The 229,604-nt window shown below is 69.2% G+C and carries 211 protein-coding genes, 1 tRNA gene, 3 rRNA genes and 8 pseudogenes (2 of these 223 running past the window's edge); 112 read left to right on the top strand and 111 right to left on the bottom strand.

The annotated features are described in order from the left end of the window. A protein-coding gene (locus OG214_RS22255) for a hypothetical protein (protein WP_405985718.1) crosses the window boundary here: on the bottom strand, window positions 1-731 show its 5' portion. The gene continues 256 nt to the left of window position 1, outside the view; 731 of the gene's 987 nt are visible here — the first part of the coding sequence; its start codon is at window positions 729-731; the stop codon falls past the left edge of the window. Window positions 732-1,105: 374 nt separating this feature from the next. Between OG214_RS22255 and OG214_RS22250 the strand changes: the two genes are divergently transcribed. From OG214_RS22250 to OG214_RS22240, 3 genes and pseudogenes are all read left to right on the top strand, one after another. Continuing rightward, a complete protein-coding gene (locus OG214_RS22250; RefSeq protein ID WP_405985717.1) occupies window positions 1,106-1,558 on the top strand; it encodes an Hsp20/alpha crystallin family protein in 453 nt (150 codons plus the stop codon). A 773-nt stretch (window positions 1,559-2,331) separates the two neighbouring features. Continuing rightward, window positions 2,332-4,173, top strand: a complete 1,842-nt coding sequence (locus tag OG214_RS22245) for a multicopper oxidase (protein ID WP_363080131.1) — start codon at window positions 2,332-2,334, stop codon at window positions 4,171-4,173. Between the two features lie 26 nt (window positions 4,174-4,199). Next, window positions 4,200-4,784, top strand: a pseudogene (locus OG214_RS22240) (hydrogenase maturation protease); the annotation flags it as partial. A gap of 212 nt (window positions 4,785-4,996) precedes the next feature. Here the strand turns inward: OG214_RS22240 and OG214_RS22235 are convergent. Then, a pseudogene (locus OG214_RS22235) lies at window positions 4,997-5,290 on the bottom strand (cation:proton antiporter); the annotation flags it as partial. Between the two features lie 242 nt (window positions 5,291-5,532). Between OG214_RS22235 and OG214_RS22230 the strand changes: the two are divergent. Next, a pseudogene (locus OG214_RS22230) lies at window positions 5,533-6,554 on the top strand (glutathione-independent formaldehyde dehydrogenase). A 383-nt stretch (window positions 6,555-6,937) separates the two neighbouring features. Here OG214_RS22230 and OG214_RS22225 read toward each other — a convergent pair. The 4 genes from OG214_RS22225 to OG214_RS22210 form a co-directional block, all read right to left on the bottom strand. Continuing rightward, window positions 6,938-7,456 carry a DUF2231 domain-containing protein gene (locus tag OG214_RS22225; protein ID WP_405985716.1) on the bottom strand — a complete coding sequence of 173 codons (519 nt, stop codon included), beginning with the start codon at window positions 7,454-7,456 and terminating at the stop codon, window positions 6,938-6,940. Between the two features lie 136 nt (window positions 7,457-7,592). Then, window positions 7,593-8,360 (bottom strand): FAD:protein FMN transferase, encoded by a 768-nt coding sequence (locus tag OG214_RS22220; RefSeq protein WP_405985715.1) that lies wholly within the window; start codon window positions 8,358-8,360, stop codon window positions 7,593-7,595. Further along, window positions 8,353-8,793 (bottom strand): FMN-binding protein, encoded by a 441-nt coding sequence (locus tag OG214_RS22215; protein WP_363080134.1) that lies wholly within the window; start codon window positions 8,791-8,793, stop codon window positions 8,353-8,355. Before OG214_RS22215 ends, OG214_RS22220 begins: the two co-directional genes overlap by 8 nt. Before the next feature lie 11 nt (window positions 8,794-8,804). Next, complete coding sequence (locus tag OG214_RS22210; protein WP_363080135.1) at window positions 8,805-10,169, bottom strand: ferric reductase-like transmembrane domain-containing protein; 1,365 nt, start codon at window positions 10,167-10,169, stop codon at window positions 8,805-8,807. 166 nt (window positions 10,170-10,335) lie between these two features. Between OG214_RS22210 and OG214_RS22205 the strand changes: the two genes are divergently transcribed. From OG214_RS22205 to OG214_RS22170, 8 genes are all read left to right on the top strand, one after another. Then, window positions 10,336-11,070 (top strand): response regulator transcription factor, encoded by a 735-nt coding sequence (locus tag OG214_RS22205; protein WP_363080136.1) that lies wholly within the window; start codon window positions 10,336-10,338, stop codon window positions 11,068-11,070. Next, the gene (locus OG214_RS22200) at window positions 11,067-12,491 is read left to right on the top strand and encodes an ATP-binding protein (RefSeq protein ID WP_363080137.1); all 1,425 of its coding nucleotides are present in this window, start codon (window positions 11,067-11,069) and stop codon (window positions 12,489-12,491) included. The genes OG214_RS22205 and OG214_RS22200 overlap by 4 nt, the downstream gene beginning before the upstream one ends. A gap of 302 nt (window positions 12,492-12,793) precedes the next feature. Continuing rightward, window positions 12,794-13,093, top strand: a complete 300-nt coding sequence (locus OG214_RS22195) for a DnaB-like helicase N-terminal domain-containing protein (RefSeq protein WP_405985714.1) — start codon at window positions 12,794-12,796, stop codon at window positions 13,091-13,093. Further along, a complete protein-coding gene (locus OG214_RS22190; protein WP_405985713.1) occupies window positions 13,090-13,545 on the top strand; it encodes a hypothetical protein in 456 nt (151 codons plus the stop codon). The genes OG214_RS22195 and OG214_RS22190 overlap by 4 nt, the downstream gene beginning before the upstream one ends. A gap of 45 nt (window positions 13,546-13,590) precedes the next feature. Further along, the gene (locus tag OG214_RS22185) at window positions 13,591-14,178 is read left to right on the top strand and encodes a hypothetical protein (protein ID WP_405985712.1); all 588 of its coding nucleotides are present in this window, start codon (window positions 13,591-13,593) and stop codon (window positions 14,176-14,178) included. Window position 14,179: 1 nt separating this feature from the next. Beyond that, the gene (locus OG214_RS22180; protein ID WP_405985711.1) at window positions 14,180-15,052 is read left to right on the top strand and encodes a winged helix-turn-helix transcriptional regulator; all 873 of its coding nucleotides are present in this window, start codon (window positions 14,180-14,182) and stop codon (window positions 15,050-15,052) included. A 124-nt stretch (window positions 15,053-15,176) separates the two neighbouring features. Further along, complete coding sequence (locus OG214_RS22175; protein WP_405985710.1) at window positions 15,177-16,022, top strand: DUF317 domain-containing protein; 846 nt, start codon at window positions 15,177-15,179, stop codon at window positions 16,020-16,022. A gap of 155 nt (window positions 16,023-16,177) precedes the next feature. Continuing rightward, window positions 16,178-16,591, top strand: a complete 414-nt coding sequence (locus tag OG214_RS22170; RefSeq protein WP_363080179.1) for a DUF317 domain-containing protein — start codon at window positions 16,178-16,180, stop codon at window positions 16,589-16,591. A gap of 129 nt (window positions 16,592-16,720) precedes the next feature. Here the strand turns inward: OG214_RS22170 and OG214_RS22165 are convergent, their stop codons facing one another. Continuing rightward, entirely contained in the window at window positions 16,721-16,960 is a 240-nt protein-coding gene (locus OG214_RS22165) for a hypothetical protein (protein ID WP_363080141.1), read from the bottom strand. A 1,110-nt stretch (window positions 16,961-18,070) separates the two neighbouring features. Here OG214_RS22165 and OG214_RS22160 point away from each other — a divergent pair. The 9 genes and pseudogenes from OG214_RS22160 (at window position 18,071) to OG214_RS22120 (ending at window position 22,025) form a co-directional block, all read left to right on the top strand. Then, on the top strand, window positions 18,071-18,655 hold the full coding sequence (locus tag OG214_RS22160) for a DinB family protein (RefSeq protein ID WP_363080143.1): 585 nt from the start codon (window positions 18,071-18,073) through the stop codon (window positions 18,653-18,655). 36 nt (window positions 18,656-18,691) lie between these two features. Then, a pseudogene (locus OG214_RS22155) lies at window positions 18,692-19,494 on the top strand (IS5 family transposase); the annotation flags it as partial. A gap of 311 nt (window positions 19,495-19,805) precedes the next feature. Continuing rightward, complete coding sequence (locus OG214_RS22150; protein WP_363080144.1) at window positions 19,806-20,156, top strand: DUF317 domain-containing protein; 351 nt, start codon at window positions 19,806-19,808, stop codon at window positions 20,154-20,156. Between the two features lie 57 nt (window positions 20,157-20,213). Continuing rightward, on the top strand, window positions 20,214-20,384 hold the full coding sequence (locus tag OG214_RS22145; protein WP_363080145.1) for a hypothetical protein: 171 nt from the start codon (window positions 20,214-20,216) through the stop codon (window positions 20,382-20,384). After that, the gene (locus OG214_RS22140; protein ID WP_363080146.1) at window positions 20,381-20,680 is read left to right on the top strand and encodes a hypothetical protein; all 300 of its coding nucleotides are present in this window, start codon (window positions 20,381-20,383) and stop codon (window positions 20,678-20,680) included. The genes OG214_RS22145 and OG214_RS22140 overlap by 4 nt, the downstream gene beginning before the upstream one ends. Continuing rightward, complete coding sequence (locus OG214_RS22135) at window positions 20,659-20,934, top strand: hypothetical protein (protein WP_363080148.1); 276 nt, start codon at window positions 20,659-20,661, stop codon at window positions 20,932-20,934. The genes OG214_RS22140 and OG214_RS22135 overlap by 22 nt, the downstream gene beginning before the upstream one ends. A 49-nt stretch (window positions 20,935-20,983) precedes the next feature. After that, the gene (locus OG214_RS22130) at window positions 20,984-21,196 is read left to right on the top strand and encodes a hypothetical protein (protein WP_363080149.1); all 213 of its coding nucleotides are present in this window, start codon (window positions 20,984-20,986) and stop codon (window positions 21,194-21,196) included. Between the two features lie 92 nt (window positions 21,197-21,288). Then, window positions 21,289-21,618: an esterase gene (locus OG214_RS22125; RefSeq protein ID WP_363080150.1), complete on the top strand. Its 330-nt coding sequence runs from the start codon at window positions 21,289-21,291 to the stop codon at window positions 21,616-21,618. A gap of 278 nt (window positions 21,619-21,896) precedes the next feature. Continuing rightward, window positions 21,897-22,025: a hypothetical protein gene (locus OG214_RS22120; protein ID WP_363080151.1), complete on the top strand. Its 129-nt coding sequence runs from the start codon at window positions 21,897-21,899 to the stop codon at window positions 22,023-22,025. A 106-nt stretch (window positions 22,026-22,131) separates the two neighbouring features. Here the strand turns inward: OG214_RS22120 and OG214_RS22115 are convergent, their stop codons facing one another. Beyond that, window positions 22,132-23,040: a helix-turn-helix transcriptional regulator gene (locus OG214_RS22115; protein WP_363080152.1), complete on the bottom strand. Its 909-nt coding sequence runs from the start codon at window positions 23,038-23,040 to the stop codon at window positions 22,132-22,134. A 10-nt stretch (window positions 23,041-23,050) separates the two neighbouring features. Beyond that, a complete protein-coding gene (locus OG214_RS22110; RefSeq protein ID WP_363080153.1) occupies window positions 23,051-23,314 on the bottom strand; it encodes a hypothetical protein in 264 nt (87 codons plus the stop codon). Between the two features lie 997 nt (window positions 23,315-24,311). On the opposite strand from OG214_RS22110, the gene OG214_RS22105 reads away from it, so the two are divergent. Then, window positions 24,312-24,542 carry a hypothetical protein gene (locus OG214_RS22105; RefSeq protein ID WP_363080154.1) on the top strand — a complete coding sequence of 77 codons (231 nt, stop codon included), beginning with the start codon at window positions 24,312-24,314 and terminating at the stop codon, window positions 24,540-24,542. A gap of 91 nt (window positions 24,543-24,633) precedes the next feature. Continuing rightward, window positions 24,634-25,617 (top strand): restriction endonuclease, encoded by a 984-nt coding sequence (locus OG214_RS22100; protein ID WP_363080155.1) that lies wholly within the window; start codon window positions 24,634-24,636, stop codon window positions 25,615-25,617. 19 nt (window positions 25,618-25,636) lie between these two features. On the opposite strand, the gene OG214_RS22095 is transcribed toward OG214_RS22100, so the two are convergent. The 9 genes from OG214_RS22095 to OG214_RS22055 form a co-directional block, all read right to left on the bottom strand. Beyond that, window positions 25,637-26,032 carry a hypothetical protein gene (locus OG214_RS22095; RefSeq protein ID WP_405985709.1) on the bottom strand — a complete coding sequence of 132 codons (396 nt, stop codon included), beginning with the start codon at window positions 26,030-26,032 and terminating at the stop codon, window positions 25,637-25,639. 116 nt (window positions 26,033-26,148) lie between these two features. Next, window positions 26,149-27,903 carry a relaxase/mobilization nuclease domain-containing protein gene (locus OG214_RS22090; protein WP_405985708.1) on the bottom strand — a complete coding sequence of 585 codons (1,755 nt, stop codon included), beginning with the start codon at window positions 27,901-27,903 and terminating at the stop codon, window positions 26,149-26,151. Beyond that, window positions 27,900-28,316, bottom strand: coding sequence for a plasmid mobilization relaxosome protein MobC (gene mobC / locus OG214_RS22085; RefSeq protein WP_363080158.1), 417 nt, complete (start codon window positions 28,314-28,316; stop codon window positions 27,900-27,902). Before mobC ends, OG214_RS22090 begins: the two co-directional genes overlap by 4 nt. 188 nt (window positions 28,317-28,504) lie before the next feature. Beyond that, entirely contained in the window at window positions 28,505-28,729 is a 225-nt protein-coding gene (locus OG214_RS22080) for a hypothetical protein (protein WP_363080159.1), read from the bottom strand. Between the two features lie 104 nt (window positions 28,730-28,833). Further along, window positions 28,834-29,781, bottom strand: a complete 948-nt coding sequence (locus OG214_RS22075) for a DUF2637 domain-containing protein (protein ID WP_363080160.1) — start codon at window positions 29,779-29,781, stop codon at window positions 28,834-28,836. Next, on the bottom strand, window positions 29,778-30,344 hold the full coding sequence (locus OG214_RS22070) for a WhiB family transcriptional regulator (RefSeq protein WP_363080161.1): 567 nt from the start codon (window positions 30,342-30,344) through the stop codon (window positions 29,778-29,780). Before OG214_RS22070 ends, OG214_RS22075 begins: the two co-directional genes overlap by 4 nt. A 119-nt stretch (window positions 30,345-30,463) precedes the next feature. Then, entirely contained in the window at window positions 30,464-31,171 is a 708-nt protein-coding gene (locus OG214_RS22065) for an ATP-binding protein (protein ID WP_363080162.1), read from the bottom strand. Continuing rightward, complete coding sequence (locus tag OG214_RS22060; protein WP_405985707.1) at window positions 31,171-32,220, bottom strand: hypothetical protein; 1,050 nt, start codon at window positions 32,218-32,220, stop codon at window positions 31,171-31,173. Before OG214_RS22060 ends, OG214_RS22065 begins: the two co-directional genes overlap by 1 nt. Window position 32,221: 1 nt before the next feature. After that, on the bottom strand, window positions 32,222-32,554 hold the full coding sequence (locus tag OG214_RS22055; protein WP_405985706.1) for a transcriptional regulator: 333 nt from the start codon (window positions 32,552-32,554) through the stop codon (window positions 32,222-32,224). 1,257 nt (window positions 32,555-33,811) lie between these two features. On the opposite strand from OG214_RS22055, the gene OG214_RS22050 reads away from it, so the two are divergent. Then, the gene (locus OG214_RS22050; RefSeq protein ID WP_405985705.1) at window positions 33,812-34,810 is read left to right on the top strand and encodes a LuxR C-terminal-related transcriptional regulator; all 999 of its coding nucleotides are present in this window, start codon (window positions 33,812-33,814) and stop codon (window positions 34,808-34,810) included. A gap of 572 nt (window positions 34,811-35,382) precedes the next feature. On the opposite strand, the gene OG214_RS22045 is transcribed toward OG214_RS22050, so the two are convergent. Together OG214_RS22045 and OG214_RS22040 are read right to left on the bottom strand one after the other, a co-directional pair. Beyond that, window positions 35,383-35,604, bottom strand: a complete 222-nt coding sequence (locus tag OG214_RS22045) for a DUF397 domain-containing protein (RefSeq protein WP_363080166.1) — start codon at window positions 35,602-35,604, stop codon at window positions 35,383-35,385. Beyond that, window positions 35,601-36,476, bottom strand: a complete 876-nt coding sequence (locus OG214_RS22040) for a helix-turn-helix domain-containing protein (protein WP_405985704.1) — start codon at window positions 36,474-36,476, stop codon at window positions 35,601-35,603. Before OG214_RS22040 ends, OG214_RS22045 begins: the two co-directional genes overlap by 4 nt. A gap of 256 nt (window positions 36,477-36,732) precedes the next feature. Here OG214_RS22040 and OG214_RS22035 point away from each other — a divergent pair, with 256 nt between their 5' ends. The 11 genes from OG214_RS22035 (at window position 36,733) to OG214_RS21985 (ending at window position 43,933) form a co-directional block, all read left to right on the top strand. Beyond that, the gene (locus tag OG214_RS22035; RefSeq protein ID WP_405985703.1) at window positions 36,733-37,230 is read left to right on the top strand and encodes an ATP-binding protein; all 498 of its coding nucleotides are present in this window, start codon (window positions 36,733-36,735) and stop codon (window positions 37,228-37,230) included. 292 nt (window positions 37,231-37,522) lie between these two features. Then, window positions 37,523-37,951 carry a DUF6415 family natural product biosynthesis protein gene (locus OG214_RS22030; protein ID WP_405985702.1) on the top strand — a complete coding sequence of 143 codons (429 nt, stop codon included), beginning with the start codon at window positions 37,523-37,525 and terminating at the stop codon, window positions 37,949-37,951. Further along, window positions 37,948-38,487 carry a DUF6302 family protein gene (locus OG214_RS22025; protein ID WP_405985701.1) on the top strand — a complete coding sequence of 180 codons (540 nt, stop codon included), beginning with the start codon at window positions 37,948-37,950 and terminating at the stop codon, window positions 38,485-38,487. Before OG214_RS22030 ends, OG214_RS22025 begins: the two co-directional genes overlap by 4 nt. 46 nt (window positions 38,488-38,533) lie before the next feature. Beyond that, complete coding sequence (locus OG214_RS22020; RefSeq protein ID WP_363080170.1) at window positions 38,534-38,923, top strand: DUF6302 family protein; 390 nt, start codon at window positions 38,534-38,536, stop codon at window positions 38,921-38,923. Between the two features lie 225 nt (window positions 38,924-39,148). Continuing rightward, window positions 39,149-40,054 carry a Scr1 family TA system antitoxin-like transcriptional regulator gene (locus OG214_RS22015; protein ID WP_405985700.1) on the top strand — a complete coding sequence of 302 codons (906 nt, stop codon included), beginning with the start codon at window positions 39,149-39,151 and terminating at the stop codon, window positions 40,052-40,054. A 109-nt stretch (window positions 40,055-40,163) separates the two neighbouring features. Next, window positions 40,164-40,613: a DUF6082 family protein gene (locus tag OG214_RS22010; protein WP_363080172.1), complete on the top strand. Its 450-nt coding sequence runs from the start codon at window positions 40,164-40,166 to the stop codon at window positions 40,611-40,613. Window positions 40,614-40,896: 283 nt separating this feature from the next. Beyond that, window positions 40,897-41,685 carry a hypothetical protein gene (locus tag OG214_RS22005; RefSeq protein WP_363080173.1) on the top strand — a complete coding sequence of 263 codons (789 nt, stop codon included), beginning with the start codon at window positions 40,897-40,899 and terminating at the stop codon, window positions 41,683-41,685. A gap of 62 nt (window positions 41,686-41,747) precedes the next feature. After that, window positions 41,748-42,434, top strand: coding sequence for an aKG-HExxH-type peptide beta-hydroxylase (locus tag OG214_RS22000; RefSeq protein ID WP_405985699.1), 687 nt, complete (start codon window positions 41,748-41,750; stop codon window positions 42,432-42,434). Continuing rightward, entirely contained in the window at window positions 42,431-43,099 is a 669-nt protein-coding gene (locus OG214_RS21995) for a putative 2OG-Fe(II) oxygenase (protein ID WP_363080175.1), read from the top strand. Before OG214_RS22000 ends, OG214_RS21995 begins: the two co-directional genes overlap by 4 nt. A gap of 197 nt (window positions 43,100-43,296) precedes the next feature. After that, window positions 43,297-43,677 carry a hypothetical protein gene (locus tag OG214_RS21990; protein ID WP_363080176.1) on the top strand — a complete coding sequence of 127 codons (381 nt, stop codon included), beginning with the start codon at window positions 43,297-43,299 and terminating at the stop codon, window positions 43,675-43,677. 34 nt (window positions 43,678-43,711) lie between these two features. Further along, entirely contained in the window at window positions 43,712-43,933 is a 222-nt protein-coding gene (locus tag OG214_RS21985) for a hypothetical protein (protein WP_363080177.1), read from the top strand. A 171-nt stretch (window positions 43,934-44,104) separates the two neighbouring features. Here the strand turns inward: OG214_RS21985 and OG214_RS21980 are convergent, their stop codons facing one another. The 4 genes from OG214_RS21980 to OG214_RS21965 form a co-directional block, all read right to left on the bottom strand. Next, the gene (locus OG214_RS21980; protein ID WP_363081264.1) at window positions 44,105-44,452 is read right to left on the bottom strand and encodes a DUF6300 family protein; all 348 of its coding nucleotides are present in this window, start codon (window positions 44,450-44,452) and stop codon (window positions 44,105-44,107) included. Then, on the bottom strand, window positions 44,449-48,039 hold the full coding sequence (gene dnaE / locus OG214_RS21975) for a DNA polymerase III subunit alpha (protein WP_363081265.1): 3,591 nt from the start codon (window positions 48,037-48,039) through the stop codon (window positions 44,449-44,451). Before dnaE ends, OG214_RS21980 begins: the two co-directional genes overlap by 4 nt. A gap of 274 nt (window positions 48,040-48,313) precedes the next feature. After that, window positions 48,314-48,688: a recombinase family protein gene (locus tag OG214_RS21970; RefSeq protein ID WP_363081266.1), complete on the bottom strand. Its 375-nt coding sequence runs from the start codon at window positions 48,686-48,688 to the stop codon at window positions 48,314-48,316. Window positions 48,689-48,825: 137 nt separating this feature from the next. Next, complete coding sequence (locus OG214_RS21965; RefSeq protein ID WP_363081267.1) at window positions 48,826-49,827, bottom strand: AraC family transcriptional regulator; 1,002 nt, start codon at window positions 49,825-49,827, stop codon at window positions 48,826-48,828. A gap of 101 nt (window positions 49,828-49,928) precedes the next feature. Between OG214_RS21965 and OG214_RS21960 the strand changes: the two genes are divergently transcribed. Together OG214_RS21960 and OG214_RS21955 are read left to right on the top strand one after the other, a co-directional pair. Then, window positions 49,929-50,870, top strand: a complete 942-nt coding sequence (locus tag OG214_RS21960; RefSeq protein WP_405985698.1) for an MBL fold metallo-hydrolase — start codon at window positions 49,929-49,931, stop codon at window positions 50,868-50,870. A 168-nt stretch (window positions 50,871-51,038) separates the two neighbouring features. Then, a pseudogene (locus OG214_RS21955) lies at window positions 51,039-52,597 on the top strand (MFS transporter). Window positions 52,598-52,868: 271 nt separating this feature from the next. On the opposite strand, the gene OG214_RS21950 reads toward OG214_RS21955, so the two are convergent. Next, complete coding sequence (locus tag OG214_RS21950; protein WP_405985697.1) at window positions 52,869-55,910, bottom strand: Tn3 family transposase; 3,042 nt, start codon at window positions 55,908-55,910, stop codon at window positions 52,869-52,871. A gap of 507 nt (window positions 55,911-56,417) precedes the next feature. Next, the gene (locus tag OG214_RS21945; protein WP_363081270.1) at window positions 56,418-56,705 is read right to left on the bottom strand and encodes a hypothetical protein; all 288 of its coding nucleotides are present in this window, start codon (window positions 56,703-56,705) and stop codon (window positions 56,418-56,420) included. Between the two features lie 91 nt (window positions 56,706-56,796). Here OG214_RS21945 and OG214_RS21940 point away from each other — a divergent pair, with 91 nt between their 5' ends. Both OG214_RS21940 and OG214_RS21935 read left to right on the top strand, forming a co-directional pair. Then, complete coding sequence (locus OG214_RS21940) at window positions 56,797-57,456, top strand: helix-turn-helix transcriptional regulator (protein WP_363081271.1); 660 nt, start codon at window positions 56,797-56,799, stop codon at window positions 57,454-57,456. After that, window positions 57,453-59,083 (top strand): annotated as a pseudogene (locus OG214_RS21935) (tyrosine-type recombinase/integrase). The gene OG214_RS21940 and the pseudogene OG214_RS21935 overlap by 4 nt, the downstream one beginning before the upstream one ends. A gap of 657 nt (window positions 59,084-59,740) precedes the next feature. On the opposite strand, the gene OG214_RS21930 reads toward OG214_RS21935, so the two are convergent. Continuing rightward, a tRNA-Thr gene (locus OG214_RS21930) sits at window positions 59,741-59,814 on the bottom strand. A 203-nt stretch (window positions 59,815-60,017) separates the two neighbouring features. Here OG214_RS21930 and OG214_RS21925 point away from each other — a divergent pair. The 3 genes from OG214_RS21925 to OG214_RS21915 all read left to right on the top strand — a co-directional run bounded on the left by OG214_RS21925 (window position 60,018) and on the right by OG214_RS21915 (window position 62,595). Continuing rightward, window positions 60,018-61,139 (top strand): sn-glycerol-3-phosphate ABC transporter ATP-binding protein UgpC, encoded by a 1,122-nt coding sequence (locus OG214_RS21925; RefSeq protein WP_363084012.1) that lies wholly within the window; start codon window positions 60,018-60,020, stop codon window positions 61,137-61,139. Between the two features lie 228 nt (window positions 61,140-61,367). Beyond that, window positions 61,368-61,790, top strand: coding sequence for a hypothetical protein (locus tag OG214_RS21920; RefSeq protein WP_363084011.1), 423 nt, complete (start codon window positions 61,368-61,370; stop codon window positions 61,788-61,790). Window positions 61,791-61,878: 88 nt separating this feature from the next. Then, complete coding sequence (locus OG214_RS21915; protein ID WP_363084010.1) at window positions 61,879-62,595, top strand: nucleotidyltransferase family protein; 717 nt, start codon at window positions 61,879-61,881, stop codon at window positions 62,593-62,595. Between the two features lie 468 nt (window positions 62,596-63,063). Here OG214_RS21915 and OG214_RS21910 read toward each other — a convergent pair whose 3' ends face one another. The 7 genes from OG214_RS21910 to OG214_RS21880 all read right to left on the bottom strand — a co-directional run bounded on the left by OG214_RS21910 (window position 63,064) and on the right by OG214_RS21880 (window position 71,202). Then, window positions 63,064-64,905, bottom strand: a complete 1,842-nt coding sequence (locus OG214_RS21910; protein WP_405985696.1) for a DoxX family protein — start codon at window positions 64,903-64,905, stop codon at window positions 63,064-63,066. A 424-nt stretch (window positions 64,906-65,329) separates the two neighbouring features. Beyond that, window positions 65,330-66,280 (bottom strand): 23S rRNA (guanosine(2251)-2'-O)-methyltransferase RlmB, encoded by a 951-nt coding sequence (gene rlmB / locus OG214_RS21905; RefSeq protein ID WP_363084917.1) that lies wholly within the window; start codon window positions 66,278-66,280, stop codon window positions 65,330-65,332. Window positions 66,281-66,562: 282 nt separating this feature from the next. Beyond that, window positions 66,563-67,963 carry a cysteine--tRNA ligase gene (gene cysS, locus OG214_RS21900; protein ID WP_363084918.1) on the bottom strand — a complete coding sequence of 467 codons (1,401 nt, stop codon included), beginning with the start codon at window positions 67,961-67,963 and terminating at the stop codon, window positions 66,563-66,565. A gap of 250 nt (window positions 67,964-68,213) precedes the next feature. Then, a complete protein-coding gene (locus OG214_RS21895) occupies window positions 68,214-68,618 on the bottom strand; it encodes a PPOX class F420-dependent oxidoreductase (protein WP_363084919.1) in 405 nt (134 codons plus the stop codon). 230 nt (window positions 68,619-68,848) lie between these two features. Further along, entirely contained in the window at window positions 68,849-69,457 is a 609-nt protein-coding gene (gene ispF / locus OG214_RS21890; RefSeq protein ID WP_405985695.1) for a 2-C-methyl-D-erythritol 2,4-cyclodiphosphate synthase, read from the bottom strand. After that, window positions 69,447-70,193 carry a 2-C-methyl-D-erythritol 4-phosphate cytidylyltransferase gene (gene ispD / locus OG214_RS21885; RefSeq protein ID WP_363084921.1) on the bottom strand — a complete coding sequence of 249 codons (747 nt, stop codon included), beginning with the start codon at window positions 70,191-70,193 and terminating at the stop codon, window positions 69,447-69,449. The genes ispF and ispD overlap by 11 nt, the downstream gene beginning before the upstream one ends. A gap of 526 nt (window positions 70,194-70,719) precedes the next feature. Next, complete coding sequence (locus OG214_RS21880; protein ID WP_003953493.1) at window positions 70,720-71,202, bottom strand: CarD family transcriptional regulator; 483 nt, start codon at window positions 71,200-71,202, stop codon at window positions 70,720-70,722. 763 nt (window positions 71,203-71,965) lie between these two features. Between OG214_RS21880 and OG214_RS21875 the strand changes: the two genes are divergently transcribed. Further along, a complete protein-coding gene (locus OG214_RS21875; protein WP_405985694.1) occupies window positions 71,966-72,673 on the top strand; it encodes a DUF461 domain-containing protein in 708 nt (235 codons plus the stop codon). A 318-nt stretch (window positions 72,674-72,991) separates the two neighbouring features. On the opposite strand, the gene OG214_RS21870 is transcribed toward OG214_RS21875, so the two are convergent. Both OG214_RS21870 and OG214_RS21865 read right to left on the bottom strand, forming a co-directional pair. After that, a complete protein-coding gene (locus tag OG214_RS21870; RefSeq protein ID WP_046498012.1) occupies window positions 72,992-73,672 on the bottom strand; it encodes a response regulator transcription factor in 681 nt (226 codons plus the stop codon). Then, window positions 73,669-74,955: an ATP-binding protein gene (locus OG214_RS21865; RefSeq protein ID WP_365901985.1), complete on the bottom strand. Its 1,287-nt coding sequence runs from the start codon at window positions 74,953-74,955 to the stop codon at window positions 73,669-73,671. The genes OG214_RS21870 and OG214_RS21865 overlap by 4 nt, the downstream gene beginning before the upstream one ends. A gap of 388 nt (window positions 74,956-75,343) precedes the next feature. Between OG214_RS21865 and phoU the strand changes: the two genes are divergently transcribed. Both phoU and OG214_RS21855 read left to right on the top strand, forming a co-directional pair. Further along, window positions 75,344-76,024: a phosphate signaling complex protein PhoU gene (gene phoU / locus OG214_RS21860; protein ID WP_363085717.1), complete on the top strand. Its 681-nt coding sequence runs from the start codon at window positions 75,344-75,346 to the stop codon at window positions 76,022-76,024. A gap of 680 nt (window positions 76,025-76,704) precedes the next feature. After that, window positions 76,705-77,202, top strand: coding sequence for a YfbM family protein (locus OG214_RS21855; RefSeq protein ID WP_405985693.1), 498 nt, complete (start codon window positions 76,705-76,707; stop codon window positions 77,200-77,202). Between the two features lie 417 nt (window positions 77,203-77,619). Here OG214_RS21855 and OG214_RS21850 read toward each other — a convergent pair whose 3' ends face one another. Continuing rightward, complete coding sequence (locus OG214_RS21850) at window positions 77,620-77,901, bottom strand: hypothetical protein (protein ID WP_405985692.1); 282 nt, start codon at window positions 77,899-77,901, stop codon at window positions 77,620-77,622. A 987-nt stretch (window positions 77,902-78,888) separates the two neighbouring features. Then, window positions 78,889-79,650, bottom strand: coding sequence for a phosphoglyceromutase (locus tag OG214_RS21845; RefSeq protein WP_363085720.1), 762 nt, complete (start codon window positions 79,648-79,650; stop codon window positions 78,889-78,891). 387 nt (window positions 79,651-80,037) lie between these two features. Between OG214_RS21845 and OG214_RS21840 the strand changes: the two genes are divergently transcribed. Beyond that, window positions 80,038-81,522, top strand: coding sequence for an MDR family MFS transporter (locus OG214_RS21840; protein WP_405985691.1), 1,485 nt, complete (start codon window positions 80,038-80,040; stop codon window positions 81,520-81,522). Between the two features lie 1,099 nt (window positions 81,523-82,621). Here the strand turns inward: OG214_RS21840 and OG214_RS21835 are convergent. Continuing rightward, the gene (locus OG214_RS21835) at window positions 82,622-85,357 is read right to left on the bottom strand and encodes a hypothetical protein (RefSeq protein WP_405985690.1); all 2,736 of its coding nucleotides are present in this window, start codon (window positions 85,355-85,357) and stop codon (window positions 82,622-82,624) included. A 293-nt stretch (window positions 85,358-85,650) separates the two neighbouring features. Here OG214_RS21835 and OG214_RS21830 point away from each other — a divergent pair, with 293 nt between their 5' ends. From OG214_RS21830 to OG214_RS21810, 5 genes are all read left to right on the top strand, one after another. Further along, window positions 85,651-86,496 (top strand): hypothetical protein, encoded by an 846-nt coding sequence (locus tag OG214_RS21830; protein ID WP_405985689.1) that lies wholly within the window; start codon window positions 85,651-85,653, stop codon window positions 86,494-86,496. Beyond that, on the top strand, window positions 86,456-87,988 hold the full coding sequence (locus OG214_RS21825) for a B12-binding domain-containing radical SAM protein (RefSeq protein WP_405985688.1): 1,533 nt from the start codon (window positions 86,456-86,458) through the stop codon (window positions 87,986-87,988). The genes OG214_RS21830 and OG214_RS21825 overlap by 41 nt, the downstream gene beginning before the upstream one ends. Then, on the top strand, window positions 87,985-88,632 hold the full coding sequence (gene tmk, locus OG214_RS21820; protein ID WP_405985687.1) for a dTMP kinase: 648 nt from the start codon (window positions 87,985-87,987) through the stop codon (window positions 88,630-88,632). The genes OG214_RS21825 and tmk overlap by 4 nt, the downstream gene beginning before the upstream one ends. Window positions 88,633-88,651: 19 nt before the next feature. Then, entirely contained in the window at window positions 88,652-89,152 is a 501-nt protein-coding gene (locus tag OG214_RS21815; protein WP_405985686.1) for an NUDIX domain-containing protein, read from the top strand. Window positions 89,153-89,214: 62 nt separating this feature from the next. After that, a complete protein-coding gene (locus OG214_RS21810; protein WP_405985685.1) occupies window positions 89,215-89,451 on the top strand; it encodes a hypothetical protein in 237 nt (78 codons plus the stop codon). 134 nt (window positions 89,452-89,585) lie between these two features. Here the strand turns inward: OG214_RS21810 and OG214_RS21805 are convergent, their stop codons facing one another. The 3 genes from OG214_RS21805 to mshA form a co-directional block, all read right to left on the bottom strand. Next, a complete protein-coding gene (locus tag OG214_RS21805; RefSeq protein WP_405985684.1) occupies window positions 89,586-91,340 on the bottom strand; it encodes a glycosyl hydrolase family 28-related protein in 1,755 nt (584 codons plus the stop codon). 261 nt (window positions 91,341-91,601) lie between these two features. Continuing rightward, window positions 91,602-92,216: a YbjN domain-containing protein gene (locus tag OG214_RS21800; RefSeq protein ID WP_405985683.1), complete on the bottom strand. Its 615-nt coding sequence runs from the start codon at window positions 92,214-92,216 to the stop codon at window positions 91,602-91,604. Further along, window positions 92,209-93,561, bottom strand: a complete 1,353-nt coding sequence (gene mshA, locus OG214_RS21795; protein ID WP_363080932.1) for a D-inositol-3-phosphate glycosyltransferase — start codon at window positions 93,559-93,561, stop codon at window positions 92,209-92,211. The genes OG214_RS21800 and mshA overlap by 8 nt, the downstream gene beginning before the upstream one ends. A 433-nt stretch (window positions 93,562-93,994) precedes the next feature. Here mshA and OG214_RS21790 point away from each other — a divergent pair. The 3 genes and pseudogenes from OG214_RS21790 to OG214_RS21780 all read left to right on the top strand — a co-directional run. After that, window positions 93,995-94,717: pseudogene (locus tag OG214_RS21790) on the top strand (class I SAM-dependent methyltransferase); the annotation flags it as partial. Between the two features lie 343 nt (window positions 94,718-95,060). After that, entirely contained in the window at window positions 95,061-96,233 is a 1,173-nt protein-coding gene (locus tag OG214_RS21785; protein ID WP_405985682.1) for an NlpC/P60 family protein, read from the top strand. Window positions 96,234-96,895: 662 nt separating this feature from the next. Further along, complete coding sequence (locus tag OG214_RS21780; RefSeq protein ID WP_405985681.1) at window positions 96,896-98,230, top strand: PP2C family protein-serine/threonine phosphatase; 1,335 nt, start codon at window positions 96,896-96,898, stop codon at window positions 98,228-98,230. A gap of 156 nt (window positions 98,231-98,386) precedes the next feature. Here OG214_RS21780 and OG214_RS21775 read toward each other — a convergent pair whose 3' ends face one another. The 7 genes from OG214_RS21775 to OG214_RS21745 form a co-directional block, all read right to left on the bottom strand. Continuing rightward, window positions 98,387-98,725 (bottom strand): DUF2516 family protein, encoded by a 339-nt coding sequence (locus OG214_RS21775; RefSeq protein WP_363080935.1) that lies wholly within the window; start codon window positions 98,723-98,725, stop codon window positions 98,387-98,389. A 259-nt stretch (window positions 98,726-98,984) separates the two neighbouring features. After that, a complete protein-coding gene (locus OG214_RS21770) occupies window positions 98,985-99,641 on the bottom strand; it encodes a hypothetical protein (protein ID WP_363080936.1) in 657 nt (218 codons plus the stop codon). 23 nt (window positions 99,642-99,664) lie between these two features. Next, window positions 99,665-100,183, bottom strand: a complete 519-nt coding sequence (locus OG214_RS21765) for a helix-turn-helix transcriptional regulator (protein WP_363080937.1) — start codon at window positions 100,181-100,183, stop codon at window positions 99,665-99,667. Window positions 100,184-100,511: 328 nt separating this feature from the next. Next, window positions 100,512-103,826, bottom strand: a complete 3,315-nt coding sequence (locus tag OG214_RS21760) for a S8 family peptidase (protein ID WP_405985680.1) — start codon at window positions 103,824-103,826, stop codon at window positions 100,512-100,514. Window positions 103,827-103,984: 158 nt separating this feature from the next. Then, the gene (locus tag OG214_RS21755) at window positions 103,985-105,112 is read right to left on the bottom strand and encodes an ABC transporter permease subunit (RefSeq protein ID WP_405985679.1); all 1,128 of its coding nucleotides are present in this window, start codon (window positions 105,110-105,112) and stop codon (window positions 103,985-103,987) included. Then, window positions 105,109-106,041 (bottom strand): ABC transporter ATP-binding protein, encoded by a 933-nt coding sequence (locus OG214_RS21750; protein ID WP_363080948.1) that lies wholly within the window; start codon window positions 106,039-106,041, stop codon window positions 105,109-105,111. The genes OG214_RS21755 and OG214_RS21750 overlap by 4 nt, the downstream gene beginning before the upstream one ends. Before the next feature lie 4 nt (window positions 106,042-106,045). Continuing rightward, on the bottom strand, window positions 106,046-106,513 hold the full coding sequence (locus tag OG214_RS21745) for a GntR family transcriptional regulator (protein ID WP_363080942.1): 468 nt from the start codon (window positions 106,511-106,513) through the stop codon (window positions 106,046-106,048). Between the two features lie 258 nt (window positions 106,514-106,771). Here OG214_RS21745 and OG214_RS21740 point away from each other — a divergent pair, with 258 nt between their 5' ends. From OG214_RS21740 to OG214_RS21725, 4 genes are all read left to right on the top strand, one after another. Further along, window positions 106,772-107,128, top strand: coding sequence for a VOC family protein (locus OG214_RS21740; protein WP_365902014.1), 357 nt, complete (start codon window positions 106,772-106,774; stop codon window positions 107,126-107,128). Window positions 107,129-107,449: 321 nt separating this feature from the next. Continuing rightward, a complete protein-coding gene (locus OG214_RS21735) occupies window positions 107,450-109,942 on the top strand; it encodes an ATP-binding cassette domain-containing protein (protein ID WP_405985678.1) in 2,493 nt (830 codons plus the stop codon). A gap of 341 nt (window positions 109,943-110,283) precedes the next feature. Then, entirely contained in the window at window positions 110,284-110,634 is a 351-nt protein-coding gene (locus OG214_RS21730; RefSeq protein ID WP_382855112.1) for a helix-turn-helix transcriptional regulator, read from the top strand. 34 nt (window positions 110,635-110,668) lie between these two features. Next, window positions 110,669-111,085: a VOC family protein gene (locus OG214_RS21725; RefSeq protein WP_405985677.1), complete on the top strand. Its 417-nt coding sequence runs from the start codon at window positions 110,669-110,671 to the stop codon at window positions 111,083-111,085. An 11-nt stretch (window positions 111,086-111,096) separates the two neighbouring features. Here the strand turns inward: OG214_RS21725 and OG214_RS21720 are convergent, their stop codons facing one another. From OG214_RS21720 to OG214_RS21705, 4 genes are all read right to left on the bottom strand, one after another. After that, a complete protein-coding gene (locus tag OG214_RS21720; RefSeq protein WP_405985676.1) occupies window positions 111,097-112,134 on the bottom strand; it encodes a zinc-binding dehydrogenase in 1,038 nt (345 codons plus the stop codon). Between the two features lie 119 nt (window positions 112,135-112,253). Next, window positions 112,254-113,120, bottom strand: a complete 867-nt coding sequence (locus OG214_RS21715; RefSeq protein WP_363082580.1) for an oxidoreductase — start codon at window positions 113,118-113,120, stop codon at window positions 112,254-112,256. Between the two features lie 268 nt (window positions 113,121-113,388). Then, a complete protein-coding gene (locus OG214_RS21710; RefSeq protein ID WP_405985675.1) occupies window positions 113,389-113,688 on the bottom strand; it encodes a hypothetical protein in 300 nt (99 codons plus the stop codon). Between the two features lie 57 nt (window positions 113,689-113,745). After that, window positions 113,746-114,723, bottom strand: a complete 978-nt coding sequence (locus OG214_RS21705) for an aldo/keto reductase (RefSeq protein WP_405985674.1) — start codon at window positions 114,721-114,723, stop codon at window positions 113,746-113,748. Between the two features lie 219 nt (window positions 114,724-114,942). On the opposite strand from OG214_RS21705, the gene OG214_RS21700 reads away from it, so the two are divergent. After that, window positions 114,943-115,362 carry a MerR family transcriptional regulator gene (locus OG214_RS21700; protein WP_363082577.1) on the top strand — a complete coding sequence of 140 codons (420 nt, stop codon included), beginning with the start codon at window positions 114,943-114,945 and terminating at the stop codon, window positions 115,360-115,362. Window positions 115,363-115,440: 78 nt separating this feature from the next. On the opposite strand, the gene OG214_RS21695 is transcribed toward OG214_RS21700, so the two are convergent. The 4 genes from OG214_RS21695 to OG214_RS21680 all read right to left on the bottom strand — a co-directional run bounded on the left by OG214_RS21695 (window position 115,441) and on the right by OG214_RS21680 (window position 119,717). Beyond that, window positions 115,441-116,184: an SDR family oxidoreductase gene (locus OG214_RS21695; RefSeq protein WP_382854957.1), complete on the bottom strand. Its 744-nt coding sequence runs from the start codon at window positions 116,182-116,184 to the stop codon at window positions 115,441-115,443. A gap of 227 nt (window positions 116,185-116,411) precedes the next feature. Next, entirely contained in the window at window positions 116,412-117,653 is a 1,242-nt protein-coding gene (locus tag OG214_RS21690) for a GNAT family N-acetyltransferase (protein WP_405985673.1), read from the bottom strand. Between the two features lie 210 nt (window positions 117,654-117,863). Beyond that, entirely contained in the window at window positions 117,864-118,907 is a 1,044-nt protein-coding gene (locus OG214_RS21685) for an asparaginase (protein ID WP_405985672.1), read from the bottom strand. A 186-nt stretch (window positions 118,908-119,093) separates the two neighbouring features. Next, a complete protein-coding gene (locus tag OG214_RS21680) occupies window positions 119,094-119,717 on the bottom strand; it encodes an ABC transporter substrate-binding protein (protein ID WP_405987569.1) in 624 nt (207 codons plus the stop codon). Between the two features lie 488 nt (window positions 119,718-120,205). Here OG214_RS21680 and dtd point away from each other — a divergent pair, with 488 nt between their 5' ends. Then, window positions 120,206-120,643 carry a D-aminoacyl-tRNA deacylase gene (gene dtd / locus OG214_RS21675; protein ID WP_363082573.1) on the top strand — a complete coding sequence of 146 codons (438 nt, stop codon included), beginning with the start codon at window positions 120,206-120,208 and terminating at the stop codon, window positions 120,641-120,643. A 117-nt stretch (window positions 120,644-120,760) separates the two neighbouring features. Here dtd and OG214_RS21670 read toward each other — a convergent pair whose 3' ends face one another. From OG214_RS21670 to OG214_RS21645, 6 genes are all read right to left on the bottom strand, one after another. Then, window positions 120,761-121,726 (bottom strand): folate-binding protein, encoded by a 966-nt coding sequence (locus tag OG214_RS21670; protein WP_363082572.1) that lies wholly within the window; start codon window positions 121,724-121,726, stop codon window positions 120,761-120,763. 147 nt (window positions 121,727-121,873) lie between these two features. Continuing rightward, window positions 121,874-122,320: a Fur family transcriptional regulator gene (locus tag OG214_RS21665; protein ID WP_363082571.1), complete on the bottom strand. Its 447-nt coding sequence runs from the start codon at window positions 122,318-122,320 to the stop codon at window positions 121,874-121,876. A gap of 40 nt (window positions 122,321-122,360) precedes the next feature. Further along, window positions 122,361-122,933: an FABP family protein gene (locus OG214_RS21660; RefSeq protein ID WP_363082570.1), complete on the bottom strand. Its 573-nt coding sequence runs from the start codon at window positions 122,931-122,933 to the stop codon at window positions 122,361-122,363. A gap of 284 nt (window positions 122,934-123,217) precedes the next feature. After that, window positions 123,218-124,132, bottom strand: a complete 915-nt coding sequence (locus tag OG214_RS21655; protein ID WP_405987568.1) for a hypothetical protein — start codon at window positions 124,130-124,132, stop codon at window positions 123,218-123,220. 269 nt (window positions 124,133-124,401) lie between these two features. Continuing rightward, window positions 124,402-125,157 (bottom strand): hypothetical protein, encoded by a 756-nt coding sequence (locus OG214_RS21650; RefSeq protein ID WP_405985671.1) that lies wholly within the window; start codon window positions 125,155-125,157, stop codon window positions 124,402-124,404. Between the two features lie 128 nt (window positions 125,158-125,285). Continuing rightward, window positions 125,286-126,065 (bottom strand): hypothetical protein, encoded by a 780-nt coding sequence (locus OG214_RS21645; protein WP_405985670.1) that lies wholly within the window; start codon window positions 126,063-126,065, stop codon window positions 125,286-125,288. A 220-nt stretch (window positions 126,066-126,285) separates the two neighbouring features. Here OG214_RS21645 and OG214_RS21640 point away from each other — a divergent pair, with 220 nt between their 5' ends. After that, the gene (locus OG214_RS21640; RefSeq protein WP_363082566.1) at window positions 126,286-126,654 is read left to right on the top strand and encodes a DsrE family protein; all 369 of its coding nucleotides are present in this window, start codon (window positions 126,286-126,288) and stop codon (window positions 126,652-126,654) included. Window positions 126,655-126,856: 202 nt separating this feature from the next. Here OG214_RS21640 and OG214_RS21635 read toward each other — a convergent pair whose 3' ends face one another. From OG214_RS21635 to OG214_RS21625, 3 genes are all read right to left on the bottom strand, one after another. Beyond that, complete coding sequence (locus tag OG214_RS21635) at window positions 126,857-127,132, bottom strand: DUF3099 domain-containing protein (protein ID WP_363082565.1); 276 nt, start codon at window positions 127,130-127,132, stop codon at window positions 126,857-126,859. A 72-nt stretch (window positions 127,133-127,204) separates the two neighbouring features. Continuing rightward, window positions 127,205-127,441, bottom strand: a complete 237-nt coding sequence (locus tag OG214_RS21630; protein ID WP_405985669.1) for a hypothetical protein — start codon at window positions 127,439-127,441, stop codon at window positions 127,205-127,207. Beyond that, a complete protein-coding gene (locus tag OG214_RS21625) occupies window positions 127,381-127,608 on the bottom strand; it encodes a hypothetical protein (protein WP_363082563.1) in 228 nt (75 codons plus the stop codon). Before OG214_RS21625 ends, OG214_RS21630 begins: the two co-directional genes overlap by 61 nt. A 270-nt stretch (window positions 127,609-127,878) precedes the next feature. On the opposite strand from OG214_RS21625, the gene OG214_RS21620 reads away from it, so the two are divergent. Then, window positions 127,879-129,261 carry a hypothetical protein gene (locus OG214_RS21620; protein ID WP_405985668.1) on the top strand — a complete coding sequence of 461 codons (1,383 nt, stop codon included), beginning with the start codon at window positions 127,879-127,881 and terminating at the stop codon, window positions 129,259-129,261. A 430-nt stretch (window positions 129,262-129,691) separates the two neighbouring features. Here OG214_RS21620 and OG214_RS21615 read toward each other — a convergent pair whose 3' ends face one another. From OG214_RS21615 to OG214_RS21590, 6 genes are all read right to left on the bottom strand, one after another. Continuing rightward, a complete protein-coding gene (locus tag OG214_RS21615) occupies window positions 129,692-129,979 on the bottom strand; it encodes a DUF1416 domain-containing protein (protein WP_093594878.1) in 288 nt (95 codons plus the stop codon). A 29-nt stretch (window positions 129,980-130,008) separates the two neighbouring features. Next, the gene (locus OG214_RS21610) at window positions 130,009-130,848 is read right to left on the bottom strand and encodes a sulfurtransferase (RefSeq protein WP_405985667.1); all 840 of its coding nucleotides are present in this window, start codon (window positions 130,846-130,848) and stop codon (window positions 130,009-130,011) included. A gap of 532 nt (window positions 130,849-131,380) precedes the next feature. Then, entirely contained in the window at window positions 131,381-132,130 is a 750-nt protein-coding gene (locus tag OG214_RS21605; RefSeq protein ID WP_363083217.1) for a DUF2993 domain-containing protein, read from the bottom strand. A gap of 207 nt (window positions 132,131-132,337) precedes the next feature. Further along, window positions 132,338-133,882, bottom strand: a complete 1,545-nt coding sequence (locus tag OG214_RS21600; RefSeq protein WP_405985666.1) for a hypothetical protein — start codon at window positions 133,880-133,882, stop codon at window positions 132,338-132,340. Between the two features lie 10 nt (window positions 133,883-133,892). After that, complete coding sequence (locus OG214_RS21595; RefSeq protein WP_363083219.1) at window positions 133,893-134,147, bottom strand: MoaD/ThiS family protein; 255 nt, start codon at window positions 134,145-134,147, stop codon at window positions 133,893-133,895. A gap of 87 nt (window positions 134,148-134,234) precedes the next feature. Further along, complete coding sequence (locus tag OG214_RS21590; RefSeq protein ID WP_405985665.1) at window positions 134,235-135,110, bottom strand: alpha/beta hydrolase family protein; 876 nt, start codon at window positions 135,108-135,110, stop codon at window positions 134,235-134,237. A gap of 205 nt (window positions 135,111-135,315) precedes the next feature. On the opposite strand from OG214_RS21590, the gene OG214_RS21585 reads away from it, so the two are divergent. The 6 genes from OG214_RS21585 to OG214_RS21560 all read left to right on the top strand — a co-directional run bounded on the left by OG214_RS21585 (window position 135,316) and on the right by OG214_RS21560 (window position 141,097). Further along, window positions 135,316-135,462, top strand: a complete 147-nt coding sequence (locus tag OG214_RS21585) for a hypothetical protein (RefSeq protein WP_405985664.1) — start codon at window positions 135,316-135,318, stop codon at window positions 135,460-135,462. Next, window positions 135,459-136,337, top strand: a complete 879-nt coding sequence (locus OG214_RS21580) for a response regulator transcription factor (RefSeq protein ID WP_363083222.1) — start codon at window positions 135,459-135,461, stop codon at window positions 136,335-136,337. The genes OG214_RS21585 and OG214_RS21580 overlap by 4 nt, the downstream gene beginning before the upstream one ends. A gap of 24 nt (window positions 136,338-136,361) precedes the next feature. Beyond that, a complete protein-coding gene (locus OG214_RS21575; protein WP_363083223.1) occupies window positions 136,362-137,384 on the top strand; it encodes a LacI family DNA-binding transcriptional regulator in 1,023 nt (340 codons plus the stop codon). Between the two features lie 141 nt (window positions 137,385-137,525). Further along, window positions 137,526-138,620: a S1C family serine protease gene (locus OG214_RS21570; protein ID WP_405985663.1), complete on the top strand. Its 1,095-nt coding sequence runs from the start codon at window positions 137,526-137,528 to the stop codon at window positions 138,618-138,620. A 243-nt stretch (window positions 138,621-138,863) separates the two neighbouring features. Continuing rightward, complete coding sequence (locus OG214_RS21565; protein ID WP_405985662.1) at window positions 138,864-139,679, top strand: response regulator transcription factor; 816 nt, start codon at window positions 138,864-138,866, stop codon at window positions 139,677-139,679. Continuing rightward, complete coding sequence (locus OG214_RS21560) at window positions 139,676-141,097, top strand: sensor histidine kinase (protein ID WP_405985661.1); 1,422 nt, start codon at window positions 139,676-139,678, stop codon at window positions 141,095-141,097. The genes OG214_RS21565 and OG214_RS21560 overlap by 4 nt, the downstream gene beginning before the upstream one ends. Window positions 141,098-141,241: 144 nt before the next feature. Here OG214_RS21560 and OG214_RS21555 read toward each other — a convergent pair whose 3' ends face one another. The 4 genes from OG214_RS21555 to OG214_RS21540 form a co-directional block, all read right to left on the bottom strand. Continuing rightward, window positions 141,242-141,460 (bottom strand): hypothetical protein, encoded by a 219-nt coding sequence (locus OG214_RS21555; RefSeq protein WP_405985660.1) that lies wholly within the window; start codon window positions 141,458-141,460, stop codon window positions 141,242-141,244. A 431-nt stretch (window positions 141,461-141,891) separates the two neighbouring features. Further along, the gene (locus OG214_RS21550; protein WP_405985659.1) at window positions 141,892-142,743 is read right to left on the bottom strand and encodes a helix-turn-helix domain-containing protein; all 852 of its coding nucleotides are present in this window, start codon (window positions 142,741-142,743) and stop codon (window positions 141,892-141,894) included. Window positions 142,744-142,759: 16 nt separating this feature from the next. Continuing rightward, window positions 142,760-143,284, bottom strand: coding sequence for a DUF6879 family protein (locus tag OG214_RS21545; RefSeq protein ID WP_405985658.1), 525 nt, complete (start codon window positions 143,282-143,284; stop codon window positions 142,760-142,762). A gap of 97 nt (window positions 143,285-143,381) precedes the next feature. Next, entirely contained in the window at window positions 143,382-143,816 is a 435-nt protein-coding gene (locus OG214_RS21540; RefSeq protein WP_405985657.1) for a DUF6010 family protein, read from the bottom strand. A 511-nt stretch (window positions 143,817-144,327) separates the two neighbouring features. Here OG214_RS21540 and OG214_RS21535 point away from each other — a divergent pair. Then, on the top strand, window positions 144,328-145,092 hold the full coding sequence (locus tag OG214_RS21535; RefSeq protein ID WP_405985656.1) for a hypothetical protein: 765 nt from the start codon (window positions 144,328-144,330) through the stop codon (window positions 145,090-145,092). A gap of 1,424 nt (window positions 145,093-146,516) precedes the next feature. Beyond that, window positions 146,517-148,490 (top strand): Ig-like domain repeat protein, encoded by a 1,974-nt coding sequence (locus tag OG214_RS21530; RefSeq protein WP_405985655.1) that lies wholly within the window; start codon window positions 146,517-146,519, stop codon window positions 148,488-148,490. Window positions 148,491-148,579: 89 nt separating this feature from the next. Here OG214_RS21530 and OG214_RS21525 read toward each other — a convergent pair whose 3' ends face one another. From OG214_RS21525 to OG214_RS21515, 3 genes are all read right to left on the bottom strand, one after another. Next, entirely contained in the window at window positions 148,580-149,734 is a 1,155-nt protein-coding gene (locus OG214_RS21525; RefSeq protein ID WP_405985654.1) for a serine hydrolase domain-containing protein, read from the bottom strand. A gap of 205 nt (window positions 149,735-149,939) precedes the next feature. Next, entirely contained in the window at window positions 149,940-150,875 is a 936-nt protein-coding gene (gene hemC / locus OG214_RS21520) for a hydroxymethylbilane synthase (protein WP_383037737.1), read from the bottom strand. A 126-nt stretch (window positions 150,876-151,001) separates the two neighbouring features. After that, entirely contained in the window at window positions 151,002-151,892 is an 891-nt protein-coding gene (locus OG214_RS21515) for a phosphatidylinositol-specific phospholipase C (protein WP_382855010.1), read from the bottom strand. Between the two features lie 455 nt (window positions 151,893-152,347). On the opposite strand from OG214_RS21515, the gene OG214_RS21510 reads away from it, so the two are divergent. From OG214_RS21510 to OG214_RS21495, 4 genes are all read left to right on the top strand, one after another. Further along, complete coding sequence (locus OG214_RS21510) at window positions 152,348-152,917, top strand: hypothetical protein (RefSeq protein ID WP_405985653.1); 570 nt, start codon at window positions 152,348-152,350, stop codon at window positions 152,915-152,917. Between the two features lie 173 nt (window positions 152,918-153,090). After that, a complete protein-coding gene (locus OG214_RS21505) occupies window positions 153,091-153,936 on the top strand; it encodes a DUF4097 domain-containing protein (protein ID WP_383037743.1) in 846 nt (281 codons plus the stop codon). Between the two features lie 244 nt (window positions 153,937-154,180). Further along, window positions 154,181-155,209, top strand: a complete 1,029-nt coding sequence (locus OG214_RS21500; RefSeq protein WP_405985652.1) for an ATP-binding cassette domain-containing protein — start codon at window positions 154,181-154,183, stop codon at window positions 155,207-155,209. Continuing rightward, entirely contained in the window at window positions 155,206-155,988 is a 783-nt protein-coding gene (locus OG214_RS21495) for an ABC transporter permease (RefSeq protein ID WP_405985651.1), read from the top strand. The genes OG214_RS21500 and OG214_RS21495 overlap by 4 nt, the downstream gene beginning before the upstream one ends. Before the next feature lie 179 nt (window positions 155,989-156,167). Here OG214_RS21495 and tgmC read toward each other — a convergent pair whose 3' ends face one another. The 3 genes from tgmC to OG214_RS21480 form a co-directional block, all read right to left on the bottom strand. Then, entirely contained in the window at window positions 156,168-157,310 is a 1,143-nt protein-coding gene (gene tgmC / locus OG214_RS21490; RefSeq protein ID WP_405985650.1) for an ATP-grasp peptide maturase system methyltransferase, read from the bottom strand. Between the two features lie 373 nt (window positions 157,311-157,683). Further along, window positions 157,684-158,247: a hypothetical protein gene (locus OG214_RS21485; protein ID WP_405985649.1), complete on the bottom strand. Its 564-nt coding sequence runs from the start codon at window positions 158,245-158,247 to the stop codon at window positions 157,684-157,686. A gap of 95 nt (window positions 158,248-158,342) precedes the next feature. After that, window positions 158,343-158,840: an ATP-binding protein gene (locus OG214_RS21480; RefSeq protein ID WP_405985648.1), complete on the bottom strand. Its 498-nt coding sequence runs from the start codon at window positions 158,838-158,840 to the stop codon at window positions 158,343-158,345. A gap of 374 nt (window positions 158,841-159,214) precedes the next feature. On the opposite strand from OG214_RS21480, the gene OG214_RS21475 reads away from it, so the two are divergent. Then, window positions 159,215-160,048: a Scr1 family TA system antitoxin-like transcriptional regulator gene (locus tag OG214_RS21475; RefSeq protein WP_405985647.1), complete on the top strand. Its 834-nt coding sequence runs from the start codon at window positions 159,215-159,217 to the stop codon at window positions 160,046-160,048. After that, window positions 160,045-160,251 carry a DUF397 domain-containing protein gene (locus OG214_RS21470; RefSeq protein ID WP_405985646.1) on the top strand — a complete coding sequence of 69 codons (207 nt, stop codon included), beginning with the start codon at window positions 160,045-160,047 and terminating at the stop codon, window positions 160,249-160,251. The genes OG214_RS21475 and OG214_RS21470 overlap by 4 nt, the downstream gene beginning before the upstream one ends. 136 nt (window positions 160,252-160,387) lie before the next feature. Here OG214_RS21470 and OG214_RS21465 read toward each other — a convergent pair. Next, a pseudogene (locus OG214_RS21465) lies at window positions 160,388-160,645 on the bottom strand (5'-nucleotidase C-terminal domain-containing protein); the annotation flags it as partial. A gap of 195 nt (window positions 160,646-160,840) precedes the next feature. On the opposite strand from OG214_RS21465, the gene OG214_RS21460 reads away from it, so the two are divergent. Beyond that, window positions 160,841-161,575, top strand: a complete 735-nt coding sequence (locus OG214_RS21460; RefSeq protein ID WP_405985645.1) for a hypothetical protein — start codon at window positions 160,841-160,843, stop codon at window positions 161,573-161,575. Window positions 161,576-161,647: 72 nt separating this feature from the next. Here OG214_RS21460 and OG214_RS21455 read toward each other — a convergent pair whose 3' ends face one another. Further along, a complete protein-coding gene (locus tag OG214_RS21455; protein WP_405985644.1) occupies window positions 161,648-163,024 on the bottom strand; it encodes a hypothetical protein in 1,377 nt (458 codons plus the stop codon). 200 nt (window positions 163,025-163,224) lie between these two features. Between OG214_RS21455 and OG214_RS21450 the strand changes: the two genes are divergently transcribed. The 5 genes from OG214_RS21450 to OG214_RS21430 all read left to right on the top strand — a co-directional run bounded on the left by OG214_RS21450 (window position 163,225) and on the right by OG214_RS21430 (window position 167,131). Further along, the gene (locus tag OG214_RS21450; RefSeq protein ID WP_405985643.1) at window positions 163,225-163,353 is read left to right on the top strand and encodes a lasso RiPP family leader peptide-containing protein; all 129 of its coding nucleotides are present in this window, start codon (window positions 163,225-163,227) and stop codon (window positions 163,351-163,353) included. A 30-nt stretch (window positions 163,354-163,383) separates the two neighbouring features. Beyond that, a complete protein-coding gene (locus OG214_RS21445; protein WP_405985642.1) occupies window positions 163,384-165,345 on the top strand; it encodes an albusnodin/ikarugamycin family macrolactam cyclase in 1,962 nt (653 codons plus the stop codon). Then, window positions 165,329-165,622, top strand: coding sequence for a PqqD family peptide modification chaperone (locus tag OG214_RS21440; RefSeq protein ID WP_363084470.1), 294 nt, complete (start codon window positions 165,329-165,331; stop codon window positions 165,620-165,622). Before OG214_RS21445 ends, OG214_RS21440 begins: the two co-directional genes overlap by 17 nt. 5 nt (window positions 165,623-165,627) lie before the next feature. Next, window positions 165,628-166,041 carry a lasso peptide biosynthesis B2 protein gene (locus OG214_RS21435; protein WP_363084480.1) on the top strand — a complete coding sequence of 138 codons (414 nt, stop codon included), beginning with the start codon at window positions 165,628-165,630 and terminating at the stop codon, window positions 166,039-166,041. Between the two features lie 79 nt (window positions 166,042-166,120). After that, on the top strand, window positions 166,121-167,131 hold the full coding sequence (locus OG214_RS21430; RefSeq protein ID WP_405985641.1) for a protein-L-isoaspartate O-methyltransferase family protein: 1,011 nt from the start codon (window positions 166,121-166,123) through the stop codon (window positions 167,129-167,131). A 62-nt stretch (window positions 167,132-167,193) separates the two neighbouring features. Here OG214_RS21430 and OG214_RS21425 read toward each other — a convergent pair whose 3' ends face one another. Both OG214_RS21425 and OG214_RS21420 read right to left on the bottom strand, forming a co-directional pair. After that, window positions 167,194-167,433: a hypothetical protein gene (locus OG214_RS21425; protein WP_363084472.1), complete on the bottom strand. Its 240-nt coding sequence runs from the start codon at window positions 167,431-167,433 to the stop codon at window positions 167,194-167,196. Between the two features lie 127 nt (window positions 167,434-167,560). After that, a complete protein-coding gene (locus OG214_RS21420; RefSeq protein WP_363084473.1) occupies window positions 167,561-167,767 on the bottom strand; it encodes a hypothetical protein in 207 nt (68 codons plus the stop codon). Window positions 167,768-167,831: 64 nt separating this feature from the next. Between OG214_RS21420 and OG214_RS21415 the strand changes: the two genes are divergently transcribed. The 5 genes from OG214_RS21415 (at window position 167,832) to OG214_RS21395 (ending at window position 170,042) form a co-directional block, all read left to right on the top strand. Further along, window positions 167,832-168,047 carry a DUF397 domain-containing protein gene (locus OG214_RS21415; protein WP_405985640.1) on the top strand — a complete coding sequence of 72 codons (216 nt, stop codon included), beginning with the start codon at window positions 167,832-167,834 and terminating at the stop codon, window positions 168,045-168,047. 36 nt (window positions 168,048-168,083) lie between these two features. After that, the gene (locus tag OG214_RS21410; protein ID WP_405985639.1) at window positions 168,084-168,305 is read left to right on the top strand and encodes a DUF397 domain-containing protein; all 222 of its coding nucleotides are present in this window, start codon (window positions 168,084-168,086) and stop codon (window positions 168,303-168,305) included. Between the two features lie 114 nt (window positions 168,306-168,419). Then, window positions 168,420-168,626 (top strand): DUF397 domain-containing protein, encoded by a 207-nt coding sequence (locus OG214_RS21405; RefSeq protein WP_405985638.1) that lies wholly within the window; start codon window positions 168,420-168,422, stop codon window positions 168,624-168,626. Between the two features lie 63 nt (window positions 168,627-168,689). Continuing rightward, entirely contained in the window at window positions 168,690-168,914 is a 225-nt protein-coding gene (locus OG214_RS21400; RefSeq protein ID WP_405985637.1) for a DUF397 domain-containing protein, read from the top strand. A 204-nt stretch (window positions 168,915-169,118) separates the two neighbouring features. Continuing rightward, window positions 169,119-170,042 carry an XRE family transcriptional regulator gene (locus OG214_RS21395; protein WP_405985636.1) on the top strand — a complete coding sequence of 308 codons (924 nt, stop codon included), beginning with the start codon at window positions 169,119-169,121 and terminating at the stop codon, window positions 170,040-170,042. Window positions 170,043-170,058: 16 nt separating this feature from the next. Here the strand turns inward: OG214_RS21395 and cutA are convergent, their stop codons facing one another. Both cutA and OG214_RS21385 read right to left on the bottom strand, forming a co-directional pair. Beyond that, entirely contained in the window at window positions 170,059-170,379 is a 321-nt protein-coding gene (gene cutA, locus OG214_RS21390) for a divalent-cation tolerance protein CutA (RefSeq protein ID WP_405985635.1), read from the bottom strand. A 148-nt stretch (window positions 170,380-170,527) separates the two neighbouring features. Further along, window positions 170,528-172,339, bottom strand: a complete 1,812-nt coding sequence (locus OG214_RS21385; RefSeq protein WP_405985634.1) for a bifunctional metallophosphatase/5'-nucleotidase — start codon at window positions 172,337-172,339, stop codon at window positions 170,528-170,530. A 240-nt stretch (window positions 172,340-172,579) separates the two neighbouring features. Here OG214_RS21385 and mshD point away from each other — a divergent pair, with 240 nt between their 5' ends. From mshD to pstB, 8 genes are all read left to right on the top strand, one after another. Further along, window positions 172,580-173,500 (top strand): mycothiol synthase, encoded by a 921-nt coding sequence (mshD, locus tag OG214_RS21380; RefSeq protein ID WP_363082886.1) that lies wholly within the window; start codon window positions 172,580-172,582, stop codon window positions 173,498-173,500. Window positions 173,501-173,858: 358 nt separating this feature from the next. Beyond that, window positions 173,859-176,087: an RNA degradosome polyphosphate kinase gene (locus tag OG214_RS21375; protein WP_363082885.1), complete on the top strand. Its 2,229-nt coding sequence runs from the start codon at window positions 173,859-173,861 to the stop codon at window positions 176,085-176,087. Next, window positions 176,074-177,120: a CHAD domain-containing protein gene (locus OG214_RS21370; protein ID WP_363082884.1), complete on the top strand. Its 1,047-nt coding sequence runs from the start codon at window positions 176,074-176,076 to the stop codon at window positions 177,118-177,120. The genes OG214_RS21375 and OG214_RS21370 overlap by 14 nt, the downstream gene beginning before the upstream one ends. Window positions 177,121-177,305: 185 nt before the next feature. Continuing rightward, a complete protein-coding gene (locus OG214_RS21365) occupies window positions 177,306-177,743 on the top strand; it encodes an NUDIX hydrolase (protein WP_383037841.1) in 438 nt (145 codons plus the stop codon). 282 nt (window positions 177,744-178,025) lie between these two features. After that, on the top strand, window positions 178,026-179,156 hold the full coding sequence (gene pstS, locus OG214_RS21360) for a phosphate ABC transporter substrate-binding protein PstS (protein WP_363082883.1): 1,131 nt from the start codon (window positions 178,026-178,028) through the stop codon (window positions 179,154-179,156). Between the two features lie 121 nt (window positions 179,157-179,277). Next, complete coding sequence (gene pstC / locus OG214_RS21355) at window positions 179,278-180,270, top strand: phosphate ABC transporter permease subunit PstC (RefSeq protein ID WP_383037785.1); 993 nt, start codon at window positions 179,278-179,280, stop codon at window positions 180,268-180,270. Beyond that, a complete protein-coding gene (gene pstA / locus OG214_RS21350) occupies window positions 180,267-181,346 on the top strand; it encodes a phosphate ABC transporter permease PstA (protein ID WP_363082881.1) in 1,080 nt (359 codons plus the stop codon). The genes pstC and pstA overlap by 4 nt, the downstream gene beginning before the upstream one ends. A gap of 52 nt (window positions 181,347-181,398) precedes the next feature. Beyond that, on the top strand, window positions 181,399-182,175 hold the full coding sequence (pstB, locus tag OG214_RS21345) for a phosphate ABC transporter ATP-binding protein PstB (RefSeq protein ID WP_363082880.1): 777 nt from the start codon (window positions 181,399-181,401) through the stop codon (window positions 182,173-182,175). Window positions 182,176-182,383: 208 nt separating this feature from the next. Here the strand turns inward: pstB and OG214_RS21340 are convergent, their stop codons facing one another. Continuing rightward, window positions 182,384-183,382 carry an inorganic phosphate transporter gene (locus OG214_RS21340; protein WP_363082879.1) on the bottom strand — a complete coding sequence of 333 codons (999 nt, stop codon included), beginning with the start codon at window positions 183,380-183,382 and terminating at the stop codon, window positions 182,384-182,386. 5 nt (window positions 183,383-183,387) lie between these two features. Beyond that, entirely contained in the window at window positions 183,388-184,008 is a 621-nt protein-coding gene (locus OG214_RS21335; RefSeq protein ID WP_363082878.1) for a DUF47 family protein, read from the bottom strand. A gap of 220 nt (window positions 184,009-184,228) precedes the next feature. On the opposite strand from OG214_RS21335, the gene OG214_RS21330 reads away from it, so the two are divergent. Beyond that, window positions 184,229-184,582: a metal-sensitive transcriptional regulator gene (locus OG214_RS21330; protein WP_363082876.1), complete on the top strand. Its 354-nt coding sequence runs from the start codon at window positions 184,229-184,231 to the stop codon at window positions 184,580-184,582. A 195-nt stretch (window positions 184,583-184,777) separates the two neighbouring features. On the opposite strand, the gene OG214_RS21325 is transcribed toward OG214_RS21330, so the two are convergent. Together OG214_RS21325 and OG214_RS21320 are read right to left on the bottom strand one after the other, a co-directional pair. Further along, entirely contained in the window at window positions 184,778-185,011 is a 234-nt protein-coding gene (locus tag OG214_RS21325) for a hypothetical protein (protein WP_363082875.1), read from the bottom strand. A 312-nt stretch (window positions 185,012-185,323) separates the two neighbouring features. After that, on the bottom strand, window positions 185,324-186,151 hold the full coding sequence (locus tag OG214_RS21320; protein ID WP_363082874.1) for a hypothetical protein: 828 nt from the start codon (window positions 186,149-186,151) through the stop codon (window positions 185,324-185,326). Between the two features lie 479 nt (window positions 186,152-186,630). Between OG214_RS21320 and OG214_RS21315 the strand changes: the two genes are divergently transcribed. From OG214_RS21315 to OG214_RS21305, 3 genes are all read left to right on the top strand, one after another. Beyond that, complete coding sequence (locus tag OG214_RS21315; protein WP_363082873.1) at window positions 186,631-188,259, top strand: FAD-binding oxidoreductase; 1,629 nt, start codon at window positions 186,631-186,633, stop codon at window positions 188,257-188,259. Window positions 188,260-188,596: 337 nt separating this feature from the next. After that, a complete protein-coding gene (locus OG214_RS21310; RefSeq protein ID WP_405985633.1) occupies window positions 188,597-189,694 on the top strand; it encodes a hypothetical protein in 1,098 nt (365 codons plus the stop codon). Window positions 189,695-189,831: 137 nt separating this feature from the next. After that, window positions 189,832-190,461, top strand: coding sequence for a sortase domain-bontaining protein (locus tag OG214_RS21305; protein ID WP_383041897.1), 630 nt, complete (start codon window positions 189,832-189,834; stop codon window positions 190,459-190,461). A gap of 100 nt (window positions 190,462-190,561) precedes the next feature. Here the strand turns inward: OG214_RS21305 and OG214_RS21300 are convergent, their stop codons facing one another. From OG214_RS21300 to OG214_RS21280, 5 genes are all read right to left on the bottom strand, one after another. After that, window positions 190,562-191,293, bottom strand: a complete 732-nt coding sequence (locus OG214_RS21300; protein ID WP_405985632.1) for a phosphatase PAP2 family protein — start codon at window positions 191,291-191,293, stop codon at window positions 190,562-190,564. 348 nt (window positions 191,294-191,641) lie between these two features. Continuing rightward, entirely contained in the window at window positions 191,642-192,613 is a 972-nt protein-coding gene (locus tag OG214_RS21295; protein WP_382855121.1) for an NlpC/P60 family protein, read from the bottom strand. Between the two features lie 107 nt (window positions 192,614-192,720). After that, the gene (locus OG214_RS21290) at window positions 192,721-193,227 is read right to left on the bottom strand and encodes a hypothetical protein (RefSeq protein ID WP_383041916.1); all 507 of its coding nucleotides are present in this window, start codon (window positions 193,225-193,227) and stop codon (window positions 192,721-192,723) included. A gap of 104 nt (window positions 193,228-193,331) precedes the next feature. Then, window positions 193,332-195,176, bottom strand: coding sequence for an alpha/beta hydrolase (locus OG214_RS21285; protein ID WP_405987567.1), 1,845 nt, complete (start codon window positions 195,174-195,176; stop codon window positions 193,332-193,334). Between the two features lie 77 nt (window positions 195,177-195,253). After that, window positions 195,254-195,775 (bottom strand): hypothetical protein, encoded by a 522-nt coding sequence (locus tag OG214_RS21280; protein ID WP_363082898.1) that lies wholly within the window; start codon window positions 195,773-195,775, stop codon window positions 195,254-195,256. Between the two features lie 560 nt (window positions 195,776-196,335). Here OG214_RS21280 and OG214_RS21275 point away from each other — a divergent pair. The 6 genes from OG214_RS21275 (at window position 196,336) to OG214_RS21250 (ending at window position 203,933) form a co-directional block, all read left to right on the top strand. Beyond that, window positions 196,336-196,644, top strand: coding sequence for a hypothetical protein (locus OG214_RS21275; RefSeq protein ID WP_363082903.1), 309 nt, complete (start codon window positions 196,336-196,338; stop codon window positions 196,642-196,644). Between the two features lie 282 nt (window positions 196,645-196,926). After that, window positions 196,927-197,778, top strand: coding sequence for a hypothetical protein (locus tag OG214_RS21270; protein WP_405985631.1), 852 nt, complete (start codon window positions 196,927-196,929; stop codon window positions 197,776-197,778). Next, window positions 197,768-199,123, top strand: a complete 1,356-nt coding sequence (locus OG214_RS21265; RefSeq protein ID WP_363082896.1) for a hypothetical protein — start codon at window positions 197,768-197,770, stop codon at window positions 199,121-199,123. The genes OG214_RS21270 and OG214_RS21265 overlap by 11 nt, the downstream gene beginning before the upstream one ends. Beyond that, complete coding sequence (locus OG214_RS21260) at window positions 199,120-200,673, top strand: SCO6880 family protein (protein WP_383041903.1); 1,554 nt, start codon at window positions 199,120-199,122, stop codon at window positions 200,671-200,673. The genes OG214_RS21265 and OG214_RS21260 overlap by 4 nt, the downstream gene beginning before the upstream one ends. Before the next feature lie 118 nt (window positions 200,674-200,791). After that, window positions 200,792-202,243 carry an ATP-binding protein gene (locus tag OG214_RS21255; protein WP_363082894.1) on the top strand — a complete coding sequence of 484 codons (1,452 nt, stop codon included), beginning with the start codon at window positions 200,792-200,794 and terminating at the stop codon, window positions 202,241-202,243. Between the two features lies 1 nt (window position 202,244). After that, on the top strand, window positions 202,245-203,933 hold the full coding sequence (locus OG214_RS21250) for a type IV secretory system conjugative DNA transfer family protein (RefSeq protein ID WP_405985630.1): 1,689 nt from the start codon (window positions 202,245-202,247) through the stop codon (window positions 203,931-203,933). Between the two features lie 125 nt (window positions 203,934-204,058). Here the strand turns inward: OG214_RS21250 and OG214_RS21245 are convergent, their stop codons facing one another. Then, entirely contained in the window at window positions 204,059-204,697 is a 639-nt protein-coding gene (locus tag OG214_RS21245) for a TetR/AcrR family transcriptional regulator (RefSeq protein ID WP_363082892.1), read from the bottom strand. Window positions 204,698-204,836: 139 nt separating this feature from the next. On the opposite strand from OG214_RS21245, the gene OG214_RS21240 reads away from it, so the two are divergent. Beyond that, window positions 204,837-205,463 carry an NADPH-dependent FMN reductase gene (locus OG214_RS21240; RefSeq protein WP_405985629.1) on the top strand — a complete coding sequence of 209 codons (627 nt, stop codon included), beginning with the start codon at window positions 204,837-204,839 and terminating at the stop codon, window positions 205,461-205,463. 99 nt (window positions 205,464-205,562) lie between these two features. On the opposite strand, the gene OG214_RS21235 is transcribed toward OG214_RS21240, so the two are convergent. The 5 genes from OG214_RS21235 to OG214_RS21215 all read right to left on the bottom strand — a co-directional run bounded on the left by OG214_RS21235 (window position 205,563) and on the right by OG214_RS21215 (window position 212,656). Beyond that, a complete protein-coding gene (locus tag OG214_RS21235) occupies window positions 205,563-206,120 on the bottom strand; it encodes a GNAT family N-acetyltransferase (RefSeq protein ID WP_363082890.1) in 558 nt (185 codons plus the stop codon). 127 nt (window positions 206,121-206,247) lie between these two features. Then, window positions 206,248-206,364: ribosomal RNA gene (gene rrf / locus OG214_RS21230) — 5S ribosomal RNA — on the bottom strand. A 78-nt stretch (window positions 206,365-206,442) separates the two neighbouring features. Then, window positions 206,443-209,566 (bottom strand): 23S ribosomal RNA (locus OG214_RS21225). A gap of 301 nt (window positions 209,567-209,867) precedes the next feature. Continuing rightward, window positions 209,868-211,395, bottom strand: a 16S ribosomal RNA gene (locus OG214_RS21220). Together the 16S, 23S and 5S rRNA genes form the textbook arrangement of a ribosomal RNA operon. Window positions 211,396-212,089: 694 nt before the next feature. Continuing rightward, window positions 212,090-212,656, bottom strand: a complete 567-nt coding sequence (locus OG214_RS21215) for a MarR family transcriptional regulator (protein ID WP_363079694.1) — start codon at window positions 212,654-212,656, stop codon at window positions 212,090-212,092. A 161-nt stretch (window positions 212,657-212,817) separates the two neighbouring features. Between OG214_RS21215 and OG214_RS21210 the strand changes: the two genes are divergently transcribed. Beyond that, on the top strand, window positions 212,818-214,134 hold the full coding sequence (locus OG214_RS21210; RefSeq protein ID WP_405987566.1) for an MFS transporter: 1,317 nt from the start codon (window positions 212,818-212,820) through the stop codon (window positions 214,132-214,134). A 56-nt stretch (window positions 214,135-214,190) separates the two neighbouring features. Here the strand turns inward: OG214_RS21210 and OG214_RS21205 are convergent, their stop codons facing one another. Further along, on the bottom strand, window positions 214,191-215,813 hold the full coding sequence (locus tag OG214_RS21205; RefSeq protein WP_363079695.1) for an ATP-binding SpoIIE family protein phosphatase: 1,623 nt from the start codon (window positions 215,811-215,813) through the stop codon (window positions 214,191-214,193). A gap of 284 nt (window positions 215,814-216,097) precedes the next feature. Beyond that, window positions 216,098-217,477 (bottom strand): NAD(P)/FAD-dependent oxidoreductase, encoded by a 1,380-nt coding sequence (locus OG214_RS21200; RefSeq protein WP_363079696.1) that lies wholly within the window; start codon window positions 217,475-217,477, stop codon window positions 216,098-216,100. Between the two features lie 334 nt (window positions 217,478-217,811). Between OG214_RS21200 and OG214_RS21195 the strand changes: the two genes are divergently transcribed. Then, window positions 217,812-218,558, top strand: a complete 747-nt coding sequence (locus OG214_RS21195) for a helix-turn-helix domain-containing protein (RefSeq protein WP_363079697.1) — start codon at window positions 217,812-217,814, stop codon at window positions 218,556-218,558. Window positions 218,559-219,016: 458 nt separating this feature from the next. After that, on the top strand, window positions 219,017-221,353 hold the full coding sequence (locus OG214_RS21190; protein ID WP_405985628.1) for a sigma-70 family RNA polymerase sigma factor: 2,337 nt from the start codon (window positions 219,017-219,019) through the stop codon (window positions 221,351-221,353). A gap of 129 nt (window positions 221,354-221,482) precedes the next feature. Here the strand turns inward: OG214_RS21190 and OG214_RS21185 are convergent, their stop codons facing one another. Beyond that, window positions 221,483-223,570 carry an asparagine synthase-related protein gene (locus OG214_RS21185; protein WP_405985627.1) on the bottom strand — a complete coding sequence of 696 codons (2,088 nt, stop codon included), beginning with the start codon at window positions 223,568-223,570 and terminating at the stop codon, window positions 221,483-221,485. 773 nt (window positions 223,571-224,343) lie between these two features. On the opposite strand from OG214_RS21185, the gene OG214_RS21180 reads away from it, so the two are divergent. Together OG214_RS21180 and lhgO are read left to right on the top strand one after the other, a co-directional pair. Next, a complete protein-coding gene (locus OG214_RS21180; RefSeq protein WP_363079699.1) occupies window positions 224,344-225,828 on the top strand; it encodes an MFS transporter in 1,485 nt (494 codons plus the stop codon). 276 nt (window positions 225,829-226,104) lie between these two features. After that, entirely contained in the window at window positions 226,105-227,322 is a 1,218-nt protein-coding gene (gene lhgO, locus OG214_RS21175) for an L-2-hydroxyglutarate oxidase (protein WP_405985626.1), read from the top strand. 38 nt (window positions 227,323-227,360) lie between these two features. Here lhgO and OG214_RS21170 read toward each other — a convergent pair whose 3' ends face one another. The 5 genes from OG214_RS21170 to OG214_RS21150 are packed head-to-tail and all read right to left on the bottom strand — an operon-like array spanning window position 227,361 to window position 229,092. Then, window positions 227,361-227,579 carry a DUF397 domain-containing protein gene (locus tag OG214_RS21170; RefSeq protein WP_405985625.1) on the bottom strand — a complete coding sequence of 73 codons (219 nt, stop codon included), beginning with the start codon at window positions 227,577-227,579 and terminating at the stop codon, window positions 227,361-227,363. Window positions 227,580-227,590: 11 nt separating this feature from the next. Then, window positions 227,591-227,824, bottom strand: a complete 234-nt coding sequence (locus tag OG214_RS21165; protein ID WP_405985624.1) for a DUF397 domain-containing protein — start codon at window positions 227,822-227,824, stop codon at window positions 227,591-227,593. Next, window positions 227,817-228,035: a DUF397 domain-containing protein gene (locus OG214_RS21160; RefSeq protein WP_405985623.1), complete on the bottom strand. Its 219-nt coding sequence runs from the start codon at window positions 228,033-228,035 to the stop codon at window positions 227,817-227,819. Before OG214_RS21160 ends, OG214_RS21165 begins: the two co-directional genes overlap by 8 nt. An 11-nt stretch (window positions 228,036-228,046) precedes the next feature. Continuing rightward, window positions 228,047-228,265: a DUF397 domain-containing protein gene (locus tag OG214_RS21155; RefSeq protein ID WP_405985622.1), complete on the bottom strand. Its 219-nt coding sequence runs from the start codon at window positions 228,263-228,265 to the stop codon at window positions 228,047-228,049. Beyond that, window positions 228,262-229,092, bottom strand: coding sequence for a helix-turn-helix domain-containing protein (locus tag OG214_RS21150; protein ID WP_405985621.1), 831 nt, complete (start codon window positions 229,090-229,092; stop codon window positions 228,262-228,264). The genes OG214_RS21155 and OG214_RS21150 overlap by 4 nt, the downstream gene beginning before the upstream one ends. A gap of 192 nt (window positions 229,093-229,284) precedes the next feature. Here OG214_RS21150 and OG214_RS21145 point away from each other — a divergent pair, with 192 nt between their 5' ends. Beyond that, on the top strand, window positions 229,285-229,604 hold the 5' portion of the coding sequence (locus OG214_RS21145) for an ATP-binding protein (protein WP_405985620.1). 142 nt of this gene lie beyond the right edge of the window; 320 of the gene's 462 nt are visible here — the first part of the coding sequence; its start codon is at window positions 229,285-229,287; its stop codon lies off the right edge, out of view.

Genomic DNA, 229,604 nt, shown 5'->3' with positions numbered 1-229,604 from the left:
ACGATCCAGCGCGGGGTATCGGGGTCGGAACTGTAGTGGTTGAGTTTGGACTGGGTCTTGGTCCAGCTACCCGAGTTGTTGGTCTCGACCGTCCAGGCGCGCGAGCGCAGCTGGGAGTCGAGGGTCCATGTCTGGCGCTGGTTTGCCGCGGTCTGCTGACGGACCAGGTCATTGGCGTAGTACGCCAGCGTGGTGCCGGGAGCCTCGATGGTACGGCCGAAAGCGTCGTATGTGTAGCCGGCGTCGACCAGGCGGTCGGCGCTGTCGTAGGCGTGGCTGGTTGTTGTCGCGCCTGCAGTCGTGCATTCCAGTCCGGGGGCTGCCGTGGCCAGAGACTTGCGGTTGGAGTTCTTGTCGAAGATGTAACTGCGGGTTACGCAGATGCCGTCGACTGCGTCGTCCGCTGCCCGGGTGAGTCTGCCAATCCGGTCGTAGGTGTAGGTTTCGCCAGCGGTCTGGCCGGCGGAGCCGGTGCAGGAGGAGCGCTGCCCGTGGACAGTGGGCACGATGGTTTCGGAGAAGAGGATTTCCCCGTCGCTGTCGCGGCTGTAGCTGCGCTCAGTGGGCATGCCTGCCGGGTTGGTGTTCTGGCGCATGGTAAATCCGCCGGGCAGTTTCCGAGTCAGGACCTGGCCGTCGGCGTCGTAGGTGACGGAGAACTCACCGGCTACCGAGTCGGTGAAGTCGACGATTACCCAGAGGCTCGCACCATCCCCGGACTGCTCATCCACCGCTACGACTCCCCCCGTAGGCACGGGCCTGATCTTCCCGACCCTGCCGACCGCCGTAGCCGCCTACAGAAAGTGGTGCGGGAACTCAGGGGATGATGTGGAGGAGTAGGCAGTTTCCCTGCGCACCCAGCATCCAGCATCCTTGACCTTCTCCTGAGGAACTGCGTATCGGCGACGTCGCGGCGGTCGGCTCGAAGGAGCACGGCCAGGCTTCGGCTTCAGGGCTCAGGATCGGATCGCGCCGGTGGTCTTTGAGCGTTACACCAGTTGCCCGATTCGCGGCGCGGCAGACAGGCGCGCAGAATGGAGATGAGGGCGAATCGTCGCTTTGAGGGGGTGAACCGTGATGTCTCTTCCCGTCGCACACCGCAGGCTTGGCAGACTCACCGAACGGCCCTTCCCTTTCCTCGGCTGGGGCCGAGCCGACCGCCGCCGAATTCGCTGCCCTCTTTGAGCGGATGAACCGCTTCGTGGAAACCGTCGGCACCGATTCCTCTGCCGGGACCTGGTCGCCGCTGGCCGACCTGCACGAGTCTGACGATGCCTACATGGTTGAGGCGGAGCTGCCCGGGATCGAACGTGAGGACATCGACGTCGAGATCGGCAACCGGGAACTGCACATCGCCGGGGAGTACAAAGAACGCGAGCGCGAGGGCGTCCTCCGCCACAATACGCGGCGCACGGGATATTTCGAATGCAGGGCGCTGCTACCAGCAGATCTCAAGACCAAAGGGGTCACGGCGGGACTGTCCGACGGGGTACTGACTGTCACCGTGCCCAAGGCGCAGGCGGCTAAGCCGCACCATGTCGAGATCACTAAATCCTGAGGCATCTGTGGCGGAGGGCGATTGTCGCCTCACCACCCACAATAGGGCTCTTGGCAAGGTTCGAGGATTACTGCCTACCGGTGAGCGGAATGCCCACTGCCGACACTGAGCCCTGGAGCGTTCCATGAGGGGTCTCTACGCACTCATCGCACCAGACGGACGGCTAGATTTCCGCGACGGCGTCCCCGATCGGATGCTGGGGAACTCAGGCCCGCAGCACAGGACCCCGGCGACCTTCATTATTCAGCGCGCCGCATGGGGCGGAAATGGTCTGCAGGGGCACGTCCGCAACGACTCCTGTCTGGCCAGCGCCTTTCCGTCGAACCGCATCGCTGCTGATGTCGTGACCGCCTTGGGCGGCCCGCAAAAGTGTATCTTTGGCGACCTGACCATCTGCGGCAGTCATAGTTCTCCCGTCAGCGGGGAACCCGTCTCCCTGTGTGGGCTTACCGAGGCACAACAGGACCTTATCGGCAATGTTCACACCGCAGTCTCAGCAGCCGCCAACAGTTCGCAGGGTGGTGGAATCGTAGGGGGCGGAAGTAACGGTGCGCGGTGACTAAGGAATGTCCTTGCCCTGCCACGCAATTTCAACAACTGTGCAGGATTCGCTAGATGGTGTCTCGGGGAATCTCCTGGATGTGAGTCGGTGCTGGTGATACGCGGGAGTGCCAATGATCAGCAGGCGGCGAGTCGTGCAGGCGGGTGTCATCGCAGGGGCTCATCTTTTCCTGCCGATTGATTCGGTATCCGCAATCCAGGCGGCGGATGGGGTGCTCGATCCAGAGACGCTGGAGAAGTACGTCGCTGAACTCGTGATACCGCCGGTCATGCCGCGGGACTCGCGGGACGGCGGGACGGGCCTCGACAGCTATTCGATCGGTGTCCGGCAGTTCCAGCAGCAGGTGCTGCCTCCCGGCAGGCCTGCCACGGTCGTCTGGGGATACGGCTCGTCGCGGCACCCCGACACATTCAGCTACCCCGCCCGCACCGTGGAGGCCGAGGTGGACAGGGCAGTCCGGGTGACGTGGGCCAACCGTCTGCTTGACGCGCGAGGGAACTACCTACCGCATCTGCTGCCGGTGGACCCCACGCTGCACTGGGCAAACCCTCCGGGCGGAGCCTCGGGGCGGGACTCGTCCCCCACGTTCACCTCGACACCCGGCCCGTACACGGGTCCCGTGCCCATCGTGACGCATCTGCACGGAGGGCGGAACGCCGAGGAGAGCGACGGCTACGCCGAGGCGTGGTATCTGCCAGACGCGCATGACATCCCGGCGGGCTACGCGAGGACCGGGTCCTACTACGAGGAGTTCGGAAGGAAATCCACGGAGCTGTTCGGTGTGAAGTGGAGCCTGGGGGATGCCGTGTTCCACTACGCCAATCACGGTCGGGCCTCCAGTCTCTGGTTCCACGATCACGCCCTGGGCGTCACCCGGCTCAATGTGTACGCCGGGCTGGCGGGCTTCTACCTTCTGCGCGGTGGGCCGGACGACCTCGACGAGGGGGTGCTTCCAGGGCCGGCGCCGAAACTCGGCGACTCACCGGGCAGGAGGTACTACGAGATTCCGGTCGTCATCCAGGACCGGTCGTTCAACACCGACGGAAGCCTCTTCTATCCGGCGAGCAGGGCGTTCTTCGACGGATTCAAGGGGCCCTACGTGCCGGACAGCGATATAGCACCGATCTGGAACCCGGAGTTCTTCGCCAACGCGATGGTCACCAATGGCAGGACCTGGCCGGTACTGTCGGTCGAACCGCGCCGCTACCGGTTCCGGTTTCTCAACGGGTGCAACGCGCGCTTCCTGATCCTCAAGATCGTTGCCGACCCCTTGGCGTCCCGGCCGGCTGCCCCAGCGCTTCCCTTCTGGCAGATCGGCAGTGAGGGAGGATTTCTGCCGGCGCCCGTCCAACTCGATCAACTGCTGACTGCTCCGGCCGAACGGGCCGATGTCATCGTCGACTTCACTTCCATCCCGACGGGGACCGAGTTGTACCTCATCAACGAGGGACCGGACACGGCGTTCGGTGGCGGAGTGGCCGGCACGGATTTTCCGCCGGCGAATCCGAAGACCACCGGGCAGGTCATGAAGTTCGTGGTGGAACCGCTCACGGCGCCGGACAGGTCGACACCGGCCTCGCAGCTCACTTTGCCCCGGTGCGAGCGGTTGGGTGCGGCGAGCCGCACCCGGCGACTCTCCCTGAACGAGGTCAACTCCGCTCGTCTGGAAGGCGTGGGTCCCCGCGCCGTACTTCTGGGTGTTCTGGACTCGAAGGGAGAACCGGTGACCCTGGGATGGGGCGATCCGGTGACGGAGGACCCCGCCCTGGGCGCGACCGAGGTCTGGGAGATCCACAACTTCACGAAGGACGCACACCCGATCCACATCCACGAAGTTCAGTTCCAGGTGGTCGACCGGCAACCGGAAGGGCAGGCAGTACGCCCTCCGGAGCCGTGGGAGCGCGGCTTCAAGGACACGGTGATCGTCTCTCCGAACGCCGTCACCCGGGTCAAGGCCCGATTCGACCAGGCGGGCCACTACATGTGGCACTGCCACATGCTGGAGCACGAGGACAACGAGATGATGCGGCCATTTCGCGTCGGCCCCTCGTGAGGGATCGCCGGAGAACGAGAGCCGGGATGGAGGCGGGACGGAGCCGGACTCCGGCCGGGGACGGGGCACCGACGCGATGTCGCCGAGCGCTCGGGGCACCGCGCTCCTGCGGCATCCATACCAGGCGAGGTGCGAGCCGGTTCCGCGACCGGCCGGGTCGCCGAAGCGGATGGCCGGAAGGAGCTGGGATGAAGACGCGTACACGTGTCATGCTCATTGGCGTCGGCAACATATGCAGACGTGACGACGCGGTGGGCCTGGCCGTGATCGGCGGACTGCGTTCCCGGGCCGCCCGGCATCCCCTGCCGCCATGGGTGCGCCTCGCATCGTGCGACGGGGATCCGGGCCGCCTGATGGACATGTGGGAGAACACGGAACTCGCCGTCGTGGTGGACGCTGCTCGCGCGCGGCCCGGACAGGCGGGGGTGGTACACCGGCTGGACATGGGCATCAAGAGGCTGGAGCAGGCGCCGGGAAGCAGTACGCACGGTTTCGGGCTCCCGGAAGCGGTTGAGCTTTCGCGTGTGCTGGGACGGCTTCCGGAACGACTCGTGATCTTCGCGGTGGAAGGAGCGGACCAGTCGGTCGGTGTCGGCCCCTCGCCGGCCGTCGCCCGTGTGGTCGCGTCCGACGGCGTCACCCCAGGTGAACGCACGCCGGCCGACCGCGATGTCGACGGCCACGGCATAGGCCACCAGCGCGGTACCGTCGTTGACCAGGCTCTCCGCCTGCACATGGCCACGAACCGGCGGGGCATGCCACGCGCCACCAGGGCCACAGCCGTGGCGTCGGTCGGCGAAAGGATCGCGCCGAGCACGAAGGCGACCGCCCATGCCAGGCCGAAGGCGTGCGCGGTAGCGGCGACCGTCACCAGCGTGACCAGCACAAGCCCCACCGCGAGCAGCACGATCACGCGGAAATTGGCCTTGATCTGGTACAGCGAGACATTCAGCGCCTCGGCATACAGCAGCGGCGGCAGGAAGATCAGCAGAACGACCTCGCCGGACAGGCGCACCTCTCCGAAGGACGGAACCAGGCCGAGCAGCACACCCCCGAACAGCAGGAACAGCGGTTCACTCGCCGGTAGCCGCCGGGCCAGCCACGTCAGGGCCAGCACGGCCGTCAGCACCACGACGATGATCTCCAGTCCTCGCACGGGATCACTGTTCCATTGGGATCAGGACGACATGGAGAGAAATCCGAGGTTCCGTTCCTTGGAGTGGCAAGAGAGGGAATTTCATGAATTTTTTGATCTTTCCGTAGGTCCCCATGCGGTGAGGCCACTCATGGTGTGCGCCATGCATCGTCTTGAGCCGCTGTCGGTCGGACGAACCCTCTCTGTGCGGATCGGACCTGCATATGTACGAGGGCAGGACCGACTTCGACACGGGCCGGATCTTCGGCCACGAGAACCTGGGCGAGGTCATCGCCGTGGGCAGCGGCGTCGACCGCGTACGCGTCGGCGATCTGGTGTGCCTGCCCTTCAACGTCTCCTGCGGCTCCTGTCGCAAGTGCGAAAAGGGCTGACCGCGTTCTGCCTGTCCACCAACCCCGACCCGACAATGGCGGGTGCCGCCTACGGCTTCGCCGGCATGGGCCCGTGGGAGGGCGGTCAGGCGGAACTGCTGCGCGTTCCCTACGGTGACCACAACTGTCTGGTCCTTCCCGAAGAAGCCCGGGAGAAGCAGACCGACTACGTGATGCTCTCCGACATCTTCCCCACCGGCTGGCACTCCACCGAACTGGCACGTGTCCGGCCCGGCGACACCGTGGTCATCTACGGCGCGGGCCCGGTCGGCTGCATGGCCGCGCTGTCCGCCACGCTCAAGAGCGCCGGCAAGATCATGGTCGTCGACCGGCACCCGGACCGTCTGGCGCTCGTCGAGCAGATCGGGGCCATCCCCGTCGATGACTCCCAAGGCTCACCTGTCGACCGCGTCCTGGAGGAGACGGGCGGTCTCGGCGCGGACTGCGGCTGCGAATGCGTGGGATACCAGGCGCACGACCCGCAGGGCGACGAACACCCCAACCTCACCCTCAACAACCTGGTGCAGTCGGTGAAGGCCACCGGCACGATCGGCGTGGTCGGTGTATTCGTCCCACAGGACCCGGGCAGTCCCGACAGGTTGTACAAGGAAGGTGAAGTGGCCTTCGACTACGGAATGTTCTGGATGAAGGGTCAGAGCATGGGCACCGGTCAGTGCAATGTGAAGGCGTACAACCGCCAACTGTGCACGCTGATCGAGGCGGGCAAGGCAGAGCCGTCGTGGATCGTCTCCCACGAACTGACGCTGGATCAGGCATCCGACGGCTACGAGCACTTCGACGCCCGCGACAACGGCTGGACCAAGGTCGTTCTCCACCCCGACGGCTCGCGCTGACGGTCCGGCGGGCGGGGCGATCCCCCGCGAGCTGGGGCGCGGTCGAGTAAGGGGCCGCGGGTCACGGTTACCGACCGCGGTCCCACCGCCGGCAACCGCTCCACCAGCACGTCCTCCGCGGTAGTGCGCCACAACTACTCGGACCTGGACTGGCGTCGCCGGCGTCTGCAAGTCCAAGGCAGCCCGGGAGGAGCTGGGCGGCCTCCCTCGGCGGGGGCGACGAGGCAGGACCGGCCCGGTTCGTGCAGACCGACGGACTCGCACTGGACGCCCCCGTCGGAGCCAGGCCAAGATCCTCGCCCTCTTCGACTGGGTCGATGCGCCTCTACGAGGCCTGGAACGCGGAGACGCAGCCCCGGCTGGGGCGCTTCGCGGCGGGTGTATCAGCTGTGATCTGGGTGGGCGGTGGCGGAGTAGCTGTCGTGCCAGGCGGCTTTGGCGCCGGAGTCGCCGATTCGGTAGACCTGTACGACGGCGCCCACGCCGATGACGAGGGACAACACCGCGGCGGCGATGCGCACAGGCGTGGCCACCACGCCGTTGCTGGATTCCCTCGTGCCGAGGGTGCGGTGGGCGGCGCGGCGGTAGAACCACCACACCGCCGTGGCCGCCAGGAAGAGCGCGATGACCCAAGGGGTCAGTCCGTCGCCGAGTTCGGTGTGCTTGCGGACCAGCTCGTTGCTGTCCACATGCCGCTCCAGCCACTCGCCGGAGTCTGTCGTCAGCGGCACGCTGATCAAAGACACCAGAGCGAGGGCCGGCAGTGCCGGACCGAACCGGCGCATGACCGAGGGGAGGGCGGCGCAGAGGATCAGGGCGAGGGCGGTGAGGGGCGTCAGGACCACGACGGCGTGCACGAGCAGGACGTGTGCGGGGATGCCGTTGATCAGATCGAGTCCCACAGAGGGCTCCTTCGTTTTCGGTGTTCGACACTGGCAAGGGACGGGGTCGGCTCGTGCGCCGCCTTCGGTGGAGCAGGCCGAGGCCATGATGCGGAGGCGCGCGTTCCCGCTGGCGGGAACGAGTCCGTGTCCTCTCTCACGATCCGTATCGGCTGAATCCTGGTGTGCGCCATTCCCGGCCGTCGGGCAGGACCGCGAGGGCTTCGTAGCAGTCCAGTGTTTCTATCCAGTCCCGTGCGCCGTCGCCTCTGGCGAACGCGGCGGTGGCGTAGGCGTCGGTAAGCGTCAGGCGGGGGCCGACGAGGGTGAGGGAGGCGAACGCGGTGGCGGGTGTGCCTCGGTGCGGGTTGATGATGTGGGCGCCTCTTTCGGCGGAGCCGGAGGTGGCGACGGCCAAGTCGTGGCCGACAGTGATGACGGTGGCCAGTTTGCCGGGGAACAGAGGGTGGGCGATGCCGATGTGCCACGGTATGCCGGGGGCTGCCTGGCCGCGGAGCTGGAGGTCGCCGCCGCCGTTGACGCAGGTGTGATGGGCGCCCGCGTCGTGGAGGAGTCGGGATGCGGCTTCGGTGGCCCAGCCTTTGACGAGCCCTGAGGGGTCGAGGGTTCCTGCGGGGATGATGTTGAACCAGCCGTCGCTGGCGTGGGTGGCCTGTGCGCAGAGGTACAGGACTTCGTGGACTTCGGGCGGGCAGTCCTCCATGCGGATCTCGCCGCGGTCGAGGCGGCTGATGTGGCTGTCGGGCCGGTAGGTGGAGAACACGGCGTCGACCCGGTGGAGGTTCCGCACGGCCTCGGCGAGGGCGCCGTGGATGGCGGTAGTGGGCGTGTCGCGGATGTCGAAGGAGAAGACGGTGCCCATGACGTGCTCGACGTGGCGCAGTCCGTGTGCGAGGTCAGGCATGAGCCAGGTCCAGGGCGCTCTGCAGGGACTGGATGTAGCCCTGGCTGGTGTAGCTGGCTCCGGAGACGGCGTCGATGTGCGCGCTCTGGGCACCGAGCGCTTCCTGGGTGAGGCGGGGCAGCGCGTAGGAGGTGATCTGCTGGTCGCGGCCGTTCTGGTACGGGGCCTGGAGGACCTTGACCGTGGTGATCTTTCCCTTGGAGAGGGTCACGGCGACCTGCACCGTTCCGTACCGAATGTCGATGGGATCCCCGGTGAACGTGCCCGTCCCCGTGGAGGACCCAGGCGTGGTGCCCGCAGCGGTGTGCGGGGATGAGGCTGTGGGAGACCGGGGGGACACTCCGGCGAGGGCGGGAAGCTGGTGGGGTTTGAGGGCGAGCAGCGCGACGACGAGGGCGCTGATCCCGGTGGTGGCGAGGACGGCTCGGCGCATGGCGGTTCTCCTCAGAACGCGAAGGACTCGTGGTGGATGCGCCGTGCCGGAACACCGGCATCGCGCAGGGCCCGGATCGCTCTCTGTGCCATGCCGGGCGGACCGCAGAGGTAGATGTCGTGCGCGGCCAGATCAGGCACCAAAGCGCTCAGACCCCGGGCGGTAAGGGGTGAGGAGTACCCGGTCGGTTCGTCGACGACGTAGTGCACGGTGGCCCTGCGGCGGGCGGCTATCGCGTCGATCTCGTCGCGCAGGGCGAGGTCGACGGCGCGGCGGGCCCGGTGGATGAGGGTCACCTGGCCCGGCAGCGTCTCGAAGAGTGCGCGCAAGGGAGTGATACCGACACCGCCGGCCAGGAGCAGCACCTTGGGAGCGGTACGACGGTGTGCGGTGAAGGCGCCGTAGGGTCCCTCGGCCCATACCCGGGTGCCCGGCGTCAGGCGGGCGAGCGCAGCACTGTGGCTGCCCGCGGTTTTGACCGTGATGCGCAGGTGGCCGGGTTGCGCGGGGGCGGAGAGGGAGTAGGGGTTCGCGGTCCACCACAGTCCGCGGGTCAGGAAGCGCCAGCGCAGGAACTGGCCCGGCTCGCCACCGAGTTCGTCCAGGTGCTCGCCGGCGAAGTGGACGGAGACCACGCCCGGTGCTTCGGGGTGGATCGTGGTCACGCGAAGGCGGTGGCGCAGTCCGCGCCGGACGGGGGCGGCGAACCGGTACCAGGCGAGCAGCGCGGCGACAGTGATGAACAGTGTGTACCAGGCCACTTGGGCGAGACGGTTGCCGACGAAGTCGGCGCCGTTGGAGAGCTGGTGGCCGAAGGTGAGGAAGACGGCCAGGTAAGTGGCGAAGTGCAGGTAGTGCCAGGTCTCGTAGCTCATCCTGCGGCGGGCGGCGCGGGCCGACAGGATCCCGGTGGCCAGGAACAGCAGGAAGCCGGCCGTGCCCCTGAGAAGGCCGGGGTAGTGCAGGACGAGCGTGGAAGTCTGGCTGACCACGTTCGTGTGGGAGGTCAGTGAGTAGCCCCAGATGATCAGCAGGGTGTGGGCGAGCGCCAGGGATACGGTGCAGCGGCCGCCCAGGGCATGCCAGCGAGCGAGCCGGTCGGTGCCGATGGCGTGGTCCAGGAGCGGCATGCGGGCCATCAGGGCCAGCAGCACCGCGCAGGCGTAGCCGGCCAGGAGTCCGGTGATGCGTCCGGCGCCGGTGAGCCAGCCCGCCGGGCCGACGACCGAGGCCGTGTCGACCCACCACAGGGCCAGCACCCCGGCGGCACCGGCCCAGATCACCAGCGCCGCCAGGAAGGGCACGGCGCTGCGGCGCGGGAGCCGGTGGCGCATACCGCGGCCCGCATATGTGGTGGTCGTGAACGTGGTGGTCATGGGGCTCCTTCGGATGAGGCTCGCTCCGTCGATGGGCGGGCAGCCTCACAGCCCAACCTCTGTGTACCTTCTGAAACAGCCCCGTCGGCCCGCCCTCCGATTCAGAGGAAACTCAGAGCCACGGCTCGCCCCACCGTGGCCCATGCCAGGGGATGCTGAAGGAACCATGGACGAGCCGCGTACGACATCGCTTCTGCACCGCCCCGACGGAGACCCCGTACGGATCCTCGTCGTCGACGACGAACCCGACGTCACCGATGTCCTGGCCGCAGTCATGACCAGCGAGGGCTGGCAGGTCCGCACCACCGCGGCCGGCGCGACCGCGCTCACCACCGCCCGTGACTTCCAACCCGATGCGGTGGTCCTGGACTGGATGCTGCCCGACCTGAACGGGATCCAGGTCATGCGGGCCCTCAGACGCGAGGCACCCAGCGTGTGTGTACTGTTCCTGACCGCCCGCGACGCTGTCGAGGACCGCATCGCCGGCATCACCGCAGGCGGTGACGACTACGTCACCAAGCCCTACAGCCTGGAAGAAGTCCTGGCCCGGCTGCGCGGGCTGCTCCGGCGGGCCGGGATGACCGCCGAGCCCGGCACGAGCCGGCTCACCGTCGGGGACCTCACCATGGACGAGGAAGCCAGGGAGGTCAGGCGAGGCGGGACCACTGTCGATCTGTCCCGTACCGAGTTCGAACTCCTGCGGTTCCTGATGCGCAACCCGCGCCGGGTGCTGTCCAAGGACCAGATTCTCGACCGCGTCTGGACCTACGACTTCGGCGGCCGCGCCCACATCGTCGAGCTCTACATCAGTTATCTGCGCAAGAAGATCGACGCCGGACACACCTCGATGATCCACACCGTGCGCGGCGTCGGCTACGTCCTCAAACCGGAAGCTCCATGAGACGCCCGGCCCCCCGCACCCTGCGCGCCCAGCTCACCGCGGGACTCGTCACCCTGCTCGCCCTCACCTGCCTCGCCGTCGGCATCACCACGGCCCTCGCCCTGCGCGGATTCCTGATGGGGCGCCTGGACGAGCAGCTCTCCGCGTCCGGCGGCCGGTTCGCCGCCAGCTTGGAACACGAGGCCCAGCCCGACGCCGACAACCGCCCCGACACCCGGGGCCAGGCCGAATCCACCTTCGGCGCTCGCCTCCTGAACGGCACCGTCACCCAGGCCGCCGTCGTCGACGACGCCACCGACCGCCCCCTTCGGCTCACGCCCGGGGATCGCCGCGCCCTGGAGGGGATACCCGTGGACGGAAACGGGCACAGCATCCGCCTCTCCACTCTGGGGGCCTACCGCGTCACGGCTGTCCGGGGCGACGACCAGGACACCCTGATAACGGGCCTGCTCCTGCACCCGGTGGAAGAGACCGTTCACCGCCTCGAAGCGGTCGAGGCCGTACTGTTCGGCACCGCACTCGTGGCCACCGGCACCGCCGGCGCCCTGTGGGTACGGATCTCCCTGCACCCCCTTCAGAAGGTCACCGCCCGGGCGGCGGAGGTCGCCGGGCTGCCGCTCGCCAGCGGCGAGGTCGCCATGCCCGGTCCCCTCCCCGACACCGACCCGCACACCGAGGTCGGCCAGGTAGGCACCGCCCTCAACCACATGCTCGGCCATGTCGAAGACGCCCTCACCCGACGCCAGGCCAGCGAGGAACGCCTGCGTCACTTCGCGGCCGACGCCAGCCACGAACTACGCACCCCCGTCTCCAACATCCGCGGCCATGCCGAACTCGCCCTTCGCCACCACGGCCCCGTCCCGGCCGAAGTCCGACACGCCCTGGAACGCATCGACGGCGAGTCACAGCGCATGACCCGCCTCGTCGACGATCTGCTCCTCCTCGCCCGCCTGGACGCCGGACGCCCCCTCGAACAGCAACCGGTCGACCTGACCCTGCTGATCCTGAACGCGGCGGACGACGCACACGCCGCAGGCCGCGGACACCGCTGGCTCCTCGACCTCCCCGAAGAACCCGTGACCGTCACCGGCGATGCCGACCGGCTCCAACAGGCCATCGGCAACCTCCTCGCCAACGCCCGCACCCACACACCGCCCGGCACCACCGTGACCATCGCCCTCACCACCGGTCAGGCCGGCGTCTCCGTGGACGTGAGCGACAACGGTCCAGGTATCCCCGAAGAGGTCCAGCCCGAAGTCTTCGGCCGCTTCGTCCGCGCCGACCACGCACGCTCCCGAACCACCGGAAGCACCGGTCTGGGTCTCTCCATCGTGCACGCCGTCGTCACCGCCCACGGCGGAACCGCCACCGTCACCAGCAGCCCCGGACACACCACCTTCCGCCTGACTCTCCCCAACTGACTCCGTCCGGTGTGGCCTCCGCGACCGAGGCGTCCAGGCAGCGGGTGTTCCAGGGGCCACGGTGTTGAGGACGGGCCTCGGACTGGGCAACTGGTCTTCCTGTCCGTCCCGGCGCGGAGGCGGTCCGTCCTCCGCCCGCCCCACGATCGTCGCAGCTGGCCGCGCGGGTATGTGAAGCCACCGCCAGCTATGGACTGTTGTTGGCAGCAGTCCCCGCGGAAGAATTGTTGATGGCGGTGACGGGCCCAGTGCGAGACGAGGCGGTCAGGCGGCGTGTGCTGGCATGGGGTGCTGCGCCGGCGGTGGCGGACGTCCTGGCCGGGGTGCTCGGCGACCTCGCACGCCGCTGGGGAACCGAACCACGACCCCAAGCCCCCGCCACACTGCCCGCCACCGCAGCCGCCGAGCCCCCGCTCGCCGGTACGGACGAGGTGGCGGAGAACGAAAGGTTCCTGCTGGCGGTCCTGGCCGAACGGTCCGGGGCGATGGATGAGGTGGCCGGCTGGCTGCGGCCGGACGACTTCGCCGACACCGCCCACGCCCAGCTCTACCGATGTCTCGGTGCACTGCATCACCCCGCGGTGAACCCATCGACCGGATGACGCTGTTGTGGGAGGCCCAGCGGCGCGGCCTGCTCGCCAACGGCACACTGACCGCTGACCAGTTCGCCGGGATCTGCGACGGCAGCGGTGCCGGGAGCGCCGAGTGGCTCGGCGAGCGGATCATGCGCTCCTCTCTCACCCGCACCGCTGCCGCCTCCGCCCGCGCCATCCGGGCGCTGGCCGAGGACGAGGCACTGGCCCCGGGACGGCTCATCAGCCACGCCCTGTACGCCCTCGGCCCCCTCGATGACATCCGCGCCCGCTGGCGGACCGCCAACGGCACCCCCGGGCCAACGCCCGCGCCCGCGTCGACGGCCGGCAACTCCCCGCCGAGCCGGGTCCACGCCGCCCTTGCCCGCAGCACACCACAGCCGTCGGCCCAGCCCCCGCAGCACCCCGGCGCTCTCCCCGGCGTGCCCCCCGCGCGGACTTCATCACGGGCTCCCATCTGAACTGCCCGATCCGTCCCGTCCGCTCCTCACTCCTTGGAACACTCCGTGGTCAAGACTCCTGCCACCGACGCACTCGCCTTGCGGGACATGGCGTCCGTGTTCGACGCCCAGCGCGGCAAACTGCCCGTACTCGGCGACCCGCACCGCTCACCCGAACCCACCACCGTCTGCCGCCGGATCGCCGAACTCGGCGAGCTGATAACCCAGTTGAGCAACGAGGTACTCCTCCGTGTCACCGACCAGGGCCGGGCACCGCACAGCGACCGGGTAATCACCGGGTTCGCCTCCGCCATCGAGCCAGCCGGCGACGCTGTCGCCGCTCTGGGCGTGGTGAACCACCAGCTCGCCTTCCTCGCCCAGACCGAACCGTCACACGACCGGCCTGAGGTACACGAGGCGCGGGAGGCATCCGTCAACGTCCTGGAAGACGCGCTCTCCCTCGCCGACGAAGCACTGCACGAAGCCGCCACCAGGCTGCACGCCGCCTCGACAACATTCCTGCCCCCGTCCGCACGGCTCCGGGCCGCACTCAGCCGATCCCACGGCGTCGCCAACACAGCACCGTCACCGGAGCCCGCCGCGAAGGCAGCCTCCACGACCGCGGGCCCCCCAACGGCCGTACGAGGCCGATGACATGGGCACGAATGCCTCGCACGGCCCGCTGATCGGGTCCTTGTGCTCCGGGTACGGCGGCCTGGACCTGGGTGTGCAGGTCGCCCTCGGCGGGCGGATCGCCTGGCACGCCGAGACCAACCCCGACGCCTCCCGGCATGGCCTTCGCCCAGGGCTGACTGATCGAACGCGGCTGCCCGCCCGAGCCCATCACCCCGGACCGTACCGGCGTCGCACCCGCGGACGACCTCACCGTCCAGGCCGAGCAGAAGATACGCGACTGGTCACCCGTACCGACACCCGTTTCCGCGCCCCCTACCAACTCAGCGCCTCCGGCCGCGCGCTCGGACCGGTCCACCGCACCCTGTCCGAATGGTCCCAGGCTCACGTCCCGCTCGGCGTGGCAGCCGGTGCCGAGCGCATCGAGGACGCACTTCGCCGTCTGCACCTGCGCCATACGACCGCGGTGATCCAGCTCCTCAACACCAGCGGCCCCATGCGGTTCGTCCACATCGCCGAAGGGGCCGGACTGGACAACGCCCTTACCTACCAGCGGCTGAACCGGCTCCAGCTCGACGGACTGGTGACCCGCACCGGACCACGCCACGGAGACCCCTACACCCTGACCGAAGCCGGCCGCGCCCTCGGTCCTGTCTACGCCGCCGTCGAGCAGTGGAGCCATCCCACCTCTACAGCGCATACCCCAGCCGCACCAGCCGCGACGGCCACTCGCACCCACACCGGGGCACGGACAGAATCGCAGGAGATACGTGCCGCAGCGGCGCTGCGCCGGACCACGGCCTCCCCGGGCAGCCTGTTCAGCCACGCCTCCCAGCCGCAGCCGCAGGTCCCGGCGGCCGTCACCGCCCACTCCGCCCCGCGCCGAGGCCGTTGATCCGTATGGCTTCCAGCGTCAGACCGGCATTCCCGCCATCCCCGCTGCCCCTGTGCCCGCGCGCCGTCACACTGTCCGCCTCCGGCCACGCGCGGGCCCGTTCCCCACCCCCAGGAACCACACCATGAGCCCCCTCCCGTCAGACGAACCCTCGCCCGACACCAGCCTGCTGGTCCGCCCCGTCTACCTCGCCGGCCACGGAGACACCGCCACCATCCACGCCCCGTCGTCCACCGCCGGCTGGACCACGGTGAACACCGCCACGGGCCCCATGTTCATCAGCCCGCGCGGCGACACACTGGCGGCCCCGATCCCCGAAAGCCGGTACGGCGGCTGGAAGATCACCCAGTACCGCGAGCCGCTCGGCACGCCGGTCTGGTCGGCCGCCTTCAGCCAGAACACCCCGGCCGAGATCACCTCGGCCTTCACCCGCGCCCTCGCCAAAGGGCTGCCCAGCAACCACCGCGACTTCCTCCACGGCGGCCCCCACCACCAACCCACCAGCCCCGCCCGCACCCTCGCCGACCGCGGCTGGCACACCGAAGACACCGCCTCCTACCTCTACCAGCACGCGCCGGACGGGCACGCCTACTTCCGACTGCACAAGGACCACCTCGACGACCACACCGAGCTGGAAGGCGGCGGACCCGCGCAGTGGACGATGTACGGCTGCGTGGAGCGCGCCAACGGTGAACGCTGGCACGCCGACTTCACCAGCGCCACACCCCTCTACCTCATACACGAAGCCGTACTCGCACTCAGCAGCACCGACCCCGTCGAGCGCCCCCTCCACGCCATCCCCGAGCGGAACCTCCCCTACATCACCGCCCAGCCAGCCAACGCGGGCCCCGATCCACGCCGGTTCGCCGCTCTCACCCGCACACCGAACACCCCTCCCACCGCACCGGGACCAACCGCCGCACCGCCCGTCGGCAGCCCGGCCGCGCCCGCATCCGCGCGCCATCGCTGACCGCCTCGTCTGGAGAAACCGTGTCCTACAGCGAAGACTCCGAGCGGTGGCGCGAGTACCACGTCACCCCCCGCTACCTGGCCGGATCTACCTATACCGGTGACCCCGCCCTCCAGCCTCTCCTCGACCTGGACTGAAAACTCACCCACGACGAGCTGGGCAACGCCTACGTCGCCTCACCGGACCACACCGTGCGCCTCGGCTACCTCCCCGAAGGCGAAGACGACGCACTCTGGAAGATCACCGCCTACAGCGACCCCTTCGCCATGCCCCGCTGGCTCGTCACCTTCCAGCACAGCACCCCCACCGAAATCGTCGCCGCGATCAACACCGCCATCACCGACCCCGCACCCGTCATCCGCTACGGCTACGACCTACGCCGCCTTCCGCCCCAGGCCACCGCCACCCCGGTGAAACCCCCTGTACCAACACCGCTGGACGTCCGCCGCGCCCAAGCCGCCAGCGCCCGCACCACCCTGGCACCGCCGCGCGCCGTCACCCGGCCGTTCATCCCGGCGCCGCGCCGACCAACGGCTCCGCAGGTTCCGCGCCCGGGGCACAGCCGCTGACCACCGCCTTCCGTTACACACCGGAGCTACACATGCCCGATACCGCTGCCCTCGGCCACGCCACCTCACTGATCGAGAAAGCCTAAGGTCGTCCCATGAAGGCTCGCGAAGCCGCCTTACCCTCCCCGGTCAGGCTTCTCCTAGGGCCGAGGTGAGCCGATCACGGAGAGCGCGGGCGGCGTCGGGCGACAGGAGTGCGGTGACGTCAGGACAGCCGTCGTAGAGAGCCAGCCGTATGTGGTCGTGGTGACCGGTGGTGGCGACATCGATAGCGATGGTCGGTTCACCTTCGGCGCGGTAGTTGGCAGCCGCATCGTCGCCGTTGAGGGCCTGGATGTCGTCGGTGCCGATGCTGGACCAGATGCTCATCCGTGCATCCTTTCGCGCGAGGACCAGCCGCAGGGCCCGGTACCGGCCCGGCCGGTGGGCGGGTGGTTCAGGAGCGCCGACGGAGCAGCCAGGCCAGCGCTGCGTCTCGCCGCACAGGACTTTGCCCGTAGTGGCGGCCATGCTGTTTTCCGAAGTCCGAAGTGCACCCCCAGCAACTTCCTGCATCTGCCACTTCCGGAGCGTAGCGAGAGGCTGTTGGCGACCCAGAACTGCTGGCGCCGATTGTATTCTTGACTGTGCTTCACCCCTCTCTTCCCTCGAACTCGCCCACTCCTGAGCGGAGTTCGGCGACAACCCTGAGAGCCAGGGCCTCGGAGAAAGGGAGGAAGCAGTGGTGAGTTCCGACATGGGTAAGTCGCATAGGCGCTGGACCGGTCCAGAAAAGTGGTCGGTCGGGTTGGGCGCGTTAGGCGTGCTCGTGGCGATCATCGCCACAGTGGGGCAGTTCGTCCACTAAGGGCGCCCACGCATGAGACGGTCGCACGGGCTACGTACGCAGAGAGCCCGGTCTCCTGATGAGCGACCGGGCTCGTGATCTGCGGCGCGGAGGGCCGACTCTGGCAGGAGCTCGGTCCTCCGTTGTCATGGCAGGGCCGAATGGTTATCCCTCAATGACAGGAAGAACTTTACCAGCTTCGGCCCTCTGTGGCCCTTTATGCAAACCTCCGAACTGCTCAACGCGGGGCTGCGCTTGCAGAGTTCGATATTGATCTACCACCGCCTTGCCACCAGCACCAGGACACTCAGAGGCTCGCACGGTGCGCGCGGCGATGCAGAGAAGGTCAAGACCGTCCAGGTTGCGGCGGCCTGACCGTGACGTGCCCGCTGGCGAGAATGCGGCGGGGGTGGCGTAGTGGTGCCAGCGAAGAGAAGGGCCGCTATCTGGCGGCCTGGTATGTGCCCTCGGCGGGGACGTAGCGCAAGACTCCACGGTGGCCGGGTTTGAGAGGTTGTCTCATGTGGCAAGTTCCGCGAGCTGCTTGTAGCAGCTCAGGGCGGTGGCCTTGGCCAGGCTTCGGTTTTGCCGGTCGCTGTGGTCCACGTACGGGATCTTGAGGCCACGAGTAGCCCATGGCAGGCTCATGCCGCATGATCGATGAATTCGCGAAGGACAACCTGCACGGGAGACTGCGGCGGGACCGCAAGGCGCTGCTCTGGAAACTCGACGGCCTGTCCGAATACGACGCCCGCCGACCTTTGACTGCGACCGGGACCAACCTCCTCGGCCTGGTCAAACACGTGGCCAGCGTCGAGGCCAGGTACTTCGGTGAAGTCTTCGACCGGCCTTCCCCGGAACCGCTGCCCCGGTGGCAGGACCACGACGGCAGCGATCTCTGGGCGACTGAGGACGAGGCGCGGGATCAGATCATCGAGTCTTACCGGCGCACGTGGGAGCACTCAGACGCGACGATCGACGAGCTTGCCCTTGATGGCCCCGGCCTCGTGCCGTGGTGGCCGGAGCCCTATCAGAACACGAACCTGTTCGCCATCCTGGTCCACGTCCTCGGCGAGACCAACCGGCATGCCGGGCACGCCGACATCCTGCGCGAAGGCGTCGACGGCCGAACCGGGATGCGCCCCGAGCACGAGATGCAGATCGATGAAGAAGCTCGCGCCGCCTACTGCGCGAAGATCGAGCAGGCCGCCAGATCGGCCGCATCAGGCAAGGGTTAGACGGTGTCCCACGTGACTTGATGCTCGAGCGGCATGATGCCGGCCGTGAGTGCTGATCTGTCGAAGCGTCTGGTTCCTGATGAGCTCTGGGAGCTGGTCCTCCCGCTACTGCCGTCGTTCGCGGCTCGACCGCAAGGTGGCGGGACCGCTCCGCGTGACGAGCGGGCCGTGTTCACCGCAGTGGTGTACGTGCTGACCAGCGGCTGTGCTTGGCGGCATCTGCCGCCGACGTTCGGCACGTCCTCCGCCACCGCGCATCGCCGCTTCACGGTATGGACCGGGGTCGGCCTGTGGCGTCGGCTTCATCGGGCGGTGTTGGACGAACTCGGGGCCCGGGGTGAGGTGGACTGGACCTCGGCGATCGTCGACGCGGCCTCAGTGCGCGCCAAAAGGGGGGATCGCTGACGGGGCCGAACCTGGTCGATCGCGGCAAGAAGGGCAGCAAACTGCACGTGCTGTCCGATGCCCAGGGGGTCCCGCTCGCCGTCGCCGTGTCAGGTGCGAACTTGCACGACAGTCTCGCCCTCAAGCCGCTCATCCTCGGCATCCCCGCCGTCCGGTCCCGTCGGGGACCACGGAGACGCCGGCCCGTCAAACTCCGCGCGGACAAAGCGTACTTCTCTGCGGAGCACCTCAGCTGGCTGCGCGAGCGTGGACTCGTCGCGCGCATCGCGCGGCCAGGCATCGAGTCCGGCGAACGCCTTGGTCGGCACCGCTGGAAGATCGAGAGGTCGATCGCTTGGCTCTTCGGCTCCCGCCGTCTGACCATCCGATACGAACGCAAGGGCTCGCGCTTCCTCGCCTTCCTCGGCCCGGCCGCTGCCCTGACCTGCTCAAGAAGCTCGCCAAACTTGCCACGTGAGACACCCTCTGAGTGTCTTTATCTCAACACATTCAGCGGGTCAACCGCTGCTGGTTCCGAGTTCAATCTACCGCCGTCGACAGGGATCGTCGGAGAAGGTCCCGCGCTGCGCATGTGATCACCGCGCTAATGGGGACAGGGATCGAGCCCTGGTTCTAGAACACGGCCGGGACGAGTTCGCCCACGGCAGACACCTACCCCCGGGAAATGACTACGTGCTTCCGCGCACCCCATGTCAACGTACGGGTGCCGGGAAAAGCCGCAGGTCAACGAAGGGATCGTCTCACCGTGAACACCTCCAGCACCCTCCTGCCCGACGTCGTCCGCCCCGCCGTGGAAGACCGCGCGTGGCTCTCCAGCGACCACTGCGCGGGCCCCGTCCTCGACCTGCTCGCCGGGCTCGGCTGGGCCGTTGTCGACACCCCGGAGGCCAACGTGCACTGCACCAGCCCGGACCGGCGCGTCTACGTCGGCTGGCTCCCCGAGGACCCGTCCGCGTGGAAGCGCGACATCGTCTGGCAGGTCAGGGTCGTCCCCGCCGAAGGAGAGCCCTGGGTCCAGGAGTTCGGCCCCGACACGCCGTCCGAGGCAGTCGCCGGATTCATCGCCGCCGTCGCCGCCGTCGCCGCCCACCGCTGACTCCGCCTCCGCACCGCCCTGATCCCGAACAGCACCGACCGACAGGAGGTTCCGACCATGCGCATGCTCTTGGCCACCCGCCCCGGCTACCGCCGCACATGCGCCTACGCCCGACGCTGCACCTGCTTCTACCTACCCGGTCAGTACGGCCGCCGTACCAAGACCGTGCGCCGTCGCACTGCCCGCCGTGCCGAACGACGCCAGTGGCAGCGCGACTTCGCCGAATGACCGCGCACGCCTACGGCCCACCGAACCCGGCCGACCGGTTCCAGCCCATACACCGCGAGGAATCCACAACGCCCTTCCGCGCCCGGGAACTCCACGACCCCGTGGTCGGCACATCCCCGGCCCGCCTGGTCAAGGACGGCCTGGTGGTGCTGGAGACCGAGAACGAAACGCTGCCGATGCACTCCTGCCGGCTGTTCGACCGACCCCGCCCCAATTGCTCGCTGGTCCGGACGTCGAACCGACCGGACCCCACCCCGACCGAGAGGAACCCCCGTTGCCGCACCGCGCTCCGCTGACCAACCACCACGCCGACGACTCGATCTGCCCGCCCGAACACAAGCACACCGTCACCGGCAAACCGCTCCACCCCGACTGCCCCGGCCGCTTCTACTCGCAGGCCGTCTGCTCCTGCGGTACCTGGGAGATCAAGCACCCCGGCAAGGGCTACGTCAACGAATGCCGCAGACGGCACCTCGCCACCTACCAGAAGGAGGAAAACGGCGCCGGCCCGGAGGTGCTGCGCAACCTGCTCCGCCTCGACCCGCAGTAACACCGCGCCAGCACATCCGTCCTGCCCGCCCCGCTCCTGGAGGTTCCCCTTGCCGCAATACCTGACCGTCGGCCACCTCATCCGCCAGCTCCAGACCGTGGACCCCGGCCTGCCCGTCCGGCTCGCCGTCAACCCCGACTGGCCCTTCACCCACTTCATCGCCGCCGACGTCATCGAACGCGACGGCGTCGTCTTCATCGCCGAGGACGGCCAGGAGGACTATCTTCCCTCCCCCGTCCGCGACGCCCTCGCCTGGAACTGACCCAGCCACTCGACCCCGAACAGGAGACCCGCATCCCGGCTCCACACCGGCCTTCCACGCCGCACCCGCTGCACGGCCTCGCCCTGCGGCCCATGCCGCCGGGCGTATGCGGAGCGCTCGTCCACCGCGTCTCCGCCGTCCCCGACGGCCCGCTCGACGTCATCTGGCTCCCGGCGGACGCCCCGCAACTTCCTCCCGGCCGTATCCGCCTGCACTGGGAACCCGCCTCCTCCGCAAGCTGGACCATCACCGCCCACCTGGGCCTGCCCGCCACCGAGGTCCTCCTCGCCACCTGGCCCAACACCCCCGGCACCTGGCCGCACCTGGTCCGCCCCACCCTCTACGAGGTCACCGGCCTGTGCGCCGCCCTCGGGGTGGCCACCGCCGCCCTGGACCTCTCCAACCGCCTCGCCAGGACCTGACCGGCACCCCACAAGGGCCGCCCCGCGCCGACCGGCACGGGGCGGCCCTCGCCGTATCCCCAGCCACCCGGACGGTACGTACGCTCAACGCTGACGAAAGCAGGAGGAGACGACGGCCGATAAACAGCCATTCCGGGGTACCCGGAGGCCGCCGCCCACCTGGGCATCACCGTCCAGGCCGCCCGCAGCCGCAAAAGCTGGGGAACCCTGCCCGAACCCGACGACACCAGCATGCCGACCGGGGCCACCTTCCAGAGCTGGAAGCCGCTCGGCCGGGAATGCCGCAGCGACCTACACAGCACGAAATCGCCGACCAGGGCGACTGGGCCCAGCACTCCCGGTCGATGCTCGGCTATGTACGGTGCGAGGACGGCTGGGACGACAACGCCTCGGTCGGCCTTACCTGACGAACCCGAACTGCGCCGCTCAGCCTGGGGCGAGACCTGCTAGTCCCAACAGGTCCGCCCCAGGCCTTAGTCGCGTCTATCCTCTCCGGCGATGACTCGGCAGCCTTCAGGAGAAGGCAGGGGCCTCTGGTTCGGGCTCGCCGATGACGCAGGCCAGTTGTCCTGGCACGGGCCGCCCGGGAACGTGACGAGACGCTGGCCCCGGTCCGCGTTGCCGCACGCGTTGGACCTGGTCACGGAGTCTCACTGGGAAAGATACCCGGCTGCGGGCACCGTCGCGCGGCACGAAGAGCTCCATTTCGTAGTACTCCTGAAGCTGGCTCTCGATGCTTGTGTGGAGCGTCTCCGCACCCTTCTTCACTATCTCCTCCGGGTCCACCACAGCGAACCAGTTCCGCTGCTCGGCGTCTGGCGAGATGGTGCCCAGGGCGGCGAAGTCGTCGAACTTCTCGTGACGCCACGCACGTGTCCAGGCGGCCTCCCAGCCTGGCCAGTCCGCCTCCGGCACCTCGCAGGCCCGCAGGTATGCCTGGAACTGCTGGAGGCTGTGTGGCATCGCCCGCTTGGTCACGATGCGGTGCGCCGTGCTTCGCGGCAGGAAGCCGTACTTGCCCGCACGCTGCTCCATGGCGCGCAGCGCTGGTGAGCCGACCTTTTCGTACAGGTCCTGCAGGGCCGCGCTCAGGTCGATGAAGTCGCGGATGAACTCCGGGCGCGGGGCGGGCACACTTCGGCCGCCGCGTGCCCGGCGGGTCTGCTCATAGCGGGCCTGCCTCCACAGACGCCGGGCTTCCTCGGGTGAGGCGTCGCACGCCCGAGCGTAGTTGAGTACGGTCTGTAGTTTGGGCACGGTCTCACCGGAGGCGGCGCGCTGGAGCGTCGTGGCGTGGCAGCCGGCCCGCACTGACAGTGCCCGGTAGCCCTGCTGGGTGCGCTTTCGTTGGTCGCGCAGCCAATCCTGGAGTTCGCGCAGTGCCTTGTTGCTGGTGGTAAGTGGTTTCTCGGGACGGCACACTATGGTCACCTCACGCGGCCGGGGCCAGCAGGGCCCGCAGTGTGCTACGAAGCCCCTGGGCCCAGGTTCCGGTGAGCAGACCGACCATCAGGACGGCGGTCAAGCCGGCACCCACGAGCAGTTGCAGTACGACGGACAGCGTCATCCCCGCGATCGTGACGAGGGCTGCCGCCATGGCGATGATCACGATGACGACGACGGCCTCGGCGCCGCTCAGGCGCCGGGGAGATGGGGTTCCGTTCTCCACACAGGTGACGGGACGGGACTTCGGCACGGGGCCTCCCTGTTTATTGAGTCCGGCGGCCATTGGCCGCCGGACACTACTGCTGACTCCAACCGGGCACGAACCACGGGCGGTTGCAGCCGCCCTCTGCGTGGTGCGTGGACATGATGGTGTCAGCAGCCAAGGGCCCAGAGCGTCTACCCACTGTCGTTCGGGGGGAGTTGATGCATTTCTGTCTCCGTCTGCCTGGGTGCAAATTCATGCGAAAATTGACACGCTGAGTCAGCGCCACACTGCATACGTATCGGTGACCTGGGACTTCGTTGTCTAAATCAAGATCCAAAACAGTGTCGGTCCCACGTGATAGTGAACGGGTTGATGCGTGCACGCGCCGATCGTGGTTGCACGATGTAGCTGGTTGTTGCCACCATCCGCGCATCTGGGCTTGCACCGAGTGGGGGCGGGCCCTGCCCTGATTGCTGCTGGCTCCAACCGCACGCCATACAGGGACTGTACGGTCTTGCGTTGCAGCGTGAGATCGCCGAGAGCCGGTACCGCAGATGCGGTACCGGCTCTTTGTGCGCAACCAAACTCTGGAGGCCGACGCTGCGGTGACGGTGTCGGGGCGCAGCGGCCTCAGAAGCGGCGCGGCCTCGGGCCCGGCTTCCAGGGCATCCGTACGACCCGCTGACGGCTGCACCGAGGACAGGTCCCTATAGCCTGTGGGGGGAACAGGTCTATAGTGGCCTGTCTGCGGCTTGGGGAGCGGGTCTGTCAGGGGGTTTGTCGGCGGGCCTGCCGGGCGTCGGGGACGGCTACGGAGTTGTCGCCGACGTAGCCCAGGCGCTCGTCGACGTTGGCCTCGGCCTGCCGCTTGCGGTCGATGTGCGCCTTGGTCGGCGGCCCAGCATTTCTCGCGCGTCAGCCGCAGGGCCTCGACAGCCACCGCAGCGTCTCGCTCCCGGCGGCGTCGGGCGGAGGCTGCCTTGCTCTCCCAGAAGTCTCATTCCGGCTGGTGGTCGTCCCAGTCACCCGTAGGCTCACGCTCATGAGCGACTCACCGATGCCGTCCCCGCCGTTCCCCTCACCCGACAGCACCGTGCTCCGCGTGATCGTCGGCAACGCCATCGCATCGGTCGAGAACGGCGAGGCCACCGTGCACGAGGCGATCCTCCACGCCGCCGTCCACAGCTGGTACGAGGGCCACATCCAGGGCGAAGACGAATGCCCCGGCTGCGACTTCCGGGGCCAACTCCCCAAGAACAGCCACCGTGGTTGAGCGCGTCGGTACAGGTGTCGCAGAATCTCGCACCATGCAGTAGACATGCACGCTGAGTGCCACTGTCAGTGGCGGCAGATACGGTCCTCGTATGATCATCAACGAGGGCGGTGCGATCCGGCCGCACCGGTATGTGGACAGGGACTTTCGCCGATTCATGGGTGACCACATCGGCAAGGCAACCCAAGACGATCTGCTGGCGGCCTTAGTCCTCGCAGAGGAGGCCACGGTCGCACGGAACATAGTCGTGGCTCTTGCCAAGCACGTGGAACGTGTGTCCCGTGAGCAAGCCGAGGCGATAACCCGGCGTAACGCAACGCTTGGTGACACGCCCAAGTCGATCGCCGATGCCTGCAGAGCAGCGGCCGGAATCATGGTCGAGAAGTTGACGGACGAACTCCTCGAGGCCCAACAGGCTCTGGAGGAGGGCCGGGCAGCCTTCATGGCAATGAGGAAGAACTTCGGGATGCCGGCGAAGTTCCTCCACGAGCAAGCTGCAAAGGACACGGCGCCCACTCACTTTGAAACCATGATGCCGCTGTGGCGCCAGTACGGCGCGGCGGATGACCGGCTCGACGCACTCCTGGAAGCGGACATCGAGGAACTTCACCGCGTCGCCCGGCTCGATGCTCACCGGATAGCGTTCATCCGCTCTGAGGCCAGCATGTCCCTGGCTCAGATCGACGCGCTGCATCACAGTGAGTTCGAGCAGCTCGCGGCCGATCTCGTCCGTCGTGACGGCTACCACGTCAGGCGTTCCGGAGGAGGGGCCGGGGACCTGGGCGCCGACGTCATCGCCGTCGGGCCGGACGGCGCAACTGTGGTCATCCAGTGCAAGCACCGGACGAACGGCGCGGCCATTGGCTCACCGGACCTCCAACGGCTGAACGGGACGGCCCGGCAAGTTCATGGCGCCGATATCGTGGTCGCGATGACCAACGTCCTCTTCTCACTGCCCGCACGGCGATTCGCAGAGGACCAGCGCATCCATCTGGTGGAGGCGACGCAACTGGAACGTTGGGCCACGTGGGGTCAGCCGCTGGCTGAGGTGCTCGAACTCTCCACCACCGGCTGACCAGCGACCCGCCCGTCCCTTACTCCAGGTAGGTGCCGGCGAACGCGCCGTCGAAACCCATGGCGATCAGGCCCTGTTCGAGGCTGGGGTAGTGCGTCCTGTTCGGGATGGCGATCATGGCGTCGAAGTCGGCGCGGGTGATTTCGGGTTCGAGCCACTGGTTGGTGCAGCGGCAGCGGACCCAGACGTGGCAGCGCTGGTTGATGAGCAGCCAGTCGCGCCGGGCTCGGCAGGCCGAGCACCGGACGGGGATCCCCCGCAAGGACAGTTCCTGCGGGTGGTTGAGGCCGCGTGTGGCGCCGGGGCCGCTGGGCGGCCGGGTCTCGTACTGGAGCTGCCGCAGGGGGTCGCTTCCGGCCGGGGCTGCGGGCAGGACGGGGGTCGTCTCTGTGGTGTGGTCGGTCGTTCTGAGCACGGGCGTCCTTCTCCCGGTCGAGGGCCTTCTCTGCCATCCGTAACAGTCAGCGGAGCCGGTTGTCCAGAGGTTTCGCGTGCTCCGGCAGGCCGGTGGTGAGCCTGCCGGACTGCTGGTCAGCGGCGCGGCGGGCGGTTGTGCGGGTCCGGCGTGGCCGGGCGAGTCGGCGTCGGAGGTACGGTCCGTACGCCGGTCCTGTTGGCCGCAGGTTTGGTACGGCCGGTGTCGGCCTTCGGGTGGTGGGCGGTTTCGCCTGGGTGTGCGGGGAGGTGGGCGAGGCGGCGCAGTCGCCAGACCAGGACGTCGTTCACGTCCTCGGCGGTGTCCAGTTCGCGCATGTCGATAGCCTGCTGCAGGAGGGCGCGGGTGTCGTGGCCAGCCTGTTCGGCGTGGGCCAGGGTGGCGGCCAGGGCGTCAGTCTTCGTCCCGGTTCCGGCGTGTGTGGTGTTGTCGGGCAGGGCGGCCCGGATGGTGGCTTCGTGCCTGCGGCGTTCGGTTTCGGGCAGGGCGCGGCCCTGGGCGCGCAGGGTTCGCATGGGTGTGGTGGCGGCCTGGCGGTAGGCGGAGCGCAGGTGCTCGGCGGCCTGGTGGGAGGCGGCGGCCTGCTGGGCGTGTCCGCGGGCGGAGTGCCAGCGGACGACGGCGAGGGCGACGAGGACCAGGGTGGACAGCAGCATGGCGGTGGCGCCGCCGTCCTCGCCCCGGCCGAGTGCGCCGCCGGCCTGGATGATGCCCCGGGCCGCCGCGCGGATGGCCCGGGTGTCGGCGTGTTCGGCGCGGATATGACTGCGAGTGGCGCGCTCGAAGACGCGGGCAGCGGCGCCCAGTTCAGCGCGGGTGGCGGCCGGGGAGGTCTGTGCGAGGGCGTCGAGAAGTTCGCCGACGCCGACGAGCTGGGCGGCGGCTTCGTCCTCGTCGCTGTCCAGGACAATCGCGGCGCGCTCGGCGATCCCGGTGGCGGTACGCCGTTCCCGGGCGGGCAGTGACCACTCCGGCTCGGCGGCGCCGGTCTCCGGCGGCCCGGTCTTGGCGGGGGTTGCGCTGTCGAGGCGGCGCTGGATTCGGGGGAGGGAGAGGTCGGAGGCGAGGGTGGAGCCCGCGAACCACACCGGCTCGTTGCTGCCGTTACGGTCGCCAGGCAGCGCGACCGCGTAGCCGAGGACATCCCCGGAAGACCCTCGGGTGAGTTTGATCCGCAGGCCCTTCTCGCCGAGCCGGGTGAAGAACTCGTCTTCGGTGGCGGCTCCGGCTACGGCCTGGCGGACGGCTTCGCGGAGCGTCTCGCGCGGGGTCTCGGCCCGGCCGTGGCGCTCGGCTTTGAACCGCTCCTGACTGGTAGGGGCCTTGGCGGCGGTACCGTCCCCCGGGTTGAGCTGCCGCAGGCCGTAGTCCTTCTCTATACGGCGGGCCTCGGCCTGCGCCTTCCGCTTGTCGAATTCCAGCCCGGCCCGGCGGCCGTCCTGACGCACCAGGGTGGCGGCGATGTGGATGTGGTCCTGCGCGTGACGGACGGCGACCCAGCGGCAGGCGGTGGTGTCGCCCTCGGGTGCGATGCCGACGGCCCGGACGATGCGGCGAGCGACGGCTGCCCAGTCGGCATCATCGAGGTGGCGGTCGCCGGGGTCGGCGCGGACCGAGCAGTGCCAGATCGTGGTGGCCGGTGCGCGGTCGCCGAGGGCCTTGACGGACTGGTCGAGCTGGCCTGCGAGCTGGGCGATGGTGTGGTGCGGGTTACGTCCGGGGTCGGGGGCGTAGTCGTTCCAGGAGGCGACCAGGTGCTGGTCGGTGTGCTCGTCGCGTTTGCCGGGCCCGAACAGGTAGCGGATCAGACTGTACGTACCGCCCGCGCCGGTACGGATCTTGGGGATCACCGGCGTACCAGCCAGGCCACGGCATCATCGACACCGGCCAGCGCAGTATCGACATGGAGCAGGAGCTGGCGGAGGTCGCTGGCAGGCTGGCCGCCGGAGTTGAGGAAGTGCGCGACCTGATTGAGATTGTTGCCGACGGCAGCGAGCTGTCGGTTGGACTCCATCAGTTCCTGCACGCCGCGCCGGTAATCGGCAACCGCGGCAGTGGGGCTGGCACTGGTCGCGGCAGCGAGCGTGGCTGCGGCGGCATAGCCGCCGGGGGCAAGGTCGGCGGCGTCGGCCGCTTCCTGCACGGTGGTCCACTCGGCTTCGCTGAAGCGGGGGCAGACACGGTACGGACGCAAGGAGCTCTGACGCAGTCGGCGGCGGGGCGCGGCACGGACGGCAGCGGGCGGCAGGGGTTGCTTCTCCATCGACGGCACCCCTGGGCCGTCTTCCCGTTCGGCAGCGGACCCCCCTGGGTCCGCTGCCGGACGGGAAGCTCCCGCCCCCTTCGGGGCGGGAGCGGGGTAAGGACTCCTTACCCCACAACTTGCTCCGCCAGGAACCGACTTGGACTCACGCGAAGGTTCGGGGGCAGTGGCCGCCGGGTCGTTGGCGCTCACCAGCTCGTCTCCGCGTCCTGCTGGTGGACGTCGCGCAGGATGTCCTCGATCCAGTCCATGGCCAGAACCGGGTGGTGCAGGGTCCACGAGCCGCTGTGTGAATGGCGTTGCACGGTCCAGGTGTTGTCGGGGCCGGGGTCGGCGCGGTGGAGGTGGCCGCGCTGATGCAGGACGGTCAGCCAAGTGTCCACCTCGGCCGCTGTGGCGGGGGTCGTGCGCATGGCGGTGCTCTCCGGTTCGCTTCAGGAGGTCGTGGGGCGCGTGTCCGGTGGCGGGTGACCGGCCGAAAGGGTCCGGCTCGGTCACCCGCCCCCGTGGTGTCCGGTCAGTCCCGGGAGGTGACCGGCTGTCCGTACTGCTCGCGGAGCTGGACCATCAGGGCGGTCAGCGTGTCGCTGGACAGCGGGATCCGCTGACCCCGAATCGCCTGGGCGACCACCTTCCGGGTCAGCTTGTCCTCGGCTCTGACCGCCGACCGGGCGATCTCCAGCAGTTCCTCGGTATCCGGGTCAGGCCGTCGGTCACCGGCGATCGGGGCGTCCCGGTCAGTGAGCGGCGGTGGAGTGACCGGCCGGTCAGCGACCGGCGGGAGGCTGTCCCGCTGACCGGTGACCGGCTCGGTGCTGGTCGGCCGGTCACCGACCGGCGAGAAGGTATCCGGCTGTCCGACCAGGCCAGCGGCTTTGAGCCCCTGGCCGTGGGGACCGGTGTCCAGTCGTGTGCTGTCCGCCGGGGCGCTGTCCCCGACCTGTGTCCGAGTGACCGCGACGCGCTCGGCCTGACCAGAGTGACCGCGATGACCTCGGTCAGGGCGGTCACTCCGGTCACTGTCCTTGACCGGTCCCCGGGCGATGAGGATGTAGAGGTGGACAGCTCCGGCCAGAGCCAGTGGCGCAAGGGTGGACAGCACGGCGACCACCGTGTCGCCGAGGCGGAGCGCGTTGGCGAAGGCCGTCTGCTGGTTGAGGCGGACCGCGTGGAGGGCGTTGGCCCAGATGCTGGCGGTGGTGGCCGTGCCGAACAGGAACCATACGTACGCGCGGGCCCGCAACGGGGCGTTGCGCAGGACGAGCAGGGCTCGTACGCCGTAGGCGATGAACCCGTCGATCACCAGGGGGAAGAGGTAGGTCAGCGGGCCCCGGACGTGGATGGCGACGGCCATCTGCTGGAGGGCGTCGTACGACAGGGCACAGCCCGCCGCGCCCAGGGCCACGATGGCGGCACGGTCCCAGCCGGTGATGTGCGCCGGTATCGGCACTGCCGCGCTGCTCACGCCGCCGTCCCGAAGTCGTCCCGACTGGGGCGCTTGCCGTCGGCCTCGGGCGGCGGGGCGCTCTCCCGGCTCTGCTCCACCTCGCGGTTGCGCAGGGCGCGGCGGAGCTCGCGGTACTGCTTCTTGGCGTATTCCTCGGTGACCTTCAGGAGCCGGGCGAGGTGCTGTTCGGTGATGCCGTGTCGGTAGGCGGCGTGGATGACCGCCCGGCGTTCGGCGTGGGTGAGGTGGATGTCGCGTCCGGCGAGGGTGGCGTTGACCCGGCTGTAGTCGAGGCGGGCGGCGAGTTCCGCGTGCAGGGACGCGCGCTCCTCCTCGGTCATACCGCCCCGGATGCCGTGGGCATCGTTGTTCTCCAGGGCGGCGTCCAGGCAGGTGCGCTGGACCGGGCACTGGCGGCACAGCGTCTTCGCGGCGCGGATGCGGTCCATCTCGTCCGGCTCGGGGAAGAAGATCTCCGGGTCCACCAGGTGGTACTCCGTGCTCTGGCAGACGGCCTGGTCCTGCCAGGTCTGGTCGCCGAGCGAGCGGTGGCGGACCGGGCCGTTCGTCGTGGTGCTCATGCGGGGTTGCTCCGATCTCTCTCCGCGCGCAGGGGCGTCGGCGGAGGAGTGCATGGGTCGGGAGGTACTCGGGGTGCGCCGAGGGCGCACGGGGCAGGCGCGGCGGCGGCCTGCTGAGGTCAGGCGGCGGCGTGGAGGCGTCTGCGGTCGAGCCGCTCGAACTCGACCCGGGCAGTCATCTGCGCGAGCCGGGAGGCGACCCGGTCGCCGAGGTAGGCGCGCAGGTCCCCGATGCGCAGGTTGGTGGTGATCAGCGTGGGGAGCATGTGGTTGTACCGGCGGTTGACCAGCCGGTAGGTGATCTCCTCGGTCCAGTCGCTGGCCTTGGCCGCGCCGAGGTCGTCGAGGACAAGCAGCGAGCACCGGCTGACAACCGCCAGCTCCCGCTCACTGTCCACCCCGGGCCGGGGGCGAAGTTCCGCGTACAGGTCCGCGGCGGTGACCGCGCGCCACCGCACCCCGATGCCGGCCCCGGCGAGCGCGCGGACCGCCCCGTACGCCTGGTGGGTCTTGCCCGAACCGACCACCCCGGCCATCAGCAGGCTCGGCCCCGTGGCGACCTGACGCCGCGCGCCCAGGCTCGGGGCGACGGCCTGCCGGGCGACGTCGCGGACCCAGTTCAGGACCTGGGGGTGGTCGGCCACCGCACCCCGGTAGCGCGGGGGCATCCCCGCCGACAGGGCATCGAGTGCAGAGAACGGCTCGGCCTCGTCGGGCAGGGCGGCGACGGCTGCGGGGGTGATGTTCCGGGAGGCCAGGATGCGGGCCATCCGGTCCAGGGAGCCTCCGGCGCCGAGGGTCTGCGGGTCACGGGTACGGGTGCGCATCACAGCTCCTCGGCGTAGGCGGCGGCGTCGACCGGGTTGGTCCATGCCTGGTGAGCGGGCACGGTAGACCGCGATCCCGGCCGCGCAAAACCAGCGGCGGGGGCGTTCATGGCGTCGTTGACCAGGCTCGGCAGGCGAGACGGGTGGCCCTGGATCTCCGCGAAACGCTTCAGTCCGGCACGGATGTGCTCCGGGGCGATGCCCTCGCCGAGGAGCTTCTTGGCGATCCGCCCGAGGTGCCCGATCACGTCACCCGGAGGGCGCTCCTGACACGCGGCGATGTACTCGCCGACCAGTTCCTTCGCAGAGACGGTGGCGTCGGGCGCTGTGCGCCCCGTAGGCAAAGAAGATCCAGGATCCAAGATCCTAGATCCAGGCGCCGAGGCCTCCCCGACGTCTCGGGGAACCTTCGGGGAGGGCTCATCGAATGCCGTCTGACCTGCGGTTTTCTCGCCACTGTGGCCGGGGGTGCCGACAGGTCCGGCGGCGGCGCCCCATTGGGCAACCGTGGCCCCGCCTCGGGGGGCGGGAGGCGTCGGTGCGGGCCGCGCGGGCAGATCGAGGGCTCGGGGAGTGTTCGGCGAAGCCTCGGGGAGCCCTCGGGTAGAGATGAGCGAGGTCTCGCCGAGCCCACGGGAAGCCGTGGGCGACGCCGCCGTGTGCTTGGCGCAGGTGCCCTTGCAGGGGCCGCACCGGTCCTCCGCCTGGTGCTGCGGGCACGAGGGCAGCCGGGACTGGCTGGGCTTGTCGATCTTCTGGTGCTCGGACCAGGTCACGACGTGGAGGTAGCGGCGGCCGTCGCAGCCGGTGTAGCGGCAGACCAGTCCCGCGTTGGCGAGCTGCTGGAGGTCGTCCTCGACGTGCACCGAGGTGTGCTCGGCGCGAAGCGGCCAGAGCAGCCCGGCGATGATCGCCGCGTTGTCCCGGTGACGGCCGTGGTCATCAGCCTGGGTGAGCAGGCCGAAGAAGGTGCGCTCCGCCTCGACGCTCACCTCGGCGAGCGACTCGGAGAAGAACGCCTCCGGCTTGATCGTCCGTATCCGCGCCATCTCAGCGCCCCCGACGAGAAGCGGCGGCGGAATCGCTGCGGGTGAGGACCGCCGAGGCGAGGTCGAGGGTGTGGGGCCGGGTCCAGTCGGCATCCGGCCACACCCGCACAATCCAGCGCGCCGCGACCGTCGCCCTCGTGCGACTGAGTTCGATCGGCCGCCCCTCCGCGTCCCAGACCCGGGCGTGCGGATGAGGCCAGACCACCCCAGGGTCCCGCAGACTCACGCGGACGGTGGCCGCGCCCGGGATCATATCCGCGAGCTGAAGGGCGAGGCGGCGCCGACGGTCGGTGCTGTCCGGGCAGGCCGGGGTTCCGCTCGGTATGACGGACATGCAATACTCCGTGATTTGTAGGAGCGCGATGCGGCTGTCCTCGTGGAAAAGTCCAGCCGCCCGCGTGAGTTGTGAATCGGTGTTCCCTTGGGGCATCGGCCCGGCGCCCAGGAGTTGGTAGCTCCCGGGCGCCGGTCTCATTTCAGCCCCGACCTGGCGCAGTGCTGCTCCCGCGACTGGCAGCCGCGGGAGGCGGTAAGGCGTTCATCCCGGTCTCCCCCTCGTCGTTCGGTCAGAGCTGCGGCGGGCTGTCCGGCGAGCGACCAGCACCATATGCACACCCCCCGCGAAGATCCACCCCGTTCCCGATTACCGGTTGGATGCCGCAGGAACAGAGCGGATCACCGGCAAGCACGGCTTACCGAGACGGGGGCGGTCCAACGGGCGAAAATGGCCACGGCGGGCATGCGGGTGTACGCACGGGGCGCAAGGCATACACACGGCCACGCAAGTCGGGACGTTCGGCCCTTCGCGCGGGACAGTCGACATGCAAAAGTCCTTCAAAGCGACGCCGCTCCAGCGTGTCCCCCGAAAAGGGAAGCGATGTCGGCAGACGGTTTCCCGCCCTTGCCCGGGAGGGAACGCCATGCGCTGTTCGACGCCTGCGATGTGCAGCGCTCTGACGCCGTCGCTACTTTCCGGGCCCATCTCCCGCCCACACAGCATTCCTGGTACGTCCGACAGGCAAGGCACCTGACCGCCACCAGAAACGCATGCGGGTGCTGAGTCAAGTTCCAGAAATTGCCTGGATACCCCGATCGGTCTCACGCTCCCGCTCCCCCTCGCTGTGTGCTCAGGGAGGGCGGCGAACCGGTGGAGCGCGCCCGCCGCCGACCCCTCTACCGCTTGGCGCCTATCCCCATTCAATGTCGCCGAGAACGGCCTCTTGCGCGGGCGTCGGAAGGACGGTCGCGACGTCGGCGGGCCGGTCCTGGGCGGAATCTGCCTGTGCTGATGCCGCGCCGCCCAGAACCACCAGGGCAGTACCGGCTATGGCGACTGCAAAGAGCGTGAGTGAACGCTTGATCATCTTCCCTCGCTTGATACAGGGAGTCGTCCGCATGGCGTGGACCACTCATGTCGGCCTTCACCCGGGGGCTCCGAGGTTCGCGCTGCTCACCGGACCCACAAGTCCGCAAGCGTCCACCATCCGGAGACCGGCTGATTTTCACCAGACTGCATGGCCCAAAGCCTTCGCTCAAGCGTTCCATCGCCACACAATCTTGCATCTGGAAATTTTCCAGAGACAATAAGGTTATGGCGGACATACAGCCAGATAAGAGACCTAACCCGGCGCTGAGTCATGTCGCGCGGGCTCTCCTGCTCCGGCTGGTCAGCGGCGAACGGGTGCCCTTGCCCGAGCCGGGCATGGACGAGTTGGTTGGACTCGGCCTGGCACACAAGAACGCCATTCTCGGGGTCTACACCGCGAGTGACTTCCGGCACGCGGAGTTGACCTACACCGAGCGCGCCTACGACGACGTCATAGATGCGCTGCGCCGCGCCGGCCAGATGGCTCATCTGGTGCGCGAGTTCGAGACACTGCCCTCCGCGGCGGGCGGCGGGTTCGAGGTGATGTCCGTTCACCAGGATGTGACCGTGCAGACCACGAAAGCCCTGGACGGAGCAACGACCATCGTCCGCGCGGCTCATCCGCTGACCCGCCGTCAAGAAATCCTCGAACGCTCCATAGTTCATGATCTGGAGTCGCTGGAACGCGGAATCGAACGCCAGACCATCTATCTGGAAAGCGCCCGCCTACGCGCCGAAGAACGGGCCTACGCCGCAAAGTTTTCCGCTGCCGGCGGGCAGGTACGCACGGCACTACTCCCGTTTGAACGCATGATCATTGTCGATGACCGCGTAGCCTTCATATCCGACCACGCGGGCGATCCCGACAAGAAACCAGGCATCAAGATCACGCACCCCTCCTTGGTCGCGTTCCTTGTGCGTGTCTTTCACCAGCAGTGGGAGAACGCGACGCCCTGGATGGGTGAAGCCCCCGCCGTGCCTGCGGGAGTCACCACCCCGCGAACCCGGCGCATGCTCGACCGGATGGTCGAGGGCGTACCGCTGAAGAGCATCGCAAAGGAGCTGGACGTGAGCCTCTCCACGGTTCACGCCGACCTGAAGAGGATCTACTCAGTGCTTGTGATCAAGAGCCAGATGGCACTCGGCGCTTGGTGGCTGTCCGATGCCTCCGCAGCCGAACGGGCACAAGACCCCGGACAAGGTGAGCCCGATCTCCCCGAGTAGCAGCGAGCGGCACCCGGCCGGCAGGCCCCCGCCCTCGCCCCTGCAACCACCTGAGCCGCCCCCCACGGGCGGTGCCAAGAGCGCAGGGCGTCTTTGCCTCGCAGAAGCGGCCGGTTGATAGGGCTCACTGATTTCAAGGAGCCCCAACACAGTCGGCTTGAGCCGATGAGCACCCGCACCCGGGACCGAAGCCAGCGACCGGTTCCGCCTCACCCTCTGGTCGGCCACATCAGACGAGGAGAGCCCGAAGCAGATGCCCTACACACGCCGCAGCACACGCTGACCGCCGCATCCCCTGCCCGGGGGATGGACCAGGTCGAAGAACCAACGGCCGGTAATTGTGAGCACAGCACTCACTTGCCCCGGGGCCGGGGATAGTAAGTGGGGCCCCGGCGATGCCGGGGCCCCACGTGTCCTCGGATGATGCTCCCATAAATAGCGCCCGGCCAGCGGGGTGCTGATCCGTCGCTGGGTTTGGATCAGCGCCCACGACCGTTAAGGACGGCGGCGACGAGCTGACCATCGAGTAAAGCTGACGCATCATCGAGGTCACGGGCCGCCTGATCAAATGCTCAGATCGTTCCTTCGATTATGCAGTTGCGGAAGGCGCTCCACTCTTCGGCGGTGTAGCGCAGCACTGGGAGGTCCAGTCTCTTGGAGTCGCGCAGCGCGACTCCGCCAGAGACCCCTGTGAACTCCACGCAATTCTCGCCGCCGTTGCTGAAGGACGATTTGTGCCAGGTGGCGCCATACAAGTCGATGTCGTTCAGGTCGTCCTTGCGGGTGGGATTCACGTCCCGTTCCTTTCCATGATGTGCTTGATGATCTCTCGTGAGTCGTCCACGGAGAGCGCCGCAGCGACCACCCGCTCGAAGGCGGCCTCAAATACCTTCACGTCGTCGGTGCCCTCCACGAACTGGCCGCCCCGCAGATTTTCGAGGTTGACCACGGTTGGCCAGGGAGCCGGAAAACGCACGATCTCGAAGAGGCCCAGCATCCCGGGGTGCGGGGTGGCGATCAGCGGCATCACTTGGATGGTGATGTTGGGCAGGTCGGCCATGTCCAGCAGGTGCCGAAGCTGCTCACGCATCAGGAACGGCTGTGCCGCGAAGCGCTGATGGAGCGCAGCCTCGTGGATGAGAGCCCAGAGCTTCAGAGGGCTTCCGCCAGACCTGGTGGTGAGGATGGCCTGACGGGTCCTGCGAACCTCGGCGAGAGCGTTCACTTCCTCCGGGGTGCGGGTGATGGCGGTCGCGGCGATGATCTCGCGCGCATACGCACCAGTCTGGAGCAGGCCAGGGATCAGGTTCGGGGTGTAGATGTGTGTGCTCTCGGCGTCGGACTCCAGGGTGAGGTAGTCCTTGTAGATCTGGGCCACGACATCGCCGTACGTCTGCCACCAGCCCTGCTTGCCAGCGTCCCGAGCAAGATTTTCTAGTGCCGCGACGACGGTGGAGTCCGTGACTCCATACCTGACCAGGAGTCTGGCGACATCTCCCGGAGGCATACGTGCCTTTGCGTTTTCAATCCGAGACATCTTGCTCTCGGCCCAGCCCATCGCCTCGCCAGCAGCTTCCTGGCTCACGCCTGCTGCAGTGCGGTACTGGCGTAGGGCGTCACCGAGCCTACGTCTGCGGAGAGTTGGTACTGCTCGAACGTTTGGCATGGGTGCTTAATACCCCTCCAAGGTGCGCGAAGTGAGGGCCCAGGTGCAGTTTGACACCCTCACGGTTGCACAGTCGATAGAACGATGGTCGATGGTCATGCAAATCTCGGTTGCAAGGTTGCCAGTTGGACTTCCAAGAGGGCATTCTTCATGGCCTGAGCTTGCAACCGACCGCCGGTTCTTGGTGATCGATCCTTCACGCTCAGCTAAGGGCGGACGCGCCGGCACATCCGTCATGAGATACGGAGGACTGGGCATGACCACTGCGACAAGCCAAGTTGTCAGTACGACGCGGAGCTTCAGCGGCGGTGCGTCGGTCCTGTCCGGCACGATTCTCAGTGGCGTGGAACTCAACGTTGAGCGCGCCACCCAACCGGGGCAGAAGTTGGCCGAGAGGGACAAACCGTGGCCCGGCCGACTGCGGCTCCTTGGCCGCGCGCATCTCCGCCGTTGGGGTCTGAGCGACTTTGTGGGCATCGCGGACTTGTTACTCACCGAGCTGGTCACCAATGCCTTCCAGCATGGAGAGGGCAACGAGATCGGCGTCCGAATCCTCCGGACCAAGGAAACCATCGGGATTGAGGTGACTGATGGCTCGTCCTGTCATCCGATTGCCCGCCAAGTACTCCTATTAGAGGAGAGCGGTCGCGGCATCCATATTGTCGCCGAGATTGCCGACGCCTGGGGCGTGAGTGAAGACGGCACCTGCACCTGGTGTGTCATTCGTACGAGCAATGCGGAGTCGAAGCTGTGATTTCTGCACCCGTGCCTTTGATCCCTCTGGTGATGCGATTCTCAAAGGGTGCCGATGTTGGCGTGCCGACTATTGAGCGTGTTCTTGACGCACTCCGATCCCGGCCGCTCCGGGCCCAAATTCTGCACGGAATTTTCGAGGGCCCCGAAGCTCTTCGCGGGAAGCAGTCGCTGTACCTGCGGCCCTTGGGCAGCGACTACGAGTGGGAAGCTCGTGCCTGCGACCTAATCCCGCTCCCCGAGGAAGAGACGATCTCCACCACTACGGCTGAGAGCCAGTAATGAGTGCCACGGTGATCGCTGTGCACCGCGCCGGGGAGATTAGGCCGCGCGAAGTTGAACGGTGGACGCCCCCGCTGAACGCGGAAGCTCTGCGGCAGTTCCTGACCAGGGTTCGGAACTGGGAACCGCTCGATTGGGACGCGGTCTTCGAGGACCTCGCCGCCGTCCTAGACAATCACGCGCCCAAGGCAAGCGAGGTCGAGGAACTCGCCGAGCGACTACGCGGCAGCCTCATGCGGTTCGTCACTATCGCCCTGGCCGGCCACGCGGACGAGAAGGACGAGAACGTACAGGCGCTGATCGAGCGGGCTCACAGCCTGCCCGAAGCACTCCCCTGCGACTACTGGCAGGCGGTCGGACACCTCCGCCAACTGGGGTGGGTCACCAACGAACTGCTGGAGCGACTGTCCGCGATCAAACACATTAGGGCCGGCGCATGACGACAGCCACCAGGACACCTCCCCTCGTCGGCGCATTGCATGTGCACGTGATGCCCCCGTGGGAGGCGTACGACTACGAGTTCGTCCGCGACCGGTTGGCAGATCCGCGTCTTGCGGCAGCCGGTGTCGCGATCCAGGTTCACCGGGCCCCGCTCCTGGTGGTGCCGGTCGGCGGGCGCCGCCGGGGTACTTCTCGACGCGGCGGCTACGTGATCACCGAGCAGCAGCTCGTCGCCGAGGCCGTGTGTGACGTACTGGTGGAGCTGGGTCGCCCGGACTTTCCCGGACTTCGGATTCGGCAGGCTTCCGGGCCCAAGCCTCCCGGCCCGTGCTGGGTCGTGGAGTGGGGCGACCCAGCGCCGGACGGCGATCCGTCTGCGCGAGCGCGGTTTTACGGCTATTCCGCGGATGCCATTGCGGCTGGTCGATTCTCGCTGCCGCCTCCACCTGCTGCCTCACAACCTGACCCGCCGAGCGGCGCACCGCTCCGGGCCGACGCGGTGATGCGCCCCGCGTCGGCCCGGTTGACCACATAGCCGCTTGTCCGGCTCCGACCGGAACTGACCTCAGACAGGAGGATTCATGAAGCACACCGTGGAAACTGACCGCGCGTCGATGCGTGAAAAGCTTGCCGACCCTGCGCTCCTGGACTTGGCGTTCGCCGTGCCCGTGGGTGAGGCGGACGGCAAGATGCGGTACCGGCTCGCCGTGCCGGTCGGCGGCTCGCGCCGGGCAGGATTTCTCACCGTCGCGAACGATACCGAGGCGAAGGCGACGCTGGCCGCGCTGGCCGGCAGGCAGGGATTCCCCTCCGTACGGTTGCGCGGGACCGTAACCGCTCATGGCGCGCGTCGAACGGTCGTCTGGGGAGATGACTTTCCCCGCGGTGACGCCGTGACTCGTTGGAAACACCTTGGCTATTCCGACGAGGCGATCGTCCGATACGAACAGCAAGCCCTGAAGGACCTGTAAGGATAGCAGATGTCTCGTCCACCGCAGGACTGATTGCAGCGGACAAGACGCATCTGCTGACCCTCCTGTTTGCTGTCACGTCCACCCCCATAGGGGTAGTGACTGGTCTGGCCGGCACCGCGGCCAGCCCTCTCCCTCCCTTAGGTGTGAGCCAACGCAACCTGCCGAGCGGCAGGAATTGCAGCGAGCACCTTCGGGAGGGATACCCCAACCACGAGGATTCCCATGCAGCCAAAGCCGGTGGACACGTCACCGTCAGTCCATGCCTTGCTCGGCGCAGAACTCAAGTACCATCGCGAAAAGGAAGGAATGTCGCAGGGCGAGGTGGGGAAACAGCTTTCACTTACTGGCGCGTTCATCGGAATGCTGGAGGCGGGTACGCGCAAGATACGGCCCGAAATCGCGCTCAGGATTGATGAGATCTTCGACACCGGAGGGTTTTTCTTCCGGCACTGTGACGCGCTGAAAAAACTACGACAGCCGGACCAAAGCGTTGAAGCAGCCAAGGCCGAACGGACCGCGATACGCATCCAAGAGTATGCCCCGCAGGTCATACCGGGAATATTGCGGACAAAGGCGTACGCGCAAGCGGTCCTCCATTCCGGCCTCCCAACAGCAGCCGAGGACGCGATCAAAGACCTGCTCACGCCACTGCTCGAACGCATAAAGATGCTCCAAGACGCAACAGGGCCCGCAGTGTGGACGGTACTTGACGAGGCTGTCCTACAGCGGATGATCGGCGGCCCTGCGGTGATGGCCGATGCACTGCGTCAGATCGCCACGCTGATGCGTCGGCGCCGAATCATCGCACAGGTACTGCCGTTGGCTGCCGGCGGACACCCGGCAATTGAAGGTGCACTGAAACTGATGACCTTCTCGGATGCACCGACACTCGCCTATCTGAAATGCTTCGCGTCCGGCCGGCTGGTTGACGATCCGGAAACAGTGGCGCAATATCAATTCGCATACAGCCTTATTGGGGCGAGTTCACTGTCACCGCCCGACTCCTTGGACCTGATCGAGTCCATGGCCGAGTATTACGACCTGAAAAGCAGGCGCACGCACAATCCGAGCCCCGTCCTCCTGCATAAATTCGAGCACATCGGACAACAGAACAGAATTTTTCTGTAATGGAGACGCCAGCTCCTGGAAGCTCGCTCCTCGACTTCTATCTCCTGTCCGCTCAGGCGCGCGTCCGGAGCCGGAAAACACTGCACACCACTACGAAAGGAAAACTGGGATGAAGACCTCGCATGCTGTTCTCGTCGCTGCTGCGGTCGGAGTCGTAAGGCTCGTGCAGTCCGAGAGGCAGAACCGTCGGCGGCTCGCTCTGCACGCAGAGGAGATGCACCAGGCGTGGATCTCCGAGGAGGCCACGAACCCCGAGTTGCAAGCGGCCTGGATGTCCCCCGGCGGAGAGCCGCCGACCCAGGAGCATACGAACCTGCTGCACGCCAACCGGCTGATCTCCTTCCTGTCCGTGAAGTTCCGCGCAGGCCTGCTCGACAGGCATGCGCTGCGGGTCCAGGCGCGCTGGCTGATGGAACGCGAAGTCGCCCGGACGTACTGGAAGAAGTTCGGCGGCTTCCGCAAGGACGAAGCGATGGACCGCACCGACCACACGTTCAACTCGGTCCTCGACGAGGAGTACGGCGCCATCACCGACGACACGGAGCCTGTCGCCGCCTAGGACAGGGGTCCCCTTCCGGTCGTGTGAACCGATGCGCCCGTGCGCGGAGGCCCTCGGCAGAGGAGGCGGCGCCCCGGCCGCGCCCTGAGTGGGGCAAGCGGCCGGGCCGCTCAACTGTCGGCCCGTTGTCGGCGATCGGGTCATCGGCAAGAAGCACAGCCGGATCTCGGCCCGACTTCTCTCACATCGAAGAAACAGCGGCCTGAAGTTGCCTTGGCCGCGCGCACTGGCCGCACAGACCATTGCGCACTTACGTCATGCTCCGCTCACCGCTGGAGGAACGATGGCATTGCCCACCATCGACACTGATCGGGAGAACCCGCACACGCTGCTGCGCAGCTTCTACACCGTCCCGCGGGTCGGACAGGAGAGGCTGAGCGACGGAGGCGGCCCCTTCGGCTTCGACATCACCACCGCCCTTCAAGTCGACTTCTTGATCGGCGCCTACGCGTGCGATGGTGTCGTGGAGACTGGCTGCTTTCTGGGCGACACCACCGACTACCTGTCTCGCATGTACGCGGACCTCCCGGTGCGTACCTGTGACATCGATCCGCGCAGTGCCGGCTTCACTCGCCAGAGGCTGCGCCGCCGGGACAACGTAGAGGTCTACCAGGGTGATTCGGGTGACCTCATGCCGACGCTCCTCGCAGGTCTGGAACGGCCTCTCGTCTACCTGGACGCGCATTGGAACACTCGGTGGCCGCTCCAGGATGAACTGATTGCTGTCGGCACGGGCATTGTTGCCGTGGACGACTTCAACATCGGGCATCCGTCATTCGGTTACGACCACTACGACGGTGTGGACTGCGGGCCGGAGCTGATCGCTCAAGCCCTCCCGGATATCGACGAGTTGTTCGTCGGCAACCCGTATGCCGGCTACCCGCTGCCCTGTCTCCAAACCGGGCGCCGCTCCGGCACTGGATATGTGGCGAGATCCCTGGCACCGACGGCAATGGCCCGCTCGCAGATGTTTCACCGAGTGCCGGTTCGTCCGAATGTGATGATGCCGCCCTGGGACATCCATGAGGGCGATCTCCGGCGCGGCCCCGTACCGAACGGGGCTTCCGCGTGACCGGCCGGACCGCGCGACTCGAACTCCTTCATAGGGTTCCTTTCGTTCACGACGACTTCGCCGTGGCGCAGCTTGCAGCCGCGGTCATCGCCGTACGCCAGCAGCACGGGCAGGAGATGAACCTCACCGGTCTTCCGGCAGCGGATGACTTCACCGGCTGGCTCACGCCCGAAGTCGCCGTGAGGACCCGGCCCCAGGCTTCCCCAGTCCCCTCGCGGCCCATCACCCCAGTCCGAACCCGCAGCATCCTTAAGGCCGCAGCGCAGTTGGCCGGCCTGGTGCCAGCGTGGCGGCCTCTGCTCAGTCTTCCAGTGACCTACCGGCTGCTTGAAGTCTCCGACCGGTCTTTGTCCGCGTCCACCTACCTGTGGCCGCAGCACATCCTCCTCTCAGACGCTGCGTTCGACAGCCAGCAGGCCCTGGCTGAACTTCTGCTGCACGAGCAGTGCCACCAGTGGCTGTATCTCATCGAGGAGCTGTGGCCGCTGGACCTGCCGGATGCGCGCCGCGTCGCGCTGCCGTCCGGCACGCCCAACCGTGCTCCCCGCGAGATCATCGGCGCCGCGCACGTCGCTGCCGCGACTGTCCGCATGTACCGCGCAGCTGGACCGAACGGCACGGGGGCTACCGAGCGCATCGCGTTCTTCGCCGAATACGGCCGCGGCTGCATCACCTTGCTCGACGGCCTGGACAGCGAACTGACAGACACCGGGAGCGCTGTCGCCCGCCATCTTCAGGAGGCTCTATGACGAATGTTGCCCCGAAGGCGACGACGTTCCTTACCTGGCCCACGCCGTTCTATCAGGCGGATCTAGCGGCCATGGACGGGCCCGGTCTGGGACCCGAGACCATCACTGAGATGAACAACCAGTTGCGCACCCTGATCCTCGACGCGGAGAAGAATCAGACGGAGTACACCTTCGGAGTGATCGGGGCGCAGAAGTCCAGCCTCGACATCCTGCGCTGGAACCACCCCGCTGTGGACTGGCTGCGGGGCCGCATCCTCTCCGCGATCCGCGACCTCACCCGTGACTGCCTCTCGGACAAGGAGGACCTGGCTGCCACCGTCTTCGAGAAGTCGGAGATCGTGGCGGAGGGCTGGGCTGTCGTGTACCACGAGGGCGGCAGCCATCGGCAGCACACCCATCACGACTCGGTGTTCTCCGGCACCTACTACATCGAGACCGGCGGTGTCGGTCCCGAAGCGGGTCTCCTCCAGCTCCTCGATCCGCGTCCCGCCGCAGTCGCCCGTCAGGCCAGCCCCGGCGTCTACGCCGTCCAGCCCCGGCCCGGCATCCTCGTCGGCTTCCCCTCATGGCTTCCCCACTCGGTGAAGGCCACCCTTCACGGGGACGGCACCCGTATCTGCATCGCGTGGAATGCCGGCCTCAAGACGACGGAGGCCCTGTCGTGAGCACCCTCATCACACCCGGCCCGAAGACGGTCACCCGCCTTTGGGAAACCGCCTGCGCAGTCCGCACGATTGATCTGCGAGGTATAGTCCGCGACCCTGCAATCAGCCCCGCCGAAGGGGCAGAGCGCGAAATCGTCTCCCTCGATGGGCTCCTCGCAGAGCCCGAGGCACTCCGAATCCAGTTCCTGGACGCGGTGATGAGCCTTCAGGAGTACGGGCGCGACGGTGGGCTCGCCGCTTTCGCCCTCGCACCGAGCACATCGAGCATCCACCTGACCGCCGAAGTGTGGCGCACCGGATACGAGGTGCCACAACAGTCCTCGCCCGAGGACCTGATCGGCTGGTGCTTCATCAGCGCGACGACACCGCGCCACAAGGACTCCGGGTCCGTGGCCGTCCTCGACCCCCGTGCGGGGAGCGAGGGGACCGCGATGCCTGGGTTGCCCTGGGGACGGGAGTTCACGTTCCGCCCCGTCCCCGGGCTGCTGGCGGTCGTACCGGGCTGGCTCACCAGCACGGTACGACCGCTGGAAGACGGCCAGACAGCCGTCGTGGTGATCGCACACGTGACCACCTGAACCACACATCAGTCGCACGAGAAGGAGAACCGGCATGAGCCAGACCACCACCGCCACCGCTCCGGAGACCGTGGAGCCGAAACCGCTGAGCCTCGACGCCACCGGCCTCGGCGTGACCGCCGACGACGTCGACGCCTACACCGAACTGGCCGTCATCGGCATCGTCGGCGCCGGCGCCAACAACTGCGGCGCCGTCCAGGACAACGCCGCCCTGCGACCGGAGACCACGGTCAGCCTGAAGCCCGCAGTCGCCTGACCCCACAGCGGGGAGGTCAGTAACTCCTCGCGCCCCGGCGGGCTGCGGCCTGCCGGGGCACCTCCTCCACTCGATCCCGGCTGACTGCGATAGCAATGAAGCAGGGACAGCAGACACCGTCACCACTTAACGCGCGCCGACGGGTCCAGGCCCGTCGGCGCGCGCCTAGGTTCACAGATCTCCGCGCCGCCAGCGCTCTTGTTCCTCATCCAACTGGGCCATATTGACTTCGCGGTGCCGTACGAACTCCACCCATGCGGCGACGAGCGCTCCGAAGACCTCTACGTTGGAGAAACCGATCTGGTTGTCCACGGCGAACAGGGCGAGGAGTTCATCGGCGGTCGGCTCGCCGTGGTCGCATGCCGGGCAGAGCACCGCCTCACGGATACCGTCCACATCCTCACCGCGGGCGTTCTTCCAGGAGTGCGGGAAACTCGCCCGGAGCAGCGTCTCGCCACCGCACAGCGAACAAGTGGGCGGGTCGTCGAGCTGGAGAACGATCTCTTCCTGATCGCTCACGCCACTCCCATCCACGCGTCCGGCCCGAAGGTGCCCTTGATGTCGGAAGCAACCGAGGTCGGGTCGACGAGGAAGCCCAGCTCATACACGACGGTTTTGACGGGTGTCTGGACACGCAGCCGTACGGGGCTCTCGCCCTTGTGGGCTGAAAGAATGCGCTTCAGTTCGGTCACCGCAGGCGGATTGATCTTGTGTGCGAGGAAGGAAAGCTGCACGGGCGGCCGGCCACCGTGTTCGGCGGAGGTCACGTCCAGGACCTGAATCTCCTGGCCGTAGATGTTGACGACCCCGTCCCTCTCGTTGAGCCTTCCCTCAACGCTGACCACGCTGTCCGCGATAAGAGCGTGCTGGACGAGGTTGTACACGGCCGGGAAGAACAGGATCTCCATCGCGCCGTCCCGGTCCGCGAGATTGATGATGGCCCAGGCATTGCCCTGTTTGGTCATACGACGCTCAACATCGGTGATGAGGCCGGACAGTTTGACGGTGCCTTCCATTCGGCCCGAGCCGAGGAGTTCGCTGATGGTGGTATCCCGGTGGCGGGAGAGGATGTGCTCGGTCCCGTCCAGCGGATGCGCCGAAACGTAGAGCCCGAGCATTTCGCGTTCTGTAGCCAGGAGTTGCTTGCGGGGCCACTCGTCCTCACCGATGGCGAAGTCGAGACCGAATGCCGGCGCGTCGTTGCTGTCCCCGCCGAGTCCCGCGAACAGGTCGTCCTGACCGAACGAGGCAGCCTTCTTCACGGGAATGATCGCGTCGATGGCCTCCTCATGCGCGGCGGACAAGCCTTTGCGGCTGTGCTGAAGTGAGTCGAAGGCCCCGGCCTTGATCAGGGACTCCACGGCCCGCTTGTTCAGAGCAGCGATGTCGGCTTTATCGAGGAAGTCCGGGAAGGACGAGTACTTGCCCTTGGACTTGCGCGAGGCGACCAGGGACTCGATCACGCCTTCGCCGACGTTGCGCACCGATCGCAGACCGAACCGTACGTCGTCACCGATAGCGGTGAAGTCGGCCACGGACTCGTTGATATCCGGCTGGAGCACCTGGACACCCAGCTTGCGGGCATCGGCCAGATAGACGGCCGCCTTGTCCTTGTCGTCACCCACCGAGGTGAGCAGCGCGGCCATGTACTCGGCAGGGAAATTGGCCTTCAGGTACGCGGTCCAGTAGGAGACGAGCCCGTATCCGGCTGTGTGTGACTTGTTGAACGCGTAGCCGGAGAAGGGGAGCATGACGTCCCACAGGGCCTTGATGGATTCCTCGGAGTAGCCGTTGTCCTTCATTCCGCCGTGGAACTTCTCCCACTCGGCGGCCAGGACCTCGGGCTTCTTCTTGCCCATGGCGCGGCGGAGCAGGTCTGCGCCACCGAGGCTGTAGCCGGCCAGTTCCCGGGCGATGGCCATGATCTGCTCTTGGTAGACCAGCAGGTGAAATGTCGTGCCGAGGATCGGTTCCAGCGCCGATTCGAGTTCCGGGTGGATGGGCTCGATGGCCTGACGGCCGGTCTTCCGGTGCGCGTAGTTGGTGTGCGCGTTGGCGGCCATCGGGCCAGGCCGGTACAGGGCGAGCGCCGCCGCGATGTCCTCGAACCGGGTCGGTTCCATCAGCTTCAGCAGGGTGCGCATACCGCCGCCGTCAAGCTGGAACACCCCGAAGGTGTCACCGCGCGCCAGCAACTGGAAGGTGGTGGCATCGTCCAGCGGGATGGGTTGGGAACCGTCCTGCGGGACGGCGTCTGTCGTGATGTTGATCCCGCGGTTCTCGCGGACGTTCTGGATCGCCTGGTCGATGACGCCCAGGTTCCGCAGCCCCAGGAAGTCCATCTTGACCAGCCCCATGTCCTCACAACTGGGGTAGTCGAAACCGGTGATCTTGACGCCGTCCTTGGCGCGCATATGGAGCGGGATCCGGTCAGTGAGCTTCGTCTTCGACAGGATGACCGCAGCGGCGTGCACGCCGGTGTTGCGGATCAGGCCCTCGACACCCTTCGCCCCGTCAATGACCTTCTTGACGTCCGGCTCGTTCTCGTACAGGGCCCGGATCTCGCCGGCCTCCCCGTAACGGGGATGGTTCTCGTCGAAGATCCCGCTGATCGGGATGCTCTTGCCCATCACATCGCCGGGCAGCGCCTTCGTGATCCGCTCACCGTGCGAGAAGGGGTAGCCGAGAAGCCGCGACGTGTCCTTCATCGCGTTCTTGGCCTTGAGCTTGCCGAACGTGTTCACCATGGCGGTGTACTCGTCGCCGTACTTCTCCACGACGTAACGCACCATGGCGTCGCGCTGGCGGTCGTCGAAGTCGAGGTCGACGTCGGGGGGGTTGATGCGCTCGGGGTTCAGGAACCGTTCGAAGAGGAGGCCGTGCTCAAGCGGGCACAGCTCGGTGATGCGCGTGGCGTAGGCAACGATCGAACCGGTCGCCGAGCCACGGCCGGGGCCGACGGGGATCTTGTTCTCGCGTGCGTGCCGACAGATATCGGCGACGACGAGGAAGTAAGAGCTGAAGCCCATCGGGCCGATGACCGTCATCTCGGTCTCGAACCGCTCCAGTACATGCTCAGGGATCGGAGAGCCGTACCGCATCTCCAGTCCCTTGAGGACGTCCTTGCGCAGCCAGGACTCCTGGGTCTCTCCCTCAGGCACGTCCGGGTACTGCGGCATCTCGTCTTCGTGTTTGAAGACCTCTTCGTACGACTCGATACGCTCGGCGATCAGCAGCGTGTTGTCGCACGCCTCCGGCAGCTCGGAGAACAGTTCCCGCATCTGGGCAGCGGTCTTGAGGTAGTAGCCGCTGCCGTTGAACCGGAAGCGGTTCGGGTCGTCCTTGTTCTTGCCCACGCCGATGCACAGCAGGTTGTCGTGCGCATCCGCGTGCTCTTCGAGCACATAGTGCGCGTCGTTCGTGGCCAGAAGCGGGATACCGAGATCCTTCGCCAGCCGCAGCAGGCCACCGCGGACATTGCGCTCCAGGTCCAGGCCGTGGTCCATCAGTTCCAGGAAGTAATTCTCCTTGCCGAAGATCTCCTGGTAGGTCCCTGCGACCTCTCTGGCCTCGTCGTACTGGTTCAGACGCAGCCGGGTCTGGATCGCACCCGATGGACAGCCGGTCGTCGCGATGATCCCTTTGGCGTGCTCGGAGATCAGCTCCATGTCCATGCGCGGCTTGCCCGCCGGGAACTGCCCCGTGTACGACGCCTCGGTGGACATGTAGAAGAGGTTCCGCAGCCCTTCGACGTTCTGTGCCCACATCGTCATATGGGTGAAACGGCCGCCACCGGAGACGTCCTTCGAGCCCTCACCGTCATCCGACATGGCCCGCACGCCGCCGGGCCCCCAAAACTCCTGCTTGCGATTGCGTCGCGAGGACGGCGCGACGTACGCCTCGATCCCGATGATCGGCTTCACACCGTCGAACTTCTTGGCCACCTGCTGGAACTCGTACGCACCGAACATGTTGCCGTGGTCGCTCATGGCGATCGCCGGCATCTCCTGACGCGCGACCTCAGCGAACATCGGCGCAAGCCTCTGCGCACCGTCAAGCATCGAGTATTCGGTGTGGTTATGCAGGTGAACAAAACTGTCAGCCACCGGGAAGGCACCTCCGAGGCGAGTCGTGGGAAGCGCCCAGCCTATCCCTGACGGCTCAGTCGAACGCCGGGTCCCACCCGCCTCACCCAAGATCGAAACTGGGGCACAGTCGATGACCTCGGAACATCACGGAAAGTTCCGACTCTCCAGCTCGCACCGAGACCGACGTGCCGTCGGGCGCAGACATCCGTCTCCTGCCGTCCCAGACTCGAAACCACAGGTCAAGGCCCTGTTCTCGTATAGCTACGGCGAACGGACATGTAGCGCTGAGTGACTACGCGAGGTTGCGGTCGCGCTGCTGAAGGGCAGCGAAGTCGGCGTGTGCCGTCTCGACTGCCTCCGGGTACGCCTGGGTCTTCTCGTGCTCGGCGAGCGCCCGGTAGATGCTGGCAACGGACGGGTTCCGTCCCTTGCGCTTGCCGGTGGGGATGATTAGGGCGGGCTGGATCTGCTCGACGGACTCGCCGAGCGCCTTGCGCCGCAGCACGGTGTGCAGCATGTCGTCGGTGATGACCGGGGGCCGGCCGCCGTACTTGCCCTGGCGGGCCGCAGTCTCCAGCCCCTCCAGCGTCGACTCCCGGATGTTCTCCCGCTCCGTCTCCGCCATCGCGGCGAAGAAGCCGAACAGCAGCTTACCGGTGTCGACCACGAGAGGGCCGATGGCGTTTCGGGCCGTGCACGCGAGTTGGGGAGCTGCCTTCGCGCACCTGCCGAATCTCGACTGCGGACAGGCGTGGGAAGCGGTGGTTCGAACGAGTGACTGTGCACGCGACTACGGATGCCGATTCACGACGACTGTGGGAGCCGCCACCTGACCGAGTCTCCGATGTCAGCTTGTTTTGACGTTAGTTGAGGGTTTGCGGCGGAAGCGGATCGACCCGTGGCCTGCGCTCGATACCGCCCCGGTGTAGTGCCGAACTCCCTCTCGAAGGCGTGGGAGAGTGCGTACGGGCTGCCGTAGCCGACTCGGCCGGCGATGGTGGCCAGTGTTTCCTTGGTGTCGCGGAGCAGGGTGGCGGCAAGGATCACGCGCCACCAGGTGAGGTACGCCATCGGAGGGCGGCCGACCAGGGTGGTGAACCGGCGCGCCAGGGTGGGACGGGAGACGCCCGCCTCTGCGGCCAGGCGGTCGTTGCTCCACTGCGCGGCCGGTTTCGAGTGCATCGCCCGCAGGGCGGCGGCCGTCACCGGGTCGCCCAGTGCGCCGGGCCAGGCTCCGCTGGTGGTCTCGGTCATCCATGAGCGGATCATGTAGACGAGGAGGAGGTCGAGCAGGTTCGGGAGCGCCACGCAGGAGCCGGGCCGCACCTCGTCCAGCTCACCGGCGAGCAGGTCGATCGCGGCGCGGAGTTCGAGGTGGCTGCCTACTCGGCTGGGAAGGTGGACGACCTCGGGCAGCTCTGCCATGAGCGGGTGCATGCGGCTGCAGTCGAGCCAGTACTTGCCGCAGAGCATCTCCGTCCCGTCGCGGTCGAGCCGGGCTCGCGGCCCTGTCTCCGCAAGCCATTGCTCGAACGGCACTGCCTTCTGCGCCGCGACCGCCGCATCGACGGGAGAATCGGCGATCACATGGCCGGTGCCATGAGGCAGCAGCACCGCGTCACCCACGCCGAGGGATATCGGGGCGCCACCGTCGGTCAGTAGCCAGCAGTTGCCCTTCAGAACGACGTGGAAGCCCGCGCCGTCGTACGGGTCCAGCCGCGCGCACCAGCTCCCGCTCGTCCGCACCCGGTGGAACCACGGGTGCCCGAGGTGCACGGCAGAGATCGCGTCACTCACCACATCCATCCACACAGAATATCTCCCGCATGAAGGGTGAGACGGATTCGTATTTTATTGAGCTGAATGCGCATTGAGGGGCTCGTTCGATCTTTCCTAAGGTCGATCACATGACGAACGAGAACGAGCGTGTGCAGAGCATAGTGCTGGGGGATGTCGAGGTCATCCGGGTCGTTGAGTGGCACGAACCATTCCTGCCCACCTCCGGCATGTTCCCGGGAGCTGGTGCCGATGTATGGAAGGACAACGAAGACTGGCTGGCACCGGACCACTGGGAGCCGGACAGCGACTTGGCGGTGCTTGCTCTGCAGAGCTGGGTGCTGCGCAGCGGTGGGCGGACCGTCCTGGTCGACACCGGAGCGGGCAACGGGCGCGAACGACCCGGCATGGGACCGTTCCACCACTCCCGGAGTGATTTCCTCGGCCTCCTGGCGAGGGCCGGTGTTCGCCCGCAGGATGTAGATGTCGTCGTCAACACTCACCTCCACGTCGATCACGTCGGCTGGAACACCGTCGACGCGGACGGGCGGTGGGTACCGACGTTCCCCAACGCCCAATACCTCATTCCGGCCGCTGACGACTTCCATTACGGTCCGGACAACGCGTACGGGAACGGCGCGCAGGAGGCCGACCGCCTGATCTACGAAGACAGCATCAGGCCCATCCATCAGTCCGGGCAGGCCGTGCTGTGGGACGGCATCCACCACATCGACGAACACCTCGCCCTGGAGTCCGCACCCGGCCACACTCCCGGCTCGTCCGTGCTGCGACTCGCATCCGGGAGCGACCGGGCGGTCTTCGTCGGAGATCTGCTGCACAGCCCGGTGCAGATTCTCGATCCCTGCTGCAACAGCAACGCCTGCCTGGCCCCGGAACAAGCGGTGGCCAGTCGCCGTCGGATTCTCGGGCGGGCGGCTGATGAACGGGAGCTGCTCGTCCCCGCACACTTCGGTGGTGCCGGCGCCCTGGAAGTCCGACGGAACAGTGATGGATTCGCCCTCGGCCCATGGGCAACAGCCGGCCCGAAGAAGAGGCCATCCGCCTCTGAGTGAGCCTTGGCCCCACCCCCGCTCACCGCCCGCGAGCGCGAGGCCCTCAACGCCTCGGCGGACGGCGCGACCGTCGCCACCTGGCTCAGCCTGTGGGAGTCCACGGGCCGAGCCGGGTGGATCCGGTATCCCGCACGGAACCACCCGCCCCCGGCCTGGAGGCCGTCCCTCATGACGCACACGTCGACCGACCGGCCCGCAGCCAGAGCGAGCGGAGCCCTCGTCCCGGTGCTCGCCTTCATGGGCATCGTGGTCTCGGTGATGCAGACCCTGCTCGTCCCGGTGATCAAAGAACTGCCGCAACTGCTAGGCACCGAGCCGGGCAACGCGACCTGGGTCATCACCTCGACCCTGCTCTCCGGCGCCGTCGCCACGCCGATCACGGGCCGCCTCGGCGACCTCCACGGCAAGCGCCGCATGCTGATCCTCAGCCTCGCGGTGATGGTCGTCGGCGCGCTCGTCAGCGCCCTCACCAGCGACCTACTCACGATGATCGCAGGCCGAACCCTCCAGGGCTTCGCGATGAGCGCGATACCCCTCGGCATCGGCCTGACGCGCGACATACTCCCCCGCGAGAAGCTCGGCTCGGCGATGGCCCTGATGAGCTCCTCCATGGGCGTCGGCGGCAGCCTCGCCCTGCCCGCCGCGGCCCTGGTCGCCCAGCACACCGACTGGCACGCCCTCTTCTACGGCGCCGCCGGCCTCGGCGTCCTGTGCATCGCCCTCACCCTCCTCGTCGTCCCCGAGTCCCCGACCCGCGCGCACGGCACCTTCGACGTCCTCGGCGCGATCGGGCTGTCCGCCGGTCTCGTCCTCTTCCTGCTGCCGGTCACCAAGGGCAGCGACTGGGGCTGGACCTCCGGCACCACCCTCGGACTGTTCGCCGCGGCGGCGGTCGTGCTCGTCCTGTGGGGCGTGATGGAACTGCGTCTCAAGGCACCGCTGGTGGACCTGCACACCACAACCCGCCCCGCGGTGCTCTTTACCAACCTTGCCTCGATCATGGTCGGCGCCTCGTTTCTAGTCGTCTCGCTGGTCCTTCCCCAACTGCTCCAGATGCCGAAGGCAACCGGCTACGGCCTCGGCCAGTCAATGGTGGTTGCGGGCCTGTGCATGGCGCCGCTCGGCCTGACCATGATGCTCACCGCCCCCGTCTACGCCCGGCTGTCCGCGAAACACGGCCCCAAGGCCACCCTGATCCTCGGCATGGTGATCATCGCGATCGGCTACGGCGCCGGCCTCGGCCTGATGAGCGCCCCCTGGCAGAGCCTCGTCATCACGGCAATCCTGGGCGTGGGCATCGGCCTCGCCTACTCCTCCCTCCCCGCCCTGATCGTCGGCACGGTCCCCGCCTCGGAGACAGGCTCGGCCAACGGTCTCAACACGCTGATGCGCTCGATCGGCTCCTCGGTCTCCAGCGCCGTCATCGGCATGGTCCTCGCCAACACCGCGCACCATGTGAACGGCGTCACCGTCCCGACCATGCACGGCTTCCACGTTTCCTTCCTGATCGCGACGGGCGCGATGGCGATCGGCCTGCTCATAGCCCTCTTCCTGCCCCGAGCCCGCCCGCCCGGCTGGCCACAGCACCGCGCCGGCGGCGAGGAGGATGCCAAACTGGAGCCAGCCGAAAAGGTCCCCTCCGGGGCTTCCGCGGCCGGGTCCTGGACGCCGCCGACACCCGGGTCGCCCGCGCCAAGGTCACCCTGATCGACCGCTGCGGCCACTAGGCCGCCGCCACCCTCGGAGACTCTCACCGTCCGGCTGCGGACGGTGGCGGCGGCCCGGCGTTCTTTTCGGTTCCTGACCAGGCTGGCTCCAGCAGCGGGAAGAGACCGGGCGCCTGGCCACCTACACCCCCACTCTGGTCCCCACCGGCGACGGCTGGAACCTGCGGCTCTCCCGGTAGCCCTGGCGCTGCCGCTCACGCATGTTGCCCAGGACACTTCAAGCGTCCCGGACAACGTCGTCTTCACCCGGGCTCCGGCCAGGGCCCGGGTATCACGCCGGGGCTGCGGCTGCCTCACCCGGCAGGGTCCGCGGGCCGGGCACCGTCGCCCGGATGGGCAGGTCCAGGTCGAGGTGGCTGTTCATGTCCAGCTCGAACCGGCCGTACGGATTCACGTGCGTCCAGAACAGCGGCGACAGCGCCCGCCGGTCCGCGTCGGTCAGCTTGTCCGCCCACTTCGGATCAGCTAAGACCTCCTGCATCAGCAGCGTGTTGACGTGCACCAGCGCGGACTGGAGCAGGTGCAGCGCGAGCATACTGACCTCTTGGGATTCCTTGTCCGCACCGGTCAGGTCGCCGTCCTTGCCATAGAAGAGGTCTTTGTTCGCGGAGTTCCAGTTCTCCACCACCTGCAACCCCTCGTGGATCTCCTGGCGCATCTCGACGTCGGCGAGGTAGTCGCAGACGAACGAGGTACGTACAGCCCGGCCCAGCTCCTCGATCGCCCGGTACGTCGGGTGCTTGGGGCCGCCGCGGGTGAAGCGGCGCAAGACCTGCTCGGCCTCGGCGGTGCCGAGGCGTAGGGCGGTGGTGTACTTCATGATCTGGTCGTACTGCTGGGCGATCAGGTCCCAGTCGATCGTCTTGGTGGAAAGGACCGGGCCCAGGTTCGGCCAGTTGTCGTCCTGACCGGCCGCCGGCCGGTACAGCTTCGCGGAGCCGATGTTCTTCAGTCTCGGCATCAGTTTGAAGTCGAGCATGTGCGCGAAGGCGAACCCGACGATAGAGGCGCCGTGCGTGTCGGTGTACTGCCGGTCGACGTCCATGTCGGTGCAGTGCCGTAGCACGCCCTCGATCATCGAGGCGACCTCGGAGGCCGAACAGGACTTGAGCTGGCTGTAGATGCAGACGGACCTCCGCTCGACGTGCCAGTAGATCATCACGCCGGGGCCCCGGTAGCGCTGGTGCCACTCGGTCATCAGGTTGGAGGACCATGCGCCGAACTTGCGGCTGTCGGAGGCGCACGCCGTGCCGGTGCCCCACCACATCTCATCCCGGACGGCGAAGGTGGCGTTCACCAGCTTCACCAGGGCCGCGCGCATGTTGGCGCGGTTGACGAACAGGTGCCGCACCCGCCGCAGCGTCGCCTCGCTCTCGCCGTGCTTGCCGGTCACCGCGACCCGCTTGATCCCCATGTTCGTGCCCAGGCCGAACAGGACCAGCAGCAGCCGACGACGCAGCACATCCTTCGACAGCATCTCTCTGGTGGCGACCGAGGTGAACTCGGCGATGAAGTCCGTGTCGAACTCGGCGTACTTCAGGATGTCCAGCAGGTCGATGGTGCCCCAGCGCCGCTCGATCTCGCCCTTGATCGCCACCAGGCTCTCGGGCTCCTCCTGCTTGCCGCGAGGGGAGACCCTGATCCACGGCTCGCCGTGCTTCTTGACGATCGCCACCCCGCCCGTCGTGCCCTCTGCCAGGGCGCGGTCGAAGCGGTCCAGCGAGGTGCGGAGCTTGCCTTGCAGGGCGGCGATGAACTCCCCGGCGTCCTGCGGCTGGCCCAGCGCGGCGTAGTGCACGTCGCGGTTGTCCTCGAAGTCCGCCGGCAGGTCGTCCTCCGGGTTGCGCCACCGGTTCGCCCCCACCACCCAGATCTCTCGGCGCCGCACCGCGTCCCGAAGTGCCACCAGCACGCACAGCTCGTACGGGATGCGCTCGACACGGCCCTTGTCGTCCACCACCGCCGCCCGCCAGTGCTCGGGCACCACCCCCGCCAGCGGCACACTCTCCGCCGGATCAAAGAACGCGCCCTCCTTCAGCGGCTGGTCCAGGTAGCGCTGGAGCAGGTCGATCGCGTCCATCACCGGCCGGTAGGAGGTGTTGTTGCACTTCAGCTCCAGCGCGCCCAGCAGCGGCGAGAGCATCCGGCGCCAGTGCGCCGAGTACGAGGAGCGCAGTACTGTACGGACCCGGGCCTTGTAGCGGGCTTCGTTCGCCGCGGCCTCCGCCGCCAGCGCCTTCAGCGTCTTTTCCCCGCCGACCACCGGGTAGATCACCCGCCGCACCGTGCCGGACGGCTCGGACAGAGCCGCCTCCGCGACCCGCAGCAACATGCCCTCCTTGCCCCGGACCTTCTTCAGCTCGGCGTTCAGCTCCTTGTCGACCTTCCGCTCCGCCCGGGTGTTGATCTTCAGCACGAGCTGGATGAACAGGTCCACCAGCGAATCGGTGATCTCCGTCTGCCGAACATGGCACAGCGCGGCCAGCAGCGTCAGCCGCCGCGGCGGCTTCATCCGCTCCAGATTCGCCGGATACTCCTTCGACGCCCGCGCCCGCCACGCGTCCACCAGCTTCTCCGACACGTCCGCGAACAAGTCCGCAGGCAGCTCCAACCGCCGCACCCGCTGTAGCTTGTTCACCTCCGCCAGCAGGCTCTCCAGCCCCGGCGCCCCAGGGTCGGCCTTCAACTCGGCGAAGTGCGAACGCCCGCCGCCCGACACCGCACCCTCACCGTCGGCTCCCTCGCCCGGTTCGTCCTCGCCGCCAGCGACCAGGTCCTCCAGGCACGAGCGCGTCGCGTGCGAGATCCGCTCCACCCTGCTGCGGCAGAACCGGGCCTCGAAGCCCGTGACCGCCTTACCCACCAGCCGCCCGACCTGCCCCGGGGTCGGCGGCTCGATGTGATCATTACGGCACCGGGCAACCACAGCCGACGCCAGCCGCTCCCGCGACAACTCCACCGGACACAGCTCAGCGGCCAGCCACTCGGCCAGCCGCTCCTGGTCCTCCTCGGTGTTCGCCCGGAACCCGGACGCCGCCCGGATCTCGACCCGGTGGCGTTGGATTGCTTTGCTCTCCCAGTTGTAGTCCGCCCACGCCTCGGCCGGGACCTTCACCTGCTGGGCCACATACTCCACCGCGGCGGCCGGCACCTCCTTGGCCGACTCCGGGAACCGGGCTTCCACTTCGAAGAACTTCAGCAGCAGCGCGAACCCGAGCCGTGTCGTCCCGGACTTGTTCCGCACCCTCTTCATGTCGTCTTCGAGCAGCGTCCAGACCTCGATCAGGTCCTCCGGCTCCCAGTCCTGCCGCACCCGTGCCCCCTGCACCCCGCCCGCGATTACTCGTTCAGCTCAACGAGGCGCCCCGCCAGGGGAAACGAGGACAAGAGCGATTACACAGGGTTACATGCCCGTTCGCCGTAGCTATACGAGAACAGGGCCGTCAAAGGCCCCGGACGCAGGACGGCTACCCGTCCCGACGCACCACAGGTGGCCGCGCTGATATCTCAGCCAGGGAGCGGGTTCGATGTCCCCGGGGGCGCCGCCCGATGCGAGGACGACCGCGCCGCCGGGAAGCCGGACTGATGGACGCGTCAGGATCGTGGCAGGTCACCAAAACCCGCACGGCCTCGCCCACCGCTACCGTCCGAGTCTCCACTCGGCTCGGTGCAACAACCCCCCTATGGGTACGGCGTTCACGCGCAGCGCCTCCTCTCTGGTTGGTGGCTCCTGGCAGGAGCCACGACCGCAGACTGGCGGCGCCGAGGCTCTGCACATTGATCTACGCATCGAGCGGTGCGCACTGAGATGTGACCGCGTCTAAGCGCACAGGCTATGGAGATCGCCTCCGGCTTCGATCTGGTCACCCTCTGACTGCTGCCGTTCCAACCCGAGCAACTTCAGCAGGTCAGCAGTCACGACCCGGTAGGCGTTCCCGAGCCGCAGCACCTTGACCGGGTACGCCCCCTGTTTGGCGAGCCCGTATCCAGTGGAGCGGCCGATCATCAGCGCCCGGTTCGCGGTGTCAAGGTCGACAACCGCTGGAAGGGCAAGCAATTCGTCGATGGTCAGCCCTCGCGCCTCACGGGAAGAACCAGATGCCGTCATGATGCCCTCCTGGCGATATTTAGCGTCACGATGCCGCCATAGATGTATCACGTGGTTGCAGCGACACCTCATGTCGACCTAAAGTGTCATCATGACACCAGATCAATGGCCGACAGCGTTCACCGCTCGGATCGCTCAGGGGATGCGGGAGGCACGCAAGGCCGCTGGCCTCACCATGGGGGACATCGCCCAGGGCTGTGCGGACCGCGGACTGACGGAGATCAGCGAGCACTCCGTGAAGAACCTGGAATCTGGACGCAAGGCGAGCATTACGGTCACCGACTTCGTCGTCCTGGCCGACGTCCTCGGTGTCCCGCCCGTAGCGCTTCTCTTTCCACTCGGTGCCTCCGCCACTGTGGAGGTCCTGCCGGGACGGGAAGTCTCCACCTGGGAGGCGCTCGCCTGGTTCACCGGCGAGACCCCCTTGGACCGACCCGCACCCGAAGGCACCGCCCGGGACATCCTCGACGTCTTCCGCCATCACGGCGACCTGGTTAACGCCGCGACATCCTCCAACGCCCTTGCCAGGGAGCGGCGACGCACCGCAAGCACCACTCTGGACCGGGCCCGCAGAGCCACGCTCCTCCAACGCGCCGAGGGGTACGAGGAGCACGCCTTCGAGGACTGCCAGGAATTGCGCGCCTTCCGAGGCCGGATGCGCGAGCAGGACCTCGTACCCCCTGCCCTTCCCGAAGAGCTTGCCTTCGTCGACCAACCCGAAACCGAGATCCACCAGGAGGAAAGCGAGTGAAGAACGGAAATCTCATACGGCGGTGCCGCTGTACCGACCCAAAGACCGGCAAGGACTACGGGTCCTCCTGCCCCAAGTTCAAAGCCTCCCGGCGGCACGGCACCTGGACGGCCTCCCAGGAACTCGATCCCGCGCAGGATGGTCGCCGCCGCCGCTTCCGGCGCGGCGGCTTCGACACCTCCGTCAAGGCGCAGGAGGAGCTGGACAAAGTCCGCGCCCTCATGGCCCTCCCTGAAGAGGACGACGCCTGGGGAAAAACCCAGATCAGCGACCTGCTGGAGAACTGCGTCAAGGACAAGTCACCCGTCCCGGACTACGACGAGACCCGCCGCCGGTTCAAGACCGGGCAGACCCTCAACTCCAAAACCACCGTCGCGGAATGGCTCGACACCTGGCTCACCGGCCGCAAACGGCTGCGGCGCGGCGGCGCGACCCGCTATGAGCTGGATATCCGCGTCCACCTCAAGCCGCACCTGGGCCATCTGCGGCTGGACAAGCTGCGCGTCCACCACATCGACGCGATGTTCAGCGCGATCAACGAGCGCAACATCGAGGTCCAGGAGCAGAACACCCAGCGGCGCGCGGTCGCCGACGAACTCAAGGCCACACCGAACAAGGGTGCGGAGAACCGAGCCCGGCGCAGGTGGCTGCGGGCCCAGCTCGACGCCATGCCGCCGTTCAGGCGCATCACCGGCCTCAACACCCAGCCGCACATCCGCGACACCCTGCGAGCCGCTCTGAACGTCGCCATCGCCCAGCAGGTCATGCCCGCCTTCAACCCCGCAGCCCACGTCGAACTGCTGCCCGGCGCCAAACCGAAGGCCACCATCTGGAGCGACGAGCGCATCGCCCGCTGGCAGGAAACCGGAGAGAAACCCTCCCCAGTCATGGTCTGGACCCCCGAGCAGACCGCGAAGTTCCTCGACTCCGTCACCGACGACCGGCTGTACCTACTCTGGCGGCTCATCGCCTTCCGGGGAACTCGACGCGGCGAGGCATGCGGCGTCCGCTGGCAGGACCACTCGGCGAAAGCCCACTCCCTGGCCATCGCCACCCAACTCGTCCAGGACAACTGGGACGTCTACGAAGGCGCCCCCAAAACCGACAGCCCAAAACCGACAGCGGCGTCCGCCTGATCGCCCTCGACGACGAGACCCACCAACTCCTGCTCTCCCACAAAGCCCGCCAGCGGCAGGAACGGGAAACCTGGGGCGAGGGCTGGCAGGAGTCCGGCCAGATCTTCACCCAGGAAGACGGCTCCCTCCTCCACCCCGGTAAGGTCAGCGACCTCTTCGAGCGCCTCGTGGAAGCCGCCGGCCTGCCACCGATCCGCCTTCACGACCTGCGCCACGTCGCCGCCACGCTGATGCTCGCAGCCGGGGTCAACATCAAAGTCGTCTCCGAAACCCTCGGCCACTCCGACACCCGCATCACCCGCGACACCTACCAGTCCGTCCTGGACGACCTCGCCCGCGACGCCGCCGAGAAGGTCACCCAACTCGTACCCCACGCGCGCAAAGCCCTCTCCGTCGTCAAGGAGAACAAGCCGAAGCCCAGCGCCCGCAGGCCCCGGATGATCCCGCCCCGCAAGAACAGCGGACCGACAGAAGACGAACGCACCGCCTGACAACCAGCGACAAGGAGCCCCGGCCAGCAACAATCTGGCCGGGGCTCCAGCATATGAGGCACATCACATCACCAATTGACGGCTCCCCCAGCATCGCACAGCGTGACAGCCCTGCCCGCGCCTTCGGAGGCGGCTCACCGTGCGGCGGCCACCATCAAGGACCCCGGCAACACCCCCGCCGTCCAACGGCAGGCTCACCGAAAAGTGCCGCGACCGTCCTTCCCAAGCCGCCACACCCCCCGGTCCACGGACGACGCGTCCCCCGCCCGGATGTCCCTGCGCCCTTCGCGCGAGCACCGCGGCCACCAGACACCCGGCACACCCCCTCTCCAGGAACGGCCGAAAAGCTGATCCCCACTGCTTGTTCGGCTACGGCGGAGAAAGGCCACTTCCGGCGCACAGTCGCACGGCCGCCCCAGGCCGCTGCAGCCTGGCCCCGAACGAGCCTCACCCAGGCGATATGTAGGAACCCGACAGCTTCTCGGCCCGCTCCGCGTGAACCCCGGTCACCGCCGCAGCACGCTCGCTGCACAATTGGCCACCGCTCGGCCACCGGAGACCACTGAACGGCGTTCCGTAAACATGCCACGTGCGACCCGGCGACCACAGAATGAGAAAAGCCCCAGGTCACGGCTATGTGACCTAGGGCTTCTACAGAGCCCCCTGTCGGATTCGAACCGACGACCTACGCATTACAAGTGCGTTGCTCTGGCCAACTGAGCTAAGGAGGCGTGCCCGAGCAGTGTAACCGCCCTGGATCACCACCTGGCCAGGAATTTGGTGAGGGCCGGAGTACTGACAGATCCGGAATCGCGGAGTACCGTCACCTGGAGTTCACCAGGTGGACTAGACCCATCCTTCGCCCTCCGGCGGAGGAACCATTCCTTTACTCGGATCGTCCGGCACGTTCCTGCCGGTGGAGGGACACATCACCATGGCAACTGTCTCGTTCGACAAGGCAACCCGTGTGTACCCGGGTTCCACGAAGCCCGCCGTCGACCAGCTGGAGATCGAGATCGCGGACGGCGAGTTCCTCGTCCTCGTCGGTCCCTCCGGCTGCGGAAAGTCGACCTCCCTGCGCATGCTCGCGGGTCTTGAGGACGTCAACGCGGGTTCCATCCGTATCGGTGAGCGCGATGTCACGCATCTGCCGCCGAAGGACCGGGACATCGCCATGGTGTTCCAGAACTACGCGCTGTACCCGCACATGTCCGTCGCCGACAACATGGGCTTCGCGCTCAAGATCGCCGGCGTGAACAAGGCGGACATCCGAAAGAAGGTCGAAGAGGCCGCGAAGATCCTCGACCTCAGCGAGTACCTGGACCGCAAGCCGAAGGCGCTCTCCGGTGGTCAGCGGCAGCGTGTCGCGATGGGGCGCGCCATCGTGCGTGAGCCGCAGGTGTTCCTCATGGACGAGCCGCTGTCGAACCTCGACGCCAAGCTCCGTGTCTCGACCCGTACGCAGATCGCCTCGCTCCAGCGCCGTCTCGGCATCACCACGGTGTACGTGACCCACGACCAGGTCGAGGCCATGACCATGGGCGACCGGGTGGCGGTCCTCAAGGACGGGCTGCTCCAGCAGGTCGACTCGCCGCGCAACATGTACGACCGCCCGGCCAACCTCTTCGTCGCCGGCTTCATCGGCTCCCCGGCCATGAACCTGGTCGAGGTGCCGATCACCGACGGCGGTGTGAAGTTCGGCAACAGCGTGGTGCCGGTGTCGCGCGAGGCGCTCGCCGCCGCCGCGGACAAGGGCGACAAGACCGTGACGGTCGGCGTCCGCCCCGAGCACTTCGACCTCGCCGAGGACAGCACGTCCGGCACGCTCTCCAAGGAGGCGCCGGCCGGTCTGGCCGTGACCGTCAATGTCGTCGAGGAGCTGGGCGCCGACGGCTACGTGTACGGCACCGCCGACCTCGGCAGCGAGAAGAAGGACATCGTCGTCCGCGTCAACGGCCGTGCCGTGCCGGACAAGGGCGCCAAGCTGCACGTCGTACCGCGCGCCGGTGAGACGCATGTCTTCTCGACCTCGACCGGCGAGCGCCTGACCGACTGAACCGGTTGATCTCCGCGCGGCCCCGCACTCCGGTGCGGGGCCGTTCGCGTTCGCCAGATATCGCGAGCCGCATGTCGCATGCCGCATGCCGCATGTCGATAAATACCCTGACACACAGGTCATTTCGGACGAGGCCGTCAACGCCTGATTCGAAAAGGACGATCGAACCATCCCTCGGGAGAGTGACTAAATGTCGCCAAATCATCACCGGCCGCTACGCTCGCCTGCGTGACCCACTCAGCCCGCCGTATCGGCCGAACTCTCGCTCTCGTACTGCCCGTCGTCCTGGTGCTCTCCGGGACCCTCGCGGTCGCCCGTGTTCCGTGGGCGTCCAGCACAGCCGAGTCGCAGGTCCTGACCGCCTCCTCGGACACCGCCTCGGTGCGGGCCAAGTCCCGTACGCCCCAGGATATTCTGCGCGAGCAGCTTCTCGTGGAACTCCAGGAGAAGGATCCGGGCATCGCCCTGACACACCTTCAGCGGCGGGTCGAGGAGCGCCCGTCGCTCGCCAGGCACTGCATGTCGATCGCACGGGCCCTGGGCCGCGCGGCCGTGGCGACATACGGTCCCACCCGCGCGCAGTCCTTCTCGCGCCCGGTGTGCGACACGTCGTTCGCGTACGGAGTCTCCCAGCAGGCCGCGGGAAGCTGACCGCGGAGAGCCGACCGGACGCCGGTCGGCCGCAGGCAGATCGCCGGCCGCGCCCCCTGGGCGTCCCGCCCCGCCTATCGTTCACGGCATGCATACGTTTCCGACGCAGGCCGTGGTCCTCGCGGGCGGCCAGGGGTCGCGGCTGCGCCCGTACACCGACGACCGTCCCAAGCCGATGGTCGAGATCCCCGGCACGGGGACCCCGATCATCGGCCATCAGCTCGCCTGGCTCGCCGCCGAGGGCGTGACCGACGCCGTCGTCTCGTGCGGGCATCTCGCCGAAGTCCTCCAGGAATGGCTGGACTCGGCGGATCTTCCGCTGCGTGTCACGACCGTGGTGGAACCCGAACCTCTGGGGCGCGGTGGCGGACTCAAGTACGCCGCCGCCAAGCTCCCTGCCCCCACGCAGCCTTGGTATGCCACCAATGGCGACATCTGGACACGTTTCTCCCTGCGCGAGATGGCCGCCTTCCACGCCGAGCGTGACGCGACGGCGACGCTCGCCCTGGCCCGTCCCCGGATCCCGTGGGGGGCCGTGGAGACGGACGAGTTCGGCCATGTCCTCGACTTCATCGAGGCTCCCCCGTCGCCTTATCTGATCAACGCGGGTGTGTACGTTTTCTCCCCGCGGTTCGCCGAGTTGCTGCCCGAGCGCGGCGACCATGAGCGCACGACGTTCCCACGACTGGCGCGCGAACGCAGCCTCGCGGGCTTCCCGCTGCCGCACGGGGCGTACTGGCGGGCCATCGACACGGCGAAGGACCTCACGGAAGCGGCCAAGGAACTGGCGTCGGGACCGCGCTGAGACGGTGTGGGGTGCGGGCCTGGGGCCCCGGGCGCAGGGTCCCGGCCCCCCCGGCCCCACTGCGCCTGTACGGAGGTACGGAGCCCCCTGAGCCCGCGAGGCGCCCCGTAGACGCTGAGCCCACACGGGGGGGCCTGCGCGGGGCCTGCGCGGGCCCCGCGCAGGCGATACGGGTCGGCGCGTAAGCGGGTGAGTCAGTCCGCGTCAGGGCCGCGGTGCGGTGCGCCGCGCCAGCACACAGCGCACGGCACGGACTGACGCTCGGGGCGTTTGCCGGCCGCGCCGGAGTCAGGGCCCAGCGGCCGGGGGCATCCGGTTGCTCGTCGCTGACCGAGGCCTGACGGGCGCTGCCATGCGCCCGAGTCCCGGGCGCCCTGGCGTTCGGGCGGCGTGCAGCCGTGGCGTGGGCGCCGGCAGGGTCGTGCGGGCCGTCCCGCGCGCGGGAGGTGCGCGCGGGACCCGGTCTCGTCAGCCGAGCAGGCCGCCGATGGGGTTGCTGTTGCCGGCGCCTGAGGATGTGCCGCCTGTCGTGGAGTTGTCGCCGGTGCCGGCCCCCGCGCTTCCGTCGCCCGCGCCGCCCGTTGTCGACGGGCCCTGGCTGCTGGACGGGGGCGGAGCCTGCTGGGCCGTCTGCGGGGGCTGGCGGCCCGTGCCCTGGGTCTGGCTGGGCTGTTGCTGCTGGCTCTGGCCGGTGCTGGCCGCGCCGCCCGCCGTCTCCGGGACGGTGCCGCCGCCCGGCGCGGGCTGCTGGGCCTCGGGGGTGCCGGAACGGGTCGCGGAGGGCTCGGACCGCTGGCCCGCCGTCGTCCCGCCGCCGCTGGGCGTGCCGGACGCGCTGCTGCCGCCGCGGCCCGGCTTCTGGGGCAGCGGTTCGCCGGGGAGCTGGTTGACCGGGTCGACGTTGGGTCCCGGCACCGTCACCATGTCGGAGGACCGTACGGCTCCGCCCAGCACCGAACCGACCAGCAGCGTGAGCCCGATGACGACGGTCGCGACGACCGCGCCCCGCCGCAGTACGCGACGCCGCAGATCCCAGATCTCGGAACGCGGCCCGAGCGTGCGCCAGGCCTCGCCCGCGAGCCTTCCGTCCACGGAGTAGACGGGCGCGCCCGCGATGATCAGCGGGGACCAGGCGGCCAGATAGATGATGTCGGGCGCGTCGTACGCCGGAACCGTCCGCCAGCTCACGGTGAGCAGCAGCGCCGCGGAGAGCAGCGCGCCGAAGCAGGCGGCGACCCGCTGCCAGAGTCCGAGGACGGTGAGCACACCCGCCACGATCTGGAGGAAGGCGACACTGAGGCCCGCGCCGACCGGGTGGGAGAGCGCGAAGTCCCGCAGGGGTTCCGCGAGCGCCCAGGGGTGCAGCGAGTTGAGCCACTTGACCATCGAGCCGCGCTCGCCGCCGTCGAAGTAGACGGGGTCGCAGAGCTTGCCCATACCGGCGTAGATGGAGATGAAGCCGAGGAAGACGCGGAGCGGGAGCAGCACCACGCCGAGGTTCATCCGGCGGCCGGGGTAGTACGCGTGCCGGACGGCCGCCGCGTCGGCGGCCCGTGCGCCGGTCGCGCCGTAGCGCCGGTCGCGCCGCCGGTGGTCGGCGGGATCGGTGCCGGGTTCCGCGTACGGCTCCAGATCCAGGTCCGGGTCCAGATCCAGATCGGGATCCAGGTCCGGTTCGAACGTCCGCTCGGGCGTGTCGTACGCGCCGACCGCCTGCCGCATGGGCGGCAGCAGCGGGGTGATACCGGTCCGGGTGGCGGCACCGGTACCGGCACCCGAACCGGCGCCGGAGCCACGGCTCTGATGCCCGACGACGGGCGTCGGCATGGTGGTCTCGCCGTCGAGGTCGAGCCGGGGGATGACCTGGGTGACGCCGGTGTCGTATCCCCTGTCCGGTGCGGCGGGCCGGCCGGACAGACCGGACATGCCCGGCCTGCCGCCGGGCGCGGGACGCGCATCACGCGCGTCACGGGCGTCCCGGTAGCCACTGCCCGTAGGGGGCACGGAGGAGTTCCGTACGGCCTGGAGGAGCCCGGTCGCCCCGGGGTCGCCCGGGGCGGACTTGCCGCTCCAGACGACCGGGGCCCTGCGGCGGCCACCGCCCGTGCCGGGGGCGCCGCCGCCGGTGGCGCGGAGGCGCACGGTGTCCGCCGCACCGCGCGCGGGGCCGGTGCGCTGGGGCGATGCGAGCTTCACCCGGAAGCTGGCGTGGTTCACGATGACCTGCGCGGGATCGCAATCCACCTTGAGCATGCTCAGCGGGGGCTGATCGTCGAACCCGGGCCGGGGCGTTCTGGTGTCCACACTCATCTAACCGAGTGACTTGTGTTTAGGACACTGCCTTGACGAGCGGCAAATGTCCGAGACCCGTCAAGATCATCAACCGTACCCGTCGCCGGGGCCGTCGGGCCTGCTCACGCGGCACGACCGCCCGGCCGGCGCCCGCGCGACCCGGCCGCAGAGGGCGAGAACGCAAGAACGTGCGAACGTACGAGGCGCTCCGGCGCCCCCGGGCCCACGCCCGGCCTCACTACCCGACGTCCCGGCGACCCCCGGGCCCACGCCCGGCACCCGGCCCCGGCCCCAGGCCCGGCCTCACACCCGGCACCCGGCCTCACACCCGGCGCCCGCCCCCGGGCCCCACCATCCGGCCTCGGGCCAGGCACCCCGGCCCCGGGTAAGGCGCCTCGGCCCCGGCGGGCCAGGCACCCCAACCCCGACCCACCGCCCGGCCTCAGGCCCGGCGGCGCGCCGCCTCGTACAGCACCACTCCGGCCGCGACTCCCGCGTTCAGCGACTCGGCGCCGCCCGGCATCGGGATCCGTACGCGGAAGTCGCAGGTCTCCCCGACCAGCCGCGACAGCCCCTTGCCCTCGCTGCCGACCACGATGACGACGGGCCCGCCGAGCGCTTCCAGGTCGCCGACCTCGTGCTCACCGTCCGCCGCGAGCCCGACGACCACGAGACCGGCCTTCTGGTACGACTCCAGCGCGCGCGTGAGATTGGTCGCGCGGGCGACCGGCGTACGGGCCGCCGTACCCGCCGACGACTTCCAGGCCCCGGCGGTCATCCCCGCGGCACGCCGCTCCGGTACGACGACACCGTGCCCGCCGAAGGCGGAGACGGAGCGGACGACCGCGCCGAGGTTGCGCGGGTCGGTGACCCCGTCGAGCGCGACGATCAGCGGGTCCTCGCCGTCGTCGAAGGCCGCCGCCGCGAGATCCTCGGGGTGGGCGTACTCGTACGGCGGGACCTGGAGAACGAGGCCCTGGTGGTTCAGGCCGTTCGTCATCCGGTCCAGCTCCGGCTTGGGCGCCTCCATCAGATGGATGCCGCCGCGGTCGGCCGCGAGCTGGAGCGCCTCGCGGACCCGCTCGTCGTTGTCGATGAACTGCTGGACGTAGAGGGTCACCGCCGGTACGCCGTCGCGCAGCGCCTCGAAGACGGGGTTGCGGCCGACGACCATCTCGCTGGTGCCCTTGCCGCCGCGCCGCGCGACCTGGCGCCGGGCGGTCTGCTTGGCCTTGGCGTTGGCGACACGGTTCTGGGCATGGCCCTTGCGGGCGGAGGCGGGCGGGGTCGGACCCCTGCCCTCCAGCCCGCGGCGTCGCTTGCCACCGCTGCCGACCTGCGCGCCCTTCTTGTTGGACGTGCGGCGGTTCCTGCGCTGGCTGTTCCCGGCCATGACCTACCTGTTTCGTTGCTTCAGACTGCTTGGGGTTGCTTCAGACTGCTTGGGACAGACTGCTTCGAGACTCTTGGGGACTGCTTCACTTCGAGGCGCTTCGAGACTCTTGAGACTGCTTCGGGGTGGTGCGGCGTGCTTCGGACGGAGCGTTTCGGCGAACCCTCGTACGGCCCGGTGCGGCCGGTACGGGAAGAGCCTCACGTACCCCGTCGGCCGTACCAGCCTACGTAAGGACGCAAGTGCGCCGCCCGGCAGTACCGAGCGGCGCATCGGCCGAGGTCAGCGCGGTCCCAGCGTCCAGCGCGGTCCCGAGGGACTGTCCTCGATGACGAGTCCGGTCTGCTGGAGCTGGTCCCGGATGGCGTCCGCCGTACCCCAGTCCTTGCGCCCGCGCGCCGCCTCTCGCTGTTCCAGCACCAGCCGTACGAGCGTGTCGACGACGCCGTGCAGATCCTCACCGCGGTCGGCCTCGCCGGCCCAGTGCGGGTCCAGCGGGTCGAGACCGAGGACGCCGAGCATGGCCCGTACCTCGGCGAGCCGGGCGACGGCCGCTTCCTTGTCGTCGGCGGCGAGCGCTGAATTGCCCTGCCGGACGGTGGTGTGGACGATCGCGAGCGCCTGCGGAACGCCCAGATCGTCGTCCATGGCCTCGGCGAAGGCGGGCGGTACCTCACCCGCGGCCTCGACCACTCCCCCGGCCTTCTCCACGACGCGCTGGACGAAGCCCTCGATCCGCGCGAACGCGGACTCGGCCTCGCGCAGCGCCTCCTCGCTGTACTCGATCATCGAGCGGTAGTGCGGGGTGCCGAGGTAGTAGCGCAGCACGATGGGGCGCCAGTGCTTGACCATCTCGGAGACCAGCACCGAATTGCCGAGCGACTTGGACATCTTCTCGCCGCTCATGGTGACCCAGGCGTTGTGCACCCAGTACCGCGCGAACTCGTCGCCGTACGCCTTGGCCTGCGCGATCTCGTTCTCGTGGTGCGGGAAGATCAGATCGATGCCGCCGCCGTGGATGTCGAACACGGTGCCCAGGTACTTGTGGGCCATGGCCGAGCACTCCAGATGCCAGCCGGGCCGGCCGCGCCCCCAGGGCGTCTCCCAGCTCGGCTCGCCGGGCTTGCTGGCCTTCCACATCGCGAAGTCGCGCTGGTCGCGCTTGCCGGTCTCGCCCTCGCCGGAGGGCTGGCGCAGTTCGTCCAGGCTCTGGTTGGAGAGCTCCAGATAGTCCGGGAAGGACCGGACGTCGAAGTAGACGTTGCCGTCCGCCTCGTAGGCGTGGCCCCGCTCGATGAGGCCGCGCATCATCTCGATCATCTCGGTGATGTGGCCGGTGGCGCGGGGCTCGTAGGTGGGGGGCAGGCAGCCGAGGACGTCGTAGCCCGCGTTGAACGCACGCTCGTTCTCGTACCCGATGGCCCACCACGGGCGGCCCTGGGCGGCGGACTTGGTGATGATCTTGTCGTCGATGTCCGTGACGTTCCGTACGAACGTCACGTCGTAGCCGCGGTAGGTGAACCAGCGGCGCAGGATGTCGAAGTTCAGTCCCGACCTGATGTGCCCGATGTGCGGAGCGGACTGCACGGTGGCGCCACACAGGTAGATCGAGACACAGCCCGGCGTGAGCGGGTTGAAATCACGGATCTGCCGGGCGCCGGTGTCGTACAGCCGAATAGTCACGCGACAAGGGTAGTGCGCCAGGGGTAGTGCCCCGCGACCCTTTGGACCGCGGGGACACAGAAGCGTGACGTTCATGCCCGCCTGGCAAAGTCAACGGTCGAATTTCGCGACGATTGAGCTGTTTGCCCCGATCGGGTCACGGACCCGGCGGACGGGGTCCGGCGAGCCGGACGGGCCGGACCGGGCCGGGTGAACCCGGTTGGGCCGGGCCTGGCGGGCCCGGCCGGTCCGGCCGGTCCGGCCGCCGGGCTCAGATACGGCCGATGATCTTGCGCGGGGTGATACGGACGACCACGCGCTCGGCGTCCTCGCTCGACGCCGGGTTGAACTCCGCGTACGGCTTGCCCGTGTACTTGAGGGACAGCTCGTTGATCAGCTCCTGGCCACCCTCCGTGGTGAGGGTCGCCGAGCCGCGGATCTCCGCGTAGACGTACGGCGCGTCGTCGGGCCGCGCGACGACCGTCACCCGGGGGTCGCGGCGCAGGTTCTTCTCCTTGCGCCGGCCGACGGTGGTGGAGATGAGCAGATCGTCACCGTCGCGCTTCACCCACACCGGCGACACCTGCGGGCTGCCGTCGGGCTGGATGGTGGCGATGTCGACGAAGACGGGTCCGTCGAGGAGTTCCTTGAGCTTGTCGGAGAGTGCGGCTGCCATGACTGCCTTCCTGATGCCCGGTACCTGGTCACTGTTGGGGCCTGATCACTGTTCAGCTGATCACTTTAAAACTGAGAACTGTTGAGCGGAGAGCTGTTGAGCGGAGAGCCGATGCCTGACGCTGACACCTGAGGCCTGAGGCCTGACGCCTGACGCCTGATCAAACCGGCGCCAGATCTGATGGCACGTCTGACACTCCCTCAACCCGTACCCCACGCGAGGTATTTCGATCAGTCCGTACGGACGACCAGCGCCGTGGCGATCGCGGCCAGTCCCTCGCCGCGGCCGGTGAAGCCGAGCCCGTCGGAGGTGGCGGCGGAGACCGCGACCGGAGCGCCGACGGCCTCCGTGAGAACCTTCTGCGCCTCGTCCCGCCGCTTGCCGATCTTCGGCCGCGGACCGACGACCTGTACGGCGACATTGCCGATGGTGAAGCCCCCCTCGCGCACGATCCTGGCCGCCTCCGTAAGGAGGGTGAGTCCGGAGGCTCCGGACCACTCAGGGCGCCCGGTGCCGAAGTGCGCGCCGAGGTCACCGAGACCGGCGGCCGAGAACAGCGCGTTGCAGGCCGCGTGGGCGACGACATCCGCGTCGGAGTGACCGGCCAGACCGGGACCCTCGCCCTCCCAGAGCAGCCCCGCGCACCACAGCTCGCGGCCCTCCTCGAAGGCGTGGATGTCGGTACCGATGCCCACCTGCGGCAGACGTACGGACACGGAGCGCGCCGCGCCGCCCGCCTCGGAGTCGGCCGGTTTCCCGGGCGGGGCGCCGGGCGGAGTGCCGGGCGGAGTGCCCGCCCCCTCGGGCCCGGAAGGCTCACGCTCAGGCTCAGTAGCCATCGTTGGCCCTCCTCCGGGCGAGTACCGCCTCGGCCAGCACCAGATCCAGCGGCCTGGTCACCTTGAACGCCTCCTCGTGTCCTGGCACGACCACCACGGGCGCGCCGAGCCGCTCGACCATACCGGCGCAGTCCGTCGCGCCCTCGCCGACCGCCGCCACCGTCCGATGGGCGCGCTGGAGCGTGGCGCGGTCGAAGCCCTGCGGGGTCTGTACGGCACGGAGCAGTGCCCGCTCGGGCGTGGCGACGACCGGTTCGGGCTCGCCCTTCTCGCGCGGCTCGACCTGTTTGACGGTGTCCGCGAGCGGCAGCGCGGGCACGACGGCGGGCGCGCCGTCCCGTACGGCCTCGACGACGGCGTCCACGGTATCGACGGGTACGAGCGGGCGCGCCGCGTCATGGACGAGCACGGCGGTGATGGAGTCGGGCAGAGCCTCGATTCCGAGCCGTACGGACTCCTGGCGTGTCTCGCCGCCCGGGACGACGAGATAGTCGGTGCGCTGGGGCAGCGCGTGCTCGTCGAGAAGGTGTTTCACCTCGGCGGCGCCGTCGGGCGGGGCGACCACCACGACGAGCGAGACGGCGCGTGAGGCGGCCATCGCGCGGACGGCGTGGATGAGCATCGGTGTGCCGCCCAGCGCGCGGAGGGCCTTGGGGGCTCCGGGGCCGAGCCGTACCCCCCGGCCTGCTGCGGGAATCACCGCGGCGGTGCGGTGGGGGCGGGCTTCGTCTGACATCGGTTGCACTCCGGCAGGTTTGTTTCCTCGGCCGACATGGGTATGGCCACACCGTGCCGGGCGCGACGCCTTGACCGGACCCTTCCGTGACACACGGTCGAGACGGATCGCGCCCGCTGCCCGGGGCTCCGCATACCCGGGTCCGCCCGGGGTATGGCGAGACCCCGGGTGAAGTCCCGGTGACCCACCGGGGACGGGTACGAGGGGTGTGAAGCCTCAGGCGTCCGCGACAGGCATCCGGAACCTCGGACGCCTCCGGTGGACGGAGCTCTCCGGCCGGATCCGGCGGAGCTGTCCGGTGGATCCGGCGGACGGTGTACGGACGTCATGGTGCGGGCACGTCAGGGCGTGTGTGCACGGGCGATGTGGTCCGGATGTCGTACCCGGATGTCGTACGAGGTGCGGGTGTACGGACATGCCGCAGCGCCCGGCGACACAGCATTTCCCTCATAGCTGGTCAGCGGGCACCACGGCATCACTGCGTTGTACGGCATGCGCCACCGGCACGATGGCGTCACGTCATGGTTCAGGACGCGAGGACCTCGTCGAGCAGAGCCTCGGCCTTGTCTTCATTCGTGTTCTCCGCGAGAGCCAGCTCGCTGACAAGAATCTGCCGCGCCTTGGCGAGCATGCGCTTCTCACCTGCGGAGAGTCCACGCTCGCGCTCCCGGCGCCACAGGTCGCGCACCACTTCAGCGACCTTGATGACATCGCCGGAGGCGAGCTTCTCGAGATTTGCCTTGTAGCGACGGGACCAGTTCGTCGGCTCTTCTGCGTACGGTGCGCGAAGCACCTCGAAGACCCGGTCCAGCCCGTCCTGACCGACCACATCGCGCACGCCGACGAACTCCGCATTGTCCGCCGGTACACGCACTGTCAAGTCGCCCTGGGCGACCTTGAGCACCAAGTAGGTCTTGTCCACGCCTTTGATCTGGCGAGTTTCGATGGCCTCGATCAGCGCGGCCCCGTGATGGGGATAGACCACGGTGTCGCCAACCTTGAACGTCATGTGACAGGTACCCCTTCCGTGGCTATCCAGGGTAACACGAGAATGGCATCTTCTGAATGGCGTTTTCGCAGGTCAGGACGGTTCTCGGGGCTTGACAACCGCGGCAGGAACGTGCTGCGAGCGGCTTCCGGAAGGAGGTATTCGCAGGTCGGAGCCACTGCGCGGGCGCACGGAAACGCGTACGTTACCCGCCGCGCAACACCCCCAGGAGAGGATGAACGTCCCGATTTGCCGGGTTTCAGGCACCAAACTTCCCACACTCCGTTCGGCTGTCGATCACTCGTACGGATGGAAGTGCGGGAGATTCCGCAATTGATCACCACGGGGCCGGGCGCGGTATTCGTAAGGAATGTGCGGCACCCGGAGGAATTGATCACCGGCATTATGTGAACGCCGTGCGAAACGACGGGATCGAGCAGGAAATCGGATACGGAATCCGGCCCCGGGGCGGCGCCTTGAAACGACCCGGAGAGCGGTACGGGAGCGCCACGCGGGCCGTACGGGAGCGGCGCCGGGCGGTACGGACGCGGTACCGGGGCCGTGCGGGAGTGGTACCGCTGCCGTACGGACGCCGTAGCCGGGCCGTACGGCAGCGGTGGCAAGGCGCTGGAGGCGGGTCGGGTGCGGGGCGCCGGCGACGGCTCGGTAACCTAGGCCCGCTGAAAGCCTTGAGCACGGTCGGTACCGCCGACACCGCGCCAGGTTCTCGGTGTTGTCCCGTCCTGAGCCCTTCCGTCCGTACGTCCTAGGAGTTGCCGCCGCCGTGAGCCGCAGCCTTCGACGCGGCGTCCTCGCCGCTTCTGCCCTCGTGTTCTCGCTTGCCCCGCTCACCGCGTGCGGCGCCGGCAACAACGCGCAGACGCTCGGCGTCAAGCCGGACAACGCCGCCACCTCCGTGGGTGACATCTCCATCCAGAACGCGACGGTGGTCACCCAGCCCGAGGCCAACGCCGAGGGCCCCGCGGTCGTCACCGGCACGGTCTTCAACAACGGCCGGAGCGGCCAGACCCTCGACTCGATCACGCTGCCCGGCACCACCGCCGGTGTGAAGCTCTCGCCCGCCGAGGGGTCGGGACCGATCACGGTGCCGGCCGGCGGCTGGGTCCAGCTCGGCGGTGAGGGCAACGCGTCCGCCGTGATCGAGAACGGCCGCGAGGCCGCGAAGAACGGCGACGCGCAGCAGGTCGTGTTCACATTCAGCGAGACCGGCGATATCGGTCTGCGCGCCTTCGTCTTCCCGTCGAACACCTACTTCAAGGGTGTCGGCCCGAGCGCCCTGCCGTCGCCGTCCCTCTCGGCACCCGCGTCCCCGTCGCCGGGCGCGTCGGGCACGTCAGGCGCGCCCGCCGGATCGGCCTTGGAGTCCTCCTCCGGCTCGTCCTCCGGCTCTCCGGCGGAGTCGCAGTCGGGTGAGGCCGGTGAGCCGGGGGGCACGACCCCGTCGGACTCCGCGTCCGCCTCGGCGCACTAGGACCAGGCCCAGGACCAGGACGGAACGTACGTACACACCGGCTACGTACACACCGGCGTCGGCGCACAGCAGACGCGTGGACACCGCACAGACGCGTGGAACGCGCGCAGCGCTGTGGCGTCCCGCCCGGGGAAGAGCCGGGCAGGGCGCCACAGCGCTGCGGCTTTGAGCACGGTCACGCGATCACCCGCGCACACCCACGGCACGAGATCGCGCGGCACGAGATAGTGCGCACGCCGGAATACGTCCGGCCGGCAGGAGCCGACCGGACCGACGTGGTGGGGCCAGGGGGGCGAGGAGGCCAGGGGCCGGGCCGGTTTACGGCTCGAACTTGTACCCCAGTCCCCGCACCGTCACCAGATAGCGCGGAGCCCCCGGGTCCGGTTCAATCTTCGCGCGGAGACGCTTGACGTGAACGTCGAGAGTCTTGGTGTCACCGACATAGTCCGCGCCCCACACCCGGTCGATGAGCTGCATACGGGTCAGCACGCGGCCCGCGTTGCGCAGCAGCATCTCCAGCAGGTCGAACTCCTTCAGCGGCAGATCCACCTTGCCGCCGGAGACCGTGACGACATGGCGGTCCACGTCCATCCGTACCGGACCCGCCTCCAGCGCGGCCGGCGTGACCTCCTCCGGCTCGCCCCTGCGGCGGAGCACCGCGCGGATACGGGCGACCAGCTCCCGCGAGGAGAAGGGCTTGGTCACATAATCGTCGGCCCCTATTTCCAGGCCGACGACCTTGTCGATCTCGCTGTCCTTGGCGGTGACCATGATCACCGGGACATTGGACCTGCCGCGCAGCTGACGGCAGACCTCGGTGCCCGGCAGGCCGGGCAGCATCAGGTCGAGGAGGACGAGGTCGGCGCCGTTGCGTTCGAACTCGTCGAGCCCCGCGGGCCCGGTGGTCGCGATCGCGACCTCGAAGCCTTCCTTGCGGAGCATGTAGGAAAGGGCGTCGCTGAAGGATTCCTCATCCTCGACGACGAGCACTCGGGTCACGGAAGGACCTCCGGGGCAGCAATCACGGTCGGGGGAACATCCAGCTCAAGGCTGGTCTCGGTGTCAGTGTCGGTGTCGCTGTTGTGTGCGGTCCGGTCGTCGTCGTCGGGGATCACGGATGAGCGATCCCGTACGGCGCCGGCCTCGGGCAGCCTCAGGGTGAAGGTGGAGCCCTGGCCCTCCGAGCTCCATACGGTGACCTCCCCGCCGTGCGAGGCGGCCACATGTTTGACGATGGCGAGGCCGAGCCCCGTACCGCCGGTGGCCCGGGAGCGAGCCGGGTCGACGCGGTAGAACCGCTCGAAGATCCGCTCCCGGTCCTTCTCCGAGATACCTATGCCCTGATCGGTCACGGCTATCTCGATCAAGTCCCCGCCGGTGGCGGAGACACGGTGCGCGGCGATACCGACGCGCGTACGGGCCGGAGAGTAGTTGACGGCGTTCTCGACGAGATTGCCCAGGGCCGCGGCGAGCTGGCCGCGATTGCCCCACACATGGAGATGGACGGTGCCGCCCGACGCCATGGTGATCTGTTTGGTGGACGCGGCGTGCCGGGACCGGTCGATGGCCTCGGCGACGAGTTCGTCCACGCGTACGGGCTCGGCGTCCTCCAGCGGGTCGTCGTTCTGCACCCGGGAGAGGTCGATGAGTTCCTGTACGAGGTTGGTGAGCCGGGTCGCCTCGATCTGCATCCGGCCGGCGAAGCGGGTGACCGCCTCGGGGTCGTCGGAGGCGTCCATGACAGCCTCGGAGAGCAGAGAGAGCGCACCCGTGGGGGTCTTCAGCTCGTGGCTGACATTCGCCACGAAATCACGCCGTACGGCTTCGATACGACGGGCCTCGGTGAGGTCCTCGACCAGGAGGAGCACCAGACGGGAGCCGAGCGGGGCGACCCGGGCGGAGACGGCGAGCGCCTCGCCCCGGCCCGTACCGCGCCTGGGCAGATCGAGCTCGACCTGTCTTATCTCGCCGTCCCGCCGGGTGTCCCGCGCCATGTGCAGCATCGGCTCGACGGCGAGCTTGCCGCCCCTGACCAGCCCCAGCGCGTACGCCGCCGAGCTGGCCTTGACCACGGAGTCGCTCTCGTCGAGCACGACGGCGGAGGAGCGGAGCACGGAGAGCACGGTGTCGACACCCGGGGGCAGCACGGCGTCCGTGTGCAGCGAGGTGCGGGTGGGCCGTGTCTGGTCTCGCTCACTCCAGCGGAACGCCAGCATGGCGATCACGCCGGTACACACCCCGGCGATCGCTGCCAATGCGGCGACCGCCGCGTTCACGTCCATGCGACCAGGTTATGCGCGCCCCAGGACACTCTCCCAGCCGTCGAGGTGTCTCCTCCGACACTCGTCGCCCAGAGTTCACCGAGGGGATAGTGCCGGTTCATTTGTGCGGGAGGCGCCCGTCGCGTAACGGACACAACGTGGGAACGTGGGGGGCCACACCCCCGGTCAGCCGCTGGTCGAGGCCTCGGGCGGACCCCGGCCGAGGCACCGGCCGGGGTCCGTCGAGGCACTGGTCGATGCCCTGGTCGGAACCCTGGTCGAGGCACCGGCCGAAGCCCTGGTCAGGGCTCGGGCCGGACCTGGTCCGGCTCCGGCCGGCCTCCGGTCGGGGCACCGGCCCCGGGCGGAAAACGTCATGGTCAAGCAAGGTCAAGAGAGGGACAACCCCATGCGGGACGCGTACCACGAGGAACTGGACTCGATAGGCGAGGACCTGGTCGAGATGGCCCGGCTGGTCGGTTCCGCCATCGGCCGTGCCACGACGGCCATGCTCGACGCCGATCTCAAGCTCGCCGAGAGCGTGATCGCCGCCGATCAGCGGGTCGACGACCTCCAGCACAACCTGGAAGCCAGGGCCATCGCGCTGCTGGCGCGCCAGCAGCCGGTCGCGACCGATCTGCGGATCGTGGTCACCTCGCTGCGGATGAGCGCGGACCTGGAGCGTTCGGGCGACCTGGCGCAGCATGTCGCCAAGCTGGCACGGCTCCGCTTCCCGGGGTCGCCCGTGCCGCACGACCTGCACGCGACGCTGCTGGAGATGGGACAGCTCGCGCAGCGGCTGATGGCGAAGACGGCCGAGGTCATCATCACCAAGGACGTCGAGCTGGCGCTTCAGCTCGAACAGGACGACGACGAGATGGACCTGCTGCACCGCACTCTCTTCCAGCACCTGATGGACGACCGGTGGAAGCACGGCATCGAGACGGCGGTCGATGTGACGCTGCTCGGCCGCTACTACGAGCGGTTCGCGGACCACGCGGTGGCGGTCGCCAACCGGGTCGTCTACCTGGTGACGGGTGAGCACGCGGACGAGATCCAGCCGGCGGACATCCCGGTCGAGGGAGCGTAGGGGGAGCTGGGTCGGGCCGGGCCGGGTCGGGCTGAGGGCGGACCGGGGGGCAGACCCGGTCGCATCGGGAGCCGATCGGGCCGGACCGGGAGCCGATCCGGTCGGACCGGGAGCGGACCGCGAGCGGTGCGCGCGGCGGGCACGGCGGTTCCGTCGGCACAGCGGGGCTCCGGTCGGCACGGCGCGTTCCATCGGCACGGCGGGCTGGGCGGCACGGTCCACTCGAAAGACGGACGGGCGCATGGAGGTGTTTGCGCGTATGCGCCGGAGATGCGCCGTTGATGCGCCCGCCACAGCGGGCATGCAATGGGCACAGGCGCCATCCGTGCACGCCTTTGAGGAGGATCCCATGGCCGATTCCCCTACGCCCGACCCCCGGCCGGAAGCCCCGGCCGGAGCGTTGCACCTGCCCATTCTCGGCGCGTGCGGCTGCGGCTCGGGCTGCGGCTGCGGCTGCCAGTCGGGCGGCTCGTGCCAGTGCGGCGGCGGCTGCTAGCCGCCCGCGTACGCAGAGGATATGAGCGAGCGGAGGGGCCCTGTCCGGAGCGCGGACGGGGCCTCTTCGTATGCGTAAGGCCTGGCCCTTCGTACGGAGGGGTCGCACAGCTCGACCTCTGGTGCCGCGACGGGGGCGGAGCCTGCCGGGAGTGGGAGTGGCATCCGGCCAGTAGCATCCGGCCATGAGCATGATCGGGGAGTATCTGCGTGTCACGGCCGCCGAACTCGACCGGACGATCCAGAACCCGCAGTGGGCCCTGGACCTCGCCGAAGAGATCCAGGACGCCGAAGATGTGTCCAAGCCCACCCCGGCCGAGACGCGCCACTTCAGCACCTACAAGACCTGGGACCTGTTGCGCTTCCTGCTGAGTCGCGCGGGGTTCCCGGTGGACGTGATCCATGGGGAGGAGCCGTTCACCGAGGAGGAGTGGGGGTACGGAGCCCCGAAGTACCTTCGGGCGGAGCGGGTCCGGCTCGCGGCAGAAGCTCTGCGCACCACAAGCTACGACCAGCTCATAGCGGGGGCCGACCCCGCGGAACTCACCCGCGCCGAGGTGTACCCCCTCGGCTGGGACGAACCCGAGTCCCTTGCATGGGCCCGCTCTTGGTACGACGGACTCACCCGGTTCTTCGAGGCGGCCGCCGATACCGACGACGCGATGCTCGTCTGGCTCGACTGACTCCCGCTGTCAGACCTCCCGGCCACAATTACGCAGTCGTTCTGATCGGACACCCGCTGGTCCAACGCGGCGAGGTGCCGCGCCAGGTGTCCCGGCCCCCGAAGATCGACCGGACAGGGCCTGGCCTCACGCGCACTCCCCAAGCTCCAAGCACAGTGGCACGCCTCCTTCCATCTGTGGAGGCGCGAACCAGCTCAAGCTGGAGTGTCCGGGCGCACACTGCCGGCCATCAGTTCGGGAAGCTGAGGCATTTCGGGGTCGGTTAGGGCGTCGACCTGGGTGAACGGCTAGGTTGTGGTCTCGTCGGGTTCGGCTGCTTTCACCCTGGTTCCCCACTGTTCCCCGCTCGGTTTGGTGCGCTTGTGGTGCGGTGGCCGCGGCGGGCACAAGGGCTGGACGTGGTCCTTGATCGGGAGATCAGCCATCCTCGCTCCGCACCGTCGGCTCGTCGGCCCCTCCGTACAGGTTGGCGCGGAGTCGCTCCTTGGCCGCTTCGAGCCGTGGGCCGTAATCGGGCATGAAAATCTCGCTCAGCGTTGTGTCCAGCGTTCCCGAGATCGCGTAGATCGGTGACCAGACGGCTCGTTCGCGCACGATCCCCTCAAGATCGTCGGACTCGAACATCACTTGGTAGAGCCAGTCCGACAGCACGAACGCTTGATCTCGCGTAAGCCTGATGGTGATCGCTTCGTCGTCCACGACCTCAACTTAGCTCCCTCAACAAGTGGCGTCTCTGGCCCAGAACATGCCGAGACCCACACGCTTTCCAAGTCTGTTGGTGGGCGCGAGGACAAGCTCGTACTGCCACCCCGCGTCGCCCACGACATCGAACTGCCCTTCGTCACCGAGCGTGCTGGGTCGGCCCGGACGGTACGGAGAAGTGCAAGAGCTTCTCCGACCGTTCCCGGCATGGCCCTCCAACCAGGGCGCACGCGCAAGGCCATAGCTTCGATCTCCCACGCGAGCGGACTACAAGCACCAGAGACAACGACTCTTCGTTCAGCCAAAGACGCTGGACAAGGCTTCAGCGAAGTACTAGCCGGAAGAGAAGAAGAGATGTGGGTTCACGTACAGGAAGTTGAGTTCATTGGATACGCGTGAGAGATTGGGATAGAGGTAGCTCTAGATAGCTCTAGATAGCTCTAGATGGCTCTCAGAAGCTGGGAGCACCTAGAACGACCAGAGGACCCGGATCCGGCGGCAACCGGATCCAGGCCCTCGTGCAGTCAACGAGCCCGGTCGCCTATCAGCAGACCGGGCTCGCTGCATGTACAGCTCCCGATCCCGACCGTTCTCGCGCGTGACTCGCTCATCGAGCGAGCTGCATCACGCCGGTAGCGACAGTCATCAGTAGGCCGACCCCCGCAAGCCAGACCTGCCATTTCTCAGCACCGGTCCACCTACGAGGCCTGTCCTTCTCAAGACTCACGTCCACCACCTCCCCTTCCCCTCCAGCCGGCCTGCTCTTCAGGCCGGGGCCCTGGAACTCGCTTGCCCCCGCAAGGAATTCAAGAAAGGTTCAGGTAAGGCGGGTCAAGCATACCGGTCGTACCGGCAGCCACCGAGGTTCTCCAGCGCAACTCTGGCAACGGTCCGAATCCCTCTGTCGGCACAGCGACGCCCCCAGGCGCCAAAAAGCCCCCTGCCCGCGAAAAATTCGCAGGCAGGGGGCCACAAAGAGGAAGGCTACTTCTTCTTGCCCTGGTTCTTGACGGCTTCGATCGCGGCCGCCGCCGCGTCCGGGTCGAGGTAGGTGCCGCCCTGGGTGAGGGGGTGGAAGTCGGCGTCGAGGTCGTAGACGAGCGGGATGCCGGTGGGGATGTTCAGGCCCGCGATGTCCTCGTCGGAGACGCCGTCCAGGTGCTTGACCAGGGCGCGCAGGCTGTTGCCGTGGGCGGCGACCAGGACCGTACGGCCGGTCAGCAGGTCCGGGACGATCGCGTCGTACCAGTACGGCAGCATCCGTACGCCGACGTCCTTGAGGCACTCGGTGCGCGGGAGCAGTTCGCTCGGGATCGTGGCGTAGCGGGGGTCGTCACTCTGCGAGAACTCCGCGCCGTCCGCGAGGACGGGCGGCGGGGTGTCGTACGAGCGGCGCCACAGCATGAACTGCTCCTCGCCGAACTCGGCGAGCGTCTGCGCCTTGTCCTTGCCCTGGAGCGCGCCGTAGTGGCGCTCGTTCAGCCGCCAGGAACGGTGGACCGGGATCCAGTGACGGTCCGCGGCCTCCAGCGCGAGCTGCGCGGTGCGGATGGCGCGCTTCTGGACGGAGGTGTGCAGTACGTCGGGCAGCAGGCCGGCGTCCTTGAGCAGCTCACCGCCGCGGACTGCCTCCTTCTCGCCCTTGTCGGTGAGGTTGACGTCCACCCAGCCGGTGAACAGGTTCTTCGCGTTCCATTCGCTCTCGCCGTGGCGGAGGAGGATCAGCTTGTACGGTGCGTCGGCCATGGGCCCGAGCCTAATGGACCCGCCTTGAGCACCTGGAGCCCCTGCCTCGATTGACGACGGCCGTCAATTGACTGGCGCCTGTCGGGCTCTCGTACGTAAGTTTCCATTGGCTGCTCGGCCACTTACCGGCCGTCGGTCCGGGTCGTCCGCCGGTCGCACGGGTCTGCTCGGGTCCGTGCGGGTCCACTCGGGCCCGTGCGGGGTCCACTCCGGTCTGCTCGGGCGTGCTCGGGTCTGCTCGGGCGCTCGGGCGTGCTCGGGTCTGCTCGGGTCTCGCGCGTCGTCCGGTCACGTACACCGTGCGGCCACCCACGTCGTCCGGTCATCCATCGGGCCACTGATCCGGCCGCCCGGCCACAAGCCGGCCACGGCCTCGGGGGGAAACGTATGTCCGTCGCCAGTTCGGTCGCCGGTGTCAGACGCGCCGCACGGGAGAGCGTCTCTGGGCTGCCCCGGGAGTTCTGGTGGCTGTGGACGAGCACACTGGTCAACCGGCTCGGCGCCTTCGTCGCCACCTTCATGGCGCTCTACCTCACCCTGGACCGGGGTTACTCGGCCTCCTACGCCGGGCTGGTCGCCTCACTCCACGGGCTCGGCGGGGTCGTCTCGTCCCTGGGCGCCGGGGTCATGACCGACCGGCTCGGCCGACGGCCCACCCTGCTGATCGCCCAGTCGTCGACGGCCGCCTCGGTGGCGCTGCTCGGTTTCATGCGGGACCCGGTGTCGATCGCCGCCGTCGCCTTCCTGGTGGGAATGACCTCGAACGCCTCACGCCCCGCCGTGCAGGCGATGATGGCGGACATCGTCAGACCCGAGGACAGGGTGCGGGCGTTCTCGCTCAACTACTGGGCGGTCAACCTGGGCTTCGCGATCTCCTCGGCGGGCGCGGGCTTCATCGCGCAGTACAGCTACCTGGCGGGCTTCCTGGGCGAGGCCGCGATGACCCTCGCCTGCGCCGTACTGATCTTCCTGAAGCTCCCGGAGTCCCGGCCGGAGCGTACGTCCGGTGCGGGGAAGGCGGGGGTGGCGGGAGTGGCGGGAGTGGCGGGAGTGGGGCCGGGTGCGGAGGGCGCGGGCGCGGGTGTAGGTGCTGGTGCGGGCGCGGGTGCGGGTGCGGAGGTAGCGGCCGGGGCGGCGGGTACGGACGTCGGGCTGGGGACCGTCCTGCGGGACGGCCGCTTCATGAGCGTCGTCACACTGTCCTTCGTCGTGGCGCTCATCTTCCAGCAGGGTTTCGTCGGTCTGCCGGTGGCCATGGGCGCCGACGGTTTCACCAGCGTCGACTACGGCACGGCCATCGCGGTCAACGGCGTACTGATCGTGGTCCTGCAGATCCCGGTCACCCGCCTCATCCAGCACCGCGACGCGCGACGGCTGCTGATTCTCTCGTCGGTACTCGCGGGCTACGGCTTCGGCCTGACGGCGTTCGCCGGGTCGTCGCTCACCCTCTACACCCTGACCGTGTGTGTATGGACTCTGGCCGAGATCGTCAACGCCCCCACCCAGACCGGACTGGTGGTACGCCTCTCCCCGGTGCACGGCCGGGGCCGGTACCAGGGCATGTACACCATGTCCTGGTCGGTGGCGGGCCTGGTCGGCCCGCTGATGTCGGGACCGATCATCGACCGGTTCGGCGCGGAGTGGCTGTGGGGCGCGTGCGCCGTACTGGGGACGGTGGCGGGGCTGGGGTACTGGTTGCTGATGCGGGGACTGTCGGAGGAGGACGGGGCGGGGGAAGGGGAAGGGCAGGGGAAAGGGCACAGGGAAGGGCAGGGGCAGGAGGAACGGGAGGGGATCGCGGGCACCCGGGACGGGGAAACGGGGCAAAACCGACCGCTGAGGGGTCGGCTGCGGGTCAGGACCAAGGGGTAGTCGGGGTGGGCCGGTAGGTCCCGTGCCGCGTGGGGGCCGCCCCTCTGGGTTTGAGTTTCGCGATTCCGGGCCGGGCGTCAAGGGCGCTCCTTTGTCGCGTCGCTGCGCGATGACCTTCGGTCACCCTTGACCCCCGTCCCTCCATCGCAAGTGCGGATCAGTGGGAGGGGCGGCCCGGGGGAAGGGGTCCCCGGGGGGCTGAGTTGCCGGTGTCTGTTTCCTTCCCGGCCTGCGGCCCGGTGGGTGGTCTGCGCAGCAGTGGAATGGGGCGGTGACAACACCGGCTCAGCGACTGACCGTCCGTTGTCTGTTGGGGTTCAGTCCCGTGTCTGGGGTGGGTGGTCGGTGGGGTGGGTGTGCCCGTGGCGGGTGTGGGTGGGCCGGTTGGGGGCCTGTTTGTGCTCTGGGACCCGCCTAACGCAACTGAGGACACACGACCGCCTCACGGCACTCCCCAACACCCTTCCAAAAGTGGGCATATGGGGCACCGATGGGGCTTACTGAGCCCATCTCCCGCAGAACTGGACGGAGATGGATCCGGCAGCGTCCTCCGGACGTCTCTTGTGTCGTCGTGACGCGAGAAGCGTCCTCACAGGTCCCCGGCCGGCGAAAAGGACACACACACCGGCCCATCCGGACCATCGGAAGGGCGCGGGCTCGTCCGCCTGGCGCTTGGGGTGCCACACGGTCACGGATCTCAGACACGGGACTGAACCCCAACAAGCAACGGACGGTCAGTCGCTGAGCCGGTGCCGGGCCGCCCCACTCCACTACCGCGCAGACCACCCACCGGCCCACAGGCCGGGAAAGAAACCAGCACCCCCAACTGAGCCCCCCGGGGACCCCTTCCCCCGGGCCGCCCCTCCCATCACCCGCACTTGCGATGGAGGGACGGGAGTCAAGGGTGGAGCGCAGCGGAATCGGCTTGCCGACGCGACAAAGGAGCGCCCTTGACGCCCGGCCCGGAATCGCGAAACTCAAACCCAGAGGGGCGGCCCCCACGCGGCACGGGACCTACCGGCCCACCCCGACTACCCCTCGGTCCTCACCCGCAGACAGCCACCCCACAGAACCACCCTCCTACCCCCCGCCTACCCCCCTACCTCCCGCCCCGCTCCGGATCCGGGCACCACGTGCTCTCGCGCGAAGTGCCCCAGAGCCCGCAGAAGCCGGTCTGGACCGGCGGCTTCGCGCCGTCCACGCGCTGGATCGAGATGAGCTTGTCGAGTGGGATCTGCTGGTCCACCACTCCGCCGAAGTCGATGCGCCCGCTCTCTCCGTCCAGCGCGGCGTCCCCGTGGATGCTGCTGATCGCGTGCCACACCGCGGGCGAAGTGAGCGGCAGCTGGGGCGCGGTGTCCTGGAGCCTGCCGACCGCCTTGAGATACAGGTTGACCGCGTCGAAGGCGAGCGCCGCGTGTCCGTCGAGCGAGGTGCTCTTCACCTGCTCGCACTCGTCGGGGAACAGCCGCTTCATGGTGCTGTACAGATCACTGTCGCCCTCGCAGGACGCCGCCCCGCGCGTGAAGTCGAGGAATTCGTAGGGCACTCTCGGGTACGCGCCGCGCCGCGTGGGGTCGGCCGCGAGCCGCGCCACGTCGTCGCCGCCGAGGAAGGCCGGCGGGCTGGATCCGCAGGAGTCGTTGGACGACGAGAGGACGGTCTCGAAGTCCTCCGAGCGTCCCGCGAAGAACACCAGCCCGTCATACCCGCAGGCCTTCTCGCCCACCGACTGGGCCCCCGGGTGCCCGGAGGTGCCTGCGGGCGCGGGCGACGGTTTGTAGCTCTGTCTCTCGACCGTGAAGCCTTCGGCATCGAAGGATTTGGCGGCGTCGTCGCTCAGGTTCCTGCTGTACTCGTCGGTCGGATCGGCCGAGTGGACGATCCGTACCGCGCGCTTCAGCTTCCCCGTCCCCGCCAGGTGCGAGGCGTACGCCGCGGCGACCGCCGCCTCCCTCCGATTCTGCGGCGACACCTGGTAGTAGAGGGGCGAGTGGTCGTCGAGGGAGTCCGCGGACAGGGTTGTGGCCACCATCGGCAGACCGACACGCGTGAGTTCGCCTATGGTCGTGATCGTCGCTTTCCGGCTCTGGTCGAGCCCGGTGACACCGACAACGGTCGGGTCGGTGCGCATCATGCGTTCGATCGTCGCGACGACCTTGGGCCCGTAACGCATTCCGGAACCGGCGCTGGCCGGGTAGATCCGCAGGACGGGATCGGAGTCCCCCCGCTTGTCGAGTTGCCTCCGCTGGGCACTGGCCGCGCCTTGCAGGGCCTCCCGTACATACGAGAGGGCGCTGGCCGCCTGCCCCTTTCCCGGGCTGCTGAGCAGCGCCGACAGATGTACCAGCGTCACCACGGGCCGCCGCGGTGCGTCACTGTGGATCTTGTCGGCCTCGTCGTTCTGGCGGTCGATCGTCGCGAGGGTCTTCTTGAGACGCTCGTCCGCGGCGCCAAAGGCGTAGCCGTGCGCGGCGACGCCGACGCACTCGCCGGTCGCGTCCTGCCGCTCCAGGGTGTCCGCGTCCGGATGGGACCGGCTCAGACCGCAGTGCCGCTCCTGCCACCGCTGTTCGGCGTTGTACGCGTAGGCCCCCGCCACGCCGAGCAGCACGAGCGCGAGGGTGGTGGCGGCGACGGTCACTCCACGGCGGGCCCAGGCCGGGGGCCGGTCCGTGGTGAACCGGGCGGCCATACGGGCCTGTTCCTCCTGCCGCTCGTAGTCGGAGTCGTCGACCGGCAGAGGCGGCCCCACCTCGATGGGCAGATACCACAGGCCGGCCGTGCGACCGCCACCCGCGTCCCGGAGCTTGTGCTTCCAGACCTCGTAGAGATCCTCGGTCAGCCCCCGCACCCTCGGGTGGCCGTGCTCGGCGTGCCCGCTGCTGACGACGAGCAGCAGCGGATCGAAGGCGCCGGTGTCGTTCCGTACGTCGATGAGTGAACGGACCAGCGCCCGGCCGCGGTTGTCGGTGCTCACACCCTTGAGGAACGCCACGCAGTAGGCGGTACGGCGAGCGGCGCGACGGCGCCAGATACGGCGCCGGTATGCCACGCGGAGATCTTCCAGAAAGGCGTTGATCAGCATTTTGCCGACCTGTTCGGGGTCTTCACCACCCCAGCGGGGCTGCGTCAGACGCAGGGCGAAACCGCTGAAGGTCCCGGGGTCGCGGGGCGCCATGTACGGCTGGTGCAGCAGCCACCGGTACTCACTGCCGAGAACGCGCCAGGCCCGGAACCAGACGAGCGGAAGGACATGCAGCCCGAACAGGTACGCCCACCAGGGTACCTGTGCTGTCAGCGCCACCTCGGTGCCCGGACTGCGCAGGAAGCCGAGCAGCGGTCTGCGCTGGAGTTCCCGGTCGCGCAATCGGCGCAGCATGTCCCTGTCGTGCTGAGGGTCGGGTTCGTTCGCGGTGTAGGTCATTTCCAGAAGCCAGTTGACGAGCCCGAACCTCCGGAACCGCACACGTCTGTCGTGTCCGTTACTCGCCGATGAATACTCCTGCGCGAGTTTGACAAGAACGCGTCTATACAATTCCGCCTGTTTCCATTCCGGCGACAGGCTCTGCTCACCTTCACTGCGCGAGCCTTCGACCTCGGCCCACATCGCGGACATGTCGATGAACTCGTGCGGGACGCGCCACGGTTCGGCCGTGCTCAGGGAGCGCCTCGTTCCCTCGGCCAGATCATCCTGGTCGTCCCCTATCAGCCAGACGACGGGTAACCCGTCCCGGTCCTTGACCTGATCGGGTAATTCACCTTTCCTCGGACGGCGTACGAGTCTGTTCAGCAGCGTGAAAAGTCTGTCGGCGTGCTCGTAGACAGGAGCCATGCACCGGGACCCTAATGGGCGTCGAACCCGTATTTAAGCTCTGTCACAAGACTTCACCGGTGACACGCCGGAATTCTCGCGACGCGATCGATGAGGCAGCCCCATGCCGCCGGTTTGCCGAGCCGGGCCCGTCGTGGATGCCCCGCATCGTCGGCTTCCTCGCGTTCCATGCCGACGGCGATGGACACGGCACCACGCAGGAGATCCGACTTCAGCAATCCACGTCCATCACCTGCCACCGCTGCCAGGATCTACCGCAACGCAAGTTCGCCGACACAGCCGGAATCGAGCGCATGAGTACAACGATCATCACGGAACATCCTGGATGGCACGAGACGGACAGGGGCGAGGCACTGCGCGTCGTCGAACACCAAGGGGCCGTCTGGCTCGCTCATTGGCGCGGCGACGGACTGATCATCCACTCCGTCGGCGACGCTCCCGGGTCCGCGCAGGCCGACCCGCCGCCCGTCGCGCTCACATCGTCCGAGGACCTTCCACGCGACCTCGAAGCGGCGCCGCTTGTCGGTCGGCTGGCCTCTCTGGGCACCGTCGCCCGGCTCACCAACCCATCCCTGTGGGACGCGATCACCACCGCCTTACTGCGCCAAGTCGTCAGGGCGGGACAAGCGAAGAAGGTGTACCGCGACTACTGCGCCGCTTATGGTCGTACAATCGAGACTTTTGCTGGTTCGTCCGCCCTGGTCCCCGACGCCGACACCGTCCTCTCTCTCACCGACAGGCAATTCACCGCTGTGGGCGCCGCCTTCAACAGAACGGCCCTGCGTGCCGCGGCAGAGGCCTACCTCGGCAACGGCGAGCGCTGGCGCACTCTTGAGGCCGACCGTCTGACAAAAGACCTCATCGAGGTCCCCCGTATCGGGCCGTGGACCGCCGCAGCGGCATCCGCGGACTACACAGGTGACTTCTCGGTGTATCCGCATGGCGACCTCGCCGTGCGCACCTGGGCGCGCAAGGCAGCCCCCGCGTCCCTCGAACTGCCCTCCACGGAGCGGGAGTTCGAGGGCCTGTGGCATCGCTGGGCGCCCGACTCCCATGTACTCCACGCCCTGACGCTGTTCACTCTTACCTGGGGGAGCCATGTCCGCAACGCTCAGCACGGAGGAAGACACCGCACCTGACCGGATCGCCAGTATCGGCTCGACACCCGATCTGATCGCCGGTGGCGACTCGACCCGCCCCCTGGACGCCCTGTTCGTCAACGCCCCGTTACGCGACTACGGCGTACGGCCCAGGGTGAACGACTACACCCTGCCCGTACTCGGCATGGCCTACATCGCGACCTACGCCCAGGAAATCGGCGGATTCAACGTCGGGGTGCTGGACGCCGAGGCACACGGTCTCGGCATCGCCGGAACCATCGCGCTCATCAACACCGCCCGCCCCCGCTGGGTGGGCATGAATCTCCTCGCACCCACCTACGAGATGTCGGCACGGATCGCCGCCGGCCTCCGCCCCGACATCGCGGTCATGGTCGGAGGACACCACGCGCGGGCCATGCCCGAGCGCATCCTCGCCGACCCCCGTATGGCGAACCTGCGTGCCCTCGTCATCGGGGAAGGCGAACCCCGTGTGGCCGCCCTGCTCGGCGACCACCGGCGGCGCGCGGACCTGCCCGGCGTCATGTGGCGCGACAGGCTGCTCGGCCGGAACAACGTCGGCCTCGCGCGCGGTGGCGACACCGCGCGGTGGCTCTCACCCGGCATCGACACCTTGCCGATGGTGAACCGCGTCTTCCTGCCACAGGACCCCTACGTGGCCGATGACGGCCGGACGGAAGCGAACATCGTCGGCAGCAGGGGATGTCCGTACGACTGCGGTTTCTGCGGCGCCGCCGTCTCCGCCAACCCCGACGTGAAGATCCGTGCCCGTGCCCCCGAGAACATCATCACCGAGTTGGAAGTACTCCACGACACCCACGGAGCAACGGCTTTCCGCTTCGTCGACGACCTGTTCCTCGGCGCCGCCAACGTGATCCGACCGCAGATGGAAGCCTTCACCCGTCACCGTATCGGCGACCGATTCGTGTGGGACGCGACGGGCCGCATCAACGTCCTGCACCGCGTCGACACGAACATGCTCGACACCCTCGCCCGCAACAGGCTGCGCGAGGTGGCCCTCGGTATCGAGTCGGGCAGTGACCGCGTCCTCGCCGACATGGACAAGCGCATCACCGCCCGCATGACCGAGAGCGTCACCCGGCGGCTGCTGGAGCGCGGTATCGGCGTCAAGGGGTACTTCATCCTCGGATATCCCGGCGAGCGGCACGACGACCTTCAGGCGACCGTTCGTCACATCCACAACCTGTGGAATCTGGCCGACCGCCACGGCGGCACCTTCCGTGCCTCGGTGTTCGAGTTCCGCCCCTACCCCGGCACTCCGGTCTGGAAGACGCTCACCGAGGCCGGCCACAGTCCCGAGAGGCTGCTCGCGTACTCCGACGTCGACCTCACCCAGGACGGCGCCGACGAATCCATGCGCGGCCGTGACGAGTTCAACTTCTCCGTCGGCATCCAGTTCGGCGACGTACGCCTCCCCGAGGTGCGCGCCGCTCTCGCCGCGCTGACTCGTGAACAGCACGCCCGCAACCGCGCGACAGGAACGGCCGCATGACCGGGCGCCGCGGACTGTTCATCACGCTCGACGGCCCCGGTGCCGTCGGGAAGACCACCGCCGTCGCTGAACTCGGCGGCCTGCTGCGCCGAGGCGGCAACACCGTCCACACCACAGCCGAGCCCTCGACGAGCGATCTGGGAAAGTTCATCCGCGCCAACGCCGACCATCTTCATGGCCGTGCCCTCGCCTGCCTCGTGGCGGCCAATCGGTACGAGCACATCGACGTCGAGCTGGAGCCGCGTCTTGAGGCCGGTGAGACCGTCGTCTGTGACCGGTACCTCGCGTCCACCCTTGTGCTGCAACAGCTCGACGACGTCCCGGTGCCGTTCCTGCTCGCGCTCAACGCCGACATCCTGCTTCCCGATCTCGCGGTCATCCTCACCGCCGGTCCGGCCGTCGTCGCCGAACGGCTCGCCCGTCGCGGCGCCCGCCATCGGTACCATCTCGATCCCGCCTTCCCCGCGCGCGAGGTCGCCCTGTACGCCGAAGCGGCGCGAACGCTCAGGACGATGGGTGTGCGGGTGCTGCCGCTGGACACCACCACCGCCACTCCGACGGATGTAGCGCGCCGAATCGCCGACGTCGTCCCCTCCCTCACCGGTAGCGTCGGCAGCCACACCAGACCCGACGACCACCGGTGAATCCATGAACGTACAGCCCATGCCCGCGGTACCCGTGATCGATACGCATGTCTTCCTGCGCGACGGGGACAAGCTCCTGCTCTCGCAGCGCGGTGGGGCGTACGGGTACGGGCGGTGGCACGCGCCGTCGGGGAAGCTCGATCGGGGGGAGACGCTGAGGAGCGGGGCCGCGCGGGAGCTGTACGAGGAGACCGGTGTACGGGTCGATCCCGGGCGGCTGCGGCTCGTACACACCGTGCATCATCGGCAGTCGCCGGAGATCGAGCGGATCGGGTTCTTCTTCGAGGCCACCGAGTGGGAGGGCGAGCCCGAGAACCGGGAGCCCGCGAAGTGTCTCGATCTGCGGTGGTTCTCGGTGCATGAACTGCCGGAGGACATCATCGAGTACCCCGCCGCCGGTCTGTACGGCTATCTCGACGGCGGGCGGGTGCTCACCGAGCACGGTTTCTCCGGCGGGCGCGGCGGGCGTGGTGCGCTCGGCGGTGTCCGTCCGTGCGTCTCGCCGCCCGCCGTCGACTGACGCCCGATGGGCGATACGTTCACATATGGCTGCCGGGCGGAGGCCAGACGTACAGTCGATTTATGACAGTCCACGTCACCATGCTTCCGGCAGCGATCCCGCCGGGCATCGAATCGTCCAATCGCGTCGTCTCCTACGAGGACCGGGACGCGGTGCGCTACCGATATCTTCTGCACGACAGCGGGGCCCTGGTCGTCAGGCGTACGAAACATGACGAGGAAACCGTCACGGAGGTCGTCTACGGGCCTTCGGCCTGGGAAGGCGTGCAGGGGGACGGGTCGATTCAGCCACATATGTGAACGGCGGACGCGTTCCTGCCGCGCTCCGTCCCGCCACCGCCCCCGCCCCCGGCCGCCTCGGCCGCCCGCCGCTCTCCGGCCGCCTCGGCCGCCCGCCTCCGTCCACGCTCCCGCCCGCACTCCCGCGCGCGTCGTCAGTCCACGCCGCGCTGCGCCTCGTACAGGTTCCGCGGTCTGATGTCCTCAGGGCGGCCGTACGCCTCCAGCCTCGCGTGCAGCTCGCCCGTGAAGTCCGGTACGTCGGTCTGGTCGAACTCGCGGACCTCGCTGATCCCCGCCGTCACGCTGTACGGAGCGATCTCGTCGATCTTGATCAGGCCCGCGCGCTCATTGGTGACGGTGACGTTCCAGTGCGTGAACCGCGCCCCGTACAGCGGTCCCGCGATCGCGTCCCCGCCGTGCCGGCCGTCGTTGGTGACCGTGATCTCCGTCCGTACGTTGGCGAACGGCATCCCCCGGTGCGTGTCGAACGTCCCCATCTCCATCAGCCCGCGCGACCAGACGTTGTAGCTGGACAGGCCCTCGACATTGATGCCGTGGAGCTGGGTGCCCGCCGGCGCCGGGACCGTACGGCGCTCGATCACGAAGTCCTCGATCAGATTGTCGTGCGAGCCCTCGCGGCAGTAGTACGGATGGTGCGCGCCACGGCCCGCGACCCGCGTACGGCTCAGGGTGCAGGCGGACGCGGCGATCAGCCCGAAGCCGTTGTCGACATGGCGTACGACGACATCGTCGGCCCAGCAGTCGTACGCGCACTGGAACGCGACCCCGTTGTACCCCTTGTCCAGCAGATGCTGCGACTGCGGTGTCTCGACCGCCTCCAGCGTCAGCCCCTCCACACCCGAGCCGGTCAGCGGCGTGACGAGCGTGGTGAACCGCGGGTCCCACTCCGGGCGTACGTCCAGCGGGAGCGGGCGCTCCAGGGTGACCTTCCCGCCCTTCCCGCCCTTCCCGCCCCGTACGGCCGTGACGCGTATCGGCCACTCGTACGGGACGTACGACGTCAGCTTGGTCATGGCGTCCCAGTCGTACGCCTCGGTGCCGGGGCCGCCGCCCGCCATGTGCTCCAGGAGGGTGTGGTCCGTGTCGTCGACGAGCCGGAGCAGGACGAGCTGTCCGCGCTTCAGCTTCGAGGCGTCCTGTACGGTCACGCTCCGGTCGCCGCGCCGGGCGCGGCCGACGCCGGTGAGTGTGCGCCACTCGTCGCGCTTGTTCCCCGTCCAGCCCTCGAAGGGCCAGGCGCGCTCCTTGATGGCGGTGGTGAGGGTGTCCCAACGCCCCTGCGGGCAGAGCCAGATGAGCCCGCCGGCCCAGGACCAGCTCGACTTGTCGCCGCCGTAGCGGCTGCCGTAGGGGCCGATCAGCTCGGTGAGGTTCTTGGTCGCGTAGAGCTTGGTACGGCCGCTGCCCGCGCCCCGCAGGACGACATCGCTGTGGCCGATCCGGATCGCGTCGTCGATCCGGTAGGTGCCGGGCGGGATGGTGACCGTGCCCCCGCCGCGTTCTCCGGCAGCGGCGAGGGCACGGTTGATCGCGGGGGCGTCGTCCACGGAACCGTCGCCCTTGGCGCCGTACGCGCGCACATCGGCCACGACGCGGTGCCGGGGGAAGCGGTCGGCGCCCGCGCGCTGCCCGGCCTTCCCGACGTACGGGATCTGCGGGTGGGTGTACGGCGACTCGGCGAACTCCCGCCAGAGCGCGGAGGTGCGGGGCGGGCGGGATGTCCCGGACGGGCCGGGGGCGGTGAGGGCTCCGGGCGTGGTGGGCGCCGCGGTCGCCGCCGGCGCTCCGGTGGCCATCGCCCCGGCGGCGGCCACGGCGACGGCGCCGCCCAGCAGGGTCCGCCTCCCGACCTGGCCCCGCCCCTGTTGCTCCTGTCCGTACCCCATAACGCTCCTCCATGTATATGAACGACGTTCAGGTGTGCGTCTGCGGTGAGCATGCCATGGCGTACGAGCACCAGGGAAGAGGCGTGCCATGACTCAGAAGAGGTGTGCGATGACTCAGGGGGACCGCGGGGAACGCGGGGACCGCGGGGAACGCGGGGACCGCGAGGGGGCACCCGGACAGAAGCCGGCCGGACGTCAGGCCGACGTCAGACGGAGGTCAGGCCCACGTCAGGCGGACCTCAGGCCGACGTCAGGCCCACGTCAGGCCGACGGGCCCCGGGTCAGATGGGCGAACGCGTCCAGATTCCGGGTGGACTCGCCCCGGGACACCCGCCAGGCGTACTCCTTGCGGATCGCGCTCGCGAACCCCAGCTCCAGCAGGGTGTTGAAGGCACCGTCCGCCGCTTCGAGCACCGAGCCCAGAAGCCGGTCGATCCCGTCCTCGGTGACGGCGGCCAGCGGGAGTTTGCCGGTCAGATAGATGTCGCCGAGGCGGTCGACCGCGTAACTCACCCCGTACAGCTTGAGGTTGCGCTCCAGCAGCCAGCGGTGGACGCCCTCGGCGTTCTCGTCGGGGCGCCGGATCACAAAGGCGTTGACGGAGAGCGCGTGGTGGCCGACCAGGAGGGAGCAGGTGGTGGAGAGCTTGCGGGTGCCGGGGAGGGTGACGACGTAGGAGCCGCGCGCCGGGCTCTCCCACTCCAGTTCGGCGGAGGCCAGGGTCTGTTCGATGACGCGGTTCGCGAGCGCGGCCTGGTCGGACCACTGCCCGGCCCGTTCCTCTGTCCGTTCCCCGGCCTTTTCCTCGGCCCGTTCCCCGGCCTTTTCCTCAGCCCGTTCCCCGGCCCGTTCACCGGCCCGCTGTACGTCAGCCATGGTGCGAGCGTACGCGACGCCGGTGATCGTGCAGGGCGGCCAGATACACGTCCGCCGTCGCCGAGGCCGCCGTGTCCCAGCCGAAGGACTCGGCATGGCGCGAGGCCGCCGCGCCCATCCGGTCGACCAGCTCCGGGTGGTCGACGAACTCCCGCAGCACCCGCGCGTACTCCGCCGGGTCATGGCCGGGGACGAGGAAACCGGTCTCCCCGTGCCGTACCGCCACCGGCAGCCCGCCCACCGCTGCGGCCACCACCGGGGTGCCCGCCGCCTGGGCCTCTATGGCGACCAGGCCGAAGGATTCGCTGTACGAGGGCATGACCAGCACGCTCGCCGCCCGGAACCAGTCCGCCAGCCGGTCCTGCCCGACCGGCGGCCGGAACCGCACCACATCCGCTATCCCCAGCCGCGCGGCGAGCTTCTGGAGCCCCTCCGGCTTGGCCAGACCCGTACCGCTCGGACCGCCGACGACCGGTACGACCAGCCTCCCGCGCAGCGAGGGAAGCTGGTCCAGGAGCACGGCCACGGCCCGCAGCAGCACATCCGGGGCCTTCAGCGGCTGGATACGGCCGGCGAAGAGCGGAATGAACGCGTCCTGCGGCAGCCCCAGCCGGGCGCGCGCGGCGGCGCGGCCGTCGGCGGGACAGAAACAGTCCAGGTTCACCCCGGGGTGGACGACGGCCGCCTTCGCGGGTTCCGCGTCGTAGAAACGGACGAGTTCACCGGCCTCCTCCGCCGTATTGGCGATCAGCCGGTCGGCGGCGCGCACGATCTGGGTCTCGCCGATGACCCGGGCCGCGGGTTCGGGCCTGTCGCCCTCCGCGAGCGAGGCGTTCTTGACCTTCGCCATGGTGTGCATCGCGTGTACGAGGGGGACGCCCCAGCGGTCGGAGGCGAGCCAGCCGACATGGCCGGAGAGCCAGTAATGGGAGTGGACGAGGTCGTAGTAGCCAGGGCGGTGGCCGGCCCAGGCCTGCATCACGCCGTGGGTGAAGGCGCAGAGCTGCGCGGGCAGCTCCTCCTTGGCCAGACCCTCGTACGGGCCGGCGTCGACATGCCGTACGAGCACACCGGGAGCCAGTTCCACGGCGGGATCCAGGCCGCCGGCCGTGGCACGGGTGAAGATCTCCACCTCGATGTCGATGGCGGCCAGGCGCTTCGCCAGCTCGACGATATAGACGTTCATACCGCCCGCGTCGCCCGTGCCCGGCTGGTGCAGCGGGGAGGTGTGGACGCTGAGCATGGCGATCCGACGGGGCCGGCGGTGCTGGCCGGGGAGCCGGAGGCGGGGCGGTCGAGCCGGTCCTGTGAACGTGCCGGCGATACGGGACACGTACTGACTCACGTCTACGGCCTCTCGCTCGGGGAGCCGCTCGGGGGCACGGCAAAGGGGAGGGGGTGCGGGTCCCTCCGAAGGCCTTCAACAGCGGAATGGGCTCTCGCATTTCCGCCGCCTTTTCCACTTTGCCAAATCATTACGGCGAACGGCTCAACCATCGAGGGGTCGACGGGGTGCCGGGCCGGGCCACCAAGGCGTTCCGCCCCGCCGTCGCCGTACGTCCTGCTCTCGCCGTACGTCCTGCTTCGCCGTAGGTCCTGCCGTACGGCGTGTCGTTACCCTCGTCCCCATGGTGCCCCCGGTCCCTCCGTCCCGCTCGTCCCGCCCGTCCGGGTTGTCCCGCTCGTCGCGCCCGTCGCGCCCGTCACGCCCGGTGGGCACCGTGCGTCCGGTGGGCACCGTGACGCGGGGCACCACGCACCAGAACCGGCTGCGCCGCATGGACCGCTGGATCACCGCCGTACACGGACCCGCGCTGCGCCGCTCGCCTGGCGCGCCCGTCGTGGTGGATCTGGGGTACGGAGCCGCCCCCTGGACCGCGGTCGAACTGCTGCGGCGGCTGCGTACGGCCGATCCCCGTACCGAGGTCGTCGGGATCGAGATCGAGCCGGCCCGGGTCGCGGCCGCCCTCCCGTACGAGCGCGACGGCCTCCGTTTCCTCCACGGCGGCTTCGAACTGCCGCTGGACGGCGGCGCACGGCCCCTGCTCGTACGGGCGGCCAATGTGCTGCGGCAGTACGAGGAGGGCGAGGTCGCCGCGGTCTGGGCGCGGTTGTGCGCGCGTCTCGCGCCGGGCGGGCTGCTGGTGGAGGGGACGTGCGACGAGATCGGCCGACGGCACGTCTGGGTGGCGCTCGGGCCCGAGGGGCCGCGGACGGTCACCTTCGCGACCCGGCTCGGCTCGCTCGACCGGCCGTCCGATCTGGCGGAACGGCTGCCCAAGGCGCTGATCCACCGCAATGTGCCGGGTGAGCCGGTCCACGCTTTCCTGCGCGACTTCGACCGGGCGTGGGCGGCGGCGGCTCCGTACGCGTCGCTCGGCGCGCGGCAGCGGTGGGTCAGGGCCGTACGCGAACTGGCGGCGGACTGGCCGCTCGTGGACGACGCGCGCCGGTGGCGGCAGGGCGAGGTGACGGTGGAGTGGGCGGCGCTGGCACCTCGGGCCGCTTCCGCTTCCGGTTCCGCTTCCGGTTCCGGTTCCACTTCCGGGGCCGTGCCCGCGCCCGCGCCCGTACCTGCGCCTCGTTCCGGTGGCGCGGCGGGGGATCCTCACGGCGGCGCGGGCAACCGGATGTGACCACGGGAACACCATTGGGTGCCCGTTCGTCCACAGTGGGGTGAATGAGTCCTGTGAGGTGCGGGACCCCTCTGTCCCTTTCCCGGAGGACATGACACGATCGCGACGGCGGCAGCACTTGCTGACGATAAGTCGGATAGGCGACGAAAGCGCGTTTTGGGCTTATTTGGCCAACTGGGTGGACCGGATTGGCTCGGAGGGGGAGCTTGTGAACCGACGTCGCAGTGCCGCTGCCGCGATCACCATGGTGTGCGCCCTGGCCGTCCTGGCATCACCGGATCTGCTGAACCGCGCGTACGCGACGCCGATGCCGCCCCCCGCGCCGGTTGTCCCCATCGCCGCGCCCGCGGCTCTCAACGCCCCGTCCCCGCCGGCCGTTCCCCCGCCGCCGGTCGAACTCCCGCCGGGGGTCACGTCGGTCACCGGGGACGCGGTCACCCGGGACGGGAAGTCCCTCGACGACGTACGCGAAGAGATCGACCGCCTCTACCAGAAGGCCGCGTCCGCGACCGACGCGTACAACCTCGCCGACGAGCAGACCAAGAAGCAGTCCGCCGAGGTCGTCTCGCTGGCGGAGGACCTGGTCCAGGGCCAGTTGCGGCTCGACGCGCTCAAGGAGCAGGCGGGCGCCGCGGCCCGCGCGCAGTACCGCGGCGGAGGGCTGCCGCCCGAGGCGCAGCTCATCCTCACCGACGATCCGCAGCTCTTCCTCGACGGCGTCGGACGAATACAGCAGGGCCAGAAGGCCACCAGGGACCTCATCGCCGAACTGACCAGGGCGCAGGAGGACTTGAAGACTTACACCGTGGACGCGAGCACCCACTGGGGGCAGCTCGAAAGCAACCGCGTCAAGAAGGAAAAGGCGAAGAAGGAGATCACCAAGCAGATCTCCGCCGCCAAGAAGCTTGAGGCGAGCCTGGAGAAGGAAGAGCGGGCACGGCTGGCGCGGCTGGAGAGCGAAGCCGCGTTCCGGGCCCAGTCCGCCTGGCTGGGCTCGGGCGCGATCACGGAGATCAACCGCCAGGGCAGCGCGGCGGGCAAGAAGGCGATCGCCTTCGCGACGGCGCAGCTGGGCAAGCCGTACGTCTGGGGCGCGGAGGGGCCGTCCTCGTACGACTGCTCCGGGCTGACCTCACAGGCGTGGGCGGCGGCCGGCCGGCCCATCCCGCGCACCTCGCAGGAGCAGTGGCGACTGCTGCCGAGGATCCCGGTGCAGGACATGCGGCCCGGCGATCTGATCATCTACCACCAGGACGCCAGTCATGTGGGGATGTACATCGGCGACGGCGCGATCGTGCACGCGCCGAGGCCTGGACGGAATGTGACGCTGGCGGGCGCGGGCTCGATGCAGATTCTCGGGGTCGTACGCCCGGACAAGTAGGGCGATTGCCTCCAATAGGGCGCGCGCGGAACTCATATGAGACTCACGGGACCCCAGGGGTCACGGGGATCCCACGGGCCCAGTTGCCACGGGGGCCACGGGGGTCACGTACGAGACCTGCATGGGTCCCCGTTGAGACCCGTACGGGGTTCCGCACGGGAATCGCACAGAACTCGCACACGTCGTCTGTCCGAGGTCTCGTACGGGTGACATACGCGCGGCCTTCCGTTGTCTCCCCCGCCCCGGCTGGTCGTCCCCCGACCCTGCTGTTCGTCCCCCCGACCCTGCCGCCGATCTCGTACGGCCGGCCCCGTACGACCGGCCTCGCGCATGCGGTCCCACGCGTGATCCACGTGCGTTTCACCGGTGCTTCATGGGCGCTTGACGGGTGTTCCTTGGGTGTTCCACTGGTCTGCCTCGGATGCTCCACGTGTGACGTGGAGCATGCCGAAAGGGGCGACGGCCAGGCCATACGTGATGTATGTCATGGCCACCGATGCCCGAATCGCGCCGGATGCGGTGTGGCGGGCGGCATATGACGGTGGCTCTTCATCCTTATGCCATTCCACTGGAGCGTGCGCTACCGCTATGGTCCCCGTCTGGTGGAACGTCGATCGTCGTGCCACCCGCGCCCTCGGGGGGAGGGAAGGAAACCCAGACCGATGTCGGCACCCGTACCCGTACCCGTACCGCAACAGCGCACAGGTTCGACCGTGGAGACGCAGCCCGCCGCCGAGACCATCGGTGACCCCGGTACTTCCGGGACCACCGGCACTTCCGGGTCCTCCGGAAACTCCGGGTCCTCCGGGAACTCCGGGAACTCCGGGGGCGGCGATCTCACGCTGCTGGTGATCGACGACGACCCGGCGGGCACGTTCACCGCTCCGGAGCTGCCGGAAGGGGCCGGCACCCGCGTCCGTATCCGTACGGCCCGCAATCTCACCGAGGCCGAGCGGCTGCTCACGGACGACATCGACTGCATCCTGGTGGACCTCGCACTCCCCGGCTCCGGCGACAGCGACGATCTGGCCCCGCTCAAGCACGTACTGCGCCTGGCGCCCCGCCATGCCGTGCTCGCGCTGGCGGCGGAGGGCGATGTCGAGCGCGCGGCGGGGGCCGTACGGGTCGGCGCCCAGGACTATCTCTTCCGCGGCGAACTGGACGGGCGGCTGCTGAGCCGTGCCATCCGGTACGCCGTCGAGCGCAAGCGGGCGGACATCGCCCAGCGCCAGCTCACCGAGTCCCGGCTGCGCGCGCAGGAGAACGCCCGGCTGGAGCGAGGTCTGCTGCCCACTCCCCTGCTCCAGGGTTCGGATCTGACCTTCGCCGCCCACTACCGGCCCGGCAGATCGCGGGCCCTGCTGGGCGGGGACTTCTACGACACGGTCCGTACGCCGGACGGCACGGTCCATGTGATGATCGGCGACGTCTGCGGCCATGGGCCCGACGAGGCGGCGCTCGGCGTGGAGCTGCGGATCGCCTGGCGCGCGCTGACGCTGGCGGGTCTCTGCGGCGACCGGCTGCTCTCCACGCTCCAGCAGGTGCTGGAGCACGAGCGGGAGAGCGAGGAGATCTTCGCGACGCTCTGCACGGTCGACATCACGCCGGACGGGCGGCGGGCCGGGCTCTGTCTGGCCGGTCATCCCTCGCCGCTGATCACCCGGAACGGGCGGGCGACGCAGTTGCTCCCGTACGAGGAGGGCGGCCCGGCGCTGGGGCTGCTGCCGCGGGCGCGCTGGCCACGGCGTCAGGTCGAGCTGGGCGCGTCGTGGGGTCTGATGCTGTACACGGACGGCCTGATCGAGGGCCGGGCGGCGCCCGGCGCCACGCGGCGTCTCGGCCAGGAGGGCATGGTCGAGATGATCAACGCGCAGCTCGCGGGCGGACTGACCGGCGACGACCTGCTGCAATCGGCGGTCGCTCAGGCGCGGGAGCTGAACGGCGGGGAACTGACCGACGATGTGGCGGTGCTGCTACTGGGCCGCGAAGGCACGTGACGCCGGGGTTCGTCCGTCCCAGGCGTTCGTCCGTCCCAGGCGTTCGTCCGGTCCCAGGGGTACGTCGGGTCCAGGAGGTACGTCCGATCCCGGAGGCCTGTCCGATCCCGGGGGTCTGCCCGATCCCGGGGGTCTGTCCGGTCCGTCCCCGCGGCTTCAGCGCCCGCCGTTGTACGGGCCGTAGGGGCCGTCGCTGCTGGAACCGCCGCCACGGCGTCCGCCGCCGCCGGAGATCTGGTGGATGGCGGGCCGTACGTCGACCATGAAGACGATGGTGGCGACAAGCCCGGCGATCTGGAGGAACAGCATCGGCACGACGAGGTTCACGGCGACCGTGATCCCCAGAATGATGAGCCAGAACTTCTTGGTCTGCTTGTCAGCGGCCCGATAGGCGTCCTCACGGGCCGTCGCGGAGAGGAACAGCGCGACGACGGCGAGGGCGAGCATCGCCAGATTGAGCAGCCAGAGGAATGTGCCGAAACCCGAGAGCAGCATGCTGACACCGCCTGCCTGGTAGATGGATGACCCGGTGGGACAACCCGGTGAGTGGGTGAAACACCTCGCGGCCCGTACGCCAAGGTACCCGGACAACGGGCCGGACACCCGTGAGGTGCCCGGCCCGTTACGCTTCGCCTACGCTTCGCCGCCGACGCCGCTGCCGGCCCGCCCCCGATCGAGCTGCCACCCGGCTCACTCGACAAACGGGCCCACTTGCCGGACAGGCGTACTTGGCGGACAGGCATACTTGGCGGGCTTACTTGGCGGACGGCGGAGTGCCCTTCTTGGCCGGCGTCGTCTTGCGAGGGGCCGTCTTCTTGGCATTGGCCGTGACCGGCTTGGCGGCGGTGGTCCGGGCTGCGGCCGGCTTGGGCGCGGCCTTCGGCTCGCTCTTCGGCGCAGGCCTGGGCACGGCCTTCGACTGCGTCCTGGGCTGGTGCGTCCTGGGCTCGCTCTTCGGCTCGGGCTCGACGGCGACGGCGATCTCGGTGATCTGCTCGGCGCCCTCGCCGCGCCAGGTCCGTACGGTCTGCTCGCCGCGCTCGGCGACCTTCTCGTACGTCTCCCGCGCCCTGACGGCGTACTCGGCGGCCATGCCCAGGCTCCGCAGCGCCAGGTCCTGCGCGTTCTCGCCCAGCTTCTTCAGATCGGTGTCCAGCGACCCGAACACCTCGGTGACCTTGGCCTGCACGGTCGCCTGGGCCTCCTTGGCCTGAATGGTGACCTTGTCCTGCACGGCCTTGGGGTCGGAGTTACGTACGGCCTCCAGCCGCCCCGGAGCCTCGGCCCGGAACTGCTCGATCAGGCCCGGCACCTTCTTGGCCTGCTCCACGGCGATGTCGGCGGTGCCGGCCGCGAAGTAGAGGGGCGTCGGGTCGGTGAGGGTCTTGCGCAGGTCATCCACGATGGCCATGACTGGTGTCCTCCCGGATCAGTTCAGTGTGAGGGTTTTGCGGGTGGAGTGGCAGCACTGCCGCCGGCCGCGGGACCGTCGGCGACGGTGTCCTCGAAGCCCCCGGCAGCGGCGGCATCCGCACCGGCCGTCCGCTCCGCGGTCCCGGTACCGTCCGTGCTCTCCGTACCTTCCGTGCTCTCCGCACTCTCCGTGTCGAGCGCGTTCTCCTTGCGGAACGACTCGTAGATCTGGAGCAGCACCTGCTTCTGCCGCTCGTTTATCGAGGGGTCGGCGAGGATGACGGCACGCGTCTCCAACTCGTCCCGCCCCCGCTCGTCCAACATCCCGGCCTGCACATACAGCGTCTCAGCGGAGATCCGCAGCGCCTTCGCGAGCTGCTGCAGAATGTCCGCGCTCGGCTTGCGCAGCCCGCGCTCGATCTGGCTCAGATACGGATTGGACACGCCGGCGGCATCGGCGAGCTGCCGCAACGACAACTGCGCACTGCGCCGTTGCTCACGCAGATACTCACCGAGATTGCCGACGTTGAGTGATGCCATGCCCCCATACTGCGCCCCCCTGCTAACTATTGCAAGCGCATGCTTGCAATAGTGTTCCCCGCAACAGAGCGCAACCATCCGGTCGGGCAAGATCATCGACTCCGTCCTCAGCGGCCACCTGCTCGCCCGGCGGCTGAACGACGCCACCGCCCACCTTGGCCTGTCCGGCGATATCGTGCCCACGCGCCGCAGTCGGTCGGCCTGACCTCTCGCGTTTTCGCCCCTACCGGGCCGGCGGTCCGACGGGCTGCGGGTCCCGTTCGCGGCAAGAGCGCCCGAGCCGGCCGAAGCCGACTCGGGCGTCCAATCAACACACGTGTGCAGACGCCTACTTGACGGCCCGGTAGGCCCGGTGGATCGTCTGCTTCAGGGTGTTGCCGGCCGCGTCCGTGAGCGTCACGCGCAGAGAGACCGTGCCCGCCTTCGCCGGGTGGCGCAGGTCGAGGCGCTTGCCGTCGACCGCCTTCGCCGGGTGCCAGGTCCGGCCGTCGTCGTACGAGACGGAGAAGGCCAACTTGCGGGCGGTGCGCGCGGTGGCCGCGCCCTCGACCGTGAACGGGACAGAGAAACGCCTACCCGCCTTGGCCGTGCTCTCCGTGGACAGCCGGGGCGTGAAGCGGACCACCGACAGCGGCAGCCGCTGCCCGGCACCGGTGACGTGCGCGGAGGTGAAGGTCCACTCGGCGGTGACCCGGGTGGAGACCGACGAGAGGGAGGTGGGGCGGGAGACGTCCGTCGTCAGGCGGTACGTGCGCTTGGCGGCGGGGAGTTCGTACGAGATGCCGGCCAGGTCCGTGTTCGCGGCGAAGATCTTCGTGCCACCCGCGTGGAGGGTGCTCCTGGCCTTGCTGTAACGGGAGTCGCCCACGTGCCCGGCGCCGTCGGAGAAGAGCGGAAGGTACGCCGTGAGGGTGTCACCGACGCGGACCGCGCCCGGACGGTCCTCGTTGCCGGTCAGCGGGCCCGTGAGATGCGGGCCGAAGACGCCGGTGTTGAAGCGCTCGGTGTACTGCTTGCCCGCTCTGTACGCCCGGGGGTTCGCGGTCCACTGGCCGGCGTCGTGCACGGTGTCGCCGTCCGCGTCCGTGCCGCTCGTCTGCCACACGGAGTACTGCCACCGCACGCCCGGCAGAACGTAGTCGGTGAGGGTGGCGGGCAGGGAGAACTCGGTCGGGTTGAAGTCGGCCCAGAATCCGCCCCCCGGCGTGAGGGGCGCGGCGACGAGCGACCCCTTCTTGTCCTTGGCGGGCTCACCGACGGGGATGGTGACCTTGGCGAACTGCGAGCGCTTCAGCTTCGCGGTGAAGCCGGCCAGATCGCCGGTACGGTTCATCGCCGGCCGGTAGCTCGTACTCCCGTGCGTCCAGGTGCCGTTGTACTGCGCGAACGCCTCGCGGGCGGGCAGCCGGGCGCCGAACTGCCCGACGCGCAGCTTGCCGAAGCTGCCCATCTCGTACGTGCTGACGCTCCGGTTCCGGTCGATGTCGAACCCGTAGTTGAAGGTGGCGTCGGTGTGCTTGGCCCTGGCGTCCGGCACGGTGATCCGGACCGGTTGGGCCTTGCGGGCGTCCATGACGAGGGTGGTGTCACGGGTCAGCGAGAACTTGGGGTTGAGGAGGAGGGCCAGGTCCCCGGCGTCCGGGGTCGCGCCCGTGTCGATACGGCCTTCCAGGCTGTAACGGCCCCTGGGGAGCCGCACGGTGAACTCGCCGTCCGTGTCGTCCGTGTAGTCGTTCCAGATCTCGTTGTCCAGCCCCTGCACCCCGGTCTGGGACCGCCCGGCGGGCTTCCCCTTGAGGTCGAGATGCCTGACGGTCAGGTCGTACGACTCGGCTTCGCGCTGTACGCCGACACCGGTCCGTACGGTGATGCCGGCGCCGTCCGTCGCGGTGACCGAGCCGCCGAAGCCGCCGTCGGCCGTGCCCGCGCCGCTGTCGGCGGTGACCTGGGCGGTCGCGGTGGCGCCCGCCGGGACGGTGAGCCGCTTCGGCGAGACCTCGAACATGCCCTCGGCGGCGGGCTTTCCGTCCTCGCCGTACACCTCGGTGGTGAGGTCGAGGGTGCGGGGGCGGTCGCCGTCGTTGCGGTAGGTGACGGTCTTGGTGACCGGCTTGTCGTCGGTGTGCGGCCACTGCTGGGCGGGGAAGCCGAGGGTGGTGGGGGTGGTGGTGAGCTGCTGGTCGAGGGCGCGGACGATGTCCGTACGGCCCGTGCCCTGCGCGAACGCCGAGACACCGGCGGTCGGCTCGGCCGACGCGGTGAGCGCGGCCTTGAGGCGCTCACCGGTCCAGTCGGGGTGACGCTGGGCGAGGATCGCGGCGGCGCCCGTGACATGCGGGGTCGCCATCGACGTACCGCTCATCGACACGTAGCCGTCGGCGGCCGGGTCACCCTCCGTGCCCTCGGCGGCCTTCGCGGCGACGATGTCGACGCCGGGGGCGGTGAGGTCGGGCTTGAGGGAACCGTCCGCTGCCGGGCCGCGGCTGGAGAACTCGGCCATCGCGTCGGCACGGTCCACCGCGCCCACGGTGAGCGCGGCGGCGGCGCTGCCCGGCGATCCGACGGTTCCGGCGCTCGGGCCCTCGTTGCCGGCGGCGATCACGAAGAGGGCGCCCGAGGAGGCGGACAGCTCGTTCACCGCCTGCTCGACGGGGTCGTCACCGGGGCTGTCGGGGCCGCCCAGGCTGAGGTTGACCACCTCGGCACCCTGCGCGACGGCCCACTGCGCGCCGGCGATGACCCCGGACTCCTCGCCGTAGCCGCCGTCGTCGAGCACCTTGCCGCTGATCAGCCGGGCGCCCGGCGCGACCCCCTTGTACTTGCCCCCGGAGTGCGCGCCGGACCCCGCGACCGTGGACGCCACATGCGTGCCGTGACCCACCCGGTCGACCGTGTCCGCCGCCCCGGAGAAGTTCTTCGCCGCGTCGATACGGCCCTTCAGATCCGGGTGCGTGCCGTCAACTCCGGTGTCCAGCACGGCGACCTTGACGCCCGTGCCGTCGTAACCCGCCGCCCAGGCTTCGGGGGCGCCGATCCGCGCGGTGCTCCGGTCGAGGGCCGCCTCGACCTTCCCATCGAGCCAGATCTTCTCGACCCGGTCGGCGGCGGCCGACCTCTCCCGCGCCGTCCCCCCGCTGCCGGTGAGCGTCTCCCACAGGTCGGCGCCCTCGGACTTACGGGCCTTCAGCGCGTCCCCGTTGACGCTGGGCAGGTCCCGGCCGACCCGGGCTCCGGCGGCGGACAGCGCGCTCGGCGCGAGGGTGCGGCCCTTGGCGTACGTCACGATCAGCGGGAGGTCGGGGCGGGCCGCGTCGTCGTAACCCCACTTGACCAGCTGCGTCACGTCGAACAGCCGCCGGTCGGCGGTGCCGTTCGCGAGGAGCCGCTCGGCGTCGCGCGGGACGACGTAGGTGCGGTCGGCGCTCCGCGCTATTCGGAAGGCGGTGCCTTCCCGGCCCTTGCCGGGCCGCACACCGGTGACCTGTCCGGTGGCGTCCAGCGTGACCCGGTCACCGGTGACGAGGGTGACTGTCCTGGCCTTGCCGAGGGCGCGGGCCGTACCTGCCGTACCGCTGTCGAACTGTGCGGCCCCGGCTTCCGGGGCACCGAGCAGGGCCGAGGTGAGGGCGGCGACGACGAGCACGGCGGGAGCGGAAGCCGCACTCGCCCGCCTCTTACGGTGATTCAAGGCATGCCTCTCTCTGTGGACCTTCGGGCATGGCGGAGCAGCCCGGCGGACGGGACGAAGAAACAGAGGGGGAAAGAGGCGCCCCTTCGCAAAGGGGCGCGGGGCGTACGGACTCAGACGAGCCGCTTACGACCCCAGAAGAAGAGGAACGCCACGACACCGGCGGTCAGGGCGAACAGAATCGACGCCCCGAACCACTGCATGGCGTTCATCTGCGACAGCGGGAGGTACTGCACCGACCAGCCCACGACATCGTCCTTGTCCAGGCACACCTGCCGTGCCGCGTCGGTCTGCGACCCCGAACAGGTGCCCCAGCCCAGCAGATCCCCGCTGCCGGTGACATACGACTGGTCGATTTCGTAGGCGCCGCGGGGGAGCGACGGGAACGTGTTCTCGCCTGTGACGCCCTTGTCCGTCGTGACCGTGACGACGTTGCCGAGCGACAGCAGGAAGTAGCCCCAGACGAGCTGGAGGACGACGGTGAAACCGAAGGTGACCACCATGGCCGTCAGCGTGCGCCGCAGCACCACACCGATCGCCACCCCGCCGAAGACGGAGAAGAGGGTGAGGGCGACAGGGACCGGGCCGGTCGTGTTGAACGCTTCGCCCGAGGTCCAGTCCATGGCCGTGGCCTCGGACTTGACGGGGTTCCACCACCAGCCGAACAGCGCCGACAACACGCCCGTGCTCACCACGACCACCAGTCCGGCCAGCACCAGCTTCGTGGCGAGCCAGCGGGTCCGGCTCATGGACTGGGCGGCGACCAGCTTGGCGGTGCCGTTCTCCAGGTCGCCCGCGACGAGCGGGGCGCCGAGGAAGACTCCGAGCAGGATGGGTATCGCCTGGAGACCAATGGAGACGAAGGAGAACGCGTCGGTGTACCGCGCGAACTCGCCGCCCGCCTCGTCGAGGCTCTTGCCGGGATAGCCGTAGCCGTCGAGGAAGTCGACCAGCTGGCCGCGCTGGTAGACGATCCAGGCCGCGGAGAGCGCGGTGGCGGCGAGGATCGTCCAGAACGCGGCCCGGTGCTGGCGCCAGACCAGCCAGGTCATACCGCTGAGTCGGGGGCGCCGGTTGGCCTCCGTGGTGGTCGCGTTCAAGGTCCCGTCGGTGGTCCCGTTCATGGTCCCGTTCATGGTCCCGTTCTTGCCGTCGCTCGTGGAGCCGGTCGAGGCGCTGGTCGAGGCGCTGGTCGAGGTGCCGGTCGAGGTGCCGGTCGAGCTGCGGGTGAAGGTGCTCATGCCGCCACCGCCCCGGTGCCGAACCCCTGGCCGTGGACCTGGGCGGTGGGGGTGATCAGCGGTGGTGCGTCGGTTGAGCGGAGATAGGCGAGCAGGAGTTCCTCCATGTTCGGGGCGTTCATGTTCCAGGGGCCGGTGACCGGGCCCTCGGGGCGGATGAGCGCGGTGAACTGCCGTCCGCTGGTCCGGGACTCGACGAGGGTGTGGTGCCCGAGGGCGGGAGGCATGCCGTCGCCCTCCTTGGCGCCCGTGACCAGGGTGTGCACGGACATCAGCTCGTCCACGTCACCGGCGAGGCGCACTCCGCCGCCGGAAACGACGACGAGGTAGTCGCACACGTTCTCCAGTTCGGCGAGGACATGGGTGGACATCAGCACGGTGGTTCCGCGCTCGGCGGCCTCGGCGAGGAGGGTGCCCATGATCTCGTGGCGCACGAGCGGGTCGAGGTCCGACATCGGCTCGTCGAGCATCAGCAGGTCGGGGCGCTTTCCGAAGGCGAGGGCGATGGCGACGCGGGTGCGCTGGCCTCCGGAGAGGGTGCTGATCTTCGCGTCGAAGGGCACGTCGCCCGCGCGGATGATGTCCTCGGCGGCGCGCTGGTCCCAGCCGGGGTTCAGCTCCCGGCCCAGACGCAGGGTCTCCGCCACGGTGAAGCGGCGGAACAGGGGCTTCTCCTGGGCGAGGAACGCTGTGCGCCGACCGGACTCCACCGAGCCCGGAGCCTCACCGAACAGGCTGATCGAGCCGTTCGTCGGCTGCAGGACATGGGCCGCGATGCTCAGCAGCGTGGTCTTGCCCGCCCCGTTGGGTCCCACCAGGCCGCAGATCCGTCCCGCCGGGAGCCGGAAGGAGCAGTCCCGCAACGCCCAGCCCCGCCGGTAGCGCATCCCCAGCCCGTACGCCTCGATCGCCGGTTCCCCCGCGTACATACCTTCACTCACCTGTGCTCCTGGTTGTCGTGGCCCCCGTGGACCCCGTTGTCGTGGACCCCGTTGCCGCCCCGTTCCCGGCGGCGTACTGCTTCTCCATCGCCGACGCGACCAGCGCGGCCACGTCCTCCCGCTCCAGACCGGCCCCGGCCGCCTTCGACATCCACGCCACCAGCTCCGCGTACAGCGGCGAGTCGGTGCCCGTCTCGGGGCGGCCCAGCGTGCGGCGTACGAAGGTGCCCTGGCCCGGTCGCGGTTCGACCAGGCCCTCGCGCTCCAGCTCGCGGTACGCCTTGAGGGTGGTGTTCGGATTGACCGTGCTGGTCTCGGCGACCTCCTTGGCGGTGGGCAGCCGGTCACCCGGCACGAGTACGCCCAGCCGGAGGGCCTGCTTGGTCTGCTGCACGATCTGCTGGAAGGCGGGGACCCCGCTCCGCCTGTCGATGCGGTACTCCACGATCACCACCACCATTCCACTACTTGATTAGTGGAATGATGATGGAGGGGTGCGAGGGCGGTTGTCAACGCCGACCGGGGACGAGGAGAAGCGGGTGGGAGGACACCGGCTGTCACCGCCGGCCGGACCGGTCAGGATTCGAGAAGCGCGGACCCGTGAGCCGCGGTTAGCGTCACTGCCATGGACGTCGTCATGCGCACGAGCTTCCATCGCTGATACGGACACATCCCGACCGGACACATCCCGACCGGGCCCACGACTTCAGGAGTGATCATGAGCGGCTCTTCCACCCAGGGCATCAAGACCGTGCTGCATCCCGTCTCCGACCTGGCGGCGGCCAAGAAGGTGTACGCCGCCCTGCTCGGCGTGGCGCCGCAGGCCGACGCGCCCTACTACGTGGGCTTCGAGGCCGCGGGCCAGCACATCGGGCTGGTGCCGGGCGGTGGACCGCAGGGCATGACCTCGCCGGTGACCTACTGGCACGTGGCCGACATCGAGGCGAAGCTGGCCGAGGTGACCGCCGCCGGTGCCGAGGTGAAGGAGCCCGCGCACGACGTCGGCGGCGGTCGGCTGGTGGCCACCTTCACCGACCCCGACGGCAACGTTCTCGGGCTGCTTCAGGACCGATGAGCACCGGCCTACGCGCCCGCCCCCGCGCCGGCCTCCGCCCCGGTCCCCCGCCCCGGCCCCCGCGCCCGGCGCCGTCGCGACACCGCGGTGCGCCGTATCCGGTGCCGCTATCCTTCGACGATCGAAGGCGAAATCGAGGTCCTTGAGACCCGGCGCGCTGCGCCGCGGGGGCGAGGTGACCGCTTCGTCGCGCGCACCGGGTTCGACCCGCGCGCAGGCCGCGCCGTACTGCTCGGAGCCGGCCGGACCGAGCCAGGCGACGCCGACGGAGACCGCCGAGGCGGACCGCCGAGGCGGCCCCGCCCAACAGATGGAGACACGATGAGCACCGCCACGAGGACGGACACGCAGTCGCCCGCGCTGCACGTTGCCGACAGCCACGATCTGATCCGCGTGCACGGCGCGCGTGTGAACAATCTCAAGGACGTCAGTATCGAGATACCGAAGCGCCGGCTGACGGTGTTCACGGGTATCTCCGGCTCGGGCAAGAGCTCGCTGGTGTTCGGCACGATCGCCGCCGAGTCGCAGCGGCTGATCAACGAGACCTACAGCGCCTTCGTACAGGGCTTCATGCCGACGCTGGCGCGGCCCGAGGTCGACGTACTCGACGGGCTGACGACCGCGATCATCGTCGACCAGCAGCGGATGGGTGCCGACCCGCGCTCCACGGTCGGCACCGCCACCGACGCCAACGCGATGCTGCGCATCCTCTTCAGCCGGCTCGGGCAGCCGCACATCGGCTCGCCCAACGCGTTCTCCTTCAACGTCGCCTCGGTCCGGGCGAGCGGTGCGATCACGGTCGAACGCGGCGCGGGCAAGACCGTGAAACAGACCTTCACCCGCACCGGCGGCATGTGTCCGCGCTGCGAAGGCCGGGGCATGGTCTCCGACATCGACCTCAGCCAGCTCTACGACGAGTCCAAGTCGCTCGCCGAGGGCGCGATCACCGTTCCCGGCTACAAGGTGGACGGCCACTGGACGTTGCGGATCTTCACCGAGTCGGGCTTCCTCGACCCGGACAAGCCGATCCGCGAGTACACCGAGACCGAGCGGCACGACCTCCTCCACCGCGAGGCGACCAAGGTGAAGGTCAACGGCATCAACCTCACCTACGAGGGGCTGATCCCGAAGGTCCAGAAGTCCTTCCTGTCCAAGGACCGGGAGGCGATGCAGCCGCACATCCGGGCGTTCGTGGACCGGGCGGTCACCTTCACCGCCTGCCCCGAGTGCGGCGGCAGCCGGCTCAGCGAGGCGGCCCGTTCGTCCCGGATCGGCGGCAGCGGTGGCGTCGTCGTCGGCAGCGGCGTCGGGGGCGGCGTCGGCAGCGGCGTCGGAGGCAGCGGCAGCGTCGGCAGCGGCGGTGGGATCAATATCGCCGACGCGTGCGCGATGCAGATCAGCGATCTGGCCGAATGGGTCCGCGGTCTCGACGAGCCGTCGGTGGCGCCGCTGCTCGCGACCCTGCGCCAGACTCTCGACTCGTTCGTGGAGATCGGGCTGGGCTATCTCTCGCTCGACCGGGCGTCGGGCACGCTGTCGGGCGGCGAGGCGCAGCGCGTCAAGATGATCCGCCACCTCGGCTCCTCGCTCACCGACACCACCTATGTCTTCGACGAGCCCACCACGGGCCTGCACCCCCATGACATCCAGCGCATGAACGGCCTGCTGCTGCGGCTGCGGGACAAGGGCAACACGGTGCTCGTCGTGGAGCACAAGCCGGAGACGATCGCGATCGCCGACCATGTCGTCGACCTCGGCCCCGGCGCCGGTGCGGCGGGCGGCACCGTCTGCTTCGAGGGCACCGTCGAGGGGCTGCGGGCCGGCGGCACCATCACCGGCCGCCATTTCGACGACCGGGCCTCCCTCAAGGAGACGGTGCGGACGCCCACCGGGGCGCTGGAGATCCGCGGGGCGACGGCGCACAACCTGCGCGACGTCGACGTCGACATCCCGCTCGGGGTGCTCGCCGTCGTCACCGGCGTCGCCGGCTCCGGCAAGAGCTCGCTCGTGCACGGGTCGCTGCCTCAGCAGCCGGGGGCCGCCGACGCGGGTGTGGTGTCGATCGACCAGGGTGCGATCCGCGGCTCACGACGGAGCAACCCGGCGACGTACACCGGACTGCTCGACCCGATCCGCAAGGCGTTCGCGAAGGCCAACGGCGTGAAGCCGGCGCTCTTCAGCTCCAACTCCGAGGGCGCCTGCCCCAACTGCAACGGCGCCGGCGTCATCTACACCGACCTGGCGATGATGGCCGGTGTCGCCGTCACCTGCGAGGAGTGCGAGGGGAAGCGGTTCCAGGCATCGGTACTGGAATACCGTCTCGGCGGCCGCGACATCAGCCAGGTGCTCGCGATGTCGGTGACCGAGGCCGAGGAGTTCTTCGGCGCGGGCGAGGCGGGTACGCCGGCCGCGCACCGCGTACTCACCCGGCTCGCCGACGTCGGGCTCGGCTATCTCAGCCTCGGCCAGCCGCTCACCACGCTGTCCGGCGGCGAGCGGCAGCGGCTCAAGCTGGCCACCCACATGGGCGAGAAGGGCGGTGTCTACATCCTCGACGAGCCGACCACCGGCCTCCATCTCGCCGATGTCGAGCAGCTGCTCGGCCTGCTCGACCGGCTCGTCGACTCCGGCAAGTCGGTCATCGTCGTCGAACACCACCAGGCGGTCATGGCGCACGCCGACTGGATCATCGACCTCGGTCCCGGCGCCGGCCACGACGGCGGCCGGATCGTCTTCGAGGGCACACCCGCCGACCTCGTCGCCGCCCGCTCCACCCTCACAGGCGAGCACCTCGCGGCGTACGTCGGGGCCTGACCGCGGACGTGACCGAAGACCTGACCGAAGACCTGACCGCGAACCTGGCTTCGGACGGTACCGAGGACGTGGCCTCGGACCTGGCCGCGAACCCGGCTTCGGACGGTACCGAGGACGTGACCGAAGACCCGACCGCGGACATGATCCCGGGCCTGATCCCAGACCTCACCTCGGGCCTGGCCCCGGACGTCATCCCGGATCCGGACGAGGTCCTCGGACCTGACCGCGGTCAGGTCCGAGGACCTCACGGACATCACCGGCCCCGGGTGCTGTGCGACACTCACCCGGTGAGACGGCAGGACCTCGACGACCTCGTCCGGCTGCGGCGGGCCCGCGACCGGATGGACCGCGACTACGCCGAGCCGCTCGACGTCCCGATGCTGGCGCGTGACGCCCTGATGTCGGCGGGCCATTTCTCCCGCAGCTTCCGCGCCGCTTTCGGAGAGACGCCGTACAGCTATCTGATGACCCGCCGTATCGAGCGGGCCAAGGCGCTGCTGCGGCGCGGTGACCTCACGGTGACCGAGGTCTGCTTCGCGGTCGGCTGTACGTCGCTGGGGTCGTTCAGCTCGCGCTTCACCCAGCTGGTCGGCGAGAGCCCGAGCGCGTACCGGGCCCGGAGCCATGACCATGGCGCCGCCATCCCGGCGTGCATGGCCAAGATCCACACACGTCCGCTCAGGAACGGTTGAGCGCGCCCCGCCCCTCGCCTCTAGCCTGAACCGCATGGACATCCGCCTTTCCCAGTGCTTCATCGCCGTGGACGACCACGACCGGGCGATCGCCTTCTACCGCGATGTGCTCGGCCTTGAGGTACGCGACGACGTCGGGTTCGAGGGAATGCGCTGGGTGACCGTCGGGGCGCCCTCGCAGCCGGACGTGAACATCGTGCTGGAACCGCCCCTCGCCGACCCGAACGCCTCACCGGCGGATAAACAGGCCATGGCGGAGCTGATGGCCAAGGGCCTGCTGCGTGGAGTCATCTTCACGACGGACGACTGCGACGCCACCTTCGAGCGCGTCAGCGCCGCGGGAGGAGAGGTGCTGCAAGAGCCGGTGGACCAGCCCTACGGCGTCCGCGACTGCGCGTTCCGCGACCCCTCCGGCAATCTGCTGCGCTTCACCCAGCCCCTCGCGAAGTAAGCCCCTGACCGTCAGGGCCTTACCAGCACCTTCAGTGCCTCGCGCCGGTCCATGGCCCGGTAGCCCTCGGGCACCTCGGCCAGGCTGACGGTACGGTCGAACACCCGGCCCGGGTCGACGGTGCCGTCGAGGATGGCGGGCATGAGTTCCTCGATGTACGCGCGCACCGGGGCGGGGCCGCCGGTGAGGGTGATGTTGGCGTCGAACAGGCTGTCGACACCGATCGGTGCTTCCTCGTACTGCGGGACGCCGACCCGGCTGATCACGCCGCCGGGACGCACCGCACCGACCGCCATCTCGTAGGCGCTCCTGTATCCGACCGCCTCCAGCACCGCGTGGGTGCCGTCGCCGCCGGTCAGCTCGCGGATCTCCTCGATGCCTTCCTCGCCGCGCTCGGACACGACGTCGTCGGCACCGAAGGAGCGGCCGAGGTCGGTACGGTCCTTGTGCCGGCCCATGAGGATGATCCGTTCGGCGCCGAGCCTCTTGGCGGACAGCACCGCCATCAGACCGACCGCGCCGTCGCCGATCACCGTCACCGTGGTGCGCGGATTCACCCGGGCCTGCTTCGCGGCGTGGTGGCCGGTGGCGTACACGTCGGACAGGGTCAGCAGCGACGGCAGCAGCGCGGAGTCCTCGCCGACGGGGAGTCCCACGAGGGTGCCCTGCGCCAGCGGGACACGGATGGCCTCGGCCTGGCCGCCGCCCATGCCCGCGGAGTCCCAGAACCCGCCGTGGCGGCAGGACGTCTGCAGGCCCTCGCGGCAGAAGTCGCAGGTGCTGTCCGAGTAGGCGAACGGGGCCACGACCAGGTCACCCCGTTCGAAGCCGGACACCTCCGCGCCGAGTTCCTCGACCACTCCGAGGAACTCGTGGCCCATCGAGGTGCCCTGGTCGGAGACCGGCATGTGGTGGTAAGGGTGCAGGTCACTGCCGCAGACGCAGGAGCGTACGATCCGCACGATCGCGTCCGTGGGCTGCTCCAGGACCGGATCGGGCGCGTCTTCCACGCGCACGTCCCCGGCGCCGTACATGAAGGTCGCTCGCACGGTGGTCTCCTTCAGTCGACCGGGATTCCGTTTCCCCCTCCCCTTCCAGTTCTCCCTCCCCTTCCGGATCTCCCTCCCCTTCCAGATTCGCACCCCCGCCCCGCTCCGCAAAAAGGCGCCTATCCGGCGATGGCGTCGAGCTGCGCCACCGCGTCGGCCGGCAGTTCGAGGCCGGCCGCGGCGACGTTCTCGCGGAGATGGGCCACGGAAGAGGTGCCCGGGATGAGGACCGTCGTCGGTGACCGCTGAAGCAGCCACGCGAGCGCCACCTGCTGCGGCGAGGCACCGAGGCGGGCGGCCACCGCGGTGAGCGTCTCCGACTGGAGCGGGCTGAAGCCGCCGAGCGGGAAGAACGAGGCGAACGCGATGTTCTCGGCCGCGCACCGGTCCACGAGGGCGTCGTCCTGGCGGGCGGCGAGATTGTAGAGGTTCTGTACGGTGACGACGGGTGCGATGGCCTGAGCCTCCGTCAGCAGCGCCGAGGAGACGGCGCTCAGCCCGAGATGACGGACGAGGCCCTCCCGCTGAAGCTCCGCCAGGGCGCCGAACTGCTCCGCGATGGAATCGTCCGCGGTGCCCTCGGCCGTCCCGACCCGGAGATTGACGACATCGAGGACGTCCAGGCCGAGATGCCGCAGGTTCTCGCGTACCTGGGCCTTGAGATCGCCGGGCTCAAGCGCCGGGTTCCAGGAGCCGTCGTCGCCACGGCGGGCACCGACCTTCGTGACGATGCGGAGGTCCGCGGGGTAGGGGTGCAGGGCCTCCTTGATGATCTCGTTCACGACGACAGGACCGTAGAAGTCGCTGGTGTCGATGTGCGTGATACCGAGGTCGACCGCCTCGCGGAGCACCGCGACGGCCTCGTCGCGGTCCTTGGGCGGACCGAAGACTCCGGGGCCGGCGAGCTGCATGGCGCCGTAGCCCATACGGCTGATGGTGAGATCGTCGGCGAGCGTGAGGGTGCCGGCGGGGGTTGCGCTGGTCATGGTGTTCCTTTCGTCGCGGATCAGGGGGTCCGGTCCATGGGAACATCCGTCCCGGGGCCGGAATCCGCTACGACCGACTCTGCGCCTTTTCCGCTCCAGGTGGCAGTGCCCCCGCGTTCCTGGGACCGGCACAACCAGTCACGCGCGCGGTCAACCCCCAAGGGCGGCCAGGTCGAGCCCGCCCAGGCCCGGCGCGCTCGGCGGCTGCTCAGCGCCGCGCCCAGACCCGGCGCGCTCAGCGCCTGCTCAGAGCCCGGCCAGAGCCTGCTCAGAGCCCGGCCAGGCGTGCGTCGGCCTGGTCACGCAGTGCCCGCAGGGCGATCGGCTCCCGCCCGTAAAGGACTTCGGTACGGGCGTTGTGGGCGGCGGGCCACAGGCTCGCCGCCCAGGCGAGCCGCCGCTCCTCGTCCGTGAACGACCGTCCCCGCGTCTCCTGATAGGCGTCGAGGAACGCCGCCGAACTCTCCACGGGTACGAGCGTGGGGTGCTCGGCACTGGCGAACGCCCCCGACGCGGCTCCCGCGATCGCCGCCTCCGGCAGCCACGCCAGGCTGTCCCAGTCGTGCACCGCGTATGCGTCCTCGCCTGCCAGGGAGCGAGGGCAGGACGTCGGGTGGGGTCGGTGTCAGCGGTTCGTGAGCGCGAGTCCTTCGGCGGTGTCCCTCGCGCCGGTGACGGCGCCGGTCGGTACCGCGCCGTCCAGGGCGGTCAGCTCCGCGGGGGTCAGGGTGATGTCGGCCGCCCTGACGTTCTCCTCCAGATAGGCCCGCCGCTTGGTCCCGGGGATCGAGACGGCGCCCTGTGCGGCGACCCATGCCAGGGCGATCTGTCCCGGGGTCGCCCCGCGCGCCTCGGCGACCGCGCCGACCCGGTCCACCAGTGCGAGATTGGCGGCGATGCTCTCGGCCGAGAAGCGGGGCAGTCCCCGGCGCGCGTCGTCGGGGTCGAGGTCGTCGACGCTGCGGATGGCTCCGGAGAGAAAGCCGCGGCCGAGCGGGGAGAAGGCGACCAGCCCGATGCCCAGCTCGTCCAGCGCCGCCTTGATCCCGTTCTCCAGCAGGTCGCGGCTGAAGAGGGACAGCTCCGACTGCACCGCGGTGATCGGATGGACGGCGTGCGCGCGGCGGATCGTGGCGGCGGCGGCCTCGGAGAGTCCGAGGTGACGCACCTTGCCTGCCTCGACCAGCTCGGACATGGCGCCGACGGTCTCCTCGATCGGGACGGCCGGGTCGACGCGGTGGAGGTAGTAGAGGTCGATGGTGTCCGTCTCCAGATGGCGGAGCGACCGCTCCACCGCCCGGCGCACATGCTCGGCCCGCCCGTCCAGCGGTGTGCCGTCGGCGTCGAAGTCCCTCGCGAACTTGGTCGCGATGGTGATCTCCGCGCGACGGCCGCCCAGGGCCCGCGCGATCAGCTTCTCGTTCTCGAACGGCCCGTACGCCTCGGCGGTGTCGATATGCGTCACTCCCAGATCCACCGCCCGGTTGAGGGTGGCCACCGTCTCCTTCTCGTCCCTCGCGCCGTAGAACGCGCTCATGCCCATGGCGCCGAAACCTTGCGGCGGGACTCGCAGACCGTCACTGCCCAGTTCGATCGTCTTCACTGTCCGTCTCTCACTTCTCTCGTGCGCCTCGTGTGCGCCTCTCGTGCGCCTCTTGCTGCGCTTCGGCCGCGCATCTCTTACGCGCGGCAACCACCTGGCCACCGTGCCTCCTGGAGCGCGCTCCAGGTCAACTGGAAGCCGCGAGGCCCGGCCGATCGCCGGATCCGGCGATCCGGCGGAGCTTGACCTGGAGCGCACTCCACGTTGCATAGTGGTCGGGTGGACGACGAGGTGCTATTGCCCGATATAGGCGTCACCGTGCCGCCCGAAGGCCTGCTCATCGGTGAGGCCGCGGCCGTGTGCGGACTGAGTGTCGACACCCTGCGCTACTACGAACGCGAGAGCCTGACGCTCCACCCGGCCCCGCGCTCGGCGTCCGGGCGCCGCCAATACGGTGCCGACGACCTGGCCTGGCTGGGCGGGCTCGTCATGCTCCGCCGGACGGGCATGCCGATCGCCGACATCCGGCGGTACGCGGCGCTGGCCCGTCGGCCGGGAACCGACGCCGAACGGCTGCGGCTCCTCGAACAGCACCGCCGCGAGGTGATCGCGCGCATGGAACAGACCCGGAAGCACCTGAACGCGATCGACCGGAAGATCACTTCGTACCGGAAGGTCGTCGGACCTCAGGAATCGTGAGGGCGCTTCGGGAATCGTGAGGGCGCCGGTGGCTTCGAGAATCGTGAAGGCGCCGGTGTCCGGGCCACGGCCGCCGGGCTACGGCCGCCGGAGCCGCAGCCAGTCCCCGTAGTGCGTATGGCTCAGGACGGCGTCCTCCGGTGCGGTCAGCACATCTCCCGCGACCTCGGCGAACATGCCCGCCTGGCCGTCGGTGACCACACGGCGGCCGTCGGGGCGTGCGGCCAAAGTGATCCGGCCCAGCTCGTCGAGCGGGAAGACCTCGGGTCCCGCGATATTGCGGATGCCCCGTGACGGGGTGTCCAAGGCGGCCCCGACGACGCCCGCGGCGACATCGGCGGCGGCCATCGGCTGCAAGGGGGTGGGAGGCAGACGGACGACGTCACCGTCGGTCGTCCAGGACAGAACCGCGTCGACGAACTCGAAGAACTGCGTGGCGCGCACGATCGAGTACGGCGTCGGCGCGTTCTCCAGGACGTGTTCCTGGGCCGCCTTGGCCCGGTAGTAGTCGAGCCGCGGCACCTGATCCACGCCGACGATCGAAAGAATCACATGGTGGCGGACACCGGCCGCCTCCGCCGCGACCCCGAGGTTGCGCATCGACGTCTCGAAGAAGCCGAGGGAGGACTCGTCGAACGTGGGGGAGTTCGTCAGATTGATCATCACATCGGCGCCCGCGAGAACCTGGTCCAGGCCCTTGCCGCTGATCACGTCCACACCTGTGGACAGCGAAGCGGGTACGACGTCATGACCGGCCGCCGTCAGCCGTTCGACCACCTGTGAGCCGATCAGACCGCGTCCGCCCAGGACCGTGAACTTCATGGCTCGCCCTTCGCCTCATGGCTCACCCCTCGCCGAGGGGCGGGCACCCGTCGCCTCCGCCCGCGGTACGCCCGTACGCCCATACCGCCACACGCCCGTACCGCCACACGCCCACGCCCGTACCGCCACACGCCCACGCGCCCGTACCGCCGTACGCCCTACCTCCCACCATGCCCGAGCCCCCTCGATCGCGCTCGTGCCCGTACCGGGGCCCTGCCGACCACGCCTCAGAAGACGTCCGGGCACCACGGACGCCTCGGCGTACGGAAGAGCCTCTCCGCCACCGCCGCCGCGCCCGGCCGTTCCTCGCTCACCGCGCCCAGCGCCACGAGCCGCAGCACGGACTCGTCACCCAGATACAGCGCGCCCAGCTCCCTCACGTCCAGCACGAGATCCGGCGACTCCGTGGTCGTCACACAGCTGGCGCCGTCCGGCCCGGCCTCCAGCCGGAACCGGCCGCCCGCCAGCTCCGCCCGGTCGTGGATGTCCAGGACGACCGTCCCGGGAACGGCGTACGTACGGGCCTCCAGCGCCCGTACGGCGTCGAGGATCCGTACCCACAGGAAGTCCGCCTGGGTCACGATCCGGGCCGCGCGCGGGTCGGGCAGGAAATGGGGCAGCAGATCGTCCGGGGCGCGGAACCCCGTCCTGACCGTCGTGATCCAGTCGATCGAACAGAGGAACTGCCACAGGGCACGCTCCGCGCGCGGGCTCACGGCGATCAGCTTCCGCACGGACGCGGTGTTCTTCGGCTGCTTGCCGTCGCCCCACTGGTCGTCGGCGGTGTAGGTGGCCAGACCCTCGACCTCACCGGACGCGGAGCGGTAGACGGCGTGGAAGGGCTCGACCCAGGGGCGGCCGGTGGGCGCCTCGCCCGTATTGATCTGCCACCAGCGCTCGTCGCGGTCGGTCGCGCCGGGCTGGCGCAGCCGGAGGCGTTCATACAGCTCAGGACCGAGTTTCCGGACGTCGGCGGCGTCCGCCAGATCGATCCTGCCGCCGTCGACCGGGCCCGACCAGCGCGGGTCGAGACCCGTACGCGGCACATCGATCGCCCACTCGGCGACGCCGGCGGCGGGGCCGAAGCCGTACCGCCCGTAGATCGGGTACTCGGCGGAGATCAGCGTGGCGACGGCGTCGCCGCGCTCCTTCGCGGCCGTCAGGTCGGCGGCCATCATCCGGCCGAGCAGCCCGCGCCTGCGGTGCGTGGGCGAGACACTCACATTGGTGACGGCGTCGGCGGGCAGCACGGCGCCGCCGACCACCGTCAGCTCCTGGGCGAAGGACCGGAAGGTCGCCACGCAGCGCCCCTGGTCGAAGGCGCCGCGCGTACGGTCCAGATCCGCGCGGGCGAGCCGCTCCGCGATCACCTCGTCCACGCCGACCGGTGGGTTCAGGAACCCGGTGTCGAGGGCTCGGCTCCAGTCGGGGAACTCGGATTCGGTGACGGTACGGACCTCAAGGCTCATGATCCGCACGCTAAGCCGTACGGGCCGCCCCGCGCATCCAGATTTTCACCGTCGCTCCTGGCGAGGGCCTCCCCGCGCCTCCGCCGAAGCCCTCGGGGCCGGCTTCACAGTCAGGTTCACGGTCAGAACACCCCGCTCACCCCCGCCTTCGCGGTCAGAACACCGCGCTCACCCCGCTCACACCGCGTTCAGCTCACCCCGCGTGCGCGGTCAGAACACCGCGCGGACCGCACCGACCTCCGCGCCGCCGCCCAGCAGCGGCGCCCGGCCGATGCGTCCGACCACCTCGGCCTCCACGCCCAGCAGTTCGAGGGCGCGCGCCAGCACGGGACCCACCGCCCGGGTCCCACCGTCGTCGATCTTGAACGCCAGCGCGCGGCCGTCCGCCAGCGCCACCGCCTGGACCGCTTCCGCGCCCATCTTGGAGAGCGTGCCCGGTACTTCCCTCATCAGCCAGGTGTCCGAACGGCGCGTGCCCGCCACATACTCCGGGTGGGCGCGCATCGCGTCCGCCACCCGCCGCTCGGCCGTGCCCGGCGCGGCGAGCACGAAGTGGCGGAAGGCACGGGCCAGTCCGGTCAGGCTGATCGCCATCAGCGGGGCACCGCAGCCGTCCGTACCGACCGCCGGAACCGGCTCCTCCGCCGTCTCCTCGATCACCGTGCGGACCAGTCGCTGGAGCGGATGGTCCGGGTCCAGATAACCGTCCTTGGACCAGCCGTTCTGGGCGGAGACCGCCAGCATCGCCGCGTGCTTGCCCGAGCAGTTCATCAGGATCCGCTCACGCGCCCCGCCGGCCGCGAGATGCTCCTCCGCCGCGAGCTGATCCAGCGGCAGATCCGGCGGTGTCCGCAGATCGTCCACCGTCAGTCCGTGCTCGGCGAGCATCACGCGGACGAGGTCGAGATGGAACGCCTCCCCCGAGTGGCTCGCCGCCGCCAGCGCCAGCCGTTCCCCCGACAGATCGAGACCGGCCCGCAGTACGGCGGCGGCCTGCATCGGCTTGTTGCTGGAGCGCGGGAAGACCGGCAGGCCGGGGTCGCCGAGCGCCAGTTCCACCCGCCCGTCCGCCCCGAGCAGCACGAGCGACCCGCGGTGCCGGCCCTCGGTGAAGCCGGACCGTACGACCTCGGCGAGGACGGACGGGACGGCCGTCGGCGTTCCGGACGCCGACGGTACGTCCTGCTGGGGCACGGCCGTGGGGGTGGCCGTCGGGGGTATGACCGGCGGTACGGCGGGGGTGCTGGGTGTCATCGTCGGCCTTCCGGGGCAGGGGCGACCCGCTCGGAAACGCCGACGGCGCATCGGGCGGCCGTCGGCGGTCTCGGGTACGGGTGCTCTTCGGGGGTGGGCAGGTCCTCTTCAGCGGAGAGGGTGGGTCCTCTTCAGCAGAGGGTCTTCTTCAGTAGGGAGGGTCTTCTTCGGCAGGGAGGGCCTTCTTCAGATGAGCAGGTCATCCACTTGAGCTTCCCCCTCACGGTACCTCCGCGCGATCTCCGCACTGCATTCGTTCGCCGTCTGCTGCAACTGCTGACGGCGGCGCGAGAGCTGCTGTTCGTTGCGGATCAGCCGGCCCATCGCGGAGTGCAGTTCCTCATCCGTACGGGCCTCCAGGTCCGACAGCTCCACCTCCGCCAGCGTCTCCGCGGCCAGCGCGCGGTACTCCTCGCTGCGCGGAACGGAGAGCGTGACATGACGGGCGGAGGTGCGGTGCCGCGAAGGGGCGTCGGTGAGGATCTCGGACAGCCGGTCGAGCAGCGGCGTCTCGGGCGCGGTACGGCGGGCCAGCTCGGCCCGCAGGATGTCGATACGCCCCTGGAGGAGCCGGCGCAGATAGCTGAGATCGGCCTCGTCGCGCTGTGAGTCCCGGCGCAGCGCGCGCAGCTCGGGCAGCCGGAGCACGGTGAAGTCGTACGGCCGCGGCGCGGGCAGCGAGCCCTCGCCGCCGGTGCGCTGTACGGGCGGACGGAGTCCGCCGGGTCCGGTGCCGGAACCGGAGCCCGTACCAGAGCCTGTACCGGCGGCGGTGACCCCGGCCGCGACTCCGACTCCGACCCCGGCCACGGGCCCTGAACCGGCCACGGCCCGGCTGTCCGTGTCCGTCGCAGGCCCCGCGCCCGTACCCGGTCCCGTATCCGACCCCGTACCCGGTCCCGGACCGGTGGCCAGAAGATCCGGACCGGTGCCCAGGCAGGAGCCGAGGACGGCACCCGGGTCCGTACCACCACCGGTGGCGGCGCCCGTGGCGGCGCCGGTCCCAGCGGCGGGAACGACGACGGGGCCGCTGCCCGTCCCACTGGTCGTGCCACCGGCCGTGCCACCGGCCGTGCACGTCGTCGGTACGGGACCGGGCGGCTGTCCGCCACCAGGTGTGGTCATCGCGCGTACTTCCCCTCACTCCGCTGGGGCGAACCCGGTCCCTCGCTCCGCTGGGAACCCCCCATCCCTGGACCGGCACGCGAACCGACGCACCGCCTTCGGGCATCGTGCCACTCCTGCCCGGACGCATGCGTGCACTCCGCACCCGTTCGGCCCCCGATAGGTTGGCCCGTATGCGTGCGGTGGTGCAGAGAGTCGACGGCGCGAGCGTCGACGTCGTGACGGAGTCCGGGACCGAGACCGTCGGCGGGTTCCCGGGCGAGGGACTGTGTGTGCTGGTGGGAGTGACCCATGAGGACACGAAGGAGCAGGCGGAGCGGCTCGCCAGGAAGCTGTGGTCGATACGGCTGCTGGAGGGCGAGCGATCCTGCTCGGAAGCGGACGCTCCGCTGCTGGTCATCTCGCAGTTCACCCTCTATGGGGACGCCCGCAAGGGGCGCCGCCCGACCTGGAACGCCGCGGCGCCGGGCCCGGTGGCCGAGCCGCTGGTCGACGCGGTGGTGGCGGGTCTGCGGGCGCTCGGCGCGCGCGTGGAGACGGGCCGCTTCGGAGCGGACATGAGGGTCACGCTGACGAACCACGGCCCGTTCACGGTGGTGCTGGACATGTGACGTCGGCACCCGCGGCAGGTGACTTCGGCGCCCGCGGCACGTGACATCGGCGCCCGCGATTTCCGCATATCTGATGGCACCGCATGTGACATCCGCACATGGATGTGATAGTGGGCTTCAGGCCTCCACGACCGCTTCCTGCGCCGCCGCGGTGTCCCCCGCCATCAGCTCCGCGTCCACCGGCACATTGCGCTTGACCAGAGCCAGCGCGATCGGTCCCAGTTCGTGGTGGCGCGCCGAGGTGGTGATGAAACCGAGCTGGCGCCCCTCGGCACCGTCGGCCGCGAGCCGGACCGGCGTACCGTGCCCCGGCAGATGGACCTCGCTGCCGTCCAGATGCAGGAAGACCAGCCGACGCGGCGGCTTCCCCAGGTTCTGGACGCGCGCCACGGTCTCCTGGCCCCGGTAGCACCCCTTCTGGAGATGGACCGCGCTGCCGATCCACCCCAGCTCGTGCGGGATGGTCCGGTGGTCGGTCTCGAAGCCGAGACGCGGCCGGTGGCCCTCGATCCGCAGCGCCTCGTGGGCGAGGGTCCCGGCCAGCGGCCCGTGCGACGCGGCGTAGGTCTCCAGGTCGGCCCGGGGCAGGAAGAGATCCCTGCCGTAGGGGGTCTCCCGTACGACCACGCCCTCGGGCGGCTCCGCGATGGAGCCCGCCGGGAGGTGGACGACCGCGATGTCGTCCGTACGGTCGGCGACCTCGACCCGGTAGAAGAACTTCATCGACTCCAGGTAGGCGATCAGCGCCTCCTGCGTACCGGGCTCGACATGCGCCCAGACCGTCTCGCCGTCGTCCACGAGATACAGCGCGTGCTCGATATGGCCGTGCGCCGACAGGATCAGCGCTTCCGTGGCCCGGCCCGCGGGCAGTTCGCTCACATGCTGGGTGAGCAGCAGATGCAGCCAGCTCAGCCGGTCGTCCCCGGTCACGGTCACGACTCCGCGATGGGAGAGATCGACCAGTCCGGTGCCGTCGGCGAGGGCGCGCTGTTCACGGAACAGATCGCCGTAGTGCGCGGCGACACCTTCGTCCTGTCCTTCGGCGGGGACGGCTCCGGGCAGGGACAGCAGAGGGCTCTTCATGTCTATCAGCGTACGACTCGGGCGGACTTGGCCGCAGTGGGCCCGTGAAGCGCGGAAAAAGACTCCGCGTCACCCCACGTCGCCCCACGATGATGCGTGCGACGTGCCGGTGAACCGCCCGACGTGCCTGGGAACCGCCCGACGTGCCTATGAATCGTCTGAATCGTCCTTCGCCGCGTGCGCGGAGCATGCCCGGCAGCGGCCGAAGATCGCGAAGTGCTTCATGTCGGTCGTGAAGTCGTAGGTCTCGCTCAGCTTGGCGGTGAATTCCGCCGCGACCTCGACATCCGCCTCGATCACTTCCGTACAGTCCCGGCAGACCATATGGATGTGGTGGTGGCGGTCGGCCAAGTGGTACGTCGGAGAGCCGTGCCCGAGGTGGGTGTGGGAGACCAGACCCAGCTCCTCCAGCAGCTCAAGAGTCCGGTAGACGGTCGAGATGTTCACCCCGGAGGCGGTCTTGCGCACCTCCGAGAGGATGTCGTCCGGCGTCGCGTGTTCGAGGGTGTCGACGGCTTCGAGAACAAGCTGGCGCTGAGGCGTCAGCCGGTAACCACGCTGCCGCAGGTCGCTCTTCCAGTCGATGCTCACCACGCCCCCCAGTGTAGGCAGGGGCGCACGCGATCGTGGCGGGCTACTTGAAGAAGGCGATGCCGTCGTCCGGGAGGTCGCCGAGGTCCTTGGCCCACTCCTCGACCTGGCCGGGGGTCACGACCTTGCGCAGATGCGCCGACATGTACGGGCGCAGCGGGATCTCGGGGGTGGACTTCTCGCCCACCCACATGAGGTCGCCCTTGACATAGCCGTAGAGCCGCTTGCCGCCGCTGTAGGGCCCGGAGGCCGCCGTACGGGCCACCGCGTCGGTGACCAGGTCGATCTGCGGCTTCTGGTCGGCCAGCTCGCCGTACCAGACCTCCACGACGCCCTGGTCGCGGACCATCACGACCTCGACCTTGCGCTCCTTGTCGATCCGCCAGAAGCCGGACTCGGACTCGATCGGCCTGATCTTCTTGCCCTCGGCGTCGAGCGCCCAGGTGTGCGAGACGTACTCGATGAAGTCCCTGCCGTCATGGCTGAAGGTGACTTCCTGGCCGAAGTTGGCCTTCTCGTCGCCGGGGAAGTCGAAGACGCCGACGCCCTCCCAGTTCCCGAGGAGGAAGACGAGGGGAACAAGGTCCGGGTGCAGGTCGGACGGGATCTCGATCATGAGCAGCTCAGTCGATCTGTAGAGGGGAGGCCGTGACGTTGACGACGCCGTGACGTTGACGACGGTGGTACCGCGAGTGCCTAGCGCTGGCCCTGGTACAGCTTCTTCACGGTCAGACCGGCGAAGGCGAGCGTGCCGACACAGACGAGGACCAGCAGGGAAGTGAAGAAGGCCTCAAGCACGGGGGGCTCCTCGGATGTGCGTAGGGGCGGGGCTGGGGCCGGTGGGGCCGGGCCCCAGCCTAATGGGTGGTGGCCCGGCCCTCTCGGTGAGGTGCAGCCCGCTCAGCCGAGGAGCTGATTCTGGAGCATCACGGTCTGGTGGAACGGTACGGCGGCGGCGCCGCCCTTCTTCTCCTGGACGATCAGCGCGAGGGTGTCACCCGCGAGGACATACGCCTGGCGTATCTGTGTGGGGCCGTAGGGCTTGGGCTCCGTGTACACCTTGGACAGGGTGTTGGGTACGACGTCGTCCTCGGCCCAGCCCTCGTCCAGCTCGGTCGACGGGGCGGCGGCCAGCGGGATGCCGGCCGTCAGCCCGTCGCCGATCTCCTCGGCTTCGTACGTCAGCGCGAACGCGACCGACTGGAAGCGGAGCAGATAGACGCGCGAGGTGGTGCCGTCCGGCATGGTCCAGCCACGGGCCGCGATATGCCGTACGGCGTAGTCGCGCAGGGAGATCCTCAGGGCCGCGCGTTCCTCCGGGGCGTACTCGGAGAGATAGCGCTCGACGTCCACCCAGCCGCCGGTGAGCTTCTTGTCGGCGGTGGCCCCGGCCGGGGCGGGCAGCAGCAGTTCACGCACATCGGCGTAGTGGATCTCCGCCTCGTTCGCTTCGGTGAAGGGGCGCGGGGCGCCGGCGGGGAGGGCGGGCAGGGCGAGGCGCGGATACTCCCACCGGCCGTCGTCACGCGTGGCCAGCCCGGGTACGTCGGTTCGCTCCATACCGCCGATCCCGAACGCGGCACCGGTACCGAGCCCGCCGAAGACGATCACGGCGGCGGCCCAGCGCCCCACGGCCCGCAGCACCCGCCGCGACGACCGTGCGGCCCGCGGCACCACGGGCGGCTGGAGGGGCATCGGAGGCACGACACCGGCAGCGGAGTCCACGGCCACGGCGGCGGGCCCGGCGACGCTCTCGGGCGCGGGCGCCGAACCGTCCTCGGCCGCGGCCACACCCTGGGGCACGGCCTCGGACACGGCCTCAGGTCCGGACTCGGGCGCGGACTCAGGTCCGGCCCCAGGCGCGGCCTCGGACACGGGCTCAGTCACGGCCTCAGGTCCGGCATCGGACACGGGCTCAGTCACGGGCTCAGGTCCGGCATCGGACACGGCCTCGGGTCCGGACTCAGGCGCGGCCCCGGGTCCGGACTCGGGTCCCGCCTTGGGCTCCGCCTCAGGCGCGGCCTCTGTCGCGGCCTCTGTCGCGTCCGTGGGTGCCGGCTTCGGCGATGACGTGATCTGCTCGGTCATATGTACTTCCCCGGGGATGCGATGTGGTCGAGCTGATCCCTCGTCAGTTCGGCGACGGCGGACGGGTCGAGCGGCTCCGTGCCCCGCGCGACGACATCGACGGCCAGCTCGCCGTCGTACGCCACGCACTCCATCGCCGCGAGCCCCGACTCCTTCTCCTTCGGGGCCAGGAAGCATCTGGCGTCCTTGTGGCCCTCGACCGCCGGTCCCTTGCGGGCCCCGGGCCGGTCCGCCTGGTTCTCGTACCAGCGGTGGACGGCCCCGCGGTCCGTCATCCGCATCAGATACACCTGGACGACCAGGTCTTCGGAGTACGCGCTGTAGGAGCGCACGGCCATGCCCTTGACGCCCAGCTTGTCGATCTCCTTGTTCAGCGCCCTGCGCAGCTGGGCGGGGAGCCCTTCGCCGATGGACCGGAACATCTCCGTCGCCTCTTTGGCGGTCAGGGACACATCGTTGCCGTGCTCATCCACATCCGGACCAAGGCTGTAGTCCTCGGGGACGGGGAGCAGCTTCCGGCTGAGATCGGTGTCCGTGCGCCCTTCGGCGAAATGCTCGGCCGGGTCCGGATTCGGGCGTGGCTCGGTGTCCGGCTTCCGCCACAGCGTGGTGGGGGCGGTCCTGTCGGCCCCGTCGACGGTGGTCTTGACGAACGCGATACCGCCGCCGATCGCGCCGAGGACAAGAACGGCGGGCAGCACGGTCCCGAGGAGCCGACGCGCGCGGCCGGGCGGCGCCACTGCCGGTGCCACTGCCGGTGCCACTGTCACTGCCGGGGAAGCCGGTGCCGGTGCCGGTGCCGGTGTCGGTACCACTGTCGCCGCTGGTGCGGCCGGTGCCGGGGAAGCGCTCTCGGTGGCCTCGGTGGCCAGGTCGTCGTTCACAGGCGCTCCAACTGCCGCTCGGCCAGCATCCGGATGTCCTTCTTGCTGATCGGCTCGGTGTCGAAGATGTTGATGTCGAGCATCACATCGCCCCGGTGGGCGATGGCGCGGGCGCGGTACTGCGGCAGGTACCCGGCCTCCCGCTCGACCTTGTAGAGGTAGTAACGGCCGTTCGAGCTGCCCTTGACGGGATCGCCCGGGTTGCCCGCGCCGTCCTCCGCCTCCGGCATGTAGGCCAGCTGTCCCTCCGCGTGCTCGGGGGCGCCCAGGGACCAGTCGGCCCGGAACTGCACAAGGAAGATGTTCGTCTCGCGGTACTCGCCCTGTTCCCAGGAGGCGGACGCGGCCCGGCGGAAACCTTTCCCCGACAGGTCCTCGAACATGTAGTCCGGCTCATCGAAGTCACGGACGTATCCGTCGAGCGAGAGCCACCCGTCACTGGCCCACGTCAAGACGCTCTCCCTCGCGCCGGAGGGCCGTGGCAGCAGCAGCTTGCGCAGATCGCCGTCGGTCTTGACCCGGCTGTCCTCCTCGGCGGACAGCGGCTCCGCCTCCTTCCCCTCGGGAAGGGACTTGGCGGGGTACGCGAGGCCGGGCTGGGCGAGCGCCGGCAGCGGGGTCGGCGCGCGGTCGGCCTGGACGGCGTACCCGGTGGCGGTTCCGGCGACGATGCCGAGCACCGCGGCGGCGGCGATCAGCAGGGTCGTACGGCCACGCCTGCGCGGCGGCCGGCCGGGCCCCGGCACGGGCCCCGGCAGAGATTCCGGAGCACCCACCGGCTCCGGCTCCACAGCCGCAGTAGCCACGGGAGCCACAGGGACCGCAGGGGCCGCAGTAGCCACAGGAGTAGCCGAGTCAGTCGGCTGAGATTCCAAAGAAAGTCCCCCCACGAGACTTCACAAGACAAGGCTTGAAACGCGGGTTCCGTTACCCGCGCACAGACCTGACCGCCGAGCGCACAGGGTGGTTGTACCTGGGCGGATTACAGTTCGGCATATGCAATCCGCGAAGAAGCTCGTGATCAAAGTGACCGCGGGGGCCGATGCCCCCGAGCGCTGCTCCCAGGCCTTCACGGTGGCGGCGGTGGCCGTGGCCAGCGGTGTGGAGGTCTCGCTGTGGCTGACGGGCGAGTCCGCGTGGTTCGCGCTGCCGGGCAGGGCGGCCGAGTTCGAACTGCCGCACTCCGCGCCGCTGCCGGATCTCATGGAGTCGATCCGGGCCGGGGGTCTGATCACCCTCTGCACCCAGTGCGCGGCCCGCCGTGACATCACGGAGAAGGACGTCATCGAGGGGGTACGGATCGCCGGCGCGCAGGTCTTCGTCAGCGAGATCATGCCGGACGGCGTCCAGGCACTCGTCTACTGACGTCCGCCGAGTCCGCCGACGTCCACCGAGTCCGCCGACGTCCGCGAAAACCCTATGACGTCCGCGGCGCCCGCCCGCAAGGCGGCGCCCGCCCGCGAGGCCGCCCCCGCCGGAGGGCGGCCGGGCACATCTCCGCCCCCGGGCGGGCGCCGCTTCCTTGCCGCGTCCCGTCACGCCCCCGTTCACTGCCCTGTTCGCCGGGCTACTTCCTGCTGTCTCTCCTCTGGGGCTTCTTGCCGTCCAGCTCGTCCCACCACTCATCGGACTGAGGGTCCCCGGACGGGTCGTCCCACCAGCGGTCGTCCTTGCCTCGTGCGTTGCCCACCATGGCCGCGATCGGAGGAATGACCATGGCGACGATGCACAGGGCGACAGCGGCCGGAACCGACCAGAATCGTACGAACGTCCAGGCGGAGACGAAGAGGATCAGGCATCCGCCCATCAACAGGAAGTACCGACGACGGCGTCGCGTGTACATGTCTCCAGCGTACGACCGAAACCGCCGGCGGGCGGTGGCCGTGCCTGTCCGCCGGAGCGGAGTCGCGGAGCCTTACGCGTCCGGCGCAACGTCCGCGTCCGGCGCGACCTCCGCGACCTCCGCGACCTCCGCGACCTCCGCGAGGTAGGCACGCAGGACGCGCGGCTGGAGACCGTACCGCCGCTTGAAGGTCGGGTTGCGCCGGCCCAGCTCGACCCAGTCGCGGCCCGAGGCCCACGCCTCCCGCATCACATGGGCGTACGCCACATAGAACGGGCTGTAGCCGGGGGTGTCCGCCCCGCGCCGCACCGTGCCGGCGTCCGGCTGTAGACACCGCTCCCGCAGCCCAGATCCAGGACCCGGAGCCCGGAGAGGTCGCCGAGCACGCCCAGCACACTCGGGAACTCCAGCTCCCGCCGGAACGGGAGCCGGGAGAACTCCTCGTAGATCTCGGCGAGTTCGTCGAACTGTGTCATCAGGGATTCCTCGATCCTCTGGACATGAGGCGGAGATGCCGGGCAACGGCCGTCCCGGTGACCGAAAGCGGGATGAACCGCCGTGCGAGCGGGAACATCTCCTACGCTTGCCCACCGAACTCCCCCTGAGCGTGGCCCGCCGTGAGCGATGCGTGCGCGCGTTGAACGCGTGCGTCGGCGCACCCTCTGCGCACCCCCTGACGGACGCGGACAAGGGCCCGCCGGGCTCGTGCTGAGGAGACCTGAGGAGACCTGAGGAGAAACGAGGCCTTGGCCCGCCATCAGCCCAACCCCCATCTCGCCGCGCTGCTCAACGAAGCCCACTGGAGTCCGGGCGAACTGGCACGGGCCGTCAACGAACTGGGCGCGGCACAGGGTCTGCAACTGCGTTACGACCGCACCTCGGTCGCCCACTGGCTGACCGGCTCCCGCCCCCGGCCGCCCATACCCGTCCTGGTCGCCTCGGCCCTCAGCCGCCGCAGTGGCCGCCTGGTCACCGAGGAGGAGACCGGTCTCGCACAGCCCCAGCAGGACGCCGTCGATCCCTTCCCTGCCGACGGGCCGGAGCCGGGCGGTGTCATGGACCGGCTGACGGCACTGGCCCGCGCCGACGCCGACCCGACCCGCCGCGCCCTTCTCGCCGGTTCCGCCTACGACCTGGCCGCCGCCACCGCGCCGGCCTGGAGCCCCGTACCGTCCGCCGCGGCGCGGTACGGCGCCGCGGGATCACGCGCCGCCGGGCCCCGGGCCGCCTCGGGGGACGTCCAGCGGCTGCTCTGGATGGTCCATGTCTTCGCGGATCTCATGGAGCGTCACGGCGGTGCTCACGCGCGCTCCGCGCTGACCGCCTACCTCGCGGAGGACACGAGCCGTCTTCTGGCCGCTCCCGCCCGGCCCGCCCTGCGCCGGGACCTGTTCACCGGCGCGGCCCAACTCACCCATCTGCTGGCCCGTATGAGCATGGACGCCGGCTATCCCAGCCTGGCCCAGCACTACTTCGGCACCGCCCTCGGCCTCGCCCACGAGGCCGGTGACCGGCGCCTCTTCGCGATCACCCTGCGCGCCATGAGCCTCCAGGCGATGTTCCTCGGATTCCACGAGCACGCACGGGGTCTCGCCGAGGCCGCCGTGGACACCGCCGGACCCCGTACCGACCGGGCGACCCGGGCTTTCCTCCTGAGCCAGCGCGCGCTCACCCACGCCCACGCGCGGCAGCGTCACAGAGCCATGAGCGATCTCTCGGCGGCCGAGACGCACCATGACCGCGCGACCGGCCCGCCGGGGCCCTTCACCAGCTATCCCCGGGCCGGACTCGACTACCAGCGCGGCAGGACCCTTCTCGCCTTGGGGGATACGGCACCGGCGGCACAGGCCTTGACCGTCGCGGCCGAGGCCCGCCGGGAGGACCGGCACAGATCCAGCGCCCTCAGTCGCGCACGGCTCGCCGACACGCTCCTCACGATGGGGCATCTGGAGGAGTCCTGCACCCACTGGCACGTCTTCCTCGACCACTACCCGAGCCTGCGCTCGGCCGCCGCGGACCAGGCGCTCAGACGTCTGCGCGGGTCCCTGCGCGGTTTCCGCCACCAGCCGCACGCCGCCGCCGTACTCCACCGCGCCCGGGGCCTGGCCTTCCTGCCGCCCAACCCCTGATCCCCGGCCAGCCCTGATCAGCCGGCGCGCGGAGTCATCCTGCCGTCCGTGCTCTCTCCGGCACCGCCGGGTGGCTCCGGTACGGGGGAAGGCGGTACGGGGGAAGGCGGTACGGGGGAAGGCGCGCCGAGCGCCGTCGGGGCTTTGACGAGCACCTCGGGCACCCTCGGCACTCTCGGCACCCTCAGGGGATCGAAAGCAAATGGATCGTCCATGCCCCATGCGTACACCGCCCGTCACCGAGCGCGAACGTTCTCCCGCGGGAGTCGGCACGATCGATCTCTCGTCATGGCCCGACGCCGCCCGTGTGGCCCAGGCCGTGTCTCCCGGCTCCGGGCCGTGTCTCGCGGCTCCGGCTCCCGGCTCCGGGCAGCACTCCGCCCCGCCGGACGACTCCGGCGGGGCGGAAGAGCCTCGGGACTGTGCGGGCTCAGACGGCGATCGCGACCTCCGAGAGGCCTCCGGTCTGCGCGACGACCGTACGGTCCGCCGTGGCGCCGGGAACGAGCGCGCGCACGGTCCACGTGCCCTCGGCGGCGTAGAAGCGGAACTGGCCGGTCGCCGAGGTCGGGACCTCCGCGGTGAATTCACCGGTCGAGTCCAGCAGGCGTACATAACCGGTGACGGGCTCGCCGTCACGGGTCACGGAACCCTGGATGGTGGTCTCGCCGGGCTTGATCGTCGAAGCGTCGGGGCCGCCGGCCTGTGCTCCACACATACTGTTCAGTCCTCCAGGTCGGAACGTGATTACTTGTTGGCGCCGAGCTCGATCGGCACACCGACGAGCGAGCCGTACTCGGTCCACGAGCCGTCGTAGTTCTTGACGTTCTCGACACCGAGCAGCTCGTGCAGCACGAACCAGGTCAGCGCGGAACGCTCACCGATACGGCAGTACGCGATCGTGTCCTTCGCCAGGTCGACCTGCTCCTCGGCGTACAGCTCCTTGAGCTCGTCGTCCGACTTGAAGGTGCCGTCGTCGTTGGCGTTCTTCGACCACGGGATGTTGCGGGCGGACGGGATGTGGCCCGGACGCTGCGACTGCTCCTGCGGAAGGTGCGCCGGGGCGAGCAGTTTGCCGCTGAACTCGTCGGGCGACCGTACGTCGACCAGGTTCTGCGTGCCGATCGCGGTCACCGCGTCGTCACGGAAGGCGCGGATCGCGGTGTTCTGGGGCTTCGCCTCGTAGGTGGTCTCCGCGCGCTCCGGAACGGCCTCGACCAGGTCGCGGGAGTCCAGCTCCCACTTCTTGCGGCCACCGTCGAGGAGCTTGACGGAGTCGTGGCCGTACAGCTTGAAGTACCAGTACGCGTAGGAGGCGAACCAGTTGTTGTTGCCGCCGTAGAGCACGACCGTGTCGTCGTTGGCGATGCCCTTGGCCGACAGGAGCTTCTCGAAGCCCTCCTGGTCGACGAAGTCACGGCGGACCGGGTCCTGGAGGTCCTTCTTCCAGTCGATCCGGACGGCGTTCTTGATGTGGTTCTTGTCGTAGGCCGAGGTGTCCTCGTCGACCTCGACGATGACCACCTTCGGGTCGTCGATGTGGGCCTCGACCCAGTCGGCGTCTACCAGGACGTCGCTGCGGCTCATGCTGTTCTCCTCCGGGGCAGTGTGCGGCGGGGTCATGCGTGTGATGCGGTGGCTTCCGGGCATGGCACGCATGGGACGGAAGCCGGCGTACGGCGCGGGGCTGGCCCTGAGATACTCGAAGGGCCGGAAGACGGGACGCGGAAGTCCCGCTCAGACAGCGCGACAGAGCATGGCGGCGACGCGGCACAGGTCAACTGCCCGCCGCTTCGTGAAGTCCGCCTGCTGCCTCATACGTCCGATCGTAGGGACGTTCCGACGGACATGTCACCGGTGTGTCACATGGTGAGACACGATCATCCACGGAGTGAGACAGATGTTCCGGTCGTACGATTACCGCCGCCCCGCCCGGCGCTTCCGCCCGTCGGCCTTCTGAGGAGCGGACACCACCGTCTCACCATCCGGCCATCCGACCATCCGACTGTTGGCCCATCCCGGCGTCCGGCTGCCCGATCGTCCCGGTGTCCGGCCGTCCGACCGGACGGAAGCCACCCCGGACGGGGTGGGCCACCCCGTCCGGGAGCCGTTCCATTCCCTAGCCCGCGAGCGAGACGTCCGTGCCCGTGCCGGCGAACTGGAGGCCGCTCTCCGAGGCGGTGATCCGGTCCAGCTTGATGGTGGACGGCAGTCCGTCGAGCTTGAGGTCGTAGTTGACCACGTCCCGCACCTGCTCGTTCAGACCCGGCACCGGCAGCTCGGGCAGGGCCTCGGCGCGCAGCCGGACCGTGTTGCCGCCCTCCAGCGAGACCGTGCTGTACGCCGTGACATCCTGGCCGTCCAGCAGCGCCCGCACGGAGGACGGCATGTCGATGCCCGCGCCGTCCAGCACGTCCGCCAGCCGGCCCGAGAGCTTGACCTGCCCCTTGGCGGCCCGGTCGGCGCCCGCGTAACCAACCGTCGCGCCCTTCGGCGCCGACTTCGCGAGATCCGCGTACGAGATGTGTGCCGAACCGCTGGCCTGGGCGGCGGTCGCGGACGAGAAGCTGCTGTCGATCTTGACGTTCTTCAGCTCGGCGCTGACCTCGGTCACCTGGACCTGATGCCCGTCGGCCGTGGCGCTGACACCGTCGAGGGCGATGTCGACCTCGTCCACCGAGGAGCCCAGGACCTGCGTGAGGAAGGGGAAACCCTTGATGGAGACCTGGGGCTGGGAGCTGAGCCCCTGGCTCGACCTGATCTTGTCGGCGATCTGCCCCTCGGCGAAGTACACCGCGGCACGGTCCGCGGCGACGAACAGACCGCCGAAGACCACGACGAGTATCAGCAGTATTCGCAGTGCGCGCATTGCTCGGTGTCCCCCACCCTGTTAGGTGTCTGTCTGGCCTTGCCGGGTGTCCGGCCCTGTAGGGCGTCCGGCCCCGTAGGTGTCGGGGCAGACGCCGATCGGACGCTGCCCGTCGATCCCCGTGATCGTCTTTGATCACTTTCGATCGCTCTGGCTTCCCTGACGACCGTGCGAGCGTAACGGTTCCCGGAACCGGCCTCCGAACGGTCAGCCCAGCACACGGCCCAGCAGATAGACGGCCGGTGCGGCAGCCGTGAGCGGCAGGGCCACTCCCGCCGTCATATGCACGAAACGGGACGGATAGTCATAGCTCGCGGCCCGCAGCCCGACCAGCGCGCAGACCCCGGCCCCGAGTCCCAGCAGCGCGCCCGCGCCGCCCAGATCCGTCATCCCGCCGACCACTGCCCCGGCGCCCGTCGCGACCAGCAGGGCCACCACCACGGAGACGATCCCCGGCAGCGGCAGCGCACGCGCCACGGTGGCCACGGCGACCGCCACCCCGCCCACGACCACCGCGTCCGGCAGGGCCGCGAGATGTCCGGTGGCGATGATGGTGAGCGCGGCCGAGACGACGGTGGCCATCAGGCCCTCCATCCGCTCGTCGGCGCCCGCGCGGCTGCGCAGTTGCAGCACGACCGTGAGCAGCACCCACACACCGAGGGTGCCGAGGACCGCGGCCACGGCGTACTCGTCGTCCACGGCGAGCAGCGCGACATCGGCGGTGAGCCCGCCGAGGAAGGCGAGCGCGATGCCCTGTCTGGCCGGCCACATGCCGTTCAGCCGGAACCAGCCCGCCGCGGTGACCGCCTGGAGCAGCACCAGCGGGACGAGCAGCGCGTACGGTCCGACCGCCGCGCCTCCGGCCAGCAGCAGGCCGAGTACGGCGGTCAGGCCGGCCGGCTGCATACCCGGCGGGATGATCGGCGACCGGCCCTCGGCGCGGGCGCGCTGGGCGTCGGTGATCCGGGCGTTGCCCATGGTGGTAGGGGCGCTGTAGCCGTCGACGGCGGCGGCAGGCGCGGCAGCGGGAGCAGAGGTGGGGGCGGAAGCGGACGCGGGACCGGTCTGCGCCGGTCCCTGGAACGCCCCCTGGGGCGCGTACGAAGCCGGACCCGGACCGGGCGCCGCACCTGGCGCCGCGCCGGGCCCCGCACCGGGAGTCTGACCCGGCATGGGCACCTCGGGCGGCAGCGGATAGGCGCCCTGCACGCCCTGCGTCCCCTGCACGCCCTGAGCGCCCTGCACGCCCTGGGCGCCCTGAGCGCCTTGCACCGGCAGATAGGCCGTCTCGGCGGCGGCAGCGGCCTGAGGCGCCTGCTGATACGGCTGGTGCGCCTGCGCCTGCCCTTGTCCCTGCCCCTGCCCTTGTCCCTGTGCCTGCGGATACGGCTGAGGCTGCCGGCCCTGCTGGACGACCTGCTGCCCGTACTGGTCCTGCTGCCACTGGAGACGCGGCTGGTACTGGGTGTCCCAGGTCTGGCCCTCCCAGGTCTGCGCGGCGCCCTGATCCTGGACCGGCTCCTGGTACACGGGCTGCTGCTGAGGGTGCTGGGGCTGCTGTGACTGCTGGGGCTGCTGGGGCTGCCGCGGGTTGCCGTACTGGTCGTACTGCCCATGCCCGGCGTTCTGGTCATGCCCGGCGTTCTGGCCAGGCACGGCGTTCCCCTGGCCGTCCTCGCCGTACTGACCGTGCTCCCCGTACGCGCCGTTGCCCCCGTACTGGCCGTACGGATACTGCTGATCGTTGCTCATGTTGTGCGGTTCACCCTCCTGCGAACGGCGGGAGCACCTCGACCGTGCCGCCCTCGGCAAGCCGTACGGTCTCATGGCCACGCGTTCCCACGGGGTCACCGTCGACAAGGAACGAACACCTCTGGAGTACCCGCGTCAGCTCGCCGGGGTGCTTCGACCGCACGGCGTCGAGCGCGTCGGCCAGGTTGTCGGCCGTATACGATTCCTCGGCGACTCCGGCCGCGGCCTTGGCCGCGGCCCAGTAGCGGATCGTGCCCGCTGCCATAGCGGCACTCCTTTCGTCGGCCTCCATGATGGCCGACGCCCCTGGCCGTTCCGGGTCCGGGCCTCCGTACGCGGGCCGCCCTCCGCGCTACCGCCGGATGTCCGCGCGCCCCCGCTCCCCGGCCGTCAGCCACTCCGCGATCCGTGCGAGCAGGGCCTCGTCCGCCGCGTTCTCGGCGTGGCCCATTCCGGGTTCGAGCCAGAGCTCCGCGGGTCCCGCCCCCGCCGTCGTGGCCGCCGCGGCGGCCAGCATGCGCGGATGGTCCAGCGGGAAGTACGGGTCACGGTCACCGTGTACGACCAGCAGCGGGGTCGGGGCGATCAGCGGGACCGACTCGACCGGCGAGAGCGGCACCGGATCCCACTCCCGGTGGTGGATACGCGTATGCAATCCGTACCGTCCGACGAGCCGTCCGGCGGGCCGCGTCACCATCCAGTGCAGCCGTCGCATCGGTGCCGTCCCCCGGTAGTACCAGCGCGCGGGAGCGCTTACGGAGGCGACGGCGTCGGTGCGCGCATCCGTGCGCCCCCTGTGCAACGCGGCATGGCGCAGCACCACCGAGCCGCCCATCGAGAAGCCCACCGTCACCACGCGTTCATGGCCGAGCGAACGTGCCCATGTCACCGCCGCCGCCAGATCGAACACCTCCCGGTCGCCGACCGTGGACCGTCCGCCGGAGCCCCCGTGTCCACGGAACGAGAAGGTCACGACCGCCGCACGCTGGGCGAAGACCCGCGCCGCCCGTCGTACGGCCGGCCGTTCCGCCGACCCGGTGAAGCCGTGGGCCAGCACGATCGCGGTCCCGCCGCCGCCCCCGGAATCCCGGGGGAAACCCGCCGTACACGGCTCGTACACCGCCTCGATGGGGACCCGGTCCACGGTCCTGAGAACCGCGCGCCGGGCAGCGGGCACCCTGGATGAATCAGATGATCTGCGGGATTGACCAGATGACGCGGTACACATGTGGGTTATTCTGCTGCGAAGAGGATCCGGGCAACGTAGCCCCCGGGTCCTTTTGTGTTTCCGGTTCGTTGTTACAGACAGATGACACAGCGGTACCGGGCAGTACCAAGCGGTAGTACTGAGCAGTGCGGTGCGAGCACCGCGCTACGGCACTACCGAGCAGTGCCGCATACGTCCTCGCAGGGACCGAGGAGGAACCGACGTAATGGGCAAGCAAACCGCGCACGACCACTGTCCGACCGAACCGGCCGGGCCGGCCGCCGAGCCGACGACCGCACCGGCCACCGGACTGGCGACCACACCGGCCGCCGCCCCGGCCACCGGACTGACCAGGGCAGGTGAGCGGCGATGAGCTCCCTGCTGCTCCTGACCAACGCACTCCAGCCCTCGACGGAGGTGCTGCCGGCACTCGGGCTCCTGCTCCACAATGTGCGGGTCGCTCCCGCCGAGGGGCCCGCACTCGTCGACACCCCCGGTGCCGACGTCATCCTGATCGACGGCCGGCGCGACCTGCCGCAGGTCAGGTCGCTCTGCCAGCTTCTGCGGTCCACCGGACCCGGCTGCCCGCTGATCCTCGTCGTGACCGAGGGCGGACTCGCCGCCGTCACGGCGGACTGGGGGATCGACGACGTACTGCTCGACACGGCGGGCCCCGCCGAGGTCGAGGCACGGCTGAGGCTCGCGATGGGCCGCCAGCAGATCTCGTCGGACGACTCCCCGATGGAGATCCGCAACGGCGATCTGTCGGTCGACGAGGCCACGTACAGCGCGAAGCTCAAGGGGCGGGTCCTCGACCTGACCTTCAAGGAGTTCGAGCTGCTCAAGTACCTCGCGCAGCACCCCGGCCGGGTCTTCACCCGGGCCCAGCTCCTCCAGGAGGTCTGGGGTTACGACTACTTCGGCGGTACGCGCACGGTCGACGTGCATGTAAGGCGATTGCGCGCCAAGCTCGGCCCCGAGCACGAGTCCCTGATCGGGACCGTACGGAACGTGGGCTACCGCTTCGTCACCCCGGAGAAGGTCGAGCGGGCCGCCGAGGAGGCCAAGGCGAAGGCGACAGCTCCCGATTCCTCCCGTGACGAGCCCCGTGACACCCCCCGTCACGACCCCCGCCACGACCCTCGTGCCGAGCCGCGGCACGAGAAGGCGGAGGAACGCGGGCGTACGGTTTCGGCCACCGAGCGGGCTTCGGTGCGGGAACCTGCCGTACGGCCTGCCAAGCGGTAGGTCACCCCGCGTAGACTGCCGCGCGTGGCCAAGGTGACGCGGGACGATGTGGCACGACTGGCGGGTACGTCGACCGCGGTCGTCAGCTACGTCATCAACAACGGACCCCGGCCGGTCGCCCCGGCCACGCGCGAGCGGGTGGTCGCCGCGATCAAGGAGCTGGGCTACCGCCCCGACCGGGTCGCCCAGGCCATGGCCTCGCGGCGGACCGACCTCATAGGGATGGTCGTGCCGGACGCCCGGCAGCCCTTCTTCGCGGAGATGGCGCACGCGGTCGAACAGGCCGCGGCCGAGCGCGGGAAAATGGTGCTGGTCGGCAACTCCGACTACCGGGACGAGCGCGAGGTCCACTATCTGCGGGCCTTTCTCGGTATGCGGGTGTCCGGGCTGATCCTGGTCAGCCAGGGCCCGAGCGAGCGCGCCGCCGCGGAGATCGATGCCTGGGACGCCCGGGTGGTGCTGCTGCACGAGCGTCCCGAGGGCATCGACGACGTGGCGGTCGTCACGGACGACATCGGCGGCGCCCAGCTCGCCACCCGCCATCTCCTGGAACACGGCTACGACTACGTGGCGTGTCTCGGCGGCGTCGAGTCCACGCCGGTCGTCGGCGACCCGGTGACGGACCATGTCGAGGGCTGGCGGCGGGCGATGCTGGAGTCCGGCCGGTCGGTGGAGGGACGCCTCTTCAAGGCTCCCTACAACCGTTACGACGCCTATGTGGTCGCGCTGGATCTGCTGTCCGGCCCCGAGAGACCCCCGGCGATCTTCTGCGCCACGGACGACCAGGCGATCGGTGTCCTGCGGGCCGCGCGTGAGCTGCGGCTCGATGTCCCGGGCGAACTGGCGGTGGCGGGTTTCGACGATGTGAAGGAAGCCGCGCTCACCGACCCGCCGCTGACGACGGTCTCCTCGGACCGGCCGGCGATGGCGCGGGCCGCGGTGGACCTGGTGCTGGACGACGGGCTGAGGGTGGCGGGGTCGCGGCGGGAACGGGTGAAGCAGTTCCCGTCGGCGCTGATCGTGCGGCGGTCCTGCGGCTGCGCGTAGGGACACCGGTCCAGCCGCCGGCCTCCCGCACAGGGACGCCGGCCCAATCGCCGCCCTCTTTACATGGGGCATACACGGTTTTGTTGGGCTTCTCAGGACGTCCTCAGCCGCTTCTCATCTCGCGCGCCGACAGTCGATTCCATGACCGACTACTACCGCAGCAGCGGCGACGCAGACAGCACGCAGCAGCCCACCGTAGGGTCCTCCGAAGGCTTCCCGGGCCCGGCGTACCCGCCGCCCCCCGCGTACGGTCCCCCCGTACCGCCGGTCCACCACGGCCACAGCGGCGGTCACGGCGACGGCGACGGCATCGCGACGGCCCATACCGCCACGGCGCACAGGGGCGGCAGGGCCAAGGCCCCGGTCGCGCTCCTCGCGGCCGTGGCGATCGCCGCCGCGATCATCGGCGGCGGCACGGCCACCCTGGTCGGACAGCGCTCCGGCAACGGTACGAGCGGCGGGGACACGATCGTGAACGGGACCACGGTCTCGCAGAGCAGCAAGGGCACGGTCGCCGGTGTCGCCCAGGCCGTGTCCCCCACGATCGTCGAGATCACCGCGAGCTCGAACTCCGGACAGTCCACCGGCTCCGGCGTGATCATCACATCCGACGGCGAGATCATCACCAACAACCATGTCATCGCCGGTGCGTCGACGGTGCAGGCGCGGCTCAGCGACGGCAAGACATACAACGCCCAGGTCGTGGGCACGGACGCGGACAAGGACCTCGCGCTCGTCAAGCTGGACGGCGCGAGCGGCCTCAAGACCGCCACGCTCGGCAACTCCGACCAGGTGGGCGTAGGCGACGAGGTCGTGGCGATCGGCTCCCCCGAGGGCCTGACCGGCACGGTCACCAGCGGCATCATCTCGGCGCTCAACCGGGACGTCACCGTCGCCAAGGACCAGGATCAGGGCCAGGGCCAGGGCCAGCAGCAGCCCGGCGGCGGAAACTGGCCGTTCGAGTTCGGCGGGCAGCAGTTCAACGGGGACACCGGGTCCTCGAAGACCACGTACAAGGCGCTCCAGACCGACGCCTCACTCAACCCGGGCAACTCCGGTGGCGCGCTGATCGATATGAACGGCGAGATCATCGGCATCAACTCGGCCATGTACGCACCGAGTTCGTCCTCGGTCGGCGGCGGCTCCGGCGCCGGGAGCGTGGGCCTGGGCTTCGCCATCCCGATCAATACGGTCAAGTCGGATCTCGCGGCGCTGCGGGGCGGGGGTACGAGCTGATCGGTCCACGGCCGCGGCGACCTCGACCGAGGCGACCGCGGCCGGGGCCGCGGCCGTAAGAGGTGTGCGGCACATAAGCGCACCGCGGCCGTGCGACGCTGATAACACCGGTCCGCGCCACGGAGCGGCGACCCGCACGACCGACAGACCCGCACGACGACAGACCCGCACGACCGGCAGACCTGACGAGACCCGACCCGACGAGACCCGACGATCCAGCGACGAGGACGAGGTGGAAGCGATATGAGTCCCGCCGAAGGCGATCCCCAGAGAATCCTGATCGTCGACGACGAACCCGCCGTACGCGAGGCCCTCCAGCGGAGCCTCGCGTTCGACGGGTACGGGACCGAGGTCGCCGTCGACGGTGTCGACGCCCTCGCCAAGGCCACCGCGTACACCCCGGACCTGATCGTCCTCGACATCCAGATGCCCCGTATGGACGGGCTGACCGCCGCCCGCCGGCTCCGGGCCGCCGGTTCGAAGGTGCCGATCCTGATGCTGACCGCCCGCGACACGGTCGGCGACCGGGTCACGGGGCTGGACGCGGGCGCCGACGACTATCTGGTCAAGCCCTTCGAGCTGGACGAGCTGTTCGCCCGTATCCGCGCCCTCCTGCGGCGCAGCTCGTACGCGACGACGACCGGCGAGCTGCCGGGCAACGACGTGCTCGCCTTCGCCGATCTGCGGATGGACCTGACCACACGCGAAGTCATGCGGGGCGACCGGCGGGTGGAACTGACCCGTACGGAATTCACGCTGATGGAGATGTTCCTGGCGCACCCCCGGCAGGTGCTCACCCGCGAGCAGATCCTCAAGGCCGTCTGGGGCTTCGACTTCGAGCCGAGTTCCAACTCGCTGGACGTGTATGTGATGTATCTGCGCCGTAAGACGGAGAGCGGCGGCGAACCGAGGCTGGTGCACACGGTGCGTGGTGTCGGATACGCGCTGCGTGCGGACAGCACGGGAGGCGGTACGGGGAGTACGGGCGGTACGGGCGGTACGGGAGCCGCGCGGTCCTCCGGACTCGCGCCCGGCGGCGGAAGCGGCGGCGCGGCGTGAGGGGTCTGATCCACCGGTTCCAGTCACTGCCACTGCGCTCCCGGCTCGCGCTGCTGGTCGCCACGGCCGTCGCCGTCGCCGTCGCCGCGGTGGCCGTGACCTGCTGGCTGCTCACCCGTACCCAGTTGCCGAGCGAGCTGGACACCTCCCTGGAGAACACCTCCGCCCCGCCCAGCACGGTGCAGAACGCGCTGAACAACTGCACCAGCGGCATCCCTCCCGAGTCCACGAACGGATCCGGTTTCGCCTATATCCAGGTGATCCTGCCCGACGGCACCCGGTGCGTCGCCCCCGACTCCGAGCCGGTGAAGGTGCGGGCCGAGGATCTCGCGGTCGCCAACGGCACCGAGCACACCTCGCTGCACGACAGCACCACGGACAGCGGCACCGAGGTCCGTGTCTTCACCCAGCGCGAGTCCCTGCGTCCCGGCGCTCCGATCGCCGTCTCCGTGGCACGGCCGCTGACCGAGATCAACTCGGCCCTGAACCGGCTTGCCCTGCTCCTCACCGCCGTGGCCGGCGTCGGTGTCGTCGGCGCGGGCGCGGCCGGCCTCTGGGTCGCCAGGGCGGGACTGCGGCCGGTCGACGGGCTGACCCGCGCGGTCGAGCATGTGGCCCGTACGGAGGACCTGACCGTCCGTATCCCGGTCGAGGGCGAGGACGAGATCGCCCGGCTCTCCCGTTCCTTCAACTCGATGACCGCCGCGCTCGCGTCCTCCCGCGACCGGCAGTCGCAGCTCATCGCCGACGCCGGGCACGAACTGCGGACCCCGCTCACCTCGCTCCGTACGAACGTCGAACTGCTCGCCCGCAGCGAGGACACCGGCCGCGCGATCCCGCCCGACGACCGCAAGGCGCTGATGGCCTCGGTCAAGGCGCAGATGACCGAACTGGCCTCCCTCATCGGGGACCTCCAGGAACTCTCCCGCCCGGACGCGGCCGACCCCGGCCCCCTCCAGGTCGTCGCTCTCCACGACATCGTGGAGAGCGCGCTGGAACGGGCCCGGCTGCGCGGCCCCGAGCTGACCATCACCGCGGATCTGCGCTCGTGGTACGTACGGGCCGAACCGGCCGCGCTCGAACGCGCCCTGGTGAACGTCCTCGACAACGCGGTGAAGTTCAGCCCGCCGGGCGGCGCGGTGGAGGTCGCCCTGAGCGAACGCGGCGAACTGACCGTACGCGACCACGGCCCCGGCATCCCCGCCGACGAACTCCCCTACGTCTTCGAACGCTTCTGGCGCTCCCCCTCGGCCCGCGCCCTCCCCGGCTCCGGCCTCGGCCTGTCGATCGTCGCCCGTACGATCCACCAGACGGGCGGCGAGGTGGCCCTCCGCCACGCGGCGGGCGGCGGCACAGTGGCAGCCATCCGCATCCCAGGCGCCCCCACACCCCCACCGCCCCCACCGGAAACCCTGTGAGCACACCGAAGCGCCCAACCGCCCGCCGGGCGGCACGCCCGAAGCCCCGCCCGTACGCCGAGGGGAGACGCACAGGCAGGGCACGGGATCACCTACTGGCGGGACCTACTGGCTGCGACTGCTTGCTGTGACTACTTGCCGTGACTACTTGCCGTCACCACCGCCCGGAGCCGGGTCGCGCGGCGCCTCGGGGGGCAAGGGCCCCGCGTCGTGCTTGCCGCCGTCGTCCTCCGCCGTTACCAGGATGCTCATGTCCGCCGTGTCGCCGACGGGCACGCCCTCCAGGTGACGGAACGGGATGCCCCGCCATCCCTCGGCGTCCGGTCTGCGCGTCTCATATGTGTCGACGGTCTGAGCGCTCATCCACCGACCTCCTCTTTCGTGAAGGGTCACGCGCGCCGTACGGTCAATGGCGTGACCGGTGAACCGCGGGGCTTGAGCCCTGCGGGTTGGTCACCCGCCCCGACCACTCGACCTGTCCAGGGTTCTCACCGGTCGGGGCGGACATCTGGGCGCTTCGGTGTCCCCGGGTCCGAAGCGGCTTGCCCTCACCGCCTGGAGCGGCACCCGGTGAAGGGGCTGACCGAGGCAAGAGCCTGAGCCCATCAGCCCGGACCGGACACGTCTGCCCGTACTCAAGACGTCCGGTCGGACGAGGGACTGTCCAGTTGTCCGTCACGGAGGCGGTGGGCGTGCGGGTGTCTCCCCGCACGCCTTCACGTCATCCGTGCAGGGACAACGCTAGGACCGCGATGGCTTCAACTCCTAGGCGGTTCCACAAAGTTCTACGCACATCACTCCAACGCGTCGACCGCGGAAGTGATCAGAGCTCGGGCGTCGGCCCCGTAGACGGCCAGTCTGGAGAAGCTCCCGAACGCTTTGAGGTACTGCTGTACCTCACTCGGCACAGTGACGTTCACGCGCGCGGTGAGTAGCTCCGCTTCAGCCTGCTCTTCGTCGTACACGCTGAACGTCTCGATCATCCACATGCGGCGCTCAGCAGAGAAGGGAATCACGCCCAGCGAGACGGACGGGAATGCCATGGCCGACAGGAGATAGCCAAGCTGTCCGGCCATCGTCTCCGCGTTTCCGACACGGTGACGCAACACCGATTCTTCGAGCACCAAGGCGAAGCGGTGGTTTCCCCCGCGCACCACTCGCGCGGAGCGGTCAAGCCGGGCCTCCACCGCATCGTCCACATCGTCGGGGGTCTCGTGGAACTCGCTGATGGAACGCAGCAGCGCAGACGCGTAGGCGTGGGTTTGAAGGACTCCCGGCACCACATTGGCGCAGTAGGTTCGGAACACCTTGGTGCGCTCGTACAGGGGGAGGTATGACTCCTGAAGTTGCTTCAGTCCGGACCGCTGAACGCGTCGCCATTCGACGTACATGTTGTCCGCCGAACGGGAGGCCGCGATGAGGTCAGCGGCCATCCCGTCAGCCTGACAGGCGCGGCACCATGCACGGATATCGTCATCAGACGGAGGCGTTACGGCGTTCTCAAGACGAGAAACCTTGGACTTGTACCAGCCGGTACGCTCAGCAACGTCCTTGGCTGTGAGGTTGGCGTCCCGGCGGACTTCACGGAGCCGGTCGGCAACCGCCTTACGAGCAGCCTGAACACTGGATGAGGGCGACGCGGGCATGGGTCTGATGTGTCCGTCAGATCTTGTAATCCTCGTGCGGCGTAGCCCTCGCCCACACGCTTTCGAACGCGTCGGCACAAAGTTTCGCCACAGATGGTTCGTCGGTCACTTCGTCCCCGAGGTAAGTTCCTTCACCTGAGAAGTACCCGAACCTGACGAGGCGTCCGTCGAACAGCCAGAAGTCATTTCCGGGCAACGCAATATCTGACGCCTTCCTTCGGGGTAGCCAGCGAATCTGTTCACCAGCCGCAATGTTGGTGAACGTTCCGTCGTACAGGTACCGCGTGTACTCGCTCACAGGCTCGGAGACAATACGCGCCCGACGCAATTCGACACCCCGGGCCACCGATTCGGCCACCATGTCCAGCCATGGACGCCACCATGAGGCTCGGTCGGTGGAATCGGCACGATAGCCAGTTTTCCAGGCTGCGACGCGCGGCGCTTCGTCCGGGTCGTCGTAATGGTCGCGCATCTCAAGATGCACCGCCGACCGCCCGCAACCGGCCAGCAGCTCACCGAACGGTGGAGCGGTCCGCCACATCGCATGCCTCCCGAATAGCCAGCGCTTGGTTCCACGACGTTCCACGAGCGTCGCCCGTACAGCGGTCCACGTCAAGTGCCACCAGCAGGACGGGAATTCACAAAGCCGTTGCCTTGGGGGCGGCTTGGTCCTGGAGGCGGGTGGGGTGCTTGTGGCGGAGGAGTTCGCGCGGGGACGGGCCTCCGCGTAGGCACCACAGCGCGATGACCGGGTCGCAGATGGCACAGCCGAGGGACGAGTCGTGGGCGAAGGGGATGATCGGGTTGCCCTTGAAGTGGTGGACCAGGTCCCAGGCGGTGTGCATCAGCCAGCCGATGCCGATGAAGGTCCAGGACTCCAGCCCGCGGTACGCGACGTAGGTGATGACCGCGGTGAAGACGAGTTCCCAGCCGCCGAAGCCGCCACCGCTCAGATAGGCGGCTCCCGCCCCCGCCACCATGATCGCGTTGAAGCGGCGTCGGTGCGGTTCGCGGATCAGTGACATCAAGAGGGCGTAGAGGACGCCGATCAGAATCGGCAAGACGTAGGTCATGGCTGCGGAACCTTTTCTCGGAGTGCGGGACGTCCGTCCTGGGCCGTTTCCGAAGCTAAGCGGCGGCCATCCCGCCCCCCAGTGGCGTGAGTGACACCTTTCAACGGGATAGCGCCATGGCCCGCGCGAGGGATCCGGTTGGAAGGGCCCTCCGTGCTTACGGCGGTGCGGCGGAGGCCGTCCCGGCGGTCCCGGCGGTGATGCGGCGGGGCCCTTCCGGCCGTGATGTGACGGTCGCCGTCCCGGGACGCCGTTCCAGGGGCATGTTGTTCCCGCAGGTCAGAGGGTGTTTCACCGTTCCAGCGTCCCGTTCTTCCCGTGGCTGGTTGCGGCCCCGACCGGCTAGCCCGAAAGCTGTGACCAGACAGCAGCACCGGCCTGGGAAGCACCCCTCGCTCAGCGAACGCTCCCTCGCCGCCGTCGCGCTTCCATCTCCACCGGGCCCCGCCGCCACCGGAACACCGTCCGGTGCGGGAGCGGGCCGGATCCGACCGGAACGGGAAGAAGAATCATGCTCAAGCACCGCATCCGCACCACCGCCCTGGCCGCCACCGCCCTCGTCGCCGCCCTGTCGCTGACCGCCTGCCAGGACACGACGGACTCGGGCGCGGGCACTACGTCCGGTACGGGTGCCACGTCCGTCACGGGTGCCGCATCAAATACGGGCGCCACGTCGGGTGCGTCCGCCGAGAACGCCGCCGCGGAAACGTCCAAGGGCTCCGATTCCAAGGGCTCCGCCGCGGAGAGCGGCAAGAGCGGAAGCGCGGCGGGCGAAAGCACGGCAAGCGGAAGCAACGCCGCCTCCGGCGGCAACGGCAGCGGCAACGCAGGCAGCGCTGACGGCAGCAGCGGCAGCGGTGACAAGAGCGGTTACGGGCAGGTCTGCGGCGCCAACGACATCTCCTGGAGCACCAGGGCCGAGACCCAGGCCGGCGGCTACATCCTGATCATCGCGAAGGCCAGGTCGGGCATCACCTGCGTCCTGCCCGCCGCCCTCCCCACGGTGGCCTTCGGATCCGACGGCACCGAGGCGGGCCCGGCGGAGCAGGCCGTCGGACCGCAGATCACGCTGAAGCGCGGAGTGACCGCCTACGCCGGGGTGAACCCGAAGACCACCAACGACAACTGGGGCAAGGAGTTGAACAGCATCATCGTCGCCATCGGCAACGAGGACCCGAACCCGGTCTCCCTCCCGGTCGGCAAGATCCTCGTGGCGGAGCCGATCGTCACCAACTGGCACACCTCCGCGGCGGACGCCGTCCCCTTCAGCTCCTGACCGCACCAGTGGCGTACGGACGACCCCCTGCGGCGGCACACCCAACGCCCACAGGGGGTACGCCCGGTTCGCCGCCGCCGCGTGCGACGGCTCCTCGCTCGGCGCCGGTGGCTGTTGTGGCGGCTGTGGCTGCGGGTCAGGACCGAGAGGTAGTCGGGGTGGGCCGGGTGGTTTCGTGCCACGCGGGGGCCGCCCCTCTGGCTTTGAGTTTCGCGATTCCGGGCCGGGCGTCAAGGGCGCTCCCCCGTCGCGTCGGCTGCGCCGATTCCGCTGCGCTCCACCCTTGACTCCCGTCCCTCCATCGCAAGTGCAGGTAGGCGGGAGGGGCGGCCCGGGGGAAGGGGTCCCCGGGGGGCTCAGATGGGGGTGCTGGTTTCCTCCCCGGCCTCGGGTTGGTGGGTGGTCTGCGCGGCAGTGGAATGGGGCTTCTGGGCCTGGCTCAGCGTCGGACGGCCGTTCGTTGGTTGGGGTTCAGTCCCGTGTCTGAGATCCGTGACCGTGTGGCACCCCAAGCGCCAGGCGGACGAGCCCGCGTCCTCCCGATGTTCCGGACGGGCCCGTATGACTGCCCTTTTCGCCGGTCGGGGACCGGTGAGGACGCTTCCCGCGTCACACCGACACAAGAGACGTCCGAAGGACGCTGCCGGACCCATCTCCGCCCAGTTCTGCGGGAGATGGACTCAACAAGCCCCACCGATACCCCATATGCCCACTTTTGGAAGGGGGTTGGGGAGTGCCATGCGGCGGTCATGTGTCCTCAGTTGCGTTAGGCGGGTCCCAGAGCACAAACAGGCCTTCAACCGGCCCACCCACACCCGCCACAGACACACCCACCCCACCAACCACCCACCCCAGACACGGGACTGAACCCCGGCCAACTATGGACAGTCAGCCGCTGAGCCGGTGCCAGGCCGCCCCACTCCACTGCCGCGTACTCCACCCACCAACCCGAGGCCGGGAAGGAAACCAGCACCCTCAACGGATCTCCCCGGGGACCCCTTCCCCCGGGCCGCCCCTCCCGCCTGTCCGCACTTGCGATGGAGGGACGGGGGTCAAGGGTGACCGGAGGTCATCGCGCAGCGACGCGACGAAGGAGCGCCCTTGACGCCCGGCCCGGAATCGCGAAACTCAAACCCAGAGGGGCGGCCCCCGCGTGGCACAAAACCACCCGGCCCACCCCGACTACCCCTCGGTCTGTGCCAGAAGACAGAACAGCCACAGCAGCCACCCCACACCCCACCCCCACCCCCGCCAACTCCCCACCCCCGACAATTCATTTGCCCGAGTGTCAGAGGCCTGGCATACGCTGCGAGCAGTAGTGGCCGCGCCCCGTCTGCCGTCCTCATCAACGGTGTCGGAAGCCGCGCGGCCCGACTCGGCACCCGGCCCATCCACCGGGTCTCTTTGTGGGGGTAAGAATCAACGTGCGTACGCGCACCCTGTCGACCGCGCTCGCGGTCCTCATCAGCTCGTCGGCGCTCGCCGTCGGCACCGCGGGTTCGGCTGCCGCCGACTCCGCCGCGGCCCTTCCGATCACCTCGTACGGCGATCTCGCCGTGGACGGTGTCCACAAGCGGGTCTACATCAGCGACCCGGCCGGCGGCAAGGTCGTCGTCACCGACTACGCGGGCAAGCTCGTGACCACGGTCCCGAACCTTCCCGGCGTGCGGGATCTGGCGATCACGCCCGACTCCGCCACCGTCTACGCGGCCGTCCCCGGCGAAGACAGCGTCGTCGCCATCGCGACCTCCACCTCGACCGAGGCGACCCGGTACGCGATCGGTGAGAACACCGACCCGCAGACCCTGGCCGTGGCCGGCGGCCGGGTGTGGTTCGCGTACGGGCAGCAGCCCTCGCACCACGTGGGTTCGTTCGACCCGGCGGCGAGCACCCCCGAGGTGGCTCTCGACCAGCTCCCCGACCGGTCGTGGTACGACGCCCCCGAGCTGGAGTCCGCCGGGAACACCCTGGTGTTCGGTCACCACGGCACCTGGTCGGGCCTGGCCGTGTACGACGTCTCCACGGGCGCCCCCGTCCTGCGCAAGGAGGGGATGCCGTCCGAGGCCGCGAACTACATGAACGACTTCGCGCTCAGCGCGGACGGCAAGAAGATCGTCGCCGCGTCGGGCGAGTCCCCCTACGCGGCCACCGCGATCAACGCCGAGGACCTCACCCGTACCGGCGGCTACCCCACCGAGGCCGGCGGCCCTACCTCCGCCGCGATCGCCCCGGACGGCACGGTCGCCCTGTCCACGTTCGCCTGGTACGACAAGGACGTCTTCGTCTTCAAGCCCGGTACGACGAAGCCGTACCGCACGTACACCTACGCCCAGTCCGCGTCCGGCGGCGACACCATCGCCAACCAGGGACTGGCCTGGGCCCCGGACAGCAGCAGGCTGTTCGCCATCTCCTCCGGGCAGGACAAGCTCTATCTGCGCGTCCTGGAGAACGCCGCCCGCTACCCGGTCACGGTCAGCGTGTCCGCGCCCGCGAAGGCGACGCGCGCCAAGAAGATCACCGTCACCGGCAAGCTGACCTCCGGCAAGGCGTTCCCCGCGGGCTCGAAGGTCACCGTCGTCCGTACCGACATCGCCTCCCCCAAGGGCAGGTCGCTCGGTACGAAGACGGTCAGCTCCTCCGGCGCGTTCTCCTTCACCGACGCCCCGCCGGCGGGCGGCAATGTCGTCTACACCGCGCAGTACGCGGGTGACACCACGCACGCGCCCGCTTCGGGCAAGGACACGGTCGCCGTCTCGCGCACGTCCACCGCCCTCTCCCTCAACCGCAACGGCTCCGTCTATTCGTACGGCGCCGATGTCTCCTTCACCGCCCACCTCGGCAAGACGTACTCGAACCGCGTCGTCGAGCTCTGGGCCGACCCGGCCGGCGGCGACAAGCCCAAGAAGCTGCTGAAGAAGGGCAAGGTCAACTCCAAGGGCGACCTGTCCGTCACCGTGGACATGACCCGGGACACCTCGGTCACCGCCGTCTACACGGGCGACACCCGCTCGGGTCCGAAGACGGTGAAGTCGACCGCGTACGCCAAGGTGAAGGTCTCCACGTCCGTCTCCAAGCACTACAAGACGGGCAAGATCGGCTCCACGTCGTACTACTGGTTCCACAAGAACACCGACCCGGTCCTGACGACGTCCATGACGTACTACAAGGGCCGTGCGCAGCGCTTCCAGCTCCAGGTCTACTACCAGGGCACGTGGTACGACTCGGGCTCCGAGTACTTCGCCCTGGCCACCAACGGGAAGTCCGCGGTCCAGCTCGGGGCGCCCGGCGAGGCCGGTATCCGCGCCCGTATGCGCTCCTCGTACATCAACGGGTCCTCGGGCGACACCGTGAACGCGACGACGCACGGGGCGTGGAAGTACATGTACTTCACGAAGTAGCGCCACCGGTGCCTGAGGCCGGGTCCCGCGCGCGGGACCCGGCCTCAGGGCTGCACGGCCTCAGAGCTGCAACAGGCCTACCGGCCGCCCTACGCCCCCGCCGCGTACCGCCAGAAGTCCCGCATCAGGTCGGGCGGTGTCGGGCTGGACATCGCGAGCTGGCTGAGCAGGACGGCGACCGTGCCGGTGGACGGGACGATGTGGGCCGTCGTTCCCGTACCGCCGACCCAGCCGTAACGCCCCCGTACGTTCCAGGGGTCGACCGGCTCGATGTCGACCGAACCGCCGAACCCCCAGCCCTGGCCCTCCAGGAACACCTTGCCCGCGTCGCGCTGGGCCGGGGTGAGATGGTCGGTGGTCATCAGCCCTACCGACTCGGGTGTCAGGTACCGGCGGCCGGCCACACTGCCCCCGGCCAGCAGCATCCTGCCGAAGGCCAGCCAGTCGTCGACCGTGGAGACCAGCCCGCCGGCGCCCGACGGGAAGGCCGGCGGGCTGCTCCACTGTCCGTCGGGAGCGTCGACCAGCACAGGGCCGCCCGCCGGATCGTCGGCGGGACGGTAGAAGCTGGTGAACCGGTCGAGCTTGGCGGGCGGTACGTGGAATCCCGTGTCGGTCATCCCGAGGGGTTCGAAGATCCGCTCGGCCAGGAACTCGGACAGCGGACGGCCCGAGGCCCTGGCGATCAGCACGCCCTGGATGTCGGAGGTGGTGTTGTACAGCCAGCCCTCGCCCGGCTGGTGCAGCAGCGGGATACGGGACAGCTCCGCCATCCACGCGTCCGGGGGCGCGACCTGCTGCGGCTGCGGCGCCCCCTGCTTCAGATCGCTGAACAGGGGAGCGAGCGCCGGGAGCGAGAAGTCGGCGGGGAAGCCGTACCCGGCACGGGCGGAGAGCAGATCGGCGACGGTGATCCGTCTGCCGGCCCGTACGACGTCGTCGACGGGGCTGCCCGGCGTACGGACGACATACGGTTCCGCCAGCTCCGGCAGCCAGGGCGCGACCGGATCGTCCAGCGCGATCCGGCCGTCCTCGATCAGCATCATGACCGCGGCGGCGATGACGGGTTTGGTGATCGAGGCGATACGGAAGATCGTGTCCCTGGCCATCGGGGCGGTGCCCTCGATGTCGACGGAGCCGGCCTCCTGGACCTCGACCCGGTCGCCACGGGCCACCAGGGCCACCGCTCCCGGCACCGGTCCATTGCTGATGTGCTTGTCCAGAACGTCGCGCAGTTCGCTCATCGGTCCACCTTCTCGGTCCGCCGTCTCGGCCCGCCGCCTCAAGTGTGCGGTCAGAAGGTAGACCCGAGCCGTGGCCCGAAATCATCGGTCACCGAGATCGCCGGACACCGAGAAGCCCACGAGCCTCGGAAGCGTGCAGACCCGATGGGATCCACGCAGACCTGGTGGCAGCGCGCGGACCTGCTGGCCAGCGCGCGGACAGACCCTAGTGCGCGATGTTGTCGATCAGTTCACGCGCTCCCTGCCGCAGCAGCGAGACGGCCACGGACGTCCCCAGGGTCGCCGGGTCGAGCGGGCCCGCCCACTCGTGCGCGTTGAGCACGGTCTTGCCGTCGGGCGTGAAGACACAGGCGCGCAGGGAGAGGTCACCGTTGCGCTGGGCCTGGGCGTACCCGGCGATGGGCGAGTTGCAGTGGCCCTGGAGGACATGGAGGAACATCCGCTCCGCCGTGGTCTCACGGTAGGTGTCGGGATCCCCGAGGCCGCTGACGGTGTCGATGAGGACGGTGTCGTCCTCGCGGCACTGGAGAGCGAGGACCCCCGCGCCGATCGGCGGGCACATCGTCTCCGGCGAGAGGATCTCGGTGATCACGTCGGTGCGGCCGATGCGTTCGAGGCCCGAGGCGGCCAGCAGGATGGCGTCCGCCTCGCCCGCGGCGAGCTTCTCCAGACGGCGGTTGGCGTTGCCGCGGAACGGGACACACTCCAGATGCGGGTGCGAGGCGGCGAGCTGGGCGACGCGGCGCACCGAGGAGGTGCCGATCCTGGTGCCGGCCGGGAGTTCACCGAGGGTGAGACCGCCGGGGTGGATGAGGGCGTCGCGGATGTCGTCGCGCTTGAGGAAGGCGGCGAAGGTCGTGCCCGCGGGCAGCGGACGGTCCGCGGGGACGTCCTTGACGCAGTGCACCGCGAGGTCCGCCTCGCCGGAGAGCAGGGCGGCGTCGACCTCTTTGGTGAAGGCACCCTTGCCCTCGACCTTGCTCAGGTCGCCCATCCACTTGTCGCCGGTGGTCTTGACCGGGATGACCTCGGTCGCGATGCCCGGGTGGAGCGCGGCCAGCTCGGCGCGGACACGCTCCACCTGGGCGAGCGCCATGGGCGAGTCGCGGGAGACGATACGGATCAGCTCAGGGGCGGACATGGCGTCCACGATAGACCGTCGTACCCGCGTTCCGGCGGCCCGCCCGCCCCTGCCACCGGACGGTGACGGGGGCGGGGGCGGGCCGTACGGGGGCGGGCCGGACCGTACGGGGACGGTGCCCGACGGTCAGCCGTTGTGCCGGATCAGGGATTCCACCAGGCCGGAGCGGGTGGCGGGGAAGTCCAGCGGTACGATCCCGAGCCCGCGCCAGCCGCTCGCCTCGGCGCCGTCGAGGAACGTATGTACCTGTGGGTTGAGCCGGTCGGAGTTCCAGCGGGGCGGCAACAGGGCCGCCGTGCTCACGTAGTTGATGAACATCTTGCCGGGCTGCTGGGCGGCCTTGCGGAAGTGGGCCTCGATCTTGGGGTACTTGGCGAAGGGTTCGGCCTGGTAGTCGTCCTGGATGTCGAACAGCCCGCCGTCCCCGTACCGCACACCGGGCAGCCCGCCGTTGTCCGCGAGGAGCACGACCCGGCCGCGCGCCTCGCCGAGCGTGGGCAGCCCGCCGCCGTCCAGCCGGAAGAGGGAGCGCCAGCCCTTGCCGTCGAGATAGGTGTCGAAGATCCGCCGGAACTCGGCGTCGCTCTCCTCGGAGTACTCCTGCTTGAGCCGCATCAGTACGGTCTCGGAGGGGTGGTCGCGCAGGAAGTCCCGGCAGGCGCCGAGCACATCGTCGAAGTTGAGGTTCTGGTAGTACGCGGCGTGGTGGATGCTGAACGCGTTGTCGAAGGCGCGGCAGCGTACGTCCAGGAAGCGGATGCCGCTGTTCAACTGGGCGGCGACGGTGGTGTTCTGGCAGGCCACCCACAACCCGCCGACCTGCGCGCCGGAGTTGTGCGTACCGGGGATCGTGAGCCGCTGCAAGGGCGTGGCGTCCGCGAAACCGCCCATCCAGTCCTGGGGCGCGAGCGCCCGCCGCGACGCGGCGACTGCGGGGGCCGCGCCGATGAGGGCGGTGGCGGAAACAGCGAGCGCGCCGGCCAGAAAGCCGCGGCGCGTACCGGTATGTGTGCTCATACGAGGGTGCCTCCGTCTGCTGTGGGGGGTCAGCCCTCGGATTATGTCCGGTACACGTCACGCGCGGAACAGGGTGGAATGAACGGCGGCGGAATGATCGGAACGCACCACGGAGGAGGGCGAGGACGGCGAGGACGGCGAGGACGGCAAGGACGGCGAACCGAAGCCCACCGCCCCACCGCCCCAGATCCGATCCCCTCCCTCCCACTCCCCCTCCCCCTGCCGCTGCCGCGCCGATCGAACAACCCACTTGGCGGTTGCGCCGCATGGCACCACGTGGTGCCATTCGATGCGCCAGAGAGGCGCCGACGCCACATGGCACCGCATTGGCGCAACTCGACGCCGAAACATTTCCGCAGGTCAGAGCCACTAGATCAGCCCCACCTCAGCCTCGCCCCACAACCGCTCCCCTTACGGACTTGCACATGGCGCCATAGTGGTGCCACTATGGCGTTATGGACCTCACGCCGTATGTCGACAACCTCCGCCGCGAACTCGCGGTGGCCGCCGAAGCCGGCGGCGAAGAAGCCCGCGAGCTGGCCGAGCGGCTCACCGCTCCCCTGGAGTCGGCGACCCGCCTGGCGATGCTCAATGTGCTCTCCGCCGCGATGGACGAGATCACCCGCGAACTCGCCCCGGGCTCGGTCGACGTACGGCTGCGCGGACTCGACCCCGACTTCGTGGTGACGCGGCCGGCGGGCGACGAGGCGTACAGGGCGTACGGGGCGTACGGGGACAAGAGCGGGCCCGCCGAGGCGTACGAGGCACCGGCCCTGGCACCAGCCCTGGCCCCGGCGCCCGCCGACGGCGACGACGGCGGCGGCACCGCCCGCGTCAACCTGCGACTGCCCGCCCACCTCAAGGCGCGCGCCGAGGAGGCCGCGAACCGCGAGGGCCTGTCGGTCAACGCGTGGCTGGTACGAGCCGTGTCGGCCGCGGTCGACGGCGGCCCCCGGCCGCGTACGACGGAGAAGACCCGTACCACCCGCGCCGTCGGACAGAGCTTCACGGGCTGGGTGCGCTAACCGCGCCTCGCCCTGCCCCTCCCCGCCCCGCCGCCCTGCCCGGCCCACTTCACTCACACCGCACTCCACACCACACCGCACCTCACCACTTCACCTCACTTCACCTCACTCACTCACTCACACCACGTCCCACCAGCAGGGACGCCACGAAGACCCAAGAGGACGGGACAGCCATGCCTTCTTTCGACACCCCCGCGACGATCTCGGCCACCGCCCACGTGGAAGCCGGATCCATCCGGTTCATCGCCGCCGACCGGCTCGACACCCTCGTCGAGGTACACCCCCGCGACCCCAAGAAGGACCCGGACGTACGGGCGGCCGAGCAGACCGAAGTGCGTTACGCGAGCGGCCTGTTGACCATCAGAACGCCCAAGCAGCGCTATCTCATCGGGCGCACCGGCACCGTCGACGTGACCGTCGAACTGCCCACGGGCTCGCGGGTGGAGATCACCGGCGCCTGGGCCCAGGTGTACGGCGAGGGCCGGCTCGGCGAGGTCCGTGTGAAGACCTCGTCGGGTGACGTCCGGCTCGACAGCACCGGGCCGCTGCACCTGACCGCGTCCCACGGCAGCATCACCGTGGACCGCGTCGAGGGGGTCGCCGAGATCACCACCAGCTCCGGCAGCCTGCGCGTCGGCACCCTCGACGGCCCGGCCGTCCTGAAGAACTCGCACGGCACCACGACCGTCGGTGACGCCCTGGGCGATCTGCGTGTGAGCGGCGCCAACGGCGACATCATCATCGAGCACGCCGAGGGCTCGGTCGCCGCCACCACCGCCCACGGCACCCTGCGCGTCGACGAGGTCGCCCGCGGCACCGTCCAGTTGGAGACCTCGTACGGCGCCATCGAGGTCGGTATCCGGGAGGGCACGGCCGCCTGGCTCGACATCGACTCGGGCGCCGGCCAGGTGCACAACGCGCTCACCGCGTCCGACAGCCCGGACAAGTCCGAGGAGACGGTCGAGGTCAGGGCCCGTACCCGCTACGGCAACATCGACATCCGCCGCGCCCGGGTCTGACCCGCACGGGCCTGACGCACGCGAGCCGCGCCCGGGTCCGACCCGCGCGATCTCCGTAGGCCGGACCCCCGTAGGCCCGACCCCCGTACGCCTGACTCCCGTACGCCCGACCCCCCCGTACACCCGATCTCCTTACGCCTGCCCCCCGTACACCTGACCCCCGTACGCCCAATCCCCGTACGCCCAAGGCCACTTCACCGCTCACCACGCCTTCGAATGGGAGAGCCTCATGGGTTCCTCTGTCATGTCCACGTCCAGTCCGAGCGACGGCCGGCAGCCGCCCGCCGCCGTCTCCACCGCCGTCTCCACCGCCGTCTCCGCCGCTGTCTCCACCGCCGATCTGCGCAAGTCGTACGGCGACAAGACCGTCCTCGACGGCATCGATCTGCGGATCCCGTCCGGCACCGTGTTCGCGCTGCTCGGACCGAACGGCGCCGGCAAGACCACCACCGTGCAGATCCTGTCCACGCTCATCTCCGCCGACGGCGGGCAGGCCCAGGTCGCGGGCCACGACGTCGCCACAGCACCGGACGAGGTGCGCGCCGCGATCGGCGTCACCGGGCAGTTCGCCGCGCTCGACGACCTGCTCACCGCCGAGGAGAACCTGCTCCTCATGGCCGACCTGCTGCGGCTCGGCAAGCGCGAGGGCCGCAAGCGGGCCGAGGAGTTGCTGGAGCGGTTCGACATCGCGGACGTCGCGCACAAGCGCGCCGCGTTCTTCTCCGGTGGGATGCGGCGCCGGCTCGACCTCGCCATGACACTGGTCGGCGACCCACGGGTGATCTTCCTCGACGAGCCCACGACCGGGCTGGACCCGCGCAGCCGCCGCACCATGTGGGAGACCGTGCGTTCGCTGGTCGCCGGCGGCGTCACCGTCTTCCTCACCACGCAATACCTTGAGGAGGCCGACCAGTTGGCGGACCGGATCGCGGTGCTCGACGGCGGCCGGATCGTCGCGGAGGGTACCGCCGACGAGCTCAAGGCGCAGATCCCCGGCAGCCATGTACGTCTGCGGTTCACCGACCCCGACGAGTACGAGCGCGCGGCCACCGCCTTCCCCGGCGCGGCCCGCGACGACGAGGAGCTCGCCCTGCGCGTCGCGGGCGACGGCGGTCTCGACGCGCTGCGCGCCCTGCTCGACCGGCTCGACGCCGCCGGTATCCGCGCCGCCGACTTCTCCGTACACACCCCCGACCTCGACGACGTGTTCCTCGCCCTGACCGGCGACGGCCGCACCGACGCCGCGCTCCACATGAAGGAGACCCTGCGATGAGCACCCTCGCCTACGCCGTGCGTGACTCGACGACGATGCTGCGGCGGAATCTGAAGCACGCGATCCGCTATCCGTCCGTGGGGCTCGGCAGCGCCATGATGCCGATCCTGATGCTGCTGCTTTTCGTGTACGCCTTCGGTGACTCGATCGGCGCCGGCATGGGCGGCGGCCGGGACGCGTATCTGAACTATCTGACGCCCGGCATCATCATCATGGGAGTGGCCGCAGGCTCGATGTCGACCTCGATCGCGGTCTGCACCGACATGACCGAGGGCATCATCAACCGCTTCCGCACCATGAACATCACGCGCTCGTCGTTCATGACGGGGCATGTCGTCGGCAGCGTCGTCCAGACGATGGTGAGCGCCGTACTGGTCGTCGGTTTCGCGCTCGCCGTCGGCTTCCGGTCCGGGGCGACCCCGCTGGAGTGGCTGGCCGCAGCCGGCCTCCTCACGGCCATCGCCTTCGCGGTGACCTGGCTGTCCGCGGCGCTCGGCCTGATCTCCAAGACCGTCGAGTCGGCGAGCAACAAGCCGTTGCTCATCCAGTTCCTGCCGTTCCTCGGCTCGGCCTTCGTACCGGCCGAGTCGATGTCGCCGGGCCTGCGCTGGTTCGCCGAGTACCAGCCGTTCACGCCGATGACCGAGACACTGCGCGGCCTGCTCTCCGGCTCGGAGATCGGCAACGCCGGCTGGATCTCGCTCGCCTGGTGCGCCGGTATCGCCCTGGTCGGCTATGTCTGGTCGCGGTCACTCTTCAACAACGGCACCACCCGCTGAGCCCGGGACCACACAAGGGCGGGGTACTCACTCACCACCAGGCGAGCGAGCACCCCGCCCTGGCCTGTCCGCCCTCACCTGTCCGCCCTCGCGTGTCCGCGCTGAGGGCCAGTACGTGACTGAGAGCCGGTACCGGCCCCTCGCCCGTCTTCACCGAGGACTGTCCGACGCGCTGCGCGTCAGATCGGCAGATCCCAGCCCGGCCCGTCCTCGGTGCCGATCCACACTCGCTGACCGGCGGCCGACACCGTGATGCCGAATCCCTCCTGGTGAGGTTCGTCAGCGGCCTGCCAGTGCTGCACGGCCCGCTCGACCCGGTCCCACAGACGGACGGGACCGCGCTGTACGACGGTCCACCCGCCATTGGGGTTGAGGGCCGTCCGGGCCTGCGAACCGGTGGACACGTCCCAGAGGATCTGTTCCGCGCCCGCCCCCATGCGTTCGGCCGAGGGCACCGCGAGCTGCCCGACCCAACCGCCGGTCCAGCCGTCGAGCTTGGCGGGGTCGATCCGGCTCGGTCGCTCGTCCCCGGGCAGCAGGGCCGGCGCCGGGCGGGGCGGGCGGTCGTGCGGCCGGGCGATCATAAAGCTGGTGTAACCGGGCTGGAACCGGCCCGTGGCCTCCCCGGGACCGGTCACGTCGAGCAGCGCGAGGGCGTTGGCGTAGCTCCACCCAGAGAGGGTGACCAGGATCTTTCCGCCTGGTCTCACCTGATGCAGCCACGGCAGCGGGGTGTACCGGACCGAACAGGTGGCGATCAGCCGGTCGTACCGGCCCCCGTCCGGATCGCCACGCAGCCCGTCACCGATGATCAGCCTGGGCGCGAACCCGGCGGCCTTGAGCGCCGCGGTGGCAGCCCCGCCTACCACCGGGTCGTACTCGATGCTGGTCAGGTTGGCGTCTCCGAGACGGTGCGCGCCAAGGGCGGTCGAGTACCCGGTTCCGGTGCCGATCTCCAGCACCCGGTGCCCGGTCCGGGCATCGAGCTGCTGCCACATGCGCAGCACCAGCGACGGCAGGGTGGACGAGGACGTCGGGGAGCCGGTCACGGCCCCCTCGGTCACGTCGTCGGGCCTGATCCGCCCGTCCAGTTGGGTGATCAGCGTCTCGTCGGAGTAGACACCCTTCAGCCATCCGGGCTCGCCGTCCCGGACTGGTCGGTAGCTGGTCGGAACACTTCCCGGCACCGGTCTGAAGTAGGACCCCGTGAACAGCTCGCGGGGAACCGCCTTGGCGGCGCTGCGCCACTCGGGCTCTGTAAGGGTGCCTTCCTCGGTGAGTCTGTCCGTCAAGGTGTCGCGGAGCTGAGCCGATGTGCTCACGTGCCGGGGCCTTTCTCCAACTGATCGGTAAGAGCATGGGCGATTGCCGCGACGGTCTCCGCCGGCTGCCACGCCCATTGGCCGTTCGGATTGCACTCAAGGAAGTACCAGTCGCCCGCGGCGGTGACCGCGAAGTCGAACTCCTTGTCACCTTGGCGTGGAACATGTGAGAACGCACGAACACGGCGTCGGTGATCTCGGCCCCGCGCACCTCCCCGACCCACACACTGTGTGGCCGGCCGTCCACGCGATAGGGCGTGTCCCACACGGGCATGTAGACCACTCCGGCGGGAGCTACGGGTCTCGGTCGATGCAGGCGGCGACAGCCTGCGTGCCGGACCTCGCCACCGTGGCAAGAGCCGCCGGAGAGGCCCTAACGGCCGTCGGCAAGGTACGTCGCGTGTTCCGCTTCCAGGTCCACCACCGTGAACTCCTGGAACTCCATGATCAATTGAGACGCGAGCACCCACCCGATCCGCCAGTCCTCGAACGTCACGCCGTCCGCGTCGTACGCCACCGGAAACGCCTCACCCGGCCGGTACAGCGCCCCGTGCACCCCCACCGGCGCGAACGCCCGCACCCGCAGCGCCACATACACCTCACGCAAATGCGGACACGCCCCAACCGACATCACCGCACACGGCACACACACCGGCGGATGCGTGGTGACATAGCCGGGCTCCCACAACTCCGGGCCCTCCGGATCCTCCCCCACCAGCCACAGCGTCCCCTCACCCGTACGGTCCGACGGCCCGCCACAGACCTGGCACAACAGCTTCCGCATGGCCCGCCGCTGCCGCAGGAAATGCACCTTCCCGAACTCCGGCCGCCCCTTCCCCGGACTCATCCCGATCCGCTTCCACAGCACACCCATGTCATCGCGCTCGTACAGCCCCTCATCCGCATACGCGATCCCCCCGCCCCTCACAACCACCACACCCGGCGGACGATGCTCCGACGACCAGCAGGCGATATACGGCACGACATCCGGCCGCGAAAACGCCCCCAGCGGAGGCCCGCCCACCGGCGCGGTCACGGGCAACCACCCTCACCCAGCGGCCCGACCGGCAGCACCAACTCCGCCCAGACCACCTTGCCGGGAGCGCCGTCATCCCGTTCACCGACCCCCCACTCGTCCGCCAGCGCGGCAACAAGGATCAGCCCCCGCCCGTCCAGAGCATCGGGATCCAGACCCCGCACCGCAGGCCGACACGGCGACGAGTCGCACACCTCGATCCGCACAGCACCGAACCTCGGCACGAAACGGGTCTCGATCTCCCGCCCCGAAGAGACCCGACCGTGCCGCACGGCATTGGCCAGCAACTCGGAGACCACCAGCGACGCCGAGTCCTCCAACTCCGACAGCCCCCAATTCGCCAGCACCTTACGCAGCTCCATCCGCGCCAACCCAACACAACTCGGATGCGAACTCCACCGCAGCACCACCGCGCCACTTCGTTCTCTGGCGATCCGATCCGGAAGCAAGTGCCGCAAAAACGGCTCGAAGAACTGAGCGATACCCTTCACCACGTCGTCAACTCCCTTTAATTGAGGGCGATTTCCCCCACAGGCCGGTTCCGCGGCCGCGATGAATCAGGCGACGACACAGAGACCCGGTAACCGGGACAAGCCGCATTGCCGCACTCGCATCGGGGCCAGATGAGCGCGTCACGCGGAGCTGTAGTAACTACTCCAGGACCCTCGTTGGACTACGTGGTCCACCATGAGGCTCTCCGTACGTTCCGTGAGCGGGGATATTCAGAGTGCGACGAGGCGGCATACTTTGGGAAGAAGTCCCATGCCCGACCTGCAAGTTGGTCCGCCCTGCATATGCGCAAGCGGCCGACCTGCACCGTCGAGGCTGACTTCCCCGGTTCCCAGGCATGTGGTCAAGGAGGTAATGGGTGGTTGGGCAGCGCGAAGTTGACGAAGACGGGAATACACCGCGGAAGAGGTTCGGAGAGGCCGTACGAGACGCCAGGGAGCTGCGGCCGGCGGGCAAGATGTCCCAGACAGAGCTTGCGAGGAAGACGCGGACCTCGAAATCGGCGATCAGCCGCATTGAGCGCGGGACCCCGCCGATCCCTGCCGGTCTGCCGCCACTCCTGGATCAGATTTTCGAGACCGATGGCCTTTTCAAGCGCTTGTACGACGAGGCTTGTGCAGACAACTTCCCTGCTCAGTACCGCCGGCGGATGGGGGTCGAACCGCTGGCGGCAGCCATCGCGGAATGGTCCCCGACCGTGATCCCCGGGCTTCTCCAGACAGCGCCATACGCTCGTGCGCTCTTCAGAGCAGGTGACCCGAGAGCTGGTGAACGGGAGATCGCGAACAAGGTGGCGACCCGGATGGCGCGAAAGGAGGTGTTCCGAGGAGGGTCTCCGCCCGATTTCTCGGTCATCGTGTGTGAGTCCGTGATCAGGCGTGTTGTCGGCGGGCCAGATGTGATGAGAGACCAACTCTCCGCCCTGCTGTCGCGGGGAGCGCACCCCACCACTGTGCTGCAAGTACTGCCGCTCGACGCAGGCACACACGGCCTGATGAGCGGCGCCATGTCCATCCTGACGACCCCGGACGGGAACCCGGTTGTCTACACAGAGGGGGTCCGGTCGGGGGCGATGATCGACGACGAGGCCGCTGTAAGGCATCTGACGCGTCTGTACGATGTCATCACCGCGTCAGCTCTCTCACCCGACGCGTCCGCGAGTGTGATCCGTGAGCTTATGGAGGCATTGTGACCCCGGTCATCCCACCCCACGGGTGGGCCAAGTCGAGCTACAGCAACGAAGACGGCGGAAACTGCGTCGAGTACAACCGCGCTTTCCTCGCGTCCGGCGTCGTCGCCGTTCGTGACTCCAAGGACATCAACGGTCCCGTCCTCATGCTCTCCGATGAAGCATGGGCGGGTCTGGTTGAACTCGCCCGGAATGAAAACGCGTAAGCACGAGCACGGCTGGACAGGCGGTGCCCGGATATGGCGGGTCGGCGGGCCGACTCGGGGGCGGGACGCGAAAGGGCGGTGGGCCGGAGCCCACCGCCCTTATGGTGTCAGCACCTCATAGGGCCAACGGTCGGGACTAGCGGATGACCGTGATCCGGTTCGCCGCCGGCGGGGCCAGCGGGGACTGGGCCGACGAGTTCGCCGCGAGGTACGCGTTCAGCAGGTCCAGGTCCGAGGGACCGACCAGCTTGTTCGTGCCCTGGCCGAGCGCCGCGAAGCCGTCGCCGCCGCCGCCGAGGAACTCGTTCATCGCGACGCGGTACGTCTTCGCCGGGTCGATCGGCTCACCGTTCAACCGCACCGAGTCGGTGACGACACGGTCCGCGCCCGTACGTGGTGGCCCGCGAACAGGACGGCGGCCCCCTGGGTGTCGCGGAGGGCCTGGTCCGCTTCGACGGCCGGTCCTGGCGAAGGGTCCGGGCGACCGCGCTGCCCGACTTCCCGCGCTGAGTCTTCCACGGCCAGGCCGTGCCCGCACGCGGTGAGGAGCAGCTACGCGTACGAGGACGGGTTACGCAGCCTGCCGACGGTGTGGACGCACCCGAAGTACATCGCGGCCGAGGAAATCCACCTGGCCGAAGAGGAACGCCGACGGCTGGCCTACGAGACGCAGGCGGCGATCAGGAAGCGCCGGTTGGATGCCCGCAAGACCGTGGTCCGTGAGGGCAACGCGGCCGGCCGCGCGCGGGCCCTGCGCAAGGCGGTCAAGGCGGAGGAGGCGGCCGGAAGCATGTCGGCGGCTTCGGCTCTGCGGGAAATGGCGGTGCGGCGGCGCGGCGTGCGCCGGGCCATCGCCTACCTGAGCCGAGAGCACGGTGTGACGGCCATGGTGGGCTGGAGCGTGGCCGATCCCTGCTGGGCGGGCGGCATCCCGCTGGTCGACGGCGAAGGGGTGCCGGTGGCGGTGTTCAACCCGTCGCGGCGTCTGCTGCGAGGGCAGGCGTATCTGCTGCTGGCCGGGATGCCGCTGCTGTTCGGTGACGAGCTCGCGCTCAAGCACTTCAGCCGGTACGCCTACGGGGCGCCGAAGCGGCCGAAGGACCAGCGCACCGAGGTGGTGAAGCTGGATTTCTGCGCGCGCGAGGCGCCGGAGCTGGTCGCGAAGATCGAGGGCAAGCAGTACCCGGCGCAGCCCAGCGACAGCTTCGGGGCTGCCGCCGCCCTCTACCTCGCGCAGTGCCAGGTTTGCGGCGGCGCGTACAAGCTGCCCTGGCGCCGGGCCGTTCCCGCCAGGGAGCCGGACGGTCCGGCAGGGTCTGGCTGAGAGTTGCTGCCGGCAGGGCGGGCTGGAACCGGGCGGGGTCCGTCACTTTCCGTCCCCGGCCCGGGGCATGGGTCAGCGGCGGTCGCTGAGGAAGTCGCGGGCGCGTTCGTCGAGTTCGGCGGCGCATCGCAGTCCGCGGGTGCGGAAGCGGGACAGGTCGCGGCGCATGGCGCCCACGGCCTTGCGGGTCCGTGCCGACTGCACGCCGTCCATGTGGTCGATGGCCCGGCCCCAGGTGGCGCACGCCTGCTCGATGCCGCCCTCGGCAGCCTGCATCTCGGCCTGGGCTACCAGGTCCAGGGCGACGATCCGCGCGTAGGTGCCCGGTGGCCGGCTCGTCGCCGCCGCTCCGTACATTGCCGCGGCTCGGCGCCGGTCCCCGAGCGTCTCGAAGACTTTCGCCGACCGACTGTGAACCGTGGCCGCCGGCGGCCCCCACGACAGTGCCCAGAACGGCACGTCGTCGCCCTTCGCGGAGCTCAGGGCGTTGCGGGCCCGCTCGACCTCCCGCACCGCCTGCGAGCGCTGGCCCGCTTTGGCGAGGGCGTGCGCGTGGGTGACGGCGAACAGCGCCTCGGTCTGGGTGTCGACCCGTCCGTGGACCTTGTCGACGGCCGTCGCGGCCAGGGCCAGGCAGTGCTCGGGGCGGTGCAGCTTCATGCCCTGCTGGGACATGGTCCTCATGACGAACGCGGCGTGCCCGGTGATCCCCGACTCGTGAGCCAGGGCGTATGACTGGAGGTAGTACCTCTGCGCAAGACCCTGCTCCCCGCCGTCGTAGGCTCGCCAGCCGGCCTGGTGAACACCAACGGCGGCGGCGGACAGCATGTGCTGGTGGTCGTCCTCGGAGCTGAACCGGCCCCGGCACAGGGCCGCAACGTCCGACATCAGGTACTGCACGAGAGCGGAGCGGCCGTGCTGGCCGCCGTGGCGCTCGTCCATCACCGCGAACATCGCGACCATGTCGCGCACCGCGGCGACGTCCGCGTGCCCGACCCGGGCGCCGGTGCGGGCCCTGGCCGCGCGGGAGGCGATATCGGAGACGTGCTCCAGCGGCAGCACGGCGGCCGCCACCGAGTACGCGGCGCCGGACAGGAAGCCTCGACGGTTCAAGTCACCCCTCCAGATCGGCACCAGAGCGTCCAGTGGGTCGTTGCCGATGGACAGTCCGATGCTGTCATTCTCCCAGCCTGCCGGAACCGGCAGCCCAAGATCCTCCGGGGTCAGAGTGCGCCCCAGACGGCGGGACAGCGCGATCGCCAGGTAGCGGCCGGTCTGGCCCGAAGGCACCGCCCCGGCGATCCAGTGGTCCACCGCCGACTTGTTCGTCCGCAGCATATGGCCGTTCTCGGCCGCGACCTGGCGGACCGCGTGGGCGAGCGCCGCGTACGTCCACCCCGATTGGGCGACGGCGTCCCGCAGCCTGGTGTTCGGTAAGCGCTGGGTCATGACCACCCCCGTATACCTCGTATACCCATCCGTCCTTCCCAACCGTACCGACGAAGGGTCACCGCCGGTTGACTGTTGGTCATGCCCGGCAGCACGGCGGACCGGATCTCCGGGTCTGCCGAACTGCCGGGACGGGCACTGCCGTTCACTGCGCGTCCACCACCGGACGCCAGGGACGGGACACGGATGGAGGTTCCGACATGGAGCACACCACGCAGGCCCCGGCCTACCAGGCGCCCATCGTGCTGGACGCCGGCGACGTCGTCGAGGTGACGCTGGGCACCCAGAACTTCGACACCGCCGACGACACCCAGTACAAGAACGCCTGACCCTCGGGTCTGCCGGGTTGGACAGGGTGCATGCCGCTCCGTCCGATCCGGCCCAAGGGGCGCCGGGCCCGCCATACCTGTGTTGGGGCACAGACGGGCGGGCCCGGCGCTCTTTTCGATTCCTGGCCAGGCACGACGACGGTGAAGGAGACGGCGGCGATGCGGTGGAGCGCGGGACGGTACGGAACTACGGAAGAGGCCACACGGCCCCTCGGCGGGCACCCGGTGCCCGGCGTTGAGGCGGCATGGACGGCGGGCTGGCCCACCGGGCGGGTGCGGGCGGTGAGCCAGGGGCCGGTGTCTCTGGCCGTGATCGGGGACTGCGGTGCCGACGACGACCAGCTCGCCGCGCGGTTCCCGGCGGTGCGGGCCGGGCGGTGGCGGGAGCTGACCCGGTGGCCTGGTTCGTACCTGGTCATCGCCCGCGGCGGGGAGGAGCTGGCGGTGATCGGTGACCTGTCCGGGCAGCACCCGGTGTACTGGCGGAGCCACGGCGGCGCGCTGTGGTGGGCGACGTCCGCGCTGGCACTGGCCGCCCTCGACGGGGCACCGGCCGATCCGACCGCGCTGGCCGCGCACCTCGCGCTCGGCCAGCCGGATGTCCTGGGGCAGCGCAGCCTGATGCGGTGCGTGAACCGGGTGCCCGGCGGGCACCTGCTGCTGGCCGGCCCTTCGGGCGCCCGCACGGTGCGCTTCGAGCCGGCCGAATACGGGAGCGTGGATCTGCCGGTTGCCGCGGCGACGGTACGGGCCGCGCTCGGTGAAGCGGTCGCCACCCGGCTCGACGGCCGCCCGGTCAGCGCCGACCTGGCCGGCCTGGACTCCACGACGTTGGCCTGCCTCGCCGCCCAGCGCGGCCCGGTCACCGCGGTGACGTTCGCCGACGAGCGTCTGCGCGACGACGACCTCCCGTACGCGACCCGCACCGCCGCAGCAGTACCAGGATTGACCCACCACGCGGTCGCGGGCACCGTGCACACGGTCTACTACGACGGCCTGGACGACCTGAGCAGACTCCCGGTCACCGACGCGCCCAACGCGTACGCCGTCACCGCGTCGATCAAAAGGGCCGTACTGGACACCGTGGCCGCCCACCATCCTGCCCCTGGCCTGCACCTGACCGGTTCGGCCGGGGACGCGGTGCTGTCCGCCCCCTCCTCCTACCTCGCAGACCTGCTGCGCGAGCGCTGGCACCGCCGGGCCTGGTCCCACGGGCTCGGCCATGCCCGGCTGCGGCACACCTCCGCCTGGTCGGTCCTCGGCCGTGCCCGTCCGGCTTCCCGCACTGGCCTGGCCGGAGCATGGCGGCAGACGGCCGCCGAACTGCGCGGACCGGCCCGGGAGTGGGTGCCGCAGGCATCCCGCCCGGTGTCGTGGACGCCGCTGCTGGCCACGGCCGACTGGATGAGCCCCGACGTCCGCCATCAGCTCGCCACGGCCCTCGACGGTGCCGCCGGCCAGTTGGACGGCACACCCGTACGCCTGGCTGCGTGGTCGGACCGCCAGGACCTGGCCCGTCTCGGCGCCGACACCACCGGCTGGCGGCAGATCGCGTCCACCGAGTACGGCATCGACCTGGTCGCCCCGTATCTCGACAACGAGGTCATCCGCGCCTGCCTGGCCATCCCCGCCGATCAGCGCGGCGCCCCCGGCCGCTACAAACCGCTGCTGAACACGGCGTTCACCGGGGCCGGGGTGCTGCCGGACTTCGTGCTCACCCGTACCACGAAGGGCGGCTTCAACGCCCTCGCGTACGCGGGCCTGCGGGAGAACACCCCCGTCCTGCTCGATCTCCTCGGGCCGTCCTCGCGGCTGGCCGCCGCCGGGCTGGTCACCGAGCAACCGATCGCGCGGATGCTGGCACGGGCGGCGGCCGGGCAGCCGACCGCCCAGGGCGCCCTGCACCTCGCGGTCGCCGCCGAGGTCTGGCTCCGCCAGGCCGACACCGCCGCCCTCGTCTGGGAGGTGAACTCTGGTGTGGCAGCTGTCTGAGAGCGCCCACCCGGTCCTCACCGACGAGGGCGGCGCGATCCTGGACGAGCGCACCGGCCGCTGGACGCACCTGACCCCGACCGCGTCCGCCGTCCTCATGCTCCTGCTCGCGGGCACCACCGAGGACGAGGCCACCGGGCAGTACGCGCAGCGCTACGGCATCGACGCCGGGCAGGCCGCCGCCGACGTCCGCACGGTCGCGGACGCGCTCACCGCGCAGGGCCTCGCCACGGCTGAGCCGGCAAGCCGCCGGTGCTGGCGGGGGTGGTGGCGGTGACGAGCATGGAGGCGTACTCCACCGTCCGCACCGGAACCTTCCCCGAACGCCTGGCCGCCGGGGCCGGGCTCGCCCTGGCCCTGGTGCTGCTGCGGCTGCCGTTCCGGCACACCGTCCGTACCGTGCGCTGGGCACGGCGGGCGGGCCGCCGGCATCTCGCCCCGGAGCGGGCCGGGGCGCTGGTCGAAGCGGTCCGGCACACCGGCCACCTGTGGCCCGGCCGCGCCGCCTGCATGGAGACCTCCCTCGGCGCGGTGCTGGCCGCTGTTCTCATGGGGCGGCGCCTGGACTGGTGCCTGGGAGCGCGGTTCGCCCCGCCGCCGGTCGAGTACCACGCCTGGGCCGAGCTGCCCGGCCACGGACCGGTCGGCGAATACACCGAAGCGGGGTGGCACCACCACACCGCACTGACGATCTGACCGGCCCCGCCGGGCGCCGTGTCCTTCACCCGCCCGGAGCAGTTGACCGAATACGCGTACCCCTCGAAGGAGTGAGCCGATGTCCGCCGTCGCCCTGGCCGCCGAGACCGTCCCCGAGCGCCATTACACCCACCACGAAGGCCGCGGTGCCACACCGCACCGCTCGAACCCGGCCGTCATCCAGCGCGAACTGTCCACCCTCGGCGTCGAGACGGGTATGAACGTCGTGGAGTTCGGCACCGGCTCCGGCTACTCCGGCGCCCTGCTCGCCGAACTCGTCGGCCCCACCGGCCAGGTGACCAGCCTCGACATCGACACCTACCTCACCCGCTGGGCGGGCCTCATCCACCACCAGCGCAGCGTGGAACACGTCCGCTGCCACACGGCCGACGGCACCGGCGGCTTCCCCGAACGCGCGCCATACGACCGGATGGTGGCCTGGTGCACCCCGCCGCTGCTGCCCAAGGCGTGGGTGGACCAGGCCACCGACGGCGGCGTCATCGTGGCCCCGCTGCCGATCTCGGCCGTGCCCAACATGACGGTCGTCGCCAAGATCCGCGTGAGCGGCGGCGAGCCGGTCGTCGAGGAGGTGTTCACCGGCGGGTACATCGAGGCGACCGGCTCCCCGAAGGACAACCTCGACCTGCCGGGCCGGTGGGTGGACTGGGAGAACCGCGTCCCCGCCCCCTCCTGGATCTCCATCGCCTGGCGCGGCGAGGACGACCACTTCCACACCGGGGCCCGCACCGCACTGGACCGGCTCCTGAAGGACGCGCACACCGAGCCGTACGCGGGCGCGGAGATCGACCTGCCGTCCTGGCGGACCTTCGCCGCCACCCGCGGCGACCACCGCCTCACCATGGCCGGCCTGAGCCCGGACCTGTGGGCGATCGGCCACACCACCACCACGACGGCCGCCGTCATCCAGCAGGACGGCACGATCCTCGCCGACGCCCCCGACTCCCCGTCCCTGACCGTGCTCCGCGACTGGCTGAAGCAGTGGGAAGAGGCCGGACGCCCCGCCCCCGCCACCTACACCCCCGCTCTGATCCCCGCCGGCGACGGCTGGGATCTGCGGCTCTCCCGATAGCCTCGTCGCTGCCCCTCACGCATGGTGCCCGGGACGCTTCGGCGTCCCGGGCACCATCGTCTTCACCACCGCTTCGGCCAGGAGTCTGGGGCCGCGGCTGCCTCCGGCTGCCCGGTGCGCGGGCCGGGCACCGCCACCCGGAGGGACAAGTCCAGATCGAGACGGCTGTTCATGTCCAGCTCGAACCGGCCGTACGGATTCACATGGGTCCAGAACAGCGGGGACAGCGCCCGGCGGTCCGCGTCGGTGATCTCGGCCCCGCGCACCTCCCCGACCCACACACTGTGTGGCCGACCGTCCACGCGATAGGGCGTCTCCGACACGGGCATGTAGACCACTCCGGCGGGAGCTACGGCGTCCCGGTCGATTCGGGCGGCGACAGCCTGCGTACCGGACCCCGCCACCGTGGCAAGAGCCGCCGGAGAGGCCCTAACGGCCGTCGGCAAGATACGCCGCGTGTTCCGCGTCCAGGTCCACCACCGTGAACTCCTGGAACTCCATGATCAATTGAGACGCCAGCACCCACCCGATCCGCCAGTCCTCGAACGTCACCCCGTCCCCGTCGTACGCCACCGGAAACGGCCCGTCCGGCCGGTACAGCGCGCCATGCACCCCCGCCGGCGCGAACGCCCGCACCCGAAGAGGACGGTTGAGATGACGGAACGCTTTGATCTGGCCCGCTCACTGGCCCTGACAGAAGATGAATGCAATTTCTGACGCGTCCGTTCTCACCGCCTGGCGCAAGTCGAGCTACAGCGACAACGGAGAGGGCGCGTGTGTTGAGGTGTCGGACGGCTACACCGCCGGTGTCCCCGTCCGCGACTCGAAGGCCCCGCACGGCCCGGCGCTGATCTTCCCGGTGGACGGTTGGTCTTCGTTCGTTACCGCAGTCAAGAGCGGCACATTTTCCCTTTGATCCGATCCAACAGTGGAAACCTGAAGGGATGCGAGGATGAACGCGATTCCTGATACGTCCGCTCTTGGCGCTTGGCGCAAGTCGAGCTACTGCGAAAACGGCGGAGGCGGCTGTGTCGAAGTGTCGGACGGCTACACCGCTGGCGTCCCCGTCCGCGACTCCAAGGCCCCGAACGGCCCAGCGCTCGTCTTCGGCACCAACACGTGGGCGTCGTTCGTCGCCGGGGTGCAGGAAGGCGCCTTCTCGAACGCCGATTGATCCCACTCACGGCGATACGAACGAACGACCCCGGCACGGAACCTTCCAGCCGGGGTCGTATTCATTAGCCCTGACTCAGTTGTCAGGTGTGATCCGTAAGTATCCGGAGGCGTTGTGATCCCGTTCATCCCACCACACGGGTGGGCCAAGTCGAGCTACAGCAACCAAGATGGCGGAAACTGCGTCGAGTACACCCGCGCCTTCCTCGTATCCGGCACCGTCGCCGTTCGAGACTCCAAGAATGCCAGCGGTCCCATCCTCATGCTCTCCGATGAAGCATGGGCGGGTCTGGTTGAACTCGCTCGGCACGCCAAGGCGTAAGCGCGAAGCAACATCCGGAAAGCACCCCTCGATGCGCAGGCGTCAAAGCGCCTACTCTCCGAAATGGTAGGAGTTATGGACAGGGTTGACCTCACGGACTCGGCATGGATCAAGTCCAGCCGCAGCAACGGGCAGTCAGCGTGCGTGGAAGCCGCGTTCTTGGACCATGGAATCGTTCCTGTACGGGACAGTAAAGTCCTCCAGGGTCCCGTTCTGGTCTTCGGCGCCGACACGTGGTCGTCATTCGTGGCCGGAGTGCGGAAAGGCGCCTTCTCAAGCATCGATTGACGCCACCCACAGCAACGAGAACGAACGACCCCGGCACGGAACCTTCCTGCCGGGGTCGGCCTCGCTCCCCGGGCTTGGGAGACAAGCGACCCCGGTGCTCGTTCGTCCGCGCCGTCGGCGCACATCACCAGAACGCCCCGAAACGGAGGCAGCACAGTGCGTCGCAGAGAATTCTTCAGGTCGTCTGCCGGCGCGGGGCTGGCAGTGGGGCTTCATGAACTCGTTCAGCTCGAAGCGGGACCACGGATCGGGCGGGACATACCCGTCCGGCTGCGGAAGCGTACGGCGCGCCTGCGTCGGCTTGACGACGTCCTGGGCGGCGGCGACACGTACCGCGTCTATGTCGGGGAGTATCAGGCCACCAAGGCGCTGATCCGTGACGGCAGTTACACGGAGGAGACCGGCCGTTCCCTCCTCTCCGTACTGGCCGAGCAGGCCCAGCAGGCTGGATGGGCCGCGTTCGACGCGGGCAGGCACGCCGACGCGAGCGGTCTCTACGAGGCCAGCCATCAAGCCGCCGTCGCGGCGGGCGACGACGCGCTCGCCGGGAACGCGCTCGCCTTCCTCGCGTACCAGAAGGTCAGCACCAGCCGCACCGCCGGGGTGGAGACCGCTGTCCAGTCGTGCCGTACGGCGGGGCCCGGTGCCCCGGCCGGCGTGCGGGCGCTGCTCCACGGGCGGCTCGCCTGGGCGTACGCCGCCGCCGGGAACGTCAGCGAGACCGAGCGCGCGCTGAGCACCTCGGAAGCGGTGCTCGGTGAGACCAACGGGGTCCCGGTACCCGACTGGGCGGCGTGGGACGGCAACGGACTCCAGCTCATGACCGCCCGGTGCTGGACCGAACTGCGCCGCCCGCTCCGCGCGATCCCGGTCCTGGAGGACGTGCTGGCCCGCTACGACGACACGCACGCACGCGACAAGAGCCTCTACCTGTCCTGGCTCGCCGACTCGTACCTGGCGGCCGGGGAGATCGAACAAGCCGCGACGACCGCCGGCCGCGTGCTGGAACTTTCGGCCGGGGTGGCGTCGGTACGCCCAAGGCGCCGTATCGCGCCGGTCCTTCAAGGTCTCAGCGCCCACCGCACCGTACCGGCCGTGGCCGAAGCACTGGACAGGGCAGGGGTTTGACGTACCGACGCCCGGGTTACGGCTCCGTCGTCGTCCCGACCCAGCGCAGATACGCGGCCGAGCCCGCGACGAGCGGAACCGCCGCGACTTCCGGGTTGTCCCAGGGGTGATGGCGCAGCAGGTGCGTTTCCAGTTCGGGATAACGGTCCGCGCGGGTCTTGAGCAGGAGTTGCCACTCCTCGCCCGTTCCGAACTCGCCCCGATGCCAGAACACGGAGACCACCGGGCCGACGACCTGCGCGCCGGCCGCAAGCCTGGCGGTCACCACCGACTTCGCCAGCGCCACGGCTTCCTCGCGGGTTCCCGTCGCGGTGGAGACCTGCCAGACATCAGCCATACGGGGACCCTACCGACACGACGCCGACGGGTCGGTGTGCCGGCTCGGCGGCGCGACGCGAAAGGGCGGTGGGCCGGAGCCCACCGCCCTTCACCGTTCTCAGCGCGTCCTCATGGCGTCGGCCCTTCGCGGGCCGCTCACCGCGGGACTAGCGGATGATCGTGATCCGGTTCGCCGCCGGCGGGGCCAGCGGGGACTGGGCCGACGAGTTCGCCGCGAGGTACGCGTTCAACAGGTCCAGGTCCGAGGGACCGACCAGCTTGTTCGTGCCCTGGCCGAGCGCCGCGAAGCCGTCGCCGCCGCCGCCGAGGAACTCGTTCATCGCGACGCGGTACGTCTTCGCCGGGTCGATCGGCTCACCGTTCAGCCGCACCGAGTCGGTGACGACACGGTCCGCGCCCGTCTTCGTCATGTCCAGCGTGTAGGTGAAGCCCTTCGAGACCTGGAGGATCTTCGGAGAGCCGGCGTTCGAACCGCTGACCTGCTGCTGGAGCGCCGTGACGATCTGCGCGCCCGTCAGGTCGAACACGTTCATCATGTTGGTGAACGGCTGGACCGTAAAGGCCTCGCCGTACGTCACCACACCGTTGCCCTCGGCCCCCGAGGCCGCGTAGACCAGGTCGGCCCTGATACCGCCCGGGTTCATGAAGGCGAGCTGCGCGCCGCCCTTGTCGGCCGGTGCCGTGCCCTCCAGCTGGGCGTCCGCGATCACATCACCGAGCGGGGACTCCGGGCTCGACGAGCCGCGGCCGTTGATGTCCGCGGAGATGAAGCCCTGGGGGGTGTTGGAGATCGGCGCGGCCAGCGTGTTCCAGCGCGTGATCAGGTCGGTCATGTCCTGGGCCTTGGGCTGGTCCCGGCTGACGATGTGGTTCGCCGACTTCACGCTCGTCCGCACGATGTCGTTCGTACGACGGTCGTAGGTGAGCGTGGTGTCCGTGTACAGACGGCCGAACGACGCGGCCGAGGTGACCAGCCGCGGGTTGCCGGCCGGGTCCGGGATGGTGCAGGCGTACGCGTTGTGCGTGTGGCCGGTGACCAGCGCGTCGACCTGCGGCGAGATGCCCTTCGCGATGTCGACGATCGGACCCGAGACACCACCGCCGGGCGCCGGGCTGTCACAGTCGTAGTTGTACGCGGAGGAGGCCGGCGAGCCGCCCTCGTGGATCAGCGCGACGATCGAGTTGACGCCCTGCTCCTCCAGCTCCTTGGCGTACTTGTTGACCGTCTCGATCTCGTCGTGGAACTTGAGTCCCTTGACGCCCTCGGCGGTCACGATGTTCGGCGTGCCCTCCAGGGTCACCCCGATGAAGCCGATCTTGAGACCGTGGCTCTTCCAGATCTCGTACGGCGCGAGGATCGGCTTGCCGGTCTTCTCCGACGTCACATTGGCCGCGAGGTAGGGGAAGTCGGCGCCCTTGAACTTCTTGCCCTGCTCGTAGCAGCCGTCGACCGGGTGACAGCCGCCCTTCTGGAGGCGGGACAGCTCGACGGCGCCTTCGTCGAACTCGTGGTTGCCGACGCCCGTCACATCGAGGTCGAGCTTGTTGAGCGCCTCGATGGTCGGCTCGTCGTGGAAGAGGCCGGACAGCAGCGGGCTGGCACCGACCATGTCACCGGCCGCCGCGGTGATGGAGAACTTGTTGCCCTCGCGCGCCTTGCGCAGCGAGGTCGCCAGGTACTCGACACCGCCGGCGGGGATCGCCTTGGTCGTGCCGTCGGCCTGCTTCTCGTTGACGTTGCCGGACGAGCCCGCGGGCGGCTCCAGGTTTCCGTGCAGGTCGTTGAAGGAAAGGAGCTGGACCTTGACCAAGTCGTCCTTGTGGTGGCCCTTGTTCCCGCCGCTCTCGTCACTCGCCACGGCCGGCATCGCCGCGGCGAGCGCTCCGACGGTGGCCAGCCCCGCGGCGGCGGCGAGCAGCCGCCGTGTCGCGCGCTTCTTCTGCGGTCTCGCTGACATCGGTCCCCTTGTGGATCGAACGTATGCCTGAAGGTTCTTGAGGGTATTGAGGGTATTGAGCATGTTGAGAGTCATGAAAAGTCCGGAGTCTTATGAAGACTGCGAGCGGCAGCCTAGGGTCAACGCGCGTAGCACGACAGGGGGTCCCGGGTTACAAGCTGGTTGCCTTTGCGGGTGGGGAAGCTGTCGGGCGCAGGGCGGATCTGCGGTGCGGGGGCGGGGGCGCCGTACCCTCGATCCATGACTGACGCAGCAGCCCGCGAGCCCGGCCGGCAGATCCAGACCCTTGACGCGCTCACCCCGGAGCAGGCCGAGGACGTCCTCGACCTGCTCGCCGAGGCCGTCGCCTCGGACGGCGTACAGGCCGTCTCCGAGCAGGGCAGACTCCAGTTGCGCGGTGGACACCGCGAGGGCGTGCGGCACTTCCTGCTCAACGCCGAGGGGGGTCTTGTCGGTTACGGGCAGCTGGAGGACACCGATCCCGTCGAGGCCCCGGCCGCCGAGCTGGTCGTACGGCCCGGCTGCCGTGGTCAGGGCCATGGCCGGGCGCTGGGTGCCGCGCTGCTGGGCGCGTCGGGCAAGCGGCTGCGGGTGTGGGCGCACGGCGGCAAGTCGGCCGCCCGGCATCTCGCCCAGGTGCTCGGGCTGACCCTCTTCCGCGAACTGCGCCAGCTGCGGCGCCCGTTGGTCTCGCCTGCCATCCCGGAGCCGGTGCTGCCCGCCGGGGTCACCATCCGTACGTTCGTACCGGGGCAGGACGACGCCGCCTGGCTCGCGGTCAACGCCGCGGCCTTCGCGCACCACCCGGAACAGGGCTCGCTGACCCAGCGCGATCTGGACGACCGCATGGCCGAGCCGTGGTTCGACCCGAAGGGCTTCTTCCTGGCCGAGCGCGAGGGCGAGCTGATCGGTTTCCACTGGACCAAGGTGCACGCCGAGGAGCAGCTCGGCGAGGTGTACGTGGTCGGCATCAGGCCCGACGCGCAGGGCGGCGGCCTCGGCAAGGCGCTCACCGGCGTCGGGCTGCGCCATCTCGCGGCGCAGGGGCTGCCGACCGCGATGCTGTACGTGGACGCGGACAACGCGGCGGCGGTGACGGTGTACGAGCGGCTCGGCTTCCGCACGCACGAGGTGGACCTGATGTACCGCACGGAGTCCTGACGGGCGACCCCGGCGCACTGACCGATCGCCCCGGAACACCGGGCGACCGTCCCGGAACGCTAACCGACGGTCCCGGGGGCCCAGTACCGTAACCCCGCGCACACGCCCCGTAACGGCGCGTGCCCCGGCGCACCCGCGCTCCCGTCGCGCCGGGGCGCCCCCGATCCGCTTCAGAACGCCCCCGGGGAGCCCCGTCCCGCTTTCCTTCACGTCATGTCACCGTTACCGGCCATTCAGACGGTCTTGCGACTCTCTCCCAATGCAGCCCGCTCTGCCCCCCACACCGAACGGCAGGATCCGCCTCGCCCCTGCCCTCTCCGACGCGCCGGTCGTCCCCTCTGCGCGGAAGAATGGGGACATGAGCCAGCAGCCAGCCGAGGTACCGGTCCAGCAGACCCAGCCGTCCGTAGGTTTCATAACCGCCCACCGCCCCCACACGGTCGCCACGGCCTCCTCCGGCCTCGAACCCGATCTGGACTCCGACCTCGACGTGTACGAGGAGGACGGCGACCAGGAGGGCGACGAGCTGCCCCAGGGGCGGTTCCTCGACCGTGAGCGGAGCTGGCTCGCCTTCAACGAGCGCGTCCTGGAGCTCGCCGAGGACCCCGCGACCCCGCTGCTCGAACGGGCTAATTTCCTCGCCATCTTCGCGTCCAACCTGGACGAGTTCTTCATGGTCAGGGTGGCCGGCCTCAAGCGCCGTATCGCGACCGGCGTCGCCACCCGCTCCGCGTCCGGCCTCCAGCCCCGCGAGGTGCTCGATCTGATCTGGACCCGCTCACGCGAGCTCATGGCCCGGCACGCCGCCTGCTATCAGCAGGACATCGCCCCCGCCCTGGCCGACGAGGGCATCCACATCATCCGGTGGCCCGAGCTGACCGACAAGGAACAGGCGCGTCTGTTCACACTTTTCCGACAGCAGATCTTCCCGGTCCTCACACCGCTGGCCGTCGACCCGGCGCACCCCTTCCCCTATATCTCGGGCCTCTCGCTCAATCTGGCCGTGGTCGTACGCAACCCCGTCAGCGGGCACCGCCACTTCGCCCGGGTCAAGGTGCCCCCGCTGCTCTCCCGCTTCCTGGAGGCCTCGCCGCAGCGGTACGTACCGCTGGAGGATGTGATCGCCGCCCACCTGGAGGAGCTGTTCCCCGGGATGGAGGTGCTGGCGCACCACATGTTCCGGGTGACCCGTAACGAGGACCTGGAAGTGGAGGAGGACGACGCCGAGAACCTCCTCAAGGCGCTGGAGAAGGAACTGATGCGGCGCCGCTTCGGCCCGCCGGTCCGTCTTGAGGTCGAGGAGTCGATCGACCCGTACATCCTCGATCTGCTGGTCCGCGAGCTGAAGGTGTCGGACGCCGAGGTCTATCCGCTGCCGGGACCGCTGGATCTGACGGCGCTCTTCGGGATCTCGCGGCTGGACCGGCCCGAGCTGAAGTACCCCAAGTTCATAGCGGGCACCCACCGCGATCTCGCCGAGGTGGAGTCCGCCTCCGCGCCGGACATATTCGCCGCGCTGCGCGAGCGCGACGTACTGCTGCACCACCCGTACGACTCGTTCTCGACCTCCGTCCAGGCCTTCTTGGAGCAGGCCGCGGCCGACCCGGACGTCCTGGCCATCAAGCAGACGCTGTACCGGACGTCCGGCGACTCACCGATCGTGGACGCGCTGATAGACGCGGCCGAGTCGGGCAAGCAGGTCCTCGTCCTGGTCGAGATCAAGGCGCGCTTCGACGAGCAGGCCAACATCAAATGGGCGCGCAAGCTGGAGGAGTCCGGCTGCCATGTGGTGTACGGCCTGGTCGGGCTGAAGACGCACTGCAAGCTCTCGCTGGTGGTACGGCAGGAGGGCGACACCCTGCGCCGGTACAGCCATGTCGGTACGGGCAACTACCACCCGAAGACGGCACGGCTGTACGAGGACCTCGGGCTGCTCACCGCGGACCCGCAGGTCGGCGCCGATCTGTCGGACCTGTTCAACCGGCTCTCGGGCTACTCGCGCCGGGAGACCTACCGCCGGCTGCTGGTCGCCCCGAAGTCGCTGCGCGACGGACTGATCGCCCGGATCAACAAGGAAGTCGCGCACCACCGGGCGGGACGGCCCGCCTATGTCCGTTTCAAGGTCAACTCGATGGTCGACGAAGCGATCATCGACGCCTGTTACCGGGCCTCGCAGGCGGGGGTGCCGGTCGATGTCTGGGTCCGTGGCATCTGTGCCCTGCGCCCAGGGGTCACGGGACTCTCCGAGAACATCCGGGTGCGGTCGATCCTGGGCCGCTTCCTGGAGCACTCCCGGGTCTTCGCCTTCGGCAACGGCGGGGAGCCGGAGGTCTGGCTCGGCAGCGCGGACATGATGCACCGCAATCTCGACCGGCGTATCGAAGCACTGGTCCGGGTCACCGACCCGGCTCACCGCGCGGCACTCACCCGGCTGCTGGAGACCGGGATGTCCGACGACACCTCCTCCTGGCACCTCGGCGCGGACGGCAACTGGACCCGGCATGCCACGGACCAGGACGGCCGGCCGCTGCGGAACGTACAGGAAATGCTCATAGACGCCCGGAGGCGCCGGCGTGCAGCACCATGAAGTGGACATCGACCCCTTTACCGCGGGCGACACCGACCGTCTGACGGCGGGCGAGGTCCTGGCCGGACATCTGCACGCGCGCGCGGGGGACTTCCTGCGCGGGCTGCGGATGTACGGCGAGAGCGGCTCGGACACGGCGGCGGCCGAGGCCGCGGCCCGTACGCTGCGCGGCGCTGCGCGCAGGATCGGCGGCGGACTGCACACGTTCCGGCCGCTCCTCGATCCCGGCTGGGCCGACCAGCTCCGTACGGAACTGGGCTGGCTCTCCGGCACCCTGGCCCAGGAGCACGCCTGTACGAACAGGCTGCACCGGCTGCTCGGGGCGCTGGCCCGGCTCTCGGGCGCGACGGCCACGCCCACGGCACGTACGGACGACCGGCCCGAGGCGGCGCCGCCCGGCACGCTCACGGTCGGGGCGTCCCGCGCGGGAGCGCTGCTGGACCGTCAGCTCACCCTCGCCCGCACCCGTGCCCACTCGGCGGCGCTCCAGGCGCTCGGCTCGTCGCGCTTCCACGCGGTGGCGGACGCGGTGGCCGTGCTGGCCTCGGAGGTGCCGCTGGGGCCGATGGCGGCGGCCCCCGCCGTGGAGGTGCTCGCGGAGCCCGGTGAGACCACGGAACGGCAGTTGCTGGACGCCGTGGCCGCGCTGCCGCTGGCGCGCGCGGCGCATCCGTACAACGCGGAGGCCCTGGTCCACGGTCTCGCCACCGCGCAGGAGGGCGAGGCGCAGGACGCGCCCTGGCACCAGGTACGGCAGTTGCTGCGGCTGCACCGGTACGCGCAGGAGGTCTGGTGCGCGGGCGGCACCCCCGACCCGATGCTGCTCGGCGCGTGCCAGGCGCTGGACCGGCACCGGGACGCGGCCGAGGCGGCGGCAGCGGCGGCGAACGCGGCCCGTACCCCGCGGATCGCCCCGGCGACGGCGTACGCCCTGGGGGTGCTGCACGCGGACCAGCGCCTTGAGGTGGAGGCGGCGCGTTTCGCCTTCCAGCAGGTGTGGCAACAGATGTCGATGGCGGCGACCGCACCATGACCGGCCACGGTCACGACTACGGCCAAGGCCACGAGGGCGAGTCCGACGAGCACGAGCACGGGCACGGCCACGGACACGGGCACGCGTACGCAGGCGAGCACGGGCACGCGTACGCGGCCGATGGCGATGGCGATGGCGAGTACACGTACGAACGCGGCGACAGCGAAGGCGACGGGGGCGAACGCATGGCGGGGGCCGGGCACGGCAGGCCGGACGACACGGTGCTCGCGGCCGGCTGTGTCCTGTGGCGCCACCCCCGCGAGGGAGCCGAAGGACCCGAGATCTGTCTGGTGCACCGGCCGAAGTACGACGACTGGTCGCACCCGAAGGGCAAGCTCAAGCGCGCGGAGGACACCCTGACGGGCGCGCTGCGCGAGGTGTACGAGGAGACCGGCCACCACTGCGCGCCCGGCGCCCGGCTCGGTACGGTCAGCTATCTGGCCCAGGGCCGTCCCAAGCGGGTCAGTTACTGGGCGGCCGAGGCGACGGACGGCGACTTCACCCCGAGCGACGAGGTCGACCGCATAGTCTGGCTCGCTCCGGCGGCGGCCCGCGACCGGCTCACCCAGCCCCGCGACCGCATCCTGGTGGACGCCCTGCTGGACGCGCTGCACGCGACCTGATCCCGTCATCCGGACATTCCGGCCGACGAGCGAATCGAGCATGATCAGCCGTCGGCAGTGACATAAAGCGCCCCGGAGACGAGCCGATCCCTTCGAAAAAGAGGCCAGCACCGGTCCGTATGCCACGGTTCACTTTCCGTTCACCCTTCCCCGTCGGCGGCTTCACCTCATCTGCCTAATTTCGGGCTTACACGGTGACGGTTCACAGTGCCTCACCAACCACCCCGACACACGCCGCCGTCAACTCACGGGGACCGGCGGCTCTTGGAAGGAACACCCGAAGTGAAGCTTCAGCGCAAGAACGGGCTGCGTGCCACCGCGCTCGGTGCCCTCGCCGTCTCCGGCGCCCTGGTTCTCACGGCGTGTGGATCGGACGACAACACCAACCCCAGCGACGCGTCGTCGAAGCCCGCCGCCTCGGCGAACGCCGCTTGTGAGGGCGCCCAGGGCCAGCTTCTCGCGTCCGGTTCCAGCGCCCAGAAGAACGCCATGGACCTCTGGGTCCAGGGCTACATGGCCGCATGTCCCGGTGTGGAGGTCAACTACAAGTCGTCCTCCTCCGGTGAGGGCATCGTCGCCTTCAACCAGGGCACCGTCGGCTTCGCCGGCTCCGACTCGGCGCTCAAGCCCGAAGAGGTCGCCGACTCGAAGGAGATCTGCAAGGGCGGCCAGGGCATCAACCTGCCCATGGTCGGCGGTCCGATCGCGATCGGTTACCACCTGGAGGGTGTGGACAGCCTCGTCCTCGACGCCCCCACGCTCGCCAAGATCTTCGACAGCAAGATCAAGAGCTGGGACGACGCGGCCATCGCCAAGCTCAACCCCGACGCCAAGCTCCCGAAGAAGCCCATCCAGGCCTTCCACCGCTCCGAGGACTCCGGCACCACGCAGAACCTCGGCAAGTACCTGAACGCGACCGCCTCTTCCGACTGGAAGTACGAGGCCGAGAAGAAGTGGCCCGCCCCCGGCGGCCAGGCTGCCTCCGGCTCCGCCGGTGTGGCCACCCAGGTCAAGCAGGTCGACGGCGCGATCGGTTACTTCGAGCTCTCCTACGCCACCTCGCAGCAGATCTCCACGGTCAAGATCGACACGGGTGCCAGCGCCCCCGTGGAGGCCACGTCCGACAACGCCTCCAAGGCCATCGCCGCCGCCACGATCAAGGGCACCGGCAAGGACCTGGCCCTGGAGCTGGACTACACCACCAAGGCCGACGGCGCCTACCCGATCGTCCTGGTGACCTACGAGATCGCCTGTGACACGGGCAACAAGGCCGAGACGCTTCCCACGGTCAAGTCCTTCCTGACCTACACCGCCAGCGACGAGGGCCAGAAGCTGCTCTCCGACGCCGGCTACGCCCCGATCCCCGCCGAGATCAACGCCAAGGTCCGCGAGACGGTCGCTTCCCTCTCGTAGTCCCCGGCACAGCAGGTGACAGCGGTCGGCCCGGCGCAACGCTCCGGGCCGACGGCCGTCCGCCCATCCGGTGCACCGCCGCCAGGGGAGCCACCCCTCCCCCACACAGACCGGAAAGATCATGGCTTCCACCACACCCATAGACACCCCACCGGCTCCGCCGCTCAGCCCCAGGTCGGGCACCTCCACAGGGCGCGCGGGCGACAAGATCTTCTCGGGCCTCTCCCGGGGCTCGGGCATTCTGCTGCTCGTCATCATGGCGTCGATCGCGGGGTTCCTGACCTACCGCGCCGCCATCGCCCTCTCCAAGAACGAGGGCAACTTCCTCACCACGCTCGACTGGAACGCGTCCGCCGACCCGCCGGTCTTCGGTATCGCGGTCCTCTTCGTCGGTACGGTCGTCAGCTCGATCATCGCGATGGTCATCGCCGTCCCGATCGCCGTCGGCATCGCGCTCTTCATCTCGCACTACGCGCCGCGCAGACTGGCCGCGCCCATCGCGTACGTCGTCGACCTGCTCGCCGCCGTACCGAGCATCATCTACGGACTCTGGGGCGCCCTCGTCCTCGTGCCGTATCTCGACGGCCTCAACCTCTGGCTCGACCAGTACTTCTCCTGGACGTACATCTTCGACCAGACCCAGCCGGGCGTCGCTCGCAACATGCTGACCGTGGGCATCCTGCTGGCGATCATGATCCTGCCGATCGTGACCAGCGTCAGCCGGGAGGTCTTCCTCCAGGTCCCGCGGATGAACGAGGAGGCGGCCCTCGCACTGGGCGCCACCCGCTGGGAGGTCATCCGGCTCTCGGTTCTGCCGTTCGGACGCTCCGGTGTCATCTCCGCCTCGATGCTCGGCCTCGGCCGCGCGCTCGGCGAGACGATGGCCGTCGCCACGGTGCTCTCCCCGAACTATGTGCTCTCGCTCCATCTGCTCGACCCGGGCGGCGGTACGTTCGCCCAGAACATCGCGGCGAAGTTCGACGAGGCCACCGAGACCGGGCGTGACGCCCTCATCGCCTCCGGTCTTGTGCTCTTCGTCCTCACCCTGCTGGTGAACGGCGCGGCCCGGCTGATCATCGCCCGCCGCAAGGAGTACTCGGGGGCCAACGCATGAGCCACACAGCCGTACAGCACACCCCGACCCCGCTGCCGCCCTCGGGCGGCGGGCAGAGCCTCAGCCGCCGGGGCCTCCCCCGCGGGGCGGCGGCCGGATTCGCCGTCGTCGCGATCCTCCTCGGCGTGGGCATCGGTGCCGCCGCCGGTCTCGACAGCAAGGTCCAGTGGGGCCTGATCGCCGCCATCGCCTTCCTCGTCATCTCGTATGTCACCACCTCGGTGGTGGAGAACAAGCGCCAGGCCAAGGACCGTCTCGCCACCAGCATCGTCTGGGTGTGCTTCGTCCTCGCCGTGATCCCGCTGTTCTCCCTGCTGTGGACCACGATCAGCCGAGGCGCGAAGGTCCTCGACCCGTACTTCCTCGGCCACTCCATGGCCGGCGTCCCCAGCGCCCAGCCGGGCGGCGGTGTCTACCACGCGCTCATCGGCACGCTGGAGCAGGTCGGCATCGCCACCGTGATCGCCACGCCGATCGGTCTGCTGACCGCCGTGTATCTGGTGGAGTACGGCAAGGGCTCGCTGGCGAGGGCCGTGACGTTCTTCGTGGACGTCATGACGGGCATCCCGTCCATCGTCGCGGGTCTGTTCATCCTGTCGCTCATGCTGATGACCGAGACCGACCCGTCCGGTCTGATGGGCTCGCTCGCCCTCACGATCCTGATGATCCCGGTCGTGGTCCGCTCCACCGAGGAGATGCTCAAGCTCGTACCGAACGAGCTGCGCGAGGCCTCACTGGCACTCGGTGTGCCGAAGTGGCGCACCATCCTCAAGGTCGTCCTGCCGACCGCGATCGGCGGTATCACCACCGGTGTGATGCTCGCCATCGCGCGTATCGCCGGTGAGACCGCGCCGATCATGCTGCTCGTCTTCGGCAGTTCGCTGATCAACTCGAACCCGTTCGACGGTGCCCAGTCGTCACTCCCCTTCTACATTTTCGACCAGTACAAGGCGGGCGAGGTCGCCGCGATCGACCGTGCGTGGGCCGCGGCCCTCGTACTGATCGCCTTCGTCATGATCCTCAACCTGGTGGCGCGCGGCATCGCCCGCTGGAAGGCCCCGAAGACCGGCCGCTGAGGCCCGATATCCGGCTCCGCCGCGCGGGGCCACGAAAGAAGCAGTGATTGACATGGCCAAGCGAATCGACGTCAGCGGACTCTCCGCCTACTACGGCTCCCACCGGGCGATCGACGACATCTCGATGACCGTCGAGCCCCGCTCCGTGACGGCCTTCATCGGCCCGTCCGGCTGCGGCAAGTCCACGTTCCTGCGCACGCTGAACCGGATGCACGAGGTCACCCCCGGTGGCCGCGTCGAGGGCAAGGTGCTCCTGGACGACGAGAACCTGTACGGCCCGAACGTCGACCCGGTCGCCGTGCGCCGTACGGTCGGCATGGTCTTCCAGCGCCCGAACCCGTTCCCGACGATGTCGATCTTCGACAATGTCGCGGCGGGGCTGCGGCTGAACGGCACGGTGCGCAAGAGCGAGCTGGCCGAGGTCGTGGAGCGCTCCCTCAAGGGCGCCAACCTCTGGAACGAGGTCAAGGACCGGCTGAACAAGCCCGGCTCCGGTCTCTCCGGCGGCCAGCAGCAGCGTCTGTGCATCGCCCGCGCGATCGCGGTCGAGCCGGACGTACTGCTGATGGACGAGCCGTGCTCGGCGCTGGACCCGATATCGACCCTCGCCATCGAGGATCTGATCGGGGAGCTGAAGGAGCGCTTCACGATCGTCATCGTGACGCACAACATGCAGCAGGCGGCGCGCGTCTCGGACCGTACGGCGTTCTTCAACCTGGCCGCCGTCGGCCAGCCCGGCAAGCTCATCGAGATCGACGAGACCGAGCGCATCTTCGCCAACCCGTCCGTGCAGGCCACCGAGGACTACATCTCCGGCCGCTTCGGATAGGCCGTCAGGACCGTCCTGCGGTGCTGCATGGCGGTGCCACCGCACGACGAAGGGCCCGCCCCCTCTCCCAGGGGGGCGGGCCCGCTTTCTTTGTCCGACCGCGTTTCTTTGTCCGATCGCGCGCACCACCCGGGGGCGGCCCCCGGCCGAAGACCGGTCAGCCGAAGGTCAGGTCAGATCAGGTCAGGTCAGGTCAGGTCAGGTCAGGTCAGCCGAAGGTCAGATCGACGATCCAGAAGCTCGCCGCGGCCACCAGCGCGGCGGCCGGCATGGTGATGAACCAGCCGAGAATGATGTTCTTCGCGACGCCCCAGCGCACCGCGTTCACCCGCTTCGTCGCCCCGACCCCCATGATCGCCGAGGTGATGACATGCGTCGTCGAGATCGGCGCGTGGAACAGGAACGCCGAGCCGAACATGATCGACGCGCCGGTCGTCTCCGCCGCGAACCCCTGCGGCGGGTCCAGCTCGATGATCTTCCGGCCCAGCGTTCGCATGATGCGCCAGCCGCCCGCGTACGTACCCAGCGAGAGCATCACCGCGCACGCGATCTTCACCCAGACGGGGATCGAGTCGCCCGAATCCTCCACATCGGCGATGACCAGGGCCATCACCACGATGCCCATCGTCTTCTGCGCGTCCTGAAGACCGTGTCCGAGCGCCATTCCGGCCGCGGACACGGTCTGGGCTATCCGGAAGCCGCGCTTGGCCTTGTGCGGGTTGGAGCGACGGAATATCCACAGGATCCCGACCATCACCAGATAGCCGACGAGCAGACCGACGACCGGCGACACGAACATCGGGAGGACGATCTTCTCCAGCACCCCGGACCAGATCACATCGGTGCCGCCGGCCAGCGCCGCGCCCACCATGCCGCCGAAGAGCGCGTGGGAGGACGAGGAGGGAAGCCCGTAATACCAGGTGACCAGATTCCAGACGATCGCACCGACCAGCGCGGCGAAGAGGATGCCCATCCCCCTCGATCCATGAGGTGTCTCGATCAGCCCCTCACTGACGGTCTTGGCGACCCCCTGGCCCAGGAACGCGCCCGCGAGATTCATCACCGCGGCCATCGCCAGAGCGGCGCGCGGCGTCAGCGCCCGGGTGGACACCGAGGTCGCGATGGCGTTCGCGGAGTCGTGGAAACCGTTGGTGTAGGTGAAGCCGAGCGCGACACCGATGGTCACGATCAGTGCGAAGGTGTCCACGTGGTTCAGGACTCCTTGACCGCGATGGTCTCCACCGTGTTCGCGACGTGCTCGAACGCGTCGGCGGCCTCCTCCAGCACGTCGACGACCTGCTTGAGCTTGAGCACCTCCATCGCGTCGTACTTGCCGTTGAAGAGATGGGCCAGCAGTTTGCGGTGGATCTGGTCGGCCTGGTTCTCCAGCCGGTTGACCTCGATCCAGTACTCGGTGAGGTTGCTCATCGTCCGCAGATGCGGCATGGCCTCCGCGGTCAGTTCGGCGGCCCTGGCCAGTACCTCGATCTGCTGCTCCACGCCCTTGGGCAGCTCCTCGATGTTGTAGAGGACGACCAGGTCGACGGCCTCCTCCATGAAGTCCATGATGTCGTCGAGGGAGGACGCGAGATTGTAGATGTCCTCGCGGTCGAAGGGCGTGATGAAGGAGGAGTTGAGCTGATGGAAGATCGCGTGAGTCGCGTCGTCGCCCGCGTGCTCCGCCGCCCGCATCCGCTCCGCGATCTCGGCTCGGGCGGAGGAATCCGCCCCGAGGAGTTCCATCAGGAGTTTCGAGCCCGTGACGATGTTGTCCGCGGACGCGGCGAACATGTCATAGAAGCTCGTCTCCCTGGGGGTCAGACGAAAGCGCACCTGGGGTCCTCGGGTTACATGGAATTCGGTCAGGGTGATGCTAGGCGCATCATCCGGCCACTGCTAAGCGGCAAGTCCCAAGTGTCGCCCATCAGACAAGGTGATAAGCACAGGGCCCTGCCCCAAGGCCCACAGACAGGTACCATATACCCATGAGGGGTATAACCACCCTTTTCGGACAGGCCGCTGAAACACAGCGGACACACAGCAGGAGGACGCGATGACGACCACTGAGGCGGCCGGCGCGGCGACGAGCGACGCGCCCTCCGCCATCACCGACCACGACCGCGGTGTGCACGGGTATCACAAGCAGAAGGACGAGCACCTCAAGCGGCTGCGCAGGATCGAGGGGCAGATCCGGGGCCTTCAGCGGCTGGTCGACGAGGACGTCTACTGCATCGACATACTGACCCAGGTCTCCGCCTCCACGAAGGCGCTCCAGTCCTTCGCGCTCCAGCTCCTGGAGGAGCATCTGCGCCACTGCGTGGCCGATGCCGCGATCAAGGGCGGGGAAGAAATCGACGCGAAGGTGGAGGAAGCGACCAAGGCGATCGCCCGGCTGCTCCGCACCTGACGCCGTATACAACGCCGTATGTGACACCTCATCTGTGCGCGATGTCACCTTCGCGCCTGACATCACCTTCGTACCCGACGTCGCCTTTGTGCCCGATGTCACAGACGTACGGGCCCAAGACACCGCGGGGAGAACGGCGCGGGGAGTACGGACGTACCGGCCGGGGCGCGGTGGGACCGCGCCCCGCCACCGGTCTCACTCCCAGGGAGACTCCCCGAACAGGGCCCGCTCGGCGGACTCCTCCAGCAGCGCCCGCTCGGACTCCTCCAAGAGAGCCCGCTCGGCCGTCACATTCAGCACCTCGTCGATACGGTCCGGGCTGAGCCGGTCCTCGTCCGCGGCGGACGCCGCGATCATCAACTCACCGCACAACTCGATCTCGGCGAGGGCCACGTGGTCCTGAACGGTCGGCGTACGCAACAGAGCCACGTGCTATCACCTCTTCCTGCCGGTGTCGACTTCCTAGCGTAGGGAGCGTGATACACACCGCGCATGGCACGTCCGGACCATTTCCGCCTTGGTCCTCCGCCGTTACGGCCGGATCCGATCTTGCCGATCCACGATCCGGCCGCCCCGGTCATGTTCCGCCGGGAAGTCCGGCGGGAGTCGGCCGGGAGTCCGCCGGGATTTCCCCCGGACCGCCGGGAGCCCGCCCGGACCCGCCGGGAGCCGGCGTCCAGGCGCCGATCTCCCCGGGGCTCGGCCTTGATCTCCCGGGCTCAGGCCCTGATCTCCCCGGGCTCAGGCCTTGATCTCCCCGGCGAAGATGTCGTCGGACGGGGGCAGCGCCACGGAGACCGTGACCCCGAACGCGTACAGCAGTGTGGTCGACGCGACATCGACCGTATGCCCCTGATTGACATAGCTGAACTGGTGCCTGACCTTGCGCAGCCGCCCGTCCTCGTCCAGATACGCGTCGAACGGCACCGCGTCCTCACCGAACCCCTTGGCCGCCGCGGCCAGGGCCTCGCGCGCGTACGGCGCCGCCGACCGCGCGGCCCCGCCGATATAGGTGGTGCCCCGGTAGTGCCACACCCGGGTGCCCGCCAGATCCTGCTCCCCGACAAAGGACACATTCCGGGCGGCGCGCAGCAGTTCGGCCGCGGTCAGCGGATCGGTCGCCCCGCCCGTGACCAGATTCCCGTCCTCCAGGGTGGCCGAATCCACCCTGACCCACTTGTCGGCGGGCACCCCGGCCCCTCGGTTCTTCATATACAGCGCGGCGGGCGAGAGCAGTTCGGTGATGGGCCGGTGCCGGTTCACACCCGCCGGATCCTTCGGCAGCACGACCCTGAGCCGCCCCATCCGCCGCGCGAAGTCGTATCCGCCCTCGCCCCGGATGGTCACGCGCGTCCCGCCGGCCGCCATCTCCATGGACGTACGGGCCTTCGAACTGCCCGCCGAGAGCAGCACGTCGGCCGCCCTGAGCACCGCTCCCGGGTCCGGGCTCGGCCGGTCGTCGGCCACGGCCCCGCCGCTTCCCGAGCAGCCCGCGCCCGTGGCGACGACGCCCGCCACAGCCACGACGGCGAACGCCACGTTCCTGCGTCTGCGCTGCTGCACCACCATCGCCTGCCAACCCCCAACGCCTGGCCGTCGCTTGTCCGAAGCCCACCCGTTCCGGATAACGACGCCCCGCGTTCCCCGTCACGCCGGGCCCTGCCATGAGGCACGAACGCCTCGGTACCGTGGAGTTCGTGTACGAGCGAGACACTTCCGGTCCCCCCACCACCACTTCGCCCCCCACCTCGGCCTCCGACCCCTCTCCCGGGTCATCTCCCGCTCCTTTACCTCGCACCAAATCACCCCACATCGGCTCATCTCACACCACTTCGACCGTGGAACGCGGTTCGTTCTGCCTGGCCCACTGCTCATGCGGCTGGACCGGCCCCGCCCGCAGATCCCGTGACCGGGCCCGTACGGACGCGGCGTCCCACGCGCCACAGAGCTGAGACGGAACCCCTCCGTCCGGAACCCTTCTGTCCGGAATCTCTCATTCCGGAACCGTGGGTTCCTGAGGCACACTTCCCTCCTCAGGAGGTCGTCATATGGAACGGCGCACAGTGCTCACCGCGGCGGCCGCCGCCCTCACCTCGGCGGCCGCCGCCGCGTGTTCGGCCGGCGGGCCCGACCGCCCCGCGGGCACGGGCGGCACGGGCGACGGCAAGGGCGGACCGCCTGGCGGTACGGATCCGACGCCCAGCGGTACGGGAAAGCCCCCGGCCGGCGCCCCGGACTGGGCCGCGTTGGCGGAAGGGCTCGACGGGGATCTCGTACGCCCGGACGACTCGGCGTACCCGACCGCCCGCCAGCTCTACAACACCCGCTTCGACTCCCTGAAGCCCGCGGCCGTCGCGTACGCCGCCGGCGAGGACGACATCAAAGAGTGCCTCGCCTTCGCCAGGGCCCATGGCACCCCCGTCTCGATCCGCGGCGGCGGTCACTCCTACGCGGGCTGGTCCAGCGGCAACGGCCGTCTCGTCATCGACATATCGAAGCTCGACTCGCTCGACCACGCGGCCACGGACGGGATCGTCGGCGCGGGCGCCCGGCTCGGCGACGTCTACCGCACCCTCGCCGAACAGGGCCGTACGATCCCCGCCGGATCCTGCCCCACCGTCGGCGTGTCCGGGCTCACCCTCGGCGGCGGACACGGGGTGGCCGCCCGCGCGTACGGCCTCACCTGCGACAGTCTCACCTCCGCCACCCTCATCACCGCCGACGGCCGGCGGCTGACCGCCGACGCCGGGCAGAACGAGGATCTCTTCTGGGCGCTGCGCGGCGCCGGGAACGGCAACTTCGGCGTCGTCACCGAACTGCACTTCCGTACGCACCCCGCGCCCGAGAGCGTCTCCGCCTTTCTGAGCTGGCCGTGGTCGAAGGCCGAGACCCTGCTCGCCGCCTGGCAGCGATGGGGTCCGGACCAGCCGGACGAGATCTGGTCCTCGCTCCATCTCTCCGCGGGTCCCGGCGGCGCCGCCCCCACCGTCTCCCTGTCCGCCTTCTCCCTCGGCGACGAGGACGATCTGAAGAACGCGCTCGACCGGCTCGCCGACGGCGCGGGCGGTCCCGGCCCGGCAAGCTCCGTATCACTGCGGCAGCGCGGTTACGGGGACGCGATGCTGGTGTACGGCGGCTGCTCCGGACTCGACGAGGAGCAGTGCCATCTGCCCGGTACGACGCCGGGCCGCAGCGAGCGGGGCGCGCTTCAGCGCGAGACCTACGCCGCGGCCTCGGACTTCTACGACCGGTCCCTCTCCCCCGCCGGGCTGCGCGCCCTCGTCTCGGCCGCCGAGGCGTTCACCCGGCTCCCGCCGGACGGGAACGGGAACGGCGGCGGGGGCAGCGGCGGCTCCCTCGCCCTCACGGCGCTCGGCGGCGCGGTCAACCGCGTGGATCCGCTCGCCACGTCCTTCGTCCACCGGGGCTCGCGGATCCTGGCGCAGTACATCGCCGCCTGGCAGCCCGGCACCTCCGGATCGGCGGAGCGGGCGTGGCTGAAAAACACCCATGCGTCGCTGCGCCGGCACGCGTCGGGCGCGGCGTACCAGAACTACGCGGACCCGACGCTGACGGACTGGCGCACGGCCTACTACGGTCCCGCCGCGGACCGGCTGACGCGGCTGAAGAAGCGGTACGACCCTGACCGGCTCTTCGATTTCCCGCAGGCGCTCTGACCGACGGGGAGGCGGTGGAACGGGGGCCTCGGACTGCCCGGATACGCGGACCCCGACCGACAGGACAGCGGGCGCTCCGGCCGGCCGGGATGTGCGGACCCCGACCGACCGGCGGCGGGCGCTCCTGCCGCCGCCCGGATGCGGGGCCTCCGGCCGACCGGGAGCGGGCGCTCCGGCCGTTCTTCACGGGCGACCGGCCGCCCGGTACCGGCCGGTCGCTGTCGCCCGTACGGCCCACCGAGGTGGCCGTACGGTCCGCCGGGCGATGCTCTGGTAGGTAGCACGTAGGCAGCAAGAGGGGGCACACCCGGCATTCCCGACTCCCAAGGGCGTACCCATGGACCGACAAGGACCCCGGATAGCCACGCTCACGACGGCCACCGTTCTGCTCGTCGCACTCGGCGGCGCCGCCGCCACGGCGGTGGACAGGCCGAAGGAGCCGAGCGAACTGACACTCATCAACACCGGCGTGGGCCAGGTGCTGGCCGACGAGAACGGCAATCCGCTCTATCTGCGGCTGGCCGACAAACCGGACCGACCCGAGTGCGCCGGCAAGTGCGCCGCCACCTGGCCCGCGGCGGTCGGCTTCCCGACGAAGGCGACGGGCGTCATCGGGGAGACCGCGCAGACTCCGCTGAACGCGGCCAACAGCGACCAGCCGCACGTCATCTACAACACGCACCCGCTCTACTACTACAAGGAGGACCGGCCGAACCAGCCGAAGGGCCAGAACGTGGACGGCTTCAGCCTGGTCTCCGCGGACGGCAAGGCGGTGACGGACCGGAACGGCTCGGCGGCGACCTCGCCGCAGGCGAAGCCGTCGGCGTCGCGCACGGCGTCGTCCACGTCGAAGGCGAAGCCCCCGACCTCGAAGACACCGGCCGCGAAGACACCGGGCTCGAAGGCGCCGACGTCAAAGACCTCGAAGACTCCAAAGACACCGAAGCCGCCCACGCCCGCGACCTCGGCGGGTGGACGGGTGCCCGCGCCGCGGACCACCACCGCCGCTCCCACCCGGATCCCCCCGCGCATCACTCCCCAGCCGCAGGCCCCCGCGGCGACCTCGACGCGCGCTCCCGCGCCGAAGCCGATTCCGTCGGTGGCGCCCGTGGGGCCCGTACAGCCGGGAACCAGTACGAAGGGGACAGGGACGGGGACGACGGGGACGGGGACGGGGACGGGGACGGGGACCAGTACGACGGGAACGAGCACCGGCAAGGACACCGTCCCCGGGCCCTCCGTCGGAAACCTCCAGATCACCCCGTCCGGCGCGGCCCGAGGCGGCGCGGACCACCTGACCGCCACCGACTCGGTGGTACGCAGGACCGGCACGGCCGAACTCACCCTCGCCATCGGCGCCACCGCGGCGGCGGCCCTCGGCACGATCCTCGTGGTGCGCCGTGGCCGGCGCCGCGCCACGGGTGACCACCACTGACCGGAACGGCGGGGCCGGCGGGCCCGGACGACCGCAGGGCGCGTGAAGCACACAGAGCGAGCCGGACGGGCAGGCTGGGCAGGCCGGAGAGGCTGGGCAGGCCGGACAGGGCGGGCAGGCCCGACAGGGCGGACAGAATGCTCGCCGTCCTCTTCGTCCTCGCGGTTCTGTGCGCCGTGGCCGGTGCCCTGCTGTATCTGCTCCCGCAGCGGCCGGCGCCCGTGGCGGACACCGCCGAACCCCGCCCGGTCGAGGTCGCGGACCCGCCCTCCGCCCCCGTACGGCTGCGCGTCCCGGTGCTCGGCCTGACCGCGGACGTGCTGCCGCTCGGGGTGGACGACAACGGCGCGCTGGACGCGCCGGGGTTCCGCAACGCGATGAAGGTCGGCTGGTACGCCCTGGGCCCGCGCCCCGGAGAACGCGGCCCGGCCGTACTGGTCGGCCACCGGGACGCCCCGGCCAACCCCGGCAGCGTCCCGGTGCGCAACGGCCGCGACAACATCAAGAACGCGGTCTTCGCCAAGCTCGGCCGGCTGCTCCCGGGCGATCTGGTCGAGACGGAGCTGGGCGACGGGCGGCGGCTGCCGTTCCGGGTGACGGAGGTCAACACGTACCCGACGAAGAACTTCCCGACGGACGTGGTCTACGGACCGGTGCCGAACTCACAGCTGCGGCTGATCACCTGCGGCGGGGTCATCGACGCCCAGGGCCACTGGGATTCGAACGTGGTGGTCAGCGCGGTGGCGTCACGCGAGGCCCCCTCGTAAGGCGCCTGTCGTAAGGACCTCGAAAGGACCTATGGTCACGCGGATCCGCAGGAGTCCGTACAGGTGCATACGGATCACGTGTACGGATCACGTGTACGGATCACGCGGCGAGATTGTTGTCGTCGGGGCGCGGCTCGGGGATACCGAGGGACCGCGTCCCGCCGCCCACGGCACCGCCGCCCCCCGCGAGATCGGCCTCGCGCGCGGCCCGTGACCGTACGGCCCAGCCGGCCCGTCGCGAACGGGAGACCGCGGACACCAGAGGCGTCAGCAGGGCGAGCGCGAGAGGGGTGAGCAGCAGGGCCACGGCCGTACCGAGCGCGAAGCCACCGATCACGTCGGTCGGGTAGTGGACGCCCATGTAGACCCGGCAGAAGCCTTCGAGGAGCGCCAGCCCGATCGCGGCCAGACCGAATTTACGGTGGGCGATGAAGACACCGGCGCCGATGGCCATCGCCATGGTGGCGTGATCGCTGACGAACGAGTAGTCCGTCTTGCCCGCCACCAGGACTTCCACGCCCTTGTGGTCCAGGAACGGTCTCGGCCGTTCCACGAAGCCCCGGATGGGGATGTTGATCAGCAGCGCGACGGCGGCGGCGACCGGCGCCCAGAGGAGTCCGACGACGGCGGTGACGGAGTCCTCCGCCGTTCCGCTTCTGCGCACGCTCCACCAGCACCAGAGCACGATGAGCACCAGCGCGGCCATGATCCCGTACTCGCCGACGAACTCCATGACGCGGTCGAACCACAACGGTGCGCCCTTGGCGAGCCCATTGATGTCATAGAGCAGGCTGACATCGGGGTTCGACCCATCCAGTGCGAGTCCAGCCATCTGCTGCGGCCCCTTGCCTTGTCACCCGGCGCGCCGCAGATCCGCGCGCACCGCCTCTACCAACCCCCGTGGTCGGTACGGAACATGCCGCGTGATCAATACCCGGCTGTTGTCCAGGGAACGGCGTACTCACCGTCTACGTTCCGCTCTCCACCGAACGATCACCATGACGTTATCGAAGAGTGACACGTCGTCCCAGTTCAGACGGCCGCCGGGAGGGATAGTTCCGGCCATGCGGGGGGTGCCGGGGGCCGAGAAGCCGCCGAGGAGCCAGGGGGTCCGGGGGTCCCGCGCGCCCCCGGGCGGCCCGGGGCCACCCGTCTGAGGGGACCCCCGGGGGAGTCCGCGTCAGACGGCCGGCCGACTCTCCGGGAGATCGGTCGGCAGCGATTTGGCACCGTCCTCGGTGACCCGGGTGGCCCCGAAGTAGTCCGGGGTGTCGATCTTGTCGAAGCGGATCACGGCCCCCGTGTACGGCGCGTTGATCATGTACCCGCCGCCCACATACAGACCCACATGCCGGATGGCCCGTGAGTTCGTCAGATCGTCCGAGAAGAAGACGAGGTCCCCGGGGAGCAGCTCGTCGCGCGAGGGGTGCTCACCGGCGTTGTACTGGTCATTGGCGACCCGGGGCAGCTCGATCCCCACGGTCCGGTACGCGGCCTGCGTCAGCCCGGAACAGTCGAACCGCCCGCCCTGGTCGGCCGTACCGTTCCCGCCCCAGAGATACGGCGTACCGAGTTTCTGCTGCGCGAAGTAGATGGCCGAGGCGGCCTGCCGCGACGGCTCGACGCGCCCGATGGGCCGGGCGAAGCTCTTCTCCAGCGTCCGGATGACCTTGACGTAGTTCTGGGTCTCCCGGTACGGCGGAACGCCGCCGTACTTGATGACGGCGTAGGCCCCCGCGTTGTACGCCGCGAGCATGTTGTCGGTCGCGTCCCCGGGCACGTCCTTGACGTATCCGGCCAATTCGCAGTCGTAGGAGGCGGCGGACGGAATCGCGTCGGCCGGGTCCCAGATGTCCCGGTCCCCGTCACCGTCCCCGTCGATCCCGTGCGCCTGCCAGGTCCCGGGGATGAACTGCCCGATGCCCCTGGCGTCGGCGGGACTCTGGGCGCTGGGGTTCCACCCGCTCTCCTGGTACAACTGCGCGGCGAGCAGCGCGGGATTGATGGCGGGACAGTAGTTGCCCCACTTCTGCACCAGCGGCTGATACGCGGCGGGCACGGCCCCCTTGGCCAGCCCCACCCTCCCCCCGCCTCCGACCAGCCCGGCGGCGGCGGAATAGGTCCCCACGACGAGCAGGGCCACAAAACTCATCCCGACCCCACCGACAGCGGCCACGACCAGCCATGCCTTACGCACCGTCAAACACCCTCCGCGTCAGGGCCACAGTCCCGCCCCAGTCTAGGCGCGGAGCCCCCGGATCAGGAGATACCAACGGAGGACGCCGAAAGACCCCCCTCGGATGACCAGAAGTCGTCGTAGACATCGGGCCGCGCGGGGTACTCACCCGCGCGTTGCGGCGTGTTCGGCTCGGTCGCCGGATCCGGCACGGCGGATTCGGTGAAGCACGGGGTGGTGATGGAGAAGAAGAACTGGCCTTCGCCTCCGACGGCGACGCTCATGCGGAAGTTCTCCGGCGAAGCGGCGTAGATGGCCGGGAGATCCTTGTCGGCGTCTACGCTGGTGATCTCATATCCACGCGCCTTCCAGTTGCGTTCCACCACACCGAGCAAGTTCCCTCTCCGTTCCTCGGAGACGACGGTCATCACGGCGATTCGACGCTTTACCGATCCTCTACCCGGCGATTCATTGTTGAGGCCGATACAGATGTGGTCGTTCGAGGGGCCGTGATTCCATCGCAATGCCGGTCTAATACCGGACACCGTCTCGTGCATGATCGCGTCGGCTTTTTCGGCCGCCTGTTGCATGTTCACTCTGGGCAGCTTCCTTTCGGGGGCACTGGCACCTCGCTGCGAGCCACATCCGGAGACCAGGACAACCGGAATTACCATCAGGGCAAGGTATGCAGCTTTCATCGGTGCTCCTGAGTGCTGATCTTGTCGCCTCGGCCTGCAACGACTTTCGCGATATTCCGCGCGGATTCCTCATCGTCGTCCGGATTGAAATAGTTGGTGTGCGCCGTGAACCCGCCCCGGTCTCCCAGAGGACGCGGTCCGTCCTCGACCCGGAACCGGCGCGCGCCGAATGCCTCGTGCGCCGGGTCCGTGCCGAACCAGATTTCGCGGTCGTCCGCCTGCGCGTCCTGCGCGAAGAACGCCGCCGCCGCTCCCCCCAGCCCTCCCGCCGCCGCCCCCAGAGGCCCGCCCACCGCGGCCCCCACCACCGTTCCGCTGACCGCGCCGGTCGCCATACCGCGGGCCTCGATCTTCGCCGGCATCGCCGTCACCGGGTCGTTCTCCGCCGCGCCCACGAACACATGCCTCCGGCCCACCCCCAGTTCGTCGGCCGACGCCGCACCCGTCCCCGGGCTGCCCAGCAGCACGATGTCGTCGGCGCCCGGAATCCCGCCCTGCCGCTGCGCGGCCTGGCCGACCGTGAGCGAACCGTACGAGTGCCCGATGGCCGTCACATGCGGGTCCTCGTTCCGGTTCGTCGCCGAGACGCCGGACATGAATTCGTTGTACGCGACCGCCCCCACCCGCGCCTGATCAGCGAACATCACATCCGTATTGCCCGCGACATCGGCGGCGGAGAGCTGAGGCGCGTCGTACCCCAGCCATACGATCGAGGCGCTGGACGCGTCGTACTCACGCGCCCCCACCGCCGTGTCCCGCGCCCGCTTCAGGTCGTTCCTCGCGAATTCCTCGTCCAGCGACGTCCCCAGCCCCGGCACATACACCGAGACATTCCTCGCCGTGTCCGGATTCCCGTAGGAGACGATCGCCCGCCCATTACCGTGCTCCCCGATCCCCAGCAGAAACATCGGCGGATGTCCGCCCGACCGCACCTGCTCGTCGATCGCCCTCAGCCCCGCCAGCCGCGTCTGCGCCCCCTCGTCCCCCGCCCGCCCCTCCAGTTTTCCGATCAGCAGCGCCAGGTTGTCCCTGTTCGCCGCGTCCCGTACCTCCGCCGGGATCCCGTCCAGGTTCCCGATCTCGTCCGGATAGACCGCCAGATACTCCTCCCGCCGCTCCTGCGTCAGACCGTCCCACCACGCCCTGCGCTCGGCGGGGGACTTCTCCCTCGGGATGGAGTCCCTCAGGTACTCGTCCGCGAGTCCCCGCACCGCCGTCGCGTCGCCGTGCGCGTCCGTCCAGATCGCGTCGGAGGTCAGCAGACCGTCCCGGGGAGCCGTCAGTTTCAGGAGCGCGGCCGTATAGCGCGCGTCGATCCGGTTCGCCTCACCGACCGCGCACGCGATCGTGTCGGCGATCTCCTGGGCCTTCGCCGCATGGGGATTCGGCGCCGTCAGGGCCGGCGGCGGGGACAGCAGTCTCGGCAGCGCGCTGCCCTCGGCCGTCCCGCCAGGGAGCTTGTCCCGTGTGATCAGATGTTCGCCCGCCGCCGGGTAGCCCACCGAACCGTCCGCGTGGACCGTGAACTTCAAGCCATCCGCGTCGTCCAGCGCCGCCCGCAGCATGCGCTGAGTACCCCTCAGTTCCTGGGCGAGGCTGTTCAGGGTCGTACGGATCAGTCCGCATTCCACATATACGTACTGGAAGTTACGGCTCAGCTCCCCCAGCCGCGCGCTCGCCGCCTCCAGCGCCTCGCCCTCCTGCGTGGCCTCAAGACCCACGAGGAGTTGCTTGTCGATACGGTCCCGGGCCGCGTCCGCGCGGTTGCTCACCTTGCCCCAGCCGTCGGCCGCGCCCTCCAGTTCGGAGCACTTCAGCTCACGTAACTGTGTCCATGTCAGCGCCCCGCCCCAGCCGCCACCGCCACCACGCCAGCCACCACCAGCACCACCACGACCACGACCACCACCGAACCCGTTCACCGCCCGCCGCCGCCCGCCCGCGCGAACGACGCGCTGATCGCCGACTCGCACTCACCCTGGTCCCGCGCGACCGCCCGCAGATGAACCGCCAGGCTCGCGCACTCCCCCATCGCGATCTCGACGCGCCGCTCCCACGACATACGCACCGTCCGCAGCACCGCCGCGGCCCCCAGACCCTCCGTACCGGCCGCCACCCCCTCGTGCGCGGCGGCGAACTCGCCCCGCACCAGGCCCATGTGCGTACGCAGCGCTTCTGCCGCCCCGGCCGCCCGTGTCCAGGGACCGCCGCTGTGCCGCAACTCTCCGCCGTGCCGGAGTCCGCCGGTGCGCGGAGCCGGTACGCCGCCGGCGGCCATGTCGATCAGACGCCGCGGGCCGTCCGGTTGGTCCGCGTACCCCGCCGCCCCGCTCTGTCCCCACCCATCCCGGCCCCACCCGTTCTGGTCCTGCCGACTCTGATCCTGCCCGTTCTGGACCTGCGCGCCCTGCCCCTGTCCGTGCCCCACAAACCCCGCCATGCCGCTCTCGCCTCTGTTCCTCACCCGGGCCCCTGTTCCTCGCCCGGGATGCCGACCGGCACTGTCCCAAAGGCGGACACCTCGCCGACCCGCTCACAAACAGGGCGCGGGAACCGGATACATACGCCGGAGCCGCCCGTAGCCCCGGGCAGTCCTGGGTATCCATAGGCAGCGGCCCGCCGGGCCGTACGGCCCGGCGCGGGCGCCAAGTTCACCCGTACGGTTGGCGCGGCGCGACGGGATCCTCAACTCCCCGACCCCGACGACCGCGCGCCGACCATCGCGGCCCGATCGATCAGGCCCGCGCGGGACGTGACCGTAAAGGTGTAACAACGACAGTCATTGCCCGCAGTCACGCACCGTGATACACAGAGTAACCATGTGCGTACGCAGATGTCCGATCCACGCCAGGTCAGGGCGGCATGATCGGTCATATGTGCGGGGATCGGGTAAAGAGAGCCGCCAAGCGGCATACGAGAGCGGTTCCATCAGCGAAGATAGAGCGTGACCCATGCCATGGGGGCGTGGGCGTGAACAACCCAACAGGGGCGGTGAGTTACATGTACCTGGCGGCCGAGAAGGGCGACATCACCACCATCATCGGTGGCATCGCCCCGAACTGGGGGCCTTTCGGGACTCTGGGGAACGAGGCCCGCGTCTTGATCGAGGTAGTGATGGCCGTGGCCATCCTGCTCTGCCTCGGCATCGCGATCTGGGGCGCGGCCAAACAGCGGATCGGAGCGACCGCGCTCAGGGACACATTCAGCGCGGAACAGGGCAAGGGGCTGATTGTCGCCGGGCTCACCGGTGTCTTCATCATCGGCTCGCTGGGCACGCTTTTCACCATCGTGTACGGGATGGCCGTCTAGCCGCTGTCCCCAAGTCCCCGTCCCCGAGCCCCGTCCCCGAGCCCCGTCTCCGAACGCTGTCCCCGATCCCGTCGAAGTCCTGACCACGAGTCCCGTTCCCACCAGTCCGTACCGGGCGTGCCCGGACCACCTTCAACACCACCTGTCCGTCGCGCCCACCGGCTGAGGTTGCGTCTCCCTGATGTCGAGTCACCACACCGCGCCCGCGCGGCAACCAGCACGGCTACCGTCGTACTACGCGGACCACGCGGAACCGCAAACGGCTGAGGGGACGTACGCGGCATGAGCTTCGGCGACGAGCACGGCTACGGCGGCGACTCGGGCCGTGCGGACGACGGTTTCGGCGGCACGGGCCAGACCCGTACGCGCCTGCCCGACGGCAGAAGCGGCGAGATGTACGGCGGCGCCCGCCGCCCCGCCCGCGGCTCCCGCTCCCTCATCACCGTGGTGGGCGTGGTCGTCCTCCTCATCGCGGCCATCGCCTTCGCCAACCGCGGCGGCGACAAGTCCGCCGACACCGGCAAAGGCACGGGAGCCGCGGCCCCCGACCCGACGGCGGCGTCGGGCGTGAAGCCGGTCACGGGCAAGAACGGCACAATCCCGTCAGGCTTCGCCCAGAACGAACAGGGCGCGGCAAGCGCGGCGGCCAACTACGCGGTGGCACTGGGCTCCGACGGCATGTTCAGCCAGGACAGCCGCTACAGCATCCTCGACACCGTCTACACACCGGACACGGCGGACAGGCTCAAGGACACGCTGGACGCCGCGTACACCACGGAATTCCTGGAGAAGCTCGGCCTGGACGCCAATGGCAGTCCCCCGCAGGGCAGTACCTTCGTCTCCCGGACGATCCCGGTGGGCACCCGCGTCGAGAATCTCAGCGGTGACAGCGCGAAGGTGTCCGTCTGGTACACGGGCCTGATCGGGATGTCCGGTCCCGACTCGACAGACCCGGTCAGTACGACCTGGAAGACCTGGACCTTCGATCTGCGATGGCTGGAGAACGACTGGAAGATCGCCGCGGAATCGCAGAAGGACGGGCCCGCCCCCGTCCCGGGCGACGTGGCGGCCTCCACCGCGGACGAGATCAGCAAGGCTGTCGAGCAGTACGGAGGCTTCACGTATGCCAGGTAGCTCCCGACACCGCGCTCGCTCGGTCGTCGCAGCTCTGACGGGTATTCAAGCCGCGCTCCTCGTGTTCGCGGCGCGTGCCATGGCGGCACCGACGCCCACACCCACGCCTACCCCGTCCTCGACGGGCGCTCAGGGCGACTGCGACCTGCTCAAGGGACTCGTCAAGGAGTACTGCGAGAACGGCGACACCGGCACCTCCCGGTCCGGCCCTCCCAGCACCCCCGACGCCCTCGACCCCCTCTCCTCCCTAGCCAGAGGCTGCGCCGACGCCGCCGCCTGGATCGTCGGCAAGCTCAGCGACGCCGTGAACGAGACCGCCAACGTCGACTTCACCAACGCCGCCTTCCTGCGCCAGTACGCCGTCATCTTCGCCGCCTCCACCGTCCTCACCCTCGTCATCTGGCTCCTCGCCGTCGCCAAGCGCGCCATCCGCGGCGTCCCCCTGACCACCGCGCTCTCCGAGGCCATCGGCTTCCTCTGGCTGACCGTCCTCGCCTCCGCCTTCACCCCGCTCATCCTCTACACGATCGTCTCCGCGACCGACGGCGTCACCGAGGTCATCGCCACCTCCACCGGCGGCCAGACCGATGTCTTCTTCGGCGGCTTCGCCGAAGCCCTCAAGAAGGGCGACGACATCGGCGGCGGCCCGATCATGCTGATCGTCGTCGCCCTCGTGTCGATCCTCGCCGCCGGCGTCCTCTGGCTGGAACTGGTCATAAGGGCCGCGCTCCTCTACGTCGGCGCGCTCCTCGGCACCGTCGTCTACGCCGGGCTCGTCGACAAGAACATGTGGGGCCATGTCCGCCGCTGGGCCGGCATCATGATCGCCGTCATCCTGGTCAAACCCGTGATCATGATCGTCCTCGGTCTCGCGGGCGCGCTCTCCGCCGACGAAGGCCCCGACGCCTTCTCCGCGGTCGTCTCCGGCCTCGCCATCATCCTGCTCGCGATCTTCGCCTCGGCGATGATCTACCGCTTCGTGCCCGGCTTCGGCGACGAGGTCGCCTCCTCCCGTACCAACCGGAAGCAGGCCACCGACGGCGCCCAGGCCGCCGCCCTCATCAGCTCGCCCGCCGCCCTCGTCTCCCAGGGCATCAAGACCCACAGCAGCCGCGGCGCCCAGCAGCAGGGCAACAGCGGCGGCGGAAGCGGCGGACGGCCCGCCAATCCGGTCTCCGGAGGCGTCGCCGCGCACAGTTCGCGCAACTCCGGCGGCGGAGCGGGCACCGGCAGCGTTCCCCCCGCCGCGCCCCCGCCCCGCAGCGGCAGCCCCACCAGCGGCACCCCCCACAGCTCACGTAACACCGGCACCGGCAACAACAGCACTGGAGGTGGAGGGCGTTGACGACCCAGTCCCACGCGATCGCGCCCCGCCGCACGTATCTCATCGGCCGCGCCCGGCCGAACGCGATCGTCGGCAAGAACCGCGAGACCGGCGAGATCGCCCTGATCATCGCCGGCGCCTTCATCGGCATGATGTGCGGGCTGCTCGTGCCCGTCCTGCCGCTGCGGATCGTGACACTCGCCGGGTTCCCGCTCATCGCGCTGGCCGCCGTCTACGTACCGTACAAACAGCGCACGTTCTACAAGTGGTACGAGATCAACCGCAGCTTCAAGCGCACCCTGCGCGGCGGTACGGTCTACCGCTCCGCCGCCATGGAGGCCGGCACGTCCCTCGACGGCCGCGAGGTCGAGATCGGCCCGCCCCCCGGCATCGGCCGTATCAACTGGCTGGCCGCGCCCTTCGGCCCCGACGAGATCGCCGTACTGCTGCACGCCGACCGCCGCACCGTCACCGCCGCCATCGAGATCGAGGGCCCCGGCGTCGGACTGCGCGACAGCGAGGACCAGGAAGCCCTCGTCGACCGCTTCGGCACGCTCCTCAAGCATGTCGCCAACGGGGACGGCTTCGTCACCCGGCTCCAGATGCTCGCCCGTACGCTCCCCGCCGACCCCGACGCGCACGCCAAGGACGTGGCCCAGCGCGGCGATTCCGCCTCCCCCGACTGGCTCCAGAACTCCTACGACCAGCTCCAGTCGATGGTCTCCACCTCCAGCGAGCAGCACCGCGCCTATCTGGTCGCCTGTATGCACTACACCCGTGAACTGGCCGCCGAGGGCCAGGCCATGGCCCGTGCCGCCCGCCAGGCCGCCGGTACGAGGAAACTCGACCGGGACGCGGGCCTCGCCGTCGTCATGGCCCGCGAGCTGACCGACATCTGCGCCCGGCTCGCCGAGGCGGACATCCGGGTACGGCAGCCCCTCGGGCAGAGCCGTCTCGCCTCCCTCGTGCACTCCATGTACGACCCCGACCACCCCATCGACCACATCCAGGCCATGACGAAACGAAACGCCTGGCCGGCCGAGCTGGACGCGATGGAACCGACATTTCTCCAGGCCAAGACCCGGGAGTCGTCCACCCGCGCGCCCTGGTGCCACTCCACCGCCTGGGTCAAGGAATGGCCCATGACCCCGGTCGGCGTGAACTTCCTCGCGCCCCTGCTCGTCCACACACCCGATGTGATCCGTACGGTCTCGGTCACCATGGACCTCGAACCGACCGAGATCGCCATCGAGCGGATGCTGACGGAGAAGACCAACGACGAGGCGGAGGCGAGCCGCGCCGCCAAGATGAACCGCACCGTCGACCCGCGCGACATCGCCGCGCACGGGCGGCTGGACCAGCGGGGTGAAGATCTCGCCAGCGGGGCGGCGGGCGTCAACCTCGTCGGGTACATCACAGTGTCCTCCAGGACACCCGAGGCACTGGCCAGGGACAAACGGACGATCAGAGCCTCGGCCGGCAAGTCGTATCTCAAGCTGGAGTGGTGCGACCGTGAGCACCACCGGGCCTTTGTGAACACCCTGCCGTTCGCGACCGGCATCCGCCGCTAGCCGCCCCGCCCGCCACCACCCCGCTGTCCCGCTTGCCTGCCCGCCAGACACCACCCGCCGAGAAACACCGAGAAGCGCCGACAACCGCTGACAACCGACGAGCCGAAAGGGGCCTGTGGTGCGAGATCCGCTGTCCGTCCTCACGGATGCCTTCACCAGCTTCCTCTTCGGGAAGGTGGAGACGACCCGGCTGCCGGTCCGTACGTCCACGGGCCAGGCCCAGGCCGTCTATCTGCCCACCGCGGCCCCCGGCCTCGGCGACTCGGGCGTGATCATCGGCCGCGAGGTCTACAGCGGCAAGGGCTATATCTACGACCCCTTCCAGCTCTACGGCCAGCAGCTCCCGGCCCCCCACTGGCTGGTGCTCGGCGAGTCCGGCAACGGCAAGTCGGCGCTGGAGAAGACCTACGTACTGCGCCAGCTGCGCTTCCGCGACCGCCAGGTCGTCGTGCTGGACGCCCAGGGCGAGGACGGCGCCGGTGAGTGGAACCTCATCGCCCAGGAGCTGGGAATAACCCCCATCCGGCTGGACCCGATGGCGGCGCTCGACGGCGGAATCCGGCTCAACCCCCTCGATCCCTCGATCACCACGACCGGTCAGCTCGCCCTCCTCCGTACGATCATCGAAGTCGCGATGGGACACGGCCTCGACGAGCGCTCCGGCTTCGCGCTCAAGGTCGCGCACGCCTATGTCAACGAGACCATCGTCGAGCGCCAGCCCGTCCTGATGGACATCGTCGAGCAACTGCGCCATCCCGAGCCCGAGTCGGCCGAGGCGATGAATGTCGACCTGGACGATGTACGGGCCTGGGGCCTGGATGTGGCGCTGGTCCTGGACCGGCTGGTCGACGGTGACCTCAGGGGCATGTTCGACGGGCCGACGACCGTCGGAATCGATCTCGACGCCCCGCTGATCGTCTTCGACCTCTCACACATCGACCGCAACTCGATCGCGATGCCGATCCTGATGGCGATCGTGGGCGTCTGGCTGGAGCACACCTGGATCCGCCCCGACCGCAGGAAGCGCATCTTCCTGGTCGAGGAGGCCTGGCACATCATCAACTCCCCCTTCGTCGCCCAGCTCTTCCAGCGGCTGCTCAAGTTCGGCCGGCGGCTCGGGCTCTCCTTCGTCGCCGTGGTGCACCACCTCTCCGACGTGGTCGACGGGGCGGCGGCCCGCGAGGCCGCGGCAATCCTCAAGATGGCCTCGACCCGGACGATCTACGCCCAGAAGGCCGACGAGGCGAGAGCGACCGGCCGGGTGCTCGGACTGCCCCGCTGGGCGGTGGAGATCATCCCGACACTCACACCGGGAATCGCGGTCTGGGACGTCAACGGCAATGTCCAGGTCGTCAAGCATCTGGTCACGGAGGCCGAACGGCCGCTGGTCTTCACGGACCGGGCCATGACCGAGAACTCCCAGGCGTCGAACGCGGCCGACGCCGCCGACGCCCTGGCCGCGGGACTCCCCGCGGACATGCAGGCGGCGGAATGGGAGGCGGAGAAGCGGGCGATCCTCCTTGAACGGCAACGGCAGTTCAACGAGTCCTCCGAGTCGACGGTGGCGTGAGATGCCGCGCCACCACGACGGGCAGGGACAGGGACAGGGGTACGGTCCGGCTCAGGGCCGGGGCGGTATCCCCGACGGACTGCTGCTCGGGCTGCTGGGCTTCGTGCTGGGACTGTCGCTGCTGGTCTGGACAGCGACCGGGCTGGCCGGTCTCTTCACACACGGCGCCTGGCCGGACGGGGTGACCTACGGCCGTACGCCCCTGGCGGTGCGTCAGCTCGTCTCAGCACCGCACGACGTGGCGGGCGCCTGGCCGGACACCCCCGCGTCGCAGCTCTCCGGGTACGGGCTGTTCTGGGGACTGCTGATAAGCCAGCTCATGGTGCTGACCGTTCTCACGGTGTTCGTCCTGGGAGTGACGGCCCGGTATCGAGCGGTACGAGCACGCCGGCGCGAACAGCTGCGCGACGAGCGGGAACAGCAGGCGCGGGACGGACGTGACGTGCTCGGCAAGGCCGCCCGGCCGGGCGGCGTCACCGCGATGACCGGAGCAGGTCCACGACAGGGTCCAGGGCCGGGCCCGGGACCTTACGCACAGGCGGCTGCGGTCGAGTCCGTGGAGACGCCCGAGACACAGGCCCACGCTCAACCCCAGGCCCAGCCCAACGCCCGGACTCAGGACCAGCACCAGAGCTGGGCAGCCGCCCCGTACCCGGCCCCCGCCGGACCCACGCCCACCGTCTCCCTCGCGTCCACCGCCTTCACCCCCGCAGCCGCAGCCGCGTCCGTCGGCCTTCCCGGTCCCCGTACCGCGCCGCGCGTACAGTACGGCGATCCCCTCACCCGCCGACCCGCCTCCGTCCAGGCCGTCCTGGACGCCGACGGTCCCGCCCTCGTCGTCACCTCCGACCCGACGGTGTGGGCGGAGACGAAAGACGCGCGGGCCAAGCTCGGTCCCGTTCTGCTCTACGACCCGGGCCATCTCTGCGACACCCCGGCCCGTCTCCACTGGTCGCCCACCACAGGGTGCGAGGACGCGGCCACCGCCGCAGCCCGCGCGACCGCGCTGCTCGCCCCCGTACGCCCGCACGCCCTGCTCGACGCCGCCATGGCGGACACGGCGGAAACGCTCCTGCGGTGCTGGCTGCACGCCGCGGCCGTGGACGGACGGCCGTTCAAACAGGTGCACCGCTGGGCGCAGGGCGGCAGCGCGCACGAGGCGGTACGGATCCTCCGCACCCACCCCAAGGCCACCTCCGGTCTCGCCGGTCTCCTGGAGTCCGCGCTCACCGCGCACCCCGAACGCCGGGAAGTGGCCCAGCAGTTGACGGCCCGTACGCTCGCCGCCCTCTCCTCCGTCCATATCCGGGACGCCTGCACCCCGAACCGAACCGATACGCTCACGCTGGATTCTTTTGTGAGCGAGGGGGGCACTCTGTATGTGGTGGGTGAGCCGATCGAAGATCCGCGCTCCCGCCCGGGTGCGATGCCTCTGCTCACCGCACTCACCTCAAGCGTGGTCGAGCACGGCCGCCGCATGGCCGCACGGTCATCTGACGGTCGGCTCGACCCACCAATGACGCTCGTCCTCGACGACGTCGCCGCCGTGGCTCCGCTTCCTCAGCTTCCGGAGCTGCTGGCCACCGGTCAGGACCAGGGGCTACCAGCCCTGGTTCTGCTCCGCTCGCGGCAACAGGGCCGGGACCGCTGGCCCCACGCCGATATCCAGAGCCTGTCGGACGAGGCATAGCACACGCCTTCCCTGCCGCACCCGGCTCCATGCCTCCCCCGGACGCGCCGGGCCGATCCGTGCAGACCGACCGGAGGACGGGCCTGGGAGACCGGGACGGGACCCCACAACCCCACTCGGCGCCCTCAGTGCCCAGATGCTCCGTACAGCTTGAGAAACGCCCGGACCCCGCTCACCACGAAGCTCTCCACCTCGTCATTGCTCACCGATACGGCACCGAAGAACGACTCCAGCGTCATACCGCCGACGAGCAGGCTCAGATGCCGTGCCGCCACATCCGCGTCGTCGATGTCCAGCACCCCCTGACGCGCGAGCGTACGCAGCCACTCCGCCAGCTCGGCGCGCACCGCCCGGGGCCCGATACGCTGCCACTCCTCGATCACATCGGCCGGCATCCGCTGCCCCTCGGTGATGATCTGCCGTACGAGAGCGAAGTGTTCGGAATGTTCGGCGTTCTGCCCGACCCACTCGCGTGCGAGAGCGAGCAGCTCCGACTCCGTGTCGGCGGGGTTCCCGAAGCGCTGGAAGTGGCGAGCGAAGACTTCACCCAGCCCGGCCGTCACGGAAGCGGTGCTCTCCAGGAAGACCGTACGGAACAGCTCTTCCTTGTCGGTGAAGTGGTTGTAGATGGTCCGCGTGGAGACACCGGCGGCTGAGGCGATCGCGTCGATGCTCGCCCGCGTATACCCCTCCTGGCCGAAGACCGTACGCGCGCCCCGCTCGATGGCCCGGCGTTTCTCCAGCAGCCCCTTGCGCTCCGGCATCGCACCCTCCCCAGAAACTACAACGCTCGTTGCACCTATTGCCATGCACGTTGTACTTTACCCATACACCCGAACACCCGACGCGATCCAGGCACCGTCGAAGCCGTCTCACGGGATGAACCCGTTTGAGGAGTCCGCCATGTCCGCCACAGCCACCACCTCCACCGCGTCCCCCACACCTCCGGCGACCACCGATCCGATACGTCTCGCCGTCATCATCGGCAGCACCAGGGAAGGCCGTCTCGGCTCCACCGTGGGCGGCTGGTTCACCGCCCTGGCCACGGCGCACGGCAACACCGAGGTCGACCTGATCGACCTCGCCGACGCCGAACTCCCCGCCGTCCACCCCGACTGGGGTACGGAGCCGACCCCGGCTCTCGCCGCACTGACCGCCCGCGTCGACGCTGCGGACGCGTTCGTGGTCGTGACCCCGGAGTACAACCACAGCTTCCCCGCCGTCCTGAAGCACTTCATCGATCTGCACCGCGAGGAGTGGCAGGCCAAGCCGGTCGGATTCGTCTCGTACGGCGGTGCCGGCGGCGGACTGCGGGCCGTCGAACAGCTCAGGCTGGTCTTCGCCGAGCTGCACTGCGCGACCGTGCGCGAGACCGTCAGCTTCCACAAGGTCACCGGTGAGGTCTTCGCCGCCGACGGCCCCGCGCACAACCCGGAAGGCGCGGCCGGCGCCGCCAAGGCGATGCTCGACCAGCTCGACTGGTGGGCACGCGCACTACGGACGGCCCGCACGGCGCACCCGTACGGATGACCAGGACGGAAGCCGAAGAGCACGGGTTCCGAGGAGTCGCGAGGATCTGAGGGCGGCCAGGATCCGGGGACTACAGGACAGGGGATTACAGGACGGCCCTCAGGGGCGTTCGATCGCCATCTCCAGTTCCTTGGCGAGCGGATCCTGCTCGAACGGTACGACGGTCCCGGTCGGTACGAACCCGAGCTTGCGATAGGCGGCCCGCGCCCGCGGGTTCCCCTCGTGGACATAGAGCCGTACGCGGGACAACCGCGGCTCCTGCTGCCCCCATGCCCAGTCGAGCGCCTCCGCGACCAGCGCTCCCAGCAGTCCGCTGCCACGCTGTTCGGGACGCACATAGACACCGACGAGATGTCCCTGCGCCTGGGCGATGGTGGAGCCGAAGAAGTCGCTGCCGCCGGCCTCCTCGATCAGCACGGCCACAGAACCGGACCAGCTTCCGTCCGGGGCCTCGGCGATGAACTGCCCCGAGCGTGCACCGTGCCGGGGCGAGGCGCCGGCCGCCCGCTGCTGCCAGTACAAGTCGGGGTGCGCGAGCCCCTGCTCGTACGTCTCCAGAAACGCGACCGGGGCGGCCGGATCCTGGAGCGCGGCCAGCCGGATCGCCTTGACCTTGGCCCATTCACCGGGCTGGACGGCACGTATCACATGGTTCATGCACCGATACTCCGCGCAGGGGCCACGGCTCGCAAGGCGGTTTTCGCACAGCCGCCGTCGGAAAAGTCCCGGAACGCAGAAATGCCCCGTACCGAATAACCGGCACAGGGCACTTCACACAATAATTGTTCGGCGGCGTCCTACTCTCCCACAGGGTCCCCCCTGCAGTACCATCGGCGCTGTGAGGCTTAGCTTCCGGGTTCGGAATGTAACCGGGCGTTTCCCTCACGCCATGACCACCGAAACACTGTAAAACAACAACCAACCGGATAACACACAGCCGTTCATTGTCTCAGAACTAACACAGTGGACGCGAGCAACTGAGGACAAGCCCTCGGCCTATTAGTACCGGTCAACTCCACCAGTCACCTGGCTTCCATATCCGGCCTATCAACCCAGTCGTCTACTGGGAGCCTTAACCCCTCAAAGGGGGTGGGAGTCCTCATCTCGAAGCAGGCTTCCCGCTTAGATGCTTTCAGCGGTTATCCCTCCCGAACGTAGCCAACCAGCCATGCCCTTGGCAGAACAACTGGCACACCAGAGGTTCGTCCGTCCCGGTCCTCTCGTACTAGGGACAGCCCTTCTCAAGACTCCTACGCGCACAGCGGATAGGGACCGAACTGTCTCACGACGTTCTAAACCCAGCTCGCGTACCGCTTTAATGGGCGAACAGCCCAACCCTTGGGACCGACTCCAGCCCCAGGATGCGACGAGCCGACATCGAGGTGCCAAACCATCCCGTCGATATGGACTCTTGGGGAAGATCAGCCTGTTATCCCCGGGGTACCTTTTATCCGTTGAGCGACGGCGCTTCCACAAGCCACCGCCGGATCACTAGTCCCGACTTTCGTCCCTGCTCGACCCGTCGGTCTCACAGTCAAGCTCCCTTGTGCACTTACACTCAACACCTGATTACCAACCAGGCTGAGGGAACCTTTGGGCGCCTCCGTTACCCTTTAGGAGGCAACCGCCCCAGTTAAACTACCCATCAGACACTGTCCCTGATCCGGATCACGGACCCAGGTTAGACATCCAGCACGACCAGAGTGGTATTTCAACGACGACTCCACCCATACTGGCGTATGAGCTTCAAAGTCTCCCACCTATCCTACACAAGCCGAACCGAACACCAATATCAAACTGTAGTAAAGGTCCCGGGGTCTTTCCGTCCTGCTGCGCGAAACGAGCATCTTTACTCGTAATGCAATTTCACCGGGCCTATGGTTGAGACAGTCGAGAAGTCGTTACGCCATTCGTGCAGGTCGGAACTTACCCGACAAGGAATTTCGCTACCTTAGGATGGTTATAGTTACCACCGCCGTTTACTGGCGCTTAAGTTCTCAGCCTCGCCAACCCGAAGATTGACTAACCGGTCCCCTTAACGTTCCAGCACCGGGCAGGCGTCAGTCCGTATACATCGCCTTACGGCTTCGCACGGACCTGTGTTTTTAGTAAACAGTCGCTTCTCGCTGGTCTCTGCGGCCACCCCAAGCTCAAGGAGTAAATCCCATCACCCAGTGTGGCCCCCCTTCTCCCGAAGTTACGGGGGCATTTTGCCGAGTTCCTTAACCATAGTTCACCCGAACGCCTCGGTATTCTCTACCAGACCACCTGAGTCGGTTTAGGGTACGGGCCGCCATGAAACTCGCTAGAGGCTTTTCTCGACAGCATAGGATCATCCACTTCACCACAATCGGCTCGGCATCAGGTCTCAGACACATGTTGCACGGATTTACCTGCACAACGCCCTACACCCTTACCCCGGGACAACCACCGCCCGGGATGGACTACCTTCCTGCGTCACCCCATCGCTTACCTACTACAGATCTGGTCCGACGGCTCCACCACTCCCCTTTGCCCGAAGGCTCCAGGACGGCTTCACGGTCTTAGCATCGTCTGATTCGATACTGGGCGTTTCAAAGCGGGTACCGGAATATCAACCGGTTGTCCATCGACTACGCCTGTCGGCCTCGCCTTAGGTCCCGACTTACCCTGGGCAGATCAGCTTGACCCAGGAACCCTTAGTCAATCGGCGCACACGTTTCCCACGTGTGTATCGCTACTCATGCCTGCATTCTCACTCGTGAACCGTCCACCACTCGCTTACGCGGCGGCTTCACCCGGCACACGACGCTCCCCTACCCATCACAGTCCCCGTTGGGGGTACATACTGCAATGACACGACTTCGGCGGTACGCTTGAGCCCCGCTACATTGTCGGCGCGGAATCACTTGACCAGTGAGCTATTACGCACTCTTTCAAGGATGGCTGCTTCTAAGCCAACCTCCTGGTTGTCTCTGCGACTCCACATCCTTTCCCACTTAGCGTACGCTTAGGGGCCTTAGTCGATGCTCTGGGCTGTTTCCCTCTCGACCATGGAGCTTATCCCCCACAGTCTCACTGCCGCGCTCTCACTTACCGGCATTCGGAGTTTGGCTAAGGTCAGTAACCCGGTAGGGCCCATCGCCTATCCAGTGCTCTACCTCCGGCAAGAAACACACGACGCTGCACCTAAATGCATTTCGGGGAGAACCAGCTATCACGGAGTTTGATTGGCCTTTCACCCCTAACCACAGGTCATCCCCCAGGTTTTCAACCCTGGTGGGTTCGGTCCTCCACGACCTCTTACAGCCGCTTCAACCTGCCCATGGCTAGATCACTCCGCTTCGGGTCTTGAGCGCGCTACTAAACCGCCCTATTCGGACTCGCTTTCGCTACGGCTACCCCACACGGGTTAACCTCGCAACACACCGCAAACTCGCAGGCTCATTCTTCAAAAGGCACGCAGTCACGACCGCATGTGCAAACACACACGGCGACGCTCCCACGGCTTGTAGGCACACGGTTTCAGGTACTATTTCACTCCGCTCCCGCGGTACTTTTCACCATTCCCTCACGGTACTATCCGCTATCGGTCACCAGGGAATATTTAGGCTTAGCGGGTGGTCCCGCCAGATTCACACGGGATTTCTCGGGCCCCGTGCTACTTGGGTGATTCTCAAACGAGCCGTACAGATTTCAGCTACGGGGGTCTTACCCTCTACGCCGGACCTTTCGCATGTCCTTCGCCTACCCATACGGTTTCTGACTCGCCGACCGGCCGGCAGACCGATCAAGAGAACTCCCACAACCCCTGAAACGCAACCCCTGCCGGGTATCACACGTCACAGGTTTGGCCTCATCCGGTTTCGCTCGCCACTACTCCCGGAATCACGGTTGTTTTCTCTTCCTGAGGGTACTGAGATGTTTCACTTCCCCTCGTTCCCTCCACACTGCCTATGTGTTCAGCAGCGGGTGACAGCCCATGACGACTGCCGGGTTTCCCCATTCGGACACCCCCGGATCAAAGCTCGGTTGACAGCTCCCCGGGGCCTATCGCGGCCTCCCACGTCCTTCATCGGTTCCTGGTACCAAGGCATCCACCGTGCGCCCTTAAAAACTTGGCCACAGATGCTCGCGTCCACTGTGCAGTTCTCAAACAACGACCAGCCACCCGCCACCCCACTCTCACGAGCGAGTACACCGGGACCGGCACCATGAAGGACGAGCAGCGCTCGCACCCTCAGACACCCAACAGCGCGCCCGACACAGTCCACCAGCAAGAATCACGTTCCACGCCGAAGCAGTACTAGCAACCCTCACCAACAGACTGTGCCGAATAGTCAACGTTCCACCCATGAGCTGACCACCGTCGGACATGCGCCGACGAAGTGGCTCTCGACCCCGAAGGGTCTAGATGCTCCTTAGAAAGGAGGTGATCCAGCCGCACCTTCCGGTACGGCTACCTTGTTACGACTTCGTCCCAATCGCCAGTCCCACCTTCGACAGCTCCCTCCCCACAAGGAGGTTGGGCCACCGGCTTCGGGTGTTACCGACTTTCGTGACGTGACGGGCGGTGTGTACAAGGCCCGGGAACGTATTCACCGCAGCAATGCTGATCTGCGATTACTAGCAACTCCGACTTCATGGGGTCGAGTTGCAGACCCCAATCCGAACTGAGACCGGCTTTTTGAGATTCGCTCCGCCTCACGGCATCGCAGCTCATTGTACCGGCCATTGTAGCACGTGTGCAGCCCAAGACATAAGGGGCATGATGACTTGACGTCGTCCCCACCTTCCTCCGAGTTGACCCCGGCAGTCTCCTGTGAGTCCCCATCACCCCGAAAGGCATGCTGGCAACACAGAACAAGGGTTGCGCTCGTTGCGGGACTTAACCCAACATCTCACGACACGAGCTGACGACAGCCATGCACCACCTGTACACCGACCACAAGGGGGCGACCATCTCTGGCCGTTTCCGGTGTATGTCAAGCCTTGGTAAGGTTCTTCGCGTTGCGTCGAATTAAGCCACATGCTCCGCTGCTTGTGCGGGCCCCCGTCAATTCCTTTGAGTTTTAGCCTTGCGGCCGTACTCCCCAGGCGGGGAACTTAATGCGTTAGCTGCGGCACCGACGACGTGGAATGTCGCCAACACCTAGTTCCCAACGTTTACGGCGTGGACTACCAGGGTATCTAATCCTGTTCGCTCCCCACGCTTTCGCTCCTCAGCGTCAGTAATGGCCCAGAGATCCGCCTTCGCCACCGGTGTTCCTCCTGATATCTGCGCATTTCACCGCTACACCAGGAATTCCGATCTCCCCTACCACACTCTAGCCTGCCCGTATCGAATGCAGACCCGGGGTTAAGCCCCGGGCTTTCACATCCGACGCGACAAGCCGCCTACGAGCTCTTTACGCCCAATAATTCCGGACAACGCTTGCGCCCTACGTATTACCGCGGCTGCTGGCACGTAGTTAGCCGGCGCTTCTTCTGCAGGTACCGTCACTCACGCTTCTTCCCTGCTGAAAGAGGTTTACAACCCGAAGGCCGTCATCCCTCACGCGGCGTCGCTGCATCAGGCTTCCGCCCATTGTGCAATATTCCCCACTGCTGCCTCCCGTAGGAGTCTGGGCCGTGTCTCAGTCCCAGTGTGGCCGGTCGCCCTCTCAGGCCGGCTACCCGTCGTCGCCTTGGTAGGCCATCACCCCACCAACAAGCTGATAGGCCGCGGGCTCATCCTTCACCGCCGGAGCTTTCAACCCTCTCCCATGCAGGAGAAAGTATTATCCGGTATTAGACCCCGTTTCCAGGGCTTGTCCCAGAGTGAAGGGCAGATTGCCCACGTGTTACTCACCCGTTCGCCACTAATCCACCCCGAAAGGCTTCATCGTTCGACTTGCATGTGTTAAGCACGCCGCCAGCGTTCGTCCTGAGCCAGGATCAAACTCTCCGTGAATGATTACCCGTAATCGGGTCAGCACCACGAGAGCGGAACCACCAGCCGGAATAAGACCAGTGATTCACAGCGTCCTCGCTGTGTTACTTCAAAGGAACCCGAACCCACCGGAACATCACATCCCGGAAGGACGGGGTATCAACATATCTGGCGTTGACTTTTGGCACGCTGTTGAGTTCTCAAGGAACGGACGCTTCCTTCGTACTCACCCTCACGGGCTTTCCTCCGGGCTTTCCCTTCGGTCCTGCTGTTGTTCTCTTGTTGCTTGTCTTGCTGTCTTGCGTTTCCGACTCTATCAGACTCTTTCGTGTCCGATTCCCCGTCGGAGCGGGGCTGCTTTCCAGTTCTTCGCTTTCGCGTTTCCCTTTCCGGCGATTCCGACTCTAGCAGATCCTTTCGGGCCTGATTCCCAGTCAGAGTGGGTTGCCTTCCCGGCCCTTGGGCCGTTCCGACGTCTCAAACCCTAGCGGATTTCCCGGGCGACTCATAATCAAGCCTTCGAAATGAAATTCGGCATGCCGAAATGCATCCCGGCTGGGAGACCGTGCTGAGTTGAGGTGCCGCTGCTGCGGCGTAAGTGGCTGTCGTGGATCCGTTTCGGGCCCGTGACAACTCGAAGAACCTTACGGATCGGCCTGGGGTGTGTCAAACGAACCCCCAACCCCCCTGCCGGGCCGCCGCTGCCCGACAGGGCCTAGCCCAGGTCCGTCAGCCGTCCGCCGGCATCCGGCTGGGTGTGCTCCACTCGGCGCAGCAGACGGATCAGCATCTCGCCGAGGCCCCGGCGCTCGTCGCCCGAGAGGTCCTGGAGCAGTTCCTCCTCGAACCGGGAGGCCATCCGCATCGCCTCCAGCCACTTCGTACGGCCCTCGTCCGTCAGCTCCACGATCACCCGGACCCTGTTGTTCTCGTCGCGGTCGCGCGTGACCAGACCGTCGCCGGCCATGCGGTCGACGCGGTGGGTCATGGCGGCCGGGGTGAGTCCGAGGCGCTTGGCGAGCTCGCCTGGGCCCAGCCGGTAGGGGGCTCCCGAGACCACGAGGGTCTTCAGGACCTCCCACTCGGCGTTGCTGATGCCCAGCTCGGCGAGGTGGCGTCCGTACGAGACGTTCATACGGCGATTGAGCCTGCCCAGTGCCGAGACGACCTTCTCCACCTGGGGGTCGAGGTCATGGAACTCGCGCTGATAGGCCGCGATCTGCTCGTCGAGGCTCGGTTCCTGGAGACCCGACGGGCCGGGTTTCTCGGGGGTGTCTGGCATCAGGGCAGTATCCCACGTCCCTCTGCTGGCATTGAAGTCCTTCACTGTGTATTGTTGAAGTCCTAACTTTAGCTTCGAAGTCTTCAAGCTTGAGTTTCTTCTCCGTACCACTACTTCGTACCGCTCCTTAGCGGTCTGGCGATCTTCTGAGGCAGGTGAGTGTGACCAGGGCGACGGGCGCTGCGATGCGCCGGATCCAGGCAGGGAACGCGCTGAGCGCGTTCGGGCTCGGGTTCACGGTTCCGTATCTCTATGTGTATGTCGCTCAGGTCCGGCACCTGGGCGCGAGTACGGCCGGTGCCGTGCTGGCGGTCTTCGCCCTGGCCGCGCTGGTCGTCCTGCCGTTCACCGGGCGGGTCATCGACCGGCGCGGGCCGCTGCCCGTGCTGGTGACGGGGGCTGTGCTGGCGTCCGTGGGGGCGTTCGCCATGGGGCTGTCGTGGAGCGTCGTGACGGCGGTCCTGTCCGCCGCGCTGCTGGGCGCAGGCACCGCCGTCATGCAGCCCGCGCTGGCCACGATGATCGTGTGGTGCTCCACCCCGTCGACGCGGACCCGGGCCTTCGCCACCCAGTTCTTTCTGGCGAACCTGGGGCTCGGGGTCGGTGGGCTGATCGGCGGGCAGATCGTCGACGAGAGCCGGCCGGGCACGTTCACGCTGCTCTTCTGCGTCGAGGCCGCGATGTTCCTCGTACTGGCGGCCATCGCCGCCACGGTCCGGCTGCCCCGGCCGACCGCGATCACACTCGCGGTCAGGGACGCCACGGGCGGCGGGTTGCGGACGATGCTCGGGCATCGCGCCATGGTGCGGCTCTGTGTGCTCGGGTTCGTGCTGTTCTTCGCGTGCTACGGGCAGTTCGAGTCCGGGCTCGCCGCGTACGGCACCGAGGCCGCCGGGATCGACCCGTCGACGCTCGGGATCGCGCTGGCGGCGAACACGGCGGTGATCGTCGTCGCTCAGTTCGGCGTGCTGCGGCTGGTCGAACGGCGCAGGCGCAGCCGCGTGATCGCGGCGGTCGGGCTGATTTGGACGTTCGCCTGGATCATCGCGGGGTTCGCGGGGCTGGGCCACGGGAGCCGGACGATGGCGACGGCCGCGTTCGTCTCCACGTACGCGCTGTTCGGGCTCGGCGAGGCGATGCTGTCTCCGACCGTGGCGCCGCTGGTGGCCGATCTGGCGCCGGAGTCGATGGTCGGGCAGTACAATTCGGCCTTCGCACTGGTCAAGCAGCTCGCGCTGGCGGTCGGTCCCGCGGTGGGCGGGCCGATGGGGGCCACGCTGCACGGTCCGTACATCGTGACGTTCGTACTGTTCTCGCTGGGCATCAGCGTGCTGGCGCTGCGGCTGGGCAGGCGGCTCACGCCCGTGCAGGATCAGCCGTCGCTCGTGTCGGCCTCGCGCCTGGTCGCCCGGCACCGGCCGGAGGCCCACGAGCCGGGGACCCACGAACCCGCCCCGGCCCCGGCTCCGGCCCGCTGATCACGTACCGGCCCGCTGCCCCCGTTCCCGTATCCGTCGGTGCGGCCCCGTACCTGTCAGTGCGGCAGCGCGAATTCGCACCAGACGGCTTTCCCGCCGCCCGGTGTACGGCGTGAGCCCCAGGACGAGGCGATCGTCGCGATGATCGAGATGCCGCGGCCCGCCTCGTCCGCCGGTTCCGCTCTGCGGCGGCGCGGCAGATGCTCGTCGCCGTCCGTCACCTCGATGATCAGCCGGCGGTCGGTGCGGCGGAGTCGCAGGCGCATGGGCGGGGTGCCGTGCTGGAGGGAGTTCGCCACCAGTTCGCTGGTGGCGAGCACGCCCAGATCGCACAGTTCGACGGGGAAGCGCCAGGACGCGAGGACCCCCGTGGCGAAGGCACGGGCGCGCGGGGCCGCCTCGATGCCGCCGAGCAGATCGAGCGCCGCGTTGTGGAACAGCTCCGCGTCCGGGCCCGTGCGGGCCGGGTGCTGGAGGACGAGCACCGCGACATCGTCGTCATGGTCGGCCGTGACCCCGAGGGAGCGGATCAGCCGGTCGCAGACGACCTGCGGTGAGCCCTGCGCGCCGGCCAGGGCGCGCTCCAGGGAGGCCACGCCCTCGTCGATGTCCTCGCCCCGGCGCTCGACCAGACCGTCCGTGTAGAGAACGGCGGTGGAGCCGGGCGGGAGCGGGATCGTGCCCGAGCTGTGGAGCCAGCCGCCGGTGCCGAGCGGCGGGCCCGTGGGGTCCTCGGCCCGCGCGACCGTACCGTCCTCGGCGCGTACCAGGATCGGCAGATGACCGGCGGAGGCGTAGACGAGCCGGCCCTCGTTCGGATCGTGGACGGCGTAGACACAGGTGGCGATCTGACTGGCGTCGATCTCGGCGGCGAGCCCGTCGAGGAGCTGGAGCACCTCGTGCGGTGGCAGATCGAGCCGGGCGTAGGCGCGGACGGCGGTACGGAGCTGTCCCATGACGGCGGCGGCGCGGACACCGCGGCCCATGACATCGCCGATGACGAGGGCCGTACGCCCGGCGCCGAGTGTGATCACGTCGTACCAGTCGCCGCCGACCGCGGCGTCCGCGCCGCCCGGCTGGTAGGTGGCGGCGACCCGCAGATCGTCCGGCTGCTCCAACTCCTGCGGGAGGAGCGAGCGCTGGAGGGTGACGGCGGTCTTGCGGTGTCTGCGCTCGCTGGTACGCAGCCGCTCGGCCGCCTCGGCGTGGGCGGTGACATCGGCGGCGAAGACCAGGACGCCGCCGGTGCCCCGGCAGTCGACGGGGGCGCAGGTGACGGTGTACGAGCCCTCACCGGCGATCTGGACCTTGCGGGACTTGACCGTACGGGACTTGCCGCTGCGCAGCACCTGGTCCAGGAGCGGGAGCAGTCCCAGCTCGGCGAGTTCGGGGCAGCTCTCGGCCGCGGTGGTGCCGGGTGTCCGGGCTCCAAAGGCCGTCGCGTACGCGCCGTTCACGTAGGCGACGCGGTGCTCGGGGCCGTACAACAGGGCGACGAGCGCGGGCAGTCCGCCGAGGATCTCGCCGACGGAGAGGTCTTCGAGGGCGGGCACGTCCGTCACCGGATCGGGCCGCTGTTCGTACTCAGCGCGGGCCGCGGGCACGGAACCGCGGTCCGTCCGCGCTGCGGCGCGGCGCTGTGTACCGGGGAGCCGGGCGCTCCAACGCGTGAAGTTCACGGATTCTCAGGCCTCATGGTGTCGTGTAGCTGTTCGTCTTGGCCGGGCTGGTCGGGCCTGGCCGGGTCGTCGGGGCCGGTTGCGCCGAGCGGGCCGGATCACTCTGTGCAGATGTGAACCCACCTATGGTCACACGTCCGGTGTGGCCGGGCGCACTGACGGGGACGTCGGCCGTGTTCGGGTCGTACTCGGATCGTTGACGTCGGCCGTGCCCGGCCGTCGTGGGCCGTGCGCCGCCGTTCCGTGCGGTCCTTACCGTCCTTCGGACGGTGACGTCGGTGACATCACTTGTCCTTCGGCCGTTCGCCGCCCGCGGCGAGTTCGAACTCGGCGCGCGGGTGTTCCAGCGAGCCGAGCGAGACGATCTCCCGTTTGAAGAGCCCGGATAGGGTCCATTCCGCGAGAACGCGGGCCTTCCTGTTGAAGGTGGGGACACGGCTGAGGTGGTACACGCGGTGCATCAGCCAGGCCGGAAAGCCTTTGAGCTTACGGCCGTAGACATGCGCCACGCCCTTGTGGAGGCCCAGGGACGCAACCGAACCCGCGTACGCGTGACGGTAGTCCTGAAGGGGCTCGTCGCGCAGCGAAGCGACAATGTTCGCCGCGAGAACTCCGGCCTGACGGAGGGCGTGCTGCGCGTTGGGCGCGCACTCCTTGCCGGGCTCGTCGGCCGCGAGATCGGGAACGGCCGCCGCGTCACCGGCCGACCAGGCGTGTTCGGCGCCGTCGACGGAGAGCTTCGCCGTACATCGCAGCCGGCCGCGCGCGTCGAGCGGCAGATCGCTGGCGGCGAGGATCGGATGCGGTTTGACCCCGGCGGTCCAGACGACGGTACGGGTGGGGAATCTGGCGCCGTCGCTCAGCACGGCGATCCGGTCCTCGCAGGAGTCCAGGCGGGTGCCGAGCCGTACGTCGATGTTGCGGGCGCGCAGCTCGCGGACGGCGTATGTGCCCATCTCCTCGCCGACTTCGGGCAGGATCCGGCCGGTGGCCTCGACGAGGATCCATTTCAGATCGTCGGCCTTGATGTTGTGGTAGTACCGCGAGGCGTAGCGGGCCATGTCCTCCAGCTCGGCGAGCGCCTCGACGCCCGCGTAACCGCCGCCCACGAAGACGAAGGTGAGGGCGGCGTCGCGGATGGCGGGGTCGCGGGTGGAGGAGGCGATGTCCATCTGCTCGATGACGTGGTTGCGCAGTCCGATGGCCTCCTCGACGGTCTTGAAGCCGACGCCGTGTTCGGCGAGGCCGGGGACCGGGAGGGTACGGGAGACGGAGCCCGGCGCGAGGACGAGTTCGTCGTAGGTGATCTCGACGGTGCCGGTGCCCTCCTCCTCGGAGGCGAGGGTCTTGAGGGTGGCCGTGCGCTTGGCGTGGTCGATGGCCGTGGCCTCGCCGATGATGATCGTGCACTTCTCCAGCACGCGCCGGAGCGGGACCACGACATGGCGGGGCGAGATGTTCCCCGCCGCCGCTTCCGGCAGGAACGGCTGATATGTCATATAAGGGTCGGGGGAGACCACAATGATCTCGGCCTCGCCGTTCTTCAGCTTCCGCTGGAGGCGCAGCGCGGTGTACATCCCGACGTAGCCGCCGCCGACAACCAGAATGCGCGCACCGGGCGTGGGTGCGGGGGTCGTTTCCGGGGAGATCTCAGCCTTCACCATCCCATGACGCAACGGGGTCCGGTGTTTGTCCACAGCCACGACAGATTGTGTGACCGGAGGCCTTCGACGGCCCCGGACGGGCAAAACCGCAGGTATTGATGGAGGGGCGCAGGTCAGCGGGGGCGTCGGGGGTGGCAACCGTTGGATGAATCAGGCATCTTCCGGTCCTTGCTCCGATCGGGGGGCGCTCCGTGCGGAACTACCCTCTTCTGAATTGACCCGGGCTCAACTATGTTCGTACCTCGTCGGCGTGTCCGGTCCGTGACCGGGTCGGCACGCTCGGCTGTCGAGGAGGGGGTCTCCGGGGGGAGACATCATTACCGGGGGAACGGTTATGCACATTCAGGATTCTCATTGGCAGACTGCCGTCGTCACGGACGGCGACCAACGGGTGACGGGCGGGACGAGTCGCTCGGCACCTTTAAGGGTGGACGCACAGCGCAATCTGGAGCATGTACTGCGCGCGGCTCGCGAGGTGTTCGGCGAGCTGGGGTACGGGGCTCCGATGGAGGATGTGGCGCGACGGGCCCGGGTCGGGGTCGGCACGGTGTACCGCCGGTTCCCCAGCAAGGACGTGCTGGTGCGGCGGATAGCCGAGGAGGAGACCTCCCGGCTGACCGACCAGGCGCGTACGGCACTGGGTCAGGAGGAAGAGCCCTGGTCGGCTCTCTCCCGCTTTCTGCGCACGTCGGTGGCCTCGGGTGCGGGGCGGCTGCTTCCGCCGCATGTGCTGCGGGTGGGCGTGGACGCCGAGGACGCGGCGGCGGACCGGGGCGGGCAGGACGATGTGCGGGTGCCGCAGCAGCGGCAGGCCGCGGCGCCCGATCTGCGGGTGATCGGTCATCGGCTGTCACCGGAGGAGCTGGACGATCCGGGTGCGGTGGAGCTGCTGGAGGTCGTCGGGCAGCTTGTGGAGCGGGCGCGGGCCGCGGGTGAACTGCGCGGTGATGTGTCCGTGGCCGATGTTCTGCTGGTGATAGCCACGGCCGCGCCTTCGCTGCCGGACGCGGCGCAGCAGGCGGCGGCTTCGGCACGGCTGCTGGACATTCTGCTGGAGGGGCTGCGCTCACGGCCGGTGTGAGCGGGCGCGGCTCTGCCGGGACGGTGAGCGGGGCCGGTCTTCGGACGGGCACCCGGCGCAGGTCTTCGGCCGGGCATCCACAGGGTCCCGGAGCTTGGGCCTCGGTGACCGGCCGGGTTGCTCTCGGGCGGTGATCGTGGGCGTCGGTCCGGTCCGTACCTTCGGTGCGGACCGGCCGGCCCCCGCACCGGCTCCGGTCGGGTCGGGCGGCTCCGGGCGGCGCGGGTCGGGTCGGGTCGGGTCGGGTCGGGTCGGTGTAACTGTCCTCGAACTGACTTGGCGGTGAACGCTGTTGAGGCTTCCCCGAACGAGTGAACGTTCATACCGGACTCGGGGAAACCTCCCCGGATGAGTGGTTGCCTGGCACGAAAGGCCGGGCATCGCGGTGCTCTGTGACACTCTGTCCCGGTGTTTGCGTCAGAGGGTGTCTTCAGAGGGCGCGTACGGGGGCTTCCGCGATGAGCGGTGACGGACGGGACGAGCCGCTCGGTGGCGGTGGTGCCGACGGTGATACGGAATCCGACGGGACGGCCCGGCGGCAGGTGCCGAGCCAGGGCGGGCCCAGGGAGGTGCCGGGTCCGGTGGTGCCCGGCGGCCGGATCGGCTCCGGTGGCCCGGTCACGGCAGGCGCTTCCGGTGGCTCCGGCGGTCCTGGCGGCTCCGGCGGTCCTGGTGGTCCTGGCGGTCCGAAGGGTGTGCCGAGCGTGCCCGAGCAGAGTGGGCCCGGCGGTTCGGGGAGGCCCGCGGGCTATCCCGGTCCTCCGATGCCGCATCCCTCGACCGGTTCACGGCCCGGGGCGGCCGAGGCGGAGAGCAGCGTGCCGCCGCAGCGCGATCGCCTCGGCGGCGCGTCGCAGGCCGAACCGGCACCGGCCGTCGAGACACCGACCGTCGAACTGCCCGTGGCCGCGCCGGGAGCGCCCGAGAGTGGGACGCTCGCGCCTGGGGCGCCCGAGCCGCCCTCCTCGGACGCCGATCTGATCCAGCGGATGCGGGACGGCGACGACAGCGCGTACGAGGAGTTGTTCCGCAGGCACTCGCCCGCGGTGCGCCGTTACGCCCGTACGTGCTGCCGGGACACGCATACCGCCGACGATCTGACGGCCGAGGTCTTCGCCCGTACCTTGCAGGCGGTCCGGGGCGGGGCCGGGCCCGAGCAGGCGGTGCGCGCCTATCTGCTGACGACCGTACGGCGGGTGGCCGCCTCCTGGACGAAGTCCGCGAAGCGGGAGCAACTGGTCGAGGACTTCGCGGTGTTCGCGGCGCAGGCCGCCCGCTCCTCCGAGGTCTCGGACAGGGACACCCTCGATCTGGGCGCGGACGTCCTGGCGATGCGCGAGGCCGAACAGTCCATGGCCATGCGGGCCTTCCGCAGTCTGCCCGAGCGCTGGCAGGCGGTGCTCTGGCACACCACGGTCGAGGAGGAGTCGCCGAGCGAGGTCGCGCCGCTCTTCGGGCTGAGCGCCAATGCCACGGCGGTACTGGCCAGTCGGGCGCGCGAAGGGCTCAAGCAGGCCTATCTCCAGGCCCATGTGAATACCGCGCACACCTCGGGCGGCGACTGCGCCCAGTACGCGGACCGGCTCGGGGCGTATGCCCGGGGAGGTCTGCGGACGCGCGCGGAGCGCGGGCTGCGGAAGCATCTGGAGGAGTGCGCCAAGTGCCGTCGCGCGGCGGGCGAGCTGGCGCACATCAATGACGAGATCCCCGCGATGGTGCTGCCGGTCGCGGTGATCGGCTGGTTCGCGGCGGGCGCTTCGTTCAAGGCCGCCGGGATCGTGGCGGGCGGCGCCGTGGGAGCGGCGGGGGCCGGTGCCGCCGCGGCGGCCACGGGCTCCGGCGCTGCCGCGGGAGCGGCGTCCGGCGCGGCGGCGGGAGCAGGAGCGGCGTCCGGAGCGGCTTCCGGAGCGGCGGCGGGCGGGACTGCCTCCGGTGGCGCGGCAGGTGGGGCGGCCTCCGGTGGCGCCCTCGCGTCCGAGGGGCTCGGTGCGCCCGCGAAGGCCGGGATCGCGGGGCTGGTGGCCGTCGCCGCCGCGGCCGGTCTGGTGTACGCGCTGGTGAACGACTCGCGGCCGGAACAGCCGCCCAAGGCGAAGCCTCCGGTCGCGCGGCCCGTCGTACCGCCGAAGCCGACTCCGTCACCCCCGCCACCCGCACCGGAGCCCGCCCCCTCCGCGAAGAAGCCGACACCGCCACCCTCGGCGAAACCGGCCCCGAAACCGGAACCGAAGCCCACTCCCAGTCCGAAGCCCGCCCAGCCCGGTCCTCCGGTGCCGACCAAGGCGCCGGCCCCGCCGGCCCCGTCGCTTCCTCCCACACCGAGCCCGAAGCCGCCGCCACCCCCTCCACCTCCGCCACCTCCGGCCGACTATCAGGTGAACCAGTTGTCGTACGACCTCTTCGGTGACAAGACCAAACCGGAGGTGCGGCTCGTCGGAAGCAGCTGGATGTGGAAGCGCTCCGGACTGGCCATCGGAGGCACCCGGTACGCCCATGGTGTGACGACGCACGCGTCGTCGTCGGTCGTCATCGATCTCAACCGGAGCTGTGCCACCTATGCGGCGCTGGTCGGGGTGGACGATCTGACGCGCGACCTCGGGTCCGTGCGCTTCTCCCTGTACGGGGACGGTGAACGGCTCTGGCGCTCGCCCGTACTGCGCGGCGGCGACCCGGCCGTACCCGTACAGGTGGGAATCTCGGGGCAGAAGACGATCCGCCTGGTGGTCGAGCCGCACCGGCCGCTCGGGGCGGTGGCGCTCGCTGACTGGGCGCAGTCGCGGATCAGCTGCCCCTGACGCGCCCCGGCGGATCCGGCCGCTCCGGCCGCGCGAAGGACCGCCGCCCGACCGGAGGACCCGCCGCCGCGCGCTCCCTTACGAGTGCGGCGTCGGCACGAGTGCGGCGTCGGCCTCTTACGAGTGCGGCTACGAGTGCAGCGTCGGCCGCGGGACCACCACGCCCGCCACCGCGCGCTGGCGCGGCGCCGCCGTGCCCGTCCAGCAGGTGCCCCGCCGGGACAGCAGGCGCCGCAGCCACAGTTCGGTGGAGACCAGATCGGCGAGACCGTCGAGCGGTACGGGTTCGCCCTCGGCCGCCGCCCGCAGGGCCTTGCGTACGACACGTGCCTCGATCAGGCCCGCGTCGGCCAGCAGGGGCGCGTCGAAGAGGCTGATCAGCTCACCGACGGCGGTGCGCAGTCCCGCGCGCGTGGCGGCGGCGGAACCCGCCCGGGAGGTCGCGCCCCAGCCCGGCGGAAGGTCATGGATACCGGCCCCGGCCAGGACCGTACGGAGGATCTCCGCGCGGGCGCCCGGCTGGACGCGCAGCGCCTCGGGCAGCTCGCGGCAGGCCCGTACCACCTGGTTGTCGAGGAAGGGCGCGTGCAGCCGCTGGCTGCGGATCTCCGCGGCCTGTTCGAAGACACGGTGGTCGGCGGCGTGGCGGGCCAGCGCGGCGCGGGCGCGGGCCTCTCCTGGACGCTGCACGGAGGTGGGCCGGATCGCCGCCGCCGACAGACGAACCGATACTTCCGCGAGCGCCTCCCCGGTCAGCCAGCGCGCGGCGGGCCCAGGTCGCGACCAGGTGAGGGCGGCCAGCGAGGCGCCCAGCGGGCCGTTCGCGGACGCGGACAGCGCCGCCCTGTTGGCCTGCGGAAGCCGGGCCGCCGCCTCTTCGAGGCCGGTGCGGTACGGCGTACGGGCCAGCCGGCGCGCCGCGCGGTACACGGTGAGCGGGATGAACAGCGAGGCGGGCGAAGGCCCTTCGGCCTTGGCGAGCGCGGTGACCGGGTGCAGCAGATGGCGTCTGCGCCGGTCGAGCAGCAGATCGGCCAGGCGCGCGGGGTGCGCGTCGAGCACCTCGCGGGCACCGGCTCCGGTGAAGTGGTCGGCGCTGCCCGCGGCCAGCCGGCGCCGGTGGCGGGCCGCGGTGACCAGGGAGGGACCCGGCTCATCGGTGAGCGGGCCTTCCAGGTCGGCGTACGGCAGGGCCTCTTCGCCCGCCGCGACGACCACATGGTGCAGCCGGGGGTTGGCGGCGATCAGCCGCGCCCGCTCCAGCTCGGCCTCGTCGCGGCTGCCGGTCGCCAGGTCGTTGAAGGTGACGGCGAGCAGCCGCTCGCCCGCGCCGGTGCCATGTCCGAGGACCGTGCCGGGCGCGCCCGGCAGCCCGGCGGCGAGCAGCGCGAGCGTGCCCGACGCGCTGCCGCCGGAGAGATCGGCGCCGATACCGGGGACCGGGCCCCCGCGCGCGGCGCGCCGTTCGGCGGGCCCCATGCCGGGGACGGGCCCCGGATCGGGCGGCATGCTCTCGGGCGCGTGGCGCGGGGCCAGGAGCCGTGCCCGTACGGCCTCCACGAGGGCGTCCCGTACGCCCTCCACCGCCCGGTCGGGGTCCCGCTGGGGTCCGGCGACGGCGAGGGAGGCGACCTGTTCGTACCCGGTGATCTCGCGCGACCCCTCGCGCAGGACCAGCGCGTGTCCGGGCGGGATGCGCTTGACGCCGTCGTACGGAGTGGAGTCGCGCAGCGCCTCCGGGGTCTCGGGGCAGGCGAGGAGCGCGGCGAGATGCCCGATGTCGAGCTGGGCCTCGATGAGATCGGCGAGGGGCAGGGCGGCGGTGGCGTACGCGGTGCCGCCCGCCCAGGGGGTGTAGAAGACGGGCCTGGCCCCGGCGAGGTCGCCCACGACCGTGATCCGGCGGCCGATCTGGGCGACCGCCGTGTAACTGCCCGGCCAGGCGGTGAGATGGCGCAGCGCGCCGCCGCGGGCGGCGAACAGCCCGACCCGCAGCTCCTCGTCGCTGGCCCCGCAACAGCCCAGCACGGCCAGCCTGGTGATGGGGTCGACGCTGACGATCCGGATCTCGTCGGGCCGCCAGTCGCCCACGGCCCACAGCGGATCCGGGTCGCCCCACAGGAGCTGGGAGCCGACGGGATGCACGCCACGGCCCTCGGGGTCGTCACCGACCGGGCCGACGGACCCCCGGGACCCCCGGGACCCCCGGGACCCCATGGAACCGGCAGAACCGGCAGAACCCGCAGATCCGGCGGAACCGGAGAGTCCGGAGGGTCCGGCCGACCCGGCGGCCGGACCTGCCGTGCCGAAGCGCGCGGCGATACTGCTCCACCCCACCAACCAGCGCATCGCCGCCTCCACAGCCTGTGGACAAGTCGAGAATCAGGCTCAAGAGCCCACAGAGTAGGCTCGACAACCCACTCCGAGCAGCCCGAAACCGAAGCCGTTCGGGAACATGCTGCCACGACAACAGCGCACAGGAGGGCCTACGGGAGCACGCGTGGAAAAGCGAATGCGCCCCTGGCATTGGCCGTTTGGCGAAGAAACGGCGCTTCGGCGGCGCTTCCAGGGCGCTTCCCCGACAGACGTGTTTCAGCCAAACTCCGGGCCCGGCACGGCACTTCAGCACCGGCACACGCTCAGTCCGGGAGGCGTTCGCCGCCTCCCGGACTGATCCACCGCCCGCGGGGATTGGGGCGGCGGTATCCCCCAGCCCACTGGTTCCAGTACGCAGTGGGCCGACCCACGCAGGTCTCATGGAAGCGCTCCCGCTCCCGCCGGGCCAAGAGCGCACGGCCGGGCGCACGCTACACACCCGGAGCACGGCGTACCGCTCGGGGACCGAACCCCGCCGTGGAGCACGGACAACAATCCCGCCATACGGAAGTCCGCCCCTTAACGGTCGGGATGTGGCGAACTACGCTGGGTTTACGAATGCCGCGCGCCTATGCCGCGGACGCGGCGGCCGTCTGTGTGTCGAGGGGTGGCGCATGTCCAGGGAGCTACGCGGGCCGAACGAAAAGCTCGGCACCGTTCTCGCCCTCGCGGGAATCAGCAACGCCGGCCTCGCCCGGCGGGTCAACGACCTCGGGGCGCAGCGCGGTCTGACACTTCGCTACGACAAGACCTCCGTGGCGCGATGGGTATCGAAGGGGATGGTTCCGCAAGGTGCGGCGCCCCATCTCATCGCCGCCGCCATCGGAGCCAAGCTGGGACGTCCCGTCCCACTCCATGAGATCGGCCTCGCGGACGCGGATCCGGCCCCCGAGGTCGGGCTCGCCTTCCCACGTGACGTGGGTGAGGCGGTGCGCGCCGCGACGGAGCTGTACCGACTGGATCTGGCGGGCCGCCGCGCGGGCAGCGGCGGCATCTGGCAGTCCCTGGCCGGATCCTTCGCAGTGAGCGCTTACGCGACGCCCGCCTCCCGGTGGCTGATAACACCCGCCGACTCCTCGGTCGCCCGGGATCCGGCGGTCGCGGAGGCGGCGCAGGGAGCGCACGGCGGGAGCGGGCAGGGCTCCGGCCAGGGCTCCGACCCGTCCGGCGAGGTCTCGCCGCTGCGTGTGGGCCACAGCGATGTGGCCAAGCTGCGCGAGGCGGCGTCCGACGCCAGACGGTGGGACTCCAAGTACGGCGGCGGGGACTGGCGTTCGTCGATGGTGCCCGAGTGTCTGCGGGTCGACGCGGCACCGCTGCTCCTCGGCGCGTACAGCGACGAAGTGGGGCGCGGGCTCTTCGGGGCCACCGCCGAGCTGACCCGGCTGGCCGGCTGGATGGCCTTCGACACGGGACAGCAGGAGGCCGCGCAGCGCTATTACATCCAGGCGCTGCGGCTGGCGCGCGCCGCCGCCGATGTACCGCTGGGCGGCTATGTGCTGGCCTCCATGTCCCTCCAGGCGACCTATCGCGGCTTCGCGGACGAGGGCGTGGATCTCGCGCAGGCGGCGCTGGAGCGCAATCGCGGTCTCGCCACCGCCCGCACGATGAGCTTCTTCCGGCTGGTGGAGGCGCGCGCGCACGCGAAGGCGGGTGACGCGGTGGCCGCAGGGGCCGCCCTCAAGGCCGCTGAAGGGTGGCTGGAGCGCTCGCGGGAGGGCGACGCGGACCCGTCCTGGCTGGGCTTCTACTCGTACGACAGATTCGCCGCCGACGCCGCCGAGTGCTACCGCGATCTCAAGGCGCCGCGCCAGGTACGGCGCTTCACGGAGCAGGCGCTCTCCCGGCCGACGGAGGAGTTCGTACGCTCGCACGGGCTGCGCCTGGTGGTGAGCGCGGTCGCCGAACTGGAGTCGGGCAATCTCGACGCGGCGTGCGCGGCGGGCACCCGGGCGGTGGAGGTGGCGGGCCGGATCTCCTCGGCGCGTACGACCGAGTACGTACGGGATCTGCTGCACCGCCTGGAGCCGTACGGGGACGAGCCCCGGGTGGTCGAGCTGCGGGAGCGCGCGCGACCCCTGCTGGTGGCACCGGCGTAGGGCCCGGGTCACGTCTGGCGGCACCCGCGTAGGGGCCGGGTCACGTCTGCCGGCACCCGCGTAGGGGCCCGCGTGGGCCGGAACCGAGGACCCGCGTGGGCCGGAACCGAGGGTCCGCGTGGGCCGGAACCGAGGGTCCGCGTGGGCCGGAACCGAGGGTCCGTCGGGGCTGGTGGCGGCACTCCGTGCCTACTTGTCGTACCGGTCTGTCGATTCGTGGTTTAAGCGCGTTGTCGGCGGGCCAGTGCACTATCGGGGTGGGAGGTGGCGCGCGCTATGAGCGGACGCGTGGGATTCGACTGCGAAGTGCTGGTGATCGGCGGCGGGATCGTCGGTCTGTCGACGGCGTACGCCATCACACGCGCCGCGCCGGGCACCCGCGTGGTGGTGCTGGAGAAGGAGCCGGGCCCCGGACGCCATCAGACGGCCCACAACAGCGGGGTGATCCACAGCGGTGTCTACTACCGCCCCGGCTCGCTCAAGGCGCGGTACGCGGTGCGCGGCTCCGCCGAGCTGGTCAAGTTCTGCGCCGAGTACGGCATCGCCCACGAGGTCACCGGCAAGCTGATCGTCGCGACGGAGCGGGACGAGCTGCCCCGGCTGCACGCCCTGGTCCAGCGCGGCAGGGAGAACGGCATCCCGGTGCGGGAGCTGGGCCCGGCTCAGATCACCGAGTACGAACCACAGGTGCGCGGTCTCGCGGCGATCCATGTCGGCACGACCGGGGTCTGTGACTTCCTGGCGGTCGCGGAGCAGCTCGCGGAGTCCGCGGGCGCGACGGGCGCGTCCGTCCGGTACGACGCGGAGGTCACGGCCGTGGACCGCCGCCCCTGGGGGGTCGCGGTCCGTACGGCGGCCGGGGACGTGGTCAGGGCGCGCGTGCTGGTGAACTGCGCGGGGCTCCAGTGCGACCAGGTGGCGCGGCTCGCGGGCGACGACCCGGGGATGCGGATCGTGCCCTTCCGGGGCGAGTACTACGAACTGGCCCGGCCCGGTCTCGTACGGGGGCTGGTCTATCCGGTGCCGGACCCGGCGTTCCCGTTCCTGGGGGTGCATCTGACCCGGGGCATCGACGGAACCGTCCACGTCGGGCCGAACGCGGTCCCGGCGCTGGCCCGCGAGGGCTACACCTGGCGGACCGTACGGCCCGCCGAGCTGGCCGGCACCCTGGGCTGGCCCGGCTCCTGGCGTACGGCGCGCAGGCACTGGCGGTACGGCGCGGGCGAGCTGCACCGCTCGCTGTCGAAGCGTGCCTTCGCGAAGGCCGTACGGAGACTGCTCCCCGCGGTCAGGGACACGGATCTGCGCCCGGCGACGGCGGGCGTACGGGCCCAGGCGGTGCTGCGGGACGGCACGCTGGCGGACGACTTCCTGATCCGGCAGCGGCCCCGCACGGTCCATGTCCTCAACGCACCGTCCCCGGCGGCGACGGCGTCGCTGCCGATCGGCCGCGAGGTCGCCAGGCGGGCACTGGCGGTGCTGGGCGAGGACTGACACACCCCCTGCCCCGAGGGCGAGGGGGTGTGCGCAGATCACGCGCCGAAGGTACGGGCGAACTCGCCTGCCTTGACACCCGCCACGAACGAGGCGAACGCACCGGCAGGGACGCTCAGAACCGGGCCGCTCGGATCCTTGGAGTCACGGACAGGAACCACACCGGTAGCGGACGCGTACACGGGGGCCCACTCCACGCAGCTGCCGCCGTTGTCGCTGTAGGAGGATTTGACCCAGCGAGAAGAGTCAGTCGTCACGGGATGCCCTTTCACGCGCCGAAGGTACGGACGAACTCGCCCGCCTTGACGCCCGCCACGAACGAGGCGAACGCACCGGCGGGGACGCTCAGAACTGGGCCGCTCGGGTCCTTGGAGTCACGGACAGGAACCACACCGGTAGCGGACGCGTACACGGGGGCCCACTCGACGCAGCTACCGCCGTTGTTGCTGTAGGAGGATTTGACCCAACGGAGTTCGGTCGTCACGGAGTGCCTTTCACGCATCGAAGGTGCGGGCGAACTCGCCCGCCTTGACGCCCGCCACGAACGAGGCGAACGCGCCGGCAGGGACGTTCAGAACTGGGCCGCTCAGGTCCTTGGAGTCACGGACGGGGACCACGCCACGCGGGGCGACGAGGTTGGCGGCCACCTCCACGCAGTTACCGCCGTTGGAACTGTAGGAAGACTTGAACCAGCGAGGGGAGTCGTTCGTCACGGGGTGTCCTTTCACGCGTCGAAGCTGCGAGCGAACTCCCCTGCCTTGACACCCGCCACAAACGAGGCGAACGCGCCAGCAGGAACGTTCAAAACTGGGCCGCTCGGGTCCTTGGAGTCACGGACGGGAACCACGCCGCGCGGAGTGGCGAGGTTGGCGGCCACCTCAACGCAGTCACCGCCGTTGGAACTGTAGGAGGATGTGAACCAGCGGGGGGATTCGGTCGTCACGGGGTGCCCTTTCGTACCTGGTCGATCATGGCCACGGAAGCCGCCTGGGAAAGTGCTTCAGCCTGTAATTGATGGTAGGCCGTCAACAGAGGCTGGACGAACCTCATATCGCGTTCCAATCTTCCCTGCTGGGCGGACTCGGCGTAGGCAAGCTGGGAACGGTCCGGCAACGTCAGTAAGCGAACCGGCAGATCGAACGCGCGCCGCTCGCCAAGATCGTACGGAGCCACTTGGAGAACCGTTGAGGGCAGTTCTGCGAACTCCACCAATCGGTCCAGTTGTGCCGCCATGACCTCGGGGCCGCCCACAAGCCTCCGAATGCAGCTCTCGTCCAACACCGCGTAGACCAGCGGTGTGGGAGTCCGCTTCAGTGACGCTTGCCGCTTTGCGAGTAGAGCCAGCCGTTCTTCTGCTTGCTGCTCCGTGATCGCTCCACGTCGCATGGCACCTGTGGTGATGGATGCGGCGTACTCCGGTGTCTGGAGCAGCCCGGGGATGATGCCCAGCTCAAAGAGCCTGATCTCTGCCGCGCGGACCTCGTGAGCGACGAACTCCGGGAACCCTTCCAGTATCGCGGTGTTCCATACGGCCCGACCCTGACGTTCGAGCCGATCACCCGTGCCGAACGCCCTGTCAGCACTAGCCGCGAAGCGGGGAGTTGGAGGCCGACGACCAGTTTCGACGGCAGAAATGTGCGTTCCGGAGCACCCCATGCGCTCCCCCAACTCGTCCTGGGTCCAGCCGCGCTCATCCCGCAGCGAGCGCAAACGCTCTCCGAATCGCGCACCGGGCGATTTGTCGGGGTCCAGCTCCTTACGGTTCACCATCCTGGTAACCAACTCTCCGCTCAAACCACGCAAGTTGAAGACAGGTGGACTCTACGCCACTCTGAGTGCCCACGGTAGTCGTTCCGCTACGGAGAGGGATGGGCCTTGCCCTGCAAGCGCACTCCCGCCAAGTCCCGCAGCGGCGCCGCCGAGTTGGCCGAGGGCGAAAAGGGCAGATGGAGGGCGTGTGACATGTACGGGAATCGCAGGCCGGACTCAACGGAGCACAGCGTTGTGCTGCGGTGGAGCAGTCACCCGAGATGCGTGGCGCTGGCGCGGCTGGAGTTGCGCAAGGCGCTGGCCGGCTGGGGGCTGTCGGAGCTGGAGGATTCGGCGGTCCTGATCGTGTCGGAGCTGCTCAGCAACGCGCGGCTGCACGCGAGGGTGACGCCGGAACAGACCATCGAGACGCGCTACTTCCGCAGCTCGGGTGCTCTGCGCATCGAGGTGCACGACGGTTCGCCGGAGCGTCCGCAGCCGCGTATGCCGGATCCGGCGGCGCTCGACGGCAG

It is taken from the genome of Streptomyces sp. NBC_00872 (assembly GCF_045161915.1).
Classification (GTDB): Bacteria; Actinomycetota; Actinomycetes; order Streptomycetales; family Streptomycetaceae; genus Streptomyces.
The sequence above is the reverse complement of the archived record's forward strand: the minus strand, read 5'-3'. Positions and strand labels throughout refer to the sequence as shown.

Bases quoted from the DNA above. Each gene is read 5' to 3' on its own strand.
- OG214_RS22220 (WP_405985715.1), bottom strand. From the start codon at position 8,360: ATGCCTGACCTCGCACACGGACTGCGCCACGTCGAGCACGTCATGGGC.
- OG214_RS22215 (WP_363080134.1), bottom strand. From the start codon at position 8,793: ATGCGCCGAGCCGTCCTCGCCACCACCGGGATCAGCGCCCTCGTCGTC.
- OG214_RS22210 (WP_363080135.1), bottom strand. From the start codon at position 10,169: ATGACCACCACGTTCACGACCACCACATATGCGGGCCGCGGTATGCGC.
- OG214_RS22205 (WP_363080136.1), top strand. From the start codon at position 10,336: ATGGACGAGCCGCGTACGACATCGCTTCTGCACCGCCCCGACGGAGAC.
- OG214_RS22200 (WP_363080137.1), top strand. From the start codon at position 11,067: ATGAGACGCCCGGCCCCCCGCACCCTGCGCGCCCAGCTCACCGCGGGA.
- OG214_RS22190 (WP_405985713.1), top strand. From the start codon at position 13,090: ATGACGCTGTTGTGGGAGGCCCAGCGGCGCGGCCTGCTCGCCAACGGC.
- OG214_RS22180 (WP_405985711.1), top strand. From the start codon at position 14,180: ATGGGCACGAATGCCTCGCACGGCCCGCTGATCGGGTCCTTGTGCTCC.
- OG214_RS22175 (WP_405985710.1), top strand. From the start codon at position 15,177: ATGAGCCCCCTCCCGTCAGACGAACCCTCGCCCGACACCAGCCTGCTG.
- OG214_RS22165 (WP_363080141.1), bottom strand. From the start codon at position 16,960: ATGAGCATCTGGTCCAGCATCGGCACCGACGACATCCAGGCCCTCAAC.
- OG214_RS22160 (WP_363080143.1), top strand. From the start codon at position 18,071: ATGATCGATGAATTCGCGAAGGACAACCTGCACGGGAGACTGCGGCGG.
- OG214_RS22145 (WP_363080145.1), top strand. From the start codon at position 20,214: ATGCGCATGCTCTTGGCCACCCGCCCCGGCTACCGCCGCACATGCGCC.
- OG214_RS22140 (WP_363080146.1), top strand. From the start codon at position 20,381: ATGACCGCGCACGCCTACGGCCCACCGAACCCGGCCGACCGGTTCCAG.
- OG214_RS22125 (WP_363080150.1), top strand. From the start codon at position 21,289: ATGCCGCCGGGCGTATGCGGAGCGCTCGTCCACCGCGTCTCCGCCGTC.
- OG214_RS22120 (WP_363080151.1), top strand. From the start codon at position 21,897: ATGCCGCAGCGACCTACACAGCACGAAATCGCCGACCAGGGCGACTGG.
- OG214_RS22105 (WP_363080154.1), top strand. From the start codon at position 24,312: ATGAGCGACTCACCGATGCCGTCCCCGCCGTTCCCCTCACCCGACAGC.
- OG214_RS22100 (WP_363080155.1), top strand. From the start codon at position 24,634: ATGATCATCAACGAGGGCGGTGCGATCCGGCCGCACCGGTATGTGGAC.
- mobC (WP_363080158.1), bottom strand. From the start codon at position 28,316: ATGGAGAAGCAACCCCTGCCGCCCGCTGCCGTCCGTGCCGCGCCCCGC.
- OG214_RS22080 (WP_363080159.1), bottom strand. From the start codon at position 28,729: ATGCGCACGACCCCCGCCACAGCGGCCGAGGTGGACACTTGGCTGACC.
- OG214_RS22070 (WP_363080161.1), bottom strand. From the start codon at position 30,344: ATGAGCACCACGACGAACGGCCCGGTCCGCCACCGCTCGCTCGGCGAC.
- OG214_RS22065 (WP_363080162.1), bottom strand. From the start codon at position 31,171: ATGCGCACCCGTACCCGTGACCCGCAGACCCTCGGCGCCGGAGGCTCC.
- OG214_RS22060 (WP_405985707.1), bottom strand. From the start codon at position 32,220: ATGGCGCGGATACGGACGATCAAGCCGGAGGCGTTCTTCTCCGAGTCG.
- OG214_RS22055 (WP_405985706.1), bottom strand. From the start codon at position 32,554: ATGTCCGTCATACCGAGCGGAACCCCGGCCTGCCCGGACAGCACCGAC.
- OG214_RS22050 (WP_405985705.1), top strand. From the start codon at position 33,812: ATGGCGGACATACAGCCAGATAAGAGACCTAACCCGGCGCTGAGTCAT.
- OG214_RS22040 (WP_405985704.1), bottom strand. From the start codon at position 36,476: ATGCCAAACGTTCGAGCAGTACCAACTCTCCGCAGACGTAGGCTCGGT.
- OG214_RS22035 (WP_405985703.1), top strand. From the start codon at position 36,733: ATGACCACTGCGACAAGCCAAGTTGTCAGTACGACGCGGAGCTTCAGC.
- OG214_RS22025 (WP_405985701.1), top strand. From the start codon at position 37,948: ATGACGACAGCCACCAGGACACCTCCCCTCGTCGGCGCATTGCATGTG.
- OG214_RS22020 (WP_363080170.1), top strand. From the start codon at position 38,534: ATGAAGCACACCGTGGAAACTGACCGCGCGTCGATGCGTGAAAAGCTT.
- OG214_RS22015 (WP_405985700.1), top strand. From the start codon at position 39,149: ATGCAGCCAAAGCCGGTGGACACGTCACCGTCAGTCCATGCCTTGCTC.
- OG214_RS22010 (WP_363080172.1), top strand. From the start codon at position 40,164: ATGAAGACCTCGCATGCTGTTCTCGTCGCTGCTGCGGTCGGAGTCGTA.
- OG214_RS22005 (WP_363080173.1), top strand. From the start codon at position 40,897: ATGGCATTGCCCACCATCGACACTGATCGGGAGAACCCGCACACGCTG.
- OG214_RS21995 (WP_363080175.1), top strand. From the start codon at position 42,431: ATGACGAATGTTGCCCCGAAGGCGACGACGTTCCTTACCTGGCCCACG.
- OG214_RS21990 (WP_363080176.1), top strand. From the start codon at position 43,297: ATGAGCCTTCAGGAGTACGGGCGCGACGGTGGGCTCGCCGCTTTCGCC.
- OG214_RS21985 (WP_363080177.1), top strand. From the start codon at position 43,712: ATGAGCCAGACCACCACCGCCACCGCTCCGGAGACCGTGGAGCCGAAA.
- OG214_RS21965 (WP_363081267.1), bottom strand. From the start codon at position 49,827: ATGGATGTGGTGAGTGACGCGATCTCTGCCGTGCACCTCGGGCACCCG.
- OG214_RS21960 (WP_405985698.1), top strand. From the start codon at position 49,929: ATGACGAACGAGAACGAGCGTGTGCAGAGCATAGTGCTGGGGGATGTC.
- OG214_RS21945 (WP_363081270.1), bottom strand. From the start codon at position 56,705: ATGACGGCATCTGGTTCTTCCCGTGAGGCGCGAGGGCTGACCATCGAC.
- OG214_RS21940 (WP_363081271.1), top strand. From the start codon at position 56,797: ATGACACCAGATCAATGGCCGACAGCGTTCACCGCTCGGATCGCTCAG.
- OG214_RS21925 (WP_363084012.1), top strand. From the start codon at position 60,018: ATGGCAACTGTCTCGTTCGACAAGGCAACCCGTGTGTACCCGGGTTCC.
- OG214_RS21915 (WP_363084010.1), top strand. From the start codon at position 61,879: ATGCATACGTTTCCGACGCAGGCCGTGGTCCTCGCGGGCGGCCAGGGG.
- OG214_RS21910 (WP_405985696.1), bottom strand. From the start codon at position 64,905: ATGAGTGTGGACACCAGAACGCCCCGGCCCGGGTTCGACGATCAGCCC.
- rlmB (WP_363084917.1), bottom strand. From the start codon at position 66,280: ATGGCCGGGAACAGCCAGCGCAGGAACCGCCGCACGTCCAACAAGAAG.
- OG214_RS21895 (WP_363084919.1), bottom strand. From the start codon at position 68,618: ATGGCAGCCGCACTCTCCGACAAGCTCAAGGAACTCCTCGACGGACCC.
- ispF (WP_405985695.1), bottom strand. From the start codon at position 69,457: ATGGCTACTGAGCCTGAGCGTGAGCCTTCCGGGCCCGAGGGGGCGGGC.
- ispD (WP_363084921.1), bottom strand. From the start codon at position 70,193: ATGTCAGACGAAGCCCGCCCCCACCGCACCGCCGCGGTGATTCCCGCA.
- OG214_RS21880 (WP_003953493.1), bottom strand. From the start codon at position 71,202: ATGACGTTCAAGGTTGGCGACACCGTGGTCTATCCCCATCACGGGGCC.
- OG214_RS21865 (WP_365901985.1), bottom strand. From the start codon at position 74,955: ATGGACGTGAACGCGGCGGTCGCCGCATTGGCAGCGATCGCCGGGGTG.
- phoU (WP_363085717.1), top strand. From the start codon at position 75,344: ATGCGGGACGCGTACCACGAGGAACTGGACTCGATAGGCGAGGACCTG.
- OG214_RS21855 (WP_405985693.1), top strand. From the start codon at position 76,705: ATGAGCATGATCGGGGAGTATCTGCGTGTCACGGCCGCCGAACTCGAC.
- OG214_RS21845 (WP_363085720.1), bottom strand. From the start codon at position 79,650: ATGGCCGACGCACCGTACAAGCTGATCCTCCTCCGCCACGGCGAGAGC.
- OG214_RS21840 (WP_405985691.1), top strand. From the start codon at position 80,038: ATGTCCGTCGCCAGTTCGGTCGCCGGTGTCAGACGCGCCGCACGGGAG.
- OG214_RS21835 (WP_405985690.1), bottom strand. From the start codon at position 85,357: ATGGCTCCTGTCTACGAGCACGCCGACAGACTTTTCACGCTGCTGAAC.
- OG214_RS21830 (WP_405985689.1), top strand. From the start codon at position 85,651: ATGAGTACAACGATCATCACGGAACATCCTGGATGGCACGAGACGGAC.
- OG214_RS21825 (WP_405985688.1), top strand. From the start codon at position 86,456: ATGTCCGCAACGCTCAGCACGGAGGAAGACACCGCACCTGACCGGATC.
- tmk (WP_405985687.1), top strand. From the start codon at position 87,985: ATGACCGGGCGCCGCGGACTGTTCATCACGCTCGACGGCCCCGGTGCC.
- OG214_RS21815 (WP_405985686.1), top strand. From the start codon at position 88,652: ATGCCCGCGGTACCCGTGATCGATACGCATGTCTTCCTGCGCGACGGG.
- OG214_RS21810 (WP_405985685.1), top strand. From the start codon at position 89,215: ATGACAGTCCACGTCACCATGCTTCCGGCAGCGATCCCGCCGGGCATC.
- OG214_RS21805 (WP_405985684.1), bottom strand. From the start codon at position 91,340: ATGGGGTACGGACAGGAGCAACAGGGGCGGGGCCAGGTCGGGAGGCGG.
- OG214_RS21800 (WP_405985683.1), bottom strand. From the start codon at position 92,216: ATGGCTGACGTACAGCGGGCCGGTGAACGGGCCGGGGAACGGGCTGAG.
- OG214_RS21780 (WP_405985681.1), top strand. From the start codon at position 96,896: ATGTCGGCACCCGTACCCGTACCCGTACCGCAACAGCGCACAGGTTCG.
- OG214_RS21775 (WP_363080935.1), bottom strand. From the start codon at position 98,725: ATGCTGCTCTCGGGTTTCGGCACATTCCTCTGGCTGCTCAATCTGGCG.
- OG214_RS21770 (WP_363080936.1), bottom strand. From the start codon at position 99,641: ATGGCCATCGTGGATGACCTGCGCAAGACCCTCACCGACCCGACGCCC.
- OG214_RS21765 (WP_363080937.1), bottom strand. From the start codon at position 100,183: ATGGCATCACTCAACGTCGGCAATCTCGGTGAGTATCTGCGTGAGCAA.
- OG214_RS21755 (WP_405985679.1), bottom strand. From the start codon at position 105,112: ATGAGCACCTTCACCCGCAGCTCGACCGGCACCTCGACCGGCACCTCG.
- OG214_RS21750 (WP_363080948.1), bottom strand. From the start codon at position 106,041: ATGTACGCGGGGGAACCGGCGATCGAGGCGTACGGGCTGGGGATGCGC.
- OG214_RS21745 (WP_363080942.1), bottom strand. From the start codon at position 106,513: ATGGTGGTGGTGATCGTGGAGTACCGCATCGACAGGCGGAGCGGGGTC.
- OG214_RS21740 (WP_365902014.1), top strand. From the start codon at position 106,772: ATGAGCGGCTCTTCCACCCAGGGCATCAAGACCGTGCTGCATCCCGTC.
- OG214_RS21735 (WP_405985678.1), top strand. From the start codon at position 107,450: ATGAGCACCGCCACGAGGACGGACACGCAGTCGCCCGCGCTGCACGTT.
- OG214_RS21730 (WP_382855112.1), top strand. From the start codon at position 110,284: ATGGACCGCGACTACGCCGAGCCGCTCGACGTCCCGATGCTGGCGCGT.
- OG214_RS21725 (WP_405985677.1), top strand. From the start codon at position 110,669: ATGGACATCCGCCTTTCCCAGTGCTTCATCGCCGTGGACGACCACGAC.
- OG214_RS21715 (WP_363082580.1), bottom strand. From the start codon at position 113,120: ATGACCAGCGCAACCCCCGCCGGCACCCTCACGCTCGCCGACGATCTC.
- OG214_RS21695 (WP_382854957.1), bottom strand. From the start codon at position 116,184: ATGAAGTTCACGGTCCTGGGCGGACGCGGTCTGATCGGCTCACAGGTG.
- OG214_RS21690 (WP_405985673.1), bottom strand. From the start codon at position 117,653: ATGAGCCTTGAGGTCCGTACCGTCACCGAATCCGAGTTCCCCGACTGG.
- OG214_RS21685 (WP_405985672.1), bottom strand. From the start codon at position 118,907: ATGACACCCAGCACCCCCGCCGTACCGCCGGTCATACCCCCGACGGCC.
- dtd (WP_363082573.1), top strand. From the start codon at position 120,206: ATGCGTGCGGTGGTGCAGAGAGTCGACGGCGCGAGCGTCGACGTCGTG.
- OG214_RS21670 (WP_363082572.1), bottom strand. From the start codon at position 121,726: ATGAAGAGCCCTCTGCTGTCCCTGCCCGGAGCCGTCCCCGCCGAAGGA.
- OG214_RS21660 (WP_363082570.1), bottom strand. From the start codon at position 122,933: ATGATCGAGATCCCGTCCGACCTGCACCCGGACCTTGTTCCCCTCGTC.
- OG214_RS21640 (WP_363082566.1), top strand. From the start codon at position 126,286: ATGCAATCCGCGAAGAAGCTCGTGATCAAAGTGACCGCGGGGGCCGAT.
- OG214_RS21635 (WP_363082565.1), bottom strand. From the start codon at position 127,132: ATGTACACGCGACGCCGTCGTCGGTACTTCCTGTTGATGGGCGGATGC.
- OG214_RS21625 (WP_363082563.1), bottom strand. From the start codon at position 127,608: ATGACACAGTTCGACGAACTCGCCGAGATCTACGAGGAGTTCTCCCGG.
- OG214_RS21615 (WP_093594878.1), bottom strand. From the start codon at position 129,979: ATGTGTGGAGCACAGGCCGGCGGCCCCGACGCTTCGACGATCAAGCCC.
- OG214_RS21610 (WP_405985667.1), bottom strand. From the start codon at position 130,848: ATGAGCCGCAGCGACGTCCTGGTAGACGCCGACTGGGTCGAGGCCCAC.
- OG214_RS21605 (WP_363083217.1), bottom strand. From the start codon at position 132,130: ATGCGCGCACTGCGAATACTGCTGATACTCGTCGTGGTCTTCGGCGGT.
- OG214_RS21600 (WP_405985666.1), bottom strand. From the start codon at position 133,882: ATGAGCAACGATCAGCAGTATCCGTACGGCCAGTACGGGGGCAACGGC.
- OG214_RS21595 (WP_363083219.1), bottom strand. From the start codon at position 134,147: ATGGCAGCGGGCACGATCCGCTACTGGGCCGCGGCCAAGGCCGCGGCC.
- OG214_RS21590 (WP_405985665.1), bottom strand. From the start codon at position 135,110: ATGTGTACCGCGTCATCTGGTCAATCCCGCAGATCATCTGATTCATCC.
- OG214_RS21585 (WP_405985664.1), top strand. From the start codon at position 135,316: ATGGGCAAGCAAACCGCGCACGACCACTGTCCGACCGAACCGGCCGGG.
- OG214_RS21580 (WP_363083222.1), top strand. From the start codon at position 135,459: ATGAGCTCCCTGCTGCTCCTGACCAACGCACTCCAGCCCTCGACGGAG.
- OG214_RS21570 (WP_405985663.1), top strand. From the start codon at position 137,526: ATGACCGACTACTACCGCAGCAGCGGCGACGCAGACAGCACGCAGCAG.
- OG214_RS21565 (WP_405985662.1), top strand. From the start codon at position 138,864: ATGAGTCCCGCCGAAGGCGATCCCCAGAGAATCCTGATCGTCGACGAC.
- OG214_RS21555 (WP_405985660.1), bottom strand. From the start codon at position 141,460: ATGAGCGCTCAGACCGTCGACACATATGAGACGCGCAGACCGGACGCC.
- OG214_RS21550 (WP_405985659.1), bottom strand. From the start codon at position 142,743: ATGCCCGCGTCGCCCTCATCCAGTGTTCAGGCTGCTCGTAAGGCGGTT.
- OG214_RS21545 (WP_405985658.1), bottom strand. From the start codon at position 143,284: ATGTGGCGGACCGCTCCACCGTTCGGTGAGCTGCTGGCCGGTTGCGGG.
- OG214_RS21540 (WP_405985657.1), bottom strand. From the start codon at position 143,816: ATGACCTACGTCTTGCCGATTCTGATCGGCGTCCTCTACGCCCTCTTG.
- OG214_RS21535 (WP_405985656.1), top strand. From the start codon at position 144,328: ATGCTCAAGCACCGCATCCGCACCACCGCCCTGGCCGCCACCGCCCTC.
- OG214_RS21525 (WP_405985654.1), bottom strand. From the start codon at position 149,734: ATGAGCGAACTGCGCGACGTTCTGGACAAGCACATCAGCAATGGACCG.
- hemC (WP_383037737.1), bottom strand. From the start codon at position 150,875: ATGTCCGCCCCTGAGCTGATCCGTATCGTCTCCCGCGACTCGCCCATG.
- OG214_RS21515 (WP_382855010.1), bottom strand. From the start codon at position 151,892: ATGAGCACACATACCGGTACGCGCCGCGGCTTTCTGGCCGGCGCGCTC.
- OG214_RS21510 (WP_405985653.1), top strand. From the start codon at position 152,348: ATGGACCTCACGCCGTATGTCGACAACCTCCGCCGCGAACTCGCGGTG.
- OG214_RS21505 (WP_383037743.1), top strand. From the start codon at position 153,091: ATGCCTTCTTTCGACACCCCCGCGACGATCTCGGCCACCGCCCACGTG.
- OG214_RS21500 (WP_405985652.1), top strand. From the start codon at position 154,181: ATGTCCACGTCCAGTCCGAGCGACGGCCGGCAGCCGCCCGCCGCCGTC.
- OG214_RS21495 (WP_405985651.1), top strand. From the start codon at position 155,206: ATGAGCACCCTCGCCTACGCCGTGCGTGACTCGACGACGATGCTGCGG.
- OG214_RS21455 (WP_405985644.1), bottom strand. From the start codon at position 163,024: ATGACCCAGCGCTTACCGAACACCAGGCTGCGGGACGCCGTCGCCCAA.
- OG214_RS21450 (WP_405985643.1), top strand. From the start codon at position 163,225: ATGGAGCACACCACGCAGGCCCCGGCCTACCAGGCGCCCATCGTGCTG.
- OG214_RS21445 (WP_405985642.1), top strand. From the start codon at position 163,384: ATGCCGCTCCGTCCGATCCGGCCCAAGGGGCGCCGGGCCCGCCATACC.
- OG214_RS21435 (WP_363084480.1), top strand. From the start codon at position 165,628: ATGGAGGCGTACTCCACCGTCCGCACCGGAACCTTCCCCGAACGCCTG.
- OG214_RS21430 (WP_405985641.1), top strand. From the start codon at position 166,121: ATGTCCGCCGTCGCCCTGGCCGCCGAGACCGTCCCCGAGCGCCATTAC.
- OG214_RS21415 (WP_405985640.1), top strand. From the start codon at position 167,832: ATGAATGCAATTTCTGACGCGTCCGTTCTCACCGCCTGGCGCAAGTCG.
- OG214_RS21410 (WP_405985639.1), top strand. From the start codon at position 168,084: ATGAACGCGATTCCTGATACGTCCGCTCTTGGCGCTTGGCGCAAGTCG.
- OG214_RS21400 (WP_405985637.1), top strand. From the start codon at position 168,690: ATGGTAGGAGTTATGGACAGGGTTGACCTCACGGACTCGGCATGGATC.
- cutA (WP_405985635.1), bottom strand. From the start codon at position 170,379: ATGGCTGATGTCTGGCAGGTCTCCACCGCGACGGGAACCCGCGAGGAA.
- OG214_RS21385 (WP_405985634.1), bottom strand. From the start codon at position 172,339: ATGTCAGCGAGACCGCAGAAGAAGCGCGCGACACGGCGGCTGCTCGCC.
- mshD (WP_363082886.1), top strand. From the start codon at position 172,580: ATGACTGACGCAGCAGCCCGCGAGCCCGGCCGGCAGATCCAGACCCTT.
- OG214_RS21375 (WP_363082885.1), top strand. From the start codon at position 173,859: ATGAGCCAGCAGCCAGCCGAGGTACCGGTCCAGCAGACCCAGCCGTCC.
- OG214_RS21365 (WP_383037841.1), top strand. From the start codon at position 177,306: ATGGCGGGGGCCGGGCACGGCAGGCCGGACGACACGGTGCTCGCGGCC.
- pstC (WP_383037785.1), top strand. From the start codon at position 179,278: ATGGCTTCCACCACACCCATAGACACCCCACCGGCTCCGCCGCTCAGC.
- pstA (WP_363082881.1), top strand. From the start codon at position 180,267: ATGAGCCACACAGCCGTACAGCACACCCCGACCCCGCTGCCGCCCTCG.
- pstB (WP_363082880.1), top strand. From the start codon at position 181,399: ATGGCCAAGCGAATCGACGTCAGCGGACTCTCCGCCTACTACGGCTCC.
- OG214_RS21330 (WP_363082876.1), top strand. From the start codon at position 184,229: ATGACGACCACTGAGGCGGCCGGCGCGGCGACGAGCGACGCGCCCTCC.
- OG214_RS21320 (WP_363082874.1), bottom strand. From the start codon at position 186,151: ATGGTGGTGCAGCAGCGCAGACGCAGGAACGTGGCGTTCGCCGTCGTG.
- OG214_RS21315 (WP_363082873.1), top strand. From the start codon at position 186,631: ATGGAACGGCGCACAGTGCTCACCGCGGCGGCCGCCGCCCTCACCTCG.
- OG214_RS21310 (WP_405985633.1), top strand. From the start codon at position 188,597: ATGGACCGACAAGGACCCCGGATAGCCACGCTCACGACGGCCACCGTT.
- OG214_RS21305 (WP_383041897.1), top strand. From the start codon at position 189,832: ATGCTCGCCGTCCTCTTCGTCCTCGCGGTTCTGTGCGCCGTGGCCGGT.
- OG214_RS21300 (WP_405985632.1), bottom strand. From the start codon at position 191,293: ATGGCTGGACTCGCACTGGATGGGTCGAACCCCGATGTCAGCCTGCTC.
- OG214_RS21295 (WP_382855121.1), bottom strand. From the start codon at position 192,613: ATGAGTTTTGTGGCCCTGCTCGTCGTGGGGACCTATTCCGCCGCCGCC.
- OG214_RS21290 (WP_383041916.1), bottom strand. From the start codon at position 193,227: ATGCAACAGGCGGCCGAAAAAGCCGACGCGATCATGCACGAGACGGTG.
- OG214_RS21280 (WP_363082898.1), bottom strand. From the start codon at position 195,775: ATGGCGGGGTTTGTGGGGCACGGACAGGGGCAGGGCGCGCAGGTCCAG.
- OG214_RS21275 (WP_363082903.1), top strand. From the start codon at position 196,336: ATGTACCTGGCGGCCGAGAAGGGCGACATCACCACCATCATCGGTGGC.
- OG214_RS21270 (WP_405985631.1), top strand. From the start codon at position 196,927: ATGAGCTTCGGCGACGAGCACGGCTACGGCGGCGACTCGGGCCGTGCG.
- OG214_RS21265 (WP_363082896.1), top strand. From the start codon at position 197,768: ATGCCAGGTAGCTCCCGACACCGCGCTCGCTCGGTCGTCGCAGCTCTG.
- OG214_RS21250 (WP_405985630.1), top strand. From the start codon at position 202,245: ATGCCGCGCCACCACGACGGGCAGGGACAGGGACAGGGGTACGGTCCG.
- OG214_RS21245 (WP_363082892.1), bottom strand. From the start codon at position 204,697: ATGCCGGAGCGCAAGGGGCTGCTGGAGAAACGCCGGGCCATCGAGCGG.
- OG214_RS21240 (WP_405985629.1), top strand. From the start codon at position 204,837: ATGTCCGCCACAGCCACCACCTCCACCGCGTCCCCCACACCTCCGGCG.
- OG214_RS21235 (WP_363082890.1), bottom strand. From the start codon at position 206,120: ATGAACCATGTGATACGTGCCGTCCAGCCCGGTGAATGGGCCAAGGTC.
- OG214_RS21215 (WP_363079694.1), bottom strand. From the start codon at position 212,656: ATGCCAGACACCCCCGAGAAACCCGGCCCGTCGGGTCTCCAGGAACCG.
- OG214_RS21200 (WP_363079696.1), bottom strand. From the start codon at position 217,477: ATGGTGAAGGCTGAGATCTCCCCGGAAACGACCCCCGCACCCACGCCC.
- OG214_RS21195 (WP_363079697.1), top strand. From the start codon at position 217,812: ATGCACATTCAGGATTCTCATTGGCAGACTGCCGTCGTCACGGACGGC.
- OG214_RS21190 (WP_405985628.1), top strand. From the start codon at position 219,017: ATGAGCGGTGACGGACGGGACGAGCCGCTCGGTGGCGGTGGTGCCGAC.
- OG214_RS21185 (WP_405985627.1), bottom strand. From the start codon at position 223,570: ATGGGGTCCCGGGGGTCCCGGGGGTCCCGGGGGTCCGTCGGCCCGGTC.
- OG214_RS21180 (WP_363079699.1), top strand. From the start codon at position 224,344: ATGTCCAGGGAGCTACGCGGGCCGAACGAAAAGCTCGGCACCGTTCTC.
- lhgO (WP_405985626.1), top strand. From the start codon at position 226,105: ATGAGCGGACGCGTGGGATTCGACTGCGAAGTGCTGGTGATCGGCGGC.
- OG214_RS21165 (WP_405985624.1), bottom strand. From the start codon at position 227,824: ATGCGTGAAAGGCACTCCGTGACGACCGAACTCCGTTGGGTCAAATCC.
- OG214_RS21150 (WP_405985621.1), bottom strand. From the start codon at position 229,092: ATGGTGAACCGTAAGGAGCTGGACCCCGACAAATCGCCCGGTGCGCGA.